This window comes from Bordetella genomosp. 7, from assembly GCF_002261415.1.
In the GTDB taxonomy this organism is placed as follows: Bacteria; Pseudomonadota; Gammaproteobacteria; order Burkholderiales; family Burkholderiaceae_B; genus Bordetella_A.
Genome location: NZ_NEVI01000019.1, coordinates 1 through 230,686 on the forward strand (window position 1 = coordinate 1; position 230,686 = coordinate 230,686).

209 protein-coding genes, 1 tRNA gene, 5 pseudogenes and 2 riboswitches (1 of these 217 cut by a window edge) are annotated in these 230,686 nt (G+C 64.7%); of the genes and pseudogenes, 109 read left to right on the top strand and 106 right to left on the bottom strand.

Features of this window, described 5'->3' with window-relative positions; all coding sequences use genetic code 11:
• Positions 1-168: 168 nt before the first annotated feature.
• Both CAL18_RS14390 and CAL18_RS14395 read right to left on the bottom strand, forming a co-directional pair.
• Positions 169-705 (bottom strand): hypothetical protein, encoded by a 537-nt coding sequence (locus tag CAL18_RS14390; protein WP_094797195.1) that lies wholly within the window; start codon positions 703-705, stop codon positions 169-171.
• Complete coding sequence (locus CAL18_RS14395; RefSeq protein WP_249276324.1) at positions 702-1,517, bottom strand: aconitase family protein; 816 nt, start codon at positions 1,515-1,517, stop codon at positions 702-704. Before CAL18_RS14395 ends, CAL18_RS14390 begins: the two co-directional genes overlap by 4 nt.
• Positions 1,518-1,579: 62 nt before the next feature.
• On the opposite strand from CAL18_RS14395, the pseudogene CAL18_RS14400 reads away from it, so the two are divergent.
• The 3 genes and pseudogenes from CAL18_RS14400 to CAL18_RS14410 all read left to right on the top strand — a co-directional run.
• Positions 1,580-1,948: pseudogene (locus tag CAL18_RS14400) on the top strand (acyl-CoA dehydrogenase family protein); the annotation flags it as partial.
• Between the two features lie 284 nt (positions 1,949-2,232).
• Complete coding sequence (locus CAL18_RS14405) at positions 2,233-2,751, top strand: sigma-70 family RNA polymerase sigma factor (protein WP_026639183.1); 519 nt, start codon at positions 2,233-2,235, stop codon at positions 2,749-2,751.
• A 2-nt stretch (positions 2,752-2,753) separates the two neighbouring features.
• The gene (locus tag CAL18_RS14410; RefSeq protein ID WP_249276325.1) at positions 2,754-3,506 is read left to right on the top strand and encodes an anti-sigma factor family protein; all 753 of its coding nucleotides are present in this window, start codon (positions 2,754-2,756) and stop codon (positions 3,504-3,506) included.
• Positions 3,507-3,529: 23 nt separating this feature from the next.
• Here CAL18_RS14410 and CAL18_RS14415 read toward each other — a convergent pair whose 3' ends face one another.
• Positions 3,530-3,784, bottom strand: coding sequence for a hypothetical protein (locus CAL18_RS14415; protein WP_094797197.1), 255 nt, complete (start codon positions 3,782-3,784; stop codon positions 3,530-3,532).
• 525 nt (positions 3,785-4,309) lie between these two features.
• On the opposite strand from CAL18_RS14415, the gene CAL18_RS14420 reads away from it, so the two are divergent.
• Together CAL18_RS14420 and CAL18_RS14425 are read left to right on the top strand one after the other, a co-directional pair.
• On the top strand, positions 4,310-5,884 hold the full coding sequence (locus tag CAL18_RS14420) for a TerC family protein (protein WP_094818139.1): 1,575 nt from the start codon (positions 4,310-4,312) through the stop codon (positions 5,882-5,884).
• Between the two features lie 29 nt (positions 5,885-5,913).
• Positions 5,914-6,486 (top strand): DUF2076 domain-containing protein, encoded by a 573-nt coding sequence (locus CAL18_RS14425; protein ID WP_094818140.1) that lies wholly within the window; start codon positions 5,914-5,916, stop codon positions 6,484-6,486.
• A 163-nt stretch (positions 6,487-6,649) separates the two neighbouring features.
• On the opposite strand, the gene arsH is transcribed toward CAL18_RS14425, so the two are convergent.
• From arsH to CAL18_RS14440, 3 genes are all read right to left on the bottom strand, one after another.
• Positions 6,650-7,384 carry an arsenical resistance protein ArsH gene (gene arsH, locus CAL18_RS14430; protein WP_026639178.1) on the bottom strand — a complete coding sequence of 245 codons (735 nt, stop codon included), beginning with the start codon at positions 7,382-7,384 and terminating at the stop codon, positions 6,650-6,652.
• Positions 7,377-7,799: an arsenate reductase (glutaredoxin) gene (gene arsC / locus CAL18_RS14435; protein ID WP_026639177.1), complete on the bottom strand. Its 423-nt coding sequence runs from the start codon at positions 7,797-7,799 to the stop codon at positions 7,377-7,379. The genes arsH and arsC overlap by 8 nt, the downstream gene beginning before the upstream one ends.
• Before the next feature lie 129 nt (positions 7,800-7,928).
• The gene (locus CAL18_RS14440) at positions 7,929-8,258 is read right to left on the bottom strand and encodes an ArsR/SmtB family transcription factor (RefSeq protein WP_081745679.1); all 330 of its coding nucleotides are present in this window, start codon (positions 8,256-8,258) and stop codon (positions 7,929-7,931) included.
• A 238-nt stretch (positions 8,259-8,496) separates the two neighbouring features.
• Here CAL18_RS14440 and groES point away from each other — a divergent pair, with 238 nt between their 5' ends.
• The 4 genes from groES to CAL18_RS14460 all read left to right on the top strand — a co-directional run bounded on the left by groES (position 8,497) and on the right by CAL18_RS14460 (position 12,727).
• The gene (gene groES, locus CAL18_RS14445) at positions 8,497-8,784 is read left to right on the top strand and encodes a co-chaperone GroES (protein WP_026639175.1); all 288 of its coding nucleotides are present in this window, start codon (positions 8,497-8,499) and stop codon (positions 8,782-8,784) included.
• A 33-nt stretch (positions 8,785-8,817) separates the two neighbouring features.
• A complete protein-coding gene (gene groL / locus CAL18_RS14450; protein WP_026639174.1) occupies positions 8,818-10,458 on the top strand; it encodes a chaperonin GroEL in 1,641 nt (546 codons plus the stop codon).
• 182 nt (positions 10,459-10,640) lie between these two features.
• On the top strand, positions 10,641-11,570 hold the full coding sequence (locus CAL18_RS14455) for a YihY/virulence factor BrkB family protein (protein WP_170940355.1): 930 nt from the start codon (positions 10,641-10,643) through the stop codon (positions 11,568-11,570).
• A gap of 92 nt (positions 11,571-11,662) precedes the next feature.
• Complete coding sequence (locus CAL18_RS14460; RefSeq protein WP_094818142.1) at positions 11,663-12,727, top strand: DUF481 domain-containing protein; 1,065 nt, start codon at positions 11,663-11,665, stop codon at positions 12,725-12,727.
• A 10-nt stretch (positions 12,728-12,737) separates the two neighbouring features.
• On the opposite strand, the gene CAL18_RS14465 is transcribed toward CAL18_RS14460, so the two are convergent.
• The 14 genes from CAL18_RS14465 to CAL18_RS14530 all read right to left on the bottom strand — a co-directional run bounded on the left by CAL18_RS14465 (position 12,738) and on the right by CAL18_RS14530 (position 28,552).
• Positions 12,738-14,939, bottom strand: a complete 2,202-nt coding sequence (locus CAL18_RS14465; protein WP_094797210.1) for a xanthine dehydrogenase family protein molybdopterin-binding subunit — start codon at positions 14,937-14,939, stop codon at positions 12,738-12,740.
• Positions 14,932-15,939, bottom strand: coding sequence for an FAD binding domain-containing protein (locus tag CAL18_RS14470; protein WP_094797211.1), 1,008 nt, complete (start codon positions 15,937-15,939; stop codon positions 14,932-14,934). Before CAL18_RS14470 ends, CAL18_RS14465 begins: the two co-directional genes overlap by 8 nt.
• Before the next feature lie 5 nt (positions 15,940-15,944).
• Positions 15,945-16,454 (bottom strand): (2Fe-2S)-binding protein, encoded by a 510-nt coding sequence (locus tag CAL18_RS14475; protein ID WP_051423711.1) that lies wholly within the window; start codon positions 16,452-16,454, stop codon positions 15,945-15,947.
• A gap of 43 nt (positions 16,455-16,497) precedes the next feature.
• Positions 16,498-17,568 (bottom strand): Ldh family oxidoreductase, encoded by a 1,071-nt coding sequence (locus tag CAL18_RS14480; protein ID WP_094797212.1) that lies wholly within the window; start codon positions 17,566-17,568, stop codon positions 16,498-16,500.
• Positions 17,565-19,103 (bottom strand): mannitol dehydrogenase family protein, encoded by a 1,539-nt coding sequence (locus CAL18_RS14485; protein ID WP_249278415.1) that lies wholly within the window; start codon positions 19,101-19,103, stop codon positions 17,565-17,567. Before CAL18_RS14485 ends, CAL18_RS14480 begins: the two co-directional genes overlap by 4 nt.
• A complete protein-coding gene (gene manD, locus CAL18_RS14490) occupies positions 19,078-20,289 on the bottom strand; it encodes a D-mannonate dehydratase ManD (protein WP_026639168.1) in 1,212 nt (403 codons plus the stop codon). The genes CAL18_RS14485 and manD overlap by 26 nt, the downstream gene beginning before the upstream one ends.
• Before the next feature lie 64 nt (positions 20,290-20,353).
• Positions 20,354-21,892, bottom strand: a complete 1,539-nt coding sequence (locus CAL18_RS14495; protein WP_094818144.1) for a UxaA family hydrolase — start codon at positions 21,890-21,892, stop codon at positions 20,354-20,356.
• Between the two features lie 28 nt (positions 21,893-21,920).
• Positions 21,921-22,787 (bottom strand): fumarylacetoacetate hydrolase family protein, encoded by an 867-nt coding sequence (locus CAL18_RS14500; RefSeq protein ID WP_094797215.1) that lies wholly within the window; start codon positions 22,785-22,787, stop codon positions 21,921-21,923.
• A 56-nt stretch (positions 22,788-22,843) separates the two neighbouring features.
• Positions 22,844-23,590, bottom strand: a complete 747-nt coding sequence (locus CAL18_RS14505) for an SDR family oxidoreductase (RefSeq protein WP_094797216.1) — start codon at positions 23,588-23,590, stop codon at positions 22,844-22,846.
• Positions 23,591-23,639: 49 nt separating this feature from the next.
• Entirely contained in the window at positions 23,640-25,043 is a 1,404-nt protein-coding gene (locus CAL18_RS14510; protein WP_026639164.1) for a TRAP transporter large permease, read from the bottom strand.
• Between the two features lie 24 nt (positions 25,044-25,067).
• Positions 25,068-25,718 carry a TRAP transporter small permease gene (locus CAL18_RS14515; RefSeq protein WP_094818145.1) on the bottom strand — a complete coding sequence of 217 codons (651 nt, stop codon included), beginning with the start codon at positions 25,716-25,718 and terminating at the stop codon, positions 25,068-25,070.
• Positions 25,719-25,780: 62 nt separating this feature from the next.
• Positions 25,781-26,752 carry a sialic acid TRAP transporter substrate-binding protein SiaP gene (locus CAL18_RS14520; protein ID WP_026639162.1) on the bottom strand — a complete coding sequence of 324 codons (972 nt, stop codon included), beginning with the start codon at positions 26,750-26,752 and terminating at the stop codon, positions 25,781-25,783.
• Between the two features lie 70 nt (positions 26,753-26,822).
• Positions 26,823-27,854 (bottom strand): L-idonate 5-dehydrogenase, encoded by a 1,032-nt coding sequence (locus tag CAL18_RS14525; protein ID WP_094818146.1) that lies wholly within the window; start codon positions 27,852-27,854, stop codon positions 26,823-26,825.
• Positions 27,851-28,552: a FadR/GntR family transcriptional regulator gene (locus CAL18_RS14530; protein WP_026639160.1), complete on the bottom strand. Its 702-nt coding sequence runs from the start codon at positions 28,550-28,552 to the stop codon at positions 27,851-27,853. Before CAL18_RS14530 ends, CAL18_RS14525 begins: the two co-directional genes overlap by 4 nt.
• A gap of 174 nt (positions 28,553-28,726) precedes the next feature.
• Here CAL18_RS14530 and CAL18_RS14535 point away from each other — a divergent pair, with 174 nt between their 5' ends.
• The 3 genes from CAL18_RS14535 to pyrF all read left to right on the top strand — a co-directional run bounded on the left by CAL18_RS14535 (position 28,727) and on the right by pyrF (position 31,364).
• Complete coding sequence (locus CAL18_RS14535; protein WP_094797333.1) at positions 28,727-29,122, top strand: diacylglycerol kinase; 396 nt, start codon at positions 28,727-28,729, stop codon at positions 29,120-29,122.
• Positions 29,123-29,210: 88 nt separating this feature from the next.
• Positions 29,211-30,539, top strand: a complete 1,329-nt coding sequence (locus tag CAL18_RS14540; protein WP_026639158.1) for an NAD(P)/FAD-dependent oxidoreductase — start codon at positions 29,211-29,213, stop codon at positions 30,537-30,539.
• Between the two features lie 6 nt (positions 30,540-30,545).
• The gene (pyrF, locus tag CAL18_RS14545; RefSeq protein WP_026639157.1) at positions 30,546-31,364 is read left to right on the top strand and encodes an orotidine-5'-phosphate decarboxylase; all 819 of its coding nucleotides are present in this window, start codon (positions 30,546-30,548) and stop codon (positions 31,362-31,364) included.
• A gap of 517 nt (positions 31,365-31,881) precedes the next feature.
• On the opposite strand, the gene CAL18_RS14555 is transcribed toward pyrF, so the two are convergent.
• From CAL18_RS14555 to ribBA, 6 genes are read right to left on the bottom strand one after another with little or no spacing between them, the layout of a single operon-like run.
• Positions 31,882-32,451 (bottom strand): CinA family protein, encoded by a 570-nt coding sequence (locus CAL18_RS14555; RefSeq protein ID WP_026639156.1) that lies wholly within the window; start codon positions 32,449-32,451, stop codon positions 31,882-31,884.
• On the bottom strand, positions 32,448-32,954 hold the full coding sequence (locus CAL18_RS14560) for a phosphatidylglycerophosphatase A family protein (RefSeq protein WP_026639155.1): 507 nt from the start codon (positions 32,952-32,954) through the stop codon (positions 32,448-32,450). The genes CAL18_RS14555 and CAL18_RS14560 overlap by 4 nt, the downstream gene beginning before the upstream one ends.
• A 39-nt stretch (positions 32,955-32,993) precedes the next feature.
• Positions 32,994-33,959: a thiamine-phosphate kinase gene (gene thiL / locus CAL18_RS14565; protein ID WP_094818147.1), complete on the bottom strand. Its 966-nt coding sequence runs from the start codon at positions 33,957-33,959 to the stop codon at positions 32,994-32,996.
• 39 nt (positions 33,960-33,998) lie between these two features.
• A complete protein-coding gene (gene nusB, locus CAL18_RS14570; protein WP_026639153.1) occupies positions 33,999-34,505 on the bottom strand; it encodes a transcription antitermination factor NusB in 507 nt (168 codons plus the stop codon).
• Entirely contained in the window at positions 34,477-35,004 is a 528-nt protein-coding gene (gene ribH, locus CAL18_RS14575) for a 6,7-dimethyl-8-ribityllumazine synthase (RefSeq protein WP_026639152.1), read from the bottom strand. Before ribH ends, nusB begins: the two co-directional genes overlap by 29 nt.
• On the bottom strand, positions 35,001-36,191 hold the full coding sequence (gene ribBA, locus CAL18_RS14580) for a bifunctional 3,4-dihydroxy-2-butanone-4-phosphate synthase/GTP cyclohydrolase II (protein ID WP_026639151.1): 1,191 nt from the start codon (positions 36,189-36,191) through the stop codon (positions 35,001-35,003). Before ribBA ends, ribH begins: the two co-directional genes overlap by 4 nt.
• Before the next feature lie 170 nt (positions 36,192-36,361).
• Here ribBA and CAL18_RS14585 point away from each other — a divergent pair, with 170 nt between their 5' ends.
• The 7 genes from CAL18_RS14585 (at position 36,362) to CAL18_RS14615 (ending at position 43,551) form a co-directional block, all read left to right on the top strand.
• A complete protein-coding gene (locus CAL18_RS14585) occupies positions 36,362-37,177 on the top strand; it encodes an HAD-IIB family hydrolase (protein WP_094797221.1) in 816 nt (271 codons plus the stop codon).
• Complete coding sequence (locus CAL18_RS14590; RefSeq protein WP_170940356.1) at positions 37,174-37,989, top strand: IclR family transcriptional regulator; 816 nt, start codon at positions 37,174-37,176, stop codon at positions 37,987-37,989. The genes CAL18_RS14585 and CAL18_RS14590 overlap by 4 nt, the downstream gene beginning before the upstream one ends.
• Positions 37,990-38,151: 162 nt before the next feature.
• The gene (phnD, locus tag CAL18_RS14595) at positions 38,152-39,156 is read left to right on the top strand and encodes a phosphate/phosphite/phosphonate ABC transporter substrate-binding protein (RefSeq protein WP_026639148.1); all 1,005 of its coding nucleotides are present in this window, start codon (positions 38,152-38,154) and stop codon (positions 39,154-39,156) included.
• A 2-nt stretch (positions 39,157-39,158) separates the two neighbouring features.
• On the top strand, positions 39,159-39,929 hold the full coding sequence (phnC, locus tag CAL18_RS14600; RefSeq protein WP_094818148.1) for a phosphonate ABC transporter ATP-binding protein: 771 nt from the start codon (positions 39,159-39,161) through the stop codon (positions 39,927-39,929).
• On the top strand, positions 39,917-40,789 hold the full coding sequence (gene phnE / locus CAL18_RS14605) for a phosphonate ABC transporter, permease protein PhnE (RefSeq protein ID WP_026639146.1): 873 nt from the start codon (positions 39,917-39,919) through the stop codon (positions 40,787-40,789). Before phnC ends, phnE (CAL18_RS14605) begins: the two co-directional genes overlap by 13 nt.
• Positions 40,786-41,610, top strand: a complete 825-nt coding sequence (phnE, locus tag CAL18_RS14610; protein ID WP_094797223.1) for a phosphonate ABC transporter, permease protein PhnE — start codon at positions 40,786-40,788, stop codon at positions 41,608-41,610. Before phnE (CAL18_RS14605) ends, phnE (CAL18_RS14610) begins: the two co-directional genes overlap by 4 nt.
• 297 nt (positions 41,611-41,907) lie before the next feature.
• Positions 41,908-43,551, top strand: coding sequence for a CYTH and CHAD domain-containing protein (locus tag CAL18_RS14615; protein WP_094818149.1), 1,644 nt, complete (start codon positions 41,908-41,910; stop codon positions 43,549-43,551).
• 65 nt (positions 43,552-43,616) lie between these two features.
• Here CAL18_RS14615 and ftsY read toward each other — a convergent pair whose 3' ends face one another.
• Positions 43,617-44,933: a signal recognition particle-docking protein FtsY gene (gene ftsY / locus CAL18_RS14620; protein WP_170940357.1), complete on the bottom strand. Its 1,317-nt coding sequence runs from the start codon at positions 44,931-44,933 to the stop codon at positions 43,617-43,619.
• Between the two features lie 82 nt (positions 44,934-45,015).
• On the opposite strand from ftsY, the gene rsmD reads away from it, so the two are divergent.
• The 4 genes from rsmD (at position 45,016) to CAL18_RS14640 (ending at position 47,717) form a co-directional block, all read left to right on the top strand.
• Complete coding sequence (gene rsmD, locus CAL18_RS14625) at positions 45,016-45,597, top strand: 16S rRNA (guanine(966)-N(2))-methyltransferase RsmD (RefSeq protein ID WP_170940358.1); 582 nt, start codon at positions 45,016-45,018, stop codon at positions 45,595-45,597.
• 59 nt (positions 45,598-45,656) lie between these two features.
• Positions 45,657-46,160 (top strand): pantetheine-phosphate adenylyltransferase, encoded by a 504-nt coding sequence (coaD, locus tag CAL18_RS14630; protein WP_026639141.1) that lies wholly within the window; start codon positions 45,657-45,659, stop codon positions 46,158-46,160.
• Between the two features lie 97 nt (positions 46,161-46,257).
• Complete coding sequence (locus CAL18_RS14635) at positions 46,258-46,509, top strand: YfhL family 4Fe-4S dicluster ferredoxin (RefSeq protein ID WP_026639140.1); 252 nt, start codon at positions 46,258-46,260, stop codon at positions 46,507-46,509.
• Positions 46,506-47,717 (top strand): benzoate/H(+) symporter BenE family transporter, encoded by a 1,212-nt coding sequence (locus CAL18_RS14640; RefSeq protein ID WP_094818150.1) that lies wholly within the window; start codon positions 46,506-46,508, stop codon positions 47,715-47,717. Before CAL18_RS14635 ends, CAL18_RS14640 begins: the two co-directional genes overlap by 4 nt.
• 326 nt (positions 47,718-48,043) lie before the next feature.
• Here the strand turns inward: CAL18_RS14640 and CAL18_RS14645 are convergent, their stop codons facing one another.
• Together CAL18_RS14645 and CAL18_RS14650 are read right to left on the bottom strand one after the other, a co-directional pair.
• Positions 48,044-48,436 carry an MOSC N-terminal beta barrel domain-containing protein gene (locus tag CAL18_RS14645; protein WP_094797229.1) on the bottom strand — a complete coding sequence of 131 codons (393 nt, stop codon included), beginning with the start codon at positions 48,434-48,436 and terminating at the stop codon, positions 48,044-48,046.
• Positions 48,433-50,952, bottom strand: coding sequence for an AsmA family protein (locus tag CAL18_RS14650; RefSeq protein ID WP_026639138.1), 2,520 nt, complete (start codon positions 50,950-50,952; stop codon positions 48,433-48,435). The genes CAL18_RS14645 and CAL18_RS14650 overlap by 4 nt, the downstream gene beginning before the upstream one ends.
• Positions 50,953-51,122: 170 nt before the next feature.
• On the opposite strand from CAL18_RS14650, the gene CAL18_RS14655 reads away from it, so the two are divergent.
• The 4 genes from CAL18_RS14655 (at position 51,123) to CAL18_RS14670 (ending at position 54,326) form a co-directional block, all read left to right on the top strand.
• Entirely contained in the window at positions 51,123-52,175 is a 1,053-nt protein-coding gene (locus CAL18_RS14655; RefSeq protein ID WP_094818151.1) for an adenosine deaminase, read from the top strand.
• A gap of 119 nt (positions 52,176-52,294) precedes the next feature.
• Positions 52,295-52,747, top strand: coding sequence for a MarR family winged helix-turn-helix transcriptional regulator (locus tag CAL18_RS14660; protein ID WP_094797231.1), 453 nt, complete (start codon positions 52,295-52,297; stop codon positions 52,745-52,747).
• A 198-nt stretch (positions 52,748-52,945) separates the two neighbouring features.
• Positions 52,946-53,680, top strand: coding sequence for a LuxR C-terminal-related transcriptional regulator (locus CAL18_RS14665; protein WP_094818152.1), 735 nt, complete (start codon positions 52,946-52,948; stop codon positions 53,678-53,680).
• Between the two features lie 238 nt (positions 53,681-53,918).
• Entirely contained in the window at positions 53,919-54,326 is a 408-nt protein-coding gene (locus CAL18_RS14670; RefSeq protein WP_038852200.1) for a hypothetical protein, read from the top strand.
• Positions 54,327-54,351: 25 nt separating this feature from the next.
• Here CAL18_RS14670 and CAL18_RS14675 read toward each other — a convergent pair whose 3' ends face one another.
• From CAL18_RS14675 to CAL18_RS14705, 7 genes are all read right to left on the bottom strand, one after another.
• The gene (locus CAL18_RS14675; RefSeq protein WP_094818153.1) at positions 54,352-55,137 is read right to left on the bottom strand and encodes a fimbrial biogenesis chaperone; all 786 of its coding nucleotides are present in this window, start codon (positions 55,135-55,137) and stop codon (positions 54,352-54,354) included.
• 6 nt (positions 55,138-55,143) lie between these two features.
• On the bottom strand, positions 55,144-56,256 hold the full coding sequence (locus CAL18_RS14680) for a fimbrial protein (protein WP_170940359.1): 1,113 nt from the start codon (positions 56,254-56,256) through the stop codon (positions 55,144-55,146).
• Entirely contained in the window at positions 56,243-58,750 is a 2,508-nt protein-coding gene (locus tag CAL18_RS14685) for a fimbria/pilus outer membrane usher protein (RefSeq protein WP_170940360.1), read from the bottom strand. Before CAL18_RS14685 ends, CAL18_RS14680 begins: the two co-directional genes overlap by 14 nt.
• A 29-nt stretch (positions 58,751-58,779) precedes the next feature.
• Positions 58,780-59,559, bottom strand: a complete 780-nt coding sequence (locus CAL18_RS14690) for a fimbrial biogenesis chaperone (protein WP_170940361.1) — start codon at positions 59,557-59,559, stop codon at positions 58,780-58,782.
• A 178-nt stretch (positions 59,560-59,737) separates the two neighbouring features.
• A complete protein-coding gene (locus CAL18_RS14695) occupies positions 59,738-60,280 on the bottom strand; it encodes a fimbrial protein (RefSeq protein ID WP_026639133.1) in 543 nt (180 codons plus the stop codon).
• A 306-nt stretch (positions 60,281-60,586) separates the two neighbouring features.
• Positions 60,587-60,976: a DUF4150 domain-containing protein gene (locus tag CAL18_RS14700; protein WP_094818157.1), complete on the bottom strand. Its 390-nt coding sequence runs from the start codon at positions 60,974-60,976 to the stop codon at positions 60,587-60,589.
• Between the two features lie 27 nt (positions 60,977-61,003).
• The gene (locus tag CAL18_RS14705) at positions 61,004-61,279 is read right to left on the bottom strand and encodes a pentapeptide repeat-containing protein (RefSeq protein ID WP_094818158.1); all 276 of its coding nucleotides are present in this window, start codon (positions 61,277-61,279) and stop codon (positions 61,004-61,006) included.
• A 269-nt stretch (positions 61,280-61,548) separates the two neighbouring features.
• Here CAL18_RS14705 and CAL18_RS19865 point away from each other — a divergent pair.
• Positions 61,549-61,623: pseudogene (locus CAL18_RS19865) on the top strand (two-component system response regulator); the annotation flags it as partial.
• Positions 61,624-61,642: 19 nt separating this feature from the next.
• Positions 61,643-61,816, top strand: a pseudogene (locus CAL18_RS19870) (protein phosphatase CheZ); the annotation flags it as partial.
• Between the two features lie 190 nt (positions 61,817-62,006).
• On the opposite strand, the pseudogene CAL18_RS19995 reads toward CAL18_RS19870, so the two are convergent.
• The 14 genes and pseudogenes from CAL18_RS19995 to CAL18_RS14780 all read right to left on the bottom strand — a co-directional run.
• Positions 62,007-62,484, bottom strand: a pseudogene (locus CAL18_RS19995) (contractile injection system protein, VgrG/Pvc8 family); the annotation flags it as partial.
• Positions 62,485-62,655: 171 nt separating this feature from the next.
• Positions 62,656-63,249 (bottom strand): TetR/AcrR family transcriptional regulator, encoded by a 594-nt coding sequence (locus CAL18_RS14720; protein WP_094818159.1) that lies wholly within the window; start codon positions 63,247-63,249, stop codon positions 62,656-62,658.
• A gap of 98 nt (positions 63,250-63,347) precedes the next feature.
• Positions 63,348-64,289: a Bug family tripartite tricarboxylate transporter substrate binding protein gene (locus CAL18_RS14725; protein ID WP_249278423.1), complete on the bottom strand. Its 942-nt coding sequence runs from the start codon at positions 64,287-64,289 to the stop codon at positions 63,348-63,350.
• Positions 64,290-64,395: 106 nt separating this feature from the next.
• On the bottom strand, positions 64,396-65,256 hold the full coding sequence (locus CAL18_RS14730; protein ID WP_094818161.1) for an SMP-30/gluconolactonase/LRE family protein: 861 nt from the start codon (positions 65,254-65,256) through the stop codon (positions 64,396-64,398).
• On the bottom strand, positions 65,249-66,883 hold the full coding sequence (locus CAL18_RS14735) for a class I adenylate-forming enzyme family protein (protein ID WP_094818162.1): 1,635 nt from the start codon (positions 66,881-66,883) through the stop codon (positions 65,249-65,251). The genes CAL18_RS14730 and CAL18_RS14735 overlap by 8 nt, the downstream gene beginning before the upstream one ends.
• 43 nt (positions 66,884-66,926) lie before the next feature.
• Positions 66,927-68,003 (bottom strand): ABC transporter substrate-binding protein, encoded by a 1,077-nt coding sequence (locus tag CAL18_RS14740; RefSeq protein WP_170940363.1) that lies wholly within the window; start codon positions 68,001-68,003, stop codon positions 66,927-66,929.
• Between the two features lie 80 nt (positions 68,004-68,083).
• Positions 68,084-68,896, bottom strand: a complete 813-nt coding sequence (locus CAL18_RS14745; protein ID WP_094818164.1) for an SDR family NAD(P)-dependent oxidoreductase — start codon at positions 68,894-68,896, stop codon at positions 68,084-68,086.
• A gap of 38 nt (positions 68,897-68,934) precedes the next feature.
• A complete protein-coding gene (locus CAL18_RS14750) occupies positions 68,935-69,783 on the bottom strand; it encodes an ABC transporter permease (RefSeq protein WP_170940364.1) in 849 nt (282 codons plus the stop codon).
• A 31-nt stretch (positions 69,784-69,814) separates the two neighbouring features.
• Entirely contained in the window at positions 69,815-70,630 is an 816-nt protein-coding gene (locus CAL18_RS14755; protein ID WP_094818166.1) for an ABC transporter ATP-binding protein, read from the bottom strand.
• A gap of 81 nt (positions 70,631-70,711) precedes the next feature.
• Positions 70,712-71,914 carry an acetyl-CoA C-acyltransferase gene (locus CAL18_RS14760; RefSeq protein ID WP_094818167.1) on the bottom strand — a complete coding sequence of 401 codons (1,203 nt, stop codon included), beginning with the start codon at positions 71,912-71,914 and terminating at the stop codon, positions 70,712-70,714.
• A 2-nt stretch (positions 71,915-71,916) separates the two neighbouring features.
• Positions 71,917-72,705, bottom strand: coding sequence for an aspartate/glutamate racemase family protein (locus CAL18_RS14765; protein ID WP_094818168.1), 789 nt, complete (start codon positions 72,703-72,705; stop codon positions 71,917-71,919).
• Between the two features lie 63 nt (positions 72,706-72,768).
• Complete coding sequence (locus CAL18_RS14770; protein WP_094818169.1) at positions 72,769-73,587, bottom strand: aspartate/glutamate racemase family protein; 819 nt, start codon at positions 73,585-73,587, stop codon at positions 72,769-72,771.
• Positions 73,588-73,608: 21 nt separating this feature from the next.
• Positions 73,609-74,124: a MaoC family dehydratase gene (locus CAL18_RS14775; RefSeq protein WP_094818170.1), complete on the bottom strand. Its 516-nt coding sequence runs from the start codon at positions 74,122-74,124 to the stop codon at positions 73,609-73,611.
• A gap of 12 nt (positions 74,125-74,136) precedes the next feature.
• Entirely contained in the window at positions 74,137-76,080 is a 1,944-nt protein-coding gene (locus CAL18_RS14780; RefSeq protein WP_094818171.1) for a flavin-containing monooxygenase, read from the bottom strand.
• Between the two features lie 267 nt (positions 76,081-76,347).
• Between CAL18_RS14780 and CAL18_RS14785 the strand changes: the two genes are divergently transcribed.
• The gene (locus CAL18_RS14785) at positions 76,348-76,605 is read left to right on the top strand and encodes a hypothetical protein (protein WP_094818172.1); all 258 of its coding nucleotides are present in this window, start codon (positions 76,348-76,350) and stop codon (positions 76,603-76,605) included.
• 33 nt (positions 76,606-76,638) lie between these two features.
• Here the strand turns inward: CAL18_RS14785 and tssI are convergent, their stop codons facing one another.
• From tssI to aac(6'), 3 genes are all read right to left on the bottom strand, one after another.
• Positions 76,639-77,373 carry a type VI secretion system tip protein TssI/VgrG gene (tssI, locus tag CAL18_RS14790; RefSeq protein WP_170940365.1) on the bottom strand — a complete coding sequence of 245 codons (735 nt, stop codon included), beginning with the start codon at positions 77,371-77,373 and terminating at the stop codon, positions 76,639-76,641.
• A gap of 261 nt (positions 77,374-77,634) precedes the next feature.
• A complete protein-coding gene (locus CAL18_RS14795) occupies positions 77,635-78,819 on the bottom strand; it encodes an MFS transporter (RefSeq protein WP_094818174.1) in 1,185 nt (394 codons plus the stop codon).
• Between the two features lie 112 nt (positions 78,820-78,931).
• Positions 78,932-79,414 (bottom strand): aminoglycoside 6'-N-acetyltransferase, encoded by a 483-nt coding sequence (gene aac(6'), locus CAL18_RS14800; RefSeq protein WP_094818175.1) that lies wholly within the window; start codon positions 79,412-79,414, stop codon positions 78,932-78,934.
• Between the two features lie 432 nt (positions 79,415-79,846).
• Between aac(6') and CAL18_RS14805 the strand changes: the two genes are divergently transcribed.
• Entirely contained in the window at positions 79,847-80,059 is a 213-nt protein-coding gene (locus tag CAL18_RS14805) for a helix-turn-helix transcriptional regulator (protein ID WP_017245590.1), read from the top strand.
• 47 nt (positions 80,060-80,106) lie between these two features.
• Positions 80,107-81,120 (top strand): replication protein RepA, encoded by a 1,014-nt coding sequence (locus CAL18_RS14810; RefSeq protein WP_212589939.1) that lies wholly within the window; start codon positions 80,107-80,109, stop codon positions 81,118-81,120.
• Positions 81,121-81,574: 454 nt separating this feature from the next.
• Here CAL18_RS14810 and CAL18_RS14815 read toward each other — a convergent pair whose 3' ends face one another.
• Positions 81,575-81,814, bottom strand: coding sequence for a helix-turn-helix domain-containing protein (locus CAL18_RS14815; RefSeq protein WP_054286750.1), 240 nt, complete (start codon positions 81,812-81,814; stop codon positions 81,575-81,577).
• A 142-nt stretch (positions 81,815-81,956) separates the two neighbouring features.
• Between CAL18_RS14815 and CAL18_RS14820 the strand changes: the two genes are divergently transcribed.
• From CAL18_RS14820 to CAL18_RS14840, 5 genes are read left to right on the top strand one after another with little or no spacing between them, the layout of a single operon-like run.
• Entirely contained in the window at positions 81,957-82,613 is a 657-nt protein-coding gene (locus CAL18_RS14820; RefSeq protein WP_094818177.1) for a hypothetical protein, read from the top strand.
• A gap of 17 nt (positions 82,614-82,630) precedes the next feature.
• Positions 82,631-83,275: a hypothetical protein gene (locus CAL18_RS14825; RefSeq protein ID WP_094818178.1), complete on the top strand. Its 645-nt coding sequence runs from the start codon at positions 82,631-82,633 to the stop codon at positions 83,273-83,275.
• Positions 83,272-83,688 (top strand): hypothetical protein, encoded by a 417-nt coding sequence (locus tag CAL18_RS14830; protein ID WP_094818179.1) that lies wholly within the window; start codon positions 83,272-83,274, stop codon positions 83,686-83,688. Before CAL18_RS14825 ends, CAL18_RS14830 begins: the two co-directional genes overlap by 4 nt.
• Positions 83,685-84,161: a putative molybdenum carrier protein gene (locus CAL18_RS14835; protein ID WP_094818180.1), complete on the top strand. Its 477-nt coding sequence runs from the start codon at positions 83,685-83,687 to the stop codon at positions 84,159-84,161. The genes CAL18_RS14830 and CAL18_RS14835 overlap by 4 nt, the downstream gene beginning before the upstream one ends.
• Entirely contained in the window at positions 84,148-84,417 is a 270-nt protein-coding gene (locus tag CAL18_RS14840; protein ID WP_066918456.1) for a hypothetical protein, read from the top strand. The genes CAL18_RS14835 and CAL18_RS14840 overlap by 14 nt, the downstream gene beginning before the upstream one ends.
• A 6-nt stretch (positions 84,418-84,423) precedes the next feature.
• Here CAL18_RS14840 and CAL18_RS14845 read toward each other — a convergent pair whose 3' ends face one another.
• Positions 84,424-85,998 (bottom strand): AAA family ATPase, encoded by a 1,575-nt coding sequence (locus CAL18_RS14845; RefSeq protein WP_094818181.1) that lies wholly within the window; start codon positions 85,996-85,998, stop codon positions 84,424-84,426.
• Between the two features lie 129 nt (positions 85,999-86,127).
• Between CAL18_RS14845 and CAL18_RS14850 the strand changes: the two genes are divergently transcribed.
• The 8 genes from CAL18_RS14850 to CAL18_RS14885 all read left to right on the top strand — a co-directional run bounded on the left by CAL18_RS14850 (position 86,128) and on the right by CAL18_RS14885 (position 98,370).
• Positions 86,128-86,865: a hypothetical protein gene (locus tag CAL18_RS14850; RefSeq protein ID WP_043218890.1), complete on the top strand. Its 738-nt coding sequence runs from the start codon at positions 86,128-86,130 to the stop codon at positions 86,863-86,865.
• Positions 86,866-87,451: 586 nt separating this feature from the next.
• Entirely contained in the window at positions 87,452-87,661 is a 210-nt protein-coding gene (locus CAL18_RS14855) for a helix-turn-helix domain-containing protein (RefSeq protein ID WP_094818182.1), read from the top strand.
• 67 nt (positions 87,662-87,728) lie between these two features.
• On the top strand, positions 87,729-90,701 hold the full coding sequence (locus CAL18_RS14860) for a type I restriction endonuclease subunit R (RefSeq protein WP_094818183.1): 2,973 nt from the start codon (positions 87,729-87,731) through the stop codon (positions 90,699-90,701).
• Positions 90,698-93,334, top strand: coding sequence for a TrlF family AAA-like ATPase (locus tag CAL18_RS14865; protein ID WP_094818184.1), 2,637 nt, complete (start codon positions 90,698-90,700; stop codon positions 93,332-93,334). Before CAL18_RS14860 ends, CAL18_RS14865 begins: the two co-directional genes overlap by 4 nt.
• Entirely contained in the window at positions 93,316-94,479 is a 1,164-nt protein-coding gene (locus tag CAL18_RS14870) for an RNA-binding domain-containing protein (RefSeq protein ID WP_094818185.1), read from the top strand. The genes CAL18_RS14865 and CAL18_RS14870 overlap by 19 nt, the downstream gene beginning before the upstream one ends.
• A complete protein-coding gene (locus CAL18_RS14875; RefSeq protein ID WP_094818186.1) occupies positions 94,476-95,639 on the top strand; it encodes a restriction endonuclease subunit S in 1,164 nt (387 codons plus the stop codon). Before CAL18_RS14870 ends, CAL18_RS14875 begins: the two co-directional genes overlap by 4 nt.
• Complete coding sequence (locus CAL18_RS14880) at positions 95,636-96,751, top strand: AAA family ATPase (protein WP_094818187.1); 1,116 nt, start codon at positions 95,636-95,638, stop codon at positions 96,749-96,751. The genes CAL18_RS14875 and CAL18_RS14880 overlap by 4 nt, the downstream gene beginning before the upstream one ends.
• The gene (locus tag CAL18_RS14885) at positions 96,748-98,370 is read left to right on the top strand and encodes a type I restriction-modification system subunit M (RefSeq protein WP_094818188.1); all 1,623 of its coding nucleotides are present in this window, start codon (positions 96,748-96,750) and stop codon (positions 98,368-98,370) included. Before CAL18_RS14880 ends, CAL18_RS14885 begins: the two co-directional genes overlap by 4 nt.
• A 27-nt stretch (positions 98,371-98,397) precedes the next feature.
• Here the strand turns inward: CAL18_RS14885 and CAL18_RS14890 are convergent, their stop codons facing one another.
• From CAL18_RS14890 to CAL18_RS14905, 4 genes are all read right to left on the bottom strand, one after another.
• Entirely contained in the window at positions 98,398-99,096 is a 699-nt protein-coding gene (locus CAL18_RS14890) for a hypothetical protein (RefSeq protein WP_094818189.1), read from the bottom strand.
• Complete coding sequence (locus tag CAL18_RS14895; protein WP_054286517.1) at positions 99,074-100,270, bottom strand: tyrosine-type recombinase/integrase; 1,197 nt, start codon at positions 100,268-100,270, stop codon at positions 99,074-99,076. The genes CAL18_RS14890 and CAL18_RS14895 overlap by 23 nt, the downstream gene beginning before the upstream one ends.
• A gap of 221 nt (positions 100,271-100,491) precedes the next feature.
• The gene (gene ychF / locus CAL18_RS14900) at positions 100,492-101,583 is read right to left on the bottom strand and encodes a redox-regulated ATPase YchF (RefSeq protein ID WP_094818190.1); all 1,092 of its coding nucleotides are present in this window, start codon (positions 101,581-101,583) and stop codon (positions 100,492-100,494) included.
• 294 nt (positions 101,584-101,877) lie between these two features.
• Positions 101,878-102,558: a GntR family transcriptional regulator gene (locus CAL18_RS14905; protein ID WP_170940366.1), complete on the bottom strand. Its 681-nt coding sequence runs from the start codon at positions 102,556-102,558 to the stop codon at positions 101,878-101,880.
• 240 nt (positions 102,559-102,798) lie between these two features.
• Between CAL18_RS14905 and CAL18_RS14910 the strand changes: the two genes are divergently transcribed.
• The 7 genes from CAL18_RS14910 (at position 102,799) to CAL18_RS14940 (ending at position 113,038) form a co-directional block, all read left to right on the top strand.
• Positions 102,799-104,043, top strand: coding sequence for a pyridoxal phosphate-dependent decarboxylase family protein (locus CAL18_RS14910; protein ID WP_094818192.1), 1,245 nt, complete (start codon positions 102,799-102,801; stop codon positions 104,041-104,043).
• An 86-nt stretch (positions 104,044-104,129) separates the two neighbouring features.
• On the top strand, positions 104,130-105,731 hold the full coding sequence (locus CAL18_RS14915) for an ABC transporter substrate-binding protein (protein ID WP_141217775.1): 1,602 nt from the start codon (positions 104,130-104,132) through the stop codon (positions 105,729-105,731).
• A 39-nt stretch (positions 105,732-105,770) separates the two neighbouring features.
• The gene (locus tag CAL18_RS14920; RefSeq protein WP_094818194.1) at positions 105,771-106,778 is read left to right on the top strand and encodes an ABC transporter permease; all 1,008 of its coding nucleotides are present in this window, start codon (positions 105,771-105,773) and stop codon (positions 106,776-106,778) included.
• Positions 106,775-107,635, top strand: a complete 861-nt coding sequence (locus CAL18_RS14925) for an ABC transporter permease (protein ID WP_094818195.1) — start codon at positions 106,775-106,777, stop codon at positions 107,633-107,635. The genes CAL18_RS14920 and CAL18_RS14925 overlap by 4 nt, the downstream gene beginning before the upstream one ends.
• Positions 107,632-109,290, top strand: coding sequence for a dipeptide ABC transporter ATP-binding protein (locus CAL18_RS14930; RefSeq protein ID WP_212589940.1), 1,659 nt, complete (start codon positions 107,632-107,634; stop codon positions 109,288-109,290). The genes CAL18_RS14925 and CAL18_RS14930 overlap by 4 nt, the downstream gene beginning before the upstream one ends.
• Positions 109,287-111,380, top strand: coding sequence for a hydantoinase/oxoprolinase family protein (locus tag CAL18_RS14935; protein WP_094818197.1), 2,094 nt, complete (start codon positions 109,287-109,289; stop codon positions 111,378-111,380). The genes CAL18_RS14930 and CAL18_RS14935 overlap by 4 nt, the downstream gene beginning before the upstream one ends.
• Complete coding sequence (locus CAL18_RS14940; RefSeq protein ID WP_094818198.1) at positions 111,377-113,038, top strand: hydantoinase B/oxoprolinase family protein; 1,662 nt, start codon at positions 111,377-111,379, stop codon at positions 113,036-113,038. Before CAL18_RS14935 ends, CAL18_RS14940 begins: the two co-directional genes overlap by 4 nt.
• A gap of 82 nt (positions 113,039-113,120) precedes the next feature.
• On the opposite strand, the gene CAL18_RS14945 is transcribed toward CAL18_RS14940, so the two are convergent.
• The 8 genes and pseudogenes from CAL18_RS14945 to CAL18_RS14980 all read right to left on the bottom strand — a co-directional run bounded on the left by CAL18_RS14945 (position 113,121) and on the right by CAL18_RS14980 (position 119,929).
• Positions 113,121-113,879 carry a CPBP family glutamic-type intramembrane protease gene (locus CAL18_RS14945; protein ID WP_094818299.1) on the bottom strand — a complete coding sequence of 253 codons (759 nt, stop codon included), beginning with the start codon at positions 113,877-113,879 and terminating at the stop codon, positions 113,121-113,123.
• A gap of 8 nt (positions 113,880-113,887) precedes the next feature.
• A complete protein-coding gene (gene pth, locus CAL18_RS14950; RefSeq protein ID WP_094797336.1) occupies positions 113,888-114,484 on the bottom strand; it encodes an aminoacyl-tRNA hydrolase in 597 nt (198 codons plus the stop codon).
• 103 nt (positions 114,485-114,587) lie between these two features.
• Entirely contained in the window at positions 114,588-115,199 is a 612-nt protein-coding gene (locus CAL18_RS14955; protein ID WP_026639529.1) for a 50S ribosomal protein L25/general stress protein Ctc, read from the bottom strand.
• 138 nt (positions 115,200-115,337) lie between these two features.
• Positions 115,338-116,288 carry a ribose-phosphate pyrophosphokinase gene (locus tag CAL18_RS14960; protein WP_006227587.1) on the bottom strand — a complete coding sequence of 317 codons (951 nt, stop codon included), beginning with the start codon at positions 116,286-116,288 and terminating at the stop codon, positions 115,338-115,340.
• A 130-nt stretch (positions 116,289-116,418) separates the two neighbouring features.
• Positions 116,419-116,495, bottom strand: a tRNA-Gln gene (locus tag CAL18_RS14965).
• Between the two features lies 1 nt (position 116,496).
• The gene (gene ispE / locus CAL18_RS14970) at positions 116,497-117,435 is read right to left on the bottom strand and encodes a 4-(cytidine 5'-diphospho)-2-C-methyl-D-erythritol kinase (RefSeq protein WP_094818199.1); all 939 of its coding nucleotides are present in this window, start codon (positions 117,433-117,435) and stop codon (positions 116,497-116,499) included.
• A gap of 9 nt (positions 117,436-117,444) precedes the next feature.
• Complete coding sequence (lolB, locus tag CAL18_RS14975; RefSeq protein WP_231494566.1) at positions 117,445-117,972, bottom strand: lipoprotein insertase outer membrane protein LolB; 528 nt, start codon at positions 117,970-117,972, stop codon at positions 117,445-117,447.
• Between the two features lie 71 nt (positions 117,973-118,043).
• Positions 118,044-119,929: pseudogene (locus CAL18_RS14980) on the bottom strand (tetratricopeptide repeat protein).
• On the opposite strand from CAL18_RS14980, the gene mutM reads away from it, so the two are divergent.
• The 4 genes from mutM (at position 119,928) to CAL18_RS15000 (ending at position 123,877) form a co-directional block, all read left to right on the top strand.
• Positions 119,928-120,755: a bifunctional DNA-formamidopyrimidine glycosylase/DNA-(apurinic or apyrimidinic site) lyase gene (gene mutM, locus CAL18_RS14985; protein ID WP_094797253.1), complete on the top strand. Its 828-nt coding sequence runs from the start codon at positions 119,928-119,930 to the stop codon at positions 120,753-120,755. The pseudogene CAL18_RS14980 and the gene mutM sit on opposite strands and share 2 nt — an antisense overlap.
• 145 nt (positions 120,756-120,900) lie before the next feature.
• Positions 120,901-121,854 carry an MBL fold metallo-hydrolase gene (locus CAL18_RS14990; RefSeq protein WP_026639534.1) on the top strand — a complete coding sequence of 318 codons (954 nt, stop codon included), beginning with the start codon at positions 120,901-120,903 and terminating at the stop codon, positions 121,852-121,854.
• Between the two features lie 94 nt (positions 121,855-121,948).
• On the top strand, positions 121,949-123,625 hold the full coding sequence (locus tag CAL18_RS14995) for an FAD-dependent oxidoreductase (RefSeq protein WP_094818200.1): 1,677 nt from the start codon (positions 121,949-121,951) through the stop codon (positions 123,623-123,625).
• Between the two features lie 15 nt (positions 123,626-123,640).
• On the top strand, positions 123,641-123,877 hold the full coding sequence (locus CAL18_RS15000) for a DUF2783 domain-containing protein (RefSeq protein WP_026639536.1): 237 nt from the start codon (positions 123,641-123,643) through the stop codon (positions 123,875-123,877).
• A 59-nt stretch (positions 123,878-123,936) separates the two neighbouring features.
• Here the strand turns inward: CAL18_RS15000 and CAL18_RS15005 are convergent, their stop codons facing one another.
• Positions 123,937-124,845: a LysR family transcriptional regulator gene (locus CAL18_RS15005; protein ID WP_094818201.1), complete on the bottom strand. Its 909-nt coding sequence runs from the start codon at positions 124,843-124,845 to the stop codon at positions 123,937-123,939.
• Between the two features lie 205 nt (positions 124,846-125,050).
• On the opposite strand from CAL18_RS15005, the gene hmgA reads away from it, so the two are divergent.
• Positions 125,051-126,349 carry a homogentisate 1,2-dioxygenase gene (gene hmgA, locus CAL18_RS15010; RefSeq protein ID WP_094818202.1) on the top strand — a complete coding sequence of 433 codons (1,299 nt, stop codon included), beginning with the start codon at positions 125,051-125,053 and terminating at the stop codon, positions 126,347-126,349.
• A gap of 8 nt (positions 126,350-126,357) precedes the next feature.
• On the top strand, positions 126,358-127,671 hold the full coding sequence (gene fahA, locus CAL18_RS15015; RefSeq protein WP_094818203.1) for a fumarylacetoacetase: 1,314 nt from the start codon (positions 126,358-126,360) through the stop codon (positions 127,669-127,671).
• Between the two features lie 235 nt (positions 127,672-127,906).
• Here the strand turns inward: fahA and CAL18_RS15020 are convergent, their stop codons facing one another.
• On the bottom strand, positions 127,907-129,322 hold the full coding sequence (locus CAL18_RS15020; RefSeq protein WP_094818204.1) for an FAD-binding oxidoreductase: 1,416 nt from the start codon (positions 129,320-129,322) through the stop codon (positions 127,907-127,909).
• Positions 129,323-129,482: 160 nt separating this feature from the next.
• Between CAL18_RS15020 and CAL18_RS15025 the strand changes: the two genes are divergently transcribed.
• Both CAL18_RS15025 and pgi read left to right on the top strand, forming a co-directional pair.
• Positions 129,483-130,883, top strand: coding sequence for a phosphomannomutase/phosphoglucomutase (locus tag CAL18_RS15025; RefSeq protein ID WP_249278417.1), 1,401 nt, complete (start codon positions 129,483-129,485; stop codon positions 130,881-130,883).
• 17 nt (positions 130,884-130,900) lie between these two features.
• On the top strand, positions 130,901-132,460 hold the full coding sequence (gene pgi, locus CAL18_RS15030; RefSeq protein ID WP_026638822.1) for a glucose-6-phosphate isomerase: 1,560 nt from the start codon (positions 130,901-130,903) through the stop codon (positions 132,458-132,460).
• Between the two features lie 42 nt (positions 132,461-132,502).
• On the opposite strand, the gene CAL18_RS15035 is transcribed toward pgi, so the two are convergent.
• The 10 genes from CAL18_RS15035 to coq7 form a co-directional block, all read right to left on the bottom strand.
• Entirely contained in the window at positions 132,503-133,633 is a 1,131-nt protein-coding gene (locus tag CAL18_RS15035; RefSeq protein WP_094797258.1) for a glycosyltransferase family 4 protein, read from the bottom strand.
• The gene (locus tag CAL18_RS15040; RefSeq protein WP_094818206.1) at positions 133,630-134,790 is read right to left on the bottom strand and encodes a glycosyltransferase family 4 protein; all 1,161 of its coding nucleotides are present in this window, start codon (positions 134,788-134,790) and stop codon (positions 133,630-133,632) included. Before CAL18_RS15040 ends, CAL18_RS15035 begins: the two co-directional genes overlap by 4 nt.
• Positions 134,787-135,902: a glycosyltransferase family 4 protein gene (locus tag CAL18_RS15045; protein WP_094818207.1), complete on the bottom strand. Its 1,116-nt coding sequence runs from the start codon at positions 135,900-135,902 to the stop codon at positions 134,787-134,789. The genes CAL18_RS15040 and CAL18_RS15045 overlap by 4 nt, the downstream gene beginning before the upstream one ends.
• On the bottom strand, positions 135,899-137,827 hold the full coding sequence (gene asnB, locus CAL18_RS15050; RefSeq protein ID WP_094818208.1) for an asparagine synthase (glutamine-hydrolyzing): 1,929 nt from the start codon (positions 137,825-137,827) through the stop codon (positions 135,899-135,901). The genes CAL18_RS15045 and asnB overlap by 4 nt, the downstream gene beginning before the upstream one ends.
• 42 nt (positions 137,828-137,869) lie before the next feature.
• Complete coding sequence (locus tag CAL18_RS15055) at positions 137,870-139,006, bottom strand: glycosyltransferase family 4 protein (RefSeq protein ID WP_094797337.1); 1,137 nt, start codon at positions 139,004-139,006, stop codon at positions 137,870-137,872.
• The gene (gene murJ / locus CAL18_RS15060) at positions 139,006-140,367 is read right to left on the bottom strand and encodes a murein biosynthesis integral membrane protein MurJ (protein ID WP_094797262.1); all 1,362 of its coding nucleotides are present in this window, start codon (positions 140,365-140,367) and stop codon (positions 139,006-139,008) included. Before murJ ends, CAL18_RS15055 begins: the two co-directional genes overlap by 1 nt.
• Before the next feature lie 6 nt (positions 140,368-140,373).
• Complete coding sequence (locus CAL18_RS15065) at positions 140,374-141,399, bottom strand: SDR family oxidoreductase (protein ID WP_026638829.1); 1,026 nt, start codon at positions 141,397-141,399, stop codon at positions 140,374-140,376.
• A 9-nt stretch (positions 141,400-141,408) separates the two neighbouring features.
• Positions 141,409-142,683: a Vi polysaccharide biosynthesis UDP-N-acetylglucosamine C-6 dehydrogenase TviB gene (gene tviB, locus CAL18_RS15070; protein WP_026638830.1), complete on the bottom strand. Its 1,275-nt coding sequence runs from the start codon at positions 142,681-142,683 to the stop codon at positions 141,409-141,411.
• Between the two features lie 101 nt (positions 142,684-142,784).
• Positions 142,785-143,879 (bottom strand): MraY family glycosyltransferase, encoded by a 1,095-nt coding sequence (locus tag CAL18_RS15075; RefSeq protein ID WP_026638831.1) that lies wholly within the window; start codon positions 143,877-143,879, stop codon positions 142,785-142,787.
• A 679-nt stretch (positions 143,880-144,558) separates the two neighbouring features.
• Positions 144,559-145,236, bottom strand: coding sequence for a 2-polyprenyl-3-methyl-6-methoxy-1,4-benzoquinone monooxygenase (gene coq7, locus CAL18_RS15080; protein WP_026638832.1), 678 nt, complete (start codon positions 145,234-145,236; stop codon positions 144,559-144,561).
• 112 nt (positions 145,237-145,348) lie between these two features.
• On the opposite strand from coq7, the gene CAL18_RS15085 reads away from it, so the two are divergent.
• The 3 genes from CAL18_RS15085 to CAL18_RS15095 are packed head-to-tail and all read left to right on the top strand — an operon-like array spanning position 145,349 to position 147,306.
• Complete coding sequence (locus tag CAL18_RS15085) at positions 145,349-145,789, top strand: OsmC family protein (RefSeq protein WP_026638833.1); 441 nt, start codon at positions 145,349-145,351, stop codon at positions 145,787-145,789.
• Between the two features lie 29 nt (positions 145,790-145,818).
• A complete protein-coding gene (locus CAL18_RS15090) occupies positions 145,819-146,790 on the top strand; it encodes a thymidylate synthase (protein ID WP_026638834.1) in 972 nt (323 codons plus the stop codon).
• A 21-nt stretch (positions 146,791-146,811) separates the two neighbouring features.
• Complete coding sequence (locus CAL18_RS15095; RefSeq protein WP_026638835.1) at positions 146,812-147,306, top strand: dihydrofolate reductase; 495 nt, start codon at positions 146,812-146,814, stop codon at positions 147,304-147,306.
• Between the two features lie 12 nt (positions 147,307-147,318).
• Here the strand turns inward: CAL18_RS15095 and CAL18_RS15100 are convergent, their stop codons facing one another.
• Positions 147,319-148,731: a PLP-dependent aminotransferase family protein gene (locus CAL18_RS15100; protein WP_026638836.1), complete on the bottom strand. Its 1,413-nt coding sequence runs from the start codon at positions 148,729-148,731 to the stop codon at positions 147,319-147,321.
• Positions 148,732-148,936: 205 nt separating this feature from the next.
• On the opposite strand from CAL18_RS15100, the gene CAL18_RS15105 reads away from it, so the two are divergent.
• The 11 genes from CAL18_RS15105 to CAL18_RS15155 all read left to right on the top strand — a co-directional run bounded on the left by CAL18_RS15105 (position 148,937) and on the right by CAL18_RS15155 (position 164,160).
• A complete protein-coding gene (locus tag CAL18_RS15105) occupies positions 148,937-150,262 on the top strand; it encodes an aspartate aminotransferase family protein (protein ID WP_170940368.1) in 1,326 nt (441 codons plus the stop codon).
• Between the two features lie 4 nt (positions 150,263-150,266).
• Positions 150,267-151,754, top strand: coding sequence for a CoA-acylating methylmalonate-semialdehyde dehydrogenase (locus CAL18_RS15110; RefSeq protein ID WP_026638838.1), 1,488 nt, complete (start codon positions 150,267-150,269; stop codon positions 151,752-151,754).
• Positions 151,755-151,977: 223 nt separating this feature from the next.
• Positions 151,978-153,489 carry a M81 family metallopeptidase gene (locus CAL18_RS15115; RefSeq protein WP_094818209.1) on the top strand — a complete coding sequence of 504 codons (1,512 nt, stop codon included), beginning with the start codon at positions 151,978-151,980 and terminating at the stop codon, positions 153,487-153,489.
• 80 nt (positions 153,490-153,569) lie between these two features.
• On the top strand, positions 153,570-155,135 hold the full coding sequence (locus tag CAL18_RS15120) for an ABC transporter substrate-binding protein (protein ID WP_026638840.1): 1,566 nt from the start codon (positions 153,570-153,572) through the stop codon (positions 155,133-155,135).
• A 9-nt stretch (positions 155,136-155,144) separates the two neighbouring features.
• The gene (locus CAL18_RS15125) at positions 155,145-156,086 is read left to right on the top strand and encodes an ABC transporter permease (protein ID WP_094818210.1); all 942 of its coding nucleotides are present in this window, start codon (positions 155,145-155,147) and stop codon (positions 156,084-156,086) included.
• Between the two features lie 2 nt (positions 156,087-156,088).
• On the top strand, positions 156,089-156,988 hold the full coding sequence (locus CAL18_RS15130; protein WP_026638842.1) for an ABC transporter permease: 900 nt from the start codon (positions 156,089-156,091) through the stop codon (positions 156,986-156,988).
• 4 nt (positions 156,989-156,992) lie between these two features.
• Positions 156,993-158,651, top strand: coding sequence for an ABC transporter ATP-binding protein (locus CAL18_RS15135; protein WP_094818211.1), 1,659 nt, complete (start codon positions 156,993-156,995; stop codon positions 158,649-158,651).
• A gap of 92 nt (positions 158,652-158,743) precedes the next feature.
• Positions 158,744-160,219 carry a M81 family metallopeptidase gene (locus CAL18_RS15140; protein ID WP_026638844.1) on the top strand — a complete coding sequence of 492 codons (1,476 nt, stop codon included), beginning with the start codon at positions 158,744-158,746 and terminating at the stop codon, positions 160,217-160,219.
• Between the two features lie 166 nt (positions 160,220-160,385).
• The gene (locus CAL18_RS15145) at positions 160,386-162,305 is read left to right on the top strand and encodes a DUF945 family protein (RefSeq protein WP_094797267.1); all 1,920 of its coding nucleotides are present in this window, start codon (positions 160,386-160,388) and stop codon (positions 162,303-162,305) included.
• Between the two features lie 145 nt (positions 162,306-162,450).
• The gene (locus CAL18_RS15150) at positions 162,451-163,446 is read left to right on the top strand and encodes an NAD(P)-dependent oxidoreductase (RefSeq protein ID WP_094818212.1); all 996 of its coding nucleotides are present in this window, start codon (positions 162,451-162,453) and stop codon (positions 163,444-163,446) included.
• 33 nt (positions 163,447-163,479) lie between these two features.
• A complete protein-coding gene (locus CAL18_RS15155) occupies positions 163,480-164,160 on the top strand; it encodes a Crp/Fnr family transcriptional regulator (protein WP_026638896.1) in 681 nt (226 codons plus the stop codon).
• Between the two features lie 217 nt (positions 164,161-164,377).
• Here CAL18_RS15155 and CAL18_RS15165 read toward each other — a convergent pair whose 3' ends face one another.
• From CAL18_RS15165 to CAL18_RS15190, 6 genes are all read right to left on the bottom strand, one after another.
• Positions 164,378-166,213, bottom strand: a complete 1,836-nt coding sequence (locus tag CAL18_RS15165) for a nitric oxide reductase activation protein NorD (protein WP_094818214.1) — start codon at positions 166,211-166,213, stop codon at positions 164,378-164,380.
• Between the two features lie 37 nt (positions 166,214-166,250).
• On the bottom strand, positions 166,251-167,678 hold the full coding sequence (locus CAL18_RS15170; RefSeq protein ID WP_094818215.1) for a cbb3-type cytochrome c oxidase subunit I: 1,428 nt from the start codon (positions 167,676-167,678) through the stop codon (positions 166,251-166,253).
• A 2-nt stretch (positions 167,679-167,680) separates the two neighbouring features.
• On the bottom strand, positions 167,681-168,121 hold the full coding sequence (locus CAL18_RS15175) for a c-type cytochrome (RefSeq protein ID WP_026638848.1): 441 nt from the start codon (positions 168,119-168,121) through the stop codon (positions 167,681-167,683).
• Between the two features lie 117 nt (positions 168,122-168,238).
• Positions 168,239-168,490, bottom strand: coding sequence for a cytochrome C oxidase subunit IV family protein (locus CAL18_RS15180; RefSeq protein WP_094797270.1), 252 nt, complete (start codon positions 168,488-168,490; stop codon positions 168,239-168,241).
• A 2-nt stretch (positions 168,491-168,492) separates the two neighbouring features.
• Entirely contained in the window at positions 168,493-169,083 is a 591-nt protein-coding gene (locus tag CAL18_RS15185) for a cytochrome c oxidase subunit 3 family protein (protein ID WP_038852094.1), read from the bottom strand.
• Positions 169,067-169,882 carry a CbbQ/NirQ/NorQ/GpvN family protein gene (locus CAL18_RS15190; protein WP_094818216.1) on the bottom strand — a complete coding sequence of 272 codons (816 nt, stop codon included), beginning with the start codon at positions 169,880-169,882 and terminating at the stop codon, positions 169,067-169,069. Before CAL18_RS15190 ends, CAL18_RS15185 begins: the two co-directional genes overlap by 17 nt.
• A 301-nt stretch (positions 169,883-170,183) precedes the next feature.
• Between CAL18_RS15190 and CAL18_RS15195 the strand changes: the two genes are divergently transcribed.
• The 21 genes from CAL18_RS15195 to ccmI all read left to right on the top strand — a co-directional run bounded on the left by CAL18_RS15195 (position 170,184) and on the right by ccmI (position 187,187).
• Positions 170,184-171,878: a cytochrome D1 domain-containing protein gene (locus tag CAL18_RS15195; RefSeq protein ID WP_026638852.1), complete on the top strand. Its 1,695-nt coding sequence runs from the start codon at positions 170,184-170,186 to the stop codon at positions 171,876-171,878.
• 109 nt (positions 171,879-171,987) lie between these two features.
• Positions 171,988-172,527 carry a NapC/NirT family cytochrome c gene (locus CAL18_RS15200; RefSeq protein ID WP_231494535.1) on the top strand — a complete coding sequence of 180 codons (540 nt, stop codon included), beginning with the start codon at positions 171,988-171,990 and terminating at the stop codon, positions 172,525-172,527.
• 37 nt (positions 172,528-172,564) lie between these two features.
• A complete protein-coding gene (locus tag CAL18_RS15205; RefSeq protein ID WP_094818217.1) occupies positions 172,565-173,440 on the top strand; it encodes an ethylbenzene dehydrogenase-related protein in 876 nt (291 codons plus the stop codon).
• Between the two features lie 23 nt (positions 173,441-173,463).
• A complete protein-coding gene (locus CAL18_RS15210) occupies positions 173,464-173,802 on the top strand; it encodes a c-type cytochrome (RefSeq protein WP_026638855.1) in 339 nt (112 codons plus the stop codon).
• Positions 173,799-174,968: a cytochrome D1 domain-containing protein gene (locus CAL18_RS15215; protein WP_026638856.1), complete on the top strand. Its 1,170-nt coding sequence runs from the start codon at positions 173,799-173,801 to the stop codon at positions 174,966-174,968. Before CAL18_RS15210 ends, CAL18_RS15215 begins: the two co-directional genes overlap by 4 nt.
• A complete protein-coding gene (locus CAL18_RS15220) occupies positions 174,952-175,428 on the top strand; it encodes an Lrp/AsnC family transcriptional regulator (RefSeq protein WP_094818218.1) in 477 nt (158 codons plus the stop codon). Before CAL18_RS15215 ends, CAL18_RS15220 begins: the two co-directional genes overlap by 17 nt.
• Positions 175,425-175,934, top strand: coding sequence for a siroheme decarboxylase subunit beta (gene ahbB, locus CAL18_RS15225; protein WP_212589941.1), 510 nt, complete (start codon positions 175,425-175,427; stop codon positions 175,932-175,934). The genes CAL18_RS15220 and ahbB (CAL18_RS15225) overlap by 4 nt, the downstream gene beginning before the upstream one ends.
• Positions 175,927-176,370, top strand: coding sequence for an Lrp/AsnC family transcriptional regulator (locus CAL18_RS15230; protein WP_026638859.1), 444 nt, complete (start codon positions 175,927-175,929; stop codon positions 176,368-176,370). Before ahbB (CAL18_RS15225) ends, CAL18_RS15230 begins: the two co-directional genes overlap by 8 nt.
• Entirely contained in the window at positions 176,345-176,845 is a 501-nt protein-coding gene (gene ahbB / locus CAL18_RS15235; protein WP_094818219.1) for a siroheme decarboxylase subunit beta, read from the top strand. The genes CAL18_RS15230 and ahbB (CAL18_RS15235) overlap by 26 nt, the downstream gene beginning before the upstream one ends.
• A gap of 109 nt (positions 176,846-176,954) precedes the next feature.
• Complete coding sequence (gene nirJ, locus CAL18_RS15240) at positions 176,955-178,148, top strand: heme d1 biosynthesis radical SAM protein NirJ (RefSeq protein WP_094818220.1); 1,194 nt, start codon at positions 176,955-176,957, stop codon at positions 178,146-178,148.
• A gap of 23 nt (positions 178,149-178,171) precedes the next feature.
• Positions 178,172-179,038, top strand: coding sequence for a uroporphyrinogen-III C-methyltransferase (gene cobA / locus CAL18_RS15245; RefSeq protein WP_038852108.1), 867 nt, complete (start codon positions 178,172-178,174; stop codon positions 179,036-179,038).
• Positions 179,029-180,513 carry a cytochrome D1 domain-containing protein gene (locus CAL18_RS15250; RefSeq protein ID WP_094818221.1) on the top strand — a complete coding sequence of 495 codons (1,485 nt, stop codon included), beginning with the start codon at positions 179,029-179,031 and terminating at the stop codon, positions 180,511-180,513. The genes cobA and CAL18_RS15250 overlap by 10 nt, the downstream gene beginning before the upstream one ends.
• Positions 180,514-180,521: 8 nt before the next feature.
• Positions 180,522-181,190: a cytochrome c biogenesis heme-transporting ATPase CcmA gene (gene ccmA, locus CAL18_RS15255; RefSeq protein WP_094818222.1), complete on the top strand. Its 669-nt coding sequence runs from the start codon at positions 180,522-180,524 to the stop codon at positions 181,188-181,190.
• Positions 181,187-181,858, top strand: coding sequence for a heme exporter protein CcmB (gene ccmB / locus CAL18_RS15260; protein WP_026638865.1), 672 nt, complete (start codon positions 181,187-181,189; stop codon positions 181,856-181,858). The genes ccmA and ccmB overlap by 4 nt, the downstream gene beginning before the upstream one ends.
• Before the next feature lie 46 nt (positions 181,859-181,904).
• A complete protein-coding gene (locus CAL18_RS15265) occupies positions 181,905-182,657 on the top strand; it encodes a heme ABC transporter permease (RefSeq protein ID WP_026638866.1) in 753 nt (250 codons plus the stop codon).
• Positions 182,657-182,836, top strand: a complete 180-nt coding sequence (ccmD, locus tag CAL18_RS15270; protein WP_197022076.1) for a heme exporter protein CcmD — start codon at positions 182,657-182,659, stop codon at positions 182,834-182,836. The genes CAL18_RS15265 and ccmD overlap by 1 nt, the downstream gene beginning before the upstream one ends.
• Entirely contained in the window at positions 182,833-183,324 is a 492-nt protein-coding gene (ccmE, locus tag CAL18_RS15275) for a cytochrome c maturation protein CcmE (protein ID WP_081745646.1), read from the top strand. Before ccmD ends, ccmE begins: the two co-directional genes overlap by 4 nt.
• Complete coding sequence (locus CAL18_RS15280) at positions 183,321-185,300, top strand: heme lyase CcmF/NrfE family subunit (protein ID WP_094818223.1); 1,980 nt, start codon at positions 183,321-183,323, stop codon at positions 185,298-185,300. Before ccmE ends, CAL18_RS15280 begins: the two co-directional genes overlap by 4 nt.
• Positions 185,297-185,836, top strand: coding sequence for a DsbE family thiol:disulfide interchange protein (locus CAL18_RS15285; protein WP_026638869.1), 540 nt, complete (start codon positions 185,297-185,299; stop codon positions 185,834-185,836). The genes CAL18_RS15280 and CAL18_RS15285 overlap by 4 nt, the downstream gene beginning before the upstream one ends.
• Positions 185,833-186,324: a cytochrome c-type biogenesis protein gene (locus CAL18_RS15290; protein WP_026638870.1), complete on the top strand. Its 492-nt coding sequence runs from the start codon at positions 185,833-185,835 to the stop codon at positions 186,322-186,324. Before CAL18_RS15285 ends, CAL18_RS15290 begins: the two co-directional genes overlap by 4 nt.
• Before the next feature lie 2 nt (positions 186,325-186,326).
• A complete protein-coding gene (gene ccmI / locus CAL18_RS15295) occupies positions 186,327-187,187 on the top strand; it encodes a c-type cytochrome biogenesis protein CcmI (protein WP_170940369.1) in 861 nt (286 codons plus the stop codon).
• 30 nt (positions 187,188-187,217) lie between these two features.
• Here the strand turns inward: ccmI and gcvP are convergent, their stop codons facing one another.
• From gcvP to gcvT, 3 genes are all read right to left on the bottom strand, one after another.
• Positions 187,218-190,091, bottom strand: coding sequence for an aminomethyl-transferring glycine dehydrogenase (gcvP, locus tag CAL18_RS15300; protein ID WP_094818225.1), 2,874 nt, complete (start codon positions 190,089-190,091; stop codon positions 187,218-187,220).
• Positions 190,092-190,157: 66 nt separating this feature from the next.
• Positions 190,158-190,535, bottom strand: a complete 378-nt coding sequence (gene gcvH, locus CAL18_RS15305) for a glycine cleavage system protein GcvH (RefSeq protein WP_026638872.1) — start codon at positions 190,533-190,535, stop codon at positions 190,158-190,160.
• Positions 190,536-190,598: 63 nt separating this feature from the next.
• Positions 190,599-191,699: a glycine cleavage system aminomethyltransferase GcvT gene (gene gcvT / locus CAL18_RS15310; RefSeq protein WP_094818226.1), complete on the bottom strand. Its 1,101-nt coding sequence runs from the start codon at positions 191,697-191,699 to the stop codon at positions 190,599-190,601.
• Positions 191,700-191,777: 78 nt separating this feature from the next.
• A riboswitch (glycine riboswitch) is annotated at positions 191,778-191,897 on the bottom strand.
• Between the two features lie 27 nt (positions 191,898-191,924).
• Positions 191,925-192,022: riboswitch (glycine riboswitch) on the bottom strand.
• 217 nt (positions 192,023-192,239) lie between these two features.
• Here gcvT and CAL18_RS20050 point away from each other — a divergent pair.
• From CAL18_RS20050 to CAL18_RS15345, 7 genes are all read left to right on the top strand, one after another.
• Positions 192,240-192,503, top strand: coding sequence for a 4Fe-4S binding protein (locus CAL18_RS20050; protein WP_432759144.1), 264 nt, complete (start codon positions 192,240-192,242; stop codon positions 192,501-192,503).
• Positions 192,500-192,778: a chaperone NapD gene (locus tag CAL18_RS15320; RefSeq protein WP_094818227.1), complete on the top strand. Its 279-nt coding sequence runs from the start codon at positions 192,500-192,502 to the stop codon at positions 192,776-192,778. The genes CAL18_RS20050 and CAL18_RS15320 overlap by 4 nt, the downstream gene beginning before the upstream one ends.
• A 131-nt stretch (positions 192,779-192,909) precedes the next feature.
• Entirely contained in the window at positions 192,910-195,453 is a 2,544-nt protein-coding gene (napA, locus tag CAL18_RS15325) for a nitrate reductase catalytic subunit NapA (protein WP_026638874.1), read from the top strand.
• Position 195,454: 1 nt separating this feature from the next.
• The gene (gene napG, locus CAL18_RS15330; protein WP_081745648.1) at positions 195,455-196,294 is read left to right on the top strand and encodes a ferredoxin-type protein NapG; all 840 of its coding nucleotides are present in this window, start codon (positions 195,455-195,457) and stop codon (positions 196,292-196,294) included.
• The gene (gene napH, locus CAL18_RS15335) at positions 196,291-197,217 is read left to right on the top strand and encodes a quinol dehydrogenase ferredoxin subunit NapH (protein ID WP_094818228.1); all 927 of its coding nucleotides are present in this window, start codon (positions 196,291-196,293) and stop codon (positions 197,215-197,217) included. Before napG ends, napH begins: the two co-directional genes overlap by 4 nt.
• Before the next feature lie 2 nt (positions 197,218-197,219).
• On the top strand, positions 197,220-197,675 hold the full coding sequence (locus CAL18_RS15340; RefSeq protein ID WP_026638876.1) for a nitrate reductase cytochrome c-type subunit: 456 nt from the start codon (positions 197,220-197,222) through the stop codon (positions 197,673-197,675).
• 13 nt (positions 197,676-197,688) lie between these two features.
• The gene (locus tag CAL18_RS15345) at positions 197,689-198,306 is read left to right on the top strand and encodes a NapC/NirT family cytochrome c (RefSeq protein ID WP_094818229.1); all 618 of its coding nucleotides are present in this window, start codon (positions 197,689-197,691) and stop codon (positions 198,304-198,306) included.
• Positions 198,307-198,320: 14 nt separating this feature from the next.
• On the opposite strand, the gene CAL18_RS15350 is transcribed toward CAL18_RS15345, so the two are convergent.
• The 5 genes from CAL18_RS15350 to CAL18_RS15370 form a co-directional block, all read right to left on the bottom strand.
• Positions 198,321-199,214, bottom strand: coding sequence for a ZIP family metal transporter (locus CAL18_RS15350; RefSeq protein WP_094818230.1), 894 nt, complete (start codon positions 199,212-199,214; stop codon positions 198,321-198,323).
• A gap of 57 nt (positions 199,215-199,271) precedes the next feature.
• On the bottom strand, positions 199,272-199,886 hold the full coding sequence (locus CAL18_RS15355) for a superoxide dismutase (RefSeq protein ID WP_026638879.1): 615 nt from the start codon (positions 199,884-199,886) through the stop codon (positions 199,272-199,274).
• Positions 199,887-200,067: 181 nt separating this feature from the next.
• The gene (locus CAL18_RS15360; protein WP_051423684.1) at positions 200,068-201,270 is read right to left on the bottom strand and encodes an NAD(P)/FAD-dependent oxidoreductase; all 1,203 of its coding nucleotides are present in this window, start codon (positions 201,268-201,270) and stop codon (positions 200,068-200,070) included.
• 31 nt (positions 201,271-201,301) lie between these two features.
• Complete coding sequence (locus CAL18_RS15365; protein WP_026638881.1) at positions 201,302-203,563, bottom strand: arginine/lysine/ornithine decarboxylase; 2,262 nt, start codon at positions 203,561-203,563, stop codon at positions 201,302-201,304.
• A gap of 182 nt (positions 203,564-203,745) precedes the next feature.
• Positions 203,746-204,195, bottom strand: coding sequence for a hypothetical protein (locus CAL18_RS15370; RefSeq protein ID WP_038852101.1), 450 nt, complete (start codon positions 204,193-204,195; stop codon positions 203,746-203,748).
• A gap of 260 nt (positions 204,196-204,455) precedes the next feature.
• Here CAL18_RS15370 and CAL18_RS15375 point away from each other — a divergent pair, with 260 nt between their 5' ends.
• The gene (locus CAL18_RS15375) at positions 204,456-204,878 is read left to right on the top strand and encodes a VOC family protein (RefSeq protein WP_026638883.1); all 423 of its coding nucleotides are present in this window, start codon (positions 204,456-204,458) and stop codon (positions 204,876-204,878) included.
• Positions 204,879-204,886: 8 nt separating this feature from the next.
• Here the strand turns inward: CAL18_RS15375 and CAL18_RS15380 are convergent, their stop codons facing one another.
• Complete coding sequence (locus tag CAL18_RS15380) at positions 204,887-205,864, bottom strand: LysR substrate-binding domain-containing protein (RefSeq protein WP_026638884.1); 978 nt, start codon at positions 205,862-205,864, stop codon at positions 204,887-204,889.
• 97 nt (positions 205,865-205,961) lie between these two features.
• Here CAL18_RS15380 and CAL18_RS15385 point away from each other — a divergent pair, with 97 nt between their 5' ends.
• From CAL18_RS15385 to CAL18_RS15395, 3 genes are all read left to right on the top strand, one after another.
• A complete protein-coding gene (locus CAL18_RS15385; protein ID WP_026638885.1) occupies positions 205,962-207,800 on the top strand; it encodes a gamma-glutamyltransferase family protein in 1,839 nt (612 codons plus the stop codon).
• Positions 207,801-207,898: 98 nt separating this feature from the next.
• Positions 207,899-208,870 carry a Bug family tripartite tricarboxylate transporter substrate binding protein gene (locus tag CAL18_RS15390; RefSeq protein ID WP_026638886.1) on the top strand — a complete coding sequence of 324 codons (972 nt, stop codon included), beginning with the start codon at positions 207,899-207,901 and terminating at the stop codon, positions 208,868-208,870.
• Positions 208,867-209,364, top strand: coding sequence for a GAF domain-containing protein (locus tag CAL18_RS15395; protein ID WP_026638887.1), 498 nt, complete (start codon positions 208,867-208,869; stop codon positions 209,362-209,364). Before CAL18_RS15390 ends, CAL18_RS15395 begins: the two co-directional genes overlap by 4 nt.
• 109 nt (positions 209,365-209,473) lie before the next feature.
• Here the strand turns inward: CAL18_RS15395 and dcd are convergent, their stop codons facing one another.
• From dcd to apbC, 4 genes are all read right to left on the bottom strand, one after another.
• Entirely contained in the window at positions 209,474-210,037 is a 564-nt protein-coding gene (gene dcd, locus CAL18_RS15400; RefSeq protein ID WP_012250980.1) for a dCTP deaminase, read from the bottom strand.
• An 81-nt stretch (positions 210,038-210,118) separates the two neighbouring features.
• Complete coding sequence (locus tag CAL18_RS15405; RefSeq protein ID WP_094818231.1) at positions 210,119-213,733, bottom strand: translocation/assembly module TamB domain-containing protein; 3,615 nt, start codon at positions 213,731-213,733, stop codon at positions 210,119-210,121.
• A complete protein-coding gene (locus CAL18_RS15410; RefSeq protein ID WP_170940370.1) occupies positions 213,730-215,652 on the bottom strand; it encodes an autotransporter assembly complex protein TamA in 1,923 nt (640 codons plus the stop codon). The genes CAL18_RS15405 and CAL18_RS15410 overlap by 4 nt, the downstream gene beginning before the upstream one ends.
• Before the next feature lie 12 nt (positions 215,653-215,664).
• Positions 215,665-216,753, bottom strand: coding sequence for an iron-sulfur cluster carrier protein ApbC (apbC, locus tag CAL18_RS15415; RefSeq protein WP_094797297.1), 1,089 nt, complete (start codon positions 216,751-216,753; stop codon positions 215,665-215,667).
• 98 nt (positions 216,754-216,851) lie between these two features.
• On the opposite strand from apbC, the gene CAL18_RS15420 reads away from it, so the two are divergent.
• A complete protein-coding gene (locus CAL18_RS15420; protein WP_026638891.1) occupies positions 216,852-217,127 on the top strand; it encodes a hypothetical protein in 276 nt (91 codons plus the stop codon).
• A 141-nt stretch (positions 217,128-217,268) separates the two neighbouring features.
• The gene (gene metG / locus CAL18_RS15425; RefSeq protein WP_094818233.1) at positions 217,269-219,344 is read left to right on the top strand and encodes a methionine--tRNA ligase; all 2,076 of its coding nucleotides are present in this window, start codon (positions 217,269-217,271) and stop codon (positions 219,342-219,344) included.
• 35 nt (positions 219,345-219,379) lie between these two features.
• Here metG and CAL18_RS15430 read toward each other — a convergent pair whose 3' ends face one another.
• From CAL18_RS15430 to CAL18_RS15440, 3 genes are read right to left on the bottom strand one after another with little or no spacing between them, the layout of a single operon-like run.
• Positions 219,380-220,912, bottom strand: a complete 1,533-nt coding sequence (locus CAL18_RS15430; protein WP_231494534.1) for a phospholipase D family protein — start codon at positions 220,910-220,912, stop codon at positions 219,380-219,382.
• A 60-nt stretch (positions 220,913-220,972) separates the two neighbouring features.
• Complete coding sequence (locus tag CAL18_RS15435) at positions 220,973-221,722, bottom strand: sulfurtransferase (protein ID WP_026638894.1); 750 nt, start codon at positions 221,720-221,722, stop codon at positions 220,973-220,975.
• Positions 221,723-221,779: 57 nt separating this feature from the next.
• Complete coding sequence (locus CAL18_RS15440; RefSeq protein WP_026638895.1) at positions 221,780-222,307, bottom strand: META domain-containing protein; 528 nt, start codon at positions 222,305-222,307, stop codon at positions 221,780-221,782.
• A 336-nt stretch (positions 222,308-222,643) separates the two neighbouring features.
• On the opposite strand from CAL18_RS15440, the gene CAL18_RS15445 reads away from it, so the two are divergent.
• Complete coding sequence (locus CAL18_RS15445; RefSeq protein WP_038852103.1) at positions 222,644-223,471, top strand: response regulator transcription factor; 828 nt, start codon at positions 222,644-222,646, stop codon at positions 223,469-223,471.
• 1,006 nt (positions 223,472-224,477) lie between these two features.
• Here the strand turns inward: CAL18_RS15445 and CAL18_RS15450 are convergent.
• The 4 genes in view from CAL18_RS15450 to CAL18_RS15465 are tightly spaced (at most 47 nt apart) and all read right to left on the bottom strand, a layout consistent with a single transcriptional unit that may run on beyond the window.
• Positions 224,478-225,980, bottom strand: coding sequence for a PEGA domain-containing protein (locus tag CAL18_RS15450; protein ID WP_094797300.1), 1,503 nt, complete (start codon positions 225,978-225,980; stop codon positions 224,478-224,480).
• Between the two features lie 47 nt (positions 225,981-226,027).
• Entirely contained in the window at positions 226,028-226,732 is a 705-nt protein-coding gene (gene tagF / locus CAL18_RS15455) for a type VI secretion system-associated protein TagF (RefSeq protein ID WP_026639049.1), read from the bottom strand.
• A 19-nt stretch (positions 226,733-226,751) separates the two neighbouring features.
• Entirely contained in the window at positions 226,752-230,363 is a 3,612-nt protein-coding gene (gene tssM, locus CAL18_RS15460; protein ID WP_094818235.1) for a type VI secretion system membrane subunit TssM, read from the bottom strand.
• Positions 230,360-230,686, bottom strand: partial view of a DotU family type VI secretion system protein gene (locus tag CAL18_RS15465; protein ID WP_026639047.1) — the 3' portion only. Its footprint extends 957 nt past the window's final position; 327 of the gene's 1,284 nt are visible here — the last part of the coding sequence; its start codon lies beyond the right edge, outside the window — the gene reads right to left on this strand; it ends in the stop codon at positions 230,360-230,362. Before CAL18_RS15465 ends, tssM begins: the two co-directional genes overlap by 4 nt.

The following is a 230,686-nucleotide window of genomic DNA, read 5'->3' on the forward strand; positions in this document are numbered from 1 at the left end:
TGCGCTACCGCCGCAATCCCGGCATTGCCCTCGCAATACTCCTGAGCCGACGCCAGTTTGACCGATTCACTGTACTTCTCCATGAAATAACCCCAAAGTTGATATCCAACTTTTGGGGGTCACTTCACGAAGGTGCCTGACACCCCCTTGTGTTACCAGACGGCAGGTTCAGCCGTGGTGGGACGCAGCGGCGGGACGGTCGGCTACGCCGAGGCGCCGCGCGGTATATGCGGCAACGCCCCCGGCTTCCAGCAATTCCAGCAATCCCGGATCCGTCGGGTGCACGGCAATGGCGGTCTGGCGGCTGCGATTGATGGCTTTCGTGCCGCGCAGGTCCATCTCCAGCTCATCCCCCGTTTCGACGTGATCGTAAAGTTCGGGGTATGCCAGCGCCGGCAGGCCGAGATTGATGCTGTCCCGCTCCCAGGCCGCGGAAAAACTCTTGCCCAGCACCGCCGAGATGCCCAGCGCCTTGAACGCGTTGATCGGCCCATCAAGATGCTTGCCCGTGCCGAACGCCGTGCCCACCACCAGCAAGTCGCCAGGGCGGACATTCTTCACGAACGTCGGATCCACATCTTCCAGCACGTGCTGCGCCAGTTCCTCGAACTTACCGGCGCGGCCCAGCGGGTCGTATCTGCCGGAAACGAAATAACTACTGCGCAGCTGGTCGCCGAACTTCCAGACTCGTCCCGATAGAATCATGATTGCTCCCGTGTAACAGCAGCCGCCTGGTTCGCCCGTACCATGTCCGGGCTGGCGATATGGCCCGCCAATGCGGACGCAGCCACCACGGCGGCATTGGCCAGATAAATCTTCGCCTTGTTGCTACCCATGCGGCCAGGCCAGTTTTCGACCGACCCGGTAATGCAGTTCTCGCCCTCTTCCAGGTGCAGCGGCGATGCATTGCCATAGAAGCACGCGCCGCAGCCCGGCGCCGTCACCGTGGCCCCAGCCGCGATGAAAGTGGCCATATGTCCGGCCTCGACGGCCTGCATCATCACCTCGGTAGAAATCGGCGTCACCACCATGCGCACGCCCTCGCTGATCCTGCGCCCCTTCAGTATCTCGGCGGCCTGCGCCAGGTCTTCCAGGCGGCCCGACAAACACGACCCGATATACGCCGCGTCGATGCGCGTGGCCTGCAATGCGCGCAGCGGCGCAATGACGGTCGGGTCGTCCGGACCGGCAACCAGCGGCTCGAAAGATGACAGGTCGTATTGGTAATACTGGTCATACACCGCGTCGGCGTCCGCCTGCACCGGCACGAACGGTTCGCGCGCCCGCCCTTCCAGATACTGCAACAGCACGTCGTCAGAAGGGAAGATCATGGTCGTGGCGCCGATATGCGGCGCGCCGTTGGCCACGGCCATGCGCACGTCCAGCGGCATGGTCGCCACGCCAGGGCCGTCGAACTCGATCACACAGCCTTCGGCCTTGCCGCGCAGGTCCTGCAGCAGGCGCAGGTAAATGTCTTTGCCCAGCACGCCCTTGGGCAGCCGGCCGGTCAAGGTCACCTTGATGCATGGCGGCACCTTGAACCACGTGTCGCCCGTGGCAGCGCTTCTGCCTTGACGAGGCGCTGCGCTTCGCCAAAGAACGCAAGACCTGGGGCGTCACCCTGTCGCAAAGACAGCTTATCCAGGGATGGCTGGCCGAAATGGCCACCGATATCGAGATCAGCACGCTGTTGCGCGACCGGGCCGCCTGGCGCTACGACCGCGGCGAACTGACGGTATCGGAGGCCGCGATGGTGAAGTATGTGACCGCGGAAAACGCCCTGAAGGCCGCCAACTATGCCACCGACATCTTCGGCGGCATGGGCTTCATGGAAGGCGTGCCCGTCGTACGACGCCTGCGAGACGCCAAGGGCCTGACCATTATTCTGGGCGGCGTGACGCTGTTCAAGTGGATCATCGCGAAAGAACTCGGATGCACGGATGAATAAGCCGCGTCGGCCGCTTGCGGCCGACGACGGGCCCGGCGGCTGAGCTTTTACATTGCCCACCGGGCATATTGATAGCGCCCTCTGTGGGGCGCCGTGCCGCGTATCCGGCCAGAATTAAAAAATCGAATGGCCATTCATTCAATACGCGATACATCGCCGCCCATACCGCGGCGCAGGCGAAGGCGCTATAACAACAACATATGTAACCACCCTCCCCGGCGGGAATAATCCGCGCCGCCATTCGTCTGACTGGCATCGTTGACTTTTAAAGGCGCTTTTTATCCATGGCGGCGGGCTTTACCGACGAAGACCTGCGCGACGTGCTGCCCCGGCTGCGCCGCTTCGCGTTGTCGTTGACGCATGACCCGGCCAACGCCGACGACCTGGTGCAGTCCTGCCTGGAACGCGCGCTGACGCGGGCCGGCAGCCGCCGCCCGGAAGGTGACCTGCGGGCCTGGCTGTTTGCGATTCTTTATCGGTGTTTCATTGACACCCAGCGCCGCAACCGGCGCTACGCGCGCATCCTGGACTTTTTCAGCGGCTCGCCCGAACCGCGCGCGCCCTCGGCCGAGCACGTCGCGCTGGCGCGCGAGGCGCTGGGCGACCTGGCTCGCCTGACCGCCGACCAGCAAAGCCTGCTGTTGCTGATATCGGTCGAGGGCCTGGGCTACCAGGAAGCGGCCGATGTGCTCGATATCCCGGTCGGGACGGTAATGTCACGGCTGTCGCGCGCCCGCAAGGCGCTGCGCAGCCTGACAGAAGGGCGCACCGCCCCCGCGCCGGGGCTGCGCTTGATGAAATGACCATGCTGATCCCCAGTGAACATGACCTGCATGCCTATGCCGATGGGCAACTGGATCCGGCACGTCGCCAGGATGTCGAAGCCTATCTGGCGTCGCACCCCGACGCCGCCGAAGAGATCGAGCAGATCCGAAGCCAGACCGAGGCATTGCGGCGCCGGCACGCCGACCTGAGCCGCTACGCTGCCCCCGAACGGCTGGATCCCGCCTGCGTGCGCAAGACCTTGCGCACCCGCCGCCGCCAACGCATGGCGCTTGCCGCCACGGTTGCGCTGACCCTGGGCATCGGCAGCCTGGGCGGCTGGCAGGCAAGGGAAACCGCCATGCGCTCCGGCTACCTGCCCATGGCCGATGCCGTGCATGCGTATCGCATGTTCGCAGCGGATGCGGCCGCGAACATGGTCGACTTCCGCTCCAGCCAACCTTCGGAACTGCAGGCCTGGCTGAACCGGCATTTCATGCAGCCCGCGCCCCTGCCGGATTTCAATGCCTATGGCTACCGGCCAGTGGGCGGACGGCTGATGTCGACGGAATCCGGCCCCGCCGCCATCGTGCTGTATCAGGCCAGCAATGGCGAGAGCATCCTGTACTACATGCGCTCGCCGGGCCGCGCACTGAACTTCACTCATGGCAAGCGCCGCGACGGCGACCTGATGGCGCAGTACTGGAAGCAAGGCCGCTACCTGTACGCGGTCGTCAGTCCCGGCAATACGCCCGCCGCAAGGGCCGTACAGCAAGCCGTCGCACCGGACGCCTGATCCGGCCGCAGGGGGCGCTGGCCTTAATGCGTATTCACCCAATCCTGGGCGTCGCGGATAAACCAGGGAAGATTCAGTTTTTCGCCTTCGCCCGACTGAATGGTCAGGCGCTGCTGCGAAGCCCCTTGCGGCGTGCCGTCCGGCGCCGGCGTGCCCCGGGCCGGGCGGGTGCGGTAGTCGATATCGGCCTGACGGGGCGGGCTGTCGGCACAGGCCGCAAGGCACGCGCAGGCGAGCGCCGCCACAAGGGATTGCAAGACTGAACGCGGCATTCTCATGGTATCGGCAGGCCAGTAAGGCGAAAAATCAGCGGAATCAAAACGATACCTTACCCGCAAAGCGGCAGCCACGGCGGCCCTTTCCCCAGACAGGCCCACGAAACGTCGTTCGCCGGGCCGGCGATTGTGCGAAGATGCGCGGCTCGCGATTCTTCGTTATCATTCAGTTTCTTGTAAGTTTCGGTGATGCGGGGCGACCACGGGCAACAACTGGACGCCGCGCATCAACATAATGGACTCAGAACCACCCAGTACCACCGCGCCGCACGTGCATGTTCACACGTGGCGCTTCCCTCGCAAGATCGCCAGCCCATTGGCCCTGTCCCGTTGTCGCGCAATGGGCAGGCCGTTCGTCCAGGCGCATACCTACCTGCAGCGACCATCTCCGCGCCACGGCGCAGGTGAATCGCATCGCATCCCGCGCGCGGCGGCCCAGGGCCCCGCCCGACCCGCTTCACTCCTGCTTCCCCTCAATCCGCCGCAACGCTTGCGTATTGCGCGCCCGCGCTATTCCCGGAATTCGTAATGATATTTGAATGGATGACCGACCCCACGGCATGGCTGGGGCTTGCGACGCTGATCATTCTTGAAATCGTCCTTGGCATCGACAACCTGGTCTTCATCGCCATCCTGGCCGACAAATTGCCGCCGCAACAGCGCAATCGGGCCAGGGTGATCGGCCTGACACTGGCCATGCTGATGCGCCTGGGCCTGCTGGCGAGCATCGCGTGGGTCGTCACACTGACCGAGCCCTTGTTCACGGTGTTCGGCACCGAGATTTCAGGGCGCGACCTGATCCTGATCCTGGGCGGCCTGTTCCTGCTCTTCAAGGGCACCATGGAACTGCACGAACGGGTCGAAGGGCAGGCGCACGGCGACACGCAAACGGTTCAGCACGCGGTGTTCTGGCAGGTCATTCTGCAGATCGTCGTGCTGGATGCCGTGTTTTCGCTGGACTCGGTCATCACGGCCGTCGGCATGGTGCAGGAACTCAGCATCATGATGATCGCGGTCGTGCTGGCCATGGCGGTCATGATGCTGGCCAGCAAGCCGCTGATGGCATTCGTGGGCCGCCACCCCACGGTGGTGATCCTGTGCCTGGGCCTGCTCTTGATGATCGGCTTCAGCCTCGTGGCCGAGGGCCTGGGCTTCCATGTGCCCAAGGGCTACCTGTACGCCGCCATCGGCTTCTCGATCATGATCGAGGCCTGCAACCAGCTGGCGCGCCGCAACCGCAGCCGCCGCAGCCACGGGCTGACCGCCCGCGAACGCACCGCCCAGGCGGTATTGCGGCTGCTGCGCGGCGGCAAGACCGGCGCACCGGGATCCGTGGACGACGTCGCGGCGCTGGTCGACGGCATCGCCAGCGGCAACGCGGTTACCGCCGAAGAAAGCGGTCTCATTGAACGCGTGCTGGCCATGGGCAGCAGCGACGTACGCTCGATCATGGTCCCGCGCATGGAAATGGTCTGGCTGGACGTGGCCGACTCGGCCGATGATGTGGTGCGCAAGTTCTCGTGCGGGCACGCGCGCCTGCCCCTGTGCGAGCGCGACGCGTCCAACGTCATCGGCGTCGTGCACTTCAAAGACGTGATGCCCGCGCTACAGCAACCCGGCCCCGTCGACTTGGTTGAATTGGCCCGCGAGCCGCACTTCGTCATCGAAACCACGCCGGTATTCAAGGTGCTGGAAGTGCTGCGCCAATCGCGCGACCATATGTTGATCGTGGTCGACGAGCTCGGCAGCTGCGAAGGCCTGGTGACGCCGATGGATGTACTGACGGCCGTGGGCGGCGAACTGCCCGAGCATGAAGGCGAGGCAAGCCAGGCCACCCGCCTTGAAGACGGCGCTTGGCTGCTGGATGCCGGAATGCCCATCGAGGAAGCGCGGCTGCTGTTGGCCAGCGCCGAACTGGCCCGGCCCTTGCCCGACGCGACATTGGCGGGTGCATTGCTGCGCGTGTGCGGACATCTGCCCGTCGTGGGCGAAGTCATCCATTGGGGCGACTGGAGTTTCGAGGTGACTTCGCGCGATGGCTTGCGCATCGGGCAAGTGCGCGCGTACCAGGAAGCCGCCGCAACGGCGGCAGCAGCAAACTGACAACCCCCCTGTTTACAGGAGATTCACTTATGCAAGACCAAGACCGCGACGCAATTGCCAGCGTATTCAGCAGAATCCAGGAACTCGAACGGCAGGGGCATCCGCGCGATCCCGACGCCGAGCAGTTGATACGCCAGGAAATGCAGAAGAACCCTGGCTCTGCCTATTACCTGGCGCAGACCGTGCTGGTGCAGCAACAGGCCCTGCAGAATGCGCAAGCGCGCATCCAGGAACTACAAAAGAACCCCTCTGCCGCGGCGCAGCCTTCGGGCTCAAGCCCCACGGCCGCCAGCCCCTCGACGGCATTCGGCAGGCGCGCCCCGGCTGCAGGTCCCGCCGCGGGCGGCCTGGGCACCGGCTTTGGCCGCAACAACGCGGCGCCCGCGGGCGGAGGCTTCATGGCCGGCGCGCTGCAGACCGCAGTAGGCGTGGCCGGCGGCATGTGCTGGGCAACCTGCTCGGCAGCTTGTTCACCGGCAACGAGGCGCAGGCCGCCGAGGCTCCCCCGGCAGACGAGGGTGCTGCCCCGCCTTACGAGGATGAAGGCGATTTTTCGGACGATGGCGGCGACTTCGAGGTTTGACACCGCCCGCCACGACTGAGCCCCATACAACTTGTTATGCCAGGATTTTTTTCATGTAAGCACCTTGCTGCAAAGAGATGGAGTGAAGGTAGATCATTCCACTCCTCGTTCTTTGTTACCGCATGCCGGCAAGATTACCGGTTACTTCAGCTCGGGCCCGGGGTCACGAAGCGTTGCCATCATTACAAAACCGGCGCGTTCCCCTGTGGGGTTCGGCTCATGGAAAGGGCAACTGCAGTTTCCTTTCGTTCACTATAGCGATCCACAAGATACGGTGCGATATCCCGCGTGAGCAAGGTGAACTTTACCAACTCCTCCACGACATCAACGATACGATCATAGTAAGGCGAAGGCCTCATGCGCCCCGTATCGTCGAACTCCTGGTACGCCTTGGCTACAGACGACTGATTGGGTATTGTCAGCATCCGCATCCAGCGGCCCAGCAAGCGCATTTGGTTCACTGCGTTGAACGATTGCGATCCTCCCGAGACCTGCATGACTGCAAGCGCCTTGCCCTGGGTCGGGCGCAGGGCGCCCACCGAAAGCGGGATCCAGTCGATCTGCGTCTTCATCACCCCTGTCATGGCGCCGTGGCGTTCCGGCGAACTCCAGACCATGCCTTCCGCCCATTGCACCAGCTCATGCAGCTCGCGAACCTTCGGGTGGCTGTCGCTGGCATCATCGACCAATGGAAGCCCGGACGGGTTGAACAAGCGCGTCTCGCCTCCCAGGGCCCGGAGCAGTCGCGCCGCCTCTTCGGCAACCAGACGGCTGTAGGACCGCTCGCGCAACGATCCATATAGCAGCAAGAAGCGGGGCGCGTGGGTCGAACGCGTGGATGCAAACAGTTCCGCGGGCCTGGGAACGTCGAAAAGAGACGGGTCAATGTTGGGCAGATCGACGAGCAAATCAGACACGACGGCCCTCCGCGTCGATCAGCGGTTCGCCATCTTCCTTGTTGAATGTGCCGCGCTGTGGGTGCGGCAAGATATCCAGAACCACCTCAGATGGTCGACAGAGACGAGTGCCGAGAGGGGTAACCACGATGGGACGATTGATCAGGACCGGGTACTTGAGCATGAAGTCGATCAGCTGCTCTTCCGTCCATTTCGAATCCACCAGTTTCAGGTCGTCGTATGGTGTGCCTTTCTGCCGGAGTATGTCTCGCGCCGGCACGCCCATGGCAGAAATCAGCGATTTCAACGTTTCGGGGTCAGGCGGAGTTTTCAAGTACTCGATGATGGCTGGCTCTTCGCCGCTGTTACGAATCAAGCCCAGGACATTGCGGGACGTCCCGCAGGCAGGGTTGTGATAGATCGTGATGGAACTCATGGGATACCTCTGTTGATGCAAGACGAGATTTCAGTGCGCAGCGGGGCCGTGGACGCAGCAGGAGTCAACATCGGAATTTCGCGGCAGCAGCGAGTGAAGCGCGTGCGGTGGGAGCACAGCAGCCGGCCCTTATCGGCAGATAGAGCAGCCGCCCGGATCGGAAGCGTCGCACGAGGCCCCTTCGCAGCAATGCTCTGTGAGATACCCGAGCAATCCATTCATCCGGGAAAAATCCGCCCGATAGACCAGATTGCGTCCCTGTTGCTCGACGCTGACCAGGCCAGCATGCGCGAGCTCCTTGAGATGAAAAGACAGGGTGTTGCGGGCAACGCCAAGTTGGTCAGCCAGGACACTGGGGGTGAGGCCCGCAAGCCCGGCCACGACGAGAGCGCGGAATGTGCGTAGGCGTTGGGGGTGGGCAAGGCCTGCAAGCGCGGCAATGGCTTGGTCTTCGTTCATTATTCGATGATACAACGTTTATAGAATAAACGACGCAGCAGTCGCGGCAGCCCTGCCCGACGCAGCGGACTGAATTCCACCTCCGATCTGCGCCGCAAAATGTAACAACAACCCCACTCCCCCTTGAACCTGCGCACATCATCCCTATAATTAGCACTCGCTGCCGGTGAGTGCTAACAGCGCGCCCGGCCTGAATCCGATCATTTTCATCTTCTTATATAGAAACAGGAGTTTCCTCATGGCCCTGCGTCCCCTGCACGATCGCGTGATCGTCAAACGCCTGGACAACGAGCGCAAGACTGCCTCGGGCATCGTTATCCCCGACAGCGCCGCCGAAAAGCCGGATCAAGGCGAAGTGATCGCCGTTGGCCCGGGCAAGAAGACCGAAGACGGCAAAGTGCTGCCGGTTGACGTGAAGGCTGGCGACAAAGTCCTGTTCGGCAAGTACGCCGGCCAGTCGGTGAAAGTCGACGGCGAAGAGCTGCTCGTCATCCGCGAGGAAGAAATCCTCGCCGTGATCCAGTAATTACCTGAACCGAATTTTCGAAGGAAGCTCACAATGGCTGCCAAACAAGTCCTGTTCGCCGACGACGCCCGTGTCCGCATCGTCCGCGGCGTCAATGTCCTCGCCAACGCGGTGAAAACCACCCTGGGCCCCAAGGGCCGCAACGTTGTGCTGGAGCGTTCGTTCGGCGCCCCCACCGTCACCAAGGACGGCGTCTCCGTTGCCAAGGAAATCGAACTGAAAGACAAGTTCGAGAACATCGGCGCCCAGCTGGTCAAGGATGTCGCCTCGAAGACCTCCGACAACGCCGGTGACGGCACCACCACCGCCACCGTGCTGGCCCAGGCCATCGTCCAGGAAGGCCTGAAGTACGTAGCCGCCGGCTTCAACCCCATCGACCTGAAGCGCGGTATCGACAAGGCCGTGGCCGCTGCCGTGGCCGAACTGGCCAAGCAATCCAAGCCGGTGACCACCAGCAAGGAAATCGCCCAGGTTGGCTCCATCTCGGCCAACAGCGACCAATCCATCGGCCAGATCATCGCTGACGCGATGGACAAGGTCGGCAAGGAAGGCGTCATCACCGTCGAAGACGGCAAGTCGCTCGAAAACGAGCTGGACGTGGTCGAAGGCATGCAATTCGATCGCGGCTACCTGTCGCCCTACTTCATCAACAACCCCGACAAGCAAGTCGCCGCGCTGGACGACCCGTACGTCCTGATCTTCGACAAGAAGATCAGCAACATCCGCGACCTGCTGCCCGTGCTGGAACAAGTCGCCAAGTCGAGCCGTCCTCTGCTGATCATCGCCGAAGACGTCGAAGGCGAAGCGCTGGCCACCCTGGTGGTGAACAACATCCGTGGCATCCTGAAGACCACCGCCGTCAAGGCGCCTGGCTTCGGCGACCGCCGCAAGGCCATGCTGGAAGACATCGCCATCCTGACCGGCGGCGTGGTCATTTCCGAAGAAACCGGCATGTCGCTTGAAAAAGCCACCCTGCAAGAGCTGGGCCAGGCCAAGCGCATCGAAGTGGGCAAGGAAAACACCACCATCATCGACGGCGCTGGCGACAGCAAGTCGATCGAAGCGCGCGTCAAGCAGATCCGCGTCCAGATCGAAGAAGCCACTTCCGACTACGACCGTGAAAAGCTGCAAGAGCGCGTGGCCAAGCTGGCCGGCGGTGTTGCCGTGATCCGCGTCGGTGCTGCCACCGAAGTCGAAATGAAGGAAAAGAAGGCCCGCGTCGAAGACGCCCTGCACGCGACCCGCGCTGCGGTGGAAGAAGGCGTGGTGGCTGGCGGCGGCGTGGCCCTGCTGCGTGCCAAGCAAGCCATTGCCGACCTGAAGGGCGACACCGCCGACCAGAATGCCGGCATCAAGCTGATTCTGCGCGCGGTTGAAGAGCCCCTGCGCACCATCGTGACCAACGCCGGCGAAGAGGCCAGCGTGGTGGTGAACAATGTGCTGAACGGCAAGGGCAACTACGGCTACAACGCCGCTACCGGCGAGTACACCGACCTGGTCGAACAAGGCGTGCTGGACCCCACCAAGGTTACCCGCACCGCCCTGCAGAACGCCGCTTCGGTGGCCAGCCTGCTGCTGACGGCTGAAGCCGCCGTGGTCGAACTGGCTGAAGACAAGCCCGCTGCGCCGGCCATGCCCGGCGGCATGGGCGGCATGGGCGGCATGGACTTCTAAGTCCGGCTTGCCGATGCGTTATCCCCGGGCCTGCCCGGGGATATGCCAGGATCACGCCCCCAAGGGTTCGCCCTTGGGGGCGTTTTTGTTGGGCGCGACCGTCCGCGCGGCACGGGGCTTGCGGATTGTGGCCTGCCGGTTTGCGACCCTACAATGCCGGCATCCGGACTGCCAGATGAGCCATGACTATCCCGCCCCGCCTGCTGCAAATGTTGCGCCCTTCGGAAATCTACGGGCTGCTGATTGATTCGGCGAAGCAATGGTCGAGGCACCGCGCATCCAGCAAGGGCGCGGCCCTGTCGCTGTACATGGTGTTTTCGCTTGCGCCCATGCTGATCCTGGTCATCGCGGTGGCGGGTATTTTCTTTGGCGAAGAAGCGGTGCGCTCGGAATTGTTTTCACAGGTGCGCGAGCTCACCGGCCCGCGCGGGGCCGAAGTCATCCAGACCGTGCTGGCCAGCGCGCACGAATCGGGCGGCGGCTGGCTGGCCGCTCTGTTGTCGATAGGGGTGCTGGTGTTCAGCGCGACAACGGCTTTCGCGGAGCTGCAGGCCAGCCTGGACGAACTCTGGGACGCGACCGACCAGCGCAAGGCGGGGCTGCAGGGCGTGCTGCGCAGCCGCATGGTGGCCTTCGGCCTGGTGCTGGTGCTGGCGCTGTTCTTGTTGATATCGCTGCTGACCAACGCCGCGCTGGGCGCGGCCAAGGGCTACTACGGCGACCTGTGGAGCAATTCTACGTTTGCGGTGGTGGCCGGATGGATGGCGAACTTGTTTTCGTTCGCCGTGGTTACTGCCCTGTTTGCGGTGGTGTACAAGCTGCTGCCCAGTGTGACGATTCCCTGGCGCGATGTCATTCCCGGCGCGATCGTGACGGCGGCGCTGTTCCTGGTGGGCAAATGGGGCATCGGCCTGTACCTGGGGCGCGGCGGCACGGTGTCGGCGTACGGCGCGGCGGGCTCGCTGATCGCCCTGCTGCTGTGGATTTATTATTCCGCCCAGATCTTCTTCTTTGGCGCCGTGTTCACGCGGCAAGTGGCCGAGCGCTTCGGCAGCCGCAGTGCGCACGAAGCCTTCGCTGCGGATACGGATCATGGCGGCCAGCCGTCGTAAGGCGTAATAACGTGCCGCTTCCTGATGGAAACGGTCACATGGCTGGACGGGCTCGGGTTTAGCATGGCGGTTACGTCCACTTCTGCTTTCCCATGTACCGGCCGCCCGCGCACAAGTTCACTTTTACCTTTTCATTGCCGCGCCTGATGGCCGCGCCGTTGGCGCTGTGGGCCTGCATGGCGCAAGCCGACACCGTCTGGCTGAACAATGGCGACCGCCTGACAGGCACGATACAGTCGCTGGACGGTGGCTATCTGTTGATACGCACCGACTATGGCGGCGATGTGCGCATCGATATCAGCCACGTCAAGACGCTGCAAAGCGACACGCCGCTGGTGGTGCGCGACGGATCGATGCAACACGACTACCGGGCCAGGCTGGCGGGCGCAGAGGCAGGCACTGTAATGCTGATAGGCTTGCGGCGCGATAGCGAAGGCACGGAAGCCGTGCGGGCGGACGTGCCCCTGGCCCGGCTCGACAGCGTGGTGCGTCCGCGCCCCTTTTTGCGCGAGACCTCGATAACGGGACGGCTGGACATGGCGGCCGACCGGCGCACGGCATCGACCGATACGCAAGACTATTCAGCCACGCTGGATACGACGATCCGCCACGCCCTGTGGCGGCACCAGTTGACAGCCGCCTATCAGCGCAGCAAGGAAAACGGCAGCATCAACGTCGACAACTACGGGCTGAATTACACGCTGGACCGGTTCATTACCGAAAAGGCGTTCTGGCAGACCCGCCTGATGCATCGGCGGGACTGGATCGAAGACCTGGACCGCCAGACAGCGTACGGCACGGGGCCGGGCTATCAGTTCTGGGATAACGAGCTGGGCGCGTTTTCCCTGTCGGCCCTGCTGGGGCGGGTGCACTATGGCTATAGCGATGGCCGCAGCGATGCCGCCTATGCGGCCAGCGTGCGATGGGATTATGTGCGGTATTTCAGCGGCAAGGAATTCGAGCTGTTTACCCGGGGCGAGCTGCTGCGCCCGCTGGAGGGCGACGCGCAGGTGGCCATCAATGGCGAGGCCGGCGTGCGCTACAACGTGAACAGCTGGCTGTCGCTGTACCTGAAGTACGCGCGCAACCAGGTCAGCAGCAGCTTCGAAAGCCTGAACGAATCGGTGTACAGCACCGGCCTGGGCGTGCGCTGGTAGCCGCGCGAAGCTAGGCCTGCAGCAGGTCTTCGATGCGCACCGGCAGGTCGCGCACCCGCACGCCGGTTGCATGGTGCACGGCGCTGGTGATGGCCGCCGCGATGCCGGCCAGGCCGATTTCACCGATGCCGCGCGCACCGGCCTCGTTCAAGACCGTATCGGGATAGTCCAGGAAGGCGACGTCCAGCTGTGGCGCATCGGCATGGGTGGCCACCAGGTAATCGGCCAGGTTGCTGTTCACCGGCGCGCCCGAGCGGCTGTCGTAGTGCGTGTGTTCCAGCATGGCCATGCCCACGCCCATGATGATGGCGCCTTCGATCTGGTTGCGGCCGGTGCGCGGGTTGATGATGCGTCCGCCGTCGATCACCGTGACGACGCGCGACACCCGCAGCCGCGCGGTGGGCGCGTGCCAGGTGACCTCGACGAAATGCGCGCCGTACGAACTGACCGAATACTTCTGCCTGACTTCCTTGCCGCTGACGCCGTGGCCGTTGCCGGACACGCTCGCGACTCCGGCGCCTTGCAGCACCTGTTCAAACGGCACGCCTGCATCGGCGGCGTCGCCCGCCGTGCAAAGACGGCCATCGCGAATCGCGAGCGCATCGGCCTTGCGCCCGGCATATGGGCCGTCTTCGGCGACCGCCAGCTTGCAGGCCGCCTGCACCGCCTTGCGCGTGGCGGCCAGGGCCGCGGGCACCACAGAGGCGGTGGCGGCCGACCCGCCCGACACGGGGCCGGCGGGCAGGCGCGTATCGCCCAGGCTTATCTGGATGCGATCGACCGGAATGCCCGTTTCGGCGCTGACCAGCTGCGCCAATACGGTATACGTGCCGGTGCCGATATCCTGGGTGGCGCACGCCAGCCTGGCCGTGCCATCGGCATTGAGGCTGACGCTGGCGTCCGTGGCCATGCGCAGGCCCGGCCACGAGCAGGCGGCCATTCCCCAGCCCAGCACCAGGTCGCCCTGGCGCATGGACCCCACCTGGGGCCGGCGGCGCGACCAGCCGAAACGTTCTGCGCCCTGCTGCAGGCATTCGCGCAGGTGGCGGGAAGAGAACGGCAGGCCGGTGGCTTCGTCGCGCTCGGGTTCGTTAAGCAGGCGCAGCGCCACCGGATCCATCTGCAGCGCCACGGCCAGTTCGTCCATGGCCGACTCCAATGCATACATGCCGGGCACGGCTCCCGGGCCGCGCATGGACGTGGGCGCTCCGACATTGCGCCGCGCAAGGCCCCAGCGGACCGACAGATTGGGCGTGCTGTACATGCGGGGCGTCGCCTCGCCGCAGTTCTCGCGGTAGTCGTCCAGGACGGACGCCTGGCTCAGGTAGTGGTGCTGCACCGACACCAGCCTGCCTTCGCGCGTGGCGCCAAGCCGCATGTGCTGCCGGGTATAGGGGCGATGACCCGCGCTTTGAAAGGTCATGGCGCGGCTGATGACCACCTTGACGGGCTGGCCGAGCAGGCGCGCCGCCACCGCCGCCAGTAGCGAATGCGGCCACGGCCAGAGCTTGCCGCCAAAGCCCGAACCCAGGTATTGCGAAATAACGCGCACGTTCTCTTTGCCGACACCCAGCATCTGCGCCATGACGCTGCGATGGTTGACCACGCCCTGCGTGGTTTCATAAAGCGTATAGTCGCCGTCGTCGTACACCGCGACGCAGGCATGCAGTTCAAGCGAATTGTGAGTCTCCACGGGCGTGGTGTAGACGGCATCGACTTGCACCGGCGCCTGGGCATAGGCGCGCGCCGCATCGCCGCGATTGCTGTCCAGGTTCGGCATGTCTTCGTCGGCGGGCGGCGACACATCGGGCGTTTCGGCGGCGTAGCGAACCACCACCGCGCGGGCGGCGGCCTGCGCCTGTTCCGGCGTGTCCGCGACCACCAGCGCCACATACTGCCCGTGGTATCGGATGATGTCGTCATCCAGCGGCGGGCGCGACTCGTCGATAGAGCCATCGGCCGGCCGATAGAGCGGCGGCCGGTTGCCATGATGCAAGACCACGCGCACGCCGGGCATGTCGCCGGCGGCCTGCGTATCGATGGCAATGACGCGGCCGCGCGCGATTGTGGCGCACACGGGCACGCCATGCAATGTGCCGGGCGGCAGGTAGTCGGCGGTGTATCGCGCCGCGCCGGTCACTTTGGCGGGGCCGTCGATGCGTGTGCGCGGCTGGCCGATGGCGGCCGCATGCGCAAACCCGGATTCAGCCATGGGATGCCTCCTTGGACGGCGGCAGCGCCGTGCATAGCGTGTGCACCAGGCAACGGCGCGCCAGTTCGACCTTGAAGCCGTTCTCGCTTTGCGGCACGGCGTCGTGCAGCGCCGCCTGCGCCGCCTGCCTGTAGCGTTCGAGCGTGGGCCGCTCTCCTGCCAGCAGCTGCTCGGCCGGTGCGCAATGCCAGGGCCGGGTTCCCACCCCGCCCAGCGCGATAGCCGCCGACTCGATGCGGCCGTCGCTTTCTTTGAGCACGACGGCGGCCGATGCCAGGGCGAACTCGTACGACGCACGGTCACGCAGCTTGACGTAGCACGACCGCGCTCCCGCGACAGGCGGCGGCAGGATGACGTGCGTGATCAATTCGCCGGGTTGCAGAACGGTTTCGCGATGGGGCGTATCGCCGGGCAAAAGGTAGAAGTCACGCACCGGGATATCGCGCGTGGCGTCCAGGCTCTGCACCTGCACGGTGGCGTCCAGCGCTGTCAGCGCAACGTTCATGTCCGACGGATTGCTGGCAATGCAGTGCACGCTGGTGCCCAGCACCGCCAGATTGCGGTTGTGCCCGTCGATGGCGTCGCAGCCGCTGCCGGGGTCGCGCTTGTTGCAACGCGCGGCACGGTCACGAAAATAGACGCAACGCGTGCGCTGCAGCAGGTTGCCGCTGGTGGTGGCCATATTGCGCAACTGGGCCGATGCGCCCGCCAGCAGCGCCTGCGACAACACGGCGTAATGCGCCGCGATGCGGGGGTGACGAGCCAGATCGGCGTTGCGCACCAGGGCCCCGATGCGCGTCCGCCCGTCGGCGAGCTGTTCCACCTGGTCCAGCGGCAGGCCGTTGATGTCGATGACCTGAGCGGGTGTCTCGACATCCAGCTTCATCAGGTCCACCAGCGTGGTGCCCCCTGCTATAAAACGCGCCTGGCCGGGCGCGCTGGCGGCCAGGCGCAAGGCCGCCTGGATATCGTCGGCACGGGTGTACTGGAAGCGTTCCATGATGGCTACCGGTTGCCGCGCACGTGCTGGATCGCCGCAACGATGTTGCTGTATGCGCCGCAACGGCATATGTTGCCGCTCATCAATTCGCGCACATCGTCATCGTGGTCGCCGCAGGGTTCGTCCAGCAGGGCCGCGGCCGACATGATCTGCCCGGCCGTGCAATAGCCGCACTGGTACCCGTCATGCTCGACAAACGCCGTCTGCAAGGGATGGGGCGACGCCTCGGTGCCCAGCCCCTCGATGGTGGTGATGTCGCGACCGCCGGCGCACACGGCCAGCACCAGGCACGCGTTGACGCGCCGGCCGTCCATATGCACCGTACAGGCGCCGCATTGCCCGTGGTCGCAGCCCTTCTTGGTGCCGGTCAGGTGCAGGGTTTCGCGCAGGGTATCCAGCAGGGACGCGCGCGGGTCCAGAGTCAGTGTGCATGCCTGCCCATTGACGCGCAGCGTGGTAGTGACGGCTTCAGGGTGCGCGACTGAGGCGGACGCGTCGGCGGACGGATGCGGCATGGCGGGCTCCTGAACTGATAAGGCAAACGCAGGCCCGCCGCAATTAGTGTGCCCGGATGTCAGGCGGGTCTACGCCGAGACGGCGGCTCCAGTGCAGGAATTCCCGCCACAGGCCGGGCTCGATGGGAATGCCAGTGCGCAGCCGGGCGGCCTCTGCAGCGTACTCGGGGTCGCCGGGCATGCGCGGCTGCCCCGGTTGTGCGGCCAGCTCGGCGGCCATGCGTGCGACGGTTGCCGCCAACAGGGGCCCGCCGGCAAAGCGCGCCGGATCGATGACGATAAAGAATGCGCCCAGGCGGCGGGGCCGCTCCAGCTGCTGGTACATCGGGCCGATGTGCGGTCCGTAGGGATTGCCGTTCAGGGGGCCGCAGAGCAATTCGATCATCAACGCGAGCCCATAGCCCTTGTAGCCTTGTTCCGCGCCGCCGAGCGGCAGCAGGGCGTGCGCCGCGTGCGGGTCGGTGGCCTCGCGACCGTCGGCGTCGAGCGCCACGCCGGCAGGCAGGGCATGCCCTTCGCGCCGGGCATTCATGACGCGATTCCAGGGGATGGAAGTGGTGGCCATATCCAGGCACACGGGCGGCCCGTCCTGGCGCGGCACGGCAATGGACAGGGGATTGGTTCCCAGGAAGGGCGCATGGCCGCCGTATGGCGCGGCAATCGAATCAGAATGGGTGAGCGCAATGCCTATCAGGCCGCCCTTTGCAGCGGCACGGCTATACAGGCCCACGGCGCCGCAATGCGATGAATCGTCGACGCCCACGGCCGCCACCCCCGTCTCGCGCGCCAGCTCCATGGCAAGCTGGTTGGCGCGGTGCGCCACCACGATGCCCAGGCCGCGTGCGCCATGGACCTGCGCCGTGGCCGCAGCACTGCGCTCGATACGGATGTCCGGGCACGGGTCGATCGAGCCGTGGGCCAGGCGGTTCAGATAATGGGGCAGGCGCGCGATGCCGTGCGAATCCACGCCCCACAGGCTCGTCTGCACCAGGCTGTCGGCCAGCGCCGCCGCATCGGCCTGGGGCACGCGCATGGCGGCCAGGCACCGGCGCCCCCAGTCGCGCAGCTCGGACGCGGGGCAATGACGCAGATTGCGGGTAGAGTCAGGGTTCATATGGCCTCGCGCACGGCCGCGCGGACCCCGCACTGCCGCAAGGTGTAGGCATGGCGCGCCACCGCGTCGGTCAGCCCGCGGTGGCCGGCCAGGTCGCCGAATACGGGTCGATAGGCGATCAGCGCCTGCGCGCGGCGCAGGTCCGCGTCAGCGCCCTGCCCTGCGCGTGCAAGCAGCGCCTGCAGCTCGCCCGCCAGAGGATCATGGATGGTGTATGTGACGCCGGCTTCATCATGGCCGCGCAGGTAATGCAGCCATGCCGTCACGGCCAGGGCCAGCCGCCGGTAGTCCGACCCCGCCAGGATGCGCTCGCGCAGCGTGGCCAACAGGCGCTGCGGCAGCTTCTGCGATCCGTCCATCGCGATCTGCTGCAGGCGGTGCGGCAGCGCCGGGTTGGCAAAGCGCGCCAGCAGGCGCAGACGCATGGCGCCAAGGTCGGCTCCCGGCACGTCGGGCAAGGTCGGAATGATCTCGTCGCGGATGAGCGCGTCGATATACCCGCGCAATGCGGCATCCTGCATCGCCTGGCTGACCGTATCAAGCCCCGCCGATGCCCCCAGGCAGGCCAGCGCGGAATGCGGCCCGTTGACCATGCGCAGCTTCATCTGTTCGAAGGGCCGGGCATCGCTCGCGAAGCGCGCGCCGCCGGGTTGATCCCAGGCCGGCCGCCCCGCCGCGAAACGATCTTCGATGACCCATTCCAGAAACGGCTCGGCCACTACCGGCCAGGCATCATGCACGCCCAGGCGCGTGGCGATATGACGGCGGTCGGCATCGGTCGTGCGGGGCACAATACGGTCGACCATCGAATTGGGAAAAGTGCAGTGGGTCTCGATCCAGCGGCAAAGCTGCGCGCCGCAGGCGGAGGCGGAGGCGAATTCGAGCACCAGCGCGCGCAACGTATCGCCATTGGATGGCAGGTTGTCGCACGACAGCAGCGTCACGGGGCCGGCGCCGCTGTCGCGGCGGCGCGCCAGCCCGCTCACCAGCAGGCCGACTGCGGTGCGCGGCGCGCCGGCGTGCGCCAGGTCGTGCGCGATATCCGGATCGTCAAGCCGCAGCCGGCCGCTGGCCGGATCATGGCAGTAGCCTTTTTCGGTAATGGTCAGGCTGACGATGCGGGTGTCCGGGTGAGCGATCTGCGCCACCGCGGCGCCGGGATCCTCGGGGGCGACCAGCACGCGCATCACCGACCCCACCACGCTGAGCGATTCGCGCGGCGCACCGGCGGCGTCGGCGTCCCGCAGGGCCACGGTGTACAGGCCGCATTGCGGCTGCAGGGCATCGCGCGTGCCGGGGCTGCGCAACGAGATGCCTACGATTCCCCACCGAGCGTCGCCCGTCGCAGCCAGCGCAAGGTCGTTGATCATAGCCTGGTGCGCGCGGTGAAAGGCGCCGATGCCCAGGTGCACGATACCGGGCCGCAGCCGCGCCCGGTCAAAGGCCGGGCGCGCAATATCATGCGGCAAGCCGGCCAGGGCGGCGTCGGTCAGGCGGCAAGCCATGGCATTACCAATGCCACAACGTGCCGTCATGCGCCTGCCGGTTCACGGGCAAATAGGCGCGTTGGTAGGGATAGCGCGACGCAAGTTGCTCGTCGATATCCACCCCATGGCCGGGCGCGTCGCCGGGGTGCAGCATGCCGTCGGCAAAGGTATAGGCGTGGGGAAACACGGCGTCGGTCTCGTCCGTGTGGCGCATGTATTCCTGTATGCCGAAGTTCGGCACCCATATATCGAAGTGCAGCGCGGCGCCCATGCATACCGGCGAAAGATCGGTGGCGCCGTGGCAGCCGGTGCGCACCTGGTACAGGGCCGCCAGATCGGCGATGCGCCGCAGGTGCGTGATGCCGCCCGCATGGACCACCGTGGTGCGGATGTAGTCGATCAGCTGGTTCTGGATCAGGTCCTTGCAGTCGTATACGGAATTGAAAATCTCGCCCACCGCCAGCGGCGTGACCGTGTGCTGGCGGATCAGGCGAAACGCCTCCTGGTTCTCGGCCGGCGTGGCGTCCTCCATCCAGAACAGGCGAAAAGGCTCCAGCGACTTGCCCAGGCGCGCCGCTTCGATGGGGGTAAGCCGATGATGCACATCGTGCAGCAGGTGCGTGTCCCAGCCCACCGCATCGCGCACCCGCTCGAAGAGCCGGGGCGCGTGATCCAGGTACTTTTCGGTGCTCCAGTCGTGTTCGGAAGGCAGGTCGGCGTCGGCGGGCTCGTAGAACATGCGGCCGCGGCCCACGCCATACACGGCGTTCAGGCCCGGCACGCCGCTTTGCGCGCGGATCGCCCGGTAGCCCATGTCGCGGTAACGCAGCACTTCGTCCACCGTTTCATCGATGTCGCGGCCATTGGCATGTCCGTACACCATGACGCCGGTGCGGCTTTTGCCGCCCAGCAGCTGGTACAGCGGCATGCCGGCCGCCTTGGCCTTGATGTCCCACAGCGCCGTATCGACCGCCGCGATGGCGGTCATGGTGACGGGGCCGCGCCGCCAGTAGGCGCCGCGATACAGGAACTGCCAGATGTCTTCTATCTGGTGCGGATCGCGGCCGACCAGGCAGGGCGCGACATGGTCGGCAAGATAGCTGGCCACGGCCAGTTCGCGGCCGTTGAGCGTGGCGTCGCCGATGCCCGTGAGGCCTTCGTCGGTTTCGATTTTCAGGGTAACGAAATTGCGGCCGGGGCTGCAGACGATGACGCGTGCACTGCGGATTTTCATGTAGAACCCATATGGAAGAAAAAACACGTGGCGATGCGGCGCGCTGCCGGCGGCTGGCCCCGCGCTACATCACTGCCCCCAGTTGCCATGGCACAAATTCGCTCTGCCCATAGCCGTGGATCTCGCTTTTGCTGCGCCGGCCCGAGGCGGTGTCGAGCATCAGGCGGAAGATGCGCTCTCCCATGGTTTGCACGCTGCTGAGGCCGTCGACCACTTCGCCGCAGTTGATGTCGATGTCGTCGGCCTGGCGCTGCCACAGCTCGGTGTTGGTCGACAGCTTCAGCGAAGGCGCGGGCGCACAGCCATAGGCGGAACCGCGGCCCGTGGTGAAGCAGATGAGATTGGCGCCGCCCGCCACCTGCCCCGTGGCCGATACGGGGTCATACCCCGGGGTGTCCATGAAGACCAGGCCGCGCGCGGTCACGCTTTCGGCGTATTCGTATACATCCACCAGATTGGTAGTGCCGCTCTTGGCTATGGCGCCCAGCGACTTTTCGAGTATGGTGGTCAGGCCGCCGGCCTTGTTGCCGGCCGATGGGTTGTTGTCCATCTGCGCGTTATTGCGCGCGCAGTAGTCTTCCCACCAGCGCAGGCGCGCCAGCAGCTTCTGCGCCACTGCGTCGGACACGGCACGCCGCGTCAGCAAGTGTTCGCCTCCGTAGATCTCGGGCGTTTCGGAAAGTATGGCCGAGCCGCCGTGCCGCACCAGCAGGTCTACCGCTGCGCCCAGCGCGGGGTTGGCGCTGATGCCCGAATAGCCATCCGAACCGCCGCACTGCAGGCCCACCAGCAAGTGGCCGGCCGGCACCGGCTGGCGCCGCGCCCGGTTGGCCTCGGGCAGCATCTGCTGCACGAGCTCGATGCCGCGCCCCACCGCGCCGCGGGTGCCGCCCGTGCCCTGGATGTTGAAGGTATGCAGGCGCGTGCTTTCCTGCAGGCCTTCCTGTTCCATCAGGCCGGCAATCTGGTTGGTTTCGCAGCCCAGGCCCACCACCAGCAGCGCGGCGAAGTTCGGGTGGCGCGCATAACCGCCCAGGGTGCGACGCAACACCTTCAGCGGATCGCCCTCGCTGTCGGTGGCGCAACCGGCTCCGTGAGTCAGCGCCACCACCCCGTCCACATTGGGAAACCCCGCCAGGGCCTGCGGCCGGATATCGCGCCGGAAGTAGTCGGCGATGGCGCGCGCCACCGTGGCCGAGCAATTCACCGAAGTCAGCACACCGATGTAGTTGCGCGTGGCGACGCGGCCGTCTGCCCGGACGATGCCGTCGAAAGTCGCAGGCTCGGCCACGTAATCGGTGGGCCGCGTGTCCTGCCCCACGGCATAGTCGCGTTCGAATTCCGAGAACGCAAGGTTGTGGCTGTGCACGTGCTGCCCGGGCGCGATGTCCTGGCGCGCGATGCCGATGATCTGGTTGTAGCGCCGCACGGGGGCGCCAGCGGCGATGGCGCGCGCCGCCACCTTGTGCCCTGGCGGAATCAGCCCCGCCGCGGCAATGCCTTCGGCAGGCAATGGCGTGCCTCCCACCAGCTGGCGCCGGGCGATGACCACGTTGTCGGCGGGATGGATGCGGATGACCGGGTGGTCGATAGGGGCGCCCATGATGTCGTTCCAGTCGGCAGGTTCTGGCCTAGCCGTCGATGAGTTCGGGATTCCAGGCATGCACGCGCTGTTCCTGTTCGCCCAGGCCCGCAATGCCCAGCCGCATGGTGTCGCCGGGCTTTAGGTAGACGGCCTGCGGCTTCTGGCCCATGCCTACACCCGGCGGCGTGCCGGTGCTGATCAGGTCGCCGGGGTGCAGAGTCATGAAGCGGCTGACATAACTGACCAGCTCGGCCACGCCAAATACCATGGTGCGCGTATTGCCGTTCTGCTTGCGCTGCCCGTTCACGTCGAGCCAGAGGTCCAGCGACTGCGGGTCGGCGATTTCGTCGGCGGTGACGAGCCAGGGGCCGACCGGGCCGAAGGTGTCGCAGCCCTTGCCCTTGTCCCAGGTGCCCCCGCGCTCGAGCTGGTATTCGCGCTCGGACAGGTCGTTGACCACGCAGTATCCCGCCACATGATCCAGCGCCTGTTGCACCGGCACATAGCGGGCGCGGCGGCCGATGACCACGCCCAGTTCCACTTCCCAGTCGCTCTTGACCGAATCGCGCGGCAGCACCACCGGGTCGTTGCAGCCGATCACGGCGCTGGTGGGTTTCATGAAAATGACGGGCTCCTGTGGCACCGGCAAGCCGGATTCCGCGGCGTGATCGGCGTAGTTCAGGCCGATGCAGATGAATTTGCCCATGCCCGACCAGGGAGGCGCCAGGCGCCCGGGCTGCGTCACGACAGGCAGGGAGTCGGCGTCCAGGCCGCGCAGGCGCTGCTGCAACGGGCCCGCCAGGCTTTCGGCCGTAATGTCGTCCAGCACGCCCGACAAGTCGCGGATGCGGCCCTGGGCGTCTAGCAGTGCGGGTTTTTCGGCGCCCTTGGCGCCATGGCGCAGCAGCTTCATGGAATGCAGTGTCCTTGTAATGAGTAAGAAAAAGGCGGAATGTGCAGCGTAACTGTTCAGCCGGACCAGCCGCCATCGATAACCTGTGCCGTGCCGGTGGTAAACGCCGACTCGTCGCTGGCCAGGTACACGGCCAGCGCCGCGACCTCCTCGGCGCGGCCGATGCGTCCCATGGGCTGGCGCGCGACAAATGCGGCCAGCACCGTCGCTTCGGCCTGGCCGCTGACGCGCGCCTGCTCGGCGATACGCTGGCGCAGCGAGGGCGAATCCACCGTGCCGGGGCAGATCGCGTTGCAGCGGATGCCATGGCCCACAAAATCGGCCGCCACCGACTTGGTCAGGCCGATGACGGCCGCCTTGCTGGTGCCGTACACGAAGCGGTTGGAAACACCCTTTATGCTGGACGCCACCGAGGCCATGTTGATAATGGAGCCCTGTCGCCGCTCGATCATGCCGGGCAGGAAGGCGCGGATCAGCCGGTACATGGCGCGCACGTTCAGTTCAAAGGAAAAATCCCACGCGGCTTCGTCGCATTCGAGAATCGTGCCGGCATGCACAAAGCCCGCGCCGTTGAACAGCACATCCACCGGCCCGGCCTCTGCCGCGGCCCGGGCCACCGCCGCCGGGTCGGTCACGTCGAGCCTCATGGCCGTGCAGCCCGGCACATCCTTCAGTGCGTCCGGGTTCAGGTCGGCCGCCAGCACGCGCGCGCCTTCACGTGCGTACGCCAACGCAGTGGCCCGGCCGATGCCCTGCCCCGCCGCGGTAACGAACGCCGTCTTTCCTTCCAATCTGCCCGACATGCCGGGATCTCCTGTTGTGGCCGCCCGCAGGCGGCCGGGTTTGCCGGGATCAGCGTCCGCCAAGCAGCTCCGGCAGCCACATACTGACGCTGGGCACATAGGTAATGATGACCAGCGCCACGAACAGCGGCACCAGCCAGGGCAGGATGGCCATGGTCGTGCGCTCCACCGACAGCTTTGACACCCGCGCCAGCACGAACAGCACCATGCCCAATGGCGGATGCAGCAGCCCTATCATCAAGTTCAGCGTCATCACCAGCCCGAAGTGGATGGGATCGATGCCCAGTTTCAACACCAGCGGCAGCAGGATGGGCACCAGGATGGTGATGGCCGCAATGGTGTCGATGAAGCAGCCCACGATCAGGATCAGCACGTTGGCCAGCAGCAGGAACACCCACTTGTTGTCGGTAACGGCCAGGATGGCGTCGGTGAGCGCCTGCGCCGCCTGCGTGGTGGTGAGCAGCCACGCGAAAACAGAGGCCGCGGTAACGATGAACAGCACCGATGCGGTGGTCTCGATGGTATCGAACGTAGCCTTGGCCAACGAGCGCAGCGTCATCGACCGGTAGCGCACCAGGCCCAGGAAAAGCGCCCAGATTACCGCCGCCACGGCGGCTTCGGTGGGCGTGAACCAGCCCATCGTCATGCCGCCGATCAGGATGACCGGCGCCATCAAGGCCATGACGGCCGAAAAGTCGAAATACCAGTCAGCCGCCAGCAAGGCCGCAAATGCCACCAGCGTAGCCACGTTGGCGGACACGCCGAACAGGGTCATCACCCAGATGGTGAGCGGGAAAGCGAGCACGACGGCCACTTCCAGCGATGCACCCGCCAGCCGCTTCCAGTTAAAGGGCACGTCGCCGCCCCAATTGTTCTTGCGGGCAAAATAGGCCACCGTGAACATCATCATCAGCGTCAGCACGACCCCCGGCACCACGCCCGCCAGGAACAGCGACCCGATCGACACGTTGGCCATCATGCCGTAGATCACGAAGGGCAACGACGGCGGCAGGATGGGCCCCAGCGTCGCCGACGCCGCCGTGACGCCCACGGCGAACTCGGTCTGGTAGCCGTGGTCTTTCATGGCCTTGATCTCGATCGTGCCCAGCCCTGCGGCATCCGCGATGGCGGTGCCCGACATGCCGGCGAACACCACCGACCCGACAATATTCACCTGGCCCAGCCCGCCGCGCATCCAGCCCACCAGCGCCACGGCAAAGTTGTAGATGCGTCCGGTGATGCCGGCGATGTTCATCAAGTTGCCGGCCAATATGAAGAACGGCACGGCCAGCAGCGGAAACGACTCCACGCCGGCGATCATGCGCTGCGCGATCACCACGTCGGGCACTCCGCCAGACCACAACAGAAAAAACAGCGAGGCGCCGGCCATGGCCACGGCCACCGGCACGCCGACGATCATCAACAGCAGGAAGGTTCCGATCAGAATTCCCATACGGGCTCCTTGTGCGCGGGTGGCTCAGTCCAGGCTTTGGTATGCGGCGGGGTTTTCCAGCGACGAGTAGCCCTGGCGCCAGTTCTGCACACTGACTTGCACCGAACGCACGAACATCATCACGAAGCCCGCCAGCGCCAGCCAGTACACGTAGGCCTTGTTCCACATGATGGTGGTCATGGGCTCGGCGCCCACCAGTTCTATATAGCGGTACACCAGCCACACGGCATAGCCGAAGAAGGTCGTGCGCAGCACGTCGATAAGGGTCGCCAGTATTCGCCCCAAGGGCTTGGGCAGGTAGCGGTACAGGAAATCGACCTGTATGTGGCGACAGATGCGCACACACATGGCCGACCCGAAGAACACCACGCCGATCAGCGCATACACCGCCAGTTCTTCGGTCCACGCGAACGAATTGTTCATGACGTAGCGCGTGAAGAACTGCAGGAACACCAGCACGGCCATTATCCAGAACAGGGCCAGGCAGAACCAGTCTTCGAAGCGATAGGCGGACAGGTCGATATTCTGGTGCTGGTCGGCTTCTTCGAAGCTGTGGACGATGGATTCGACCGACGAAGCGTGCTGCCCGGCTGCCGCCTGGTGCACGGCCCCTGCCGGCGCATCGTCTCGGTACGGGTTCAGGACTGGTGCGTCTGCACCGCTTTGCGCTTGCATGCGATTCCCCTGTCGATGGCAACCAGGCGGGCCGCCGCATGACGGCCCGCTGCCGCGGTTTACTAGAGGGCCTGGATCGCGTCCCAATCGGCCTTCTGATAGCCGTACTGCTCGAATGGCACCTTCTTCAGCACGATGTCGCGATAGGCATTGGTATCGACCTCGACAACGTTCAGGCCTTTCTGGCGGAATATCTCCACCAGCTCTTTTTCACGCGCGATGACTTCCTGCGAAGCCTTGGCTGCGGCCTCTTGCGCAACTTCGGAAAATATCTTTCGGTCTTCTTCCGACAGGCTCTTCCACAACTTGCCTGAGATGACCGTGTTCAGGTGGTCGACGATGTGCCCGGTAAGCACGATGTTCTTCTGCACTTCGAAGAACTTCTTGGCTTCGATGGTCGTCAGCGGGTTTTCCTGCGCTTCGACGGTGCCGTTCTGCAGCGCCAGGTACACCTCGGCAAAGGCGATCGGCGATGTGTTGGCGCCGCAGGCGCGCGGCATGGCGAGATAGGCCGGCACGTCGGGCACGCGCATCTTCAGGCCCTTCATTTCGTCGCACTTGGTGAACGGCCGGTTGGATGTGGAATGACGGGTGCCATAGTACGTGGTGGCCACGATATGGTTGCCGCTCTTTTGCTGGTAGCCGTCGGTCAGCGTTTTGTAGATATCGCTCTTGGTATAGGCCAACAGGTGTTCGGGGTCGCGGAAGGTGTAGGGGTAGTAAGTGACGCCTATGCGCGGAAAGCTCTTGGCGGCAAAGCTGGAACCGGAAATGATCATGTCCACGGTGCCCAGCGTCAGCCCCTGGTTGATGTCGTTTTCCTTGCCCAGCTGCGAGGCGGGGTACACGTCGATATGGTATCGGCCGTTGGTGCGTTTCTCGATTTCCTGGGCGGCCCACACCGAACTGGTATGGAAGGGCTCCGAGGTTTCGTATACATGCGCCCACTTCAGCGTGGTCTGTGCCAGCGCGCTGCCCGACACGGACAGAATGGCCGAGGCCAGCAGCGTCTTGACGGCATTGCCTTGCTTCATCGTTGTCTCCTCTCTTCTGAGGTTGATCGGGCGGCGGCCTGGTTGTTATGAATACCGCTGCCTTTGGTGGTCAGGGGTCACATACAAGCTGCACCTTGGTACTGCGCGTGCGGTCGGCGGCCAATTCAAAGGCTTCGGCCGCACGCTCGAGCGGCAATTGCGCGCTCATCAATGGCCGCACATCGACCCGCCGGGTACGCAGGAACGAAACGGCCCAATCGAATTCGACGCCGGCGCGGAAAGCGCCCACGTAGTCCAGTTCCCGCGACATGATGCTGTTGGCGGGAAACGCAATGCCCGAGGCGGGCAGCGTGCCTACCTGCACGATGCGCCCGCCGCGCCGCACGGCGGCCAGGCAGGTGTCCAGCGCCGCAGGGCTGCCGGCCGCCTCGATGGCCACATCGGCCAGATCGGCCAAGTCGGCCGGCGACGCCCGGTCGGATCGCAACGTGTCGTCGGCGCCGACCTGTCGCGCCATCGACAGCGGCCGGTCGGCGATGTCGGCGACTACAACACTGGCGGCGCCGGCCAGCCGCGCAGCCAGGGCCGTCATGCAGCCGATGGTGCCGCCGCCCGTGACGAGTACCGTCTTGCCCAGCAGGCGGCCGGCGCGATGCACGCCGTGCAGTCCGATGGACAAGGGCTCGGCACATGCCAGTTCACCCAGCGAGATATCCTCGTGCACCGGAGTAAGCTGCCGCTCGCCCATGACGAAGCGCTCGCGGAACATGCCCTGCACGTGCGGGTACACGCTGGCGCTGCCCAGAAAACGCATGTGCCGGCACAGGTTGTCGCGGCCGGCGCGGCAATAATCGCACTGCCCGCAAGGGTGCGAGGGATTGATGGCGACTTTCATGCCGGGCTGCACGCGGGTGACCGCGCTGCCCACGCGCACTACCGTGCCGGACGCCTCGTGCCCGGGGATCAGCGGCTCGCGAATCACAAAGTCGCCTACACGGCCATGCAGGAAATAATGCAGGTCGGACCCGCAGATGCCGGCCGCGCCCAGGCGCAGTTCGACGTCGTGCGCGCCCAGCGGCGTTTCGCCGTCGGTATCCAGCCGCAGGTCGCGCGCCCCGTGGATTCTGCAGACAAGGCTCATGTCCGGACCTTGGGAGCGGACGCCCAGCTGGCGGTCAGCCGGTCGTGCGAACACGACAGGTGGCGGCGCATGGCTTCGCGGGCTCGGGCCGCGTCGCCAGCCGCGATGGCGTCGACAACACGGCCGTGTTCGGCGATGGCCGCTTGCCAGCTGGACGGGTTTTCAAAGTAATCGCCCAGCTTGACCGACAACGGGTTGTGGCGTTCGTCAAACAACTCGCCGACCACCCGCAGCAGCACAGAATTATTGGCGATCTCGGCCACGCGCAAATGGAACAGCCGGTCGCCCTGGATGGGTACCTGTCCGGCCTCGGCCTCTTCCTGCATGGCCTGAACCGCCTCGCGCAGCCCTTCCACCTGCACCGGCTGGGCAAGCTCGGCAGCCTGCGCGGCCAGTTCGCCCTCGACCAGTTGCCGGGCCAATATGGTCTCGAGCGGGCTCTCGGCCACCACGCTGGCGGATCCGTCGCGGCTGCGCACATAAATGCCCGACCCCATGCGCACTTCGACCAGGCCTTCCACTTCCAGCGCAATAAGCGCTTCGCGCACGGACGGGCGCGACACGCCCAGCTTCAGGGCAAGGTCGCGTTCGGGCGGCAGGCGCGCCCCCACGGGGAATTCGCCCGCCTGGATCAGCACCCGCAACTGGTCGGCAATCTGGCGGTACAGTCGGCGCGGTTCTATGGGATGAAAAGGCATGGAAGCGGCAAAAAGGTAAAGTGGCCTTACCAGTTGTCCGCATGTTGCGCGCCACAGCCGGGTGGGCACAATTAGGGTTTGCGCTAGGCGCCCCGGCGGCCGGCCGCTACGACCCTACCCCGCATGCAACGCGAATCTGTTAAAAACGACGCGCCATACGCACATACCCGGTACATGTCTCATACTCCGCACCCTTCTCCCTACAAAAGCACAGGCGGCCTGCGGCGCATCCTCAACGCGCTGCGCTATTCGCTGCAGGGCCTGCAAGCCGCTATCAAATACGAAGCGGCTTTCCGGCAGGAACTGGTGCTGGCCATTCTGCTGATACCGGCGGCTTTTTTCCTGGGACGCAGCACCGACGAGGTGTTCATTCTGATCGCCTCGGTGATCCTGGTGCTGGTGGTGGAACTGCTGAATTCGGCGGTAGAGGCGCTGGCCGATGCGCTGTCGGTCGAAACGCACCCTTTGCTGGGCCGCGCCAAAGACCTGGGCAGTGCGGCCGTGATGCTGATGTTGCTGTTCACCATCGCCGTGTGGGTGGCCGTGGGCGTCAGCCGGTTCTTGCTCTAGGCAGGCCCGGCGGCATGCCGCTTGCTTCGGCCCGGAACCGGCAACGGGCGGCTCCCCCGCCCACCGACTTCCCTCTATACTTTTCTGCATGGCTAACGATCCGATCCACCCTGCGCCAGACCCCGCTCATCGCGTCGTGATCGTCGGCGGCGGCGCAGGCGGCCTGGAGCTGGCCGCCAAGCTGGGGCGCAAGCACGGCCCGCGCTACGTCACGCTGGTGGACAGCCGCCCTATCCATATCTGGAAGCCTTCGCTGCACGAAGCCGCCGCGGGCACGCTGGACATTTACCAGGAAGGCCTGTCTTACCTGATGCTGGCCAATTTGTGCGGGTTCTCGTTCGCGATGGGCGAGTTGCAGGGTGTGGACCGGGAACGCCGCGTCATCCAGATCAGTGCAGTGGCCGATGCGCACGGCGAGGTGGTGCTGCCGGCACGCGAACTGCATTACGACACGCTGGTGCTTGCGGTGGGCAGCGTGTCGAACTTCTTCAATACGCCGGGCGCCGAGCAGTACGCGGTGACGCTGGACAACACCGAAAATGCCGAAGCGTTCCGCCTGACCATGCTCAAGGCGATGGCGCGCGTGGACCAATCCAAAGTGCGCGACCCTTCTGCCCGCCTGGATGTGGTGATCGTCGGCGGCGGGGCCACAGGGGTGGAGCTGGCCGTGGAACTGCATGAAGCGGGCGGCGTGGTCGCCGCATATGGCCTGCCGAACTTCCGCGCCGAACGCGATCTGGCCATCACGCTGGTAGAAGGCGCACCGCGCATATTGGCGGCTCTGCCCGAGAGAATTTCCGAAGCGGCGCTGGCGCGCCTGACCGAGTTGGGCATACGCGTGGAAACCAATTGCCGCGTGGCAGAAGTCACGGCCCGCAGCGTCAAGACGGCCGACGGCCGGGAATTTCCGGCGAGCCTGTGCATGTGGGCCGCCGGCATCAAGGGCCTGCCCTTGATGGAAGCCTTGGGCATGCCTTGCAACCGCAGCGGCCAGTTGGTGGTAAACAGCCGCCTGGAATCCCCCGACCCGAATATTCTGGCCCTGGGCGACTGCTGCGCCGTGCCGCGCGGCGATTCGGGCACGGTGCCCGCGCGCGCGCAGGCCGCGCACCAGGAAGCCACCTACCTGGCGCGCAAGATCACGGCGCGCATCCGCGGCAAGGCCGAACCCCGCGAGCCCTACGAATACCGCGACCGCGGGTCGCTGGTGTCGCTGGGGCAGGATGCGGGCGTGGGCAGCCTGATGGGCAAGCTGGCGGGCCGGGGCCTGTTTGTCAGCGGTACACTGGCGCGCCTGATGTACATGAGCCTGCACCTGATGCACCACCACGCGGTGCTGGGCCTGCGGCGCACCGCCACGCTGGCGCTGGCGCGCCTGCTGATGCGGCGCACACATCCACGCGTGAAACTGCACTGAATATCCATGACCTTCATACAACGACTTGAACAAGCCTGGGCGCAGGGCAATACGCTGCTGCAGGTCGGGCTGGACCCCGATCCCAAGCGCTTTCCGCGCGAGCTGCAAGGCAAGCCGGACGCCATCTTCCAGTTCTGCCGCGGCATCGTCGACGCCACGGCGCCCTACGCGTGCAGCTTCAAGCCGCAGATCGCGTACTTCGCCGCGCATCGGGCCGAAGAGCAGCTGGAGGCCCTGTGCGCGCATATTCGCGCGACGCATCCCCATCTGCCGATTGTGCTGGACGCCAAGCGCGGCGATATCGGCACCACCGCCGAACACTACGCGCGCGAAGCGTACGAACGGTACGGGGCGCATGCCATGACGGTAAACCCATACATGGGGCTGGATTCGGTCGAGCCCTACCTGGGCTGGAAAGACCGCGGCGTGATCGTGCTGTGCCGCACGTCCAATCCGGGCGGTTCGGACCTGCAGTTCCTGAAGCTGGACAGCGGCGAACCGCTGTACCTGCACGTTGCCGGCATGGTGGCCGACAAATGGAACGCCGACGGGCAATGCGGGCTGGTGGTGGGCGCCACCTACCCCAACGAGCTTGCGGCCGTGCGCCAGCGCATAGGCGAGGCGATGCCGTTGCTGGTGCCCGGCATCGGAGCCCAGGGCGGAGACATCACCGCCACAGTGAATGCCGGGCGCAATACAGCGGGCACCGGCATGATGGTCAACGCTTCGCGGGCCATCCTGTACGCCAGCGGCGGCGACGACTGGCGCGAAGCGGCCGCACAGGCAGCCAGGGATCTGCGCGACGCCATCAACGCCGTGCGATAAACAGCGGCCACCGTCGGGCGTGCGCAAAAGCCGATAAATAGCAGCCACCGTCGGGGTGCGCGAAACCTGATAAACAGCAGCCACCGTCGGGGGCGCGAAAGGTGTCAGGCACCCTTCGGGAGCCAGACACCGCTCCCGTTGCAAACTATGCGGTGTCTGACTCCCGAAGGGTGTCAGACACCTTCCGCCACGCGACACCTTCCGCCACCGCGACACCGCCGCGCCGGGCTTATGGCCGGCTGCGATGGACGGGTTCGCCGATCAATTCCAGCAGCCCGCGTAGCGCGTACACCACCGAACTTTGCCGCACCTGCGCCCGGTCGCCGGCGAACACCTGGGTGTCTGCGCGCGACGTGATCCCGTCGCCGTTGCGTATCGTGCGCGAAAGGTGTCAGGCACCCTTCGGGAGCCAGACACCGCTCCCGTTGCAAACTATGCGGTGTCTGACTCCCGAAGGGTGTCAGACACCTTCCGCCACCGCGACACCTTCCGCCACCGCGACACCGCCGCGCCGGGCTTATGGCCGGCTGCGATGGACGGGTTCGCCGATCAATTCCAGCAGCCCGCGTAGCGCGTACACCACGGAACTTTGCCGCACCTGCGCCCGGTCGCCGGCGAACACCTGGGTGTCTGCGCGCGACGTGATCCCGTCGCCGTTGCGTATCGCGAAACCGAAGCACACCATGCCTACCGGTTTGCCGGGCGTGGCGCCGCCCGGGCCGGCGATGCCCGTGGTGGACGCGGCGATATGCACGGCGGGACTGGCCAGCATGACGCCGCTGGCCATTTCCAGCGCCGTCTCTTCACTGACGGCGCCGAACCTGTCCAGGGTATCGGCCGATACATTGAGCTCGGCAATTTTTGCGTCGTTGCTGTACGTGACGAGCCCCCGGTCGAACCAGTCGCTGGAGCCCGCCACGGCCGTGATGGCGCCGGCCAGCAAACCGCCGGTGCAGGATTCGGCCGTGCCCAGCACGAGGCCGCGTCGCTGCAATGCGGCGCCCAGTCGTTCGGCCAAACCCAGCGCCTGGGCCTGGGACAGGGAAGCGGGCGCGAGGCCCGGCACAGGCTTGTGCGGCAACGTCATGTGAAGACCCCCAGGCGTACGAGTATGGCCATGACCAGCAAGGCATAGCCCGCGGCAACGATGTCGTCCCACATGACCCCGAAGCCGCCCTTGATCTTGGCGTCGAAATACTTGATGGGCGGCGGCTTGGCGATATCGAACAGCCGGAACAGGCCAAACGCGGTCAGCTGCGCGAGAAAGGTGCCGGGCACCAGCCACAGCACCAGCCAGAACGCCACCATCTCGTCCCATACGATACCGACATGGTCGTCTACCTGCAATTCACGCGCGACGCGATGGCACGCCCAGCAGCCGTACGCGAACGCCAGGGCCAGGAAGATGGCCAGCGCCAGGTCGGACGCGGCCGGCGCCGCCGCCGCCCAGATCAGCCAGGCCAGCAGCGTGCCCCAGGTGCCCGAAGCCGGACGCAACAGGCCGCTGCCCAGGCCGAAGGCGATCAGCCGGCCGGGGTCGCCCGCCACCCAGCGCGGGGCAGGATAGGCCACCCGCACGCGATTGCGCATGGATGCCGGAGACGAATCGGGGCTGGCGGGCATAGAGATTCAGGAAACAGGAAAATGATCGAAGCCGCGCGGCAGTTCGCGCAGCGGCAGGCCATCCGCGTCCAGCACCACGATGCCGGGCTGGGATTCGATGAATCCGATGGCGGTGACAGGCACCCCGGCGCGGGCCGCCGCATCCAGCACGCGGCCGCGGTCGGCCGGCGCGGCGGTAAAACACAATTCGTAGGCATCGCCGCCGCCCAGCACGGCCTGCAACACCGTTTCGGCCGGCAGGCCCTGCACGGGGACGGCCACCGGCATCGCCGCGTAGTCCAGCCGGGCGCCGGCCCCGCTGGCGCGCAGGATATGCCCCAGGTCTTGCAGCAGGCCGTCGGAAATATCGATGGCGGCGTGCGCCAGCCCAGCCAGCGCCTGCCCCAGCGCCACCCTGGGCTGCGGGCGTTCCAGCGCCGTGCGCGTTGCCGCCAGCCGGGCGTCGTCGGCCGGCAGCTGTCCGTCGAGCAGGCGGTAAGCCACGTCGGCCGCGCCCAGCGCGCCCGATACCCAGATCTGGTCGCCCGCACGCGCGGCATCGCGGCGCAGGGCGCGGCCCGGCTCGACTGCGCCAAATACCGTGACGCTGATGGCCAGCTCGTGCGCGCTGCGCGTGGTGTCGCCGCCGATCAGCGGGCAGCCATGCGCGCCGGCCAGTTCATGAAAACCCTGCGCAAATGCCGCGAGCCAGGATTCGTCGGCCTGTGGAAGCGCCAGACCCAGCACGCAGCCGATGGGCATGGCGCCCATGGCGGCCAGGTCGGACAGGTTGACGGCCAACGCTTTGTGGCCCAAGGCGTGGGGATCGACATCGGGAAAGAAATGCCGCCCCTGAATCAGCATGTCGGTGCTGGTGGCAATGTGCATGCCGGCCGGCGCCGGGAACATGGCGCAATCGTCGCCCACCCCCAGCATGCCCGCGGGCGCCGGCCGAGCAAAGAAACGCGCGATCAGATCGAACTCAGAGGCCAAGCGGGTCTCCAGCACGGCGCGCGGCAGCGCGCGCCGCGCCTATCGGCGCTGCGAGGCGGCTGCCTGCACCTCGGTGGCGCGCACGTCGGCAGCCAGTTTATCGAGCACGCCGTTGACGAACTTGAAGCCATCGGTGCCGCCGAACGATTTGGCCAGTTCGACCGCTTCATTGATGGCCACCTTGTACGGCACTTCGACGTGGTGCACGAGTTCGTAGCTGCCGATAAGCAAGATGCCGTGCTCTACCGGCGACAGTTCGTTCAACGGCCGGTCGATGTAGGGCGCAAAGCGCTCGCGCAGGTTGGGCGCCTCGCGCAACACGCCATGCAGCAGCGTCTTGAACCATTGGGCATCGGCTTCGGAGAAGTCGTCGGCGTCGCGCAGGTGCGCGTCGATTTCGCCGGCGTCCTGCGTACCTTCGCCGCCGCGCAACAGCCACGCGTACACGCCCTGCAGCGCAAATTCGCGGGCACGCCGGCGGGCGCTGCGAGCGTTGGCGCGCGCCTGCGCCGCGCTATCAGCGGCTGTCGGTTTCTTCGTCGTCAAAATCTTCGTCCTCGTCTTCGTCGTCTTCGTCGTCTTCTTCGGGCTGCAGCGCCGCCACCAGGTTGGCCATTTCAACGGCCGCCTCGGCGCAATCGCTGCCCTTGCCCGCCGCCCGGGCCTGGGCTTGTTCGTCGGTGTCGACCGTCAGCACGCCATTGGCCACGGGAATGCCCGTTTCGAGCGAAATGCGGGAAATCGCGCGCGCCATTTCGTTGCTGACCACTTCGAAGTGATAGGTTTCGCCGCGGATGACCGCGCCCAGCGCGATCAGCGCGTCAAACTCGAAGCTTTCGGCCATGTGCGACAGCGCCACGCCAAGTTCGAGCGCGCCCGGCACGCTGGCCACCATGACGTCGCGTTCGTCCACGCCGAGTTCGGCCAGCTTCTTCAGGCACGCATCGAGTTCGGCCATGCCGATTTCTTCGTTGAACCGGGCGCGCACGATACCGATGTGCAGCCCTTCGCCGTTCAGGTCGGGGGTAAGGATGTAAGGATTCATGAGTCGGCCTTGGGGGAAGTGGCAGAGGTGGAAGGGTCGCAATCGTAACCCGTAATGGTGAGCGAAAAGCCCGCCATGCTGGGCATTTTGCGCGGCCGGGCCAACAGGCGCATCTGGCCGACATTGAGATCGCGCAGGATCTGCGCGCCGATGCCGTACGTGCGCAGCCCGTAACGCTCGCCGTCGCGCACCGGCGGCTGGGCGGCCGCGTCGCCCCAGGCGGCGATCTGTTCGAAAAGATGTTCGGCGGACGCCTGGCAGTTCATGAGCACCATCACGCCCGCCGGCGATTGCGCAATGGCCTGCAAGGCGCGACCCACGCCCCAGCTGTGCACCGTGGCGCCGGCATCGAGCGCGTCCAGGATGGACGAGGGCTCGTGCACGCGGACCAGGGTTTCCCGCTGCGGATCGATGGCCCCATGCACCAGGGCCAGATGCACTGCCCCGTTGGCCGTGTCTTTATAGGCCACCGCCCGGAACTGGCCCCAGGCGGTCTGCATGAGGTGTTCGCCCACGCGCTGCACGACGGACTCGTGTTCGCTTCGATACTGGATAAGGTCGGCAATGGTGCCGATCTTGAGATTGTGCGCGCGCGCGAACTCGACCAGGTCGGGCAGGCGCGCCATCGTGCCGTCGGGGTTGAGAATTTCGCAAATGACCGCGGCAGGCGTCAGGCCCGCCATGGCGGTGAGGTCGCAACCGGCTTCGGTGTGGCCGGCGCGCACCAGCACGCCCCCGGGCACCGCGCGCACCGGGAATATGTGGCCGGGCTGGACCAGGTCGCTGGGCTTGGCGTCGCGCGCCACGGCCACCTGGATGGTGCGGGCCCGGTCGGCGGCCGAAATGCCCGTTTCGACGCCTACGGCGGCCTCGATGGACTGCGTGAAGTTGGTGCCGTAGCGGGTGCCGTTGCGGCTGGCCATGAGCGGCAGGTCGAGTTGCCGGCAGCGTTCTTCGGTAAGCGTCAGGCACACCAGGCCCCGGCCATGGGTAACCATGAAGTTGATGGCCTCTGGCGTGACGAACTCGGCAGCCATGACGAGATCGCCTTCGTTTTCGCGATCTTCTTCGTCAACCAGAATGACGATGCGGCCGGCGCGCAGTTCGGCGATGATCTCGGCAACCGAGGAAATGCCAAAGGACTCCGGGGCAGCGTCGGACGCAATGGAAGCAAGCGGGGCAGGCATGAAAATGACCACAGCGGCAGGAAAACGCTAAGTTTACCGCCCTTGGCCACGCCGCGGCCGGACCCGGGCGGCCACGTCGCCGCCTGCCGCGCCGGCCTGAACGGTAAACTGCCACCCACAGCGATCACGCGAAAACATCCCGACACACGGACTTCACGACAAGGACCCCCATGCAAGCGCTTGCAGCCATGCCTGCCACTGTTGCCGCAGCGGTGCGTATTGTGCTCACCGATATCGACGACACCCTGACCACCGACGGACGCCTGCCCGCCGACGCCTACGCGGCGCTCGAGCGGCTGGAAGCCGCCGGCGTCGTGGTCGTGCCCATTACCGGCCGCCCCGCGGGCTGGTGCGACCACATCGCACGCATGTGGCCGGTGCGCGCGGTGGTGGGCGAGAACGGCGCCTTCTACTATGCGTACGACCGCGCCGCCCGGCGCATGAAAACCCATTATTGGGCCGATGCCCAGGCGCGCGCGTCCAGCCGCGAGCGCCTGGACGCCATACGCGACCGGGTACTGCGCGAAGTGCCGGGGGCGGCGGTCGCCAGCGACCAGGACTACCGCGTGGCCGACCTTGCCATCGACTTCTGCGAAGATGTGCCCGCCCTGCCCGAGGCGGCCATCAGCCGCATCGTCGACATCTTCCATGAAGCCGGCGCGCAGGCCAAAGTCAGCTCCATCCACGTGAACGGCTGGTTCGGCGACTACGACAAGCTCACCATGACGCGCACGCTGTTCGAGCGCGAACTGGGCCTGGATATCGACCAGGCGCTGCCCGAATGCCTGTTCATCGGCGACTCGCCCAACGACGAGCCCATGTTCAGGTTCTTTCCCGTATCGGTAGGCGTGGCCAACATCCAGGCCTTGCTGCACCGCCTGGACCACCATCCCGCCTATGTGGCCTCGCGCCACGGCGGCGGCGGTTTCGTGGAAATGGCCGACCGCCTGTTGCAGGCCAGGGCAGCCGCCGGATCCGCATCGTGAAGACGTCCCCCACGCCCCCTGCGCGGGCCACGGACGGCCGGCGCAGCATCCAGTCCGTCGAGGTCGGATTCCCGCTGCTGGCCGCCCTGGTCGACGCGGGCAAGCCCCTGACGCTGCGCGATCTGGCCAGCGCCGCCGGCATGACGTCGGCCAAGGCCCACCCTTATCTGGTGAGCTTCACGCGGGTCGGGCTGGTGCAGCAGGATTCGGCAACGGGGCAGTACGAACTCGGGCCGTTCGCCCTGCAGATGGGGCTGGTGAGCCTGCAGCGCCTGGACCCGGTGCGGGTTGCCATGCCCGAAGTCGCCGCGCTGCAGGCCACGATCGGGCACACGCTGGGTATCGCGGTGCTGGGCTCGCACGGGCCCACTATGATCCACATGACCGAAGCCAGCTATCCCGTGCACGTCAACATGCGCAAGGGCACGGTGATGTCGATGCTGCATACCGCCACCGGGCTGGTATTCGCGGCCTGGCTGCCGCCCAAGGTGGCCGAGCACTACATCTCGCGCGAAGCGGGCGACACGGCGGTTATTGCCGGCCGGCAACCGCCGCGCAAGGTAACCTACGCCGAGGTCGAGGCGCAACTGGCGGACATCCGCGTGCATGGCATGGCGCGCGCCCTGGGCAACCCCCTGCCCGGCGTGGATGCGCTTTCGGTGCCGGTGTTCGACAGTACCGGCACCGTGGTGCTGGCACTGACGGCGCTCGGGCCGACCGGCCTGTTCGATTCGCAATGGAACGGCGCCATCGCCAAACCGCTGCTCGAATGCGCGCGGGAAATTTCGCGCAAGCTCGGTTATCGCAAATAAACGCAGGCCCCATCCGGCAAAACGAAAACAAATCGAAAAAAACGAAACCGACACGAAAACAACACGAAAACAAATACAAGTAATCCCCCGCTGGGCGGTTTCGTTTTTTTGTGTTTGAATATTTAAGTTTGGTGATATTCGAACACTGAAGGAGACACCGTCATGCAAGCCTTGCGCCTGATACAAGCCGCCGCGGCCATTTCCCTGGCCTTCGGCATGCAAGCCGCCCAAGCGGCCGACAGCTGCCCCAATCGGGGCGACCTCGATCAAATGTATTGCGACGCCAACAAGGACCTCGTCGCCGATACGCCCACCGACCCCGCCAAGCTGAAAACGCCGTCCACGCTGGTGTTCACCTACACGCCCGTCGAAGACCCGGCCGTGTACGCCAACATCTTCAAGCCGTTTACGGAATACCTGGCCGAATGCACCGACAAGCGCGTGGTGTTCTACCAGGTGCAAAGCAACGCGGCCGAAATCGAAGCCATGCGCTCGGGCCGGCTGCACGTGGGCGGCTTCTCTACCGGCCCCACGGCCTTTGCCGTGAACATCGCCGGCGCGGTGCCGTTTGCCGTCAAGGGCTATGCCGATAGCTTCCAGGGCTACAACCTGATCGTCATCGTCAAGAAAGACAGCCCCTACCAGAAGCTCGCCGACCTGAAGGGCAAGAAGCTCGCCCACACCTCGCCTTCGTCGAACTCGGGCCACATGGCTCCCGTGGCGCTGTTCCCCAAAGAAGGCCTGGTGCCGGAACAAGACTACAAGATCATTTTCTCGGGCAAGCATGACCAGTCGGTCATGGGCGTGAACTCGGGCGACTACGACGCGGCCGCCGTGGCCTCCGACGTCTTCTATCGCATGGCCGAGCGCGGCCAGGTCAAGGAAGAAGATTTCCGCATCATCTACACCAGCGAGAAATTCCCCACCTCGTCGTTCGCCTACGCGCACGACCTGGAGCCGAAGTTCCGCGACCAGATGCTGAAGTGCTTCTATGACTACCGCTTCCCGGACGCCATGAAAGAAGCCTTCGACGGCGCCGACCGCTTCTACCCCGTCACTTACGAGAAAGACTGGGCCATCGTGCGGCAGGTCGCCGAATCGGGCGGCGAAAGCTTCAACCGTGCCGCGTACGATCGCGAAACCGCCAAGAGCAAGGGCAAGCAGTAAGCATGACCACATCTTTACGTATTACCGGCCTGGTCAAGGAATACCGGGCCGGCCGGCCGGTGCTCAAGCACATCGACCTGCATGTCGAGGGGCAGGGCCTGACGGCCATCATCGGCCCCTCGGGCACCGGCAAAAGTACGCTGTTGCGCTGTATTAACCGCCTGATCGACCCCACCCGGGGAAAAATCGAGCTGCAGACGGGTAATGATTCCATTGATCTGGCCGCCATCCGCGGCACGGCGCTGCGCCAGGCGCGGCGCCGTATCGGCATGGTGTTCCAGGAATACAACCTGGTCGAACGCCTGACCGTCATGGAAAACCTGCTTACGGGCCGTCTGGGCTACAGCAGCGCCATCAAGGCCTGGATGCGGCGTTTCGAGGCCGACGACATCGAACGCGCATACCAGCTGCTCGACGTGGTGGGGCTCAATGGTTTCAGCGACCAGCGCGCCGACGCACTGTCGGGCGGGCAGCGCCAGCGCGTGGGCATCGCCCGCGCGTTGATGCAGCGCCCCCAGCTGCTGCTGGCCGACGAGCCGACCTCTTCGCTGGACCCCAAGACCTCGGTCGAGATCATGGAACTGCTGGCCGAGCAAGGCAGCGCCAATGGCATTCCGGTGCTGGTCAATATCCACGACGTGGATCTGGCCCGCCGCTACGCCACCCGCATCGTGGGCATGTCGGGCGGCCACATCGTCTACGACGGCGATGGCCAGGGCCTGGACACGGCCACACTGAAAACCATCTACGGAGGCGAATCGTGGCTGCAGTAAGGCGCCGCCCGTTCGCGCTTTCATGGCAGGCAAAGCTGGGCACGGTGCTGGTCATCGTGTATTCGCTGTATGCGGCCGGCCAGCTCGATTTCAGCCTGGACCGCTTCAAGGCGGGGCTGGGCCACGCCGCCACACTGCTGGGGCGCATGTTCCCCCCGCACATCCAGCAACCCGACACGCTTTGGCAAGGCCTGGCCGAAAGCCTGGAAATCGCCGTGCTTGCCTCGGTGATCGGCATTCTGGTGGCCTTGCCCGTGGGCCTGCTGGGCGCCCGCAACCTGATGCCCAACTGGGCGTCGTGGCCCGCCCGCGCGCTGGTGGCCCTGTGCCGCTCGCTGCACCCCGTGATCGTCGCGATTCTGTTCGTCAAGGCGGTGGGCTTTGGCGCCCTGGCCGGCATCCTGGCGCTGGCCGTGGCATCGGTGGGGTTCATCGGCAAGCTGTTTACCGAAGCCATCGAAGAAATCTCGCTCAAGCAGGTCGAAGCCGTGCGCGCCACGGGCGCCTCGTTCGCCAACGTGATTCTGTTCGGCGTGTTGCCACAGGTGTTCGCGCGCTTCATCGGCTTTGCCACCTATCAGTTCGACTCCAACCTGCGCAACTCCACCATGGTGGGCATCGTGGGCGCGGGCGGCATCGGCGGCACGCTGTTCTCGGCCTTCCAGCGCTTCGACTACGATTTCGTCGCCGCGATCCTGATCACGCTCATCGCCATCATCATGGTGGGTGAATTGCTGGCGCGCTTCGTGCGGGCAGTATTCCTCGACAACCTGGGCTTCGATACCCTGCTGCAGCGCCGCTTCGACGCGGCGCGCGGCCTGGGCGGCAAACCCCGGGAACGCCTGGAGACCGACGAATGAACGCGTCCACGACTACCCTGCCGGGCGCCGCCTATCCGCGCGTCTGGCACCGCTACACCATGGGGCAGCGGCTGCTGCGCTTCGCGCTGTACCTGGTGGTGGTCGCCGCCATCGTGCAGGCCACCCGCAGTGTCGAGATCATCCCCGAGTTCCTCTACGACGCGCCGGAACAAATGGCCGACCTGCTCGGCCGCATGTGGCCGGTTGACTGGGCGTTCTATCCCGAAGGCGTGCACGCCGCGCTGCTCGAAACGCTGCACATCGCTACGCTGGGCACGATCCTGTCGGTCGTGCTGGCCGTGCCGGTGGGCCTGCTGGCGGCAAACAACCTTACCCCAAGCAAGCTGGTGAACCAGTTCGCCCGCCTGATACTGGTGTCCAGCCGGTCGGTGAACTCGCTCGTGTGGGCGCTGCTGTTCATCGCGATCTTCGGGCCGGGCGCGCTGGCCGGCACGCTGGCGATCGCCTTCCGTTCCATCGGCTTTGTGGGCAAGCTGGTGGGCGAGGCCATCGAAGAAGCACAACGCGGCCCGGTCGAAGCGCTGACCGCCACGGGCGCCAGCAAAAGCGCCGTGCTGTGGTACGGCTACTGGCCGCAGATCCGCCCGGCGTTCTGGTCCATCGTGCTGCTGCGCTGGGACATCAACGTGCGCGAATCCGCGGTGCTGGGCCTGGTGGGTGCCGGCGGCATCGGCATGGCGCTGGATACCGCGCTCAACCTGTTCCAGTGGGACCGCGTGGCGCTGGTACTGGCGGCCATCTTCGCCGTCGTGATCGTCGCAGAAATCGCCATCACGCAGGCGCGCAAGCGCATCCTCTAGGCGGTGGGTGTCTGACACCCTTCGGGAGTCAGACACCTATGATAAAAACCGGCGCATCCGACGGTGCCTGACTCCCAAAGGGTGTCAGACACCATCCCAACGATGAAACGCGCCACACAAGACGGTGTCTGACTCCCGAAGGGTGTCAGACACCATCCGCCATCCCACGGCCGCCACGCGGAGCATCCAGGCCCGCCGCGCTTGCCTCAGCCGCCCCTTACCGATTTATGACAGGTCATCAACGGCCGCGGACGAGTTGGTTACTATCCCTCGTTTCAGCAGCCGCCCGCATCGACCATGTCAGAACAAGAACTGAAACTGCACGTCCCTGCCGCCTCGCGCCAGGCGGTACAGCGCGAAATGCGCGACGGCAAGGCCACGCTGGTGCGGCTGCACGCCATGTATTTCGACACGCCTGGCCGCGAACTGGCGCGCGCCCGCATCGCCCTGCGGCTGCGCCGCGAAGGCCGCGACTGGGTACAGACGGTAAAAATGCCTGGCGCCGACGCAATCACCCGCGTCGAAATCAACCATCCGCGCAGCGGCCCGGTGCTCGACCTGTCGGTTTATGCCGGCACCGAGCTCGAAGGCCCGCTGGCGGCCATCAAGGGCGAGCTGGGCCTGCGCTACGAAACCGATGTGCAGCGGCTGCTGCGCCAGGTGCGCAGCCGGCATGGCAGCGTCGAGCTGGCCTATGACACCGGCGTGCTGCGCGCCGGCGGCCTCGATCTGCCGATATCGGAACTGGAATTCGAGCTACTGTCCGGCCGGCCCGCGGCCATATTCGCCGTGGCGCGGCGCTGGCAGCAACGCCATGGCCTGGTGCTGGATGCACGCAGCAAATCCGAACGCGGCGATGCGCTGGCCGCCCTGGCCCGCGAACTTGCCGCCCTGGACGCCGATGACCCCACCAGCCAGGTCAGCCGCGGCAGCGCCATCGCGCGCTTCTGGGGCCCGCGTCCGGCCGACACGGTAACCCTGGAACCCGGCATGACGCCGGCGCAGGCCATGGGCAGCATTGCCGCCGAATGCCTGGACCAGATCACCCGCAATGCGGCGATGCTCGCCGAAGTGGATACCCTGGGTGTGTACGCCGCCGGACAGCCGGAGCACGTGCACCAGCTGCGCGTGGGCATGCGCCGCATGCGGTCGGCGTGGCGCCTGTTCGACGGCTGGATCGCGCCGCCGCCGGCCGCCGTGCAGGACGGCTTTCGCGCCCACTTCACCGAATTCGGGCTCAGCCGCGACCAGGATGTACTGAACGAAACCGTGACGCCGGCCCTGCTGCAGGCGGGCATGCCGGTCATCACGTTCGACATGCCGCCGCCCGATATGGACGTGCAACCCGTTGCGGCTGGCCGCAGCTTCCAGGGATGGCTGTTGGACGCACTGGAATGGAGCCTGGCCGTGCAACCCCGGGAGCCCGCCAGCGCGCCCACGACCCCCGACTTGGCCAGCCCAGCCGCCGACGTGGCCACGCCGCCCGACGACAGCGCCGGGCAAGGCACCGACACGCTCACGATTATTCCGCTGACAGCCGGACCCGACCTGCCGGCCCTGGAAAAACTGCTGGGCAAGCGCCTGCACCGCTGGCACGCCGCGGTGGTCAAACAAGGCCGGCACTTCGCCACACTGGACATTGCCAGGCGCCACGCGCTGCGCAAACGCTGCAAGCGCCTGCGCTATGGGTTGTCTTTTGCCGCGGCCCTGCTGCCGCGCGGCCGGCTGCGGCAGTATCGCAAGTTGCTGATGCAGGTGCAGGACCTGCTGGGCGAAATCAACGACCTGGCCATGGCCAGGGAGTACTACCAGGGGTGCGTGGAAACTCACCCGCAGGCCTGGTTCGCGCTGGGATGGATCAGCGCCCGCATCGACGAACTTGCGGTCGAAGCCCAGCAGGCATTCGATCGGCTGGCCGATACGAAGCCTTTCTGGAAATAAACGCGGCTCGGCGTTAAACGACGCATGGCGCGGGCGGCGATGCCGGCGCCGCGGGCCCGCCCGGGTCAGTCGGCAAGCAGCGCCGCAGCGAATTCGTCGGCCACGAAGGGCTGCAGGTCTTCCATGCCTTCGCCGACGCCTATCCAGTACACCGGTACGGGCCGCACGCCCTGCGTACCCGCAGCCACGGCCGCCAGCGTGCCGCCCTTGGCGGTGCCGTCCAGCTTGGTGACAACCAGGCCGGTCAGGTTGATGGCGGCGTCAAAGGCGCGGATCTGCGCCAGCACATTCTGGCCGGTGTTGCCGTCGACCACGAGCAGCACTTCGTGCGGCGCCGCGCTGTCGGCCTTGCCGATGACGCGCCGGATCTTCTTCAGCTCTTCCATCAGGTGCAGCTGTGTAGGCAGGCGGCCGGCGGTATCGACCATTACCACTCCTACACCGCGTGCGCGGCCCGCATTGACGGCGTCGAAGGCCACGGCGGCCGGGTCGCCGCCTTCCTGGGCGATGACGTTGACGTTGTTGCGGCTGCCCCATTCGATAAGTTGCTCGCGCGCCGCCGCCCGGAAGGTATCGCCGGCGGCCAGCAGCACGCTGGCGCCCTGCCGCTGAAAAGCATGGGCAAGCTTGCCTATCGAGGTGGTTTTGCCCGCGCCGTTGACGCCGGCGATCATGATCACCAGCGGGCTGGCGCGGCGCAGGTCAAAGGCCCGCTCGAGCGGACGCAGGTGATCCGCCAGCAACTCGCGCAGCGCGGTTTTCACCTTAGCGGGATCTTCGATTCGTTCTTTGCGTACGCGCGCGCGCAGGGCGGTCAGCAGCTTCTCGGTGGCTTCGAGGCCGGCGTCGGCCATGATCAACGCCGACTCAAGCTCTTCGAAGAGGTTCTCGTCGACCTTGACGCCCACGAACAGGCCGCCCAGGCTTTGCCCCGTTCGCGACAGGCCCTGTTTCAGCCGCCCCAGCCAGGAGGTTTTCTTGGCGGGCTCGGGAGCCGCAGTGGATGGGGGCGCCGCCACAGGTTCAGGTGCAGCCACGGGTTCGAAGGCAGCAGCGGGCGCCACCGGAACGACAGGTTCGGGTGCAGCAGCGGGCTCGGGCGCGTCTGCCGCCGGGGCAACGGGTACAGGGTCATCCCGCCCGGCTTGCGGTGCAGGCGCGGCGGGTTCGGCTGGCGCCACCGGCTGACGCGGCGGCTCCGGCGCCACCGGGGCGGCCGGCTCGGGCAGGGGCGCCGCGGGCATCACCGGCTCGGGCGGGGCCGGCGGCGGCGCGGCAGTGCCCGTATCGGGCTGGCTGGCGGCGGACTCGTCCGCCTGCGGTGCCTCAGGCGGCTGCGCAGGCGTGGGCGGGGGAGTTTTTTTCTTGAAGAAGCGGAACATGGCCGAAGTATATTCCGTTCGCCGCCGGGCCATCCGCACGCCCCGCGGGCCGGCTACTATTTGCGCCAGGAGGTCAGTTTTCTTGAATAAATCGAAACCAGGCGGCAAGCCCATCCGCATCGTGGCCGGCCAGTACCGGCGCACGCCCATCGCCGTTCCCGACGTGCCGGGCCTGCGCCCCACCCCCGACCGCGTGCGCGAAACCCTGTTCAACTGGGTGAACCACCTGTGGGGCGGCGAGTTTGCCGGCAAGCGCGTGCTGGACCTGTTTGCCGGCAGCGGCGCGCTGGGCTTCGAGGCGGCCTCGCGCGGCGCCGCGCAGGTATTGCTGGTAGAGCACGACCGCACCGCAGTGGCGTCGCTGCGCGCGCTGCGCGACAAGCTGGGCGCCGACGCGGTACGAGTGCATGCGGGCGAAGCCATGCAGGTGCTGCGGCGCATGGACGCGTCGCGCTTTGACCTGATACTGCTGGACCCGCCCTTTGGCCAGGATTGGCTGCCCCGGCTCTGGCCGCTGCTGCCCGGCATCATGGCCGACGACGCCCTGGTGTATGCGGAGGCCGAAGCGCCGCTGCAGCCGCCGGAAAATTTCGAGGCAGTACGCCAGGATCAGGCTGGCGCCGTCCACTATGGGTTATTCCAATTTGCTGCATTGCGGAAATAAGTCAATAATTCCGGAATCCAGAGGAAGGTGTACGCCAGTTATAAGGATACGGAGCAACCATGATCACCGCCGTCTACCCAGGTACGTTCGACCCGCTCACACGCGGCCATGAAGATCTGGTGCGCCGCGCCGCGTCGTTATTCGACAAGGTGGTGGTAGGCATCGCGCACAGCCGCAACAAGAAACCGTTCTTCAGCGTGGAACAGCGCGTCGAGATCGCCCGCGAAGTGCTGGGCCACTACCCCAATGTCGAAGTGCACAGCTTTGCCGGCCTGCTGAAAGACTTTGTGCGCGAACAGAACGGCCGCGTCATTGTGCGGGGCCTGCGCGCAGTATCGGACTTCGAATACGAATTCCAGATGGCGGGCATGAATCGCCACCTGTTGCCCGATGTCGAAACCATGTTCATGACGCCGTCCGACCAGTATCAGTTCATTTCGGGCACCATCGTGCGCGAAATCGCCCAACTGGGCGGCGACGTCAGCAAGTTCGTGTTTCCGTCGGTCGAACGCTGGCTGCAGGCCAAGGCCAAGGAACACCGCGAGCAGGGCCAGGCCGGCTGAAGCTGCTGCAGGCGCGGCCGGCAAGGCGCGGCCGGCGAGGCGCGGACGCGGCCCCGCGGGGCTACAATGGCTGCGTGCCCCCCGCCCTATTTTTGCCATGGCTCTGACCATTACCGAAGAGTGCATCAATTGCGACGTCTGTGAGCCGCAGTGCCCCAACGAGGCGATCTCGATGGGGCCGGAGTTCTACGTCATCGATCCGGACCGCTGCACAGAATGCGTGGGGCATCACGACGAGCCCCAGTGCAAGGTGGTGTGCCCGGTCGAATGCATCGAGCTGCATCCCCAATGGCACGAAGGGCAGGAAGCCCTGATGGCCAAGTATCGGCGCCTGACGGGCTCCTCATGACTCCCCCCGACGCCAGCGTCGCCGCGCCCCTGCGCCAGCCGCTGCAGAGCGACCTGTCGCTCTCGGCCACCGTGGCGGGGCTGGTGGCGGTGCTGGTGAGCTTCGGCGGCACGGCTGTCCTGATGGTGCAGGCCGGGCACACCGCCGGGCTCGACGCCGCGCGCATCGGCTCATGGCTGGGCTCTATCTGCCTGGCGCTGGGCCTGGGCGGGCTCTTCATCAGCCTGCGCACCCGCATCCCCGTCGTGCTGGCCTGGTCCACCCCGGGCGCTGCCCTGCTGATCACGGCGCTGGCGGGCGTGCCTTTCGACCAGGCCGTGGGCGCCTTCGTGCTCGCCTCGGCCTTGATGCTCGCCTGCGGCGTATTCGGCTGGATCGATCCCATCATGCGACGCGTGCCGGCCGAAATTGCCAACGCCATGCTGGCGGGTGTGCTGTTGAATTTCGGGTTGGGCATCTTTACGCGCATCGGCGAACAGCCGGTGCTGGTGCTGTCCATGTGCGTGGCCTATCTGCTGGGCAGGCGCTACGCGCCTCGCTATGCGGTGCTGGCGGTCATGGCAGTGGGCCTGGCGGTGGCCGGCGCCGCCGGGCAGTTGCAGTTGCGGGGCATAGACTGGCAATTGACCGAGTTCGTCTGGACGACGCCGGCGTTTTCGTGGTCGGCCTTTGTCAGTGTGGGGATCCCCATTTTTGTGGTGGCGCTGGCATCGCAGAACCTGCCCGGGCTGGCCATTCTGCAGGCCGCCGGCTACCGCCCGGCCGCCTCGCGGCTGGTGGGAGCCACCGGCCTGCTGGGCCTGCTGGCGGCGCCGTTCGGCTCGCACAGCGTGACGCTGGGCGCCATTACGGCGGCCATCTGCGCCGGCCCCGAGGCGCATTCCGATCCGCAACGGCGCTATGTGTCCGGCGTGGTCTATGGGCTGGCGTATGTGCTGCTGAGCGTAATCGCGGGAGCGGTGGCGGTGTTCTTCCAGGCTATGCCGCCCGCCCTCATCATGGCGCTGGCGGGACTGGCCTTGCTGGGCGCGATACTGGGCGGGCTGGCCGGCGCGATGGCAAACCCGCAGCGTCGCGAAGCGCCGCTGATCACCCTGCTGGCCACCGCATCAGGTTTCAGCGCGTGGGGAATCGGATCGGCGTTCTGGGGGCTGGCGGCAGGGCTGCTGGCCCACGCGGTGCTGGAGCGCGGCCGGCAGGCGGCGTGACGGGTCAGGCAACTGATGAGCTTGTGCGCGATGCCGGGACGGTGTCTGACACCCTACGGGAGTCAGACACCTGGTGCGCTCGTGCGCAATGCCACGAACAGTGTCTGACTCCCGTAGGGTGTCAGACACTTGGCCCGGCCATGCGCAATGCCACGAACGGTGTCTGACTCCCGTAGGGTGTCAGACACTTGGCCGGCCATGCGCAGTACCACGAACGGTGTCTGACTCCCGTAGGGTGTCAGACACCTGGCCAGGTCATGCGTGATGCCACGAACGGCGTTTCATAGGTGTCAGACACCCTGTTTGGCGCCGCTAGAGGCGATGGCTTACGCCGCCTGGGGCCAGCGCACGGCATCCATGTCGGGATGCACTTTCAGGAGCCGGCAGGGAATCTGCAGGAAGTTCGACATCCAGGCCGCGGCCAGCTCGCCTTCGTCCACGACGTCGACCGTCTGGTCGCCCAGCTGAATCTGGTAACGCACGCTGTCGTCGTCTTCGATGACATCCAGCGGAATATCCATGCGCAGCATGCCCGGCGCCTTCATGACCAGGTAGCCCAGGCGCAGCTCGACACTGATTTCGGCCAGCCGTGGGCACAGGCTGCCGTTAAGCCACGTGCCGGCATCGTTGGCGACCAGCCAACGGCGATGGTAGGCCTGGGCCTGGGGCTGTGTGGTCTGGCCGCATTCGGCAATGGGCTGGTAAGCGGGTGCGTTCATTTACCAAGTATCCCCTTCAGTGCTTTGTCGAGTTGGGGCGCAAGCTTCGAGCCGCCCGCCTTTTGCTCGACGGCTTCCTTGAGCTTTCTTTCGAGGCTGCGCTTCAGTACATCGGTGACCGCGCCACGCCACTGCACCGTGTAAACGGGCTTTTCAAACGGGCCGCTGATCAGAACCGGAATCGTGACGCCTTTGAGTTCTTCGAGGTCTTTGCCGTCCTGGCCGGTGCTGGTGTTGACCACCCGGACCTTGGCGACGAAGTTCAGGATGCTCTGCACAAAGTCGATGCTGGCGGGTTCGCCCTGCGTGATGCGCAACAGCGGCGAAGCCATCTCGAGCCGCTTGGCGTTGGCCACGCCCTTGACAAAGACCAAGTCGGCCTCGAGCGACGTGAAATCGGTATGGCGCGCCTGGTCGGCCGCCAGCTTGGGGTCGTCGCCCGCTTCGCCGGTGAAGGCCGCCTTGAGTTCGCGCAGCGTCTGCGCAATGTTGATGCCGCGCACGGCGCCGTCGCGCAGCCGCACCTGCATGCTGCCGTTCAGGCCGGTGGTCAGCGCGTAGGAATTCGCGCCCGCGGTTTTTATGTCCAGCGCGACGCTGCCCGTGCCGGTCAGGGCGCGCTGCTCTACCAGATCGGCGAGCAGGGGTCCGATGGTAATGCCGGCCAGCGTCATCTTGGCCACCACCTGGTTGCCTTCGGCGGCATTGACCGACAGCATGCCGCCGAGCTTGCCGCCGTACAGCGCCGCAGCCAGCGTGGAAATATCGAGCTTGCCTTTCTCGAGCTTGATCTGGGCCGAGAGTTCGCTGGCCTTCAGGCCGCGCACCACCAGTTCGCCGATCTTGATGGTGCCCTGGGCCGTGGGGCCCACCAGCGCCGACAGATCGATCTCGCTTTCGGTAGACACCGGCGCTGCGGGCGCAGGCTTGGCAGGCGGTTTGGCAGGGTCGTCCTGCTTGCCATCGCCGGCGGGCGCCTGGGCGGCGCGCGTGGCCACCGGCGGGGCGAGCTTGTCCAGGTCGAGCTTATCGACCGCCAGGGCGAAGGTGATGTCGGGCACGGCCGTCAACTGCTTGACGTCGGCGGTGAGGTCGAACTTGCCCCCCTCGAGCACCGCATTGATCTTCGCGCCGGCCTGGTCGTTCTGCAGGTTGGCGCTCATGCTGCCGATGACCGGTATCTGCAGGCTGCCCTTGGGCAGGCCGGGATCGGTAATGCTGACGTCGCCGCGCATCGCCGACAGGCTGATGGCACGCTGCCACAGGTTGAACGTGGCAGGCGATGCGAATACGGCCTTGACCACGCGTTCGCCTTCGGTAAGCGTGCTGTCGAGCTTGATTTCCTTGATGTCGAGTTCGCTGGCGTTGCCGCTGATGCCATTGAGGCCGAAGCTGGCATCCAGGCCTTGCAGGCGCACGCGGCCGGTAAGCGCCTGGCCGGTGGCGGAAGACGGCGACACATTCAGTGCGGGCGCATCCGCCGCCAGTTCGAATGGTCCGCCCGGCAGCGCGCCCTTGGCACGCACCGCCAGTCTTTCAAGCTGCAGCTGCAGCTTGTGCGGATCGAGCGCCAATTTGGGAACGGCGATACTGGCCTCGACGTTATTCATGGGGGTGCCCGCGTCAGGAACGTCGCCCTGGAATACGATTTCGAGCCCCGCCACATCCAGCGAAGAAGTGCGGCCATTGAATGCCAGGTTGCCCCGCGCGCCCAGGCTCTTGGCGTCTGCGCCAAGTATGTTGCCATTCATGCGCACGTCCAGTCGCTGCGCGGCGAAACGCTTGCCCAGCGGATCGAGCGTGAGCAGGCCCTGCCCGGTGAGGCTGGCGTCCACGCGCGGATTGCCGCCTTCGATGCGTGCCGACAGGCTCACGTCGAACGGTTGGTTGTAGGTAACGCGGCCCGTGTTGGCGTTAAGGTCGGTGACGGCCACTGCCATGCCCGAGATGGCGTCTTGCAACTGCAGTTCGCCCGCCTGCAGGTCGAGCCCGGCGATGTCGATCTGCATGGATGCCGGCGCCGACGCCCCGCCGGTCGCAATGGCCTGGGCGGCGCCGGCCATGGCGCCTACCGCGGCACTGGCCGGGCCGGCCGCAGCCGTCGTATTGGCCACGGCCCCGCCTACCAGGTCTTCGAAATTGAGGTGCCCGGACTTGTCGCGCACAACGCGCGCCTTGAACCCATTGATGGCCACGTGGTCGACCACCAGGTTGCTGGACAGCAAAGGCCACACGGCCACCGCCAGGCGCATGCTTTCAATGGAGGCGAATTCATCGGTGCTGTTGACTTCGGACAGCGACACGTCCTGTACGGCCAGGCCGATACGCGGAAAGAGCGAGAGTTCGATTTCCCCGTTGATCGCCAGCGTGCGGTTATAGCGTTCCTGTACCAGCTCTTCGAGCTTGTACTTGTACGCGTTGGGGTCGAACGTGAGCAAAAAGATGGCCAGGCCGACGACTGCCACGACGACCAGCACTACCAGGCCAATCAATATGCGCTTGAACCACGTTTTCATTGCCGCCCCGCGGGTACCTCGACTGAAGAAAAATGAACATAACCGAGCGCCATCCGGTAAGGTATGGGAACGATTCGTGCCGCCTGGCCGCCGCTTGCGAGGCGACGCGTGGCAATATGGTAACAAACCGGCGCCCCCGGCCCGCCCTGATACCGACAATTGCAGCCCTCATGGACACCCTAGCCGATTTCCCCCGCCAAAAGCTGCCTGCATTGCTGCAGGCCATGCCGAAGGCCGAACTGCACGTGCACATCGAGGGCACGCTGGAGCCCGAACTGATTTTTGCGCTGGCGCGCCGCAATGGCGTCACGCTTCGGTACGCCGATGTCCAGGCCCTGCGGGCAGCGTACGCCTTTACCGACCTGCAGAGCTTCCTGGACATTTATTACGCGGGCGCCAGCGTCCTGCTCCAGGAGCAGGATTTCTTCGACATGGCCATGGCGTACTTCCGGCGCGCCGCCGCCGATCGCATCGTGCACGCCGAACTGTTCTTCGACCCCCAGACCCACACCGCCCGGGGCGTGCCCATGCAGACCATCATGGGCGGGCTGGTGCGCGCTTGCACGGCCGCGCGCTCGGAACTGGGCATCAGCAGCGCGCTCATCCTGTGTTTTCTGCGGCACCTGAGCGAAGCCGACGCCTTCGACGCCCTGGAACAGGCCCTGCCCTACCGGCAGCACTTCATCGGCGTGGGGCTCGACAGCAGCGAACGCGGCCATCCGCCCGACAAGTTCGCGCGGGTATTCGCGCAATGCCGCGAACATGGCCTGCATATCGTCGCCCATGCCGGCGAAGAAGGGCCGGCCCAGTACATCCGCGATGCGCTGGACCTGCTGGGCGCGCAGCGCATCGACCATGGCGTGCGGTGCGTAGAAGACCCCGAACTGGTCCGGCGGCTGGCGCGCGAGCGCATTCCGCTTACGGTATGCCCGCTGTCCAATGTGAAGCTGAAAGTGTTCGACACGCTGGCAGAGCACAACCTGCCCGCGCTGCTGGACGCGGGGCTGTGCGTGACGCTGAACTCGGACGACCCGGCCTACTTCGGGGGCTATCTGAACCAGAATTTCCTGGAAACCTTCGCCGCGCTGCCGCAGCTTACCGCCGACCACGCCGCGCAGCTGGCCCGCAACAGCTTCGACGCCAGCTTTGTGGCCGAAGCCACAAAGGGACGCTGGCGCGATGAACTGGCGCGCGTGATCGCCCAAGTCGCGAAAGAACCATAGACAGGGGCGGCAATGCCGTGGCCGGCGCGCCGCGCCGGCGGGATTCGTCTGGCACAATGCCCCCAAAGCGGCGGCGCCGCGGCGCCGCCTTGAATAAACGCTAGCCGGAGACACACGTCTTGCCTAAGGAAAACCAAGGCCTGCAGATCATCCAGCACCTGGGGCAAACTTATCGGGCCATGCAGGCATCCTTCAGCAGCCGCGTCGGGCATGCCCTGCCGCGCTGGCGCATCCTGCTGACCCTGCATGAGTACGGGCAATGCTCGCAGAAAATGCTGGCCGAACGCTGCCGCCTCGATCCCGCTTCGCTGACGCGGCTGTTGCAGGCCATGCAGCAGCTGGGCTGGGTGACGCGCAGCGCCGACCCCCACGACAACCGGGTCACCAACGCCAGCCTGACGGCAACCGGCCAGGCCGTGGTCAACGAGGCCCTGCCGCGCCGCGAAGCGTTCTTCGAAGAATCGCTGCGCGGGCTCACCAACGACGAAATCCACACCCTGACCCACGCCCTGGACATTCTGGAACGCAATTTCGTGCAGGCCGCCCAGCCGCGGCCCGAACCGGGCAACTGACCCGTCCGAAGGCGCCGCAGTCGCCCGGCGCCCGGCCAAGCCGCCGCCATTCGTCAAAAAACGTAACAATTATTAAATCGCGTTTCGCTCGCGTTCAAATTGTCATATATGGCATAACATCCAGCACCTTCTGACAGATGACTGAACGCGCGCGACTCCTCCAGGCGGGTGCGGTACGGCCTTGTATTTGATAGATCAATGAAGTACGCAATAGCAGCACCCGCGCAATTCTTGATTGTCGACGAGCACCCCACCTTCCGCGTCGGCATGCGGGAAATCATCCGGAGCGTCGTGCCAGATGCACAAATAAAAGAAGCCGACGGCGTCCCGGAGGCCTTGCGCGCCGTAGACGGCCCATGGCAGCCCGATACGCTGATCCTGGACTTGCGGCCCGGGCCCGACGCTCCCCGTCAGCTGGCCGCCTTGCGCGGCGCCTGCCCGGGCAGTTCCATCATCGTGGTGTCCATGCACGCCGACAGGCGTATCATCGACTCGCTGCTGGCGTCGGGCGCCGACGGCTTCATCTGCAAGTCCGTGCCGCCCGACGAGCTCGGTGCCGCCATCCGGGCCGTGCGGGCCGGGGACGTGGTGGTGCGCTATAGCCGCGGGCCGGCAGCCAGCCCGACTCAGTGGACCCAACGTATCGAAGGTCTGACGCAGCGGCAGCGCGACGTACTGGCCATGCTTGTCGATGGCCTTACCAATAAAGAAATCGCGCGCCGCCTTGAAATTTCCCCTTTTACCGTGCGTATCCACGTGTCGGCGCTGCTGCGCGCCTTGAACGTGTCGACCCGAAGTGCGGCGGCGGCGCTGGCTTCGAAGGCAGGCGTCAATCAAATGAGCGTCCTGCACGCGGGCTCGACACAAACTGGCAACGCAGCAGCCGTACGCACTTCGGCCCCAGGTCCGGACAGCGAACAACCGGCGCACTAGTACGCACTAGCCCATCTGCGCTACTGCTTTTCTTGCATTGCACCTCTATGCTTGCGTCCCGACCGCGGCGGCGACGCACTGCAAGCCGCTCGGACCGCGCTTTTGATTGCCCGGCGCCCGAGCATCCGGCCGCCTGCGATCTGGTTGCGCAGCGTCTTTCTCCGGCCTGGGCGTCCAGGCATTCCCGGTTTTTATCAACGCGGCCGCTGTGTCGGCCACGCGCTTCCATGGAGTCAACATGTTGGGTCTGAAACGAATTCTGCTGCTTTCCACCTTCTTGCTTTTGTCAGCCTGCGCCGGCACGGGCGGTATCGGCGGCCAGGACCGCATGAGCCCCGAATACCTGCGCCAGCATCTGGCCAAGGGCAAGACCACTAAAGCCGATGTGCAGCAAATGTTCGGCACGCCACGGTACAAGACCGACGACTCTGATGGATCGAGCTATTGGTCGTATTCCGAACGGCAGATCAATGGCAACCTGTTCACCCAGGCGATGGAGTATCTGCCCAGTCTGGGCTACGCAGCCGACACTGCCATCGACGTCGGGCAAGGCCCCAAAACCAGGCGCAGCCTGGACATCTGGTTCGATACCCGCGGCAGGCTGAGCAGCTACAACGTCGGTGGAAGTACCGGCGTAGATCGGTAATCAGGGCATTGGCCGCCGCTGCCCGTTAGCGGCCGGCGGCCCCGACAGACGCGCGGCTGCCGCATAATTCCACGCCCGCGTCGTCGATAACGCAATACCACAGCGGCTCACCGGCGTCGGCGATGCGCCCGCCAGGTATGAGCAAATCGATGCTGGCGCCAGGCGCCAGCATTCCGGGCTCACCCAGATTGCGGGCCGCGGGATGGTTGCGCGCGCTGCCCATGACTACATCCAGCAGTGTCTGGTGCAGCGGTGTCGGATTGGTGATGCGCAAACGTGGTTCCGGCCCTTGCCGGCGCACTTCGAACCGCAGCGACTCGTGCGCGCGCGCATCGGCCTTGACGCCATCGGGCCGGAAAAACACCTTCACCCGCGTGCGAAACGAAATCTGCAGCAGGCCGGCCCCGGTCGCATCCGCCTTGGGCGGTATCTCGAGTATGTTCAGCCAGTACACCGACTCGCGCCCGGCGGGCGGGCTGCCGTGGCCGGTATACAGGATGCGCAGGCGCTGTTGCGCGCCGGCTTCCAGCCGCAGTATGGGCGGCAGCACCAGGAACGGCGTAACGATGGTCTGTGGGTCCGCGTCGCGGTCGCCCGCATCGAACCACATCTGCAGCAACACGGGCTGATCGCCCTCGTTGGCCACGCGCGGCGTCACCTCGGGCTGGTCCGCCGACACGATAAGCCGCGTATGGCTTAGCGACACGGCGGCGTGCGCGGCCGCCATGGGCAGCGCAGCCGCCAGACACAGTGCCGCAACGGCCCGCGCCCGCAGGCGCCGGAAGTTTCGTGGCAGGGAAGTCTGTGACATGGCGGCCTACTTATAGTCCAGCGTAAAGGTCACGGCCGACCGCACCGTGCCGCTGGTCACGGTAGGGCTTACCTGGTACAGGGAAGCTTGCAGCGGCACGACGTAGCTGCCCATCCGCCGGGGATCATAATCGGCCAGGGGATACACCGTGCCGAATGCCACCGGCGAGCCGTCGCCGCGCGCCAGCTGTATGCCCACGCCGGCTGCCGTGGACGAGGCCGCCAGCGCCACCACGCCGCGCGACGCGTCCAGCACCTGGGTGGTGGGCGCAAAGCTGTAGCCGATGCTGCGATACCCCGCGGGGCAATGGTTGAACGACAGGTTGAAGGGCGTAGTGGCCGCGATACTGCCTATGCCCTTGAACACATTGCGCGGCACCGTGGGCAAAGTCACAGACACGCTCGGCGTGGTGCATGTGCCGCCCGACACCAGCGTGACCGTATTGGGCCGCACCTGTGCGATGCGGTAGGTACCCGCGCCTACCGATATCGTGGCGCCGTCGGTCTGCATGTGCCGCAAATACATGGGGTCGAAGATCGTCACCGCCGCCGGCAGCGGCTCATTCAGCCGTCGCACAAAGCGTATCTGCACGTCCGCGCCCACGGTAAAAGGCTGTCCGTCGTTGTAGGTGATGGGAAACGATGCGGCAGGCGTCTGCTGCGCGGCTGTATTGATGGTGAGCGGCTGCCAGTCGGACACCTGGCCATTGACGATAAATCGCCAGCGCGCAATGTAGGCCACGCGCAGATTATTGGTCTGGTAAACGCCATACGTCTGGCCGTCCACATCCATGACGCCGTCGCGCACATAGGGCGGATAACCCTGCACCGTGAACTGCACCGATCCGGCCTCGCGCAGCGCCTGCAAGGGCGTACATCGCCACGCCGCCGGATTGGCGGCAGTCAGCCATGGGCCCATCACTTCTCCGGCCTGGTTGTCACGGGGCACGAAAATCGTCGCAGGATCGACGTACTGGTAATAGATATGACCCGTTGCACTGGCATCGCGCACGCAGTTGGCCCATAGCCCGTCCGCGCGCGCGCCACAGGCCAGCAGCGCCATCAGCCCGGCCAGCGCGCCCTGCCACAGCGCGCGGCATCGCTGCTTATCTGCCGCCATGTCCGTCCTCCGGTTCGGGCATGCACGAGGCGCTGAACTCCTGAAAGCCCGCCGCGTGGCGCACGCCGCCGTCGCCCAAGTTGTAGGCGACCGTGCAGGATTCTTCCTGCGCCTCGCCCCATTTGATCCGCACGCGGCCCGCCTGTGCCGGCAGGCGCACCAGCGCCTGGCCGGCCTGCGCCACATAGCCAAGGTGCCCGCCCTGCTCGTCCATCACCGCCGCGCCGAACGGCAATACGCCGCCCGCGTGGTCCACGATGGTCATCAACACGGAATGCCCGGCCACGGTTTCAAACCGCACCAACGCAATGGCGCCGGCGGTGGGAGCCAGGTTCCGGCTGGTTTCCTTGACCGCGATGTCGGTGCTGATGCCCTTGGGGTCGATCTCGACCGTATTCTGCCGATAAGGGCTCAGGTACGGCACGATGGCGCGTCCCCGGCTGTCCAGCCGCACGCCGCTGTAATTGGTGATGCGCGCCCCTTGCGCGCCCGGCGCCTCGACCAGCGCGGCGGTTTCGCCCAGCATGGGTCCCATCACCACCCCGCCCGCGTACGCGACCACGCCGCCCGACACGCTGGCGCTGAATTGCCGGTAATCCTTGCCCGCAGAGGCGCTTGCGCCCAGGTTTGCGAACGGCGCAGACCATGATGCCGACGCCCCGCCCGTGGTGACGCGCGGGCCGGGCCGGCCCTGCACGGTGCTGGCGAACACGTTGTAGCCGTACTGGTGATCGTCGCCCGCCGTGCCGGAAAGCGCCGTCTGCCCGCCTTGCGAATAGCGGTCGCGGCTGTACGTGGCGCTAAGGTTGGGCGCGCGCGCCGTCGATCCCAGCGGCACCGACAGGGTAAGCATGATCTGGTTATTCCATTGCCCGGTTTCCAGCAGTCGGGTGCGCCCGGCGCTTACGCCGTAATTCACCTGGCCGATACGGTTGTTGTACTGCAGCTGGAATTCTGTGTCGGCCCCTGTGCCGCCCCAGTAGTCCTGGCGCGACGCATTGGCGCTTATGGCGCCCCAGGAACCGGGCAGCGCCTGCGACAGGCTCAGCTGAAACCGGTTGCGCCGGCTCTTGAGCGACGTGAACTGCCATGGCGTATCGTCACCCGCAAACTCGCGCAGCAGAAACGCATCATTGGCATCGTAGAAACCCGCGCTGGAATACCGGTAAGCCGCCAGCGCAAGACTGGTCTGCGTCGCGGGCAGGATCTTCGAATACCCCAGGCGGATGCTGTGGCCATCGTGCCGCCCCGCATCGCCCAGGTCGCTGCGGGCATACGTAATGTCCGAAGATATGGCGCCGAACTGCGTATTGAGCGCAATACCGCCTGCGGCAGCCTGATAGCCCTGCGCGGCCAACACGCCTCCGTATCCGGTCACCACGTTCGAGAACCCGTGCCGCAGCGTGCCCATGAACATGGCGGGCGTATCGTCCGCCACATTGTTGCGGTACTGCCCCGCCATCACACTGTAGCGCGTCACGCCCGGGCGCAGCAACTCCGGCATGGCGGCATACGCCACCGTGAAAGTGCTCGTGCTGCCATCCGCTTCGGTCACGGCCACCCGCAGATCGCCGCCCGCGCCCGTGGGGTACAGGTCGTCGATCACGAACGGGCCGGGCGGCACGGTGGTTTCGTAGATCAGGTTGCCTTGCTGGGTAATGCTTACCCGGGCATTGCTGCGGGCAATGCCCTGCACCACCGGCGCAAAACCCCGCTGCGAATCGGGATACATGCGGTCTTCGGACGCCAGCTGCACCCCGCGAAAGCCCAGGCTGTCGAACACCTGCCCATCGGTCATGGCGTCGCCCACAGTAAAGCGGCTGCGCCAGGACGCAATGCCGCGCTCGGCATATGCGGCAAGGCCCTGATACGACGTGCCGCGCCCGCCCCCTGCATTGAGCGCGCTGCGATACCGCAAGCGCCATTTGCCCAGGTTGAGCCCGCCGCGCAGCCCTAGATAATGGCTGGTGTCGTCCGCCGCGCCCGCCAGCGAGCTTTCGGAGCGATAGCCCAGATAGTCGTACTGCAGCATGCCCGCGGTGATGCCGTCTTCCCAGAGCGCAGGGTCGACATAGCCTCGCGCCTGCCGCCGCAGCAGCGATTGTGGGGCGGTGATAGTCAGCCGCAGTTCCCCGCTATCTAACGCGGCCCGGGCGCCAGGCACGATCACATGCAACGGCTGGCACGCAGGCACATCCGGCGAACTTGCGCGCAGGCCGGCGGAATAGGCATCCGCATCGAAACCCAGGGTGTCGAGCAATGCGGCATCAAAGCAAGGCTGTGCGCCGCCCGCCTCGCCCGCCGGCACCCGGAAAGTCATGATGTGGCGGCCCTTCCAGGTATCGTTCACGATGACATCCACGGAATGCTCGCCGGCCGGCATCAGCGTCTCTTGCGAAAACATGCGGATGTCCACAGGCGACCGCAGGAATGCTTCGTCGAACTCGACATCAGCCTGCCCTTGCGCGCCCCACGATGCCAGTACCGCCGCCATCCCCGCCGCCCAAGCGCCCAGGCACCCGCCTAGCGACCGTTGCTTGCCGGTTGACATGCCGCGACGCTGTTGCGTTGCCCGACCACGTCCCCGCCGTGGTCGTTGATGACGGTGTAGGCCACCATTGGGTGTGCAGGTAAAGGGCCGGCCACGGGGACCACAAACCGCCCGGTACTCGCGGGGGCCAGCATGTTGTCGGGCCGGGCCGGCAACTCGCCCGCGACGCGGCCGCCGGACCCCAGCAGCGCCAGGCGGCGAAAACTGACGTGGTAAGGCGTAGGGTTGCTGACCACCAGGCTGCGCGACGCGGGCTCGTAGCGAAAGCACAGTTGTTCATGTGCCCGGTCAGCGTGGCCGGGCAGCCCCGCCGGCCGGTAGAACACCTTGATGCGCGTGCGGAACGAGAACATCAGCACATTGTCGCTGCCCGCCTGCCGGGCGGCCGGCTTGGGCGGCACCTCCACCACGTTCAGCCAGTAAAGGCTTTCGTGGCCAGCCTGAACAATATCGGCGGCGCGGATGATGCGCAGGGCCTGCCCCTTCTGCGCATCGATACGCGCCACGGGCGGCGTCAGCACAAAGGGTGACTTAGCATGCTGCGGGTCGGCGGCCGCGTCTCCGTCGTCGATCCAGGCCTGCACCAGCACGGGCTGCTGCCCGGTATTGCGCAGCTGCACGGTGGCTTCGCCGGCCGCGCCGTCCACGATGACGCGCGTGCCGTTGACCACAACCGACGCCATCGCGGCGCCCGCCGCGCACCACAATACCAGCGCGGCGGCAACCCAGGCAGGGCAAGAGCGGATTTTCATCGTTTGCTCTCCTTGCGGGTCTTGCAGCAGACCCGCCATCAAGCAGCCGGGCGCCGTGCTTATGTAGTTGGCATAAGGCGCCGCGCACTGCGCATGATGCAGCACGGAACGACAGAATCGCTGCGCCCATCATACGCCGCGAGCGGCGGCGCGGCACGGGCGCCGCATACGCCGCGCGTTACAGGTACTGGATGGTGTAGTCGACGCGGGACACCACCGTGCCAGGTGTCACCGCCGCGGCATCGGCGTAGTAGCGCGCGTAATACCCCAGCGTGGCGCCGCCCGACGAAATGTCCACCGCCAGGTCGCCCTGGCTTGCGGCGGCGCCCAGCCGTATCGGCGACTGCGCCGCATTGAGCACTTCGATCTGCACACCGGTGGCCGTGCCCGACGTGTTGTTCAGGCGTCCCGTGGCGACGTCGACGGCCGGGCCCATTTCAAAATGCGTGTGCGCCGTGTTCAACGTGGCGCCCGCGCAGCCGGCCAGCGTAATGGTGAAAGGCGTGGTGCCGGCGGTGGCGCCCGCTGCAGGCAGGGCGCTGGCGCCGATGGCAGGCAGCATCACTGTGCCGTTGTTCGTGCCGGCATTGACCGATATTGCACACGTGGTGTCGGTGATGACGCCCTGGAACTCGATGGTGCCGTCGGCGGCATGCGCGGCCGGGGCGATTGCGATGGCGGCGGCGACTACCGCCGGGATGATGCGGAACTGATGTTTCATGATGGCTCTCCAGTGGACTACGCAACAAACCCCTTGAAGACTGCGAATACTGACGACCCGCTTAACGAGGGGGTAGATTTACTGGGGAGCAGACTTGGCTGGAAGTGGCCGCTGGCCGCGCCCCCGTACCCTACAGGCAGCAGAATACGGAGAAGGCGCGAACACGATCTTGCGCTAAATCAAACGTTTGTTTGAATTGCGCTAGCGCGGATGCATAAATTCAGATATCGAATTAATTCGTCGAAAGATCAACTATTTAAGTCATTTTTGCGAGCCAATTGCGCAAGCCAATTGCGCGGAGGCGGCTCAGGCGGCCAGGATCAGGATCTTCGGCTGGCTCGGCACGACGCGCATGCCCAGGGTGTTGAAGCCATTCTGGGTATTGATCGACGTCAGCCGCGTGGTCGGCGCGCATCGATTCAGGCAGGTAAACGCGCCCGTACGGGGAGACGACGGCCCCATCACCAGGTGAGACACCACCCCGGTGGCGATGCCCGGATTGTCGCCATTGGTGATGGGCGTAATCGTGAACAGGTTATGCACCGGCGCAAAGCAATGCAGAATGTTGAAGCACACGGGAATTGCAGTCGGGCTGAGGGCGAGATCGGGATACGGAATCGGCAGCAGCGCGGGCGGCGTCAGGCAGACGTCCGGAAAGCCCAGATCCAGACCCATCATTTGTGTATTGCTGAACATCGCTGTCGCTCCGTATTGATCACGTGGTCAAATTTGTCCGCCAGCCCGCGCGGTAAAGGCCTCGGCCTCGTAAAGCGCCGGGTCCGACATCAGGATGCCGCCCTGCCGGGGCAACTGATTTGGATCAGTCTGCGCCCGATGAAACTTCGTGCGGCTGAAATCGGCGCGCCTGAAGGTGGCGCCGCTAATATCTGCATACGCGTAGTCCGCGTACTCCAGGTCGCAGCCGTCGAACCGGGCATCCGGCAGCCGGGTGCGGTGAAAGACCGCGGCATCATCCGGCCAGTCAATGGACTTTTCCATCTCCGGCTGCCGGGCGATGAACTCGGCGTAAACGGGTGGGCCTGCGTCTTCCCGGCCGTGCCGGCCAGCTCCTGGTCGTCTGCCACGCCGGGGGGAATGCGCCCGAAACCACCTGGCCGGTGTTTATGTCTACGACATCCCCCATCCGCCCCGGGTCGTCGAGCAGGGCATACAGTTCCTTCGGCGGGCCTGCAACCGATGCAGGGCCATCATCGGGCATGGGCGTGCCCTGGGCCTCGCACTTCGCCTTCAGGCGGTCTCGATCCTGTTACGTGGTCAAGCCCTTCACGGCGGCGGTCCTGCAGGAGAAGCTGAACAAGATTTTCACCAAGCTGGCGGCATGAGATGGACAAGGCCCATGAAGAACTGCTTGCCCGTATTGGCAGTCTGACGCGTACGCTGCGCGACAGCATCCGGGAGTTGAGGTTGGACAGAGCGGTTGCTGAAGCCGCCCAGGCGATTCCCGATGCGCGCGACCGCCTGCGCTATGTGGCCCACATGACCGAGCAAGCCGCGTCACGGTGCTCAACGGGCATTCGACGAATGCGGTTTCGCTGCAACCGGCCAGCCGGAAATCGGCTTGGTCCAGCGCGCAACGAAAATAGGCACACTTGCTGACATCGGCACGCTGCCAGTCGCTGTGCGGCATGCGGCAGGCGCCGAAGCAGCTGTCGCGCCAATCGGCACCCACCATACTGGCCCCGGTCAGGTCACAGTCATGCAGCACGGCGACCGCCAGATCCAGGCCATCGAACACCAGGCCACGCAAGTCCAGGCCGGCCAGCACCTCGCGTATGACTTCAGGCACGCTGAGCTGCTGGAATATTTTGTTGTCCGACGTCTGGGTCAGGTACCACAGCCACGGATGCCCGGTAGCGGTACACGCGCGACGTCGGCCCCTCGCGCCCCGCAAGCTTGCAACGGGTGATGTGGCCATGCAGACGGCGTATGCCGCTGGCGGCCTGGAAGTCCAGCGCCAGGGGCTTGCCCGGCAGCTGTTTTAGGTCGAGCGAGGGCGTGGGCGATACCAGGTCTACGTCGAGCTCGAACAGCTGCGACACCGCCTCATGGCCCGACAAGCTGCGAAAGGCCAGCATCCCGTCGGGCAGCGGCGTAGGCGCGGCGACGGTACGGCGTTGCAGGCCAATGACGTTATCCATGGCGGCGCGTTCGTGATCCTCGTTTGGCATGGCGCGACGGCGCATGCGACCAGGCACGAATGCAAGGCACGCAGGATGACGGAACTACTTCAGCGAAAAACGTAACTATTTCCCGCCGGGGACGTTACAGATTTTTCGAACACATACAAAGGGGCGACCGAAAGTCGGCGGGGCCATGCAGCGAGCAGCGAGCGGCCGAATCAACGGCCGCCGCCCTCATGAACCGTCGCGGGCGCGGAGCATGTTCAGGGCCAACTCGGCGATCTCCTCGGCGATCTGCTCTGGATCGAGGCGCCGGCCCGGCCGATACCAACGATGCACCCAGCGCACCATGCCGCTCAGGCTCAATGACGCGATGCTGGGATCGTTGACTTTGAAGCTGCCGTCTTCGATGCCCGCTCGGATCAGCGCGGTGAGCGCATCGTTGAAAGATTTTTCCAGTTTTCGAATCTTCGCAAGCTGCGTCTCGGACAACTGCTTCTCTTCCTGCAGGAAGACGCCGCTGGGCGCCTGGTGCGTGATGTTTTCCAGCACGAAGGCAATCACGAACTTGCGCAGGCGGGCAGCAGGCGGGCCGGAACGGTTCAGCTCCGCCTGGAGTGTTTCGACCAGCCGCAGGCTCGATTGCTCGTATACCGCTTCGAGTATGGCGAGCTTGTTCGGGAAGTAGCTGTAGATGAACGGCTTGGTAACGTTCAATTCGGAAGCCAGAAGCTCGATACTGGTGGCTTCGTAACCTCGTTCATAGAACGACTTAGACGCCTGCTCAATGATTCTGGTCCGCTTGAATTCACGCAATTCTTCCCGCATCCGTCACTCCTCGCACCGCTTCGACGCGAAACCCGAAATTCTAACGTAGCGCGTCGGACGCGCCGCCCGCAGCACACCCTGCCGCCTGCCCATTCAGGCTAGAGGCTGATTCCCATGGCGTCAACCACGGTGCGCCACTTGACGATTTCACCGTCGAGGAACTGCTGAAGTTGCGCCTGGTCCCATTGCGCCGGCAGCGTGCCAAGTTCGGTGATCCTGTCGCGCACGTCAGGCGCGCTGAGAATGCCGTTGAGTTCGGTACGCAGACGTTGCTCGATGGCGGGATCCGTACCGCTGCGCAGGAATATCGCCAGCCAGGAGAATACTTCCACCGCGTCGACGCCCTCTTCTTCCATGGTGGGCACGTCTGGAAAGCGCGCAAGGCGCTCTTTGGAGCCCGTGGCCAGCGGACGCAGCTTCCCCGCCTTGATATGAGGCTCGCAAACGATGGCTGTATCGAACGCCATATCGACCTGGTTGCCCAGCAATGCGGCCAATGCCTGGGCACTGCCACGATACGGGACATGAACCATTTTCACGCCGGCCTTGTAGCACAGCAGTTCCATGGCCAGATGCATGGAAGTCCCGTTTCCCGCCGAGGCGAACGACAGGTTGTCGGCCTTCGTCCTGGCCGCGGCCAGCAGTTCTTTCAAGTTCTTGTATGGACTGTTCTCGGCCACGCACAGCAGCAAGGGGTTGACGCCTATCATTGCCAGAGGCGTGAAGGCAGTGGCGGGGTCAAACGACAGGTTCTTGTACAACGCACCGATAATGGCGTTCGTGCTGATCGACCCTCCCAGCAGGGTATAGCCATCGGCCGGCGCACGCGCAACGACTTCGGCCCCTATGCTTCCGCCGGCCCCGGTACGGTTCTCGACGATAACCGGCACACCCAGGCGTTGAGCCAGGCGCTCGGACACCAAACGACCCATGATGTCGGTGGCGCCGCCGGCTGCCAAAGGCACCACATAGGTCAGCGGTTTGGTCGGCCATTTCGAGGGCTGGGCCTGAGCCGGTGCCAGAGCGTAAAACGGCGCCATCACGGCGGCACTGGTTCCCTGAATAAATCTGCGGCGTGTAATCATCATTGTCTCCTTGTTGTATGTCTTGCTTGTTTCAGATGCTGGTGCAACATGCCCGTTTCTTTCACCGGCCCGGCACGGTCGACCTGAACACCCGCAGTTGCGCGCTCTTGAGCGACCCGACCAGTACGCTGCATCGATCGGATCCCTGGAATGCAATGCTGGTGGGTTTGTACAATTGCGCGCCCTGTGGATCTTCAGCCAGGCAATGAAGTCGCCGGTCTGGCGAAATGGCCAGAATGGCGTTTCGGGTGAGCTCCGTCACCCAGAGGTTGCCGGCGTCGTCGAACGCCACTCCATCGACATACGCGCCGGCGTACACAGGATCAGGGCCATAAGTCTCCCAATCTCCCAAGGTGCCTCCCCTGAGCAGCCGGGCTCGCCGGATCCGGCCCTTCGTGGTCTCTGCCACATAAACCCATGCGCCGTCATGATCGAAGCGAAATTCGTTGGGAAAATAAAGCCCTGCGCTTACCACTTCGAGCCGCCCGCCCCGGCTGCGCAGCAGTTGCCCGTCGGGGCGTGGCTGATTGATCGCCTCGCCGAGGTCGTCGGACGTGGTGGACACGCTCAGCCATAACGCGCCGTCGGGACCGACCAGCGGAAAGTTGGCGGCGCCCAGCCTGCTGCCGTCCGCCAAAGTGGCGTGCAGCGTCGACTCGTTCCCGTCCGCAGACAGGGCGAACACGGTCCTATGCCCGATATCAGCGATCACGAGGGTCGACTCGTTGAGAAGCGCCAAGCCGTTCGGTAAACCGTGCCGCCCCCCCATCAGCGCCTGAGTCCCGTCTGGCGAGATATGGCAAGCCAGCGCGCGACGATCCGACACGACAATCGAGCCATCGGGCAACGCCAGCACCGATTCCGGGCGCGCCAGGTCCCGGCCCACCGGCTTGCCGGGTGACAAGACGGGCACTTCAGACATGGCTGCCCATCGCCGCCCGGGTAGCGGATTCTCGCGCTGCCAACAGCTGCTGGCGCAGCACGCCCTTCTGGATTTTTCCGGTGGCGGTCTGCGGCAGACTGTTCACGAAGAAGATCTCTTCCGGCACCTTGAAGTGCGCAAGCCGGGCCCGGCACCAGGCTTTCAGTTCGTCGGCCAGCGACTGGCTAACGCCGCCCGCCTCGGGCTGCCCTCCGCGCACCACCACCACGGCGCCGACCCGCTCGCCCATCAGGTCATCAGGCATTCCGATGATGGCGCACGATTCCACCCGCGCATGCAGGGCGAGCACATGCTCTATCTCCACCGAATAGATGTTCTCGCCCCCCCGTATGATCATGTCTTTCTTGCGGTCAACGAGATAAATCAGTCCCTGCGCGTCCCGGTACCCGACGTCGCCGGTGTGCAGCCAGCCGTCGCGCAGGGTTTCCTGGGTTTCCTGCGTGCGACCGAAATAACCGATCATCACACTCGGGCTGCGAGCCAGGACCTCGCCGCGCTCGCCCGGCGCCACATCGCGCCCCTCGTCATCGACGATGCGCACCTCGCAGCCTGGCAGGGGCCAGCCGGTGCTGCCTGCCTTGTCCAGCGCCAGCGCACCCGGCAGCACGCTGATGGTGCCGCACGATTCGGTTTGACCCATCCCGTGATAAAGCTGCGCGTTCGGAAACAGCCCCTGCACTTCGGCCAGTCGTTCCGCAGGCATGGGCGACGCACCGAAGCGCACGTTGATGACGCTGGACAGATCGCGCCCCACCCGCGCCTCTGAACGCAACATCATCAGCAACATAGCCGGGACGCAGCCGAACCCCTGCACCCGGTGCCTCTCGATCAAATCGAATATGCGCTCAGTGCTGTAGGTGTCGACGACAAGGGTGCCCCCATGAGCCAGCGTGGGGTACGACCACGAATGCGACGCCACATGAAAGAGTGGCGTGATGGCCAGATTGACGAGGTCCTCGCGCGCATATCCCCAGGCGTGGGCTGCCTGCAGCGCGCCAGCGATCAGAGTGCGATGCGTATGGATCACGCCCTTGGGCTTGCCGGTGGTGCCCGAGGTATAGAAGATGACGGCGGCGGCATCCGGGTCCGGCGTTTCTGGGGCCGTGTGATCCTGCGCGTCGCCGGTGGGAGCAAGGTCCAGCGTGGCGAGCGGCACCTGCCGGTCGAACAGGCCCGCCAGCTGCCCCAGGAATTCGGCAGGCAGGCCGGCGTGCATGAACAGCGCCGCAGAGCAATCGTTGACCAGATAGGCCAACTCATGAGGCGTCAGCTTGGGGTTTACCGGCACGGCCACGCAACCCGCGCGCAATACGGCGAAATAAGCGATGACATACAGATCGCTGTTCTCGGCGCATATCACTACCCGGTCGCCGGCCCTCAGTCCGTAATGGCGCTGCAGAATGCCGGCGGCTGAGTCCACCGAGGCAGCCAGCTGCTCGTAGCTCAGCTTGCGATTCTCGAAGACCAGGGCGGTGCGATGGGCCAGGGACTGCCGGCGATGCAGTATGTATTCCGGGTAGCTGTGATTGCGATGCACGTGCAGTGCATCGGCCAACCAGGTGGGCAACGCCGGCCTATCGGCGGGGACGTGCGGAAAGCTAGGCATGAGACTCTCGGAAAAAGGCGGTCGACTGATCTCGGTCTTGCGGCTAGGGCTTCCAGTTCCGTGCCCGGACCCGGATTTCCTCCTGGTCAAAATCGTTGATCTCTTTCATCAGCGCGGGGTCCCACAGACGCTCCAGCGACTCGCCCTTGGTCAGCTGTCCGCCCAATTGGTTCAGCCGTATATAGCCTTTGACTTGCTGCAGCGTGGAATTGCCCCACATGCCGTCCACTTCGTACACGTTGTCCAGGCGATTCTTCAAAGAAGGCAGAGCCAGGCGCATGGCCTCTTCCTCGCTGACGCCGCGCATGCGGGTCTCCGGGAAATGCTTCCAGTGGATCCGTACTGCGGCTTCAGGATTGGCCTTGGCAAAAACCGTCGACTTCGCGATGGCGCGGCCGTAGCGTACGAACGTATCCCGGTTTTCGTCCAGAAACTTCTTGCGCGCGATGATGACCCCGCTGAAACCGACCTCGTCGCGGCCGGTCGCGCTGCTGCTCAGCCGCCGCAACGCCTGCCCGTTCGCCTCGATCTGCCCGTACAGGCCATCGAACAACACCAGCGCATCGATTCGCTTCGTCGTAAGCGCATGGGCTGCCTCGACGCCTTCTCCGACGGCGACGAAACGCAGCGACGCCGCGTCGCCCCCCGCAATCTGCACCAGCGCCTTGGTCGTCTGCACCTGCGAATTGCCCAGGGTCTGCACGCCGATGGTCTTTCCAGACAAGTCCTTCAGGTCGGCAATGGGGCTGTCCGGCAACACCACCGGCATGCTCTGGAACCCGTTGATGAAGGTGTAGAAGCCCACGATGCCCGCGTCAGGCATTTTGTCGAGCAAGGCCAATGGAGCCGAGCTGGCCGGCACGGCGATATCGACCTTGCCGGTGCCCAGCGCCTGCGTCGCGACCGTCGCGCCGCCCATGTGCAGCATCTGGACGTCGATTCCCTCTTCCTTGAAGAAAATCTCCATCGGTACCGATGTGTTGTAGGCGGCATAAGGCGGGGTAGACACGGTCGCGTTCGCGACGGAAAGTTTCCGCGGTTCTTCCTGGCTGGCCGCATGCGAGGGGGCCAGCGCGAGCATTCCCGCGCCAGCCATTGCCGCCGCGATGCCGAGTTGCATCAAAGTGCGTCGAGTCGTCATTGTTGTCTCCGGTTATCGTTATTCAGTTCTTCATACCTGCCACGCCGCCTTGAACGGGGTCAGTCTCGCGTTTCCCCGCCATCGGCGACCAACACCGCACCGTTCACGAATCCGCAAGCCGGCGAGGCCACGAATGCCACCAGGCGGGCAATTTCTTCGATTTCGCCCCAGCGATTGCCGGGCAGCGAGATCCGCTTGCCCCATTCGTCGCGAAGTTGCTGCGGCGTGAGATGGTCTTGCCCGGTGCGCGCGGCAATGTCTTTGCACCAGCGCGCAAATCGCTCCGGCGCGTTAATGCGGCCCGGGGCCACGCTGTTGACGCGGATGTTTCTCGGCCCGAATTCCATGGCCAGGGCCTTGGTAAAGCGATTCTCCGCGGCTTTGGCTGGCCCGCTGCAGGTGGAATAGAACGGCGCATCCAGCACGGACGATCCGGATGTGCCCGTGACGTTCACGATGGTGCCGCCGCCGCTGTCGAGCAGAATGGGCAGGATGCGCTGGGTGACACGGAACATGGCCAGGAAGTTCATCTGCATGGCGTGCACCAGTTCCGCGTCCGTCACGTCGAAAAAGGGCTTGTAGATTCCGGTTCCAGCGTTGTTCACCAGAATGTCCAGTCCCCCGAATGCCTCGCGCGTGGCCGCCGCCAGGCGTTCGATGTCGTCCAGGCTGGTCACATCCGCGACTTCGGTGTGGATACGCCCGTCGCCCGCGCCGCGCAGCTCCTGGGCCGCGGCATCCAACCTGTCCTGGTGGCGCCCGCACAATATGACGTGCGCCCCTTCGGCCAACAGGTTGCGGGCCACGGCCAGTCCGATGCCTGCGCTGGATCCCGTCACCAGCGCGCGTTTACCTTCAAGTTGCAGATCCACGTTTCAATCTCCTGCGTTAATGCGGAAGGACCGGCGCATCAGTGGCCAGCGCCGTCCACCGTCGTCCCCATGCGCGCGGCCACCCACCGTTCGCATACGGTGGTCAGGGCGTTCAGCGTCAAGCCCATCAACATCAGCAATACCAGGCACGCATATACGCCCGGCACGTCAAACTGAGCCTTCGCCTGGAGCATCGCAAAGCCCACGCCCGAATTGGTGCCGACGAATTCCGCCACCACCACGCCGATCAGCGCGAATATCGCCCCGATGCGAACCCCGGCGAATATGTACGGCACGGCGTGCGGCAGCCGCAGCTTCCAGAACTGCTGCCACCGGCTCGCCCCCAGAGACTGCAGAAGCTCATAGTGGTCAACATTTCGGTTGCGCAGGCCCTGCAGCGTATTGACCATCATCGGGAAGAAGCACACGATGGCAACAATCGCAATCTTGGAGAGTTCGCCGAAGCCCAGCCACAGCACTACCAAGGGCGCGATAGCCACCTTGGGCATGCTCTGGAACGCCACGATGTAAGGGGTCAGCACCCGTTCGAGAAAGCGGCTGCTCGACAGCACGCCCGCCGTCACCACCGCCACCACGAAGGCAAGACCGAATCCCGCCACCAGCGCGCCCATTGACGCAGCCAGGTTGCGCAAGTAGATGCCATCCGCGATGCCCTCTGCCAGTACTGCCATCACGCGGCTCGGCGCCGCCACGATCATTGCGGAAATCCACTGGTTGCGCGCGGCCAGTTCCAAAGCGCCGATCAGCACAATGGCAATGGCAGCCGAGGCCAGCCACCCTTGCCTGCGCTGTGCAGACCAGGCTGCCGCGCGATGCGTCTTCATGGCGGGCGCCACGCCTGCCAGTTTCTCGATGTGTTCAGGCATACCGCCTCCGATTGTCTTGCTGTCCATAGAATCAGCTCGCGGCTCTGGCTGCGCCATGCAGCAGTTCGCGTATGTCGCTCACCAGGTGATGGAAAGCCGGGTCACGCTTCGTTTCCAGACTGCGGGGCCTGTCCAGCTGTACCGAAATCTCGCGCAGCATCCTGCCAGGGCCGGCGGACATGACGAAGATCCGATCCGAGAGCAGCACGGCTTCCTCGATATCGTGCGTCACGAACAACACCGTCTTGCCGAAGTTCAAGTGAATGCGTTGCAGTTCCAGGTTCAGTTCTTCCCGGGTCATGGCGTCGAGCGCACCGAACGGCTCGTCCATGAACATCAGCGCCGGGTCGTGCAGCAGCGCCCGGGCGATGGACACGCGCTGCTGCATGCCGCCGGACAACTCCGCGGGCCGCTTGTGGGTGGCCGAGGCCAGCCCGACCTTTTCCAGAAGTTCGGCAGCGCGGCGGCTTGCCGCGGCTCGCGGCAAGCCCAGCACCTCGGCAGGCAGCAATACGTTCTGGATCGCGGTACGCCAGGGCAACAGCGCGGCCGCCTGGAAGACAAACCCATAGCAGCCCGGCTGCAACGGTGCGCCATCCGCCAATGTGATTGAACCCGAGGTGGGCCTGACCAGGCCCGCCGCCATCTTCAGCAGCGTCGTCTTGCCGCACCCGCTCGGCCCCAGCAGACTGACGAACTCACCCTTGTTAAGGCTCGCCGTCACAGGGCGCAGCGCCACTGCGTCCACATCTTGTGCGGTCCGATATGTTTTGCTGACTTCGCTGAAGCGCAGCAGCACCTCAGGCGCTGCCACGCCGTTGGCTCGGGCTGTCAGATTGCCATCCATGTCTCTCTCCTAATGTGCCGGCTATCGCCCCGTGTATCCGGGTTCCGTCCAGCGTCGCTGCCTGCCGGCTCTGTTCGTGTGCTACGTGACCCGCTCCATCGCCATTGCCAATCCTTGTCCGACGCCGACGCACATGGTCACCAGCGCCCGCTTCCCAGCCCGACGCTGCAGCTCCCTGGATGCGTGCAGCACCAGCCGGGCCCCTGACATACCCAATGGGTGGCCCAGCGCGATGGCACCGCCGCAGGGGTTCAGGTGCTCGGCGTCGTCGGGCAGCCCCCAGGCGCGCGAACACGCCAGCACCTGCGCCGCGAAGGCCTCGTTCAGCTCGATCACATCGAAATCGCGCACCGCATGGCCGATACGCTCGGTCAGGGCGCGCACCGCCGGAATGGGCCCCACGCCCATGATGCGGGGCGCCACCCCTGCACTCGCGGCGCCCATGATGCGGACCAGCGGCCGCAACTGCAGCGCAGCCAGGCCGGCTTCATCCGTCAGCACCACGGCGGCTGCCCCGTCGTTCACGCCCGCCGAATTCCCCGCCGTCACGCTGCCCTTGGCAAACAACGGGCGCAACGCCGCCAGGCCCTGAGCCGTGGTGTCGGGACGAGGGTGCTCATCGTGTTGGACATGCACAGTCCGGGCGTCGGCCGTCGGCACATCCAGTCCGATTACATCGGCCAGCAGATGACTGCGGCCCGCCGCGGCGCGCTGCTGGCTGCGCAAGCTATAGGCGTCCTGGTCTTCTCGACTGATGCCATGCTCGTCCGCCACATTCTGCGCGGTCTGCGGCATGGAATCCGTGCCGTACATGGCCTGCATCATGGGGTTCACGAACCGCCAGCCTATCGTCGTGTCGTGAATCTCGCCGTGACGGCTATACGCCGCCCGCGCCTTTGGAATGACGAACGGCGCCCGGCTCATCGATTCAACGCCACCGGCAATCACGACATGGGCCTCGCCGCTGGCTATCATGCGCGCACCGGCGGCGACGGCATCAAGCCCGGAGGCGCAGAGGCGATTGATCGTCACGGCGGGAACCGACGCATCCAGCCCCGCCAGCAGCGCGGCCATGCGGGCGACGTTGCGGTTGTCTTCCCCCGCCTGATTCACGCAGCCGAGCACGACTTCGCCGACGGTTTCCGACAGCCGGGGGTGGCGCCGCAGCAGCTCGCGTATCGGCGCCGCGGCAAGATCGTCGGTTCGCACGCCGGCCAGGGCGCCGCCATAGCGTCCGATGGGCGTACGGACGCCGTCGCACAGGTAGACCGGGCGTCCCGTCATGCTCACATCAGCTCCGGGATGTCGTACGCTTTTCCGACGCGCCTGACCAGTTCCTCGTCCGGCGCGGCGTACAGACATGCGCGGCTGACGGACACGCCGGTGAGCTGATGCATGCGCACGCGCATTTCGGCCGCCTTGGCGAGCAGCGTATAGGTATCCAGGATCGGCACGCCATCGACCTCGAAAATCCCGCGCTTGGCCATGAGCGCTCCCGGTGGCCCAGCCGCAAAAACGACTTCCGCGCCCATCTCGGCCGCCTTGCGGGTCGCGGCCACCATTTCCTTTTCCACTCGGTCGGCCACGGATGCACTGGTGAATGCTTCCTCCTGTGCCCGGACGTCGTCGAATCCAATGGGCACCAGCCCCGCCAACCTGTCACGCAGACCATAGCCAAGCACAATCTCACGGTATCGCGGCACCATCTTGCGATTGGGCGTGATCACGGCAAAACGCTCGCCCATGGTGCACGCGGTAAAGCAACTGTTCTCCATGAATGAAAGCACCGGTATGGACAGCATCTCGCGCAGGTCGACCAGGGCGGGATCCAGCGAATTCGCAATGGCGAATGCGTCGTAGCCGCCGTGCTTGCGTATGTGCAGGCCGTTGCGTATGACCTCTTTCTGGTCATATTGGAAGAACAGGCGGTATTGGTCCCCCAACACGCCCTCGGGTGTGCCCCGCACATCCACCGTGGTGCCCGAATCGACTGCCCGATCCACCAATTCCTGCACGGTCGCCAGAAAGGCGCTCATCTTTTTCTCTGACGACAACAACTGGAACCAGATCTTCATCTTGTCTCCTGATAGTTAGTGGTATCGCCGTGCGCGGCCACGCCACGCCCGGAGTTAGAGGCTTCAACGGCTGCCCGGACCCGGTACCGACGGATAGATATAGTTGCCATAGGCCTTGCGCAGCTCTTCGATCTGCTCCAGCGGAGGGGGCGCGTAGAGACGTCGCTTGCTGATGAACCGACCCGTCAGCGACTGGATCTTGACGGCCATCTCGCCCATCTTGACCAGGCTGGTGATGCCATCCAGGATGGGGATTCCGCATTGACTCTGGCTGACCTGCCAGTGCGCCAGCAATCCCGACACCACGCCGCCCGCCGCGATCAGGACTTCGGCGCCGGCCTTGTCCGCGGACTCTGCGGCCGCTTCAAAGTCGGACAGGATGCGCGCCTTGGACTGCGGATTCTCGAACCCCCCTTCAAGATCGTGCAGACGAGTGATGTTCATCTTGTGCGCACCCACGAAGCGTTTCTCGAGCCCGTACGTGGTCACGTTTTCGACGATGCGCGGTGTGAACTTGTCGTTGATGGTGATGAAAGAGAACGACGCGCCCATAATGCAAGCCAGATGCATGGAACTCTCGCACAATCCCAGCACGGGAATGTCCGCCACTTCACGCGCCGCCCGCAGTCCGGGATCGCCGATGTTGCCGATCAGGAATGCGTCGAAGCCGCGATCGATGGCCTGGTGAACGTTGTCCAGGAGTTCAGCGGTTTCCAGATATTCCAGGTATCGGAACTGATCGCCGATGCCGCCCACCTTGGTCATGCCATGCACTTCGACCTCGGTTCCCGCCTCTTTGGCACGATCGATCACACTGTGCAGCACGCGCTGATATCCCGGCCAGTTGGGCAGGTTGGTCATGCTCTGATACCAGATCTTCATGATGTCTCCTCGTTGGGTTGCTTATTTTTGATCGGCCGGCATGCGGCCACGCTTGTAAATCATGGCCTGCCTGTGGCATTCGGCAATGAGTTCACCGCTCTGTTTGTAGCCGCGGTGGCAGAGCGAGACGATACCTACCTCGGGGCGCGACCGGGACTCCCTTACCGCAAGTACCTCGGTCGTCACCCGGACGGTGTCGCCATCGAACAGAGGAGCCGGAAACCGCACGTCGCTCATGCCCAGGTTGCCAACGGTCGTTCCGACTGTGGTGTCGTTGACGCTGATGCCCACCACCAGCCCCAGTGTGAAGAACGAATTGATCAGCGGACGTCCCCAATCGGTCTCGGACGCACAGAACTCGGCGTCGATGTGCAAGGGTTGCGGATTCAAAGTCAGGCAGGAAAAAAAGGTGTTGTCCGCCTGTGTGACGGTGCGGCGCAGCCCATGCTCGATAAGCATGCCAGGCTGAAAATCTTCCAGGAACAGGCCTCCTCGCTGAACAGTCTGGCGAACGGCTGCTGCGTGTCGGGTCGACATATCGATGGCCCCTCAGTTACTGGGTGCCGCACTGGCCGCGTTGTCGCGCCGGGGCTCCACGTTGTAATCCGCGTGGTTGGGCTTGTGTGTCAGGGTCCAGTAATCGAGCAGCCGCCAGGGGCTGTTCGTGGTCACGCGGCCCTGGCTGTTCCGATACCAGTTGTCCACGTCCTGCCTCGACCAGACCATTCCTTGGTGCATGGCGTCCACGGTTTCGTTGTAGGCATCGTGAACGTCCTGGCGGCATTCGATGGCGCCCCATCCTTGTTCGCGCATACTCACCAGGCACTGGACCGCATAGCGGGTCTGGCACTCGGCATTGAAAATGGCACTGCCGCCATAGCCCAGGTTGGTGTTCGGGCCATACAGCAGGAACAGATTGGGGAAACGCGGAACGGTAATTCCCAGGTAGGCGCGGGGATTGTCGCCGTCCCATGCGTCGCGCAATCTGATGCCCTGGCGCCCCGTGATGTCGATGGTGGACAGCATGCGCGAGGCCTGGAACCCCGTGGCCAGAACGATGACGTCAAGCGGATGGTGCTGGCCGTCGGCGCTCACGATTCCGTCGGCACGCACTTCCGAAATGGGCGACACGACAAGGTCCACGTGATCGCGCCGCAAGGTCTTGTACCAGTTGTTGTCCAGCAGCACGCGCTTTGCGTATGGGGGATAGTCCGGCAGGGCTTTCTCGATCAGGTCAGGCCTGCCCGCCAGCTCGTGTTTCAGGTGGCGCACCATGTTCCGCCGATAACTTTCGCTGATTGCATTGATCGACCCACCGTCGCCTTGCCAGGACGGATCGATCTTCAGCGAGGGATAGACGGCGTCGCCGTAACTCCAGATCAGTTGGGCACGCAGCCAGTGCGCATAATAGGGCAGCCGCTCGAACAGCCAATGATCCGCCTCGCCGAAGCTGCGGTGGTACACCGAGTTCGGCAGCACCCAATGCGGTTCGCGTTGGAACACCGTCAGGTGTTCCACTTGATCAACGATCGCCGGCCCTACCTGCATGGCGCTCGCGCCGGTGCCGATCAGGCCCACCCGCTTGCCGGCAAGGTCCAGCTGAGGATCCCACTGGGCAGTATGGAGCACTTTCCCATGGAAAGTATCCAGGCCAGGGATGCGGGGAATCGATGGGATATTCAGCTGCCCCACCGCGCTGATCACCCCGTCGTAGGCCTGCACCCGGCTATTTCCCTCGGCATCACGGATCGTCACCTGCCATCTCTGAGCGGCTTCGTCATAGACAGCCGCGCGCACGTCGGTCTGCAGATGAATGTTCTGCCGCACGCCGTACTTGTCTACGCAATGCTCGAAATAGGCTGCGATTTGATCGCGCTTGGCGAAATGGTGGTTCCAGGGGAAGCGGGGCTCGAAGGAGTACGCGTAGAACATGCTAGGCGTGTCCACGCCGCAGCCGGGATACTGGTTCTCGTGCCAGGTTCCACCGACCGACGCGTTCCGGTCGAACACATCACACTCCAAGTCCGCGCGCTTGAGCTCGATTGCCGCGCATATGCCCGACATGCCGGCTCCGATAACTGCCACGCGCATGGCCGGGCCGTTTCGCGCACCCGGTTGCTTGCCGTAGGGGCGTTCCTTCGTGAAGCCCGCCTGGTCCAGCATCATGGGCGCGTATTGCTCAACCTCGGACGCCGGCACGTCAGTCACCAGGCGGACTAGGTCCTGCATCATCTGCATACCTGGCTGCGCCGACGCCCGCGCGTCGGTCTCTGCGCATAGGCACTCGTATGCCTTGGCCCTGACCTCCCGCTGCAGCGCAGGGGGCAGGCCAGCCTTCACCGGTCCGGCAGCCTTTGCCGCGAGCAGGCGCTGCAACAGATCCCTGTCATCCGTGGCCTGTATCAGCGCGGCGGCAAGCGGAAGCAAGTCAGCCCTCTCGACCCAGTCTTTGCGGACCCCTGCGTCCTCGGTGGCCAGCCTCCGTCCATCCATCTGCCCTCTCCTTAATCCTGACCATGCCTACCTGGCGTTTACCAAATAGTATATTTAGATTACTCGCGAGTAAACAAAAATAAATGCCGGGTTTTCACTAGGGCGCAATGGCAAAAGTCGCCCATTGGAAGGCGGCTTCTCGAAGATTCGGGGCAATGCGGGCAAGACGGACTTGCATCTGGGACGGCGCGGGTTCGGCGCCGCCTCTTCGGCACGCGGGCGTCCGGGCCTGCTGCCCAACGCGGCGATCGGCGCCGACGGCGGCGGATGCCGCTGCACGCACGCCTGCAGCAGGCCGGCTACCGCATCAAGGCTGACATTGACGTGTCGACGGACGGGCGCGTGCGCAAAACAGCCCTGCTTAGCGATCCCGTTGCCAAACAATTCGAAGACAGCAAGGGGATGGCGGGCGATTTCATCGTGCCGGGGCCGATCTACGAATTGGTCGAATGCCTGAGCGCATCCGGCAACGGCAATGGTCAGGCACATTCTTGCGTGAAGGCCCGAGCCCATCAGGGCATCTGACATCCCGCGGGAGTCAGATACCCCTTTGGCCGCTCAGTTCAGGCTGGCGCCAGAGAGCTTCACGATTTGCTGGTACTTGTCTTTCTCGTTGACGAACTCGGGGAACGCCTCGGCGGTCATGGGCTCGGCTTCGGATCCCATAGCCGGCAGGCGCTGGCGCACATCGGGCTGCTGCAGCGGGGCGCGCGAAATCACTTCCAGGCTGGTCGCCGGCTTGGTGAAATCGTAGTCGGTCGTGGCGTAACCATCGGGCGCAATTTCCGACGACACTTCCCACACAGACACGTACTCTTCATTGGGCCGGGACAACCGGTCGGGCCCGTAGTACGGAATGTCGCCATACCCCGCCACGGGCTGGTGCATGGATGCGTCGTCCGTCATCACCAGGGTGTGTTGCCCGTTGCTGTGCTTGAAGTAGTAGTAAATGCCCTCATGCTCCATCAACCTGCTGATGAAGGCAAAGTCGGTTTCCTGGTACTGCACGCAGTATTCCCAGTTCCGATAGACACCCGTCAATGCGGTTTCAAACGGAAAGCCGTATTCCGCCAGCACGTCCCGGATCACATCCGGCGCACTCATGTTCTGGAAGATCTTGTTGTCCGAGGTCTGCGTCAGGTACCACAGCCACGGGCGCACCGTGGCTTTATAGATGTAATAGCGCGACGTGGCGTTTTCCCGGCCGATCAGTTCGCAGCGTGTGATCTGCCCGTTCAGATAGCGCGGCCCGGCCTGCGTGTCGATTTCCAGCGTCAGGGGCTTGCCCAGCAAGCCATGCCTCAGAGCAACAAGGCGAGCGTCCAAAAAGATGGCGGCCCAGCGGAGGTCATTGTTGGAACAAGCGCGACGCCAGAGCAACGGCCGCCTTGCGATTGCGAATTGATCCTACCGTGATCCCCCACGGCGGCACAACGCGGGATTGCCGCAGACTGTGCAACAGTATGCAACCTGTCATCCACGGCAGGAAGATGCAATTTCAATATGGCGACCGAGCCAGCCGGTAACGCAACACTATTGCGTGGCGTGACGCAATCACCCTGCAGACACGGCGCCTGGCGTCTTTTTGCTGCTGTACGCCAGCCACGCCAGCCCCAGGCAGATCAGCACCAGCGGCGCCAGCGAGCCCAGGTTCAGGATAGTCCAGCCCTGGGTGGTCACCAGCATGCCCGAGGTCAGCGAACTGACCGCCATGACCGCGAACACGCAGAAATTGATGGCGGCCTGGGCGCGATCTTTCTCTTCGGGCGCGTAGGTGCTCAGCGCCAGCGTGGTGCTGCCCGTGAACAGGAAATTCCAGCCCACCCCCAGCAAAAAGAGCGACAGCGTGAAGTGATGCAGGTCGGTGCCCGACAGGGCCACGCCTATGCACACGAAATTCAGCAGCGCGCCCCAGCCCATGATGGGCAGCACGCCGAACCGCTTGATCAGATGCCCCGTAAAGAAGCCCGGCGCGAACATGCCGATAACATGCCATTCCAGCACAAAAGCCGCGTCGGCAAACGGCAGGCCGTGATGCTGCATGGCCAGCGGCGTGCCGGCCATCAGCAGGTTCATGATGCCGTAGCTGAGCGCGCCCGCGCCGGCCGCCACGATAAACGCGGGCTGCCGCGCGATCAGCGCCATAGGGCGGCCGCCCGCCGCGCCCGGCTTGCGCACCGGCGCAGGCGGAAACCGCATGAACGACAGGATCGCCATGGCCACGAGGGCAACCGCCACCAGCGCCAGGTAAGCGGCCACAAAAGGCGTAGCCAGCAAACCCCGGGTATACGACGCCAGGTTGGGGCCCAGCACTGCGCCCAGCAGCCCCCCTGCCATGACCAGCGAAACCGCCTTCTCGCGCGCCTGGGGCGCGGCCAGGTCGGCCGAGGCAAAGCGGTACAGCTGCCCGTTGGCCGAGTAATACCCGGCAATCGCCGTGGCCGTGCACAGCAGCCAGAAGCTCTGGATATACGTGGCAAACGCGCACAGCAGCGCCGACCCCAGCGCCACGGCCAGCCCCAGCATGAAACTGGCCTTGCGCCCATAGCGCGTCTGCGTCCACGCCACCGGCCCCGTGCACAACGCCCCGCCCACCACATAGCCCATCACCGGCAACGTCGCCAGCCACCCATATGGCGCCAGCTCGAATCCCACCAGGCCGTTGATGGCAATGAAGGTGACGTTATTCGTGAGAAAAAGGCCCTGCAGAACAGACAACAGCCAGAGGTCGCGATTCATTACGGGATACGTGGATGAGGGCCGAAGGAAGGTTTATTTATATATGCATATTACCAGTCGAAATATGAGGGAGGTTCCTGCATAGAATGAGGAATATTCAGAAGCCGTCCCGCTACCTCAGCCACTTATTAAAAAACACCACCCGCTCGGTCTCGACGAACCCCAGCGCCCGGTGCAGGGCATGGCTATGCACATTGTCGATCAGCGCATCCGACGCCAGTTCCGTGCAACCGGCCTGCGCGGCCCACCGCTGCACGGCCCCTGCCAGCAACCTTGCCGCGCCCTGCCTGCGGTACTGCGGGTCCACATAAATACCCTCCAGGAAAGCCACAGGCGAGGACGCCGTGCCGTTGACATAGTCATAGCGCAACGCAACCTCGGCCACCCCCACGGCGTCGGGCCGCGCGTCCGCGTACACCAGGAACACCGCCCACCGCTCGGATGCAGCGACGATATCCGCCATTTCCGCCAAGTGTTCAGCGCGCGCGCATTCCGGCCATAGCGCCTGCCGCAGCTGTAGCCAGGCGGCGTCGTCTGCCTGAACGCAGCGGCGTACTGTCAGGTGGGATGGGGAGGGTTTTTGGGGGGGATTCATGTTGTGGCCACGGTCTGGAATCGGGGGTGGCCTTGCGTGCGGCTGAAAGGGCATACCGCATTTGGCAGGTCGTCTCTGTGCTGATCCGAAGAAAACCTTTGTGTAGGGACGTGCGGCCAGACGTTTCTGTTACGGTGTCTGACACCCTTCGGGAGTCAGACACCTGGAGCATGTTCAGACGTTAAACCAGAAATCTGGCCGTAAAGCGTTTATGGATGCGGAATTGCTCCTATTGTCACTCATCTTGTAGTCACCCCCATATACACTTTGGCCGCTGCTACCCGGAGCGAGGCCCGCGCATCGCTTGCCTGACCCGCATCGCTGCTGTCGGATTTTTTCCTGCAAAAATTCCCTTCTGGGAATCCGTGACCGCTGCCGGGTCGTCGCCTGAAACTTCCTGCATCGACTTTCAATGTGCAGGAGGTGGGGACGATGAAAATTCTACGCCGCAAGGCCGTCTGCGAAAAGCTTGGCGGCATCAATGACGTAACGCTCTGGCGGATCACACGCGATGATCCGACATTCCCAGTATGCATCCAGATCAACAAGCGGGTTGTCGGATGGCTGGAACACGAAATTGATACCTGGCTCGGACAGAAGGCCGCAGCCGCCCGTACCGCCAGCAACAACGCTGTCCATCCCTGATCGCCGCGATCTCGCAGGTCAAAGGTCAGGATTCGACGATGCGCAGCATGGGCAGTTTGCTGGACACTGGCTTGGCAGAAGCCACGCCCAAGCGCGATCCGCTGCCGTGGATCAAGCAGAAAGCTGCCGAAGTGACGAAACAGGCGGAGCAGCACGACGCCGCCCATGCATTGACTCCACGGGTACGCCACTTGATCGACGAAGCTGTGGAGCTGGAGATCGAGCAGGCCCGCAACGCAGGCGCTACAGGCTACATCGCACACTTTCTGGCGCAGGCCACACTTCCTCATACAGACCCCAAGACCAACCATTTCAAACGCGGCACGGGCAAGCTGAGCCTTTCCATCGTAGCCAACCCCGACTATGGCGTACCGTATGGCGGGCTGCCGCGCCTGCTGCTGGCGTGGATGTGTACTGAAGCCGTTCGCACAGGTAGTCCCGATCTATCGCTTGGGCGTTCCCAGGCGGCATTCTTGCAAAGTCTTGATCTGCACAATGATGGCCGGTACATCGCGCGAGTGCGTGACCAGAGCTTGCGGCTGGTGCATTCGATGATTACCGTCGGTGGTGCAGATGGCGATGCGCTGCACGTCAGAAACATCCTCATCGCGGAGGAGGCGTTCGTCTTCTGGAGCTCTCGCGATACGGTGCGACGAGGGGCATGGGAAAGCTCGATCACCTTGAGCACAGACTTTTTTAAACGTCTGATCGGCGCCCCCGTGCCACTCAAGATGGAGGCACTACGTGCGCTCATAAAGTCGCCTCTGGCGATGGACATCTACACATGGCTGGTCTACCGCATGTTCACTTTGAACGTTGGGGCAAGCAAAGGAGGCAAACGGCTTGTTCACGTGCCATGGACTGGCCTAATGATGCAGTTCGGCTCTGGCTATGCGAATACTCCCAAGGGGCTGGCCAACTTCAAGACCAATTTCCGCCTCCGGCTAAACGAAGCGCTGCTGTTCTATCCCGAGGCTCGGAACCACATCGAGGAAACGAAAGATTGCCTGATCCTCACCCCTGCACGCCTGCATATCGCAGCGACCAAGAGGAGGGGATAAGCCTGTGGGCTTTTCGGGCTGTCCACGTGACATCACTAGCAAGACGGAAACCCTTGCCAGAGCTGGCTTTGGTGCCACTTCTGTAAATTGTCCACGTGACATCGCTAGTCATCGGTATGTGACATCACTAGCCGTTTTACGTGACATCGCTAGTCAAGATCAACGTGTGAGGTCGCCTGTAAGCCCCGCTGGGACGGCGATTCAGCCAGGAGGAGAGGTCGCCTCTAGTAGTTCTGCTTTTAGGTTTTTCCTAGTATTTATAAATACCTAGTAGCTACCGCCCTGCGGCTGTGGAAAATCCTTCGCTCCCTCCGGTCGCTGCGCGGCTACTCGTTACTCAAAAAACAGGGCTACTTGGCGTCGGTTTTCTCAACATGCTATCGACAGGCCTGCCGGGGCAACTCGCCCCCTGTCAGATGACATCGTAACGTTACGATAACGTAGCGCTACGATGTTACGGTGCTGCCTCCTGTCCAGCTGCAGGCGCCTCCAGCAGTACCGAAGGCTCCACTTCCAGCGCTTCGGCCAGCTTGAAGATGTTGAGCAGCGCGATGTTGCGCTGGCCGCGCTCAACCCCACCCAAATAGCTACGGGCTAAGCCGCTCTCCAACGCCAGGCGCTCTTGTGACCACCCTTTGGTCTTCCGTATTTCAATCAGCTTCAGGCCAAAGCGCACTCGCGGATCAAGGGCCATATCTCTCTCTTTTCAAAAAGAAAGAATCTATGAGTGCCCGCCATATAAGGCCACGCTCTATATGAGCACGCTCTATAAGTGACAACTAGGCCCTTAATCACTAAAATGACCTCTATGAGTAACAATGGGGAGGCGGTGACGTATGGCAAGCGTCTGGAAGACTGCAGGGATGGGGGCGGCTGCGGGGCTTGCTGTTCCGGTGGCTGGGCTTTCAGGACTGGCTGCCGCTGGTTTTGCGCTGATTCTTGTACTGGCGATGTTCGGCATAGGGCCTGCGCGCCTGTCACAGACGTCGCTGTGGGGGCTGCTGACCAGTGAGCTGATGCTCTATCTGCTGATTTCGCTGGCGATCTTCACGCTGTCCTTCCGCTTTCTGGCGCGGTTGCAGGCTCGTTGTCAGGCTCTTGTCGCCAGAATCAACGCCCAGCAGGGCCTGTCATTCGATGCTGGACAACTCTTGGGCTACCCCGCACCGGCCTTTCTGGTGTTTGACCGGCAGCATCGCAAACTGGCTGTCTGTTCAATAGTGGATGAAGTCTGGCGTATCCACGACTTCTCCTGGCTGCTCGGCTGGCAGATGACCTGGCGCGAGGTCGAGAGCATGGAGATGAACGGCGGTAGCCGACAGGTCAACGCCAGCGGCATGAGCGTGCCGACCTTCGAGCGCACGGTACGCGCCAAAGACTTCGCCATCGAGCTGCAAACCGCCGATCCGCAACGACCAGTGCTCAGTTTTCCCATGAGCCGTCGGGCGGCGGAAACCTGGTGCGCCCGACTCAATGCCATTTTCAACGGATAAACTCGCGAGGAACTGCGATGAAACACTACCGGAGCTTGCTGCTTCTGCCTTTCGTATTGACGGGTTGTGCCACAACCGACATGCAGGGGGCGCTGGACTCCCTGAACGGACTGGGACAATCCATTGGAAGCAGTCTGTCGCAAGCGGCTACGCCCGCAAGCGCAGCAAGCCACAACAGTTTGCTGAGCACCCCGCTGCATAACGCCCTGCGCCGGAATCTGTCTACCGACGGTCGCGCCCCGGAGTGGCCCAAGGTGGTGATCAGCAATCTGCAAATTCCGGCTGATCAGATGACCCTGACCCGTAGCCTCACGCTCAAAGCCAGTGATTGCATTCGCTTTGACGCAGTGCTCTGGCACGACGCCAAGCGCTCCGAGCGCTTCAGCAATCTGTCGCTTTGCGCGCCGGAGCTGCCGAAACAGTCAAACAACTTCGTGCTGACCTGGAAGAGCTTTTCCATTTCCGGCAAAACCAGCGGTCAGGTTCGTAGCGATGGACCGACCCCGCCTTACAGCAAGTTGCCCGGCGACCCCGCGATGGAGCGTTGGTTGATGAATCAGTTCGGCCTTTACTATGTCGGTTCGCTGCTGACCCTGGTCGGCTACGACTCCAACTTCACGGTCGATGACCGCCGCTTCTGGATCAGGAACATCAAGGGATGAAAGCGTTGCTGCTGGCGGCCATGCCGGTGGTGCTGATGGATGGCACTACCCCAGACCTCAACCGCTGGTTGCAGATCGAGCCGGCCATCATCGCCGCCGTGGAATGCCGTCAAGCCTTGCCGGTGCGCGTGCTGGACGGCATTGCGCCCAATGCTCCCGGTAGTTGGTCGCTGACGCCGGAACGCAGCTTCACGGCATTCGGCTTGCCGGTGAAGCGGATCGAGCTGTTCATCGACCCGGATGGTGAGCTGGGTGCAAGCTATACCGCAGTGATTGAAAAGCGCAGCCTGGAACAGGTGCGCAAGCAACTGAAGCTTGCCAGCCAGCGTGGGCGCATCGGCCAGCTATCGGCAGATCAGCCCAGCGCCGAAGTTCAAGTGAGCTGCACGGTCGCAGCAACGGGGCAAGGGTGAATATTCAGCGCATTCTCTCCGGCGGCCAGACCGGCGTAGACCGGGCTGCGCTGGATTTCGCCATTGCCCGGCAGATTCCGCACGGCGGCTGGTGCCCAGCAGCCCGACGCGCCGCTGATGGCGTACTGGATGCTCGCTACCAGTTGATGGAGACCGAATCCAGCGGTTATCGCCAGCGCACCAAACGCAATGTGCTGGACGCTGATGCCACGCTGATCCTTTACCGAGACAAGCTCGAAGGTGGCAGCCTGCTCACTCGCGATCTGGCGACGGGACACGGCAAGCCGCTACTGCTGTGCGATTTGCATGTCCCTACAGAAAAGCTGTTGGCGGCATGGCAAGACTGGTTGCTTAGCCATCCCGTCGCTATTCTCAACATTGCTGGCCCGAGTGAAGCACGCAACCCCGGTATCTACCTGCAGGCGAGCGCACTACTGGAGCTTTTCTGGAGCACGGAACATGAGCCGATCTGATGCCCGCTGCGCGACACCTTATATCTACTCGGGTGAGTTGCAGATCCGCCCCGAAGTGGATGCCGCGCTGGCTGCGCTGAAAGACAAACCTTACACCGCCATCCCCAGCTGGAAAAACGATGGAACCTGGGAGCTGTGGACGGTGGAAGGCGACGGCGAAACCCAGCCCTGCATCATCAGCGGCCCATCGACCACTTACCCCAGCGAGGCCGATGCACTGGCCGCCGGTGCGGCCTGGCTATCCGGACAACGCTGAGCAACCTCAATTCCATCCCTCGCTGACAAAGCCAACGCCACGGCGGCTGATCTCGACCAGCGGTCTGATGTCTTGCACCTGGACGATTCCTCGGTCATCACGAGCTGCCGAACCCAAGGCCCGCTGCAGAACCAGACGCACACTGCGCGGCGGCAAGGCTTGCAGACGGGACAGGACATCATCATCCAGCCTCTCGGCAAAGGCGTTGCCCCAGCTCGACTCGTCGCGGAGTCGGTTGTAAATCGACTGCGCGATGCTTCTGACCTGCTCCGGCCTGGGCGGTTGAATGTGCAACACCGTCAGCCGTGAGCGCAGCGGCCCCGGAATCGCCTCCAGCTCATTCGCGGTCGCCATCCAATTCACATGACTGGCGTCGATGGCAAAGTCGCGGATCGACAGGTCGATGAAATCCCGCGCACTGCGCGGTTCCAGCAAGGTATAGAGTGCTGCCAGCGGATCGTATTGCGGTCTGCCGTTGCTGGCCTTATCCAGTTCATCGAGCACCACCACCGGGTTGGCTAGTGGTTGGTAGGCCAACAGCTCAAAGAGCTGGCCTGGCTCGGAATTGCTCCAAAATGATTCGGAACCGGCGAGCGGCGAACTTGATTGCGTACTCGCCATGTCGAAGACCCGGAACGGTAGCACGAGCTGATCGGCAAGCCAGCGTGCCGCCTCGGTTTTGCCGATGCCCGCCGGGCCGACCAGCAACACGGCAGGCCAGGACACCCGGCCATCGCCCAGACTGGACAAGGCGAAGTGATCACGCATCAGCTCGGCCAGTTCATGGAAGTTTGGAAAAGCCAGCGCGAACTCATCCAGAAGGGTTTTCCAGTCCGAGGGCAGCAGGCCCAGTTGGCGGCTACCATGGCCCGCTCGCTTTATCCGCTCCGCCATCGCCTGCGCGCGCTTGAACTTGTCGTCGCCTTTCGGTCGGTGGCGATCCACGAACGCCTCCAGCCCAGCTTCATCGAGAAAGACGATGCTCGGCAAGGGCACTGATTTAGCGGTTTCTGTCGGCTGCTTCTGAACCTGCTCCGGTTTGGTTTCGCTCGGGACGGGCTCATCTTCAACCGCCATGGCGGCGCGTACATCTTCGGTCGTCACCTTACCCAGATCGTGCACCACCTGTTGCACCCCCTGTTCGACGATGAGCTGGCGGCTGCGGCGCACTTCTTCGGCAAACAATCCTTGGATGCCGTCATGTTGCGGGCAGCGTTGCGGACGGATGCCGTCCCCGACAACCTGTACACCGCAGACGGGGCATTTTTGCAGCGAAAGGTGCTTGGTCTGGGCAATCAGATCGAACACTGCTGCTGCGCGTTCGCTGTGGCGTCGCAGCGGCTGGTAATGAATGGCCAGGCGATCCCGGTTGCAACTCACCGACAGTGAGCCCTTGCGTGCGAGCACTGTGGGCAGCAGCAGGCATTCCACCTGGGCAAACAGATGTGCCACCAAAGCCAGATGCCCCGGCGCGGGTTCGACGATCTGCCGGGCAAGCCAGGGATGCCGTGCCTTGAGCGCAGCAATGGCTGCTTCGTATTCCCGCAGGCGCAATGGGCGGGCTTGCTTTGGCTTACGCATGATGGCCTCCCAAATAGCCTAACTATAAATTACTATAATAGCGGTTTGCGCGAATCGCCAAACTCCGCACGCTCGTCTTGTCGGCCAATAAGTCTTATAGTGATTTACAGTGAATTCACAGGGCCCGACATGCCAACCCTTGCCAACGAACAATTGCCAGCCCTTGCCGCCGCCTTGATACGACTGCGCGGGGAAACGCTGGGGCGGATCGCCGAAGCCACCGGTATCCGCGCCGCCAACCTCTCGGTCTGGCTGCGTGGCAAGGAACAGGTGATCTCCGCCAAACGTTTGGTCGGCCTGTTACATCACCTCGGTATGGAAGGCGGTCGCCTGCGTACTGATGTGTTGCACCCGTGGCAGGATCGCGGGGCGCTGGATGACAGCAGGCTCGTGCTAAGCCTGCTGCAGGCCAACACGCAGCCGGTGTGGTTGTTTCAGGATGAGCAGCCGGGGCTGATCAAGACGCGCTTTCTGTTGGCTGGCGATGTGCTGATCCGCATGGAGATCGAGCCGGGCGTCGATCAGGCCCTTGATCTGGTGACAGTCGTCAGGGTGGATCGTGTCATCACCACACCTACGGCATTGGCCGGGGTGCCAAGTGAATCACTTGAGTCAGCACGTAGCGCACTTTTGGCACTGGCGGAGCAGGCTGCTGCGGACGTGGGGGACGAAGAGCTGCTGGAAGGGCTGATGTTCCGTCTGAGCGAAACTGTTGATAGCAATATTGCTTCCCCGCAAGGTTGGCAACGATTGGAGCAGGCGCTGCGCTTTGCATTCAACGCAGGAGCACAACCTGCTGACATCGCCCGCGTAGTTGACGCCCATTTCCGCAGCGGCGGCAATGCGGACATGCCGCCAACTGAGTAGACAAAAAATGCGCTGTTTCCAGCCATCGGGTTTCCAAATCCTGCGGCGCTGATCGCAATGACTTTTAGCTGGTCACATGCCCCGTTACTCCCTATTTAGGCTTGCGTACATACTGATTGTGCATTGCGTTCTTTCCAACGCTCTGCTGTTCGGGCACATGGTCAGGCACCAGAAGTCCTATTTCCGATTGCGTACATACCAACATCGGCGGGCGTGCATTCCAAATCCCTTGACTGTTATTGCTTATCTTGTGCCCAGGCGAGGGAGTAACGTGGCATGGCGCTTTGTGACCAGCAAAAATTATCTGTGCGATCAGGTCGGGCTGCCGGCTTACTGTGTGAACAGTGTGGCGGCATGCTGGCAACAACGTGGCAGCCTTGTGCGAACAATGTGTTGAAAGGGTGGCAAGGATGGTGGCGACAGTGTGTAGCCATGGTGGTGACAGTGTGGCACTGCGCCCCGTGTTACCACATTCAACTCACAACGACAGTAGCCAAGAACAATTTTGATGCTTCCGCAGCATTCAAATGATAGACTCCAAACGACTTAAGACGACTTTCAATCGCAACCTCCGAGCGCCATCGACATGAGCACAGAACCGTGGGTTACCGCCGAGCACGTCGCCAAGCACTTGGGCGTGGCCAAGGACACCGTGTACCGCTGGCGCGAGCGCAAAGGTCTGCCCGCGCACCGCGTGGGGCGGCTGTGGAAATTCCAGCTCTCCGAAGTGGATGAATGGGTGCGTGCAGGCGGCGCAGATGAAGATGTCGGTGAGCCGGGGAGTCGGCATACATGAGCTCCATGGCATTCCCCCGCCAGAACAACGGCGGTAGCAAACCGTTTGGGTCTTTGAGGCAAGGTTCATGACGACCACAGAACAACAAATCGAACTCGATCTGATCGCCAAGCTCGGCGACCTCAAGTACACCTATCGCCCCGACATTCGCGACCGCGCCGCGCTCGAAGCCAACTTCCGAGCCAAGTTCGAAGCGCTGAACCGCGTGCATCTGACTGACAGCGAGTTTCAGCGCTTGCTCGACGGCATCATCACGCCCGATGTCTACGGCGCTGCCCAGCAGCTTCGCAACATCAACAGCTTCGAGCGCGACGATGGCACGCCGCTGAACTACACCTTGGTGAACATCCGGGACTGGTGCAAGAACGACTTTGAGGTCGTCAACCAGTTGCGCATGAACACTGACAACAGCCATCACCGGTACGACGTGATACTGCTCATCAACGGCGTACCGGTGGTGCAAATCGAGCTGAAGACCTTGGCGGTCAGCCCGCGCCGGGCCATGCAGCAGATCGTTGATTACAAGACTGACCCCGGCAATGGCTATAGCAAGACACTGCTGTGCTTCCTGCAGCTCTTCATCGTCAGCAACCGCACTGACACTTGGTATTTCGCCAACAACAACGCACGGCACTTCAGCTTCAACGCAGATGAGCGCTTCTTGCCGGTTTACCAGTTTGCCAGCGAAGACAACAAGAAAATCACGCTGCTCGATAGTTTTGCCGAGAAGTTCCTAGCCAAGTGCACTCTAGGGCAAATGATCAGCCGCTACATGGTGCTGGTGGCCAGCGAGCAGAAGCTGCTGATGATGCGGCCATACCAAATCTATGCCGTCAAAGCCATCGTGGAGTGCATCCACCAGAATTGCGGTAACGGCTACATCTGGCACACCACCGGCTCAGGCAAGACGCTGACTTCGTTCAAGGCGTCCACCCTGCTCAAAGACAATCCGGACATCGACAAGTGTCTGTTTGTGGTGGATCGCAAAGACCTGGATCGCCAGACTCGCGAGGAATTCAACCGCTTTCAGGAAGGCTGCGTCGAAGAGAACACCAACACCGAGACCCTGGTGCGCCGCCTGCTGTCCGACGACTATGCCGACAAGGTCATCGTCACCACCATTCAGAAGCTGGGCCTGGCTCTGGATGGGGCTAACAAGCGCAACTACAAGGAGCGGCTGGAGCCATTACGCAACCAGCGCATGGTGTTTATCTTTGATGAATGCCACCGCTCACAATTTGGCGACAACCACAAAGCCATCAAGGAGTTCTTCCCCAACGCCCAGCTTTTTGGCTTTACCGGCACACCCATCTTCGAGAAGAACGCCAGCTACCAGCAGATCGAAGGTCAGCAGGCCAGTTACCGCACGACCGACGACCTCTTCCAGCGTTGCCTGCATCAATACACCATCACCCACGCCATCGAGGATCGCAACGTCCTGCGCTTTCACGTGGATTACTTCAAGCCCGAAGGCAAGAATCCTCCCAAACCTGGTGAAGGCGTGGCCAAGCCCAAGGTCATTGAAACCATTCTCGCCAAGCACGATGCAGCGACCAATGGCCGCAAGTTCAATGCCGTGTTGGCAACGGCCAGCATCAACGATGCCATCGAATACTTCGAACTGTTCGCGGAGATCCAAAAACAAAAGACCGAGCAAGACCCTGAGTTCCGTCCGCTGAACGTTGCCTGCGTATTCTCTCCACCTGCCGAGGGCAATAAGGACGTACAGCAGATTCAGGAAGACCTGCCGCAAGAAAAGGAAGACAACCAGCAAGACCCCGAAGGCAAGAAGGCGGCGCTCACGCGCATCGTGGCCGATTACAACGCCCGCTTCGGTACCAACCACCGCATTGGCGAGTTCGACCTGTACTACCAGGATGTGCAAAAGCGCATCAAGGATCAGCAGTATCCCAACAGCGATCTTCCCGCCGCACAAAAGATCGACATCACCATCGTGGTGGACATGCTGCTTACCGGTTTCGACTCCAAGTACCTCAATACCCTGTACGTGGACAAGAACCTCAAACACCACGGCTTGATCCAAGCGTTTTCGCGCACCAATCGCGTGCTGAACGACAGCAAGCCCTATGGCAACATCCTCGACTTCCGTCAGCAGCAAAAGGCGGTCGAAGAGGCAATTGCGCTCTTTTCCGGCGAGAAGATCGACAACCCGCGTGAAATCTGGCTGGTAGACCCCGCGCCCAAGGTCATCGAAAACCTGCAAACCGCCACCCAGAAGCTGGCTGACTTCATGCAGTCGCAAGGCGTGGGCAATACGCCGGAAGAAGTGGCCAACCTGAAAGGCGATGCCGCAGGGGCGCAGTTCGTCAACCTGTTCAAGGAAGTTCAGCGGCTCAAGACCCAGCTTGATCAATACACCGATCTTTCCGACGAGCAGAAGGCGCAGATCACCCAGATTGTGCCACCCGATCAGATGCAGGGCTTCAAGGGTGCGTACCTGGAAACGGCCAAGCGCCTGAAGGAACAACAGGATCGCGACCAGACCCCGCCGGAAGTGCAGCAGCTTGATTTCGAATTCGTGCTCTTCGCCTCAAGCGTGATCGACTACGACTACATCATGAGCCTCATCGCCAAGCTGACCCAGCAGAAGCCCGGCAAGCTCACCATGAACCGTGAGCAGCTCATTGGCCTGATTCAGTCCGACGCCAAGTTCATCGACGAGCGCGAGGACATTGCCGAGTACATCCGTGGCCTGCCAGTCAATGAAGCCCTGGACGAAAATCAAATCCGCAGCGGATTCGACCGCTTCAAGGCAGAGAAAAAAACACGGGAACTCACCGATCTCGCCAACCGCCATGCACTGGACGCATCGGCGCTGCAAGCCTTTGTCGATGACATTTTGCGCCGCCGTATTTTCGATGGCGAACGCCTCTCCGAGTTGATGGCCCCGCTGGAACTTGGCTGGAAAGCCCGCACGCAGAAAGAGTTGGCCCTGATGGAAGAGCTGACGCCACTGCTGCACAAGCTCGCCCAGGGGCGAGAGATTGCTGGTTTGGCTGCCTATGAGGAGGGGCGATGATGGGAACCGTCTTTGCACAAGGGGCGCAGTGGGTTCGTGCGGACTTCCATCTGCACACCCGCGCAGATCGTGAGTTCAAGTACACAGGCGATGACAACTTCTACAACAGCAATTATGTGAACGCGCTGGAGAAAGCAGGTATCCAGCTGGGCGTCATCACCAATCACAACAAGTTCGATTTCGAGGAGTTCAAAGCGCTGCGTAAGACAGCTCAGAAAAAGGGGATTGCGCTGCTGCCAGGCGTCGAGCTGTCGGTCAATGATGGGGCCAATGGCATCCACACGCTCGTCGTGTTCTCAGATGAATGGATCGACGAGCACAACCACATCAACCCCTTCCTAACCAGCGCATTTGAAGGCAAGGCGCCCGCACAGTACGAGCAGGAGAATGGCCGAACCTCATGGTCACTTCTGGAGACGATCAAGAAGCTGGAAAGCTATCACCGGGATTTCTTCCTCGTCTTCGCCCATGTCGAAGCACCAAGTGGCTTGTGGTCGGAGCTGGATGGTGGCCGACTCACTGAGTTGGGGCAAAACGATTTCTTCCGGCGCAGAACGCTCGGCTTCCAAAAGGTTCGCACGCACGACGGCGCAGGCAAAGACAAACCTTGCCGCACCAAGATTCAAAGCTGGTTGCAGAGCTGGTACCCCGCCGAACTTGAAGGCAGTGACCCCAAGTGCATTGATGAAATCGGCCGGGGCAAGACCAGTTACCTGAAGTTGGGCGAGTTGTCCTTTGAGGCCGTCAAGTTTGCCTTGAGCGATCCCGCTGCGCGGGTCGCCACGGAGCCGCCCAAGCATCAGGCTTCTTACATTCGCAGCATTCACTTTGACGGGGGCACCCTTGACGGGAAAACGCTGCATTTCTCGCCTGAACTGAACACGTTGATCGGCATCCGGGGCAGCGGCAAGTCTTCCATTCTGGAAGCAGTGCGCTACGCCCTCGATATTCCTCGCGGGGAGAAGGCGCAGGACACCAAGTACAAGGATGAACTGATCCGCCACACTCTGGGCAGCGGCGGCAAGGTGACGCTGACGGCCTGTGACGTATACGGACAGGAATTCACCATCTCCCGCATTTTCCGCGAAGCGCCGAACGTCTATCTGGACGGCAAATTGCAGCCCGGTGTATCGATCCGGGAAACCGTGCTGCGCCGTCCGATCTACTTCGGGCAGAAAGACCTTTCCAGCACCGGCGAAGGTTTCGAGACCGATCTAGTGGAAAAGCTGGTGGGCGAAAAGCTCCGCACACTGCGAGACGAAATCGAAACCCAACGCCAGCATGTGCGTGATGCTGCGCAGCGCTGGCTCAAGCTCAGCAATACTGCCGAACTCAGGCGTGATTACGAGTCCCAGCTCACCGATGCCAACTTCCGGCTGAAGAAGTTCGAAGAGTACGGGGTTGCCGACAAGCTGCAAAAGCGCCTTGGCTTCCAGCAGGATGCCAGTGCACTGGCACGCATGAAGGAGCGGGCAGACAGCTTTGTGCTCGCCCTCGGGCAATTGATCGCCGAGCACGAAGACGATCTGCGTAATGCCACGAGCTACGTCTCCAAGCAGAATCCCGATTTCTTCACGGCTTATTACGCCGAATTTGCCAATCTCGTTGCCAAAGTCGATCAGCTCAAGCAAATCGAGCAGGAGGCCCGCGCTGTTACCTCCCGGCTTCAATTCAAACAAGGCGAGTTCGCTGCCGCGCGCCAGAGTCTTCAGGAAGAGTTTGCCCAGGTCGAACGTCAGCTGGCTCAGGAACTCAAGCAGACCGGCATGACGGCCATCCAGCCGGATGACTTCCTGACCCAACAGCAGCGCAAAACCAAGGCGGAGCAAATGCTGGAGGCGCTCGCCAAGCAGGAAAGCCAGCAGAGCAGCATCCGCGACGCACTGTTTGCCGAGATCGACAAGCTCAACGGCCTGTGGCTGCGCGAGTTCAACGCCATCAAGGCCGAACTGGATCGGGTGAACGCTGGCCATACCGCCCTGCAGATCGAAGCCGACTTCAAAGGCGACAAGGAAGCCGCCATCAGTTTCATGCAGCAGCTCTTCAAGGGCAGCAACATCCGCGAAACCACCCTGCGCGCCGTGATGGAGGATTACGCCGATTTCGGCGGGCTGCTGCGTGATTTGCCAAACGCCTTGAAAAAAGCGGGCAGTACGCCGGAGGTTTTCGAAAAGACTTTCATGCAAAACCTGATGGAGTTCGTGGTCTATCAGGTGCCTAACCGTTTCGTCATTCGCTATCGCGGCAAGGAACTCAAGCATCACTCGCTCGGGCAGCGTGCTTCCGCGCTGTTGCTATATGTGCTCAGCCAGCGCCAGAACGACGTGATCATCATTGACCAGCCGGAAGACGATCTGGACAACCAGACCATCTACGACGACGTGATCAAGCTACTGCGCGAGATGAAGCCTCACGCCCAATTCATCTTCGCCACCCACAACGCCAACTTTCCGGTGCTGGGTGATGCGGAGCAAGTGCATGCCTGCCGCTATCAGGATGAGCAAGTCGCCGTACAAAGCGGCAGCATCGACGCTCGTCCGGTGCAGGACGCCATCATCAACATCATGGAAGGAGGCCAGGAAGCCTTCAACCGACGCAAAGAGGTTTACAACCTATGGAAACCACAGAACTGATCGACTGCTTGAGCCGTGGCGAAGACAGTCGCCATCAGTTCAAAGAGAACTTCACCAATGCCGACGCGCTGGCGGCGGAGATCGTGGCCTTCGCCAACACCGCTGGCGGGCAGATTTTCATTGGCGTGCAAAACGACGGCACGGTGCTGGGCTTGTCTCACGCGGACATTGACCGCCTGAACCAGCTCATCTCCAACAGTGCTTCACAAAACGTGCGGCCTGCGGTGAACCCGCTCACCGAAAATGTGCCGCACCCCAACGGCACCGTGATGGTGGTCACCGTTGTGGAAGGCGTCAGCAAACCCTACATGGACAAGAACGGAGCCATCTGGGTGAAGAACGGCTCGGACAAGCGCCGAGCCACCTCGCGCGAGGAAATCCAGCGCCTGTTCCAGCAGGCGGGGCTGGTGCATGCGGATGAGACGCCTGTGGCGGGCTTGAGCGCGGGCGATGTGGACCTGCCCTATTTCGCAACCTTCTTCGAACAGCAATTTGGCGAGCCGCTCGCCCAGCACAAGCAACCGCTGCCGCAGCTCTTGACCAACATGAACCTGATGAACCAGGGGCAGCTCAATGTGGCGGGCAGCCTGCTGTTTGCCAAAGCGCCGCAGTACGCACTGCCTGCCTTCATCGTCAAGGCGGTGGCTTTTGTCGGCAATGAGATCGAAGACCAGCGCTATGTCGACAGCCGCGACATCACCGGTAAGCTGGCCGATGTATTCCAGCAGACGCTCGGCTTCATCGTCGCTAACACCCGCGCCACTCAGGGTGAACAGGGCTTCAACTCCCAAGGCCAATCGGAGATTCCGCGCATCGTCTGGGAGGAACTGGTCGCCAACGCGCTCATCCACCGCGACTACTTCATCAGCGCGCCGGTGCGCGTGTTGGTGTTTGCCGATCGGGTCGAGATCATTAGCCCCGGCCACCTGCCCAACAACCTGACCATCGAAAACATCAAGGCGGGCAACTCCAATATGCGCAATCCGATTCTGGCGTCCTTTGCCGCCAAGTTGCTGCCCTATCGCGGACTGGGCAGCGGCCTGCTGCGCGCCTTGCGGGCCTGGCCGCAGATTGAACTCATTGACGACCGGGCTGGGAACCCGTTCAAGGCCATCGTTAAACGGCCACAGGAGCAAGCGGCATGAGTGAGAATAAAAAACAGCAGTTGGTGCCACGGCTGCGGTTTCCGGAGTTTCGGGAAGCTGGGGGGTGGGAGGAAAAGACACTCGGTGCCGTTTGCGACATGCAAGCTGGAAAATTCATTTCTGCTTCAGAGATCTCAGAGAAGAAAATTGACGGCTTGTATCCATGCTTTGGCGGCAACGGGCTACGTGGCTATTGTAAAACGTATAACCAGTCTGGCCGATATTCGCTCATCGGTCGTCAGGGAGCACTTTGCGGCAATGTGAATCTTGTTGATGGGGATTTCTACGCAACCGAGCATGCTGTGGTAACGACGCCTAAAGCGGGCATTAGCACTGGCTGGCTCTTCTACAACCTTTGCCTTCTTAATTTGAATCGCTTTGCTACGGGCCAAGCGCAGCCTGGTCTGTCCGTTGAAGTGCTTGAGAAGGTTGATTGTGTAGTACCTAAAAACAAAGACGAACAACAAAAAATCGCTGACTGCCTGTCTTCGCTGGATGATCTGATCGCGGCGGAAACCCAAAAGCTCGACACCCTCAAGACCCACAAAAAGGGCCTGATGCAGCAGCTTTTTCCCCGAGAAGGCGAAACCGTGCCACGGCTGCGGTTTCCGGAGTTTCGGGAAGGTCCAGCATGGGGCAAGGAGAAATTGGAAAAACTTATTACTACGGTTAGCCCACCGTCAAAACTGCAGTCATCCAACTATGGGACGCAAGGTAAGTTTCCCATCATCGACCAATCTCAAGAGTTTATTTGTGGCTGGACTGATGATGAACGCGCTGTAATTACTGAATCGCTGCCACTCATCATATTTGGCGACCACACCTGCGCCCTCAAGTTTGTTGACAAACCGTTTGCGCAAGGCGCCGATGGCATCAAAATTCTCAAGGTAAGGCCCGCCATCTCTGCTGAATATTTGTTTCATTCCCTCAGCCACCGTCCGTTGGCGATGGAGGACTACAAGCGTCATTTTTCGATGCTGAAGGAGCGTGCAGTTGTTTTTCCTGATATCGAATCAGGCGAGCAACAAAAAATCGCTGACTGCCTGTTTTCGCTGGACGATCTGATCACCGCCCAAACCCAGAAAATCGATGCCCTCAAGACCCACAAAAAGGGCCTGATGCAGCAGTTATTTCCGACGCTGGATGAGGTGGACGCATGAAGCCCGCCCAATCCTTCGCCGACTTGCCCGCGCTGGCCGCTCATCTGCGCAGCGAGCTGGAAAACAAAAAAAACATCCTGCTCTATGCCTACAACGGCACCGGCAAGACGCGGCTGTCCATGGCCTTCAAGGACATGGGCAAGCAGGCCGAGGCCCGTGATACCCTGTATTTCAACGCCTTCACCGAAGACCTGTTTCACTGGAACAACGATCTGGTAGGCGATGCGGACCGGCGTTTGCTGCTCAATAAGGATTCGCGATTCTTTCAGGGGTTGTTCGATCTGGAAATGGACAACCGCATCCGCCCATTGCTGCGGCGTTACGCGGATTTCGACTTCCGGATCGACACCGAGGGCCCAGAGTGGGCGGTGCGCTTTTCGCGCCTGGTGGATGGTCAGCCCGTTGACAACATCAAGGTGTCACGTGGCGAGGAAAACATCTTCATCTGGTGTTTTTTTCTGGCTGTGGTCGAACTGGCGATGGACGCCGATATCGAGGCGTACCAATGGGTGAAGTACCTGTATATCGACGACCCGATCTCGTCGCTAGATGAACACAACGCCATTGCCGTCGCCAATCACTTGGCGCAGTTGCTCAAGCGGCAGGACAATCGGCTCAAGACAGTGCTCTCCACGCACCACACCTTGTTTTTCAATGTGCTCTGTAACGAGCTGGGCAAGGCGCGCCGCTATGTGATCAACAAGCACCCGGCTAACGGCGGCTATCTGCTGCGGCCCGAAGAGGGCGATACGCCCTTCTTCCACCACGTTGCGGCCTTGGCGGAACTCTATCAGGCTGCACAGGAAGATCGCTTGTTCACGCACCATTTCAACATGCTGCGCACGATTCTAGAGAAGACGGCGAGTTTTCACGGCCACAAAAACTTTTCTGCCTGCATCAGGCAAGACGATGATGACCCGGACGGCATTTTGCACGCGCGTCTGATCAACATCCTCAGTCACGGCAACTACTCGCTGTATGAGCCGCAGCAGATGCTCGATGAGAACAAGGCTTACTTCAAGAAGATTCTGAACGACTTCCTGAATCGCTACCCCTTCAATCCCGATTTGTTCCCTCTGCACCCTGAGGCTGCAACAGCAGGTACACCATGACCGAATCCGAAAAGCAAAAATTGGGCAAGACCCTCTGGGCCATCGCCGACCAACTGCGTGGCGCGATGAATGCGGACGACTTCCGCGATTACATGCTGGCTTTTCTCTTCCTGCGCTATCTGTCGGACAACTACGAGGCCGCCGCGCAGAAGGAGCTGGGATCGGACTATCCAGACCTTCCTTCCGATGTGTTGAGGCAGACCGGCGTGAATACGCCGCTTCAAGCGTGGTACGAGGAAAATCTGGACGACGTACCCGAATTCGAGAAGCAGATGCGCCGCAAGGTGCATTACGTTATCGAACCCCAATACCTGTGGGGCAACATCGCCGAGATGGCGCGCACGCAGGATGCCGAGCTGCTGCATACCTTGCAGAAGGGCTTCAAGTACATCGAGGAAGAATCCTTCGCCAGCACCTTCCGGGGCCTGTTCTCAGAGATCAATCTGGCGTCGGATAAGCTGGGCAAGACCTACAGCGAGCGCAATGCCCGCCTGTGCAAGATCATCGCCGAGATCGCCAAGGGGCTGGGGCAGTTCTCTACCGATAGCGACACGCTGGGTGATGCCTACGAGTACCTGATCGGCCAGTTTGCGGCAGGCTCGGGCAAAAAGGCCGGCGAGTTCTACACGCCGCAGCGCATTTCAGACATCCTGTCGGCCATCGTCACGCTGGACAGCCAGGAGCCAGCCACCGGCAAGTGCTCGCATCTGGATAGCGTTTTCGACTTTGCCTGCGGCTCGGGCTCCTTGCTGCTCAATGTGCGCCGCCTGATGGGGCCGCACGGCATTGGCAAGATTTACGGCCAGGAAAAGAACATCACCACCTACAACCTGGCGCGCATGAACATGCTGCTGCACGGGGTGAAGGACTCGGAGTTCGAGATTTTCCATGGCGATACCCTGCTCAACGAGTGGGATATGTTGCGCGAAACCAACCCAGCAAAGATGCCGAAGTTCGACGCGGTGGTGGCCAACCCGCCGTTCAGCTATCGCTGGGAGCCGAGCGAGGCGCTGGGCGAAGACGTGCGCTTCAAGAATTACGGCCTGGCACCGAAGTCCGCCGCTGACTTTGCCTTCCTGCTGCATGGCTTCCACTTCCTCAAGCAAGACGGTGTGATGGCGATCATCCTGCCCCACGGTGTGCTGTTCCGTGGCGGTGCCGAGGCGCGCATTCGTACCAAACTGCTCAAGGATGGGCACATCGACACTGTTATCGGCCTTCCGGCGAACCTGTTCTTCTCTACTGGCATACCGGTGTGCATCCTGGTGCTGAAAAAGTGCAAGAAGCCGGACGACGTGCTGTTCATCAACGCTGCCGAGCATTATGAGAAGGGCAAACGCCAGAACCAGCTCTTGCCGGAGCACATTGACCAAATCATCGACACCTACCGCTACCGCAAGGAAGCCCCGCGTTACTCGCGCCGGGTGAGCATGGAAGAAATCGAGAAGAACGATTTCAACCTGAACATCTCGCGCTATGTGAGCACTGCGCAAGCCGAGGAAGAGATCGACCTGGCAGTGGTGCATGCGGATCTGGTTGCCGCCGAGAAGAAGATTGCAGACGCCAAGGCGCGCCACAATCAGTATCTGGCTGAGTTGGGGTTGCCACTGTTGCCTTGAGCCAAATACTGATACTGGAAGATTGGTTCAGTCTGCCGCTTGCCTGGAAGCCCTTTTCCCTTCCAGCAACAGTCTGCGGCAATAGCTCCATTCAACGAGCTGCCCGTTGTTGAAGAGAATGAGCATGGTGCAGAGCATGGCAAGTGTCATGCTCTGCGACAAATCTGGCATAAAGCGCTGTGTTTGCTTGCTTGCGTCGCGCTGCTCTGCATCATCTTTGGTGATTTTCTGAAAATCATTATTGATTTTGCAGGCAACTCCCAACTTGCCCAGTTGATTCAGCAAGCTCGCGCCCTGCAGTCGTAGTAAAAACCGTTCAGATGTGCCAGCGGGCGTCTGACGCATAGCGCCTATCAGGCCATTAATATCAGCAGCCAGCTGCCGCATCAGTTTCTTTTGCTGTTGCAAAGGCATGCTGTGTTGAAAGGCATCATCGAGCAGCAGTTCATCTATTTCCGAAAGCAGTGCAATGCTATTGGCAACCCGGCGATAACTATCGGCCAGTTTTTCGAGCTTGCGTATCCTAGGGCTATGTGTCTCCACCGAACAGTTGTTGGTGCCGAAGAGGGTGAGTTCAGCTAATTCCTCAAAGAAGCTCGACTGAGTTTCTTGTGGCAGCGCCTTGAAATCGCGATGTTGCTGAATTTTTGCAATCAGGCGCTCCCTGAATAGTGAGCGTCCTGCCTCCGTGTCGGGCAGGTACTCACTGTGTTCTACTGACTTCACCTGTGCTCTCCTGCTTCCAGATTTCGAGCTTGTCCGCCCACGCCTGCATCATGCTCCGCCGTTCTTCAAGGTAGGTGGCATGGTTGTAGGTGCGACGCACCGAGTTGGGTTCCGCGTGGGCAAGCTGCGCTTCAATGGCATCCGGGCGATAGCCCATTTCGTTCAGCCGGGTGCTGCCCGTGGTTCTGGTGCCATGCGGGCTGTAGGTGCCGCTCCAGCCCAGCACCTTGAGCGCCTGCCGGATCGAATGCACCGACATCGGCCTGTTGCGGTCATCCCTGCCGGGAAATAGGTGCGTCCGATCACCGCTGATGGCGTGCAGGCGGCGCAACATCTCTACGGCCTGCGTTGGCAACGGCACTACATGTTCACGGCGGGCTTTCATGCGCCGGGCTGGGATCGTCCAAAGCGCGGCATCGAGATCGAATTCAGCCCATTCCGCTTCTGCCGCTTCGCTGGGACGCGCCAGTGTCCACCACATCAACTGGATGCAGAAATTGACCTGATAGCCGCAACGGTGGTTGTCGAAGTCGTTGAGCAGCTTGCCGATCTGCGCGGTGGTCAGTGCCGTCTTGTGTTGCGTCTTGTTGGCGGGCAAAGCCTTGCGGACGGGCCAGACGGGATCGTTGTCTGCCCGCAAGGTGGCAACTGCCAGCTCGAAGACACCGGACATGGTGCGCTTGGCCTCGGCGGCGACGGTCGGCGCACCGCGCTTCACGGTCTTGGTGAGGATGTCGAGAACGTGCGCCGGGGTGATGTCGCGCACCGGGAGCTTGCCGATGCTGGGGAAGACCACCCGCTCCAGCATGTCCAGGCGGCGTTTCTTGGTGATGTCCTCCCAGTCCCGCAGAGCCAGCCACTCTTTGGCGACGGTCTCGAAGGTATTGGCGGAATCCTCTTCGCGCTTGAGGCGCTCAAGCTGCCGGTGCTGGACGGGGTTGATGCCCTGCTTGACCAGCTTCCGCGCTTCCTCGCACTTGTCCCGCGCTTCGGCAAGGCTGACGGCAGGGTAGTCGCCCAGCGCGAACCACGACCCCTTGCCGCCCAGCTTGAAGCGGTAGCGCCAAGCCTTCACCCCATTGGGCTTCACTTCGAGGTAAAGGCCGCGAAGGTCATTCAGGCGGTAGAGCTGCTCCTTCGGTTTGGCAGCACGGCAGTGGGCATCTGTAAGCACGGTGTCACGAGATCGGCAATAAGGAACGACAGAAGGATCATATACACCTTCCGCCGCCTCGTCCAATCTTCATATACACCAGCGTAGTCACTTTACGCGAGCAAGGCCGGGCAATCTCATGCAATCCATGGAAACGAAAAACCCCGGAATTTCCGGGGTTCTAGCGCCACTTTCGGGGTTCTAAGCAATCTTGTGAAATGCTGAGAAATGGCGTTATAGGGTCAGACGTTGAACAAGAAGTTCATCACGTCCCCATCCTGCACGACGTATTCCTTGCCTTCGGCCCGCATCTTGCCGGCTTCTTTCGCGCCCTGCTCGCCCTTGCAGGCGATGTAGTCGTCGAACGCGATGGTTTGCGCACGGATGAAGCCGCGCTCGAAGTCGGTGTGGATGACGCCCGCGGCCTGCGGCGCGGTGGCGCCGATGGGCACTGTCCAGGCGCGCACTTCTTTCACGCCGGCGGTGAAGTAGGTTTGCAGGCCCAGCAGCTTGAAGGCCGCGCGGATCAGGCGGTTAAGGCCCGGCTCGTCCATGCCCATGTCGGCCAGGAAGACCTGGCGGTCTTCGTCGGCGAGGTCGACGATTTCGGATTCGATGGCGGCGCAAATGGCAACCACCGGCGCGTTGCGCGACGCGGCGAACTCGGCCAGGCGGTCGAGCAGCGGGTTGTCGGTAAAGCCGTCGTCGCTGACGTTGCCCACGTACATGGCCGGCTTGGCGGTGATGAAGCACAGCTGCTTGATCAGCGCGGATTCTTCATCAGACAGGTCTACCGAGCGCACCGGCTTGGCCTGGTTGAGCGCGGCGATGCACTTTTCCAGCACGGCCACCAGGCGCTGCGCTTCTTTGTCGCCCGACCGCGCGGTCTTGGAATGGCGGTGCAGCGCCTTTTCGGCGGTTTGCAGGTCGGCCAGGGCCAGTTCGGTTTCGATGACTTCGATGTCGGCAATGGGGTCGACCTTGCCCGACACGTGCACGACGTTGGGGTCTTCGAAGCAGCGCACCACGTTGACGATGGCGTCGGTTTCGCGGATGTGCGACAGGAATTGGTTGCCCAGGCCTTCGCCCTGGCTGGCGCCCGCCACCAGGCCGGCGATGTCCACGAATTCCACGGTGGCAGGCAGCACGCGCTCGGGCTTGACGATCTCGGCCAGCTGCTGCAGGCGCGGATCAGGCACTTCGACCACGCCCACGTTGGGCTCGATGGTGCAGAAGGGGTAGTTTTCCGCCGCGATGCCCGCGCGGGTCAGGGCGTTGAAAAGCGTCGATTTACCCACGTTGGGCAGGCCGACGATGCCGCATTGCAGAGCCATGTAAGTCCTTGATTTTTCGACACAAACGCAGCCCGACACGACGTGGTCGATGTGCCCGACAGGTCGGGCCGACCGAAGGCGATATCGCCGTCACGCATCTCGTTCCAGGGAAGGGGATCAACCCTCGGCTTTGTGCCTGTTCTGTCCAAAATTAGGCCGATTGTAGCCTTGTCGGATAGCCTCGGTACCCCCCACCCCATCGCGGCTTCCCGGCCAGGCCGGCCATAGCCATGGCGTTCTATTTCCCACGAATGCTACCAATCGGGGGAGTTACCACACCGCCTCCACCGTTCGTTATGACTTCAGCATCTCCGAAGCACCCAGGATTTCTGCCAGGTGCGTCAGCGATTCGGAAACATCAACTTCGATCAAGGCCCGGGCCTTGGCCGAATCACGGTCGCGAAAGGCAAGACAGATCTCGCGGCGCCATGAAGGGCGGACTCGCTGGACATAGGAAATGAAATGCGGGTGCAACAAGCGCATATAAGGACCGGTTTGCAACCATAGCATCTCGATGTGCCGCAGCAGCACCGGCATCTGTGAGCACGCATACAGCGTGAACTGGAACTCAGCCACCTTCTCATTGTCACGTACGACATCGCCGGCCTGTCGCGCGACCTCGACCGCCTTGGCCAATTTTTCCAACTTTGCGATCTCGGCGGAACTGGCTACCTGTGCGCCCCGTTCGACCGCCAGTACCTCGAGCGCCAGACGCATGTCGCGCAGCTCAAGCACGCGTTGCCGGGACAGCACCGGCACTCGCACCGAACGGCCGTTCTCGTGTGCAAGCACCCCCTCGACCACCAGTCGATAGAGCGCTTCGCGAACCGGCGTGAGGCTGACGCCGTATTGCTCGGCAAGCTGTCGCAACACCAGTTTCTCGCCGGGCGAAAAGTGCCCGCGCGCCAACGAAGTTCGGATGCCTTCGTAAACGTCGCTACGCGCCGCTGTGTCTTTGGAACTGCTGGCCTGCACTGTTGTTTCCCTCCTACGCACTGATAAGCCTGCTGCTCAGGCTCGTACGGTCACGACGATAAGGGCTGCCGCGTCGAATCACTGGCTTGGCAGGCGCACCGTTTTCGCATGCGCGATTGTGACACGTTCAGCCCGCCGATACGCGTAAACCCTAGTTGTTCAGACTCATTTGTGATCACAAAATACTATCTACGTAATTACAGTTTAACCAGAAATTAATCACTAGAGGATGTCGCCGCGATGAGTGTGTTTCCCAAAGTAGGCCTGCCCTGGCCCCAGCTTGAAGCTGAACTGGCCGACATGAAGGAAAACGACTACGACTGGACATCCGGCCGCGTCGCTGCTTATACCTACTACCGCGATGCCGAGCTCTTGCAAGTGGCACAGAGCGCGTACATGGCGTACTTTCAGGAAAACCTGCTGGGCACCAGGGTGTTTCCGAGCCTGGCCAAGATCGAAAGCGATATCGTCCAGATGGCGCGCGAGATCTTCAATGCACCACACGGAGACTGCTCCTTCACCAGTGGCGGCACCGAGAGTATTTTCCTTGCCTGCTTCGCCGCCCGCGAACGCGCATTTGCCCGAGGCTTTCCGCGCTCGGAAAAGCCGCAGATCGTTTGCTGCGAAACCCTGCATCCGGCGTTCAATAAGGCGGCATTGTTCCTGGGCATGGAAGTGGTGCGCACGCCTATGCAAGATGATTTCCGGGCCAGCCCGGCGCTGATCGAAAGCGCCATCACCGAACGCACCGTCATGCTGGCCGTCAGCGCCCCCAGCTACGCGCAGGGGGTTTTCGATCCCGTCGAGGCAGTCGCTGCGATCGCACAGGCGCGTAACCTGTGGTGCCACGTAGATGCCTGCATAGGCGGCTTTCTTGCGCCGTTCCTGGCGGAAGCCGGCTATCCTGAACCCAAGTTCGACCTGTCGGTGCCAGGTGTCACCAGCCTGTCTGCCGACATTCACAAGTACGGCATGGCAGCCAAGGGCGCCTCGCTGCTGGTGTTCGGCGACAGCAAAGACCGCGATTACACGACCTTTGAGTTTTCTGCCTGGCCCAAGAGCACCTATATCACCAAGTCGTTCGGCGGCTCTCGGCCGGCGGGTTCGCTGGCGGCGGCATGGGCGGTCATGAAGCACCTGGGACGCAACGGCTATGTCGAAAATGTGCGCCGCATCATGCAGACGCGGGAACAACTTACCGAAGGCATCTGCCAGATAGAAGGGCTGGAAGTGCTTGCGCCGGCCGAGCTGTGCATGCTTACTTATCGCTGCGTGGGCCCGGGCCTGGACACCGACGCCCTGGCCGAACAGATGGGCAAACGAGGATGGTACGTAGGCCGCAATGCGCGACCCAAGTCCATACACTTGGCGCTTAATACGGTGCACGTGAAGATTGTGGACGACTACCTGGCAGACCTGCGCGACGCAGTGCGAGAAGTGCGCGACGGGCGCCTGGTGGGCACGGAAGACAATCATACGTACTGACGCGCCTCTTTATATCAATATCCCGCCGCGTGTCGGCAGAACCAGTAGTGCCGTATATCGGAATAAACGAAAAGGGGTGGCCCAACATGCTTAATCGTCGAGAATTCAATCTGCGGGCGACCGCGATCCTGGCGGGCGCTACCGTGCCGGGGTTTGTGCGGGCACAAGGCGGCGGTTCGCGAGCAGCGGCACTGCGGCTGGTATGGCCGTACGACACCAGTTCCCTGGATGCTACCGGCATCGGGGTGCAGCGCTCTACCTGGGCAGTCAGCGTACACATCTACGACCGACTGGTCAGCTACGCCGTCAATGACTTGGGCAACGGCACTGGCGAATACGATCCGGCGCGCATCGAGCCAGAACTTGCCGAGCGCTGGACGGTATCCGACGACGGCAAGACCATCACCTTTCACCTGCGCCCGGGCGCGACGTTCCATGACGGATCGCCGGTCACCGCTGAAGATGTCCGTTGGTCAATTGCCCGGGCGCTCGCGATGCCGGCGGCGACGGCCTCGATGCGCGTGGGAGGCCTGACTAGCGCCGACCAACTCAGCGTGCTGGACACCCACACACTGCAGGTAAAGCTGCCGGCCCCAAGCCGCTATGCCGTGGCCGTTTTCACGATCCCGTTCGCGGCCATTATCAACAAGAAGCTGGCCACAGCTCACTCCACCGAGCAAGATCCGTGGGCATCGAACTGGCTGAAGACGAACCCGGCGGGCGGCGGCGCCTTCCGAGTGGGCAGTTTCCGGCCTGACCAGGTCATGCTGGTGCGCAACGACAAGTGGGTCAGCGGCCCCCTGCCCGCATCGCCCCAGGTGATCTTCCAGACGGTGCCCGAAGCCACGCTGCGCACCGCGCTGGTGGAAAGAAACTCGGCCGACGTCGCGGTCGAGATTCCGCCAGCCGACTACCAGGCCGTGATCGATCGTAAAATTGCCAAGGCACTGGCCATACCCATGCGCAACCACATGGATTTCGTTGCGCTGAACTCCGGCGCCGCGCCGTTCAACGATGTGCGGGTACGGCAGGCGATCGCCTATGCACTGCCCTACGAGGGCCTGTTCAAGGGCGTCTATCGCGGTCGTGGCGTGGCGCTTTACGGTGGGCCGGCGGAGGTGCAAGGTGGCGTGTTCCCCCACCCCACGCCCTATGCCACGGATATCGAAAAGGCCAAGGCCTTGCTGAAAGCCGCCGGACATGAGCAAGGTTTCAGCACCTCGATCGCTTATTCGGCGGGCAAGGCCGCGTACTTCGACCTGGCATCGCTGGCCATCAAGAACAGCCTTGAAAAGATCGGCATCAAGGTATCCATAGACCGTCTGCCGGGTGCACAGTTCGACGAACGCGTGGCACGACGCGACTACGGCATGCTGCTCGAAAACCGGGTCGCATGGCTCTCGCTTCCCGATTACTGGATGCGTGCGTTCTACTCGGGAACCACCACGTCCAACTTGGGCAACTACCACAGCGAAGCGCTGCAGAAAATGCTTCAGCAATTGCAAGGTGATGCCACGCCGGAGCAATACGACGCGCAGACCAAGGAAATGATCAAGCTGGTAACGGACGAAGTGCCGCTTATCCCCATACGGCAAGGCGCAGTTGAGATCGTGGTAGGTAAAAATGTTACAGGCTATACCTACTGGTTCCACGGGCTGCCCGATGCGCGTTCCATCCAGCATCGATGATCTTGGGTGTCTGGAATGCATAGAAAAATCTGGAGTTTCATGGCGCGCCGCCTTGTGACGCTTGCCTCGCTGTTGCTGGGGGTCGCCATTTTTACGTTTCTTTTGGTGCGCGTACTGCCTGGCGACCCTGCGGTGTACTACGCCACGGGGCCCATGCAAACCGAAGAAGAGGTCGAGGCCGTTCGGAAATCGCTGGGGCTGGACCAGCCCATACTCGTCCAGCTTGGCAATTACCTGAGCGACCTCGCCCACGGTAACCTGGGCCGGTCCCTCACCACGGGGCAGACGGTGGCCGATGACTTGCTGAGGCGGTTTCCCGCCACATTGGAACTTACCGCGGCGGCCGTGGTGCTGGCCCTGCTCGTGGCAATTCCGCTCGGCATTATTGCCGCAGTCCGAGCAGGTTCCTGGATAGACCAGACTGTCAGGTTCATCGGCACGTTGGGCGTCTCCATGCCGACATTCGTTACCGGCGTAATGTTGATCCTGCTGTTCTTCTTCAAGCTGGGCTGGGCGCCCGACCCTATCGACAGAATCGACGCGTTCATCTTGCCGCCCAATCATGTCACGGGCTTTCTGGTAGTCGATGCGCTGCTGGACAGCAACTGGGAGGCGCTGAAGTCGGCGCTGGGCCGGCTCGTGCTGCCCACGCTGACCATGACGGCGTTTGTACTGGCTCCCGTCATGCGCACTACCCGCGCTTCGATGCTGGCGGTGCTGAACAGCGATTACATCCGCACCGCCAAGGCGGCGGGCATGGGCTGGCGCCGAGTCTACATCACCTATGCATTGCGCAATGCCCTGCTTCCCGTGCTTACAGTGGTGGGCCTCGTACTGTCTTATCTGATAGGCGCCAACGTAGTGGTTGAGAAAGTGTTCGCCTGGCCCGGCGTGGGCTCGTATGCGCTCAATGCCCTCCTGGCCAGTGACTACGCGCCAGTGCAAGGTTATGTGTTGCTGATGGCACTGAGTTTCGTGCTGATAAACAGCCTGGTGGATATGCTGTATGCCGTTGTCGATCCGCGCGTTCGGGAGGAACGCACATGACACTCCCGAAAAAGTCTTCTGTGGCCCAGCACATTGCTTATGTGCTCAAGACCAACAAGTTGTCGGCCGCCGCCCTGGCGTTTCTGGTTGCCCTGGGCGCCGTCGCCGTACTGGCACCGTGGATTACCCCGTACGACCCCTACGCGACGCACCTTGATGCGATGCTGCAGCCACCCAGTGCGGCGCACTGGTTCGGTACCGACCAAGTGGGGCGCGACGTGTTCAGCCGCGTTCTGATCGCGGCGCGGCTGGATCTCATGATCGCGTTTACAGCCGTTCTGCTCTCGTTTTTCGTGGGGTCGGTAGTGGGCGGCGCGGCCGCCTACTTCGGCGGACGGTGGGACACCGTCATCGGCAGGGCCACGGACGTGCTTATGACTTTTCCCTTGTTTGTCATTGCGATGGCTTTCGTGGCGGCTTTCGGCAATTCGCTGCAAAGCATCGTACTGGCCAGTGCGTTGGTCAACCTGCCTTACTTCCTGCGCCTGGCGCGCGCCGAGGTCAAGCAACTGCGCCTTCAAAGCTATGTGGAAGCAGCCCGGGCCGGGGGCAACAGCGAATTGCGCATCATGCTCACCTTCATGGTGCCGAATACGTTTCCTACCCTCAGCGTGCAAGTATCCACCGCTCTCGGCTGGGCAATTCTCAATGCCGCCAGCCTTTCTTTCATAGGCCTGGGCATACAGCAGCCGACGGCCGAGTGGGGCATCATGGTTGCCGAGGGGGCCGCCAACCTGCTCGCCGGAAAATGGTGGATGGTGCTGTTTCCCGGCGTCGCCCTGACCTTGACGGTTCTGAGCTTCAACCTGCTGGGCGATGGCGTGCGCGACATGCTCGACGTAAGGACGCGCAAATGATGGAGAACAAGAACATACTGCTGGACATCGGCGACCTGCACGTTGAATTCGCGGTACCGGGCGGCACGGTAAAGGCCGTTGACGGGGTCACTCTGCAGGTTCGCGCTGGCGAAACACTGGGCCTGGTGGGCGAAAGCGGCTCGGGCAAGTCGGTTACTGCATACGCGCTAGTTGACCTGCTCGCAGGCAACGGACGCAGGCGGGCCAATCGGCTGAGCTTCGATGGGCATGACTTGCTTGCGTCAAAAAAGGCCACGCGCCTAGTGCGCGGTAAAGCCATCAGTTTTATCTTCCAGAACCCCAGGGCCGCCCTGAACCCGATCCGGACTATCGGCCGCCAAATCATTGATGCGCTGGAAGCCGGCAAACGTCCACCGGCCAGCAAGAAAGAAGCTCGGCAGCGCGCAATCGAACTGCTTCAGTCGGTGCAGATTGCCCGCGCCGACGCGCGCATGGATGCCTATCCGCATGAGCTTTCTGGCGGCATGTGCCAGCGGGTTCTCATTGCCATGGCGCTGGCGGCCGAACCTGAGCTGTTGATCGCAGATGAACCCACCACCGGCCTGGATGCGACGACGCAAAAGGCCATCATGGACATGATTCGCGATCTCGCGACGCAGCGCGGCCTGGCCACCATTCTGATTACCCACGACCTGGGCTTGGCCGCCCGGTACTGCGAGCGCCTGGCCGTCATGCGCCAGGGCAAACTGGTTGAGTTCGGACTCGCACGGGACGTGCTGCGGGCGCCTCAACACGAGTATACGCAGAGGCTGGTTGCCGCGACACCGCGCCGCGGCGGATGCCTGACCGATCTCTTGCCCCGGCACGAACTGCCTGAGACCACCGATGCCCCGCCACCTGATGCTGCGGCTCCCGTCGTGCTCGAGACTGTCGGCCTGTGCAAGGAGTACCGAGGCAAGCATGGCAGCCATATGGCTGTCCGCGATCTGACGCTGCGCATACGGCGGGGCTGGTCGCTGGGCATCGTGGGCGAGTCCGGCAGCGGAAAGACCACGACATCCCGGATGCTCGCGCGCTTGATTGAAACCAGCGCTGGCCAGATCCGCTACGAAGGCCACGACATTGGTTCGGTGGATATCAAGCGTTTCGCGGTGTCGCCGCTGCGTAGAAAGATTCAGGTGGTATTTCAGGATCCTATGGGCAGTCTCAATCCGCGCTTCACCGTTTATGACGCGATCGCCAATCCACTGCGCCGCGCTGATCCGGACTTGCGTGCGGCCGACGAACAACAGCGCGTGTCTGAAGCCGCCCAGCGGGCCGGGCTGCCGCTAGACCTGCTGCTGCGGTTTCCGCACCAGCTGTCGGGCGGTCAGCAAGCACGCGTAGGTATCGCTCGTGCACTGGTCGTCCGGCCCGATATCCTGATTTTCGACGAGCCCACCTCTGCCCTCGACGTCTCCGTACAGGCCATGCTGCTGAATCGGCTCGACAGCTTACGCCGCAGCGAAGGACTGTCCTTCGTATTCGTGAGCCATGACCTGAATGTCGTGCGCATGATGTGCGAAGAGGTGGTGGTCATGAAAGACGGCGAGGTGGTCGAACAAGGAACCGCTGACGAAGTCTTGCGCGATCCGAAGCACCCGTATACCCGCACCCTGGTGGACGCGATCCCCAACTTTGAGGACCAAGCATGAAGGCAGCAAGCGCAAGTGATGTCGTCGCCCCGTGGCGCATCGGTGTCGATGTCGGGGGCACTTTTACCGATCTGGTGCTGGTGGATGCCCGTGGCCATGTTTTTGTCAACAAAACGCCTTCCGTTCCCGCCAACCCCGCCGTTGGGGTGCTGAATGCCATCGAAGAAGCCGCGGGCCAGCTTGAAATGAGCGTGATGCAACTGCTTGGCGCCTGCACTCAGCTCATCCATGGCACGACGGTGGTCACCAATCTCCTGCTCGAGCGCAAAGGCGCGAAGATCGGCATGCTTTGCACCGCCGGCTTCCGCGACACGCTGGAGATCCGCCGCGGCGCGCGCGCCAACATGTGGGATCACCGTACGCCATGGGGCGAAGTTCTTGTCCCGCGCTACTTGCGCCTGCCTGTCACGGAACGTATGGCCGCCAATGGCGAAGTACTCCAGGCGCTCGACGAGCAGTCGGTGCGCGATGCGGCGGCGGAGTTTGCCCGCGAGGGCGTCGATGCGGTCGCCATCTGCTTCCTGAACGCGTATGTCAACGATGCTCACGAAGCGCGCTGCGCAGAGCTGCTGGGCGAACTGCTGCCCGACGCCTACGTGACTCGCTCGTCCGAAGTGGCGCCGGTTATTGGCGAGTATGAACGGGCTTCCACCACCGCTGCCAATGCTTATGCTGCCCCGCGTGTCCTGCCGTACCTGCAGGCTCTGGCCGACCAGTTGAAGGAGCGCGGACTGCGTTCAAATCTGCTGTTGGTTCAGAGTAATGGCGGCGCGATCTCGTTGGAACAGCTCAAGAGCCGCCCCGCCAGCCTGGCGCTTTCCGGCCCGGCGGCAGGCCTGGCATCGCTCGAGCTGTTCGGCCGCCTGTCGAACACGCGCAATGTGATTTCCATCGAGATCGGCGGCACCAGTTGCGATGTCACCGTCGTCACGGATGACCGAGTGGCCACCGTGAACTCCATGTCGATCAACGACATTGTGATCGCGCTACCCAGCGTCGATATACATACTATCAGCACCGGCGGAGGGACCATCAGCAAAGCGGATGGCGCCGGCCTTATCAAGTTCGGGCCTGAAGGAGCAGGCGCGCGACCCGGCCCCGCATGCTACGGACGCGGCGGCACCCTGCCGACGGTGACGGACGCTCACCTGTTGCTGGGGCATTTGATGCCCGGCCCGTTCGCCGGCGGCCATATAACCCTGGATGACAGGCTGGCCGCCGAGGCCATGCGCCTGGCTCTGGCGGAGCCGCTGGGCGAGTCGATCGACGATGCGGCGGCGGCCGTGCTGCAGATTGCCGACCAGAACATTGCCCACGCCATCGAAGAGGTCAGCCTGCACCGCGGGCTGGACCCCACCCGGTACACACTGGTGGGCGCGGGCGGCGCCGGGGCTCTGCACGCGGTAGAGGTAGCGCGCCTGATGGGCATACCGCGGGTATTCGTCCCGCGCCTGGCCGGGGTGTTCTGCGCGTTGGGCATGTGCAACGCACGCATCCGCCACGACTTGGTTCGCTCACTGGGTCAGCGGGTCGATACGGCCTACCTTGCAACGATCGCAGAAGAAGCACGGCGGCTGGCCGAACAAGGAACAACCATGCTGGCCGAAGACGGTTTCCACGGCACGCAGACCTTGATCGAAACCCAGCTCGACCTGCGCTACGCGGGGCAGCAATGGACTATCGGGCTGCCTTTTGCTGGCGACGACCTGGACGCCTTGCATCGCGCCTTTGACGACATGCACCTGCGCCTATACGGATCTTCGCAGCCCGACGCCGCACTCGAGGCTGTGGGCGTACGGGTAGCGGCCTACGGGCTGCTGCCGCCGCTGCAAACCGATGCCGAGCCCGTCGTGCCGCGGCCCGTCGCGGCCCCCCTGGCCCGTCGGCGCGTGCACATAGGTAGCAGCGGCTGGCTTGATGACGTGCCGGTTTACTCGGGAGCCACGCTCGAGCCCGGGCATCGTTTCTCGGGCCCTGCAGTCGTGGAAGAGCAAACGACGACATTGCTCGTCGGCGAAGGCGATACCGTAGAGATTGACGCCTTCGGAAACTATGTCATCAACGTGCGCGTCACGGAAACGGGGAAATGATGAAGGCGCTTGAACTGACTCTGCTGCAAAAACAACTGGACCACATCACGCTGCAAATGGGATGGGTAATGCAGCGCACGGCACGCAGCCCGATATTCAGCGATTCCCACGATTTTTCGTGCTTCATCTCTGACCTGAACGGCTCTTTGATCTCAGTGGCCGATGGCATCCCCATCCACACCGGTAGCGGCGGGTTCGCCGTTGCCGCCGTGCTTCGAGACTGGCCGGAACAAATTGCGCCCGGCGATATATTCATTCTGTCCGACCCCTACGAGGCGGGAGGCAACCACCTGCCGGACTGGACCATACTCAACCCGGTGTTCCACGACGGCGAACTTTTCGCTTTTACCTGCAACCGGGCCCACCAGTCCGACATAGGGGGCGGCGCCGCCGGCACATACAACTCGGACGCAACCGACATCTTCCACGAGGGTATCCGCCTGCCCACCCTGAAGCTGGTGGAAGCGGGACGCGTGCGGCAAGACGTATGGCGGCTGCTGAAGCTTAACTCGCGCTGTCCGGAACTCATCGACGGCGACCTGCAGGCCATGATCGGCTCTACGCGTATTGGCGCCGAACGCCTTCAGGCGCTGGCACGCGCGGCGGGCGTGGCCGCACTGAAAGAGTCCTTCGAGGCGATACTCTCGCATGCCGAATTGTTGATGCGCGCCTCGATATCTAAGGTGCCCAACGGGATCTACCATGGCGTAGACGTATCCAATACCGACTGCTTTTCTGAAACCGAAGTACCCGTACGCGTAAGGGTAACGGTGGAAGATGGCTCGGTCACCGTAGACTTTACCGGCTCCGCGCCTCAGATAAAGGGGTTCAAGAACAGTTCGCTGGCCAATACGTATTCGGCCGTGTATGTAGCATTGCTGGCGTTCTTTGACAGCTCGCTGCCCAAAAATGCCGGGGCGTTCCGCCCTATCCGGATCGTTGCGCCCGAGGGCACAGTGGTCAATGCGCGAGCTCCGGCTCCCATGACATACAACACGGTCTATCCTGCCACCGAAATTGTCTACTCCATCTGGAAGGCCCTGGGACAAGCCATGCCCGAACGCGCCTGCGCAGGCTGGGGCAAGGCCAGCCACTGCGTATCATCGGGACCCCGGACCGACGGGACGACATATGTCATGTACCACATGCATGCATACCCGGGCGCGGGCGCGGTGTACGGCCGCGACGGGTTCAACTGCCTGGGCACCGTCATTACGCTGGGCGGCATGACCCTCCCCAATGTTGAAGCCTATGAGCAGAAGTATCCGGTGCAGGTCGTTCGCCAAGAATTCAGAGTTGACGGCGGCGGTGCCGGGCAATACCGGGGGGGCACCGGCATAGACTATGAAGTCTTGATGCACATGCCCGGCGAAGTATGCTTTCGTGGAGAGGGGTTGCGCACAGCCAGCGGCTTTGGCATTGCGGGCGGCCAGCCTGGCGAGCCATCTACGCTGGAGGTCAGAACTCTTGACGGCGAGCGCGTTGAGACTCCTCAGTACGGCGTACGCCAGCTGCCGCCGTGCCGGATCATTATCGCTTCGTCTGGCGGCGGCGGCTGGGGCGACCCCAAGGCGCGCGACCGCCAGCGAGTAGAGCGAGACTTGCGCGACGGCGTCATCAGCACGGCCGCAGCAACAGCAATATATGGGCTGGCGTAGGCTAGCTGACCCGGCAACCGACGTAAATCCGTTGCAGCCCCCCGCCCGCGGGCATGCGCAGAGAAGCCTGGCTGCCCGCGCCTTAACCCACCCCCAGCACCAGCAAAATAAGCAACATGGGCCCCGCATTGAAGACCCCGTGCAGGGCTACCGCCGCGCCAAAGCCGCGCCGCACGCGTATCCAGCCCAGCACCAGCCCGGTGGCCCACTGGGGCAGCACCAGCAGGGGCAACATCCAGTAGGCCGTATCGGCCAGGATGAAGTTGTTCAAGTGCACGCTGGCGAACGCCAGCGACGACAGGTGATACACCCAGCCGAAACGCATACGGTATTGCCGGCGCCAATCCATGCGCCAGCGTTTGCGGCTGATGCGTCCGCGCGCCAGGGGGCGGCTGGCCGCCAGCAGCACGACTGCGGCCCAGGCAAGGGTCCAGCCGTGCACGCCCCACAGCAGCGGCGGCAGTATGGCCGGGCACACCCACAGGGCTTGCAGCGGCCGGCGCAAACCATAACGAAACAGCGTTTCTTCGATCAGCGGCGCCCACAATATGGCGGTTAGCCACGGAATGGCGGACGGGTCGAGCCGGTGCGATGCGCCGGCCGCGCCGGCGGCCGTCACGGCGATGGGCCCCAGCGCGAAGAAGTTCAGCCCCCACAATACGGCTGCCCATGCCAGCAGCCGCGATATGGGCACGCCCGGGCGCCAGTCGCTGGCAAGACTGCTGCCGGCGTTCCGGCCCGGCAGGCGCGCAAGATCGGGGCGACGCAAGAAGCGCCAGAAGTCGGCGAACTCGTCGCGAAAACGCAGTTTGCCGCCAGGCATGGCTGTAGCCGAGCGCATGATGCGGCTCAAGCGCCGTTGCCGCTGTGCAGTTGGCGGGTGGCCAGCGCGAAATCGCCGTCCAGCATGGCCGGCACGATGGCCCGGCAACGGTGGATGACGTCGTCGATGCCAGCCTGTTCGTCGCGCCGCGGCGGGTGCAGCACGAAATCGGCCACCTGCTGCGCCAGGCCCAGCGTGCGCGGATGGCCGATGCCGATGCGTACGCGCCAGAAATTGGGGCTGCCCAGGGCGGCCTGGATGTCTTTGAGACCATTGTGGCCGGCATGGCCGCCGCCTTGCTTGAGCTTGACCTGCCCGGGCAGCAGATCGAGCTCGTCGTGCAGCACCAGCACCTGTTCGGGCGCCAGTTTGTAGAAGCGCGCCAGCGCGCCCACGGCTTGCCCGGATCGGTTCATATAGGTAATGGGCTTGGCCAGCAGCACGCTTTCGCCCGCATGGCGGGCCTTGGCCACCATGGCGAAGAACCCTTTTTCAAGCGTGTAGCTTGCCCGCAGGTCGTCGGCCACATGGTCGGCGAGCCAGAAGCCGGCATTGTGTCGGGTGGTTTCGTAGTCGGGCCCGGGGTTGCCCAGGCCCACGATCAGGCGTATGGCAGTAGACATCATCGCTTACTACACAAAAAACCCCGCGCATGCAAGCGCACACGCAGGGTTCTGGCCGGGCGCCCGGGGTTGCCGGGCGCGCGGTACGAGCGGTTGCCGAAGATCAGGCAGCCGGGGTTTCCTCGGCGGCGTCGCCGTCTGCGGCGGCACCGCCGCCCTTGACGAGCGCGGTGGCCAGCACGGGGTTGACTTCAGCGCCTTGCGGCACGTACGTGACGCCCTTGGGCAGCTTGATGTCGGCCAGGTGCACCGAAGCGCCGCCCAGCAGGTTGCCCAGGTCGACTTCGATGAACTGGGGCAGCGCGGCCGGCAGGCAGGTGATTTCGAGCTCGGTGAGCACGTGGCTGATGATCGCGCTGCTGAGCTTGACGGCCGGCGAGTTTTCGCCGTTGATGAAGTGCAGCGGCACCTTGGTGGTCAGCGCCTGGTTGGCGTCCACGCGCTGGAAGTCCACGTGCATGACTTGCGGCTTGTAGGCGTGCCATTGAACCGCACGCAGCAGCACGGGGTGGTCCTTGCCGTCGAGTTCCATTTGCAGGATCGAGGCGTGGAATTCTTCCTTGCGCAGGGCGTGGTAGATCTCGTTGTGGTCGAGTTCGATGTTCGACGGGGCAGCCGTACCACCATAGACAATGGCGGGAACGCGGCCCGCGCGGCGCAGGCGGCGGCTCGCACTCGAACCCTGGACGCTACGCGCAGTGGCTTTGAATTTCATGGATGACTCCAAACAATCTGGCAACGGTGAAGTTGCCGGTTACGTTGCACGGCGCGCAACATGCACGCCGCGTTGTTTGCCCATCTGCCGCGACCAGCAGGCAGGCAAATTCGGGTATATGGGCTGGCGTCGGCCGGCTCAGTCGACGAACAGCGAGCTGACCGATTCGGCGTTGGAAATGCGCAGAATGGTCTCGCCCAACAGCGCCGCGCACGACAGCTGGCGGATTTTACCGCTGGCCTGGCCTTGCTCGGACAATGGAATGGTATCGGTGACGACGAGCTCGTCGAGCTCGGACGCTTCGATGCGGTCGATGGCGCCGCCCGACAGCACGGGGTGCGTGCAGTAGGCATACACCGCGCCGGCGCCGCGATCTTTCAGGGCCTGGGCCGCCTTGCACAGCGTGCCCGCCGTGTCGACCATGTCGTCCATGATGATGCAGGTGCGGCCATCGACTTCGCCGATGATGTTCATGACTTCGGACACATTGGCCCGCGGACGGCGCTTGTCGATGATGGCCAGGTCGGCTTCAAGCTGCTTGGCCAGCGCGCGGGCGCGCACCACGCCGCCGATGTCGGGCGACACCACCACCAGGTTCGAGAAATTGCGGCGCCAGATGTCGCCCAGCAGGATCGGGCCGGCGTAGATGTTGTCGACGGGAATATCGAAGAAGCCCTGGATCTGGTCGGCGTGCAGGTCCATGGTGAGCACGCGATCGACCCCGGCCACCTGCAGCATGTTGGCCACCACCTTGGCCGAGATGGCCACGCGCGCCGAACGCGGCCGGCGGTCTTGGCGGGCATAGCCGAAATACGGGATGGCGGCGGTGATGCGGCCGGCGGACGCGCGGCGCAGGGCATCGACCATCACCATGATTTCCATCAGGTTGTCATTGGTGGGCGCACAGGTGGGCTGCAGCACGAAGACGTCTTTGCCACGCACGTTCTCGTTGATTTCGACCATGACTTCTCCGTCGGAGAAGCGGCCAACCGTCATTTTGCCGAGGGACATGTCGAGATGATTGACTACGTCTACGGCCAGGCGCGTGTTGGCCGTACCCGTAAAGATCATGAAGCTGTCGTTTGCCATGATGGAAGCTGCGATGGTCGATTAGGACGCTGACGTGTGCTGCATGCCGGAAAACCGGCAATAAAAAAAAGCTGCTGAACCTAGGCCAGTGTCTGACGGGCGCGTTCAACAGCTTTTTTATTTTGTTGGGTGGCTGGGGAGGAAGGATTCGAACCTTCGCATGCCGGAATCAAAATCCGGTGCCTTAACCAGCTTGGCGACTCCCCAACTATCTTGCGATCCAGTTCCGCAACGGATGTTCGATCAGGCCGGGACATGCCCGCAATAACCGAAACCCGGGTTGCGTGTTGCCGATTGATTTACCGGCGACGCGCATTGTAGCGGTAATTTCCTGCTGCGCCAAAACGGCTTGTTGCTCTGTACGGTACTGCGCGAACAAACACGCGCCAGACCCTGACATGCGGACATGGACACCATGCCCCGACAGCCACTGCGCAGCCCCATGTACTTCAGGGTAGCGCCGAAAGACCACCGGCTCCAAGTCGTTCTTGCCATAAAACCTTGCAAGCCCCCCCGCTTCGGCAGCATTGCCACCTGCGCTGAAATCTTGCTCAGCAAGAAAGTCCGCTATTGTGACTGAAGGCGTGTCGCGTGTCAAATCGGGGGCCGAAAAAATACTGGCCGTCGGTACGCTGGCATCGGGCTGGGCTACCAGATAGGCAGCGGGCGGCAGCGCAACGGCCGTGAGCACTTCGCCCACGCCTTCGGCGAAGGCCGATTGGCCGAAAACGAACACCGGCACGTCGGCGCCCAGCGGCAGCGCCAGCGCCATGAGCTCGCGCCGGGTCAGCCCCGTGCCCCACAGGCGGTTCAGGGCGATCAGGGTGGACGCGGCGTCGCTGGACCCGCCGCCCAGGCCGCCCCCTTGCGGAATGACTTTTTCAAGCGCGATCTGTGCGCCCAGGCGGGTGCCGGTGGCCTGCTGCAGGGCGCGCGCGGCGCGCAGGGTAAGGTCTTGTTCGGGCGGCACGCCCGGCAGGTCGGCGGCGCGGCTGATGCGGCCGTCGGCGCGCGTGTCGAAGTGCAGCGTGTCGTACAGGCCGATAAAACGGAAAACCGTCTGCAGCAGGTGGTAGCCATCGGGCCGGCGCCCGACTACGTGCAGAAACAGGTTGAGCTTGGCCGGGGCCGGAACGTCGTACAGCATGACGGAAGGTCAGGGCTGGCTGATGGCCAGCCGCACGACGATGCGGCGCCCCGGTTCGGCGCGCTGCAAGACCAGCAGGCCCGGGCCTTGGGCGTCGTAGCGCGACAGGCGGGCGTGCCAGCCGTCTTGCTCGAAAGACGCCGGACGCCCCTGGGCGTCGCGCTCGAGCGCCGCCACTTGCGCATTGTCGGCTACCTGACCGCGCAGCCAGTGGCGCAGGCCCGATACCGGCACCGGCCCGCCCAGCGCTTCTTCGGCCAGCGCGTCGGGCGTATCGGCGCGCAGCACCGTGCCGTCGGCCTTGGTCAGCGTGGCATGGCCAGGCAACCCTTCAACGCGCGCTTCGGTAGAACCCAGCGGATTGGTGAGATCGAGCTGGTAACGCTGGCCGTCGTCGCGCCAGGTAAAGCCGCCCTGCACTGCCTGCTGCTGGCCGGTGGCTTCGGTGACGGTGATGGCGAAACGCCCGCCGCGCGTGAAAGCGTCGGCGCGCGTGGCCGCGGGGCCGTCCGGCACGCTGGCGCAGGCCGCCAGCATCGCGCACAGCCCGGCCGCAAGCCAGCCTCGCAGCCAGCCCCCCGCATGCTTGGCATGATGCGCGACTGCCATCACAGCGGCACCCCCAGCCGCTTGGCGGTATCGAGCAAGGTCTGGTTGTTGGGGTCTTTTCTGTAGCCTTCGTGCAGCAGTTCGCGCGCCTGTTCGCGCTTGCCTTGCGCGGACAGCACTTCGGCCAGGTGCGCGGCAATATCGGGCTCGGGGCGCTGCGCATAGGCGCGTCTCAGGTAGTCGACCGCGGCCTGGTGGTCGCCCATGCGGAATTTGACCCAGCCCATGCTGTCCAGGATAAAGGGGTCGTCCGGCAGCAGCTCGAGCGCCTGCGTGATGAGATCGAGCGCTTCGGGCAGGCGCTGATTGCGGTCGGCCAACGTATAGCCCAACGCGTTGTAGGCATGGGCATGTTCGGGGTCGATGGCGATAACCTGGCGCAGCTGCGTTTCAAGGTCGTCGTAGCGGCCCACGCGTTCATACAGCATGGCGAGTTCGTACTTGATCTCGACCGTATCGGGCTGCGCCTGGTTGGCGGCCTCGAGCGTGGCCACCGCCTGGTCCAGCCGATCGCCATCGCGCAGGATCTGTGCGCGCGTGAGCAGGCCCTGCAGTTGATCGTCCTCGTCTTGCGGCTGGGCGGCGTCGATCATTGCCAGCGCCTCGTCAGTGCGGCCTTGCTTGGCGCGCAAGCCGGCCTGGCGCATCTGCGCGGAATAGCGCAGCGCCGGATCGTCGATCTGGCCCAACTGGGCGACGGCTTCGTCGAAATTGCCCTGGTCTTCGGCAATGCGCGACAACAGCACGCGCGCGTCGGCCTCGGCGGCCGCCGCATCGCTGGCGCCCGGGGCGATGGACTCCTGGCGCTGGTTCTGCACGTCCAGGTACTGCTGCAACAGATGCCGGGCCTGGTCTTTGCGCCCGGCCTTGTAAGCCAGTTGCGCCTGCATGAACAACAGGTCGAAGTCTTCGGGCGAGCGGCGCGCCATGGCTTGCAGTTCGGCCAGCGCACCATCGTAGTTGCCCTGGTCGGCCATCAGCGCGGCCAATGACAACTGCAGTTTGCGTGAATCGGGATACTTGAGCAGGAACGCACGGGCCTCGATTTCGGCGCGCGTCGGGTCGACGCGCGCGCCGTATTCGAGCACGCGCTGCGCGGCGGCCTCGGAACGCGGATCGGCCGCCAGGGCGGCGCGCGCTTCGTCGGCGGCCCGGCGGTCGTCGCCGGCGGCCTGCGCCACGTCGGCCAGCGCCAGGTGGGCTTCGGGCAGCTTGCGCACGGCGGGGCTGAGCGCCTCGTCCAGAATGCGCAGGGCCAGTCTGCGGTCGTTCAGGCGGCCCAGCACGCCCAGGGCCTGGGCAATGGCGGCCGGCTTGTCTGACGCTGCATCGATGCGCGCACGCAGCGCAGCGGCCAGGCCGGTCGTCTCGCCATTGGCCGCGGCCAGCGCCAGTTCGGTGGACGAAGCCTCGACATCGGCCGGCGCCAGCCGGGACCATTCGCGCGCGGCATCGAGTGCGCCGGCCAGGTTGCCGCCCGCCAGCTGGAATTCGAGAGCGCGGCGCGCCAGCCGCGCATCGCCGGTTTCGCGCGCCAGGTTCACCAGTGTGGACGCCGCCGTGCTGTACATGCCGCGCTGCGCGGCGATTTCGGAAGCCAGTATGCGGTAGAAGACGTCGGCGGTAAGGGTAACCAGCGGCGCCTGCCCGGGCCGCAGCCGTATGACCTGGGTTTCGGGCGTGCGCGAGGGGGGCACCAGACGCGGCCCGGTGGCGTCGCCCGGAACGCGGTCGGCCGCCAGAGCCGGCAAAGACTGCAAACCCGCCAGCGCGAGCGCCAGCATGGCTAGTACGGGATGAACTTGTTTAAGCAACGACTTCACGCGGCCTGTCCGGTTGGTGGCACAATCATCTATACACTTGCGATCATCTTACACTGGCTCATGCCGGAACTCCCCGAAGTAGAAACCACCCGCCGCGGCATCGATGCCGTCATCACGGGCAAGACGCTGCGCCGCCTGCTGGTGCGCGAGCCGCGCATGCGATGGCCCATTCCGGACGAACTGCCCGACCTGCTGGCGGGGCGCACCGTGCTTGAATGCGCGCGCCGCGGCAAGTACTTGCTGCTGCGCTTCGAACACGGCACGCAAATCGTGCACCTGGGCATGTCTGGATCGCTGCGCAGCGTGCCGCAGGACGAGGCGCCGCGCAAACACGACCACGTGGACTGGATCTTCGACCACGCCGTGTTGCGCCTGCACGATCCGCGCCGCTTCGGTGCGGTGCTGTGGCATTGCGGCCAAGCGGGGCCGGTTACGTCGCACCCCTTGCTGGCGCGCCTGGGCATCGAACCCTTCGACCCACGTTTTGATGGCGCGTGGCTGCACAGCCATTTCCGCGGCCGCGACATCGCCGTCAAGCAGGCCCTGCTCGCGGGCGACGCCGTGGTGGGGGTAGGCAATATTTACGCATCCGAAAGCCTGTTCCGTGCGGGCATCGACCCGCGCACCCCCGCGCGGCGCGTGTCGCTGGCGCGCTGCACGCGCCTGGCGGATATGGTCCGCGCCACCTTGGCCGACGCGCTTGCCTCGGGCGGCAGCACGCTGCGCGATTATGTGGGCGCGACCGGCCAGCCGGGCAGCTATTTCGATATACACGCGGCCGTATACGAGCGGGCGGGCATGCCCTGCCGTGTGTGCGCAACGCCGATCCGGCGCGTGGTGCAGGGCCAGCGCGCCACGTACTTCTGTCCGTCCTGCCAACGCCGCTAGGCCTGCACGCACCTGGCGACGCGGGCCTGCGCACGGCATATTCGTTTATAGCAAACGAATTGCATAAAAACGAATCAAGGTCTATAGTGGCCGCCATGGACGCCGGCAGGCACGCCCCTGCCCTATGCACTCGCCAGGAGACGCCATGAGCAAACAATTCGCATCGCAAGGCGACCTTGCCGACAAGGTCGTGACCTTTGAAAAACTGTCGGACAACGCCTATGCCTACACTGCCGAGGGCGATCCCAATACGGGCGTCATCATAGGTGACGAGGCCGTCATGGTGGTCGACACCCAGGCTACGCCTGTCATGGCGCAGGACGTGATCCGCCGCATCCGTGAAGTTACCGACAAGCCGATCAAATACATCCTGCTGTCGCACTACCATGCTGTGCGCGTATTCGGCGCTTCAGCCTATAACGCCCAGGAAATCCTGGCCAGCCGCGACACGTACGACTTGATCGCCGAGCGCGGCGAGCAGGACAAGGCAAGCGAAATCGGCCGCTTTCCGCGCCTGTTCCGCAACGTCGAATCCATTCCGCCGGGCCTGGTATGGCCCACGATGACGTTCCAGGGCGCCATGACGGTGAACCTGGGCAACCTGGAAGTGCATCTGCTGCAAGTGGGCCGCGGCCATACCAAGGGCGACACCATCGCCTGGCTGCCCGACCAGAAAATCCTGTTTGCGGGCGATCTGGTCGAGTACCAGTCCACGCCATATTGCGGCGACGCTTATTTCCGCGACTGGCCCGCGACGCTGGACGCGCTGGCCACGTTCAACGCAGAGAAAATGGTTCCCGGCCGCGGCCCCGCCCTGAAGAACGCCACCGAAGTGCGCCAGGGGCTGGCCGGCACGCGCGCCTTCCTGACGGACCTGTACGCCGCAGTGCTGCGCGGCGTGGCCGATGGCAAAGACCTGAAAACGATCTACCGCGAGGTGTACGACTTCATGCGGCCGCGCTACAGCGACTGGGTGATCTTCGACCATTGCATGCCGTTTGACGTATCGCGCGCCTACGACGAGGCCACCGGGCACGATCATCCGCGCATCTGGACGGACAAGCGCGACCGCGAGATGTGGCAGCAGCTCGAAGGCTGAAGCCCTTCGCCCAGCCATGCCGGCTGCGCCAGCGTCCCGCCAGAGGACGCCACGGCGCATAGGGCGGGCCCTGCCCGCCGCCAGGAGACAACGCGTGACACACACTGATTACCAGGCGCTGGAGTTCGCCTATCAAAAACATGCCGACCAGTCCCGCCAGCCGCCCGCCGCACATCGCGTGATCGTGGTGGGCGCCGGGCCGGTGGGGCTGACCGCCGCGCTAGACCTGGCCCAGCGCGGCATTGCCGTCGTGCTGCTGGACGACGACTGCCGCCTGTCTACAGGCTCGCGGGCCATATGCTTTGCCAAGCGCACCCTGGAAATCTGGGACCGCCTGGGCGTGGGTGAACGCATCGCGTCCAAAGGGGTGTCGTGGCATGTGGGGCGGGTGTTTTTCCGCGATCAGGAAGTCTGGCGATTCGACCTGCTGCCCGAGCCCGGCCATCGCCGCCCGGCTTTCGTGAACCTGCAGCAGTATTACGCGGAAGGCTATCTGTATGAAGCGGCGCGCGACCATCCCCTGATCGACCTGCGCTGGAAGAACAAGGTCGTCGACATCGCACAGCGGCCCGATGGGGTGGACTTGCAGGTAGAAACGCCCGACGGCCCCTATACCCTGCAGGCGCAATGGCTGATCGCCTGCGACGGAGCCCGCTCGCCGGTGCGCAAAATGCTGGGCCAGGAGGCCCACGGGCGCGTATTCAAAGACCGCTTCCTGATCGCAGACGTACGCATGACGGCGGATTTTCCGGCCGAACGCTGGTTCTGGTTCAATCCGCCCTTCCATCCCAACCAGTCGGTTCTGCTGCACATGCAGCCCGACAACATCTGGCGCATCGACTTCCAGCTCGGCTGGAACGCCGACCCCGCAGAAGCGGTCAAGCCCGCCAATGTGCTGCCGCGCATACGCGCGCTGCTGGGCGCCGACGCCCAGTTCGAACTGGAATGGGTCAGCGTGTATACCTTTGCCTGCGAACGCATGGATACGTTCCGCCACGGACGCGTGCTGTTTGCAGGCGATGCCGCGCATCGCGTGTCCCCGTTCGGGGCGCGCGGAGCCAACAGCGGCGTGCAGGATGCAGAGAACCTGGCATGGAAGCTGCAGGCCGTGCTCGACGGCCTGGCGCCAGAAACGCTTATCGACACGTACACCGCCGAGCGCGAACTGGCCGCCGATGAGAACCTGTTGAACTCCACGCGATCCACAGATTTCATTACGCCCAAGAGCGCGGCCAGCCGCAGTTTTCGCAATGCCGTGCTGAATCTCGCGCGCGAACATCCTTTTGCGCGAGGCCTGGTCAACAGCGGACGCCTGTCGCTGCCCACCGCCTATGCCGATACGCCGCTGAACACGCCCGATGACGACACCTACGCAAGCCGCATGACGCCGGGCGCCGTGGCATTGGATGCGCCCGTGCAGGCTGCCGACGGCAGCGATGCCTGGTGGCTGTCTTACCTGGACGGACGCTTTGTACTGGCGTTATTCTGTGGCGGCCTGCAACCGGAAGCCGCCGTCGTGGACGCCTTGCAGGCGCTGTCTGCCGGAGCTGCGCCGGTGCGCATCGTATTGGTGGGAGACGGCGCGCCGCTGGATGCGCCGCCGCAGTTCAGCGTGGCGCACGACACGCAGGGCCATCTGGTGCAACGCTACGACGCGCGGCCGGGCACCTGCTACCTGCTGCGGCCCGACCAGCACCTGGCCGCCCGCTGGCGCGCCTTCGATGCGGCCGCCGTGGCGCAAGCCCTGGCCCGTGCGCTGGGCAACGCCTGAAAGGACCCCGGACTCATGCCCTTGATCATCGACCCCAACCTGGCTTCGCCCGATGCGTTCTACGAGGCGCTGATCGACACGCACCGCGACCTGGACGATACGCAAAGCGCCGAGCTCAACGCGGCCCTGATCCTGCTGCTTGCCAACCATATCGGCGATATGGAAGTGATAAGCGAAGCCCTGGAAAGGGCGCGCCGTTCGGTATTGACGGACGCGGCCGCACCCGCCGAGCCATCAAGGCGTAACCCATAGGCCGCCCACACGCAGCATGAGCCGGCTAAGGCTGGCAGCTCACGCCGCCACGGCGGCGGTCAGGCTGTCTCGGCGAACGTATCCAGCACCAGGGCGCGCAGCCACTGGCTGCCGCTGTCGCGATGAAATCGCCGGTGCCAGTACAGGTTGGTCTGCAGCGCAGGCACGCGCACCGGCGGCGTCAGCATGCCCAGCCGGAAATAAGGCGCCACGCCGGCGGCAAGCTTGTGAGGCACCGTCACCAGCAGGTCGGTTGTGCTGACGACGTAGGGCACCGCCGAGAAATGCGGCACGCTGAAATTCGCCGCCAGGGCCACGCCGGCCTTTTCCAGCGCCTGGTTCACCTGGCCGTACGGCGCGGCGCGCGACACCACCAGGTGGCTAGCCGTGCGAAACGCCTTCAGGCTCATGCCTTCGTGCGCGCTGGGGTGGCCCCGGCGAAACAGCGTGGCGTACCCCTGGCGGAACAACATTCGCTGCATGATGCCGCTGCCCAACCCTTCAAACGCGCCGATGGCCAGGTCGACGCGGCCCGCATCCATTTCGCGACGCAGGTCCGCGCCTTGCAAGCGCAGTGAGTCGATGCGCACGGCAGGCGCATGGCGGGCGCAGAGTTCGATCAGCCTGGGCATGAAATGAATTTCGCCAACGTCCGACATGGCGATGCGGAAACGTCGCTGGCTGTGCGCAGGGCGGAACTCGTGCGTGGCTTCAAGGGTGTGCGACAACAGCGCCAGCGCTTCGCTGACCGGCCCGCCCAGCCGCTCGGCATGCGGCGTGGGCTGCATGCCATGCGGCGTACGCACGAACAGATCGTCGCCCAGGGCGGTGCGCAGCCGCCGCAGCGCGTTGCTGACCGCGGGCTGCGACAGATCCAGGCGCCGGGCCACCGCCGAAATATTGCGCTCTTCCAGCAAGTACTGGAATAGCACGAGCAGGTTCAGGTCAAGATTGCGAAGCTCGGCCATAGGTGAATGAATAACGGGATGTGGCGGGGATATTCACGGAATTTATAGTCGATATTTCTGTATTCCCATAGCCAACCCCCGTTCTTTTGCTGACAATACTGAAGCCGCCCGCCCGGAGCTACCCGTCCGGAGCTGCCCGCCCGGAGCTACCCGCCCGGAGCTACCCGCGCACTCAGGCGCGCGTAACGAACCGAGAGAGAAACCCATGTCCCTGCAATATCAATCGGGGTTTGGCAATGACTGGGCCACCGAAGCGCTGCCAGGCGCGCTGCCGACGGGCCGGAATTCGCCGCAGCGCTGCCCTTATGGCCTGTACGCCGAACAGCTTTCCGGCACGGCATTCACCGCGCCGCGCAACGAGAACCGCCGCTCCTGGCTGTACCGCATCCGGCCCGCCGCACAGCACCTGCCCTTTGAGCCATTTACGGGCGCGCCCGGCTGGCTCAGCGACTTTGGCAGCGGCCCGGTCACGCCCAACCAGCTGCGCTGGGGGCCACTGCCCATGCCCGACGCGCCCACGGATTTCGTCGAGGGCGTGCGCACCTGGGCCGGCAACGGCGGCCCGGCCGAACAGGCAGGCGTCGGCATACACTTGTACGCGGCCAACCGGTCGATGCAGGGTCGCTTTTTTTATAACGCCGACGGCGAATTGATGATCGTGCCCGAACAGGGCCGCCTGCGCCTGGCCACGGAGCTGGGCATTGTCGAGGTCGACCCGCAACAGATCGCGGTCATACCCCGCGGCGTGCGCCTGCGGGTCGAATTGCCGGACGGCCAGGCGCGCGGCTACATGCTCGAGAATTTCGGCGCCGCCCTGCGGCTGCCGGAGCTCGGCCCCATCGGCTCGAATTGCCTGGCCAACCCCCGCGATTTTCAGACGCCGGTGGCGTGGTACGAAGATGTGGAAGGGGATTTCGAACTCATTGCCAAGTTCACCGGCGGCCTGTGGCGCGCGCGCATCGGCCATTCGCCGCTGGACGTCGTGGCCTGGCATGGCACCCACGCGCCGTATCGGTACGACCTGCGGCACTTCAACGTCATAGGCTCGATCAGCTTCGATCATCCCGACCCGTCGATCTTTACCGTGCTGACCGCGCCTTCCGACACGCCGGGCACCGCCAATGTGGATTTCGCCATCTTCCCGCCGCGTGTGCTGGCGATGGAGGATACGTTCCGTCCGCCCTGGTTCCACCGCAATGTGGCCAGCGAGTTCATGGGCCTGGTGCACGGGGCGTACGATGCCAAAGCCGAAGGCTTCGTGCCCGGCGGGGCGAGCCTGCACAATTGCATGAGCGGCCACGGGCCCGATGCCGATACGTTTGCGAAGGCCACCGCTGCCGACACGACCCAGCCGCACTATATCCGCGATACGATGGCCTTCATGTTCGAAACGCGCCGCGTCATCCGCCCCACCGCCCAGGCGCTGGGCAGCGCGCAACTGCAGAACGACTATTACCAATGCTGGCAGGGGCTGAAGAAACACTTCAACCCCGCCGAACGCTGACCGATCCCATGACGACCTTGAACGAAACCCACGACACCGCGCTCACCAGCTGGGTAGACAGCGCCAATGACGCTGACTCCGGTTTTCCGGTGCAGAATCTGCCCTACGCCGTGTTTCGCCGGCGCGGCTCGCAAGAAGCCTGGCGGCCGGGAGTGGCCATTGGCGACCGCGTGCTCGACCTGGCGGCGCTGGCCCGGCAGAACCCGTACGACGGGTTGGCCGCGCAAGCGCTTGCGGCCTGCACGGGCAGCAACCTGAACGCGCTGATGGCCCTGGGCCAGCCGCACTGGAGCGCGCTGCGCCTGGCCTTGTCGCGAGCCCTGCGCGCGGGGTCCCCGTTGCAGGGCCAGCTGGAACCCCTGCTGGTCGCCCAGGCCGATGCCGAATACACCACGCCTGCCCATATTGGCGACTACACCGATTTCTATATCTCGCTGCACCATGCCACGGCAGTGGGCCGGCAGTTCCGCCCCGACAACCCACTGCTGCCCAACTACAAATGGGTCCCCATCGGCTACCACGGCCGCGCTTCCAGCATCGGCGTCGAGCAACGTTTTCCGCGCCCGGTCGGACAGACCCGGCCATCGGCAGACGGCCAGGCGCCCCAGTTCGGCCCCTGTCAGCGACTGGACTACGAACTCGAGCTCGGCGTCTACGTGGGCAAGGGCAATGCGCAGGGCGAACGCATCCCCCTGGACCAGGCCGACGAGCACGTCTTCGGGCTGTGCCTGCTGAACGACTGGTCGGCTCGCGACATCCAGGGCTGGGAATACCAGCCCCTGGGGCCGTTCCTGGCCAAGAACTTCGCATCGACGATCTCGCCCTGGATCGTCACCATGGAAGCGCTGGAGCCTTTCCGCATTGCATGGAATCGCCAGGAAGGCGAGCCGCAGCCACTGCCCTACCTGTCTTCAGAGCGCAACCGCACGCACGGCGCCTACGATGTGGAGCTGGAAGTGTTTCTGGCCACCGAAGCCTCGCGCCAGGCCGGGCATGCGCCCGCCCGCCTGTCGGCCAGCAATTTCCGCGACGCCTACTGGAATATTGCGCAGCTGATCGCCCACCACACCGTCAACGGCTGCAACCTGCAGCCGGGCGATCTGCTGGGCACCGGCACGCTATCGGGCCCGGCGCCCGACCAGGCCGGTTCGCTGCTGGAGCTGACCCAGGGCGGCAAGACGCCCATCGAACTGCCCTGGGGCGAAACCCGCACCTTCCTGCAAGACGGTGACCAGGTGATCTTGCGCGCGCACTGCCAAAAAGCCGGCTACCCCCGCATCGGCTTCGGCGCAGCATCCGGCACCGTGCTGCCGGCACGCTGAGGCGCGCTTGGCCTGGTGTCTGACACCCTACGGGAGTCAGACACCTAAGATTTAACGGCAACGCTGCGGATGGTTGGTGCCTGACTCCCGTAGGGTGTCAGACACCCAAGACTTAACCGCAACGCTGCAGGCTGTTGGTGTCTGACTCCCGTAGGGTGTCAGACACCTAAGACTTAACGCCAACGCTGCGGGCTGTTGGTGTCTGACTCCCGTAGGGTGTCAGACACCGCCCGCGTCACGCCTGCAGGACCTTGCCGGGGTTCATCAGTCCATGCGGATCCAGGGCCTGCTTGATGCGCTTCATCAGGCTGAGTTCCAGCGCGCTTTTATAGTGCGGCAGCTCGTCGCGCTTGAGCTGCCCGATGCCGTGCTCGGCGCTGATCGACCCGCCGTGTTCCTGCACGCTGCGATGCACGATATCGTAGATGCCCTGCTGCAACGCCAGCAGGTCTGCTTCGGTCTGGCCCGGGCCGCGCGCCACGTTGTAATGCAGGTTGCCGTCGCCCAGATGGCCGAACACGACATTGCGCACGCCGGGAAAGCGCTGCTGCAGTAGTGCGTTGGTAGTGTGCACGAACGCCGCGATGGACGATATGGGTATGGACACGTCGTGCTTGACGCCCTTGCCCAGTTCGGCCTCGGCCAGTGGAATGCTCTCGCGCAGGTGCCACATGGCGCGACTTTGCGCCACATTGGCGGCAATGGCTGCGTCAGTCACCAGGCCGGCCTCGATGGCTGCTCCCAGTACGGCCTCGAAGCGTTCGCGCGCATGCGCCTCGCTTTCGCTGTCGGACAGTTCGAGCAGCGCAAACCAGGGCGACCCGGCCGACGCGCCTTCCAGCGGCAGGCGCTGCTGTGGAAACAGCCGCACCACCGATTGCAGGCAATCGCCGGCCATCAGCTCGAAACCGGTCAGGGAAGCCCCGAAGCCGGTGCGCGCACGCGACAGGAGTTCCACTGCGGCATCGATGGAATCGAGCGCCAGCAGCGCCGTGCACGACGCCACCGGCAAGGGATACAGCCTCAGGGTGGCGGCGGTGATGATGCCCAGCGTACCTTCGCTGCCGATGTACAGATCGCGCAAGTCGTAACCGGTGTTGTCTTTGCGCAGGCCCCGCAGGCCGTTCCAGATTTCGCCTTCGGCCGTGACGACCTCCAGGCCCAATGCCAGCTCGCGGGCATTTCCGTAGCGCAGCACCTGCGTTCCGCCGGCGTTCGTGGCCAGGTTGCCGCCTATGGTGCAGCTGCCTTCGGCGGCCAGGCTCAGGGGAAACAGCCGCCCGGCATCGCGCGCCGCCTGTTGCACCGCCTGAAGAACGCAGCCGGCTTCGACCGTGATTGTGTCGTTTTCGGTGTCAATGGCGCGCACGCGGTTCAGGCGGGCCGTGGACAACAACACCGCCCGGCCGGAATCGTCGGGCGTGGCGCCGCCGCACAGCCCGGTATTGCCGCCCTGCGGCACCAGCGGCGTGCCGTTCTGCAAGCACAGGCGCACCACGCCGGCCACCTCGCCCACAGAGCCGGGCCGCACCACCGCCAGGGCGCTGCCACGGTAACGACGGCGCCAGTCCTGCAGGTACGGATCGGCATCGGAACCGGTCAGCACGTGGGCCGGGCCCAGCAAATTCTGCAATTCAGTCAGTAGATTCATGGCCGCAAGCGGTAAAGGATGCGTCAGGCACGCCGGTTGCAAGGAAATGGCTTTCTATTGTATGGCGGGCTGCGCCTCGCGCGAACGGCGAATCGGGGATAATCCATCTTGCGCGGCCGTCCGGTCGGCGCTGCCGCGCTCAGTCATCCAAGGAGTTCACTTGAACGCACCCGTCCGTTATCCCGATGCAGTTTTCAAGGCCTACGACATCCGGGGCACCGTTCCGCAGCCGCTGAACGATGGTTTTGCCCGTACCCTGGGCCGCGCGCTTGCAGACCAGGCCCGCCGACAAGGGGTCACCGCCCTGGTGGTGGGCCGGGACGGACGGCTGAGCAGCGCAGGACTGGCGCACGCTTTGCAAGAAGGGATACGTGACGGCGGCATCGACACCATCGATATCGGCCAGGTTCCCACGCCGCTGGTCTACTACGCGGCGCATACCCAGGGCACGGGCTCGGGGGTCGCCATTACGGGCAGCCATAACCCCCCGCAATACAACGGCTTCAAGATGATGATGGCGGGCAAGGCGCTGTACGGAGAGGGCGTGCTGGCCCTGCGCGACGCCATGAATGCCGCCACACAAGACGAAGCCGATCCGGCCGGCCCGCGCGGCAGCCGCCGCGAACTCGATCTGGTGGGCGAATATATACAGCGCATCGCGGGCGACGTGAAGCTGGCGCGGCCGCTCAAGATCGCGATCGATTGCGGCAATGGCGTGGCGGGCGCGGTCGCGCCGCAGCTGTTCCGCGCATTGGGCTGCCAGGTAGACGAGCTGTACTGCGAGGTTGACGGCACTTTCCCCAATCACCACCCCGACCCGGCCGACCCGCACAACCTGCAGGACCTTATCGACCATGTCGCGCGCACCGATTGCGAACTGGGGCTGGCCTTTGATGGCGACGGCGACCGCCTGGGCGTCGTCACGAAGTCAGGCCAGATCATCTGGCCCGACCGCCAGTTGATCCTGGTCGCGCGCGACGTGCTGCAACGCTGCCCCGGCAGCACCATCATCTATGACGTGAAATGCAGCCGCCACGTCGGCCTGGCCATCCAGGAGGCCGGCGGCCAGCCCCTGATGTGGCAGACGGGCCATTCGCTGGTCAAGGCCAAACTCGCCGAAACCGGCGCGCCCCTGGCCGGCGAAATGAGCGGCCACATCTTTTTCAAAGAACGCTGGTACGGCTTTGACGACGGCCTGTACACTGGCGCGCGCCTGCTGGAAATCGTGGCGCGCAGCGCCAACGCGTCCGAGCCGCTCGAGGCCCTGCCGCAGGCCTTGTCCACGCCGGAACTCAAGCTTGAAATGGCCGAAGGCGAGCCCTTCAAACTGGTGCAGGCGCTGCGCGAACAGGCCCGCTTCGACGGCGCGCTGGACATCGTCACAATTGACGGCGTGCGCGCCGAATATGCCGACGGATTCGGGCTGGCGCGCGCCTCCAACACCACGCCGGTGGTGGTCCTGCGCTTCGAGGCCGATACGCCCGAAGCGCTAGCGCGCATCAAAGACGAGTTCCGCCGCGAGTTGCTGCGGCTCGCCCCCGGCATGACTTTGCCCTTCTGATAGCCACATCTGCCACCATGCCTACTACATTGCCGACCAGCCCCGCGTGGCTGGCTTTTGCCCAGGCGGCGCAGACCGCGTCGCGCAACGGCGAGCGCCTGCATATCATCGAGGCGGCCGGCCTGCGCGTCGACCTTACGGCCCAGGCGCAGTCAGAAGCGCTGGACCGCGCCGCGCAGGACCTGCTGGCCCAACAGAACTTCGACGCCGCGCGCGCGCAGCTGTACGACGGCGGCGAGGCCAACTGGACTGAACGCCGGCAGGCCTGGCACACCGCGCTGCGCGCGGCCAACCCGCCGCCATCCGTGGCCCAGGACGTGCTGTCCGAGCGTGAACGCGTGCGACGGTTCGTGCGCGAGCTGGACCAGACCGGCGCCTACACCGACATCCTGCACCTGGGCATCGGCGGCAGCGACTGGGGCCCCCGCATGGTGACGCGCGCGCTGCGGCATTGCGGCCTGCGGCGCAACATCCAGTTCGCATCCAACGTCGATTCCCATGCGGTGGCGGATGCCATGGGCCAGCTCGACCCGCACCGCACGCTGGTCATCGTGGCGTCCAAGTCGTTCACCACCACCGAACCGCTGGCCAACGCCGAAGTGGCCATGAACTGGCTGCGCGACGCGGGCGTGGCGGACCCGGTCAGGCACGTTGTCGCCGTCACCGCCAACGTCGACGCGGCGCTCGACTTCGGCATCTCGCCGGACCGCGTATTCCGTTTCTGGGACTGGGTGGGCGGGCGTTATTCGCTGTGGTCTGCCATCGGCCTGCCGATTGCGCTTGCGCTGGGATGCGACACGCTGGACCAGTTACTGGCGGGCGCCGCCGCCATGGACGAACACTTCCTGCAGGCGCCGCCTCGCGATAATGCGCCGCTGCAGATGGCGCTGGCAGGCATCGCCAATCGCAGCGTGCTGGGCTATGCCACGCTGGCCATCACGCCGTACGATTCGCGCCTGCTGCACCTGGTTCCCTGGGCGCAGCAGCTCGACATGGAATCGCTGGGCAAGGTGGCCACGCGCGACGGTACCCCGGTAGGCGTGCCCACCGGACCCGTCGTCTGGGGCATGCCGGGCACCGATTGCCAGCACACCTTCTTCCAGTGGCTGCACCAGGACACCACCGGAGCGCCGGTGGACTTCATCATCTGCGCCCAGCCCGACCACGGCTACGCGCGTTATCACAACATGCTGATCGCCAACTGCCTCGCGCAGCGCTCGGCACTGCTGCGCGGCAAGTCGTACGAAGAAGCGTTGCAGGAAACGCGCGCCGTCGAGTCCGATGCGCGCCGCGCCGACATGCTGGCCCGCCACCGCGTGCATCCGGGCGGGCGTCCTTCGACCCTGATCGTACTGCCGCGGCTGGACGCCCATTCGCTAGGCGCCCTGCTGGCGCTGTACGAGCACAAGGTGTTCGCGCAAGGCGCGCTGTGGGGCATCAACCCATTCGATCAATGGGGTGTGGAATTCGGCAAGATCCTCGCCAAGCGCATCATCCACGAGCTCGACTCGCCTTCCGATGGCGCCGACCAGGATCCTTCAACGCGGTACTGGATCGAATCACTGGCGCGCCGCTGAACTCGTCGGCGCCGGCCCGGCACGGCGCCCGCCCTGCCGCGGCTACGCGAGCAGCGTACGATAAATATCCAGGTGCCGCCGGCACACATCTTCAATATCGAACTCGTTTTCGGCCAGCCGGCGCCCGGCCCGGCCCAGCCGCTGACGCAGATCGGCGTCGCTTGCCAGCCGGCCAATCGCGTCGGCCAGGGCCTGCGCATCGCGCGGCGGCACCAGCAGGCCGGTTTCATCGGGCTCGATGGCGTCGCGGCAGCCCGGCACATCAGTGGTAACCACCGCCCTGCCGCATGCGGCCGCCTCGATCAGCGAGCGCGGCAGGCCCTCGCGATACGACGGCAGCACCGCGATATGCGCGGCCGCATACAGATCGGCAATATCGCTGCGTTCGCCCAGCGCCTCGATGCAGCCTTCCCGATGCCAGGCATCGACGTCGGCCTGCGTCACCGACGCCGGGTTGCCCGGGTCGATGCCGCCCGCCAGCCGCATGCGCACGCCGGCGCCAGACTGCTGCAATATCCGGGCGGCCGCCACGAATTCCAGCACCCCTTTGTCGCGCAGCAGGCGCGCGACCATCAGCGCGATAATCGGCGGCGCCGGCTCAGGCATCGCCGGATAAGCGGACAGGTCGACGCCCGACCCGCGGATCATTACGACTTGCTCGTCGCGCACCACACCCAGGCCGCGCAGCGTGTCGCGGTCATTGCTGTTCTGAAACACCACCCGACTGTTGCGATGGCCCAGGGCCCGACAGTACAGCCAGGCCACCACGCGCCGCACCAGCGCCGCCTTGGTTCCCTGGGCCACGAACACAAAACCCAGCCCCGAAATGGCCGACACCATGGCGGGCACGCCGGCCATGCGCGCGGCGATGCCGCCGTACAGCACCGGCTTGATCGTCACCAGGTGCACCAGGGCCGGCCGCAGCCGGCGAAACAGGCGCCACAGCGACCATATCGTGCGCAACTCCTGCAGCGGCTGCTTGCCGCTGCGAGTCATGGGAATGACATGGTGCGTCAGGCCATGCGCGGCAATGCGCGGCACGCTGTCTCCCGCCATGGTGGCTACATGCACGTCGTAGCCGGCCCGCTGGGCCGCCAGCGCAAGCGGCAGCCGGTGCGACAGGAAAAAAGCCGGGTTGTTCACCACGAACAGCAAGCGAGCGGGCTGGCTCATGCGTCAGCTCCGGCGATGCGCCGCCATACGGCTTCGTAGGCGGCCACCATCTTGGCAAGATCGAATTCGGCCAGCACGCGCGCGCGCCCGGGCGCGCCCACTGCCGCACGGCCGCGCGCGGCGACGTCGTCCAGCGCGGCGGCGATGCCCTGCGCAAGGGCTTCGGGCTGCTCGGGCGCCACCACGGGGCCCGTGTCGCCCAGGATATGCGCGGCGTCGCCGACATTGGTCACCACGCAAGGCGTGCCGCAGGCCATGGCCTCGGCCACCACATTGGGAAACCCTTCGGCGCAACTGGACAAAACGTGCAGGTCCAGCGCGTTCATGACCGCGGGCACATCGTCGCTGGGCCCGGCCAGCAGCACACGGCCGCGCAATCCATGGCGCTCGATCAGCCCGGCCGGCTCGGTGTTGCCCGGCGACATGCCGCGGCCCACCAGCACGCAATGCATGCCGCGGTCGCGCCCGTCGCGCACCAGGGCAGCGAGCGCGCCCAGCAGATTGGCGTGGTCTTTAAGCGGATCCCACCTGGCCACGCAGCCCACCAGCGGCGTGCCATCGGGCACCTGCCACAGACGGCGCATACGCTGGCCGGCCTCGGCGTCGGGCTGGAAGCGCGACAAGTCGTAGCCATTGGAAATCACCACCAGCCGATCCGGGCGGTAACCGTATTGCTGGTGGCGCACCGCGGAATCCCGCGCTGCGCAGACCACGGCGCGCGGCAGCCATCCCGACAGACGCGCGCACAACTTAAGCACCAGGCGCGCCGATCGGCTGCTGCGATCAAGGTACGCGCCCGAGTTGCGTATGCCCCACGCCACCGCCCGCACCCCCGCCATCCGCGCGGCCAGCCCGCCGATCAGGTCGGCGTGGTACATCCACGTCTGCACCGCATCGGGGCGTTCGTGCGCCAGTAACCGCCGCAGCGCCAGAAAGCCGCCCAGGGTCAGGCGCCCGCGCGGCATGTCCAGGGTGTGCACGGTTACGCCCGCGTGGCGCAGCCGCGTGCCATACACGCCATCGTCGGTGAGCGACACCACGGTATGGCGCACGCGCTGGTCGGGATAAGTGGCCAGCCGGAACAGCACCGATTCGGCGCCGCCCTGGCCCAGCCCGGTAATGACATGCGTAACACGCAGAATGGCTGGCCGCGTCATGGCCGGCCTCGTACGGCCGCAAACAGGCCATCCCATTCGGCCAGCACGGCCGGCAGCGCATAGCGGGCCCGCACCGACTGCGCCGCGCGCGCGCCCAGGCCGTGGCGCAGATTCGCATCGCGCATCACCTGGCGCAGCGCATCGGCCAGGCGGGCGCGATCGCCCGCGGGCACCAGCAGCGCATCCTGGCCGTCGCGCGTCATCTCGCGCGGCCCGCTCGGGCAGTCGAATGCCACGCAGGGCAGGCCTAGCGCCATGGCTTCGAGCAGCACATTGGGGAACCCTTCCACCGCCGAACTCAACACAAAAGCATGCCCCTTGGAAAGCTCGTCCCAGGGTTCGGCGGTCCGGCCGGGCAGGCACACCCGCCCTGCCAGGTCGGCCGAGGCGATGCGAGCCTGCAGACTGTCGCGCTGCGGCCCTTCGCCCCAGATCCACAGATCCCATTCCGGAAACTCGCCGGCCAGCTCGCCATACACATCCACCAACAGGTCGAACTGCTTGGCAGGCGCCAGCCGACCCATGGCGAGCAGGCGCTTGCGCGGCGCAGGCGCGCGCGTGTCGACCAGCGGCGCATCGAGCAGCTCGGGCGGCAGCGGATTGGGAATGACCTTGAGCTGCTTGATGCCCGGCACCTGGCACGCAAACGGCTCGACCGTGTCTTCGGCCTGCACGGTCACCATGTCGGCGCTGGGATAGAACAGCCGGCGCAGCGCCCGCCATACTTTGCCCGTGCTGCGCTCGACCACCGGGTTGGTGCGCTCGCACACGATCAGCGGCACGCCCAGCCCCCGCGTGGCCAGTATGGCGGCCACGTTCACATTCGTCAGGAACGACACCACCACGTCGGGCGCTTTTTCGCGGATCAGGCTGCGCAGCGCCCGCAGCCGTACCCAGGCGCCCATGGGGCCGCTGGAACGCGTGCCCGCGCGGTCGGCCAGCCAGATCAGGTCCACTGCGTCAGACAGTGGATAAAAGCAGGTGCCTTTGGACGAGTAAGTAGGCACCAGGGTGACGGTATCACCGCGATCGGTCCAGGCATTGACCAGAGTGGCCGCAACGCGCTCGGCGCCGCCCGCGTGCATGGAACTGACCAGCAGCAGTATTTTCATCGATCGGTATCCTGTTCGCCGGCCTCGCCGGCGTGATAGCGGTCCAGCCAGGCCTGCATCATCAGCACTCCCCACAGGCGGCTGTCCCAGTTGCGGTGTCCGGAAACGTGTTCCCGCCACCGGCGCAGGATCGGCTCGGGTTCGAACCAGCCTTCCTGCCGCAGGCGGGCCGGGTCCAGCAAGGCCTCGGCCCAGTCGCGCAGCGGCCCGCGCAGCCAGCTGGCCAGCGGAACGGCAAAGCCCCGCTTGGGGCGATCTACCAGGGCCTGGGGCACGTGCCGGTAAAGCACCTGGCGCAGCAGCCACTTGCCGGTGTTGCCGCGCACTTTGTATTCGAAGGGCAGGCGCCACGCGAACTCGTACACCCGATGATCCAGCATGGGCACACGCGTTTCCAGGCTTACCGCCATGGCGGCGCGATCGACCTTGACCAGGATGTCATCGGGCAGGTAGGTCACCGAGTCCAGCTTCATCATCACGTCGAAGGCGGAACCTTGCATCGGCTGTTCAAACAACGACTCGGGCTCGACCCCGCCGATGACCACGCGGCCGGGGTCTTTCCAATAGGACACGAACTGGCGGTAGAACTCGCCCCGCGTATCGGCCTGCATCAATTCGCCCAGCTTGGCGACCTTGCCGCGCCAGGCGCCGCGGCCGGGCAGTGTCGCAGACGCCCCCAGCAGCGCGCCCATCGCATGGCGCAAGGGCCCCGGCACGCGCTCGCACTTGCGCGACCAGTCCCGCACGCGAAAATAACGCGAATAGCCGCCGAACAGCTCATCGCCGCCATCGCCCGACAGCGCCACCGTGACATGCTGGCGCGCCATGCGCGTCACCAGCGAAGTCGGAATCTGCGACGAATCGGCAAACGGCTCGTCGTACATGTCGGCCAGCGTGGGCACCACCGCCAGCGCGTCGTCGGCTGTCACGTACAGTTCGGTATGGTCAGTGCCCAGGTGCCGCGCCACTGCCTTGGCGTGCTCGGCCTCGTTGTACTTTTTCTCGTGAAAACCGATGGCGAAGGTGCGCACCGGCTGGCGGCTTTGCGCCTGCATCAGCGCCACGATGGTAGACGAGTCGATGCCGCCTGACAGAAACGCCCCCAGACTCACGTCGGACAGCATCTGCCCGCGCACGGCCTGCGACAGCATGGCTTCGAGAGCGTCCGTGGCCTGCGCATCGGTCGCATAGGCGGCCGGCGCCTGCAGGCCCTGGTCGGCCGCCTGCAAGGCAGACCAATACACGCGCGGTTCGGCAAGGCGGCGGCCCTGCAGCTCGGCTTCGCCCAGCTGTAGCCAGGTGCCCGGCGGCAACTTGTAGATACCTTCGTAAATGGACTGCGGCGCCGGGATGTAATTGTGGCGCATCAGCGAAGCCATCGCGGCGCGGTTCAGGTCGCGCCCGAAGCCGGGAATGGGCATCAGCCCCTTCAATTCCGATGCGAACACGAAGTTGGCGCCGGTATAACCGTAGTACAGCGGCTTTTCGCCCATGCGGTCGCGCGCCAGCGTCAGCGTGCGCCGCTCGCGGTCCCACAAGGCGATGGCATACATGCCCACCGCGGCCTGCAGCGTCGCCTCGACACCCAGTGCGGCGAACCCCGCCAGCACGGTCTCGGTGTCGGAATGGCCGCGCCAGTCGGGCGCCTGCCCGGCCTGCGCGAGCTGTGCCCGCAATTCCAGATGGTTGTAGATCTCGCCATTGAGCACCAGCACGTAGCGGCCACAGGCCGAAACCATGGGCTGGTGGCCGGCCTCGGTCAGGTCCAGGATGGCCAGCCGTACATGGGCCAGGGCCAGCCCGACGCCATGGTCCGCCCACAGGCCGTGGCTATCCGGACCACGATGGCGTATGCGGCGGCAGCTATCGGCCAGCACCTGCTCTTTGTCTTGCAGTGGCCCCCAGATTCCGGCTATTCCACACATATTGATATCTCGCGCTTATATGAGTTGTACCGGGCAAGGCTGTCAGCGCCCCGGCTTGCGCACATCGTCGAAAAGCTCATGCCACAGGCCCAGTACGTGCCGCGCCGAAAACCGTTCGCGGGCCTCGATGGCGCGCGCGGCCAGCGCCTGCCGGGCAGCGTCATCGCCCATCAGCCCCGACAGGGCCGCCGCCAGGGCCGGCACATCGCCGTTGGGCCGCACCAGCAGGCCATCCACACCATCGCGCACCACTTCGCGCGGCCCGGTATCGCAATCGAAACATACCGCCGCAAGCCCGCTGGCCAAAGACTCCAGCAAGGTGTTCGACAACCCCTCGAACCGGGAACTGAGCACATACAGATCGGCGCTGCGGTACCAGTCGCCCACATTGCCGACGCGGCCAGGCATCGACACACGCGCCTGCAGCCCCGCGGCATCGACCATTGCCTGCAGGCTCTGGCGCTCGCCGCCTTCACCCAGGATGACCAGATCCCAATCCGGATGCCTGCCCGCAATGCGTGCATACGCCTGGATGAGCAGGTCGAATCCCTTGTCCCGGTGCAAGCGCCCCACTGCAAGCAGGCGGCGCCGGCCCGGCGAGGGCGGCGGCAGCAGCACGGGCTCGGCATGCTGCAGGGGCCATTGCACCGGATTGGGAATCACCGCAAGCCGCGAGCCCGGCACATGGCGTGCCAACCAGTCGGCGGTGCCCTGGGTCAGGGCCACCACCCGCGCCGCGCGCGGATACGTCCAGCGCCGCAGGCGCTGCCACAGGCCCGACAGCGTCTGCGACGGCGGGTGTGTATGTTCGGTGGCGATCACCTTGCAGGGCAGCCCCCGGGCAGCCATCACCGCCAGCACCGATGCGGTGGTCATCATGGCCAGCACAATATCGGGCTGGAACTGCCGCATGACGCCACGCAACACACGTACACGCCGCAGGTTGCCCAGCAGGCCGCGCAACCCGCCACCAGCGCCTTCGGTATGCAGCACCTCGCGCCGCACGGCCGGATGCAGCGTATAGGCGTCGTTGGTGGCATCGGCCTGCGTGGCGACCATTACGTGCCAGCCTGCCTGCGCCCAATGCGCGCTGAGGTCGGCGGCCACGCGCTCGGCCCCGCCGCCATGCAGCGAATGAATGAAGATCAGCACGCGCGCGGCGTCGTGGGGCGTGTGCATCATGCGCTCTCTTTGCGTGGAGACGGCTCGTGCGGCCGCCATGCCGCCACCATATAGCAGGCGAACGACAGGGCGTACATCAGGCTGGTGGCCAGCATGATGCCCGCGGTGCCCATGCGGGGCGCCAGCATGGCATTCATGATGACCTTGAGCAGGAAATTCGCCACGGCGATCAGCGCCATGACCCGGTAGCGGTTCTGGCTGGCCAGCAACTGCACCAGGATCAGCACGCCAAAATAGAACGGCAACTGCAGCAACCCCCAGCGCAGCACCTGGGCCACTGCCTGGGTGTTTTCGGCAGTGAAAGCGCCTCGCTCGAACAGTAGCGCCACGCCCCAGGGCGCCAGCAGCCATGCCACCGCCACGACTGCGGCGCCGGCGCCCACCATCAGCACCGACCACTTCAGCGCCATCACGCGAGCGCGTTGCGCATCGCCGCGACTTTGCACGTCGGCCAGCACCGGCAGCGCGGCGCGCCCCACCGACACCGCGCCGATGCCCAGCAGCAATGACAGCAGACGGGCGGCATATCCCAGCGTGGCGTTGGCGTTATCGCCCAGATTGGCCGCCGTGTATTGATCGAGCGGCCCGACGAAGCTCATGGCCACCTGCCCCACCAGCATCACGCCTGCCGCGCCCATCAGTTCGGGCCAGTGCGGCGAGCGCAGTGTCAGCACCGGCGCCCCCCAGAAACCGTTGTCGGCGCGGGCAGCCAGCCAGGCCAGCCACACCGCCTGGATGGCATAGCCCACCAGCGTGCCCCACAACAGAGGGCCCACGTCGTCGGCGGACACGGCGGCCAGCATCACCCACGCCAGCGTCACTACCGCGGGCATGCTGTCGAGCAGCGTGTTGACGTGCCGCTCGTGCGCGCGCAGACGGGCGCCGCTTATTCCGGCCATCAGCAACAGCACGGTCACCGGCACGAAAGCGTAGAGCAGCTGCGTGCTCATGGCGGCAACCGGCCCGGACAGGCCGCTGCCCAGCCAGCGCAACACCCAGGGCCAGGCCAGCGCGGTCAGCGCAGCCAGCGCCAGCCCTCCTGCCAGCACCGCTCCCTGCAATTCGCGTATGAAGTGTTCGCGATCGGCCCGCTCGCTGCGCTTGAGCCGCACCAGCACCGGAATCAGCACCACGCCCAGCACCCCCACGATGGTGGCGGGCAGCCAGTTCGCGATGGTCATGGTGAACTGGTACGCGTCCACGGCATCGCTGATGCCATAGCGGTACGCAACTGCCATTTCCTTCAGGGCGCCGGCGGCCTTGCCCAGCACCAGAAAGACCGCCACCCGGAAAGCGCCGCGGAAAATGCGTTGATGATCCGGGTGGATGGCGTTGAAGCGGCGGATGAGCGCTTTCAAAAATTGCTAACGCAGAGACTGCGTATACCAAGGCATGGCGGTTTCCAGCCCGCGCAGGATATCGTAGGCCGGCTGGTAGCCCAGCAGCCGTCCCGCCTTGCCGATATCGGCCTGCGAGTGACGCACGTCGCCCGCGCGGAAATCTGCATACACGGGCTGCTTGTCGTACTTCACACCCTGGCCGGCCAACGCCTTGGCCAGGTAGCGGAACAGCTCGTTCAGCGTGGTGCGGCCGCTGTACGCCACGTTGTACACCTGGTTCAGGCCATCCTGCGGCGCCAGCGCGGCCAGCAGGTTGGCCTGCACCGCGTTCTCGACAAAGCAGAAATCCCGGCTGGTCTCGCCGTCGCCGTTGATCACCACGTCATCGCCGCGGATCATGGCGGCCGTCCATTTGGGGATCACGGCCGCATAGGCGCCGTCCGGATCCTGGCGCTTGCCGAACACGTTGAAATACCGCAGGCCCACGCTGGCCGTGCCATACGAACGCGTGAAAACGTCGGCATACAGCTCGTTGACGTATTTGGTCACGGCGTACGGCGACAGCGGATTGCCGATGGTGTCCTCGACCTTGGGCAGGCCGGGATGGTCGCCATAGGTGGAGCTGGAGGCGGCGTAGACAAAGGTCTTGACCTTGGCGTCGCGCGCGGCCACCAGCATGTTCAGAAAACCGCTGATGTTGACTTCGTTGGTGGTGATCGGATCGTTCAGTGAGCGCGGCACCGAGCCCAGCGCCGCCTGGTGCAGCACATAGTCGACCCCATCGGCGGCCCGCCGGCAGGCGTCCAGGTCGCGGATGTCGCCTTCCAGAAAGGTAAAGCGGGCCCATTGCGCCGGCTCTACCGCGCTGCGCACCTCGTCCAGGTTGCGTCGGTGGCCGGTCGCGAAATTGTCCAGCCCCACTACCGTCTGGTCCAGCCCGAGCAGCGTTTCCAGCAGGTTCGAGCCGATGAAGCCGGCGCACCCGGTAACGAGCCACTTGCGCGGCGACTGGCGCAGGTCCTGGCGGATGCTTGCGTAGCGATCGCTCATGCGGGCTCCTTACAGGCGCAGGTCGGATTCTTCGGGCGACAGCACGTACTTCAGGTCGTACAGCACATGTTTGGCCTTGCCCAGCTTGCGGATGGCCGCGGCGCCCATCTTGACGAACTGGTTGTGCGACACCGCCAGGATGATGGCATCGTACTGGCCGTCTTCGGGCCGGGCCACCGGCGTGATGCCGTATTCGTGTACGGCTTCCTGGGGATCGACCCAGGGGTCGTAGACATCGACGTCGACGTTGTAGTCGCCCAATTCTTTCACGATATCCACGACACGCGTATTACGCAGGTCGGGGCAGTTTTCCTTGAAGGTCAGGCCCATGACCAGCACGCGCGCGCCCTGCACGTGGATGCGCTGCTTGGTCATGCACTTGACCAGCTGCGACACCACATAACTGCCCATGGCGTCGTTCAGCCGGCGCCCGGCCAGGATGATCTCGGGGTGGTAGCCGATGGCCTGCGCCTTGTGCGTCAGGTAATACGGATCGACGCCGATGCAATGCCCGCCCACCAGGCCCGGACGGAACGGCAGGAAATTCCACTTGGTGCCCGCCGCCTTCAGCACGGCCTCGGTATCGATGCCCATCTTGTTGAAGATCAGGGCCAGTTCGTTGATCAGCGCGATGTTCACGTCGCGCTGCGTGTTTTCGATTACCTTGGCCGCCTCGGCCACGCGAATGCTCGATGCCTTGTGCGTGCCGGCCGAGATGATCTCGTTGTACAGCGCATCGACCAGGTCCGCGACTTCGGGCGTCGAGCCCGACGTGACCTTCTTGATGGTGCTGACGCGGTGTTCCTTGTCGCCCGGATTGATGCGCTCGGGGCTGTAGCCGGCGTAGAAGTCCTCGTTGAATTTCAGGCCCGACACGCGTTCGAGCACCGGCACGCAGTCTTCTTCGGTGGCGCCGGGGTACACGGTGGATTCGTAGATGACGATATCGCCGCGCTTGAGCACCGAGCCGATGGTTTCGCTGGCCTTGACCAGCGGGGTAAGGTCGGGCTGCTTGTATTGATCGATGGGCGTGGGCACCGTCACGATGAACACGTTGGCCTTGCCCAGTTCGGCGCGGTCGGCCGTGTAGGCAAGATGCCTGGCCTCTGCCAACTCGGCGTCGTCGACCTCGAGCGTGTGGTCGTGGCCCGCCTTCAGTTGGTCGATGCGCTTGGTGTTGATGTCGAAGCCGATGACCGGACGCTTCTTGCCGAACTCTACGGCCAGCGGCAGCCCGACATAGCCCAGGCCCACCACGGCAAGTTTCACTTCATCGATATGCAAGATAGCTCTCCCTTTGCCGCGATCGGTGCACGGCGTTCAAGATAGGAATGGGGAATTGTAAACACGGCTCGCAGGCCCGCTGCAGGGTGTCCAGGCACGGCTCAGTGCGCGCGCGGCAACAGCAGCCAGCCCGGCCGGCGCCAGGAAACCAGACGCACATACAGCCAGATGTAGGCGGCAGCGAACACGCCCAGGCTCAGGCAGAGGATCCAGGCGTTGTCCCACCATATGGTGGCCGGCACCAGGCCGATCAGCGCCAGCACCCACATATAGGGCGAGGCCAGCGCATTGCACAATGCCGGCACCGCATGGCGACGCCGGCGGCTGAACGTGACCCGCACCAGGCGCCGGAACACCAGCTGGTGCAAGTGCAGGGCGTCCGGCTGGTCTACCGGCACGCCACGCTTGAAGCGGCGTCGCCAGATGGAGAACCCCGTTTCGAATACAGGATAGAACAGCACCGCCAGCGCGTAGAACGGCGACACCGACGGGTTGCGCACCACCAGCAGCACGGCCAGTTCGGCCAGCATGAAGCCCAGGAAATACGCCCCGCCATCGCCGAGGAACACGCGTCCGAAAGGGAAATTCCAGACCAGGAACCCCACCGTGGCCGACGCCAGGGCGGCGGCGATCATCGAAATGGGCAGGTCGCCCACCTGCAGCGCCACGAGCGCGATGGACACCGCCATCAGCGTCGCCACCATGCCCGCCAGGCCATTCATGCCGTCGACGATGTTGAGCGCGTGGGTACAGCCGCCGACCGCGAACATGGTGAACAGCAGCGACACCGGCCAGAACGCCAGCACCCAGTCGACGGGCGCGATGCCCACGCGGCTGACGCCGCCCAGCAGCCACCACGCAATGGCGGCCGACAGAAAAGCGGCCAGCAGGCGCTTGCTGGCGCCGATGTCCTTGGTAATGTCTTCGAGCAGCCCCGCCACGAAAACCGGCATCACGGCGACAAACAATGCCGGCCACAGCCAAGTGAGCGTCATGTTGCTGGGGCCCAGCACCAGCAATCCGGCAAGCGAGCCCGCCAATACGGCCAAGCCGCCTACACGCGGTGTGGCGCGCGTATGGGATGCCTGTGGCTTGCTGAGGTCGCTGTCGCCAGTGAAGGCGCCATGCCAACGCTCGGATGCCACGATGAGCCCCCCCACCGTGAACGCCGCCACGCAGATGTACAGCCAGGTCACGGAAACACCTTAGTCGGGTCGAATTTCATGTAGCTCGACATTATCGGGAGCGCGTGTAACCGCCCTATATGAGAGACCTAAACAAGTGCAAGTCCGCCACACAGAACGTAACGGCGGACGCATGCGCCCCCCGCAGAGAAATTCATTGTAATTGTTTCCCCGGTATTACTACATGGGATTTTAAGGGTAAACACTTAATATCCGACGCGGGTCGCCTACCCTGCCGCCACAATGGACCATAAATAGGGACACACCAATCCCAGGCAAAAAAAAGCCCGAGATCTTGCGATCTCGGGCTAAATCCACCAAAGGAGGAGGGTGGAGGAGACAACCTTGGCATGCTGGGGTGAACACTGCATCAGGTTCGACCGCTACGCATCGGGGTTTGGCACCGCGCCGCTGCGTTTTCAACATCCATGACTGAATCGTAGCGCATAATTTTGTGCGATGCAAGATTCTTTTATCGTTGATCCCGCAATGTTGTGCCGTCGCCGCAAAACGGGGCCCAACGGTGGCTCAGCAGGCAAATATGCTGCGATTCGGGCGATGAAAAAGGGTAAACCCTTGCGGGGTTACCCTAGATTTTTCAAAGACTTAGCGCAAGTGGCCGGCGACGCATGGAGTGCCGCGCGGGGTTGCTGCTGCATTGCAGCAGTCAACTCTGGCCGGCGCGGGCTCGTCAGACCCAGTAGGCGGTAGAGGTCATGACGCGCGACATCGCCCGCATGGCGGCCCGCACGGGCGCCGGCAACGGCACGCCCCCGGCCTGCTCGGCGCTGTTGCGGTGCTGGACTTCGTCGGCCTTCATCTGGGTGACGATCTGGCGCGACCGCTCGTCCGTTTCGGGCAGGCTGCGCAGGTGCCCGTCCAGATGCGCTTCCACCTGCCGTTCGGTTTCGGCCATGAAACCCAGGTTGCGGGCGGTGCCCGCGACACTGGCCAGGGCCCCCAGGGTAAACGACCCCGCATACCACAGCGGGTTGAGCAGGCTGGGGCGGCTGCCGAGCTCATCGAGGCGGCGAGCGCACCACGCCAGATGATCGACCTCTTCGGAAGCCGCTTGCTGCAGCAGCTTGCTGACCGACGCTTCGCGGCAGGCGGCCGCCTGGCCCCGATACAGCGCCTGGGCGCACACTTCGCCCACATGGTTGACCCGCATCAGGCCGGCGGCGTGCCGCTTTTGCGCGTCGGTAAGCGGAGGCTGGGGTTCGGGTGCGGTGGCCGGATAGGGCCGTGCCGACGAGGCGGTTCCGGACAACACGCGCAGCGCACGGTCGACCTCGGCGATAAGGGGGTCCAGCGGGCCGCGCCGGCGCGAAAAAGGCGTGAAACCGGAAGACGGATTGGCTGCGGGCATGAATAGACTCCTGGGGTTACGACCACCCTGCTGCAGGGCGGGGCTCTCCATCAGGGATTGTAGCTAACGGGTATTATCCGTACTTGTTTGCCTTCAAGTTCAAGGACTACGCATGGAATGCACCATCAACTGGGGCGGCCCCGACGGCATGCTGTTCGTGGCCAGCACCGGCAGCGGCCACATAGCCACCATGGACGGCGCGGTCGAGGGCGGCGGCCACAACCTGGCTCCCCGGCCCATGGAACTGCTGCTGGCGGGCACCGGCGGGTGCACCGCCTATGACGTCGTGCTCATCCTCAAGCGTGGCCGCCACGCCGTCACGGGCTGCACGGTCAAGCTGTCTGCCGAACGCGCCGAGACCGACCCCAAAGTATTCACCCGCATCCATTTCGCTTTCACGGTCACCGGCCGCAACCTGCCACGCGCGGCCGTAGAACGCGCAGTGCAGCTGTCGCACGAAAAATATTGCTCGGCCTCTGCCATGCTCGAGAAAACCGCCGAGCTCGGCTTTTCGGTCGATATCGTCGATACCCAGGAACCGCAGGCTGCCTGAGCCGGTCCGCCTTCGGCGGACGCATTGCCATGAAACAATATCTCTCGCTCGTCCAGTCCATTCTCGACCACGGCTCGTGGCAGGAAAATCGCACTGGCATCCGCACCCTGTCGTTGCCGGGCGCCGCGCTGCGCTTTGATCTTCAACAGGGCTTTCCCGCCGTCACCACCAAGAAGCTGGCGTTCAAATCCGCGGTAGGAGAACTGGTGGGCTTTCTGCGCGGCGCGCGCAGCGCGGCAGACTTTCGCGACCTGGGCTGCAAGGTATGGGACCAGAACGCCAACGAAAACGCCGCCTGGCTTGCCAACCCGTACCGCGAAGGGCCCGACGACCTCGGTCCGGTGTACGGTGTGCAGTGGCGGCGCTGGCCGGCCTACAAGCTGCTGCCGCTGGCCCGCGGCGCGCAAATCCAGGACGCGCTCGACCGGGGCTATGCCAAGGTTGCCGACATCAATGAAAACGGCGCGCCGCACGTGCTGCTGTACAAGGCGGTGGACCAATTGCGGCAATGCCTGGACGCCATCCACCGCACGCCGCAAGACCGGCGCATTCTGTTTCACGGATGGAATTGGGCCCAGATCGAAGAAATGGCCCTGCCGCCCTGCCACCTGCTGTACCAGTTCCTGCCCAACGCATCCACGCGCGAGATCTCTCTGTGCCTGTATATCCGGTCCAACGACGTGGGGCTGGGCACGCCGTTCAACCTGACCGAAGGCGCGGCCCTGCTGCACCTGGTGGGCAGGCTCACGGGGTACACGCCGCGCTGGTTCTCTTACTTTATCGGCGATGCGCATATTTATGAGAACCACCTGCCGATGCTGCGCGAACAACTCACGCGCGAGCCGCTCGAGGCGCCCAGGCTGGTGCTGTCCGACCGCATTCCCGATCACGCCGTCACGGGCCGCTACGAGCCCGAATGGCTGGAGCGGGTCGAGCCCGGCGACTTCGCGCTCGAAGGCTACCGGCACCACCCTCCCCTGACGGCTCCCATGGCCGTCTGAGCCGCAAGCGTCTTTGTTGATATGTCCGTCTCTCCGCGCCTGACCCTGGTCGTAGCCTATTCCGACAACCGCGTTATCGGACGCGATAACGCCTTGCCCTGGAAGCTGCCGGGCGACCTGGCGCACTTCAAGCGCACCACGCTGGGCAGCCCCATCATCATGGGCCGCAAGACCTGGGAATCGCTGGGGCGGCCGCTGCCGGGCCGCGCCAATATTGTCATCAGCCGCAATCCCGCCTACAGCGCGCCCGGCGCGCAGGTGGTGCCCGACCTGGACGCAGCCGTCCGGGCCTGCGGAAACGTCGACGACGCGTACGTCATAGGCGGCGCGCAAATCTACGCCCAGGCCCTGGCGCGGGCAGCGCGCATCGTGGCTACCGAAGTCCATGCGCAGGTAGAGGGCGACGCGTTCTTTCCGTACCTGCCCTCGTTTGCATGGAAAGAGATCTCACGCGAAGCGCAGCCCGCCGAAAACGGCTACGCGTACGACTTCGTGGTGTACGAAAGCCAGCGCTGACGGCGGCGGCGCCTACCCGGACGCCCCCGCGCCCTGCAGAAAGCGCCACAGCTCCGGACCCTGCGAGTACGCCACGTTAAAGCGTATCCAGGGCACATCTTCTGCGGCCGGGTCGAAATACGAACCGGGCGCCAGCCATACGCCATGCTGCAACGCCCGTTCGGCCAGCACATTGGCTCCCCTGGACGCATCGGGCAGCCGTGCCCACAGAAACAGGCCCGCCTGCGGCCTTGCCCACACTGTCATGTCGAGGGCGTCCATCTGCTGGCACACCGTGGCGTGCGCCTGTGCCAGGCGCTCGCGGGTGCGCGTGATGTGGGCGCGGTAGCGGCCCTCGCGGATAACCTGGTGCACGACGCGCTCCATGATCTCGGGCGACGTCAGCCCCGCGGCCATCTTGGTGCGCGCAATATCCCGCATGACATCCCGGTGCGCGACCACGTAGCCCACCCTTACCGACGGGCTGATCACTTTGGAATACCCCCCCAGGTAAACCACCCGCTGCGCGCCGTCGAGCGCGGCCAGCATGGGCGCGATACCGGGCATCAGTTCGCGCGAGATGTCATCTTCAATGATCCAGAAATCGTGCTGCTGCGCAGCCTGCAGCACCCGGAAGGCATTCGACATGCTCATCGTCGCGCCGGACGGGTTCTGCAGCACAGTGTTGACAAACAGCGCACGGGGCCGGTGCGCAGCGGCCAGGCTCTGCAAGGCCTCGCAGTCCAGCCCGTCGGAGGTGCGCGGCACGCTGACGATGCGCAACCCCGCCAGCCGCAATAGCGGCAACAGATTCGCGTAACAGGGTTGCTCCACCGCCACCGTATCGCCAGGACGCAACAGCGTGCGGATCACCAGGTCCAGCCCATGCGTGACGCCCTGGGTCAGGGCCACCTGGTCCACCGCGACTTGCAGCCCGTGCGCGGCCAGGCCGGAGGCCACACTTTCACGCAGCGGCACATAGCCGTAGGGCTGCCCGTAGCCGGCGATACGTAAGGCCGGCACGCGGCTCAGATGCCGCAAGGCCTGGTGCAGCCCTTCTTCGTTCAGCCATTCTCCAGGCAACCACCCGCAACCAGACTTGATGGGTATGGAATGATCGGCGTAGATGTCAGACAGCAGCCAGCCCGCGCCCAGCTTCGGCGGCTGCCAGGGTGCAGGGTCGGTAGGCGCCGCCCGCGCCTGGGCCGCCACACGGTAGCCGGCGCCGGGTCGGGCGCTCAGCCACCCCTGCGCCACCAGCCGGCCATACGCGCTGGCCACGGTAAACGTACTGACCTCGTATTTGCGGGCGAATTCGCGCACCGACGGCACGGGCATGCCGGATCTGAGCCATTGCCCCTGGATGGCCTGCGTATAGGCCTGGACAATCTGGTCAACCAGGGGCGGAGCCTGCTTGCGCGATCGGTTGGGCTGGAAGTCGAACATGGGCACGGCTCGCGGATACTGGGCAAAGGGACCAGGCAATGAAACCAGCACAGTTTATTGATTATGTACTGTACAGTTAGCCCATTTTACGCAGATCGTATATTTTCTTACTCGCGCGAGCCGGTGAGAATGGCCTGGAACCTGCCCGCGGCGCGCCCATCTCATACCCGAGGCGCGCGCGCAGGCCATTACTGGAGCCCGCACCATGAACGCCCCCAACGGTCTGCCCGATCTTTCTCATCTGTGGATGCCGTTTACCGCCAACCGGCATTTCAAGTCCCAGCCCCGCCTGCTGGCCAGCGCCAAAGGCATGTACTACACGTCTGTCGACGGTCGCCAGATCCTCGACGGCACTTCCGGGCTATGGTGCGTCAATGCGGGCCACTGCCGCGACGAAATCGCCCAGGCCATCGCCAAACAGGCTGCCTCGCTCGACTACGCCCCCGGCTTCCAGCTGGGCCACCCACAGGCATTCGAGGCCGCTTCGGCGGTCGCCGGAATCATGCCGGCCGGCCTGGACCGGATATTCTTCACGAACTCCGGATCGGAATCCGTGGATACCGCGCTGAAAATCGCGCTGGCCTACCACCGCGCGCGTGGCGACGCGCAACGCACCCGGCTGATCGGGCGCGAGCGCGGCTACCACGGCGTGGGCTTTGGCGGCATTTCGGTAGGCGGCATATCGCCCAACCGCAAGACTTTCTCGGGGGCGCTGCTGCCCGCCGTCGACCACCTGCCGCACACGCACAGCCTGGAACACAACGCGTTCTCGAAAGGCCAGCCGGCCTGGGGCGCCCACCTGGCCGACGAACTCGAGCGCATCGTGGCGCTGCACGACCCGTCGACCATCGCCGCCGTCATCGTCGAACCCATGGCGGGCTCGACCGGCGTGCTCGTGCCGCCGCAGGGCTATCTGCAGCGCCTGCGCGACATTACGGCCAAGTACGGCATCCTGCTGATCTTCGATGAAGTCATCACGGGTTATGGCCGCCTGGGCGCCGCCACCGCCAGCGAATGCTTCGGCGTGACGCCCGACCTCATCACCATGGCCAAGGGCATCAGCAACGCCGCGGTGCCCGCCGGCGCGGTGGCCGTCAAGCGCGACGTGCACGACGCCATCGTCAACGGCGCGCCGGGCGGCATCGAGTTCTTCCACGGGTACACCTATTCGGCGCACCCGCTGGCCACGGCCGCCATCCTGGCCACGCTCGACATCTACCGCCGCGAAGACCTTTTCGCGCGGGCCCGCAAGCTGGCGCCGGCCTTCGAGGCCGCCGCCCATTCTTTGCAGGGCGCGCCCAATGTGATCGATGTGCGCAACATCGGGTTGGTGGCCGGCATCGAGCTGGCGCCCCGCAAGGACGCCCCCGGCGCGCGCGCGGCCGAAGCCTTCCACAAGTGCTTCGACAGCGGGCTGATGGTTCGCTATACGGGCGATACGCTGGCCGTGTCGCCGCCCCTGATTATCGAAGAAGCGCAGATCGATCAGATATTCCAGTCGATCGGCAACGTGTTGAAGGAAATCGCCTGATCTCATGAAGAAGCTCTCTCACTATATTGGCGGCCACGCCTACGAAGGTCGCAGCGGCCGCTACACCGAAGGCTTCAATCCGGCCACGGGCGAAGTCGCCAGCTCGATCCCGCTGGCCTCGCCCGAAGACGTCGACGCCGCCGTGGCGGCCGCGCGAGCGGCTTTCCCGGCCTGGTCCGAAACGCCCGCGCTCAAGCGCGCGCGCATCCTGTTCAAGTTCAAGGCGCTGCTCGATCAGCACCAGGACGAACTTGCCGCCCTGATCACGGCCGAGCACGGCAAAGTCCTGTCGGACGCGAAGGGCGAAGTCGTGCGCGGGATAGAAGTCGTGGAATTCGCCTGCGCCGCGCCGCAATTGCTCAAGGGCCAGTACACCGACCAGATCGGCGGCGGCATCGACAACTGGAGCATGCGCCAGCCGCTGGGCGTGGTGGCCGGCATTACGCCGTTCAACTTCCCCATGATGGTGCCCTGCTGGATGTTTCCGGTAGCGCTGGCCTGCGGCAACACCTTCGTGCTCAAGCCTTCCGAACGCGACCCCTCGGTATCGCTGCGCCTGGCCGAACTGCTGAAAGAAGCGGGCCTGCCCGACGGGGTGTTCAATGTGGTGCAGGGCGACAAGCAGACAGTGGATGCGCTGATCGCGCATCCCGATGTCGAGGCGCTGTCTTTCGTGGGCTCGACACCCATCGCCGAATACATCTACGCCGAAGGCTCTCGCCGGGGCAAGCGCGTGCAGGCGCTGGGCGGCGCCAAGAATCACATGGTCGTCATGCCGGATGCGCAGCTCGACCAGGCGACGGACGCCCTCATTGGCGCGGCCTATGGTTCCGCGGGCGAGCGGTGCATGGCCATTTCCGTGGCCGTGGCGGTAGGCGATGTCGCCGACCAACTCATCGAGCGTCTGGAGCCGCGCGTGCGGGCGCTGGTGATCAAGAACGGCATGGAGCCCGACGCCGAGATGGGGCCGCTGGTCACCGCCCAGCACCGCGCCAAGGTGCTGGGTTACATCGAAGACGGCGTCGCCGCGGGCGCCAGGCTGGTCGTGGATGGCCGCGAACCGCGCTTTGACGGCAAGGGTTACTTTCTGGGCGGCACGCTCTTTGACCACGTGACGCCGCAGATGAACATCTACCGTGAAGAAATCTTCGGGCCGGTTCTGTGCGTGGTACGCGTACCCGACTTCGCCTCGGCGGTCGAACTGATCAACGCGCACGAATTCGGCAATGGCGTGGCGTGCTTCACGTCGGACGGCGGCGTTGCGCGGGCATTTGCCCGGCAGATCAAGGTGGGCATGGTCGGCATCAACGTGCCCATTCCGGTGCCCATGGCATGGCACTCGTTCGGCGGCTGGAAGCGTTCGCTGTTCGGCGACCACCATGCCTACGGCGAAGAAGGCGTGCGTTTCTATACGCGCTACAAGAGCGTCATGCAACGCTGGCCCGACAGCATCGCCAAGGGCGCCGAATTCACCATGCCCGTCGCGAAGTAAACGCGGCCGCAGCGCTGGCGCGACGCGCCAGGCCAGGCGCACGGCCAGCCCGCAATAGGGCCGGGCGTGCGCTGGCGCGCGCTCGCGCCCCCGATCCATGCGGCCTGCATATCGCTGCCGCGCTACGGTCATCCCTTATTGCCCAACCCGAAAATCTTCAGCAGAATCGCTTTATCCGGATTTCTTCCACGCGTTCGCAAGCCCCATCAAGGATCATTCGACGATGCGCATCGGGATAGGCGGGTTCCAGCACGAAACCAATACATTCGCGCCATCGCGCGCCACTTGGGAAGAATTCGCCGACAAAGGCGGAGGCTGGCCCAAGCTGGTGTCCGGGCCGGCCATGTTCGACGCCGTGGCGGGCGCCAACATCCCGGTCGCGGGCTTTATCGACGCCATGCGCGAACACACGCTGCTGCCCACTACCTGGGCGGCCGCCAGCCCTTCCGGCCCTGTCACGCGCGACGCCTACGAGCGCATCGGCTCCCTGATCCTCGACGGCCTGCGCCAGGCCATGCCGCTCGACGCCGTCTATCTCGACCTGCACGGCGCAATGGTTGCCGAACACCTCGACGACGGCGAAGGCGAGCTGCTGCGCAGGGTGCGCGCCCTGGTGGGCCCCGCCGTTCCCATCGTGGCCAGCCTCGACCTGCACGCCAACGTCACGCGAGCCATGATCGCGCATGCCGATAGCCTGGTCTGCTATCGCACCTACCCGCACATCGACATGGCCGAAACCGGCCAACGCGCGGCGCAGCTGCTCGACCGCCGCCTGCATGGCATGCCGCGCCCCTACGTCGCGCTGCGCAGCATTCCCTACCTGATCTCGCTTTGCTGGCAGTCCACCGATATCGAACCGGCTCGCAGCCTGTACAAGCTGCTCGACGATATCGAAACCCGCGAAACCGTCATCAGCCTGTCTTTCGCCACCGGATTCCCGGCGGCCGATTTTCCCGAATGCGCACCAACCGTGTGGGCCTACAGCGACACCCAGGCCGACGCCGACGCAGCGGCAGATGCCATGGCCCGTGCCGTGCTCAACGCCGAGGCCGACTTCGGCGGCAAGATCCACGATCCCGACGAAGCCGTGCAGGCGGCCATGGCCATGGCACGCCAGGCGCCCAAGCCTGTCATCATCGCCGACGTCCAGGACAACCCCGGCGCCGGGGGCAGTTCCGACACCACGGGCATCCTGCGCGCATTGCTGCGGAACGGCGCGGCCAATGCCGCCATCGGCCTCATCGTCGATCCGCAGGCCGCGCGGGCTGCGCATCGCGCAGGCGTCGGCAACACCGTCCGGATCGCCCTGGGTGGGCACTCCGGCATTCCCGACGACACCCCGCTCGACGCCGAGTTCGTCGTCGAAAAAACATCCGACGGCCGCTTCGACACGCACGGCGCCTTTTATCGCGGTTTCCACATGGATCTCGGCCCCAGCGCGTGCCTGCGCCTGGACGGCGTGCGCATCGTCGTGGCCTCGAACAAAGTGCAGATGGCCGACCAGGAAATGTTCCGCTTTGCCGGCATCGAGCCCACGCGCCAGGCCATCCTGGTGGTAAAGAGCTCGGCGCACTTCCGCGCCGACTTCACGGACATCGCCCACGCCATCCTGGTATGCGCGGCGCCGGGCTCCATGCTGATGGACGCCGCGCAGCAACCATGGACACGGCTGCGGCACGGCATCAGAATGGCACCTTGCGGTCCCGCTTTTTCCGCCCGCACGGCCATTGCCTGACCCTGGCGCGCCGCCCCGGCGGCGCGCCAGTTCAATCGGCGGAATCCTCCGCCGACCCAACGACTTGAAGGGGAATCTCCATGCTGAAGCTAGTTCGTGCGGCCGCCCTGGCCGGTGCCACGCTCATGGCGGCAGGCGGCGTCCACGCCGAAACCGTCATCCGCGCGGTCATGCATTCGCCGTTGCGCCTTACCGACCCCCATGCCACCACGGCGTACATCACGACCTGGCACGGGTACATGATCTACGACACCCTGCTGGCTACCGATGCCAATAACAAAGTCCAGCCGCAGATGCTCGAAAAATGGGAAGTCTCCGACGACGGCAAGACCTACACCATGACACTGCGCGACGGCCTCAAGTGGCATGACGGCCAGCCGGTCAAGGCCGAAGATTGCGTCGCCTCGATCAAACGCTGGGCCGCCGGCGACGGCATGGGCCGCACGCTGCTGAAGTTCGTCTCCAGCATCGACGTGGTCGACGACAAGACTTTCCGCATCGTCATGACCGAACCCACCGACCTGGCATTGCGCGCGCTGTCCAAGCCCACGGGCACGGCCGCCTTCATGATGCCCAAGCGCATTGCCGAAATTCCCGTCGGCACCCCCATTACCGACATGACCGGTTCCGGCCCGTTCAAGATCGCCGAGTTCAAGCCGGGCGTCACGACGGTGTACGTCAAGAACCCCGATTACGTCCCCCGCAAGGAACCCGCCAGCGCACTGGCCGGCGGCAAAGTGGTCAATATCGACAAGGTCGTCTGGAACGTCATGCCCGATGCGCTGACCACCGCCAATGCCCTGATGGGCGGCGAGATCGACTACGTCGAACAGTTTCCGTACGACCTGCTGCCCATGCTCGACGGCAATTCGGACTTCAAGGTCGAATCGCTCAGCCCCGTCGGCTACTTCACGATGTACCGCTTCAACTTCAAGTACCCGCCCTTCAACAACAAGAAGATCCGCCAGGCCGCAATGTATGCCGTGGGCCAGGAAGACGTGATGAAGGCGCTGGTGGGCAATCCCAAGTACTACCAGACCTGCGCGTCGCTGTGGGGTTGCGGCACGCCGTACGAAAGCGATATCGGCAAGGACATGGTCGTGCCGTCGAATATCGAGAAAGCCCAGGCCCTGCTCAAAGAGGCCGGCTACGACAACACGCCCATCCTGGTCATGCACGCCACCGACGTAGGCACGCTCAGCCCGCAGCCGGTGGTCATGGCCCAGGCGCTGCGCAAGGCGGGTTTCAACGTGAACCTGGCCGCCATGGACTGGCAAACCGTCGCCACCCGCCGCGCCTCGAAGGCGGCGCCCGACGCCGGCGGCTGGAACGTTCACAACACCAACTGGTATGCCACCGACATCATGGACCCGGTCCGCTCCGCGCCCGCCTCGGCCAATGGCGACAGCGCCTGGTTCGGCTGGCCCGACTTCCCCGAGATCGAAGCCCTGCGCACCAAGTTCGCCCTGACCTCCGACCCGGCCGAACAAAAGAAGATCGCCGACGAAGTGCAGCGCATCGGCATCGAAGAAGGCCTTTACGTTCCGCTGGGCCAGATGTCGGTTCCCACCGCGTATTCGGTCAAGCTCAGCGGCTTGGTACACGCGCCGATCATGGCGTTCTGGAACGTCAAGAAGGCGCCTTAGGAATCGGACATGCTGGCTTTTATCATCCGCCGCCTGCTGGCCACCATACCCGTCCTGGTATTGGTGGCCGTCGTGGTGTTCGCCATCCTGCGCCTGAGCCCCGGAGACCCGGCGGTCATCATGGCGGGCGACGCCGCCACGCCCGAACGCATCGCCCAGATACGCCAGGTAATGGGCCTGGACCAACCCTTGTTCAAGCAATTCTTCCTCTGGGCAGGCCGGTTGGTGCAGGGCGACATCGGCACATCGCTGATGTCGGGCGTGCCGGTGCGGCAACTTATCAGCCAGCGGCTCGAACCTTCGCTCAGTCTGGCGGTGCTGACCCTGGTGTTCACGCTCGTCGTGGCCATCCCGCTGGGCATCCTGGCCGCCTGGCGCCAGGGCCGGCTGCTCGACCGCATGGTCATGGGCTTTTCGGTATTGGGTTTCTCGGTGCCGGTTTTCGTCACCGGCTACCTTCTGATCTGGGCCTTCGCCATCGAGCTCGACTGGTTCAAGGTGCAAGGCTATGTGCCGCTGTCTCAGGGGTTCTGGCCGTTCCTGCACCGGCTGATCCTGCCCGCGCTGGCGCTGTCCACCATCTACGTGGCGCTGATCGCCCGCATCACGCGCACCAGCGTCATCGAAGTCATGGGTGAAGACTTCATCCGCACCGCGCGGGCCAAGGGGCTGGGCGAAACCGGCGTGCTGCTCGGGCATGCCCTGCGCAATGCGGCCGTGCCCATTGCCACGGTCGTCGGCGTGGGCATCGCCCTGCTCATCAGCGGGGTGGTCGTCACCGAGTCGGTATTCAACATTCCCGGCCTGGGCCGGCTCGTGGTCGAAGCCGTGCTCGCGCGCGACTACCCGGTCATCCAGGGCCTTACGCTGTTCTTTGCCTTCGTGTACGTCTTCATCAATTTACTTGTCGATTGCGCCTACACGGTGTTCGACCCGCGCATCAGGTACTGACCATGGTCACGCAATCCGACACCATCACCCAGGCTCCCGACCCACACGTAAGCGATCCGCGCACCTCGGCCTGGCGCCGCGTGCGCCATTCCCTGAAAAGCTGGCCGGTGCTGCTGGCGCTGATCGTGCTGCTGCTGATCGTGGCCGCAGCGCTGCTGGCACCATGGCTGGGCACGGTCAACCCCACCGCCATCGATCCGGCCAACCGCCTGAAGCCTCCTTTCGGCGGTTATCTTCTGGGCACCGACGCCTTCGGGCGCGACATCTGGTCGCGCGTCGTGTATGGCTCGCGAATCTCGCTCATCGCGGGGCTCGGCGCGGCGGTCATCAGCGTCATCGCCGGGCTGGTCATCGGCCTCATCGCCGGCTGGTTCCGTTCGCTCGACGGCCTGATCATGCGGGTCATGGACGCCATCATGGCGATCCCGGGCATCCTGCTGGCCATCGCGCTGGTGTCGGTTACCGGCGCCAGCCTCACTACCGTGCTGGTGGCCATCACCATTCCCGAGATTCCGCGCGTGGTCCGCCTGGTGCGCGGCCAGATCCTCAGTGTGCGCGGCGAACCCTACGTCGAAGCCGCGCTGGCCCTGGGCACGCCGCTGCCCCTGCTGCTGTGGCGCCACATGGTGCCCAGCACGGTGGCGCCGCTTACGGTACAGGGCACCTATGTATTTGCATCGGCCATGCTCACCGAAGCCATCCTCAGCTTCCTGGGTGCGGGCATCCCGCCCGAAATCCCCTCCTGGGGCAACATCATGTCCGAAGGGCGCATGTACTTCCGCATGCTGCCCGGCCTGATCCTGTTCCCCGGCCTGTTCCTGTCGCTGACGGTGCTCAGCGTCAACATCCTGGGCGACGCGCTGCGCGATGCGCTCGATCCCAAGATGGCAAAAAGGATCTGACGCCATGGCTTACGTTCCTCACCCACCCCCGGGCGACACTTCCACCGCCGTACTGGCCATCCGCAATCTCTCGGTCGAGGTCATCGGCGCCGGCAACCGGGTCGTACGCAATCTCAGCCTGGACGTGCACGCCGGGGAAACCGTCTGCGTGGTCGGTGAATCCGGCTCCGGAAAGTCGGTCAGCTCACTGGCCGTCATGGGCCTGCTGCCCCCGGGCGTGTTGCAGCCCAGCGGCACGGTGCGCGTCGAAGGCGAAGACGTCCTGTCGGCGTCGCCGCGCCGCCTGCGCGAAATGCGCGCCACCCGCATGGCCATGGTGTTCCAGGAACCCATGACCGCACTGAACCCCGTGCACACGGTGGGGCGGCAGGTCGACGAAGTCCTGCGCCTGCACCGTCGCATGACGCGCGCGCAACGGCGGGCCAAGGTGCTCGAAATGTTCCGCTCGGTACACCTGCCGGATGTCGAGCGCATCTACGACTCATACCCCCACCAGCTGTCCGGCGGCCAGCGCCAGCGCATCGTCATCGCCATGGCGCTCATCCTGGAGCCGCGCCTGCTCATCGCCGACGAACCCACCACCGCGCTTGATGTCACCACGCAAAAACAGATCCTCGCGCTGATAAAAGAACTGCAGCACAAGCACCGCACAGCCGTGCTGTTCATCACCCACGATTTCGGGGTCGTCGCCGAAATCGCCGACCGCATCGTCGTCATGAACCGCGGCGACCTCATCGAAAGCGGCACCCGCGACGAAATCCTCGCGCGCCCCCAGCAAAGCTACACGCGACGCCTGGTTTCCTCGGTACCCAGCCTGATACCCGTGCGTCGCGACACCCCTGCGGGCACGCCCGTATTGCAAGTCCGCGGCCTGGGGCGCACCTACACCGACAAGCGCTCTTTCTGGGGCGGCGGGTCTCGCTCGGTGCAGGCGGCCAGCGACGTCAACCTGGTGCTGCGCAAAGGAGAAATCCTGGGCATCGTCGGCGAATCGGGCTCCGGAAAATCCACCGTCGCGCGCTGCATACTGCGCCTGATCGAGCCCACCACAGGCACCATGCTCATTGGCAACGACGATATCTCGGGCCTTTCCGGCGCGGCCCTGCGGCCGGTACGCCGCCGCATCCAGATCGTTTTCCAGGACCCGTACCGTTCGCTCAATCCCCGGCGCAAAGTGGGCGAGTCCATCATCGAAGGCCTGCTCAACTTCGGCGTCTCGCGCGAACAGGCGCTGGCGCGGGCCACCGAAACGCTAAGGGTCGTGGGCATGGGCGCCGACGCCCTCGAACGCTACCCGCACCAGTTCTCGGGCGGTCAGCGGCAGCGCCTGTGCATCGCGCGCGCCCTCGTCATGGAACCCGAAGTCCTGGTCGCCGACGAAGCCGTATCGGCCCTCGACGTATCCGTGCAGGCGCAGGTGCTCGAGCTGCTCGAGCAAATCCGGCAGCGTACCGGCGTCGGGGTGCTGTTCATCACCCACGACCTGCGCGTGGCCGCGCAGATCTGCGACACCATCATGGTCATGCAACGCGGCATCGTGGTGGAAACCGGCGCCGCCGACATCGTCCTCACCCAGCCCTCGCACGACTACACGCGCGCCCTGATAGACGCGGCCCCGGGCCGCGGCTGGGACTTCCGCAATTTCCGGCCCCTTGCGGCATAGCCATGCCAAGGGGCGACACCCCGTCACGCAGGGGCCAGTATGCGCAGGCGCCTGGCCCCACCCTTCATACATCCGAACTGGAGCACACCACCATGCGCTGGCTACTGGCAATGATCAAGCACGAAACCAACACGTTCTCGCCCGTACCCACGCCGCTGGAACGCTTCTTTCGCGGCAGCCCCGAAATCCTCGCCGGCGAAAGAGCCCTCCGTGCGTACGAAAACACCGACAGCGGCCTGGGGGGCTATATCGAAGTCGCCCGCCGTGAGGGCGCCGAAATCGTCATACCCGTCGCCGCCGAATCGTGGCCCAGCGCGCCCACCGACGCGGGCACATACGAACGGCTCTCCGAACTGATCCTGGACGAAGTGCGACGCGGCGGCTACGACGCCATACTGCTCGACCTGCACGGCGCCATGGTCGCCGAAGGTATCGAAGATGCCGAAGGCCACCTGCTGCGCCGCCTGCGCGAAATAGACCCCCATACCCCCGTGGGCGTCACACTGGACATGCATGCCAACATATACGACGACATCGTCAGGCATGCCACCGTCATCACCGGCTTTCATACTTATCCGCACGTAGACATCCGGGCAAGCGGCGTGCGCGCCGCCGACGTCATCGCGCGCACGATCAAGGGCGAAATCCGCCCGGTCATGGCGTGGGCCAACAAACCCATGCTGCCCCACATCATGCGCCAGGGAACACACGCCGATCCCAACAAATCCCTGCAGGACCGCTGCCGCGCACTCGAATCCCAGGGCATATTGGCCGCGTCCGTGTTCGTAGGGTTTCCACACGCCGATATCCGCGAAGCCGGCCTCAGCGCCGTTATCTGCACCGACGCAGACTCCGCCGCAGCCGAGCGCTACCGCGACGAACTGCTGCAAGCCGCCTGGCAAGCGCGCGAACAATGGGTGTTTCACTGCGAACCGCTCGAGCCGGCCATTGCGCGGGCCAAGCGCATCGAACAAGGGCCCGTGATCTTGCTCGACCACTTCGACAACACCGGTTCGGGCGGCACCATGGACACCACCGCCGTCCTGGCCGAAATCCTGCGCCAGGAACTCGACAACGTGGCCTTCTATGCCATATGCGATCCGCAGGCGGCACGCCAGGCGGCGGCGGCAGGGGTGGGCGCCGACATCACGCTGGAAATCGGCGGCAAGGTTCCCATGCCTGCACTCAAGGAACAAAGCCCCCCGCTGTCGGTCTCCGGGCGGGTCAAGCTCGTATTCGACGGGGTGTACCTGAACCGCGGCCCGATGTACCGTGGCGTACGCAACGACACGGGGCTCACCGTTGTTTTCGATACCGGCCGGGTGCAGATCGTCATCGTTTCCCGCCACCAGGAACCCTTCGACATCAATTGCCTGCTGTCCGCCGGCATCGATCCCATGCAAAAGCGCTACGTCGCACTGAAAAGCCGCGTGCACTGGCGCGCCGGCTTCGCCGACATGGCCACCGAGATCATCGAATGCACCGGCGTGGGTGTCACGACATCCGACTACAGCCAGGTCGAGTTCAAGAATGTGCGCCGGCCCATCTATCCCCTGGATCCCCTCTGACGGCCGTACTGATACGTCTTGTAACCCTGGTGCGTCCCCCACCCCGGGCCTCGTCGGTATACTCGCGCCGGGCTAACGCCCCGGGCTATCGCGCCCCGGGGCTCGCGCCCGCCCGGCCGGCCACCTGGCGTCCGGGCAGCACTCATAACGACAGTTGGACGGTACGATGAAAAAGGCAGTGGGGATCTCGACAGGGATATTGACGGTGTTGGCGGCGGCATGGCTCGGGGCCACCTGGTACACCGGTAAACGCATAGAGGCCGAGACGCCTGCCCACCTTGCCGAAGTCAACCAGGCGCTCGCCGACGCCCTGGGCGGCGTGGGGTTCGGCCTGGAAATCCGGCAGATCGAATATCAGCGCCATTTCTTCTCCAGCCATGCACGCTACGCCGTATCGCTGACCAAGACGGCCGATGCGCCCGAAGACCTGCCCGAGGGCGCGGCCGAGTTCGTGTCGCATATCCAGCACGGCCCCTTTCCGACGGGCGCGCTGGCGCGCGGCCACTGGCTGCCCAAGCTGGCATTCGTACATGCCGAGCTGGCCGCCAACGACGACGTGAAACCCCTCTTTGAGCTGACCAAGGGCGCCACGCCGTTCTGGAGCGACACCGTGGTGTCGTACAACGGCGACTCCTCCGGTACCGCAGAGATCGCCCCGCTTGAACTCACCAAAGACGGCGCCACGATATCGTTCAGTGGCGCGCGTGCCCAAGGCGAATATACCCAGGCCACCCGCAGCTCTGTCGCCCAGATCGATATCGAGCGTATCGCCATGGACGCCAGCCAGGGCGACCGGCCGGCCAAGGCCAGCGCCGCCGGCATCACAATGAGCATGGACAGCCGCCAGGGGCAATTCGGCTTTGGCATCGGAAAGTCCGCCGCGCAAGTGCAGCGTGTGGACATTGAAGATCTGGCCACCGATACCAAGGTTGCATTGCAGGGCCTGGGCTACACCGCCCACCTGGGCGAAAACGGCGCCAACCTCAATCTTGAAATGCGCTACGAGCTCGGTCAGATCGACGTCAACGGCCACAATTTCGGCCAGGGGCAGGCGGTGATCAAGCTCGACCGCCTGGACGGCAAGGCCATGGCCGAGCTGTCCGAGCTCTACAACGAAATCTTCACCGACATCAAGAACGCCGATACGCCGTCCGAAGCCCTGACTACCGAGCGTCGCCAGGCACTGTTGATCGCAGGCCGGCAAGTATTGGCGGGCAATCCGTCGTTGCAGATCGCTCCGGTTACCTGGAAAACGCCCAAGGGCGAAAGCAGCCTGGCACTGACGCTGGACCTGACCAAGCCGGCCGCCCTGGATGCCGAGCAACCCCAGGCCGACGATCCGCATACGCTGCTGCGGCAAGGCATCAAGGCGCTCAACGTCAAGGTCGTAGTGTCCAAGCCCATGGCGCAGGACATCATCGCGCAGGTACTGCAGGCCCAGGGGCTCGAACCCCAACAGGCCGCCTCCGAAGCCAACGAGCACATTCGCTCGGCGTCGGGCATGGCAGAAATGCTGGGCCTGGGCACCAACGACGGCGACAATCTGCTCAGCACCTTCGAGTACGCCGAAGGCGTCGCTACCCTCAACGGCAACCCCGTGCCCTTTGACGAACTGCTTGGCGACCTGGTGGGCGACATGGGCGAAGCCGCCGAAGCCGCCGACAGCCAGCTGCTGGACACGCTCGACCCCGACCTCATGGGGCAAATCCTCGAACAGGCCGGCTACGCCTACGAAACCACGGTAGCGCCAAGCGGCAATCCCGTTATCGACGTCGAGCCCGGCAGCTCGGGCGCAGCCAGCCTGCGCATCGAGTTCAATGAATGCGATATTGACACCAGCTGCTCCGACCTGCTGATGCGGGCCACCTTTGCGCCAGAACGGCCCGTGTCGCTGCGCACGCTCAACCACTGGAACGTCAACAGCCGCTGGACCCGCGCCTTCCTCAACAGCGACAACCAGGCTGTGCTGGAAATGGACGTCAATGCCTACGGCGGCATCGGCGACCAAGGCGCCGATTATCTGGTCGGGGTATTCCTGAGGTCGGTTCCCGAGTTCGCGGACCTGATCGCCAACCCTCCCCGGTAATCGATCACCAACGCATTTTTTGCTTTTTCGCAAAACGCCCGCACATTCTGCGGGCGTTTTGCTATCAGGGCAGCCGTAAACTGGGGGGGCGCGTCGTGCCTAGCCGGCCCGACGTATAGGCCACACGCGCAGCGCCAACCCCGCCATGAATTTCCTTCCCCTCTTCCATTCGCTGCAAGGCCGCACCGTCCTGGTCGTGGGCGGCGGCGACGTGGCATTGCGCAAGGCCCGCCTCCTGCATGCCGCCGGCGCCCGCCTGCGCATTGTGGCGCCCAGCCTGCATGCTCAAATTGCCCCGCTGGCCACCGACGTGCACCAACGATCCTACGTCGAATCCGATCTCGACGGCGTAGTGCTGGCCATCGCCGCCACCAACCATGCCGCATTGAACGCCGCCGTGTCGGCGCACGCCCAGGCGCGCGGCATACCCGTAAACGTGGTCGACTCACCGGCCTTGTGCAGCGTCACCTTCCCGTCCATCGTCGACCGCTCGCCGCTCATGGTGGCCGTGGGCAGCGGCGGTCATGCGCCCGTGCTGGCCCGGCTGGCGCGGGCACGCATCGAAACCTGCCTGCCTGCTCACTATGGCCAACTGGCCGGCCTGGCGCGCGAATTCCGCAACAAAGTCCGGGCGCGGCTGCCCGGCGTACGTCAACGTCGCATCTTCTGGGAAGAAACCTTCCAGGGCGCGGTGGCCGAAGCCATCTTCGCCGGGCAGCCCGCCCAGGCCAGGCAACTGCTCGAAAACCGCCTGGCAGGCGCGCCTGCCGACGCACCCGGCGAAATCTACCTGATCGAATCCGGCCCGGGCGATCCCGATCTGCTCACCTTCCGAGCCCTGCGCCTCATGCAGCAAGCCGACGCCGTAGTGCCCACGCCGTCGGTACCGACGACCATCGCCGACCTCTGCCGCCGCGATGCCGACATGCTCGACGCCTACCCATTGTGCGCCGGCGCAGCCCCCGGCTGCGCCGGGCAGCTCGCCGACCTCGCCCGCCAGGGCAAGCGGGTCGCGCTGCTGATAGCGGGCAACGTTCCCCTGTCTGCCCGCGCCGCCCTGCTGCACGCGCTCGCGGCACAGGGCGTTCGCTACCAATGGGTGCCCGGCGTCGGCGCACCAACCCTTGCACCCAATACCTGAAGCAAGCAACGTCTCGAACGCTACCCCATACCCATGCAGCTTCATCGCGTCCACCACCAGATCCTGCGCAGCCACCATTTGTTCGAGCCCCTGGGCGAATCGCAGCTCGACACGCTGTTGCAAACCGCCAGGCTGCTCAATGTCGACAAAGGCGAACAGCTGTTTCATCAGGGCGAGCCCGCGCATGCCTTTTATTTCGTCATTGCGGGCACCGTCAAAATCTACCGCGTCACTCCCGATGGCCAGGAAAAAGTCTTCGATGTCATAGGCGGGCGGCAAACCTTCGCAGAAGCGATGATGCTGATGGACACGCCCGACTACGTTGCCTCGGCCCAGGCCATCGCGCCATCCCAGCTCTACCGCTTTTCCAATGCCACCTACATGGAACTGCTGCGCAGCAACAGCCAGCTGACGTTCGCGCTGCTGGGAAAGCTGTGCATTCGCCTGCACCAGCGCATCAACGAAATCGAAACGCTATCGCTCAAGAACGCCACGCATCGCGTGGTGCGCTACCTGATCACCCAGTTGGCAAGGCGGCCCGACTCCGACAGCTTCGAATTGCCCATGGCCAAGCGCCTGGTTGCGGGCCATTTGTCCATTCAGCCCGAGACGTTCTCGCGCATCATGCGGCGCCTGATCGACGAAGGAATCATCACGCAACAGGGAAACCATATTCGCGTGGTCAACCGTCAGCGGCTTGAGCTCTTCGAATAAGCGTTATTGCACCACCATGCCAGAATGCCTGTACTGCCAGCACGTCGCGCCGGACACCGAGCAACACTGCCCGCAATGCGCAATGCCGTTGCCCGCGCAGGCCCGCCGTGTCCGCCAACAAAAGCTTCGGCGGTTCCAGTGGTTTTGCGTCGGCCTGTGCCTGTTCTGTGCGGTGATGATCTACTGGCTGCCGCGCACCTTGCCTTGACGCGCCATTTCAGGCCAGCGTCAACTGCCGATACAAATGCGGCAGCCGATACGGAAGCTGCTGCGGCTGCCGGATCAGGGTATAGCCATGTGCGCCGAACATGTACGGCAAGTAGCCGCCTGCCTCGCGATCAATGGTGATGCAAAACGGCAAAAGCCCCTGCCGGCGCGCCTCTATTACGGCCTGCCGCGTATCCTCGACTCCATAACGGCCCTCGTAGCGATCCAGGTCGTTCGGCTTGCCATCGGTAACCAGCAACAGCAGCTTGCGCCTGCCGGCAGCGCCTGACAGCATGCGCGTCGCTTGCCGCAATGCAGCCCCCATGCGCGTGTAGTAACCGGGGCGCAATGCCTGGATACGGCCTCGCGTGGCATCGTCGTAGCGTTGCCGGAAGGTTTTCAGTTCCAGCATGCGCACCTGCTCGCGGCGCAGCGACGAAAACCCATACAGCGCAAACCGGTCGCCAAGCGCTGCCAAGGTTTCGCCGAACAGCAGCATACTGTCCGAGATGACATCAATGACGCGGTGCTCATCGTCCAGGTGAGCATCCGTAGACATCGACAGATCGGCCAGCAACAGGCAAGCCAGGTCGCGGCGGGCGGGGCGACGCTCCAGGAACCATCCGCGTTCTTCACACTGGCCATGCTGGCGTTCTGCCTGGAAGTCGATCCAGGCCTGCATGTCCAGCTCGCTGCCCACCGGCTGCTGGCGCGACCATTGGCGTTCGCTGCGCAGGTGTTCCAGCTGGCGGCGCAGGCGGCGCGCCAACGGCCCCAGGCGAGCCGGCAAGCCCGCGGGCGTGGACTCGCGTGGCGTCATCATCTGCATCCGCACGAAGTTTTCTTGCATGCGCTGGCGCCGGTAGTCCCATTCGGGCAGCACGATAGGCCCGCCCAACGGCCTGTCGTCGGCATCCGCCGGGGGCAGGTCCAGGTCCAGCTTCAGGCCGCCACTACGGCGCGTACGCCGACGTGACATCGCGAGTTCGTCCAGGTCTTCGGCGACGCGGGCCGCGTCCATATCTTCACTGTCATCGCCGCGTCGATCGAGATCCACGTGCTCGGACCAACTGAACAGGTTCTCGAGCCGGATCAGCAGCAGCCCATCTTTGCCGGAATGGTCGTCGACCCGGCTGGCCCGCTTGCGTGCGGTGTTGGACGATCGCGCCGTTGCGCTGTGCCCGCCTTGCTCATCGACGCCGCAGTCGATGGATTCGGCCCGCCCGGCGCCTTGTGGCGGATACAGCCACATCGGCACCGGCCATGGCGCCCGTTCGCTGCGAGGAAATTCGACCACGCTACCAGGCTGTTGCAAGGCGCTGCGCACCGCCCGTTCGAGTTCGGCTTCGTCGCGCCGCAAGCCGGCAGGGTCGGGCCGCAGGCGCAGGTGCGCATCGACCAGACGCCGGTATCGCGGCTGCAAGGCCGGATACCGGCGCAGCAAGGCCTGGGTCCAGCCCTGGTTGTCGCGCCCCCAGTGCTGCATGCGCCCTGACTGCGCCGCCAGCAACACCAGCCAGCGGTACAGGTCGGCGTTGAGTGCGACGTCAGGGAAAGCCGCCAATTGACGCGGCAAGCGGAGCGTATCGGCGTCGCGCCATGCCACGGCATCATGGTGGCCGGCGCCGGCCAGACGCTGCATCACATTGCGCCGAAGCGCCAGGTTGCGGCGATCGGCCGATTCCAGCGCAACGCCGCCCGCCCCGCCCATGGCGCGAAACAGCACCGCAAGATGGCGGTGCATATCGCCCAGCGTTACCCGCGCTGCGGCAAACTCGCGGTTAGCCTGCCGGGTGATGAATCTGTGCCAGATGCCGCCAACCCATTCTTCCAGTTCGAAGCTCATACCGGTTTTGTCTCACGAATGGGCGGCGGCACGGTTTTCATGCCTGGGCGGCTACTGCAGTTCGCTGCAGGGCCGTATCGCCCCGCTGGCGGAAGCTGAACAAATAGCAGACCAGCCCGATCAGGAACACCACCCCGGCTGCCAGCCTCAGCCAGAAAAAGACGGCCAGCTGCTCCATGGTGTTCATGAAAGACATCGCGGCAGCATCGGCCGGCAGGCGCTGCAACCAAACCTGCACCACGCCGGCGGCCGTCAGCAGCAGAGTGATTGCCAGCATCGACAGCGTCATCAGCCAGAAGCCCCAGAGCTCCTTGCGCTGCGCCGATGCAGAGGGCGCCTCGCCCAAGCCACGCAACCGCGGCATGGCATACGAGATGATCGTCAGCACGATCATGACGTACGCGCCATAGAACGCCAGGTGGCCGTGGGCAGCCGTCAATTGCGTACCGTGCGTGTAGTAGTTGACGGGAGCCAGAGTATGGATGAACCCCCACACCCCTGCGCCCAGGAAGGCGGTAACGGTGGTGCCGATAGCCCAGTACGATGCAGCGCGGTTAGGGTGCTGCCGGCGGCGGCGGTTCATCATGTTCCAGGCAAACAGCACCATGGCGAAGAACGGCAGCGGTTCCAGAGCGGAGAATATGGAACCCAGCCACAGCCACACCCCCGGCGCGCCGATCCAGAAGTAGTGGTGGCCGGTGCCGATAATGCCCGTGATCAGCGCCATGCCGATAATGACGTACAGCCACTTTTCGACCACTTCACGATCGACGCCGGTGATCTTGATCAGCACGAAGGCCAGCATCGACCCCATGATCAGTTCCCACACCCCTTCGACCCACAGGTGAACCACCCACCACCAGTAGAACTTGTCGCGCGAGAGGTTCTCGGGGTTGTAGAACGAGAACAGGAACAGCACCGCCAGGCCGATGAGGCCCGTCATCATGACCATGCTGATCGCGGTCTTGCGGCCCTTGAGCATGGTCATGCCGATGTTGTACAGGAAGCCCAGCGCCACCACGACAATGCCAGCCTTGGTGATGGTGGGCTGTTCGAGGAATTCCCGCCCCATGGTGGGCAGTACATCGTTGCCCGTCATGGCCGCCAGCCCGGCGTACGGTACCAGCAGATACCCCAGGATGGTCAGCACGCCGGCCCCCGCAAACACCCAGAACAGCACCAGCGCCAGCTTCGGACTGTGCAGTTCGCGCTCGGATTCTTCCGGTATCAGGTAATAGGCCGCCCCCATGAAGCCGAACAGCAGCCAGACAATCAGCAGGTTGGTGTGCACCATGCGTGCAACGTTGAAAGGAATGAGCGGAAACAGGAAATCGCCCACCACGTACTGCAGGCCCATGACCAGGCCGAAGAGTATCTGCCCCACGAACAGGATCAGGGCAAACACGAAATACGGCTTCGCCACGGCTTGCGAGGCAAACTTCAAATGCGGATTGATGGCGTTCATGATCAGCCCTCGCGATTGGGAGGCCAGTTGTAGTTATTGATCTTCGAGGTCCATTCCAGGAACTCGGCCAGGTCGTCGACCTGCTGGTCCGACAGGTTGAACTGCGGCATGGCGCGGCGGCCCGGCACGCCCAGCGGCTGGGCGCTCATCCAGGCTCGCAGAAAGGAATGGAAGTCTTGTTCGCCGCCGCGGCGTTCGTAGACATTGCCGAGCTCGGGTGCGAAATACGCGCCTTCACCGAGTATCGTGTGGCAGCCGATGCAGTTGTTCTGTTCCCAGACCAGTTTGCCGCGCACCACGGCTTCGGTCATCTGGTCCTCGTTGGTGCGTTCCGGGAAATGTTTTTCGGTATGGAAGGTAAGGGCCAGGAATATCAGGATGAAGAAAATGCTTCCCCCGAAATAGATGTTCCTGGCCATGCCCTTGGTAAAGGTTTCCGGCATGATGGCCCCTGTTGCTATAGGTGGCACCATTCTAGAAATGGGGGCTTCAAGCCTCGCTTGACTGCAATCAAGAAACAAAAGTAGTCGCCGTCGTCGCGCCAGCCCGGCACGAACGGATCAGAACCTATAGGCCAGCAGCACTCCGGTTGCCATGGCGAACGGCCACGCCAACAGCGCCACGCGCCACCCGGGCGACGCATGGCGCAGTTCCATGAAGCCATCGATGATCAGCCACGCCTTCGCCACCGCCAGCGCGACTACGGCCACGGCAATGCCGGACCGGATCTCCGCGCCGGCCAGGTTCACGGTAGCCAGGGTAAGCGCCGCAAGCCCCAGCCAATAGCACAGCAGCCGTACAGATTCGCTCATATTCACCCCAGCAGATACACCACGGGAAACAGCAGCACCCAGATCAGATCGACCATGTGCCAGTACAGCACTCCCGATTCCAGGCCCGAGCTTCGGCCAGGCCCATAGGCGCCTGCGCGGCATCGATATGCCAGCGCGCCCAGGATCAGCATGCCCAGCAACACGTGCAGGAAGTGAAACCCTGTGAGGAGCCAGTAAAGCGTGAAGAACGTGTCATGCTCCAGACCCAGCCCCAGGTCGGCCAGGTGAGCGTATTCGCGTAGCTTCAGAACTACGTAGCCGCATGCGGACGCCAGCGCCAGGCACAGTAGCCATGCGCCGCCCCGCTTGCCCTGCCTGACTTGGGCCACGGCCCAGGCAGCGCACCAGCCGGATGTCAGCAGGCTGATGGTCAGGCCCAGGCCAGTGGACGCATCCAGCGCCTGTCGCCCTGCGCGAAACAGCGGAGCCTGCAATGCCTGGGCCCAGACGAATGCCAGGATGAGAATGCCGAATACCGCAAGCTCGGCCAAGATGAAGAACCACATGGCCAGGTCACCGGGCAGGCGAGCGGCGCGCCCCTGCCCGGCTTGCGTATCACCCGAAATGGACATCGACGACGTCCATCAGCGCGGCCACCGTCTGCGGGTCGTCAGACAGCGGTTCGGCCAGGCAGCTCCGGCACGCTTCGCGGGGCGCCATGCCGCTGCGCATCATGCGGGCGGCGAAAATCAGCAGGCGCGTGGACGCAACCTCTTCAAGGTCATGGTGTTCCAGCCGGCGCAGCGCCTGGCCTAGCTCCACTATCCGGGCAGCCAGCGCCTCGTCCACGTCCGCTTCTGCAGCCACGATGTGCCTTTCCTGGTCGGGCGGCGGGTAATCGAACCGCAACGCCACGAACCGCTGGCGGGTACTGGGTTTCATGCCCTTGAGCAAGTTCTGGTAGCCAGGGTTGTACGAAACCACCAGCATGAATGTGGGCGGCGCCTGCAACGTTTCGCCGGTGCGTTCGATGTACAGCTGGCGCCGGTCGTCGGCCAGGGGATGCAGCACGACGGCCGTGTCCTGGCGGGCTTCGACGATTTCATCCAGGTAGCAGATCCCGCCTTCCCGAACGGCGCGCGTCAAGGGCCCGTCCTGCCACCACGTTCCGGCCGCGCCGATCAGGTGCCGGCCCACCAGGTCGGTTGCACTGAGATCGTCGTGGCACGCCACCGTATACAGCGGCAGCCCCAGGCGTTGCGCCATGTACTGCACGAAACGCGTCTTGCCGCAGCCCGTAGGGCCCTTGATCAGTACCGGCATTCCGTGGCGCCATGACTGTTCGAACAACGCGACCTCGTTGTCCTGCGGCTGGTAGAACGGCGTATCGACGGGAGAAGTGGCGCGCGCCGCATCGGCGATTGTGGTCATGGATAGTCCTGTTCATCGGGAATGAGGATGACCTTACCCGCCGGGCCACGGCGTCCTCAACTCGCGTGGCGAAGTGTCTTGATCGCAGTCAACGCTGCTCAAACTCAATTGACTGCAGTCAAGCATGCAGCCAGAGCGCTTAAGTACGATCCGCCCCGAGAGCCCTCGCCTTGTATCGACTTATCCAACGTGCAGCGCCCCGTCCGGGCCGCTGCCCGCGCCTCCCTAAGGAGAAGTACCCATGATCCGCCTCTCTCAAGCCCCCACGCCCGCTCTCGGGCATGCCGCTTACTTGCGGCGCATGTCCGCGAAAGGCCCTGTGGCCAAAAGAACGCTGCTGGCCGGCCTGATAGCCGGCGCGTCCCTGCTGGGTGCGTCGGCCGCCCTGGCCGAAGCGCCCGCCATGACCGCCGAAGAAAAGGAAGTCGCCAAGCAGATCTACTTCGAGCGCTGTGCGGGCTGTCATGGCGTGCTGCGCAAGGGCGCCACCGGCAAGAACCTTGAACCCCACTGGAGCAAAACCGAAGCCGACGGCACCAAATCCGAGGGCGGCACCCTGCAGCTGGGCACCAAGCGGCTCGAGAACATCATCGCCTTCGGCACAGAAGGCGGCATGGTCAACTACGACGACATCCTGTCCGAGCAGGAAATCAACCTGATGGCCCGCTATATCCAGCAAACGCCGGATGTGCCGCCCGAGTTCTCGCTTCAAGACATGAAAGACAGCTGGAAACTCATCGTTCCGGTGTCAGAGCGCCCCAAGAAACAGCTCAACAATGTCAACCTGAAGAACGTCTTTGCCATTACCCTGCGCGACGCCGGCAAGCTCGCACTGGTAGACGGCGACAACCACAAGATCTGGAAGATTCTCGATACCGGCTACGCGGTGCACATCTCCCGCCTGTCGGCATCGGGCCGCTACGTGTACACGGTAGGCCGCGACGGCCTCACCACCATCATCGACATGTGGTTCGAAGAACCCACCACCGTGGCTACCGTCCGGCTGGGTTCCGACGCACGATCCGTCGATGTCTCCAAGTTCAAGGGCTACGAAGACAAGTACCTGATCGGCGGCACCTATTGGCCGCCCCAGTACTCCATCATGGACGGCGAAACGCTCGAGCCCATCAAGATCGTCTCCACCCGCGGCCAGACTGTCGACGGCGACTACCACCCCGAGCCGCGCGTCGCATCCATCGTGGCTTCTCTGCAGAAGCCGGAATGGGTCGTCAACGTGAAAGAAACCGGCCAGATCATGCTGGTCGACTATACCGACCTGAAAAACCTCAAAACCACCACCATCGAATCGGCAAAATTCCTGCACGATGGCGGCTGGGATGCATCGGGTCGATACTTCATGGTGGCGGCCAACGCGTCTAACAAGGTGGCGGTCGCCGACACCAAGACGGGCAAGCTGGCGGCACTGGTCGATACCGCCAAGATTCCCCACCCGGGCCGGGGTGCGAACTTCATGCACAAGCAATACGGCCCGGTGTGGGCAACCGGGCACCTGGGCGACGATGTCGTGTCACTGATCTCTACCGCGTCAGAAAAACCCGAGCATGCCAAGTTCAAGCAGCACAACTGGAAAGTTGTGCAAGAGCTCAAGATGCCGGGCGCCGGCAACCTCTTCGTAAAGACCCATCCCAAGTCCAGGCACTTCTGGGCCGATGCGCCGATGAACCCCGAACGTGAGATCGCCGAATCGGTATATGTATTTAATCTCGACGATCTCTCGCAACCGCCTGCCCGGCTCAACGTCGCCAAGGATTCGGGGCTGCCGGAAAGCAAGGCCATCCGCCGCGCCGTGCAACCTGAGTACAACGAGGCCGGCGACGAGGTCTGGATCTCGCTGTGGGGCGGCAAGGCCGATCAGTCAGCCATCGTGATCTACGACGACAAGACCCTGAAGCTCAAGCGCGTGATTACCGATCCGGCCGTGATCACGCCCACGGGCAAGTTCAACGTCTACAACACCATGCACGACGTCTATTGATCAACCCTGCTCACTTGCCGGTGGTTCCCCGTGACGGGGAACCACCTCTGCCACCATGACACACCTACGCGGCAAGAAAGGCATACGGGCCCTGCTCGGGCGGCCCAGCATGAAATATTCCGTCGGCACCCTGCTGTTTGCCGGCCTGCTTCTCGGCGTCTTGTTCTGGGGCGGCTTCAATACCGCCCTGGAAGCCACAAACACCGAAGCATTCTGCATCTCGTGCCACGAGATGCGCGACAACGTGTATCCCGAATACAAGGAAACCATCCACTACAGCAATCGCACGGGCGTGCGCGCCACCTGCCCCGACTGCCATGTACCCAAAGACTGGACCTACAAAATGATCCGCAAGGTGCAGGCATCCAAAGAATTGTGGGGAAAGCTCATCGGGACGATCGACACGCGCGAGAAGTTCGAGGCCAAGCGGCTCGAGCTGGCGCGAAACGAATGGCGTCGCATGAAGGCGTCCGACTCCAGAGAATGCCGCAACTGCCATAGCCTTGAAAGCATGAATGGCGAGCAGCAGAAACAGCGTGCCCGCAAGCAGCACGCCATGGCCATTGAGGACAACATGACCTGCATCGACTGCCACAAGGGCATCGCACACCACAAGCCCCAGGGCATGACCGACGCCGACGAAGAATAGCGGCCCCACCTTCCTGCGTTATCGAGAGGAACCCGTAATGAGAATGACGATTCTGTCCGCAACAATGAGCGCAGCCCTTGCCCTGGCGGCAGCCGCGGCCCAGGCTGCCCCGCCCGCCGACTGGAGCGCTGTCCAGGCCACGGAAATCACGCTGTTCTACCCCGGAACAGCCGCCGTCGAATGGATCACCAAGGGCACCGAGCATGGCGGCGCCCGGGCCCTGAAAAAAGGCGAAACCTGCATGGACTGCCATTCGGAAGAAATCGCCAATATGGGGCAACTGATTGCCAGCGGCAAAAAGCTTGAACCCAACCCCCGCCCCGGCGTCGCGCCTGCCATCAAGGTCAGCATGCAGGCCGCCCATGACGGCGATTCGCTCTACCTGCGCTTCAGCTGGAAACATCCTGCAGAGGCGGGTGGCGAAAAAATGGATCCAAAAAACCCCGTCAAGCTGGCATACATGCTCGAAGCCACAGACCAGGTCGAACTCGCGCAGGCCGGCGGGTGCTGGGGAGCCTGCCACGCCGACGCGCGCACCATGCCCGGTGCAGCCGACGATAAGACCAAATATGTCAAGGCGGGCTCGTTGGCCGACGGGGTGTTCTACGACCTTAACCAATGGCGCAGCGGCGAAAACAAGGGTTACGACGGCCACGTCGCCGACAAACGCGTCATGGAAGGCGGACAGGCCCTGGTGGCGGCGCAAGGCCAGCGCGAAGGTGACACCTGGACTGTGCAGTTCATCCGCAAAATGGCCGGCGAGGCAGGCGACGTCAGGCTCGAGCCCGGCAAGACATACAACTTCGGCGTTGCCATCCATACAGATCACACGGCCGGCCGCTATCACCACGTGTCGCTGGGCTACCGTCTTGGCATCGACACCGCCGCAGACATCACCGCGACGCGCCATTAGCTAACCTGCGCCATCCGGTTCCCATGCCCCTGATCAAACCCTTGGCGACGGCGATAGGCGGTGTTCTGGCCGCCGTCGCCCTGTCGTGCAGCGCCCAGGCAGGCCCCGGCGAGCAGCGCCAGCTACAGCTCGAACACCTGCTGCGCCAAGACTGTGGCTCTTGCCACGGCCTGCGCCTGACGGGCGGCCTGGGCCCGGCCCTGACACCACAGGCCTTGGCCGGCAAACCCCGGGAACTGCTGGTTGCCACCATTACCCACGGCCGGCCCGGCACCCCCATGCCCAACTGGGACGCGGTGCTTTCGGCGCAAGATATTGCGTGGCTTGCCGACCGACTACTGCAAGGACACCCGCTTCCATGATGCGCACCCTGTTGATATGCGTCCTGATTCTTACGGGTTGCGCGCAGCCGCCGTTGCGCGGCACAGGCGATCTCGGCGTCGTCATCGAGCGCGCGTCAGGCAGCCTGCAAATCGTCGAGAGCACGAGCCGCAGCAGCCTGGGCCGGGTCGAAGGCCTGGGCGATCTGTCGCACGCGTCTGTCGTTTTCTCGCGCGACCAGCGCTACGCCTATGTTTTCGGCCGAGACGGCGGACTCACAAAGGTCGACCTGCTGGGCCGACGCATCGACCGCCGTATCGTGCAGGGGGGCAACAGCATCGGCGGCGCCATCAGCCAGGACGGCACCCTGATTGCAGTCGGCAACTACGAGCCTGGCGGAATCAAGGTATTCGATGCGCGTACGCTGGCGACGGTCGCCGATATTCCGGCGTCGGTCGTGCCGGGCACCGACCGCCGCTCGCGCGTGGTGGGGGTGGCTGACGCTCCGGGCCAGCAGTTTCTGTACAGTCTGTTCGACACCGGCGAAATCTGGGTCGCCGATCTCAGCCAGCCGAACACGCCTGCGGTCACCCGCTATACCGGCATCGGCAACCAGCCCTATGACGCGCTCTTGACGCCGGATGGCCGCTATTACGTGGCGGGCCTGTTCGGCGAGAACGGCATGGCGCAACTTGATCTCTGGCACCCTGAGCGCGGCGTACGACGCATTCTGCAGCATTATGGGCGCGGCGAACAAAAGTTGCCGGTATACAAGATGCCGCACCTGGAGGGCTGGACGGTGGCTGGCAATCAGGCATTCGTGCCCGCCGTGGGCAGGCATCAGGTGCTTGTGGTGGATACCGGAAACTGGCAACAGACCGGCGCCATCCAGGTCGCCGGACAGCCCGTGTTCGTCATGGCCAGGCCTGACGGCCGGCAGGTATGGGTGAACTTTGCCTACCCTGACAACCACAAGGTGCAAGTGATCGACACGGAAAGCCAGCGCGTCATGGCCACCCTGGAACCCGGCCCCGCAGTCCTGCATATGGAATTCACCTCTCGCGGCGACCAGTTATGGATATCCGTGCGTGATGGTGAAGAAGTCCAGATATGGGATCCCTACCGTCTGGAGCGCGTGGGGCGCCTGCCCGCCGCAAGCCCCAGCGGCATATTCTTCAGCAGCAGAGCCCATGCCACCGGCCTGTGACAAGCCACTCGACGGCCTTGCGCTGGCCGCGGCCAATATGTATCAGCGCGACATGCCGCTGTGCGCCCGCCCCTATCTGGCCATGGCCCAACAACTGGGTTGCACAGAACGGGCGCTGCTCGACTGCCTGCAAGAACTCAAGCAGAACGGGGTACTGAGCCGCATAGGGCCGGTATTCAACCACCAGCAGGCCGGTACGAGCACCCTGGCCGCGTTGTCGGTGCCGCCGTGGGACGTGGACACCATAGCCGCCCACATCAGCCGCTACCCCGAGGTCAATCACAACTATCTTCGATCGCACCGCCGGAATCTGTGGTTTGTCATAACGGCGCCAGATCGTGCGCACATCGACCGCATTCTTGCAGACATTGCGGCGTCCACCGGGCTAGAGCCGCTCGACCTTCCCATGGTGCGGGCATTCCGCGTGGACCTGGGGTTCTCGCTACAGGCACAGACGTGACATCCGCCCCGCCCCTGACGGCCGCCCAGGCAAGGCAATTGCGCCGCCTGCTCGAAGAAGGCCTGCCCCTGGTGCCGCAGCCATACCGGGACCTTGCCCGCCAGATAGACGCCGCAGAAGACGCCGTGCTTGCCCAGATGCGTCACTGGAACGCTGCAGGCCTGTTCCGTCGGATAGGCATGGTATTGCATCATCGCGCGCTGGGTTATCGCGCCAATGCCATGCTGGTGCTGGATGTACCTGACGAACTGGTCGAGCGCGCGGGGCAGCAGCTGGGCAGCGCAGCCGGCGTCAACCTGTGCTACCAACGGCCGCGCCGCCTGCCCGACTGGCCATACAACCTGTTCTGCATGGTTCATGGACAACGCCGCAGCGACGTCCGCAAGCAGGTCAACCAGATACTGCAGGACGCCGGCCTGGATCACCTGCCGCACCGCCTGTTGTTCAGCACCCGGCAGTTCAAGCAACGCGGCGGGCGCTACACCTTGGAATCCCCGCATGGATGAGTTCGATCGACGTTTGCTGAACGTGCTGCAGCGCGGGCTGCCCCTGGTGCCGCAGCCATGGGAAGCCCTGGCCCGGGAACTCGGCGCGCCGGCCTCCGTGCTGCGCGCCCGTGTCCGGCAGTGGCTCGACAACGGCACCCTGACCCGTTTCGGCCCCATGTTCGATATCGAGCCGCTGGGCGGCGCCTTTACGCTTGCCGCGCTCTGCGTGCCGTCGTCGCGCATTGATGAAGTTGCAGGGGTGCTGGCCCACATGCCCGAAGTCGCCCACAACTACCTGCGCGATCATGTCTGGAACATGTGGTTTGTGCTCGCATGCGAGTCGCAGCCTGACGTGGCGCGCGCCATCGACAGAATCGAACAGCGCACCGGGCTGGCTGTCCTGAACCTGCCCAAAGAAAAAACCTACCATGTCGGCCTGCATTTCCCCGTCTGACGCCCTTCTTGCGCGCCGCCTGATTGCGCTTACCGAGGCAGGGCTTCCGCTTGCGGATGCCCCCTGGGCGTGGCTCGCGGAACAGCTCGGCCTGGATCTCTGCGCGGTGCTCGGTCTGTTACATCGGCTGCATGCCGCCGGCGTCATACGCCGCATTGCAGCCGTGCCAAATCACTATGCGCTGGGCTACCGGCACAACGGCATGACCGTCTGGGATATCGACGACGAAAAAGTCGACATCCTTGGAGCTGCCGTCGGCGCGCTGCCGTTTGTCAGCCACTGTTATCGGCGCCCCCGACGACGTGCATGGCGATACAACCTGTACGCCATGGTCCATGGCCGCAGCAGCGAGCAGATCCAGCAGTATCGCGAACAGATCCGCAACATTCTGGGGCGCGCCAACCTGGCCGACGACATGCTGGTCAGCAGCCGCATACTCAAGAAAACCGGGCTGCGGCTGCCGCGCCAGCCCTGAAAGCCGGACCCTTCTGATCTTATTGTCTACCGTCAAGGCACATACCGCACGCCTCGGCGATGCTGCACGCATGCCCGGCCCAGACGCCCTGGCCTAGCCCGAGAACCCGATGTTGAGAATCAGCCATTACCTGCGCGCCCTTGCCCGGCCCGATGCCGTGCCCCAGCCGGGTTCTACTGCACCGCGCAGCGCGCGGCCCCCGGTCGTCATCTGGAATCTGCTGCGCCGCTGCAACCTCACCTGCAAGCACTGCTATGCCACATCGGCCGACAGCCCGTTTCGCGACGAGCTCGACACCAACGAGGCCTTGCGCGTCATCGACGACCTGCACGCGGCCGGCGTGCGGGTACTCATTCTGTCGGGTGGCGAGCCGCTGCTGCGCCCAGATCTTTTCCAGCTGGCGAACCATGCGCGGCAGCTCGGTTTCTTTGTTGCACTGTCCACCAACGGCACGCTCATCGGCAAGCACAACATCGGCCGAATTGCCGCCGCGCAGTTCGATTACCTGGGCATCAGCATCGACGGCCTGCAGGACGTGCACGATGCCTGGCGCCAGATGCCGGGCAGCTACGCGTGCGCCATGCAAGCTATCGCATTGTGCCGGCAGCATGGCATCCGTGTGGGCCTGCGCACCACGCTTACCCAGCAGAACTCGGCACAGCTGCCCGCCATACTCGACCTGATGCGGCAACACGACGTACAGAAGTTCTACCTGTCGCACCTCAACTACAGCGGGCGCGGCAAGCGCAGCAGCAAGTTCGACGCCACCCAGCAGGACACGCGCAAGATCATGCACATGCTTTTCGAGCGCGCCTGGTCCGACGTGGTGGCCGGCGCAGATACCGACTTTGTCACCGGCAACAACGACGCCGACGGCGTGCTGCTGCTGCAGTGGGTGCAAAGCCGCATGCCGCAACATGCCCGCCGCCTGCTGGCCATGCTGAGCGACTGGGGGGGCAACGCCTCGGGTACCGGCATAGCCAATATCGATAACCGAGGCGATGTCCACCCCGATACCTACTGGTGGCAGCACAGCGTGGGCAACGTGCGGCGGCTGTCGTTCCGCGAGATCTGGTTCGAGCGTCCCGCACCGCTGCTATTGCAGCTGCGGCAACGCCCACGCCCCGTAGGCGGACGTTGCGCACGCTGCCGTTGGCTGTCCATCTGCAACGGAAACACCCGTACCCGCGCCTGGGCGGCCGGCGATCTCTGGGGCGCCGACCCTGGGTGCTATCTCGGCGATGCCGAAATCGGCATGCCCGACGACGCAAGTGCCTCTTTGCCGACACCGTGCTCCGCCTGATGACCCTGCCTGTTCCCACTCCCATGACTGTTCCCGATAGCGTCCTGCCCCATCCCATTCCCGTACCGGTCGCCCTGCAACGCACGTTCCGGCCCGGCGAAGTCGCACTGGTGGGCGCCGGCCCCGGAGACCCTGGCTTACTGACAGTGGCCGGCTGGAGCCTGCTATGGCAGGCCGATGCGCTGGTCTATGACCGCCTGGTGAGCCAGGCCCTGCTGGACTTGCTGCCCACATCCTGTCGGCGATACTACGTAGGCAAGGCCAGCGGGCGCCATAGTCTGCCCCAGGGTGAAATCAACCAGCTGCTCGTTCGCCTGGCACGCCATGGCATGCGAGTGGTGCGCCTGAAGGGCGGCGACCCGTTCATATTCGGCCGTGGCGGCGAAGAACTCGACTTCCTGCTCAAGCACGGCGTCGATTGCCAACTGGTACCCGGCATCACCGCGGCGTCCGGCTGCACGGCCTACGCGGGCATACCGCTCACCTACCGCGGCCTGGCGCACTCGTGCCACTTCATCACCGGGCATGTACAACACAACGGAAAGCTCGACCTGCCCTGGCAGACCCTGGTAGATCCGGGCTGCACGCTGGTTTTCTACATGGGCCTGGGCAGCCTAGAAGAAATTTCCCGCGAACTCATCGCCGCTGGCCGGGCGGCCGATACCCCGGCCATGATGGTGTTCAACGGCACCCGACATGACCAGCGCACCCTGCGCGGGTCGCTGCGTACGCTGGGCGACATGGCTCGCCACCACCGGCTTGCCACGCCCACCCTTACCGTCATCGGCCAGGTGGTGGGTATGCTGGCCGACCGTTACGTAGAACATCCCAGCCGGATACGCGCCAACTTGCAGCCCACGCCGTCCAGCACGGAACCCTTATGCGGCTAGCCAGGTTCTTCGCCGTGCTGGGGCTGTTCCTGGCGTGCGTCCCCGCCATGGCCGACGATATTTCGCAGCTGTACCTGCTGCATTGTCAAAGCTGCCACGGCCCCGACCGTCTGGGCGGCACCGGCCCCGCCCTGCTGCCGGAAAGCCTCGCCCGCATCAAGCCCGCGGACGTCATCGACGCCATCCGAAATGGCCGGCCCGCCAGCCAGATGACGGGCTTCGGGTCGGTACTGGACGCCAGCCAGATCGAGGCGCTGGCCAACTACCTGCATCGGCCGACTGCGCGCCCCCCGGCCTGGACGGATGCCGACATACGCGCCAGTCACCGGCTGCTGGCCCACCCCGAACAGTTGCCCGCCACGCCGCAACACGGAGCCGATCCGCTGAATCTGTTCGTCGTCGTGGAAGCGGGCAATCATCACGTGGTCATCCTGGACGGCGACCGCTTCGAGCCGCTGGCGCGCTTCCCATCGCATTTCGCCCTGCATGGCGGCCCCAAGTTCTCTCCGGACGGCCGCTACGTCTACTTTGCGTCGCGAGACGGCTGGGTCAGTGTGTACGATCTGCACAACCTCACGATGATTGCAGAAACGCGCGCAGGCCTGAACACTCGCAACCTGGCGGTCAGCAGCGACGGGCGCTGGGTGCTGGTGGGCAACTACCTGCCCGGCGGGCTTGTATTGCTTGATGCCCGCGACCTGTCTTTCGTGAAGCGCATCGACACCCCGCTCGCCAATGGCGCGCCCTCGCGTGTCAGTGCCGTCTATACCGCACCGCCGCGGCAGAGCTTCATAGTGGCTCTGAAAGATGTCCAGGAAGTCTGGGAACTTTCCTATGGCGCGAACGCCGACTTCACTCCGCGTCGTCTTCCCGCCCAGGACTTCCTCGACGATTTTTCGTTTACACCCGACTACCGCCACTTGCTGGCCACATCGCGCAAAGCGCAGGGCGGCCAGGTCATCGACCTGGATACGGGTCGGGCCATCCGCGACATCGCGCTTCCGGGCATGCCGCACCTGGGCTCGGGCATCTACTGGCAGCGCGGTGACGACTGGGTTTTCGCCACGCCCAACATCAGCAAGGGGCTGATTTCCGTGCTCGACATGCGAACCTGGCAACTCATCAAGGAGATCCCCACCGAAGGGCCCGGCTTCTTCATGCGCAGTCATCGCAACTCGCGCTACGCCTGGACAGACGTGTTCTTCGGGCCCAACAACGACGCGGTGCATCTTATCGACAAACAAACGCTGGCCGTCGCCCATACCCTGCGGCCGATGCCAGGCAAGAATGCGGCGCACGTCGAATTCACGCGTGACGGCCGCCATCTGTTGCTGAGCGTCTGGGATCCCGACGGCGCGCTGATCGTCTACGACAGCCACACCCTGGACGAAATCAAGCGCATTCGCATGAACAAGCCTTCCGGCAAGTACAACGTAGGCAACAAAATCGCGTATGCCGAAGGCACGTCGCATTGAGCAGCGACATGTCCGGGCAATCCGATGTGCCTATCGAGCCGCGGACCCCGCCCGCGACGATTCTCACCGCGCAGCACCTGGGCTGTGTGCGCGGCGAACGCCGCCTGTTCGGCGGCGTGCGCCTGCAACTGAGCTGCGGCGACATGCTGCAGGTATGTGGGCCGAATGGCAGCGGCAAGACCAGCCTGCTGCGCATCCTGGCCGGGCTGTCTCGCCCCGACGCCGGACGCGTCCAGTGGCAAGCGCCGCATCCGCACTCAACGCGGGCCCCGCAGCCGCTCTGGATCGGGCACGCGCCGGGGGTCAACGGCTTGCTCACGGCCTGCGAGAACCTGGCTTGGCTGGCGGCGCTGCATGCATCGGCCACTCGCAGCGCGAGCATGCAGGCGCTCGCAAACGTCGGCTTATGCGGATTCGAAGACGTGCCGTGCCATGCCCTGTCTGCCGGCCAGCAACGCCGCGTCGCACTGGCTCGCCTGTACCTGCCGGGCGCTTCCCCTGCATGGATACTGGACGAGCCCTTCACCGCGCTCGATAACGACGGCATCGCGCAACTCGAGCGCCATCTGGCCGACCATTGCCGCCTTGGCGGTGTGGTGGTGCTGACCAGCCACCATCATCTTTCGCTCCGTCCTGCCACGTTCCGCGCGCTTGATCTCGGACAGTACGCCGCATGACCAAGGTACTTATCCTCTTATTCACTCGTGAGCTGAATTTGCTATGCCGCCAACCCGCGGAAATCGCCAACCCTCTTGTCTTCTACTGCCTGGTCATCGCCCTGGTTCCGTTGGCGGTGGGGCCGCAGAGCCAGCTACTTCTGCAAATGGCGCCGGGCATGCTATGGGTGGCGGCGCTATTGGCGGTGCTCTTGTCTTTGGACGGCCTGTTCCGCAGCGATTTCGACGACGGCTCGCTGGAGCAATGGCTGTTGTCACCGCACCCGTTGCCGCTGCTCGCGGCGGTCAAGGTCCTGGCGCACTGGCTATGCACCGGCCTTGCCCTGGTCGTGCTGGCACCGGTCCTGGCGGTGATGCTCGGCATTCCGGCGGCCAGCCTGCCCGTACTGATGCTGTCCCTGTTGCTGGGCACGCCGGTACTGTGCCTGCTGGGCGCGGTGGGCGCCGCGCTGACAATGGCGCTGCGGCGCGGAGGCTTGCTGCTGGCCTTGCTGATACTGCCGCTGTACATCCCCGTGCTGATTCTTGGCAGCGGCGCGGTACAGGCGGCAGTGCTGGGGCTGCCCGCATCGGGCTATCTGCTCTGGCTGGGCAGCCTCGCGGCGCTGGCCATCACGCTGGCGCCGTTTGCCATCGCGGCCGCGCTGACGATCAGCGTACGCGGATGACGGCAATGCGCCGGCGCGAAGCGACTTTGCACCACGGACGGCGCCCATGACTCGCCGCAATATACATCGGTGGATCTCGCCCAGGTGGTTCTACACCATGAGCGGGCGCTTGCAGCCCTGGCTCGCCCTGGCCAGTGCCGTACTGATCGCAGCCGGACTGGGCTGGGGGCTGGCCTTTGCGCCCCCGGACTACCAACAGGGCCATAGCTTCCGCATTATCTATGTGCACGTGCCGGCTGCGCTGCTGGCACAGTCCATCTACATCATGCTGGCAGCCGCGGGCGCGGCAAGCCTCGTATGGAAAGTAAAGCTGGCCGATGTAGCCCTGCAGCAGGCCGCGCCTGTAGGCGCCTGGATGACCCTGGCCGCGCTGGCCACCGGATCGCTGTGGGGCAAGCCGACGTGGGGCGCTTACTGGGTATGGGACGCGCGCCTGACATCGATGTTGATCCTGCTGTTCCTGTACCTGGGAATCATCGCACTCGGGCAGTCCGTTCACAACCGCCAGAGCGCGGCACGGGCTTGCGCGTTACTGGCCGTGGTAGGCGTGGTCAACCTGCCCATCATCAAGTATTCGGTAGTGTGGTGGAACACGCTGCACCAGCCGGCCACATTCGCGCTTACCGAAAAACCCGCGATGCCGCCACAGATGTGGCTGCCCCTGGCGCTCGCCGTCCTGGGCTTTTATTGCTTTGCCGCCGCGGTGCTGCTGTTTCGCATGCGGCTGGAAGTTATCCGGCGCGACGCCAGCGCGCGTTGGGCCAGCGGCGAAATACGTCGCCTGATAAAGAGACGGTGATGATCGCCTTTTCCAGCATCGAAGATTTTCTGGCCATGGGCGGCCACGGCGCCTACGTGTGGGCCTCTTACGGAATCGCCGTGGCATCGCTGGGTTGGAATGCCGTGCACCCTCTGCTTCAACGCCGCCGCTTCCTGCGCCTTCAAAAACGCCGCGCACTTGGCGAGGCCACACCATGACGTCACCACGCACCAGGCGACTGGCCATGCTGGTCGTACTTGTCTGCGGTGCTGCGGCGGCCATTGCACTGGCCCTGGCGGCCTTGCAGCAGAACATCAATCTGTTTTATTCGCCCAGCCAGATAGCGGCGCAGGAAGCTCCGCAACGCGCCCGCATCCGCGTGGGCGGGCTGGTACAGGCCGGCTCGGTGCAGCGATCGCCAGACAGCCTGGCCGTGCAGTTCGGCATTACGGATGGCGCGCATCAGGTGCCCGTGCGCTTCCAGGGGATTCTTCCGGACTTGTTCCGCGAAAACCAGGGCATCGTGGCGCTGGGCTCGCTCGACGAGTCCGGCACGCTGCATGCCGACGAGGTGCTCGCCAAGCACGACGAGAACTACATGCCGCCCGAGGCCGCGCACGCGTTGGCGACGTCCGCCGCGGCGGGCGCCCGCCCGCCGTTGCCTGCCACACCCGACGACACGCCGAAAGCGGAGCCGCGCCGATGATCCCCGAGCTTGGCGTGCTGTCGCTCGGCCTGGCCCTTGGCCTGGCAGCGGTGCAGGCTAGCCTGCCCTTGGCTGGGGCGCGCCTGAACGCGCCACGCTGGATGGCGCTGGCAGGGCCGGCAGCCTGGGGGCAATTTGTGTTCCTGACCGCCGCTTTCGCCATACTGGCCCATGCCTTCCTGAGCGACGACTTCTCGGTAGCCTACGTGGCCCGCAATTCCAACAGTGCGCTGCCCTGGTACTACAAGCTGAGCGCGGTCTGGGGCGCGCACGAGGGTTCGCTTCTGCTTTGGGCATGGATGCTGGCAGCATGGACCTGCGCGGTATGCATGGGTTCCCGCAAATTGCCGCGCACGCTGCGCGCGCGCGTAATCGCGGTAATGGGCATGATCAGCGTGGGCTTCGTGCTGTTCCTCATTGCCACGTCCAACCCGTTCGAGCGCTTGCTGCCGGAAGCCCCCGCCGACGGCAACGACCTGAACCCCTTGCTGCAAGACCTCGGCCTTATCTTCCATCCGCCCATGCTGTACATGGGATATGTCGGGTTCTCCGTGGCTTTCGCTTTCGCCATCGGTGCGCTGCTCGACGGCCACATCGACGCCGCGTGGGCGCGCTGGTGCCGGCCCTGGACGCTGGTGGCCTGGGCATTCCTGGGATCGGGCATCGCGCTGGGCTCGTGGTGGGCCTACTATGAACTTGGCTGGGGTAGCTGGTGGTTCTGGGATCCGGTGGAAAACGCATCATTCATGCCCTGGCTGGTGGGCACGGCGCTGATCCATTCGTTGGCCGCCACCGAAAAGCGTGGCGTATTCAAAAGCTGGACAGTGCTTCTGGCCATTGCGGCGTTCTCTTTGAGCCTGCTGGGCACGTTCCTGGTGCGCTCCGGTGTGCTGACTTCGGTGCATGCATTCGCTACCGACCCGACCCGCGGCGTGTTCATTCTTTGTTTCCTGCTGCTGGTGGTGGGCGGATCGCTGGCGCTGTATGCATTGCGTGCGCCCGCAATATCCGGCCGCGTGCCGTTTTCCGCGCTGTCGCGCGAAACGCTGCTGCTGGTGAACAACCTTCTGCTGTCCGTGGCTGCGGCCATGATCCTGCTGGGCACCCTGTACCCGCTGCTGCTGGACGCGCTTTCCGGCGCCAAACTGTCGGTGGGGCCGCCTTATTTCAATACCTTGTTCGTGCCCTTGATGGCGGTGCTGATGGTCGCAACCTCTTTGGGCGTGGTGGCGCGATGGAAGCACACGCAGGGCAAGTGGATGATCAGGATGCTGTGGCCGTCGCTGATGGTGTGCCTGATACTCGCAGCAGGAGCAGCCGCCCTTGCTCCCTCGTCGCCCTGGGCGGTGGGCGGGGTGTGCCTGTTGGCCGCCTTCATTATGGTTGGCGGCTTGCGCGACATCGCCGACAAATGCCGCCACCTGAGGCCCGCCCTATGGCTGTCGCGAGGCCTGCCTGCGCTGGGGCGCTCTTATTGGGGCATGCAGTTGGCCCATGCAGGGCTGGCCGTATGTGCGCTGGGCGTCGTGCTCAACAGCGTGGGCAACATCGAACGCGACCTGCGCATGGGGCCCGGCGACGCCATCGAGCTGGGCGGCTACCGTTTTGCATTCGAAGGCACGGCGCAGCACATCGGCCCCAACTACACGGCCGAGCGCGGCCAGGTAAGCGTATGGCGGGGCGACCGACCCGTAGCCGTGCTGCATCCGGAAAAGCGCGTGTATCACGTGCAACAGGCGCCCATGACCGAGGCCGGCATCCAGGCAGGCTTGACTCGCGACCTGTTCGTCGCCCTGGGCGAGCCGCTGGGCGGCGGGGCCTGGGCGGTGCGCGTGCATATCAAGCCATTCGTGCGCTGGATCTGGATAGGCGCGCTCATGATGGCGCTGGGCGCCCTCGTGGCCGCCGCCGACCGCCGTTACCGCCGCCCGCCCCGACACCCGGCGGCCGCCCATACTTTGGCGCAAGTTCCATGAAAAACCTGCTGCGCATACTGCCGCTGATCCTGTTCCTGGCAGTTGCCGTGCTGCTGTACCGCGGCTTGTATCTCGACCCCACGCGCCTTCCGTCGGCGCTGGTGGGCAAGCCGTTTCCCGAATTCGCACTGCCTGCGCTGGACGAACCCGCGCGGCGGCTGACCCGGGCCGACATCCTGGGCCGCCCGGCGCTGGTGAACGTGTGGGCTACGTGGTGCCCGTCATGCCGCCAGGAACACCCGGTGCTGAACCGGCTGGCGCAGGCCGGGGTTGTCATCCATGGCGTGAACTACAAAGACGACCGATCGACGGCGCAGCGCTGGCTGCGCACCCTGCACGACCCGTATCGGCTGAACATAGAAGACGCCGCCGGCACATTGGGGTTGGACCTGGGCGTATACGGCGCCCCGGAAACGTTTGTTATCGACGCCCAGGGCGTAGTGCGCGACAAGTACGTCGGCGTCATCGACGATGCCGTGTGGCGCGAGCGACTTGAGCCGCTATACACGGCCCTGCTCGAAGAGGCGCGCCCATGAAGGCCTGGCTTGCCGCGATGATCATGGGCCTGGCGCTGTCGAGCATGGCACTGTCGGGCACGGCACTGGCCGCGATCGAGGCGCACGAGTTCGCCAGCGACGCCGAGCTTGCGCGGTACCGGCACCTGGCCGACATTCTGCGCTGCCCGAAGTGCCAGAACCAGAATATCGCCGAATCGAACTCGCCGATCGCGGCCGATCTGCGCGCCGAAGTTCGCCGCATGCTGGCCGCCGGCCACACCGACCAACAGATCGTCCAGTTCATGGTCGAACGCTATGGCGATTTTGTGCTGTACCAGCCGCCGTTCGACGTGCGGACAATCTTGCTGTGGCTGGGGCCTGCCGGCCTGTTGATGGGGGGTGCGGTGATGCTGGGCAGCCGGGTAGCGCGAGCGCGACGCGCCCGAAGCGCCGCCTTGCCGCTGACAGAAACCGAATGCCAACGGCTGGCCCAGCTATTGCGTTCCACCGACACCCGCCGGAAATGATCATGGTCGAATTCTGGCTGCCCGCCGCCTTGCTGTTGGTCGTGGCCATGGCATTCCTGGCCGTGCCGCTGTTGCGCTCCCCGGATGCGTGTCCGGACCACGACCGCACGGCCCACAACGTGACGTTGTACCGGGAACGCCTGCGCGAACTGCAAGCGCAGCATCAAGCCGGCAGGCTGGACACCGAACAGTTCGAGGCGGCGCGCGCCGACACTGCGCGCCTGCTCCTGAACGACACAGACACTCGCCCCGTGCCCGCGATGCGCCGCAAACCGGGCTTGGCTGTCGCATGGGCTGCGGCATTGCTCGTGCCCCTGTGCGGCGCGGCGGCGTATGTACAGTGGGGGTCGCTCGACCAGGTGGTGCAGGCCCGCGCATGGCAGGGCCGGCCAGCCGGTCATGCAGAAAGCCTGGACACCATCACGGCGCGCCTGCACGCCAGGCTGCAGGCCCGTCCGGATTCCGCCGACACCTGGTATTTGCTGGGACTTACCTATGTGGCGCACGGCCGCCATGCCGACGCGGCACAGGCCTTTGAACGCACTGCGTCCCTGGCGCAGCGGCCGCCCGAAGTGCTGGGGCAATGGGCGCAGGCGCTGTACTTCGCGGCGGATGAGCAATGGTCGGATACGCAGCAGGCGCTTATCGATGAAGCGCTGGCGCGCGACCCCGCCGAAGCCACCAGCCTGACGCTCGCGGGCATGCACGCCTTCGAACAGGCCCGCTATGCGGACGCGGCTGCTTACTGGGAACGCCTGGCTGCCGCACTACCGCCTGACGATTCCGGCCATGCCACCATCAGCGATGGCATAGCACGCGCCCGTGCGCTGGCTGCGGCAGCAAACGGGCAAGCCGCGCCGTAAGCCTGCGGCGACGGCCATGCCCGGCCCGCATCAGGCATAGGCCTCGACGGGCAGGCAGGCGCAAACCAGGTTGCGGTCGCCGTACGCGTTATCCACGCGCGCAACCGGCGGCCAATACTTGGCCTCGCGCAGCGACGCCACCGGATACGCCGCCTGCTGACGCGGGTAATCGTGCAACCACTCTTCAGCCAGCAGCATCTGGGCCGTATGAGGGGCGTTCTTGAGCACGTTGTCGTCGCGATCACGTTCGCCGCGCTCTATCTGCGCGATTTCTTCGCGGATCGAGATCATTGCGTCGATAAAGCGGTCGAGCTCGGCCAGGCCCTCGGACTCGGTGGGTTCTACCATCAGCGTGCCCGCAACCGGGAAGCTCATGGTGGGAGCGTGAAAGCCATAGTCCATCAGCCGCTTGGCGATGTCTTCGGCGCTGATGCCGCTGGTTTCCTTCAAGGGGCGCACGTCCAGAATGCATTCGTGCGCAACGCGGCCGTTGCGGCCCGAGTACAGTACCGGGTAGTGGCCGCTAAGGCGCGCGGCAACATAGTTGGCGTTCAGGATGGCCACCTCGGTGGCGCGGCGCAGACCGTCGGCGCCCATCAGCGCGATATAGGCATACGAAATGGGCAGGATGCCGGCCGAGCCAAAGGGCGCCGCCGACACCGGACCCACCAGGCTTTCGGCATCGGGCTTGCCTTGCGCGTTCAGCACGCCGGGCAGGAAGGGAGCAAGATGCGAACGCACCGCCACCGGGCCCACGCCGGGCCCGCCCCCGCCGTGCGGAATGCAGAACGTCTTGTGCAGATTCAGGTGCGACACATCGGAGCCGAACTGCCCCGGCTGCGCCACGCCCACCATGGCGTTCATGTTCGCGCCGTCCAGGTACACCTGCCCGCCTGCCTCGTGCACCAGCTCGCAGATCTGGGTAATGGATTCTTCGAACACGCCGTGCGTGGACGGATACGTGATCATCAGGGCGGCAAGCCTGTCGCCGACCTGCTCCAGCTTGGCCCGCAGATCGGTGATATCGACGTTGCCGTTGGCATCGGAGGCGACCACCACCACGTCCATGCCCGCCAGCTGGGCGGAAGCCGGGTTGGTGCCGTGCGCCGACGCCGGAATCAGGCAGACGTTGCGCTGCGACTGGCCATTGGCGCGATGGTAGCCGCGGATAGCCAGCAAGCCCGCATATTCGCCCTGCGCGCCGGAATTGGGCTGCAGGCTGATGCTGTCGTAGCCGGTGATTTCGCACAGCGCGCCGGACAGGCGCTCGATCAGTTCGCGGTAGCCGGCGGTTTGTTCGGCCGGCGCAAACGGGTGGACCAGGGCGAACTCGGGCCAGGTGATGGGTATCATCTCCGCGGTGGCGTTGAGTTTCATGGTGCACGACCCCAGGGGGATCATGGTGCGGTCAAGTGCCAGGTCTTTGTCGGACAGCTTGCGCAGATAGCGCAGCATGTCGGTTTCGGACTGCACGCTGGAAAACACCGGGTGCGCCAGGATGGCGCCTTGGCGGCGCAGCGACGCCGGAATACCGCCCGGCGCCGCGGAATCCTGTGCTGCGGCATCGACCGGCAGCTCATCTTTTTGCAGCCCGGCCGCGAACACGTTGACCAGCGCCTGCAGATCCGCGGCGGTTACCGTTTCGTCCAGTGACACGGCCAACCGCGCCCCATCGACCCGGCGCAGATTGATGCGCTCGCACTCGGCCGCCTGCAGGATGGCGGGCGTGGCGGGCCCGGTTTCCAGCAGCAGGGTGTCAAAGAATGTGTCGTTTACCACCTTGATGCCCAGTTGGCCCAAGGCGGCGCGCAATGCGGCCGTATAACGGTGCACGCGCGTTGCGATGCGGCGGATGCCCTCGGGCCCGTGCCACACCGCATAAAGCCCGGCCATGACAGCCAGCAGCACCTGCGCAGTGCAGATATTGGAGGTGGCCTTTTCGCGGCGGATATGCTGTTCGCGCGTCTGCAGCGCCAGGCGCAGCGCCGGATTGCCCTGCGCGTCTTTGGACACGCCCACGAGCCGGCCCGGCATGTTGCGCTTGTAGGCGTCTTTGCAGGCCATGAAGCCGGCGTGCGGACCGCCATAGCCAAACGGTACGCCAAAGCGCTGCGACGATCCGACCGCAATGTCGGCGCCCCATGCACCCGGCGGCTCGAGCAGCGCCAGCGCCAGCAGGTCGGTTGCGCACGCCACGACGGCACCCTGCGCATGCGCGGCCTCGGCCAGCGCACGGTAGTCGGCCAGCCCGCCCAGGCTGTGCGGGTACTGCAACAGCACACCGAAACACTCGGGCAGCCCCTGGGCCTCGTCGCCGACGACGATCTCGATGCCCAACCCTTCTGCACGGGTGCGCACCACTTCGATCGTCTGGGGATGGCAGTGCCGGGACACGAAAAACACCGGGCTGGCTGACCTGGACCCGCGCCGGGCCAGCGTCATGGCTTCGGCGGCAGCCGTGCCCTCGTCGAGCAACGACGCGTTGGAAATATCCAGGCCGGTCAGGTCGGCGACCATGGTCTGGTAATTGAGCAACGCCTCGAGGCGGCCTTGGGAGATCTCGGGCTGGTAGGGCGTATAGGCCGTGTACCAGGCGGGATTCTCAAGGACATTGCGCAGCACCACGTTGGGTGTGTGCGTGCCGTAGTACCCCTGTCCGATGTAATTCCGATAGATGCGGTTGCGGCCCGCGATGGCCTTGAGCTCGGCCAGCACGTCGGGTTCGCTGCGCGACGCCGGCAGGGCCAGCGGCGCCTGGCTGCGGATGGCCGGCGGCACGACTTCCTGGAGCAACGCGTCGAGGCTGTCGCAGCCGACTGCGGCAAGCATCTTCTGCTGCTCAGCGTCGGACGGGCCAATATGGCGGGCAATAAAATCGGTATGGGGGTCTAGGGCGCGCGACATGAAGGAAATCTCGGGTACGGGAAAATAACCGCGCAGGCGATCACGCCCGCGCGGCCTGGGGCGAAGTCAGCCGTTGGCGATCGCTTCGTAGCCAGCGGCGTCGAGCAGCTTGTCGACATCGGCGGCGTCGTCCGGCTTGATCTTGAAGATCCAGGTGTCGAATGCCGACTCGTTGATCAGGTTGGGCGTGCTTTCGAGTTCTTCGTTGAAAGCCACGATTTCGCCCGCAACGGGGGCATAGATGTCGGATGCGGCCTTGACCGATTCGACCACGCCGGCGGTGTCGCCGGCCTTCAGCTTGGCGCCGACGGCGACATCACCGACGAAAACCAGGTCGCCCAGTTGTTCCTGGGCGTTATCGGTGATGCCGACGACGAAGACGTCGCCCTCGGCTTTGACCCATTCGTGGGACTCGGTGTATTTGCGGTCGGTGGGCAGGCTCATGAAAGCTCCTTGGATAGGAATTGCGCGCATGCGCCGGCACCCCTGCCGGCGCATGATGGCAGTTTACGGGTGTTCGACCGCCTTGCCATGGCGCACGAACGGCAATTTGCATACCAGGGCGGGAACCCGCTTGCCGCGAATATCGACTTCGACCGTCTGGCCGGCCTGCACGCCCAGCGGGACGCGCGCCAGGGCGATCGACACGCCCAGGGTGGGCGACATCGTGCCGCTGGTGATCTCGCCCTGGCCGAGCGGCGTGTAGACCGGCATGTGGGCGCGCATCACGCCGCGGTCTTGCAGTTTCAGGCCGACAAAGCCGCAGGGCGCGGCGAACTGTTCGAGCGCTTCGCGCCCCACGAATCGCCGGGCCGGGTCTTTCAAGGACACGGTCCAGGTCAGGCCGGCCTGGTCAGGCTGGGTGAGCTCGTCCATGTCCTGTCCGTACAGGTTCATGCCGGCTTCCAGGCGCAAGGTATCGCGCGCGCCCAGGCCGCACGGGCGCACGCCCTGCGCGGCCAGGTCGTTCCACAAAGCGGTGACCTGGGTGGCCGGAAGCACGATTTCAAACCCGTCTTCGCCGGTATATCCGGTGCGCGCGACCAGCGTGTCATCGTCGACCGGCGCGGCCACGAAGGGGGCAAGGCTTTCGGTGGCGGCCAGCCATGCGGGCCGGGCGGCCCACACCTTTGCCCGGGCGTTGGGCCCCTGCACCGCAACCATGGCCAGGTCGCGGCGGGCGGCAATGGTGACGTCGAACTTGCCGGCGGCGGCCACCCGCTGCATCCAGGCGATATCTTTGTCGGCCGTGCCGGCATTGACCACCGCCCGCCACTGTTCGACGGAGAAAAAGTAGACGATCAAGTCGTCGATGATGCCGCCCTGCGGGTTCAGCATGCAGGTATACAGGGCTTTGCCAGGCACGGTGAGGCGGTCGACATCATTGGCCACCAGGCGTCGCAGGTACGCCGCGGAATCCGGCCCCGATATATCGACGTTCAGCATGTGCGATACATCGAACATGCCTGCGTCGCGGCGCACGGCGTGATGCTCTTCGAGTTGCGACCCGTAGGCCAGCGGCATGTCCCAGCCACCGAAATCCACCATGCGGGCGCCGGCGGCGACATGGGTTTCGGCAAGCGGAGTGCGTTTCAGGGAGGCGGACATGGACAGACTCCGGTGCGGCGGCATCGCCAGGGTTACGGAATATGCCGGCCTGCCCGAGGGGCCCGGATCCGGCTGGATTTCCGCCCCTCTGTCCTTTTGCCTGAGAGTTGCCCCGCGCGTGATCCGCGGGTTTGCACCTTCGGCGCCTGGGCCACGCACGATCTTGCCGGCGCGCCAGGTCTCTCCAGAGTGCTGTTTCAGCCTGATGGCCGACAGGCCATGGGCTGATGCAGCGCGGTATGGGTTACCTGAGCGATTCCGGGCGAATTGCGCCTTCGGCGGCGGCAGTGGAGACCACGGCCGCTCTCTCCCGCGACTTGCATGACAGCGGCCTGAAGCATACATCGAAAGCCCGCCCCGGAAAAGCGGCTTTGCGGGGCCCGGCGCGAGCGGCGGCGGCGACGCCCGCGCGTGCCCATTGCGCCGCATCAATTCCCACTTATCCCGCTTGACTGCGGTCAAGGGGGCGGCGCCTGCCGTTTACCCATAATCCCTTACAGGTTTCAGGGGATTTCGGATATGGGATTCACGCGGCGCCAAATGCTGACCGGCACATCGACACGGGCAAGTGCCCGTCGCCCGCCGCCCGACAGCCCCTGGCGAGCCCATGCGGGGCCGGCCTGCCTGGCGTGGCGTGGCATCGAATGCCGGCTATGCGCCGAACGCTGCGATGCCGGCGCCATTGCCTTTGCCGCCCAGACACGCGGGCCCGCCCGCCCCGGCGTGGACGCATCGCGCTGCACGGGTTGCGGCGAATGCCTGCCGGCTTGCCCTGTCAACGCACTGGTGCCGGAGCCCGCATGAGAATCGTCAGTCTGGTGCTTCGCATCACCCCGGCCGGCCTGGCCGACGCGCGTGCGGCGCTGTCCGCCATCCCGGGCCTGCAGCTGCAGGCATGGGATGCCCCCACCGGCAAGCTCATCGTCACCATCGAAGATGGCCCGGCGCACAGCACGGCGGACTCGATTCTGGCCGCCCATAAGGTTCCGCAAGTTCTGTCGGCCACGCTGGTATACGAATACGGCGGCGACGAGCACGGGCCGCCCGGCTGCGGGCCACCCGCCTGCGGGCCGCCTTAATGCGGCTTCCCGATGCGGGCCCCGCGCCTGGGTCGCCCCTCCGCGGGTCGCCCTAGGCGAGCCGCCCTCCGCGGGTCGCCCTCCGCGGGTCTCGCCCACTCCCACCGTCATTCGGCACAGAGAGCTCCACCATGTCATTGAACCGACGCGAATTCATCAAGACCCAGGCAGTAGCCGCAGCGGCCGCCACCGCCGGGCTGAGCCTGCCCAACGCGGCGCTTGCCCAGGCCGGCGCGGCACCCTTGCACGTACGTTGGGACAAGGCGCCGTGCCGCTTCTGCGGCACGGGCTGTTCCGTGCTGGTCGGCGTGCAGGACGGCCGGGTCGTGGCCACCCAGGGCGATCCCGAAGCGCCCGTCAACCGCGGGCTCAACTGCATCAAGGGCTATTTCCTTTCGAAGATCATGTATGGCGCCGATCGCCTGACGCAGCCCCTGCTGCGCAAGAAAGACGGCGCATACGACAAGAACGGCGAATTCGTGCCCGTGAGCTGGGACGAAGCCTTCGACATCATGGCGCAGAAATGGAAGCAGGCGCTGGCCAGCGGCGGCCCCGACGCCATCGCCATGTTCGGCTCGGGCCAATGGACCATCTGGGAAGGCTATGCGGCCGCCAAGCTGTACAAGGCCGGCTTTCGCAGCAACAACCTGGACCCCAACGCCCGGCATTGCATGGCCAGCGCGGTCGTCGGGTTCATGCGCACGTTCGGCATCGACGAACCCATGGGCTGCTACGACGACATCGAACATGCCGACGCCTTCGTGCTGTGGGGCTCGAACATGGCCGAGATGCATCCCATCCTGTGGAGCCGCATCACCGACCGCCGCCTGACCCACCCGGGCAGCGAAGTCCACGTGCTGTCGACCTTCGAACACCGCAGTTTCGAGCTGGCCGACAACGGCATGATATTCGTGCCGCAAACCGACCTGGCGATCCTGAACTTTCTGTGCAATTACCTGATCCAGCACGGCAAGGTGGACCACGATTTCGTGGCGCAGCATGTCAATTTCAAGGCCGGCGTAACCGACATCGGTTACGGTCTGCGCCCCAACGACCCACGCGAGCAAGGCGCCACCGCCAATGGCTATGCCGGCTCGGACGGCAAGCCCAAGGGCGACCCTGGCGGCGCAACGCCCAGCACGTTCGAGGCGTTTGCCGAGTTCGTCGCTACCTACACCCTGGACTACACCGCCCGGCTGTCGGGCGTGCCGGCCGAAAAACTGCTGCGGCTGGCCGAGTTGTACGCCGACCCGGGCAAAAAGATCGTGTCGTTCTGGACCATGGGCTTTAACCAGCATACGCGGGGCACATGGGTCAACAACATGATCTACAACGTGCACTTGCTCACAGGCAAGATTTCTCAGCCTGGCTGCGGCCCGTTTTCCCTGACAGGCCAGCCTTCGGCCTGCGGCACGGCGCGCGAGGTGGGAACCTTCGCGCATCGCCTGCCGGCCGACATGGTGGTGGGCAATCCCGCGCACCGCAAGATTGCCGAGCAATTGTGGCAGCTGCCCGAGGGCACCATTGCGGCCAAGGTCGGCCTGCACGCCGTGGCGCAAAGCCGGGCGCTCAAAGATGGCAAGCTCAAGTGCTACTGGACGTCCACCACCAACAACATGCAGGCCGGCCCCAACATCAACGACGAAATCTACCCGGGCTGGCGCAATCCGGAGGCCTTCGTGGTGGTGTCCGACCCATACCCCACGGTGTCGGCATTGTCGGCCGACCTGATCCTGCCTACCGCGATGTGGGTGGAAAAAGAAGGCGCATATGGCAATGCCGAGCGGCGCACGCAGTTCTGGCGACAGCAGGTACGCGCGCCCGGCGAATCGCGGTCCGACCTGTGGCAGTACCTTGAATTTTCCAGGCGGTTCCAGGTCGAGGAAGTCTGGCCGCCCGAACTGCTGGACAAAAAACCCGAATATCGGGGCAAGACGCTGTACGACGTGCTGTACGCCAATGGCGTGTGCGACCGCTATCCGCTGAGCGACGTGGGCTCGGTCAACCAGCATGCCATCGACGGCTACATGAACGACGAATCCGAGCACTTCGGCTTTTACGTGCAGAAAGGCTTGTTCGAAGAATATGCACAGTTCGGACGCGGCCATGCGCACGACCTGGCCGACTTCGACCTGTACCACCGCGCGCGCGGCCTGCGATGGCCTGTGGTCGACGGCAAGGAAACCCTGTGGCGCTTCCGCGAAGGCTACGACCCCTACGTCAAGCAGGGGGAAGGCATCCGCTTCTACGGCAACAAGGACGGTCGCGCGAATATCTTCGCCCTGCCCTACCAGCCGCCGGCCGAAGTTCCGGACGCCGACTACGACCTGTGGCTGTGCACCGGCCGCGTGCTGGAGCACTGGCACACGGGCTCGATGACGCGGCGGGTGCCCGAGCTGCATCGTGCCGTGCCCCAGGCCGTGCTCTTCATGCATCCCGATGACGCCAAGCAGCGGGGGCTGCAGCGCGGCATGCAGTGCAAGATCGCATCACGGCGCGGCGAGGTATACGCCAGCGTCGAGACGCGCGGCCGCAACAAGCCGCCGCGCGGCCTGGTGTACATGCCGTTCTTCGACGAGGGCCGTCTGGTCAACAAACTGACCCTGGACGCGACTTGCCCCTTGTCGAAGGAAACCGACTTCAAGAAATGCGCCGTCAAGGTGCTGAAGGCGTGACGTGAACGGACCTGTTTCCAACCCCGGCGGGCCGGCCGGCCCTACGGGCGATGCCCAGGCGCCGGGCGCGGCGCAGGCTGCAAAGACGGCCGCGTCCGGTCGCCGCCAGTTCCTGCAGCAATCGGCTGCCGCCGCAGGAGGAGCCTGCGCGGCCGCGCTGGGGCTGGGCCTGTACGCAAAACAGGCAAGCTCGCTGCCGGCCGCGGCCCTGCGTCCGCCCGGCGCGCTGGCCGAACCGGAATTCCTGGCCGCCTGCATCCGCTGCGGGCTCTGCGTAAGAGCCTGCCCCTACGATACGCTGCGCCTGGCGACGCTGGGAAGGCCGATTCCTGTCGGAACGCCGTACTTCGACGCACGCGGCGTGCCCTGCGAAATGTGCGAAGACATTCCCTGCGTACCGGCATGCCCGACGGGCGCGCTGGACCACGCCCTGACGCGCATCGAAGACGCGCGCATGGGGCTGGCGGTGCTTATCGACCAGGAAAATTGCCTGAACTTCCAGGGCCTGCGGTGCGACGTGTGTTATCGCGTATGCCCGCTGATCGATACGGCCATCACGCTCGAACGGCAGCACAACCCGCGGTCGGACCGCCACGCCATGTTGCTGCCCACCGTTCATTCTGCGCACTGCACCGGCTGCGGCAAGTGCGAGCAAAGCTGCGTACTGCCGGGCGCCGCCGCCATCAAGGTGCTGCCGCATGCATTGGCGCAGGCGTCCGCTGCGGGCCATTACCGCAAAGGCTGGGAAGAAGCCGAGAAGGCCGGGGGGTCGGTCATCGGCGAGCAGATCCGCCTGCCGGTGCGAGGCCTGGACGACGCGGCAGGAGCGCACAAGCCATGAACGCGACGACACCGAAATCCAGGCGGCCGAGCGTGGCGGGCCGCGACCCGACCGCCGCCGCCATTGCCGGCAAGGGCTGGTGGCGCGCCCACCGCTGGCTGCTGTGGCGGCGCGCCGTGCAGTTCGGCGTGCTTGCGCTTTTCCTGATCGGCCCGGTGACCACGTGGATGACTCGTCAGGGATGGCTGTCGCGTCCCTGGTGGCCCGTGAAAGGCAACCTGTCGTCCAGCCTGACGCTGGACCAGTTGCCGCTCACCGATCCGTATCAGCTGCTGCAAAGCCTGGCGGCCGGCCATACGCCACTGGGCAGCGCGTTCATCGGCACCGCTATCGTGCTGGCGTTCTATCTGCTGTGCGGCGGGCGGGTGTATTGCTCATGGGTGTGCCCCCTGAACCCCGTGACCGACGCGGCCTCGTGGCTGCGCCGCAAGCTGCGGTTGCGCGCCGGAGGCCACGCGCCCCCGAAGCCGTTGCGCATGTGGCTGCTGGCCGCCACGCTGGCGGCATCGGCGGTTACCGGCACGCTTGCCTGGGAATGGGTCAACCCCGTTTCCGTGCTGCATCGCGCCCTGGTGTTCGGAGCCGGCGCCGGGTGGGCGCTGGTGCTGGGCATCTTTGTGTACGACCTGCTGGTTGCGCCGCGCGGATGGTGCGGCCATGTATGCCCGGTAGGCGCGTTCTATGGGTTGCTGGGCCGGCGCGCCCTGCTGCGCGTCAATGCCGCCGGACGCGAGCGGTGCGACAACTGCATGGACTGCTACGCCGTCTGCCCCGAACCCCAGGTAATCAGGCCTGCGCTCAAGGCGGCGGGCCAGGACCATCCCGTCATCCTGGACCGCGACTGCACCACATGCGGGCGCTGCGTCGACGTCTGCCCCCAACAGGTATTCCACATGAGCCACCGGTTCCGCCACAGGAGTTGAACATGAAACGCGTCTTGTACCAGACCGCCCTAGGCCTGCTCGTGGGCCTGCTGACCATCACGCCGCCGGCAGCGGCCGACGTACCGGCCCCCGTCAAGAGCTTGCGCGACGCGCCGGTGGCCGGCGACGAACAGACTGCCGGGCACTATCGCCAGGAACTTGATGCCGGCACCACGCTGCCGCGCGACTTCGTGCAACAACCGCCATTGGTTCCCCATGCCACCAGCAACTACACGGTGACACTCAATTTCAACAAATGCCTGGATTGCCACGGCTGGGCGCGCGCCCAGGCCACCCAGTCGCCGAAAATTTCGGTGACTCACTTCCGCGACGCACTGGGTCGCGAGCTGTCATCGGTGAGCCCGTCGCGCTACTTCTGCCAGCAGTGCCATGTGCCTCAAAGCGACGCCAAGCCGCTGGTGGACAACACTTTCCAGCGCGTCCCGGGCCTGAACTGAGCGAGCATAAGCCATGAACCCAACCAGATGGATCCGGGCCCTGTCGCGCCGCGCGTGGGCCTTGTTGGCCAGCGGCCTGAGCATTGCATTTATTTTGGGCATTGTGTTTTGGGGCGGCTTCAATACGGTGATGGAATGGACCAACACCGAAGCGTTCTGCATTTCGTGCCACGAGATGAACCAGAACGTGTACCAGGAATACCGCAACACGGTGCACTATTCCAATCGCACCGGGGTGCGAGCCGTGTGTTCGGACTGTCACGTTCCCAAAGAATGGGGGCCCAAGATGCTGCGCAAGCTGTACGCGTCCAACGAACTGCTGCACCACTTCCTGGGCACCATCGACACACCGGAAAAGTTCGAAGCCAAGCGCGCCACGCTGGCGCAGAACGAATGGCGGCGCATGAAGGCGAACCACTCGCGCGAATGCCGCAATTGCCACGATTTCAGCTTTTTCGACTACACCGGCCAGGCCGCCAGATCCGCCCGGCAGCATCAACAGGGGCTGGACAGCGGGCAGACCTGCATCGACTGCCACAAGGGCATTGCGCACAGCCTGCCCGCCGTCGACCAGCGCATCGGCCAAGCACGGCCGCAGGCCGTGCCGGACGGCGTGCTGCACGCAGACTGACCGGCCGCGGCCAGCTAGGCCAGGGCAGTATCCAGCAGCATCATCAGCACGAAGCCCAGCATCAACCCGCAAGTGGCATATACCTCATGCCCCTTGCGGTGTGATTCGGGAATGATCTCGTGGCTGATCACGAACAACATGGCGCCGGCGGCGAAACCCAAGCCCCACGGCAACAACGACGCAGACCAGCCCACCACCACGGCGCCCACCAGGGCGCCCAGCGGCTCGACCAACCCCGACAGCATTCCCAGGGCGACGGCAAAACTGCGCCGGTACCCCGCCGCCAGCAGCGCGAGCGAAACGACCAGCCCTTCCGGAACGTCCTGTATGGCGATACCGGTGGCCAGGGCGGTGCCGCGCACCGGATCACCGCCTACATAACTCACCCCGATGGCCAGGCCCTCGGGCACGTTGTGCAGGGCAATGGCGATCACGAACAGCCAGGTGCGGCGCAGGCGGCGCGTTTCCAGGCCTTCTTTGCCTTTGATGAAATGTTCGTGCGGCAACAGCCGGTCCATCAGCAGCAGGGCCGCCGCGCCGATCAGCAGGGCCGCCCCCACGATGCCGCCCGCGCCCCACGCGCCGTACCCCAGGGCGGAGGCCGCGGCAATGCCGGGCACCACCAGCGAAAACGCGCACGCAGCCAGCATGACGCCCGCGCCGAAGCCGAACATGGTGTCCTGCACCTTTTCGGACAGCGTCTGCGAGAACATCACCGGCACCGTGCCCAGGGCCGTGGCTGCGGCCGCCAGCAGGCCGCCCGCCAGGGCATCGGCCACATGTGGCGCACGCGGGGTCAGGTAGGCCCAGAGCGAATGCAAGCCCAGGCAGGCGACCAGCACCGCCAGGGTCCAGACGCTGATACTGGTAAGCGGCGGTCGTACGCGATGGCGGCTGAAGGTGTTCATCTGAATGGGTACCGCAAGAAGGTTGAACCCATGTCCGGCAGGCAAGCCGGCCCGCGCCTAGGATTTGGCGGCGTCGTAGCGGCGCGCGACTTCATCCCAGTGGACAACGTTGAAGAATGCGGCGATGTAATCCGGCCGGCGATTCTGGTACTTCAGGTAGTAGGCGTGTTCCCAGACGTCCAGCCCCAGGATCGGCGTATTCCCATGCATCAGGGGGCTGTCCTGGTTGGCCGTGCTTTCCACCATCAGCTTACCCTGGGGCGTGACGCTCAGCCACGCCCAGCCGCTGCCGAACCGCGTCAGGGCCGCCTTGGTAAAGGCATCGCGAAACGCGTCCATCCCGCCAAGCTCGGCATCCAGCGCGGCCGACAGGGCGCCGCCGGGCTGCCCGCCGCCCTGCGGGGACATCACCGTCCAGAAAAGACTGTGGTTGGCGTGGCCGCCGCCGTTGTTGCGCACGGGGCCACGCACCGATTCGGGCAACGTATCCAGCCGGCGCATCAGGTCGTCGATGGGCTGGTCCGTCGGCAGCCCGGCGCCTTCCAGGGCGGCGTTCAGGTTGTTGATGTAAGTCTGGTGATGCTTCGTGTAATGGATTTCCATCGTCTGCGAGTCGATGTGCGGCTCCAGTGCATCGTAGGCATAGGGTAGCTCGGGCAAGGTGTAGGGCATGCGAACCTCCGATAGGTGTCAATGCTTGCAGCGGGTGCTCGAGCCGTCAGGCGCAGCAACCCGTGTGCCTGTCGACGCGACCCTTGCCGCCGGCATCTCCGATAAATTTAATCTAAATGATAGTTATTTCTATTCAGAAATACAATCGGCGGCCTGGCGTTCGCGCGCCGCGCGCGGGCCCTCAGAGCGCGCGGCCGCAGGCCACGGCGGAAGCCCATGCCCACTGGAAGTTGTAGCCTCCCAGCCAGCCTGTTACGTCGACTGCTTCGCCAATAAAGTACAAACCGGCAACCGAACGGGCCTGCATGGATTTCTGGTCGAGTCCGCGCGTGTCCACGCCGCCGCGCATGACTTCGGCCTTTTTGTAACCCGCGGTACCGCTGGGCACCAGCCGCCACTGATGAATGCCCTGCCCCAGTGCGCGCAGCGTCTTGTCTGGCGTATCGGCCAGGCGCATGGTGGCCAACCCCGGATAGCCGTTCTGTTCGGCCAAATGCAGCCACTGATCCGCCAGGCGGCGCGGCCACAGGCCGCTGAGCACGGTATGCAACTGCTGGCGGTTGCCCGGTTTGTCGGCAATCAGCGCTTCGGCCAGGTTGCGGCCCGCCGCCAGGTCGATGACGATGGCTTCGCCGGGCTGCCAATAACTGGATATCTGCAGGATCGCCGGCCCCGACAGGCCGCGATGGGTAAACAACAAGTCTTCGAGGAACTCGCCGCGCGCGCGGCCGCTGCCGGTGGCGAGCGAGACCTCGATTGCCACGCCCGAAAGCTCGGCAAACGGCCGCCACTGGACCGCATCGAAAGTCAGCGGAACCAGGGCGGGCCTGGGCTCGATCACTTTCAGGCCGAACTGCCGCGCGAGCTTCAAGGCGAAATCGGTGGCGCCCAATTGCGGGATGGCCATGCCGCCCGTGGCAACGACCAGTTTGGCGGCATGGATCTCGCCCTGACTGGTGCGCAGCACGTAGCCCGCATCGCTGCGCGCCACTTCGGCCACGCGGCACGGCATGCGCCATTGCACTCCGGCGGCCTGGCACTCGGCGCGCAGCATGTCGATGATGGATTCGCTGCTGTCGTCGCAGAAGAGCTGCCCGCGATGCTTTTCGTGCCAGGAAATGCGATGGCGGCGCAGCAGGTCCAGGAAGTCCTGGGGCGTATACCCCGCCAGGGCCGAGCGGCAGAAATGCGGGTTTTCGGACAGGAAGTTGGCCGGCCCGGCGCCGATATTGGTGAAGTTGCAACGTCCGCCGCCGGAGATGCGGATTTTCTCGGCCAGGCGCTCGGCATGGTCGAGCAGCACGACCCGCAGGCCGCGCTGCCCCGCCACGCTGGCGCACATCATGCCGGCGGCGCCCGCGCCGATGACGGCTACGTCGAACATCATCGGCATGCGCCGGCAGGCCAGTACACCGTCAGTCTTCGATCAGGCAGTCGACGTAGTAGCGCTTGGAGCCGTCCGGGCCGGTTTCTTCGGCCAGCCCGTGGATGTACGTCTCGAAGCCCGGATAGCGCTCGTTGAATTCGCGGGCGAACTGCAGATACTGCACGATGGTGCGGTTGAAGCGTTCGCCCGGGATCAGCAACGGAATGCCCGGCGGATACGGGGTAAGCAGTACGCCCGTGACGCGGCCCTCGAGCTGGTCGATCTCGACGCGCTCGACCTCGCGGTGCGCCATGCGGGCGAAGGCGTCCGACGGCTTGAGCGCGGGCACCATGTCGCTGAGGTACATCTCGGTGGTCAGGCGCGCCACGTCCTTGTCGCGATAGGCTTCGTGGATTTGCTGGCACAGGTCGCGCAGGCCCATGCGTTCATAGCGGCGGTGGTCGCGGCAGAAGTCGGGCAGGATGCGCCACAGCGGCTGGTTGCGGTCGTAGTCGTCCTTGAACTGCTGCAGCGCCGTCAGCAGCGTGTTCCACCGGCCCTTGGTGATGCCGATGGTAAACAGGATAAAGAACGAGTACAGGCCGGTTTTTTCCACCACGACGCCATGCTCGGTCAGGTACTTGGACACCAGGGCGGCCGGGATGCCGGTTTCACCGAAGCTGCCCGACATATCCAGCCCCGGCGTAATGATGGTGGCCTTGATGGGATCGAGCATGTTGAAGCCCGGCGCCAGGTCGCCGAAGCCGTGCCAGTGGTCGTTGGCTTCCAGCACCCAGTCGCCGCGGTTGCCGATGCCCTCGGACACCAGCCGGTTCGGGCCCCATACCTTGAACCACCAGTCGTTCTTGCCGAACTCGGATTCCACCTTGCGCATGGCGCGCCGGAAGTCCAGGGCCTCGCGGATGCTTTCCTCGACCAGGGCCGTGCCGCCCGGAGGCTCCATCATGGCCGCGGCCACATCGCACGAGGCGATGATGGCGTACTGGGGCGAGGTCGAGGTGTGCATCAGGTACGCCTCGTTGAAGATATTGCGGTCGAGCTTGCGGGTCTCGGACTCTTGCACAATGATCTGCGACGCCTGCGAAATGCCGGCCAGCAGCTTGTGCGTCGAATGCGTGGCGAACACCATCGGTTCCTGGGGGCGCGGACGGCCCGGCCCGATGGCATGCATGTCTTTATAGAAGTCGTGAAATGCCGCATGCGGCAGCCAGGCTTCGTCGAAATGCAGCGTATCGACGTAGCTGCCCAGCTGCTTCTTGATCATCTCGACGTTGTAAATCACGCCATCGTACGTGCTTTGCGTCAGCGTCAGGATGCGCGGCTTCTTGTTCGCAGCCTGCCGCGCGAAGGGGTTGGCCTCGATCTTTTTCTGGATGTTTTCGGGATGGAATTCCTCGAGCGGAATCGGCCCGATGATGCCCAGGTGGTTGCGCGTGGGACGCAGGAACACCGGGATCGCGCCCGTCATGGTAATGGCGTGCAGGATGGACTTGTGGCAGTTGCGGTCTACCACCACGACGTCGCCCGCGGCGACGTTGGCGTGCCACACCACCTTGTTCGACGTGGACGTGCCGTTGGTCACGAAGAAACAGTGGTCGGCATGGAAAATGCGCGCGGCGTTGAGTTCGGACTCGGCCACCGGGCCGGTGTGGTCCAGCAGCTGCCCCAGCTCGTCCACGGCGTTGCACACGTCGGCGCGCAGCATGTTTTCGCCGAAGAACTGGTGGAACATCTGCCCCACCGGACTTTTCAGGAAGGCCACCCCGCCGGAGTGCCCCGGGCAATGCCAGGAATAGGAACCGTCTTGCGCGTAGTGAACCAGCTCGCGAAAGAACGGTGGCGCCAGGCCGTCGACGTAGCTGCGCGCCTCGCGGATGATGTGACGCGCCACGAACTCGGGCGTGTCTTCGAACATGTGAATGAAGCCGTGCAGCTCGCGCAGGATGTCGTTGGGAATGTGCTCGGACGTGCGCGTCTCGCCGTACAGATAGATGGGGATATCGGCGTTGCGAAAGCGCAGTTCGCCAATAAAAGAACGCAGGTTCTTGATGGCGCTGGCCACGTCCTCCGGGGAGTCCTCGTCGAACTCTTCATCGTCGATCGACAGGATGAACGCGCTGGCGCGGCTTTGCTGCTGGGCGAACGAGCTGAGATCGCCGTAGCTGGTGACACCGATCACCTCGACACCTTCGGCCTCGATGGCGGCTGCCAGCGCGCGAATCCCCAGGCCCGAGGCGTTCTCGGAACGATAGTCTTCGTCGATGATGAAAATGGGGAAGCGGAATTTCATGCGGGCGCTCCAGGGCGAGGCAAAACGGAGGCGAGTGTACTGCGGGTTTCTGGCCGCAGGTGAACAAATTGCCGCCCGGCGACGGGCGGCAATTAAAAGCCGAATTGTAGGCCGCTTTGCGAGCAGGCGCAGGCGGGTGCAGGGACGGGCTGGCGGGATGCGCGACCGGCCGGCCGCCGCGCCTATCGTATGGTGTCCGACCGCCGGTCGGTGACGGCGCGCACATAGTGCTGGAAGAACTCGGGAAGGCGTTCTGCCGGCCCATTGCGCACGCAGCGTTCCACTTTTGCGATGGCGCACAGGCACACTTCGAATTCGGGTTCGCCCGTGACCAGCACGACGGGATCATCGTCGTCGCACACTTCGTACAAGCCCCCGTAATGGCGCCGGGCGACTTCGTACAGATAAGCCGCCGCGCCGACCGTTTGCATGGGGGTAAGGGCCAGGCGCCCGCTGTGCGCCTCTTGCAGCACGGCATCCAGGGCCGCGACGCTTGGCATGGAGTAATCCAGGGCCGCCGGGCTGGGGACGGCCTTGCGGAAGTCTTCGGCCGCATTCTGGACGCGCTCGATGAATTCGTCTTGCACTTCCAGGGCGACTTCTTGCTGCGTAGATTTGCGTACACCGAACATGGCTGGCTCCTGTACCGGCAGACCGCGTGTTAGGGTGATTTCATTATATTGGCCGCACCTTGGCGACGACCGCGGGCAAGTGGCGATATGCGATGCTGGTTACGAACCCGTACGCCATGTCACGGGTGCGGCAGCCGGGTGTTGCGGCCACGCTCGTCTAGAGGCAGACGCCTTGCGCGCCCGCTGGCGGCCGCGCATACTGACACTTTGCGAAACGCTATTTTGTTGCACGCGCGCAACGCGGCAGGCAGCCCGTAACCATGCACGTCCTGATCAACATCGATGTCGACGACCTGGATCGCGCGGTGCAGTTCTACCGCGATGCATTCGGGCTGGAAACCACCCGCCGCTTCGGCGGCGACGGCGTCGAGATGCTGGGTGCGGGCGCGCCCATTTACCTGTTGCGCAAGGCGCAGGGCACGCGACCCGCCGGCACGGTGACCGGCGGGCGCGACTACGCGCGCCACTGGACGCCCATACACCTGGATTTCGTGGTCGACGACCTGGATGCCGCCACGGACAAGGCCGTGGCGGCCGGCGCCATACTGGAAAGCCCGCCGCAGTCGCACGCGTGGGGCCGCATCGCCCACCTGAGCGATCCGTTCGGCCATGGCGTGTGCATCCTGCAGTTCCTGGGGCAGGGTTACGACGCGGTATCCACACCGGGAAACAGCCCGCCGTGAGCGCCGGATTACGCCTGCGCAACGATGGCTGAAGACGCGCACACTTCGCGCACGATGCAGGAAAACCGCTCCTCCGCTTCCAACGGAACGTCGCGTACCTGACGTATCAGGCTGATCGGCGGCAAGTCCCAGTTCCATTCCCACGCAACGCGGGCCACGCCGCCGGCCTGTTCCATGTCATGGGCGATGTCTTCGGGCACGATGGACAACAGGTTCTGGTTATTGCGCAGCATGCCGGCGATGACATCTACCGAGTAAGTCTGTACGCGCGCCACGGGCGGGCGCACCTGCTGGCGCGTGAACAGTTCCGTAACCATATTGCCGATAGGCGTGGCCGACGACGGCAGGATCCAGTCGACTTGCGCCAACATCCGCCAGTCGGGCCGCGTACGCGCGATGCGCCGGGCCAGGGCGGGGTGCGCGACCAGCGCCGGCCGTTGCGCATAGAGCACCTGGTGCCACATGTTGTCCAGGCCCACGGCCGCCGCGGCGCGGCCGATGACGCAATCGATCTCGTGGCCCCGCATTTCCTGCAGCAGGCGGTCGGTGGTGGCGCGATGCAAGACCACGTCGATGCCTTCGGCACACAATCGTTCAAGCACGGGGGTCAGTATTCGCCCTGAAACGAACGGGATCACGCCGACCCGCAGCTGGGCGGCGCGGCCGGAACGCACGGTTTCCATTTCCTGCCCCCAGTGGTCCAGGTCGAGCATCATGCGCTCGGCCCGTGCCAGTGCCAGCTGCCCGAGCGGCGTGGGCAGCAGCCCCTGGCGCGAACGTACGAACAACGGGCCCTCGAAGATGTCTTCGATCTCGGCAAGCGATTTCGTGGCTGCGGGCTGGCTGATGCCCATGGCGTCGGCGGCCCGTGTCAGCGAGCGCAGGCGCCCGAGCCGGGTGAGCAAGGTCAGGTGGCGCAGCTTCAGGCGCGACAGCAGGCGCTGGGAGTGGCTTGAAAGTCCGCTGGATGGGCTGGCGACTGACATAACCAAATGCTTATCTATCTATGTGAAAACAGCATAGTACTGTTATTCGTGCTGACTATACTGGGCCGGTCTCGATGACGATCTTCCAGGTATTGGCATGTCCGCTCCCCGCTTTACCACCCGCCCGGAAATCCGCGGCACGTTTGGCGTGGTCTCGTCCACGCATTGGCTGGCTTCGCAGGTGGCCATGGGCGTACTGGAACGCGGCGGCAATGCCTTCGATGCCGCCGTCGCCGGCGGCTTCATGCTGCAGATTGTCGAACCGCACCTGAACGGCCCGGGCGGCGAAGTACCCATCCTGCTCTGGAACGAAAAAGATCCCCGCATACAGTCGCTGTGCGGGCAGGGAACGGCGCCGCAGCTGGCCACGCCCGCATACTTTCGCCGGCTGGGCCTGGACATGGTGCCGGGCGTGGGGCTGTTGCCGGCCACCGTGCCCGGCGCCTTCGGCGCCTGGATGACGATGCTGCGCGACCACGGCACCTGGGAACTGGCCGACGTGCTGCGTCCGGCGATCGACTATGCCCGCCACGGGTTCCCGCTGGTGCCTCGCATCGTGCAGGCGATCTATGCAGTGCAGGACCTGTTCCGCCAAGAATGGAAAAGCTCGGCCGAGGTCTGGCTGCCCGCCGGCAAGGTGCCCCACCCCGACCGCCTGATGCGCACGCCGGCCATTGCCGACACCTATGCGCGCATCGCCGCCGAAGCCAACAATCGGGGCAGCGACCGCCGTGCGCGCATCAATGCCGCGCTGGATATCTGGTATCGCGGCTTCGTTGCGAAAGCCATCGACAAGGCCTACCGCCAGCCTGTGCGCGATTGCACCGGCGAGTGCAATGCAGGCCTGCTGCGGCGCGAAGACATGGCCGACTGGCGCGCCACTTATGAAGAGCCCGCCACACTGGACTTCGGGCGTTTTACCGTGGCCAAATGCGGGCCGTGGTCGCAAGGGCCGGTTTTCCTGCAACAGCTGGCGATGGCTCGCCACCTGCAGCTGGCCGGGCTCGCCGCGGATTCGCCGGTTTTCGTGCACAGGATCGCCGAGGCCGCAAAACTTGCTTTTGCAGACAGGCTGGCATGGTACGGCGACCCGCTATACAACGATGTGCCCCTGGCGGCGCTGCTGTCGGATGATTATGCGTTGTCGCGCGCGGCGCTGATTACAGAGCAGGCCTCGCGCGAGCTGCGGCCCGGCTCGCCCGCAGGCCGCGCGCCCGCGATGCCGGACCTGGACGCAGCGCGCCGCGCGCTGGCGCAGGCCGACACGCGCTTCGGCGTGGGCGAGCCCACGTTCGCCCAATTGCCGCCGGTGGGCGAATGGCTGGAGCGCGAACTGTTTGTCGGCGATACGTGCCACATCGATGTCATCGACAAAGACGGCAACATGGTGGCCGCCACGCCATCGGGGGGCTGGCTGTCGTCCAGCCCGGCGGTGCCCGGCCTGGGTTTTTCACTGACGACACGCCTGCAGATGACCTGGCTGGACGATGGCGTGGCGGGCCAGCTGCGGCCCGGCGCGCGCCCCTGCACCACGCTGTCTCCAGGCATGGCATTGCGCGACGGGCAACCTTATATGGCGTTCGGCACACCGGGCGGCGACCAGCAGGACCAATGGACCGTGGCTTTTTTCCTGCGCCATGCGTTGTGCGGCATGAACTTGCAGGAGGCCATCGACAGCCCGTCGTGGCATATCGACCACTTTCCTGGTTCGTTCTGGCCGCGCACCACCACGCTGAACCGCATCACGGTCGAATCGCGCATGCCGCAAGCCACCCTGGACGCGCTGCGCACGGCAGGCCACGACCTGGCGGTAGGCGCGCCGTGGTCGGAAGGGCGCATCAGCGTCTGCACGCGCGAACCGGCCGGCGGCGGCGCGAACCTGCTGCGCGCGGGCGCCAACCCGCGCGGCATGCAAAGTTACGCGGTCGGCCGATAGGCCCCGTACCCGGCACAAAACCTGATTACCAACGATCGCCCATCTCGCGATTTCATTTTGCACGGCGGCGCTTGCCGCAAAAACAAGGGGAACCAACCATGACCTATTCATTACGCAACGCATTGCGCGGACTTGTGCTGGCGGCGGGCATATTGCCTGCCGCCGCGATGGCCGCGTGGCCGGAAAAACCCGTCACGCTTATCGTGCCGTGGGCGGCCGGCGGCTCGACCGACATCCTGGCGCGCATGCTGTCCGAACACATGACCAAGAGCTACGGCCAGCCTGTCATCGTCGAGAACCGATCGGGCGCATCGGGCAATATCGGTTCGGCGATGGTGGCGCGCGCCGCGCCGGACGGCTACACGCTGCTGATCGGCTCGATGAGCACGCACACCATGAACGAAGCGCTTTACGACAACATGCCTTTTGACGGCGTCAAGAGCTTCACGCCCATCGCCCAGCTGGCGCTGGTGACCAACACGATGGTGGTGAACCCGTCGGTGCCCGCCAACACCGTGCAGGAATTCATCGAATACGCGCGCGCCAACCCGCAAGACATCGCCTATGCATCGGCCGGCCCGGGTTCGACCAACCATCTCAGCGCGGCCATGTTTGAAAAGGCGACGGGCATCGAGATGATGCATGTGCCCTACCGGGGCGGCGCGCCCGCCGTGCTGGATACCGTGGCGGACCGCACGCAGCTGCTGTTCAGCGCCGGCACGCAGACGCTGCCGCATGTGCAGGCCGGCAAGCTGAAACTGCTGGCGGTTACCGAGACCCAACGCTCGCCCCTGCTCAAGGATGTGCCCATCGTGGCCGAAACCGTGCCCGGCTATTCAATGGAAGTCTGGTACGGCGCTTTCGGTCCGGCCGGCATGGACCCGGCGCTGGTGGCCGACCTGAACAAAGAGATCAACCGCATCCTGGCGCTGCCCGAAGTGCAGAAAAAAATGGGCGACATGGGTGTGCTGGTTACGCAGTCTACGCCCGAAGATTTCGCCAGGACGGTGGAAAGCGACGCACAGAAGTACACCAAGATCGTGCGCGACCTGGGGATCAAGGCGCAATGACGGATCTGCATGAACGCATTGCGGCCGCCGTCGCCCGCAGCGGCGCGCTGATCGACGCACTGGGCGGCCGGGACCCTGCAGCCATTTTTGGCGAGCTGGACCGCTGGGCTCACGGCGTGCTGCGCCAGGCGCTGTGTACGGTCAATCGCTACGACGCCGAGAACATGGCGGTCGTACGGTTGTACAGCTCAGACCCGGTGTCTTATCCGCCGGGCGGCTCGAAGCAGAAACGCGGCATGCCGTGGGCAGAGCATGTGCTGCTGCGGCGCCGCGTGTATGTGGGCGAAGGCGCCGACGCGATCCGGGCGTCGTTCGATGACCATGCGGCGATACTGGGGCTGGGATTGCAGTCGGTGATCAACGTGCCGGTAGTGGCCGATGACGTGTGCCTGGGCACCGTGAACTTTCTGATGCGCGAACCCCGCATCGAGGATGCGCACGTCAGCTTCGCCCGACTGGCGGCGCATGTGGCCGCGCCCGCTTTCGCGCGCTGAACGATGCTGCGACCGCGGGGCGGGCCGATGGGCCTGCCCCGCCCGCCGGATCGCCGGACCGCCGGGCCGCCGGATCGCCGGGCCGCCGGATCGCCGGGCCGCCGGATGATCAGGTGCGCGGCAGCGTGACGCCGCGCTGGCCCTGATACTTGCCGCCGCGATCACGATACGAGGTTTCGCAGACTTCGTCGCTTTCCAGGAACAGCATCTGCGCGCAGCCTTCGCCGGCGTAGATCTTGGCGGGCAAGGGCGTGGTGTTGGAAAACTCGAGCGTGACGTGGCCTTCCCATTCGGGTTCAAGCGGCGTGACGTTGACGATGATGCCGCAACGCGCGTAGGTGCTCTTGCCCAGGCAGATGGTGAGTACGCTGCGGGGGATGCGGAAATACTCGACCGTGCGCGCCAGTGCGAACGAGTTGGGCGGGATGATGCAGACATCGCCCTTGAAGTCCACGAATGACTTTTCGTCGAACTGCTTGGGGTCGACGATGGTGGAATTGATGTTGGTGAAGATCTTGAATTCGTCGGCGCAGCGCACGTCGTAGCCGTAGCTGCTGGTGCCATAGCTGACGATACGGCCGCCATTGGCGGTACGGACCTGGCCGGCCTCGAACGGTTCGATCATGCCGGCCTCGGCCGCGCGGCGGATCCAGCGGTCGCTTTTGATGCTCATGAAATTTGCCCCGGTTGGTTGCCGGCTATTTTATCTGCTTGCGCAAGCCGGCGGCCCCTGCGGCGGTCAAGGGCGGGCGGCTCAATCGTCAAAGAAGGTGCGATAGACCAGCGCAATGCCGCTCACGGTACCACCTTTCAAGTCCAGCGACAGGCCGCGCGCCAGGCGATAGCTCAGCCGCCCCACGGTTTCGGAGCCGGACATGGCCTGCTCGACGCTGAGCGTGATGCCATTGGCGAAGCGCTTGCTGGCGACCACGAATTGGGTGGCCAGCGCGCTGTTGCTGTCCATGTTGATCTGGCTGGCCACGGTGCGGTCGGGCAGCAGGCTGCCCGAACTGCCGACGGTACCCGAGCGGATGCTGAGCTCGTCCAGCCCCAGCTGCCGGTAGAAAGGCTGCCCGCCCCCCAGCAGCGCCGTGCCCACCGACAGCAGCAGCGCGGCGTCGCTGCCGCCTTCGTCCGGGCCGCGGCCCAGGATCAGCCACGACAGTTTCTCGACATCGCTGACTTCGGGGTAGGACACCAGGTCGATACGGGGACGCTGCGCCGTGCCACTGACCCGCACGCCTGCCTCGACCTGCTCGCCCGTGCGCAGCGCCTCGATGTCGAGCAAGGGGTTATCCAGCCTGCCCTGGAAGGTAAGCGTGCCGCGCCGCAGGCGCAGCTTCTGCCCGTAGGCTTCGATGCCGCCGCCGCGCGTGCGCAGCGCGCCCAGCCCGGTCAGGCGGCCGTCGGCCATGCGGATCTCGATGGCGCCCACCAGCCCCGCATCCAGCCCCATGCCGGTGATGTAGAAGCGCGGACCCATGTCGAACTTCAGGTTCATGGACATCTGCAGCGGCGAGGATCGCGCCTGCTCGTCCTGCCCCGCGCGGATCACTCGCACGTCGTCATCCAGGCTGGGCACGCCTTGCAGGATTTCCAGGCTGAACCAGCCCGCGTCGGCGACGAGGTCACCAGTGATGGACAGACGGGGCAGCTGCGCGTCGATATCGACGTTGCCCGATACCATCGCGTAACGGTCCGAGCGTTGCAGCGCCGGAAAACGGTGCAGCTTGACGCGCACCGCGCCCCGGTTCTGCAGCAGGTCCCAGTGCCCGGTGGCTTCCACGTAGCCGTCCTTGGCATCGGGATTGGTGGTGATCCATTCGCGGGTGCGCCATTCGTCGGGCATGACGCGCAGCGACGCCGGGAACCGCAGCGTATCCAGTACCAGGCGGGTGCCTTCCAGATGCGCGGCCAGCGTACCGTCGATCAGGCGTACGCCGTCGTCGATGCGAACCACACGCAACGACTGCCCGTGCAGCGTGCCGGAGCTGGTCCATTTGCCGTTGAGCGTGCCTTGCACGGCAAGGTCGGCTCGCAGCTTGCCGCGCACTTCCATGGTGTCGCCCAGGAACAGATCGATCCACGTCAGATCGGAAATGTCGGCCTTGAGGTTGGCGCGCATGGGGCGGCGCTCGTCCAGGGCAAAGCCCCCCGAAGGGCTGGCAAGCAACATGGCGGTCGCCGTCGCCGACAGCGTGCCCATTTGCCGGGTGCGCACGTCCAGCGTGGCGTCGAGCTGGCTGACGCCGGGCCCCGTACGCCTGGCCGCCACGTCCAGCACAAGATCGGTCAGCCCCAGCGCAATGGGGGGATCGCCGGGAATGCGCAAGTCGCCGTCGCGGCGCGCCAGCCTTGCGCTGCCGGCCAGAGCGCCATCGAAGCGCAGGTTCCAGGACGCGTCCAGCGCGATGCGCCGTTGCGCATCGGGCACGCGCGGGTTGACCCTGCCGCCGCTGGCCGTGCGCGCGGCCTGGGGGTCGAGGGCGCGCAGAATCTGCCGCACCATCGGGGTCGTGAGCACGAGATTGTCGGCCCGGCCCGCGGTTTCCCAGTGTGCGCCGCCGCCGCGCGAACCTTGGTGGGCGATGACCACGCGCTGCTTGTCCGGCAGGCGCAGCGTAAGCTGGGTGGCGCCCAGCTGCCACTGCCAGTCAGGCTCGACGGCCGATGGCACGAGCTCGAGCTCGACGGGCTGCAGCTCCAGCGAAAAATCCATCGAACTGGCGGCCAGCCGCTCGATGCGGCCGCGCCAGCCCGGCGCGCCCCCGGCCGCACCCCGCGCCGGCCCCCAGCCGCCCGCAAAGCCCAGCTCGGCGCGGATCGGGGCCCGCCCCAAGGTATCGGCACGGGTATCGGCCGGCGTATAGCGCGCGTTGAATTGCCCGCGATGCTGTTCGAGCCGCCCATCGAGCTTGCCCTGTAATGTGACGCCCCCCGGCACGCCCGGCCAGAAAGCATCCAGCCTGGGCAAGTTCGCGTCCAGCGCGAGCGCCCCCTGCCCCTGGGTGAGCTGGCCCTGCGCGCGCAGCCGGTTGGGCCCCAGGGTCAGGTCCAGGTTCAGGTCGCGCAACTGGTAGCCTGCCAGCGGATCGGCCCGGACCTCCCCGGGCGCGCCAGGCTTGGCGGCAGGCGGCGCCGGCAACGCATCGACCCGGCCCGCCAGGGTGCCGGCAAGCGGGTGCTGATTCCAGCGGCTGCCCGGAGCGACGGAAGCTTGCACCTGCGCATGCCGCAGTTCGTAGGCGCCCGCCACCTGGGCATCGACCGCCACGCTTGCGCTGAGCCGCGCGGCAGGCAGCGCATCGCCCGCCAATGTCGCCAGATCCAGGCGCTGCGCATCGAGTGTGGCTTTCACCTGGTCCAGGCCCGGCTGGCCGGCCAGGGGCTGCCGGTCGAACGTGGCCGCCAGCCCCGATTTATCTGCCAGCCGCAAATCGAGTTTGGCGGTGATCAAAGGAAAAGCCTGTGCGGGAGCGAGGCCCGCATGCCCTTCCAGCGACAGCGCGCCATCTGCGGTGGAGCCATCGAGCTGCACGTCGAGCCGGTCCAGCGTGCCCTGGGCAGCAACGCGCAAGGACGCGGCGCACGCGGACGCGGGCTCGCCGGGATGCGCTTCGCCTTCCGCGCCGGGCTCGTCCGCGCCGCGCGTGTGGTCGGCTGGCGGCTTGGCGGCCGCCAGCTTGCGGCTTGCGCACAGGGGCGAGCCGGCGCCCACGCCTTGCGCCGCGATGCCCAGCTGCGCCCGCATGGGCCAGGGCGCCGCCAGCTGCAGCAGGTGCGCCTGGCCGCTCAGGTCGGCCTGCTCCGACCCATGGGCCACGTGCAGACTGTGCAGGCGCAGTTGCGCGCCTTGCGCATCGACTTGCAGCGCGGCCGCCAGGTCGGCGATGGCCACGGGTACCGGCTCGCCGTTCGTACGCAAGTCCAGCGAGCCCAGCGCCAGGCGGTCGAGCCGGATATCGACCGGCAGCGCCGGCAGGGCGAAGGGGTCGGCAGCGGGTTCCGGGTCGGGCTCGACGCCGGGCTGCAAGGCGATGTAGGCATGCGCGGCGGACAGTTCGCGCACGTGCAGCAAGCGCTCGCCCAGCGCGCGCCAGCGCACGTCGAGCCGCAGGTCGGCAATGTCGATGGCGACGCCGGGCAGCGCAAGCTGCAGGCGCCCCACGTCCAGGCCGCCCAGCACGCTGCCTGTGATCCGTTCGGCACGCCCGTCGAACTGCTGCGCGACCGTCGTGAGCAACATGCGCGTGCCGGCCTGCGTGCCCGTCAGCCACGCGCCGAAGGCGCACAACAACACCACCAGCGTAATGGGCACGGGCAGCCACCACACCAGCAGGTGGCGAAACACGGCACGCAAACGCTTCAAAACGCGATCCCCAATGAAAAATGCAGGCGCAAGTCGCGCTCGCGCTGCCCGTATGCCAGGTCCAGGAACAAGGGGCCGGCCGGCGTACGCACCCGCGCGCCCACGCCATAGCCCAGGTGCCATTCCATGCTGCCGAAGGTCTCGGCCGCGTCGCCCGCGTCGACGAATACACCCATGCCCCAGCGCTCGTTGAAATAATGGTCGTACTCGATGCTGGCCACCGCCAGGCTGGCCGCGCCAACGACCGCGTCATCACGGTCGACGCCGATACTTTGATAACGGTAGCCGCGAATGGAGCGCGCCCCGCCGGTGCGAAAACCGAAGTCATCGGGCACCCGGGTATCCGAATCGGACCATACGCGCCCCACTTCGCCGCGCACGGTAAGCACGTCGCGTTCGCCCACCGGCCACCACTTCTGCCCCCGCAGGCGCACCCGGAAGAAGGGGTCGCCGCTGTCGAGCACCACGCCTATGCCGCCGCCCACGGCGATCAGGTTGCCTTCGCGCGGGTCATACTTGTTGTCGACATCGCGCCGCAGCCATTCGGATGTCAGGGTGCCGCTGGGCAGATCGTATTCGTCGCCTCCGTCGATCTTGACGTGGTCGTGCGCCAGGAGCACACCCCAGCGGTTTTCGTACTGGACGCGGCTGTCGCCCGCGCCCTGCCGCACTCGCAGCCGGGTCGCGCCCAACGCCACGCGGCGTACATCCAGGCCCTGGATATCGGAATGATCCGCCAGCAGCCCGATCGAGTCGCGCTGGCCTTTTTCATCGGGCGGCAGATGAAAATCCAGGTAGGCACGCTGGCGCAGGCGGTCGACGCCTATGCCGCTTTCAAGCGTGACCGGCACGCCGAACACGACGTTCTGCCGGTAAGTGGTTTCGGCGCGCACACCCGCGTCGCTATCCACGCCCAGCGACACCGCCACGCGCCGGGCCGGCGCCTCGACTACACGCACGTCCACCGGCAAGGTGATTTCGCCGTCGGAATCGTAGGCCGGCGCCGGCCCGGCCTCGGGCCCGCCCGCCACCTGCGGATCGCCCATCGGCGTGTCGGCCGCCAACCCGCTGGAGCCCGGCGCGCGGGCGCGTTCGGTTTGCGTGGCGGCCGGACGGTCGGATGGGCGTTGCGCCTGCGGCGACGCGTCGGCGGGCGTCGGGTCCAGGGTAACGAAAGCGCCTCGGAAGAACGACGTGGTCTGCAGGTCCTGCTGCCAGGCGTCGAGCTCGTCCTGGTTGAACGGATCGCCCTGGTCGTAGCGCACATAGCGCCGCACCAGCGATTCGGGCACGCGCCGCAGGCCTTGGGTGTTCAGCGGCCCCATGCGCACCAGCGGCCCGCTGTCGATGGTGACCGACAGATGCACTTCGGCCGTATCGGCATGTACCACTGCGTCGGACGCCGCCATATGCGCCAGCATGAAATCGCGCGCCGCCACGGCGTCCAGCAGCGTCGATTTGGCGCGGTTCCAGTCGGCGTTGATGAAAGGCTGGCCGACGCCCAGCAGCCAGTCTTTGCGCAGCTGCGCCACGCGCTCGGCATATTCGGCACGCGTGATGCGGCCCGTGAATTTGAGCTCGACGGATGCCACGTGCGCGCGCTTGCCCGGCTGGATGGAAATATCCCAGGTTTCGCCAGCGACATCGGTGCCCGTTTCGAGCGTGACAGTAGGCGAAAAGTACCCTTGGGTGGCAAGCGCGGCCAAGGTTGCGTCGCGGGCGCGCCGCCGCAGGCGGGTGATTTCGCCGCCATCCTGGTCTTCGGCCAGGCGCGTGATGGCGTCTACCGCCGACGTGATCGATTGCAGGGCGGCCGGCGCCACGCCGCCGGGGTCGATGACCACTTCGGGCACCTGGGCATGCGCCACGGGCGCTGCGCCCATCAACAAGAACAGAAGCAAAGCGGCCGCTGACCGCATGGCCCGCATGGCTCAGGCGGAAGGCTGCACGACAACGGGCGGCAAGCGGCCTGCCATGTCGCGCGGCAACCCCGCCACCGCGGCGGCAACCTTGCGGGCGATGTCGCGGTAGCGGCTGGCGGCCTCGCCTTGCGGATCGGCCACCACGCTGGGCCGGCCGGAATCGACATGGGCCCGGATGTCCGCGGCCAGGGGCAGGCTGCCCAGCCAGGCGGCCTGGTACTGCTCGGCCATGCGCCGACCGCCGCCTTCGCCGAAAATCGCCTCGGCGTGGCCGCAATTGCTGCAGACGTGCACTGCCATGTTTTCGACGATGCCCAGGATAGGCACGTCTACTTTCTGGAACATGCGCAAGCCCTTGCGGGCATCCTGCAGCGCCAGGTCTTGCGGCGTCGTGACAATCACGGCGCCCACCACGGGCACTTTCTGCGCCAGGGTCAGCGCCAGGTCGCCCGTGCCGGGCGGCATGTCGATGATCAGGTAGTCGAGGTCGCGCCAGTTGGTCTGGTTCAGCATCTGCTCGAACGCCCGCGTCACCATCGGGCCCCGCCAGATGGCCGGCGCATCGGCATCGATGAGGAAACCGATGGAGTTTGCCTGCAGCCCATGGCCTTCGAGCGGCTCCATGGTTTTATTGTCGTGGCTGGCCGGCCGGCCGGTAATGCCCAGCATGGTGGGAACGCTGGGGCCATAGATGTCGGCATCCAGAATGCCGGCGCGCGCGCCCTCGGCCGCGAGCGCAAGCGCCAGATTGACGGCGGTGGTGCTCTTGCCCACGCCACCCTTGCCCGAGGCCACCGCAATGATGTTGCGCACCGTGGGCAGCGGCCTGAGCCCGCGTTGCACCGCATGGGCGCCAACCGACCATTTCACCGCCACCTTTGCGTCGGGCGCCCCGGCGGCGGCCAGTGCGCGGCAGGCGGCCCGCTCGATTTCGGCCGCCACGTGGTCGGCCGGATATCCCAGCGTGACGGTCAACGACAACGCATCGCCGCGCCATGCGATGTCACGATCTTTTACAAAATCAGCCAACGCTCGGCGGGAAATGGGATCTTGCACCGCCCGCAATGCCGCACGGACTTCCGCTGTCGGTATACTCATTACTCTGATTCCCTGGGCAGGACGGCTTTGCGCCGCCCGCTACCCTCAAGGATAGCGGATACGCGGGAACCTTTTGTCCTGTTTTGCGTCCGACCACAATGACCGACACTATCTCCCGATTCTTCCGTGCCGTTGCGTTTGCCGTGCTGGCCCTGTTCGGCATGGCCATGGCCCTGGTGTTCATGGTTTCCACGGCCATCGCCATCGGCATTCTGTACGTGGTGGCCAAGGTCCGCGGCAAGCCATTCGGCGTGCGCGCCTACTGGAGCCAACGCCAGACGGCGCGTCCCGGCAGCTTCCGCCCGGGCGCCCAGGGCCCGTTTCCCGCCGCGCCCCGCGACGTCATCGACGTCGAAGTCCGCGAAGTCCGCTAGACGGCGCGCGAACCGCTCTTTTTCAGCGCCCCCGCCCCGGCTCCGGCCGGCGCGGGGGCGCGTGCTTTGGCGCTGCGCTGGCGCCACCCCGCCGGGCCGCTAAAATAGCCGGCTACCCATTTGCGAACCACTCTTTCCGACATGCCCCGCACCCTGTTCGTCACGACCGCGCTGCCCTACGCCAACGGTTCCTTCCATATTGGCCACATCATGGAATACATCCAGGCCGACATCTGGGTGCGCTCGATGCGCATGGCGGGGCATACGGTGCATTTCGTGGGGGCCGACGACGCGCACGGCGCCCCCATCATGCTCAAGGCCGAAAAAGAAGGCATTACGCCCGAGGCCCTGGTGGCGCGCTATGCCGAAGAGCGGCCGCGCTACCTGGATGGCTTTCACATCCGCTTCGACCACTGGCATTCCACGCACTCGGCCGAAAACGTGGCGCTGTCGCAAGACATCTACCGCGCCCTCAAGGCGCAGGGCCTGATCGAAACCCGCGCCATTGAACAGTTCTACGACCCCGTCAAGGGCATGTTCCTGGCCGACCGCTATATCAAGGGCGAATGCCCCAAGTGCCACGCCAAGGACCAGTACGGCGATTCGTGTGAAGTGTGCGGGGCGGTGTACGCGCCCACCGAGCTGGTGAACCCCTATTCCGCGCTTACCGGCGCCGCGCCGGTACTGAAATCGTCCGAGCACTTCTTCTTCAAGCTGTCGGACCCGCGCTGCGTCGAGTTCCTGCAACAATGGACGGCGGGCAGCAACTCCGCCGGCAACAAGCACCTGCAGCCCGAAGTGCTGGCCAAGACGCGCGAATGGCTGGGCGGCGACGACGGGCAGGCCAAGCTCGGCGACTGGGACATTTCGCGCGACGCGCCCTACTTCGGCATCGAGATTCCCGATGCCCCCGGCAAGTACTTTTACGTGTGGCTCGACGCGCCCGTGGGGTACCTGGCATCGCTCAAGTCCTATTGCGATAAGCAGGGGCTCGATTTCGACGCGCTGCTCGACCCGCAAGGCAGCACCGAGCAGGTGCACTTCATCGGCAAAGACATCATCTACTTCCACGCGCTGTTCTGGCCCGCCATGCTGAAGTTCGCCGGGCGCAAGACGCCGGACGCGCTGAACGTGCACGGCTTCATCACAGTCAGCGGCGAAAAGATGTCCAAGAGCCGCGGCACGGGCATCTCGCCGCTACGCTACCTGGACCTGGGCATGAACGCCGAATGGCTGCGCTACTACATCGCCGCCAAACTCAACGCCCGCGTCGAAGATATCGACTTCAACCCGGACGACTTCGTGGCGCGCGTCAACAGCGACCTGGTGGGCAAGTACGTCAATATCGCCAGCCGTGCCGCCACGTTCATTACACGCCATTTCGATGGCGAGCTCGCCTACGACGGCGATACGGCGGCACTGTCGGCAGAGTTCGCCGCGCAGGCCGAATCGATCCGCGCAGCCTTCGAGGCGCGCGAATACAACCGCGCCATCCGCGAAATCATGGCCTACGCCGACGGCATCAACCAGGCGTTCGATGCGGCCCAGCCGTGGGTGCTGGCCAAGGGCATCGGCAATGCCGACGCCGCCCAGAAGGCGCGCCTGCAAGACATCTGCTCGCGCTCGCTGGCGGGGTTCAAGGCCCTGTCGGTGATGCTGGCGCCCGTGCTGCCCGCGCTGGCCGACCGGGTGGCGCGCGAACTGTTCGGCGCGACACAGGCGTTTGTGTGGTCCGACGCCGCGGAGCTGCCGCAGCGCGTGGCGCCCTTCAAGCACCTGATGCAACGCGTGGATCCGGCCCAGCTCGACCAGTTGTTCGAACCGCCCGCCGAGGCCGCGCCGCCCGCGCCGGTTCCCGGCGGCGAAGCCATCGCCGACACGATCACCATCGACGACTTCGCCAAGATCGACCTGCGCATTGCCCGCATCGTCGACTGCCAGCATGTAGAAGGGTCCACGAAGCTGCTGCAGCTGACGCTCGACGTCGGCGAAGGGCGGCACCGCAACGTATTCTCTGGCATCAAGTCGGCCTATCGCCCCGAAGACCTGGTGGGCAAGCTGACTGTCATGGTGGCCAACCTGGCGCCGCGCAAGATGAAGTTCGGCGTATCCGAAGGCATGGTGCTGGCCGCCAGCCACGCCGACGAAGGCGTCGACGCCGGCATCTATGTGCTGGAACCCTGGCCCGGCGCACAGCCGGGCATGCGGGTTCGCTAGCGGCCGGCGGGGGCGACGCCCGCCCCCGCCCCCCGCTACAGCAAGGGCTCGATGGGCAGCAACGACAGGAACCAGATCAGCCAGCGCTGCCACCAGACCGTGCCGGGCTCGGTGTCATGGCGATGCTGCACGCCATCTTTTTCTTCGATCCAGTACAGGCTGCCATCAGGCTCCAGCTCTACCCGGTAGGCGTGCCGCGCCACATCCTGATCGAACAGATCGGCCATCTGCGCAGCCAGGACGGGGCTATCCACGACAAAGCCGAGCTCGGTATTCAAGTTGATCGAACGCGGGTCGAAATTGAACGACCCGACGAACACGCTTTGGCGGTCTACCGAGAACGTCTTGGCGTGCAGACTGGACCCCGAACTGCCGAGAGGCCCCGCGGCGGGCGCCGTGCCGTCGGGCTGTCCGCGCATTTCGTACAGCTGCACGCCACCTCGCAACAGGGCCTTGCGCTGCCGGACATAGCCTGAATGCACCACGGCCACATCCGTGGCCTCGTACGCGTTGGTAAGCACCTGCACCCGCACGCCGCGGCGCACCATCTGTGTCAGGGCGGCCGTGCCCGCCTCCGTGGGCACGAAGTAAGGCGATACCAGCTCCAGCTCGGTGGCCGGCTCGCCGACGACCTGTTTCAACTGATCGACCAGGGTCACCGTGCCGGGCGACGGGTCCGACACCTTGGACGGGTCGTCGCTCACCATGCGGGTGGGCGCCCATTCGAAGGCGAGCTTTCCTTCCAGCATCTGGCCGATGAAGGGCAGGTCGCGCATTGCCTGCATGTAGGCGGACGCCGCGGGATTCTGCTCGACCTGTTCCGCCGATTCGTGCAGCGCCTGGAGCGGGCTCGTGTCGGCGGGCCCCAGCAGCGCCGCAATCGGGTAGGCCGACTCGCTTGCCCAATAGCGGTCGAAATCGTTCGACACGTCGCCCACCACCTGCCCCACGGCAAGCAGGTCCAGATCGGCAAACAGCACGTCGTCGGCCGCGCCGAAGTATTCATCGCCGATGTTGCGTCCGCCGATGATGGTGGCCTGGCTGTCGGCCGTGAACGACTTGTTGTGCATGCGGCGATTGAGCCGCGAGAAGTCGGTCAGGTACCCCAGCATCTTGGGTCGACGAATCACAAACGGATTGAACAGCCGCACTTCGATATTCGGATGGCTGTCCAGCGCGGCCAGCACGTCGTCGAGGCCCGCGACGCCGTTATCGTCGAGCAGCAGCCTGACCCGTACGCCCCGTTCGGCGGCGTCATACAGCGCTTCGAGCAGCAGCGTGCCAGTCATGTCGCCCCGCCAGATGTAGTACTGGACATCCAGTGTCTTTTCGGCGGCGCGCAGCAACAGGGCCCGGGCGGCGAACGCGGCCCGGGCGTCGGCCAGGGCATAAATGCCGGACAAGCCGGGGTGTGCATCGGCCAGGGGTGCGATGGCGCGCCCCAGCGCCGTCTGGCGCGCCTGCTCGGCAGGCAAGGCGCTGGATTCGGTGCGGCCCTGCTGAGGCGGTAGCGAGCATCCCACCAACATCGCCAGCCCCAGCGCGGCCATGCACTGCTTCAGCCACATGGTGGTTTCCGGCGCGTTGCGCGGGCGCGGGGCCACGGCACAATCGGTGGCATGGGGCGCCTAGGCAGCGGCCGGCACGTCGGCAACCGGAGCCAACGCCGCATCCAGGGCCACGCGCTCATCGAACACGAAGCAATGGCCCTTGAACCCTTTGCCGCCGGTTTCTTCGAAGTACTTCAGGATGCCCCCTTCCAGTTGGTAGACGTGCTCGATACCCGTTTCGGCCATATACAGCGCCGCCTTCTCGCAGCGGATGCCGCCCGTACAGAAACTGACGACGGTCTTGCCCCGCAACGCGTCGCGATGCGCCTGCACCGCCGCAGGAAACTGCGTAAAACGCTCGATGCGCCAGTCGATGGCGCCCTCGAAGGTGCCGGCATCGACTTCGAAGGCATTGCGGGTATCCAGCATGACCACGGGCCGGCCCTGGTCGTCGGCGCCGCTTTCCAGCCAGCGCGCCAGGGTGGCCGGGGCCACCGCCGGCGCCCGGCCCGCTTCCGGCCGGATGGCGGGGTGGTCCATGCGAATGATCTCGCGCTTGATCTTCACGCGCAGCCGACGAAACGGCGCCTGGGCGGACTGGCTGAATTTCACGTCAAGCTCGGCAAAACGTTCGTCTGACCGCAGCCAGAGCAAGAAGGCGTCGATGTCAGAACGGCCGCCGGCCAGGAACAGGTTGATGCCTTCTGGCGCTAGCAGCACTGTCCCCTTCAGGGCAAGGCTCGTTGCGCGTTCCAGCATCTCGGCGCGCAGCCCGGGCAAATCGTCCAGCGACACGAATTTATAGGCGGCGATATTTGTAACGGACATGAAGCGTTTTTGAAGTAAGTCGCAATTTTTAAAACAAGTAATTACAATTGCTGGCGTCTACCTGGGGGTGGGTGGGTCCTGGCGGCGGGTGAATTCGAGCACTTCGCCATCGCGCACGTTGAAACTGAGGTGCCGCGGCGCGCCCCCGCTGTCCAGGGTGAACGTCTGGATACCGGCCAGCGCATTCAGGTAGTCACGCTCGAGTTGCGCGAGCTCGGGTGTAGGGCAGGCCATGCGTGTGGCGGCAGGCGCGGATATCGTCAACTTGCCGTCCTGCAACCGGTAATTGCCGGCGTAGCGATTGCAGCCCGCATACCCCTGGACGCGGTACTGATCGTCATGAGCGAGAAAGGTCAACTCGACAGGTCTGGCGCCATCGCCGTGCGGAAGCGGTCGCACCGCGCCATCGGCGGCTGTCCAGCGGGTCAGTTCCCAGCGGGTTTGCGCGAGCGAATCGGCACTGGTGGCCGCATGCGCCGCGGCCGATCCCCTGGCGACCGCCTGGCCGGTCGACGATGCGCAGCCGCTCAGCACGCCAACCAGGGCGACAAGCTGCAGGCTTCGGAAAATCGAGGAGGTCGGCATGGTGGCTCCGTACATGAATAACCGCTACTGTACCGCGCCGGTCGCGGGCCAAGGCGCTGCAAGAGCAACCGTAGACAGTCATGACGATGCAAAATTCAAGGCGCGATGTTCACACTCGCGGGCAAGTGCGGTTAAATAGTGACCTTCGTTCTATCGCGGCTCCGGGCAAAGAACCGCCTTTCCTGCTTACCGATTTCCCCTTGCACCCCATGAACACAGCGCTGGCCGTGCCTTGCAGCGGACAACTGCGCTTTCCTCTCCCGCGCCTATTCAAAGAGTCGGGTCCCGCTCCGGCATCGGGAAGGCCGTGTTCGTCCCTTCGGCGGGACGGAAATCATGAATAAACTGCTGGATGTCCTGTTTCTTACCGATGACGACGCCGCTTATGCATCGTCTATCGCCGATCTTGCACAGCTGGGTTTCAACGTTCGCCGGTACGCAGAACTGGCCGACCTGTACGCGCACGTATCGCAGCAGGCCGTCTCGCTGATCGTGCTGACCGGCGCACTGCCCAAGATACACCTGGCCACGGCGCAGTTGCGCGCCATGCGGCATACCTTGGGCATCATCGTGCTGGCGCCCTTTGCCGCCGATAGCGAGGCGCGGGTGCGCACGCTCTTGTGCGGCGCCGACGCCTGCCTGGACGTAACCACCGGCGGCCTGGAGCTGGCGGCGGTGTTCCAGTCGCTGTTGCGACGCGTGCCCGAAGCCGCCCCGCCGCCGTACGACCCCGTCGCCAGCCGCACCGGAAACGCCGAACACCCGACCGCATCGGCCGATTCCGAGCCAGCCTTCCCGCCGGGTTGGCGGCTGGCCAGCAAGGGCTGGACCCTGATCGCGCCCACCGGCCAGCAACTTGCCCTGACTACGGCCGAACGAGGCTTCCTGCTGCGCCTGATACAGGCGCCGGACAAAAAAGTCAGCCGCGACACGCTGATTGCCGACGGCCTGCAATCTGGCGAAGCCGCCGACGGCGAACGCCGCGGCAGGTTCGTCGACGTCATGATCAGCCGCATGCGGCGCAAGGCCGCTGCCGTCCATATGCGCCTGCCCATCAAAGCCGTGCACGGTTGGGGCTACATGTTCACCGCCGAAGTCTCCATCGATACCGGCACTCCAGAAGAAGCCACCCCCACGACCGGCCGCGTCGCCCTGGCTGGCTGAAAACAGCCGCGAGGCAGGTGTCTGACACCTTTCCGGTGTCAGACACCGCACTGCCGCCGAGCCGCGCGGAAGGTGTCTGACTCCCTCCGGGTGTCAGACACCGAGCTGTACCGTCCACCCTGTGTGCATGTAATGGCCGCCGCCTCTTCTCTTTCGCAAGGTGTCTGACACCTTTCCGGTGTCAGACACCGGGCACTGCCGCCGAGCCGCGCGGAAGGTGTCTGCTCCCTCCGGGTGTCAGACACCGAGCTGCACCGTCCACCCTGTGTGCATGTAATGGCCGCCGCCTCTTCTCTTTCGCAAGGTGTCTGACACCTTTCGGTGTCAGACACCGGGCACTGCCGCCGAGCCGCGCGGAAGGTGTCTGACTCCCTCCGGGTGTCAGACACCGAGCTGCACCGTCCACCCTGTGCGCATGTAATGGCCGCCGCCTCTTCTCTTTCGCAAGGTGTCTGACACCTTTCCGGTGTCAGACACCGGGCACTGCCGCCGAGCCGCGCGGAAGGTGTCTGACTCCCTCCGGGTGTCAGACACCGAGCTGCACCGTCCAGCCGGAGTGCATGTAATGGCCGCCGCCTCTTCTCTTTCGCAAGGTGTCTGACACCTTTCGGTGTCAGACACCAGGCACTACCGCCGAGCCGCGCGGAAGGTGTCTGACTCCCTCCGGGTGTCAGACACCGAGCTGCACCGTCCAGCCAGAGTGCATGTAATGGCCGCCACCTCTTCTCTTTCGCAAGGTGTCTGACACCTTTCCGGTGTCAGACACCGGGCACTACCGCCGAGCCGCGCGGAAGGTGTCTGACTCCCTCCGGGTGTCAGACACCGAGCTGTACCGCTCAGCCGGAGTGCATGTAATGGCCGCCGCCTCTTCTCTTTCGCAAGGTGTCTGACACCTTTCCGGTGTCAGACACCGCATCGCCGCCGAGCCGCGCGGAAGGTGTCTGACTCCCTCTGGGTGTCAGACACCGAGCTGTACCGCAGCACGCCGGCGCGGTGCCTGCGCGCCTTATTCGAATACGTGCGAAATCGACGCTGCGCCGCCGGGCTTGACCTCGATGGTGGTGTTGTATTCCGGCGCGGCGGGGTTGCGGATGGTGATGCGATGGCGTCCGGGCGGCAGGGTGAGCTGCGTCAGCGGCGGGCTGATCCCTCGCGAGCGGCCATCTACCATCACTTCGCCCCACGGCCGCACATGGACGCGGACGGGCACAGCCGCCTGCACCGGCTCGACCGGCTCCGCGTCGTCGGCCGTCGGCTCACCGGCCGCGGTATCGCCCGGCTCTTCGCCTTCCGTCTGCGCCGGGTCTACCGTGCCGTCTGCACCCGGGGCGTCCGGGGCCGTGGTGGCGCCGGTCGCATCCGAAGCCCCGCCGGCCGGATCCGAAACTCCGCCGGGCGCGGCGGCAGCCTCGTCGGCGCTTGGCGGCTGCGTCGTGCCGGCCACGCCCGGCGCATCGCCGTCGCCCGGCAATGCGGGATCCGGGTTCGCCGGGCCGGGGCCGGCCGGGGTCGCCGACCCATCGGGGGATGGCGGGGCCAGTACGCCATCCGCGCCCCGGACGAGACCGTCCGAGGAAGCCGATCCGGACGGCGCCCCTTCGGCGTCCACCGACCCCTCAGGCGCCGGCGAGCCCCCCGCACCCTGGCCCTGCGGCGCTGACGACCGCGGCGCGTTAAGGTCCGCCAACGCCGGCGGCGCGGGCACTGGCGCGGGTTCAGGCGCGGGTTCAACAGGCGAAGCGGCGCGGCCGGCGGATTGCGAACCCGGCGCGCCCGGACGCAGCCACAGATACACGGCAAGCGCCACGGCGGCCAACACGCCCAGCATCACCAGCAGGGGTACGCGCGGGCCGGCGACGGCGCGCGGCGGCGCCGCCACGGGGGGCAGGTCGGGCTCGGGCTCCACCGGTGCGGCCTGCGGCTCGGGCGGCACAGGCTGCGCAAGAGCGAACCCGAATGCCTGGGCGCAGGCCTGCATGTCGGCCGGACGCGCGCCATGCGTCATCGAGAGCCCGCGGTCGATTGCCTGCAGGAAACCGGCGTCGTAGGCGCCCACATCCCGGCCCTGCAACGGCACATAAGCGTCTTTCACGCAGCGGGCCAGCGCGTCCGGAGGCGGCGCCCCCACCACCAGGGCATGGGCCACGGCGCTCAGCGCATAAACATCCGTCCAGGGGCCGCATGGCCGCTCCGGGTCATCCGTATATTGCTCGAAGGCGGCATAGCCCCTGATGCGCACAGCGCCTTCGGCGTCGGCCGCTGGCGCCAGCGGGGGCGCCAGCAAGTGCGCGCGTCCCGAACTGTCCAGGCCGATGGTGCTCATGGCCACCGCGCCATGCACGTGGCCTTGCGCGTGCCAATCCGCCAGCGGGCCTGCCACATCGGCCAGCACGCGAAGGATCCTGGCCTGCGGCACCCCGCCGCTGGCGGCTGCCGCGATCGCGCTCAGCGGCCGATGGCCGGCGCCGGCAGTATCCCTGCGGGGCAAAGTTGCGGAAGTTGCGCTCATACTAAGAACTCCGGGGCACGTATTGGGTTGCCTGCAAGCCGACGGCCCTAGCGCCAGGCCGGCATCGAGGCGAACAGCCGGGTAAACAAGGCGGCGTTCAGCGCGCCGCCATGCACGTAGGTCTGCAGCGCGGCGCCATCGGTCTGGTTGGTCCACCAGTAGCTGGTGTGCGAACTTGGGTTGAAGCAGAAAGGCAGGTCGGCCCAGGCAGCCAGGCTGCGCGCGGCCACGGGCGCCGCGCCGCTTTCCAGCCCGGCATTGAGTATGTCCATGATGTCGCTGCCGCTGGACCGTTCCACGGGCGGCAAGGCGCCGGGCGTGCGGATTTCCTTAAGCTCGCGGTCGAACTGTTCTGCGGCGCAGCCGTGGCGGACGGCCGACAGCATGCATGCGCCAATCTGCCGGTAGTAATCGGTGGCGCCTTCCAGCATGCCGCTGTGATAGTCATCGGGCGATACGGTCATGACGACGCATAGCGGATACACGCGCCCGACCCGGTCGCGGCTGGGCCCGATGCAGCCCAGTTGCGCTCCGTTGCCGCTGGGGCCGGACGGAATCGCAAAGTTCCAGATCGGCGCATGGGCAAAGCTGCGCACAGCGCCTTCGTCGGGCGCCTGCTTCAGGGCTGCCAGCCCGTATTGCAGCCACCTGTCCCACCAGGCGATCAGTTCGCGCGGCAGGCGTCGGTGCACAAAATCCCCCGCGGCCGGAATCTTGCCGTACCACCCCAGTTTCTCCGTTGCATGGTCCATGTCGGATCCCTTCTGGTCTTTAGCGCCCGGGGCAGGAAAATCCCTGCATTTCGGCAAGATGGAAAGGACTTTTCACGCTGCTGGCCGTGATTTCAAGCACGACCTTGCGGCCGTTGAAGTCGAATGTCGCGATGGTGATCTCGGGCGAGGCTCCGCGGCGCAACTGCGCCTTGTCCAGCAGCCGATTCAGCGCCCACGGACCCGACGCCGACACGCCCGCCGAGCCGGTCTGCGGCGTGAGCTCGATACGCGCCTGGTTGGTGCCGCGCGGGCCCGGCCACTGCACATTGGTGGCTACTTGCGGGCCGTGGGCATAACGCACCGTCTGTCCGTCGACGTCCATCAGGAATTGCGTGATCTCGGCATCCATTTCCAGGGGCCGGATGGCCACCCGGTACGACGGCAGTGGGCTGCCTGCCGTGAAATACACATCGCGGATGACGCCGGCGCGCTGGAACGAATCCAGGTAGGCTGCCTTGTCCCCTTGCTGGCCGTCGATGCCCGGCTTGAAGCGCCAGCGCGACCCCGACACATCGATCTGCGTGGCCAGATGCTTCTGGAAGAAGTCATCCATCATGCCATTGGGCCCGAACAGGCGCGCCATATCATTGGGCGCGACATCGCGCGTGGAACTGCTGGAAAACGGATAGCGCCCCGCGATGGACTGGCGGCAGAACAGCCCGATCGTCGCCGTAACGGTGTCGCCCAGCCGCTCGCGCGTGGCTTCGGATATTTCGCCGGACGCCTTCACAGACAGGGTATTGAGCAGATCGCGCAGGGGCTCGGGCAGCCTGCCGGCCTCGGCGCGCAGCTTGGTCACAACGTCCGAGCCGGGGGCCGGGCTGGCGCTGCGCAACGCGGCGTCGGCAGCGGTCAGGTAGGTGTACAGCTCATTGATCAGCCCGGTGGTGGCGGCGATGGCGGGCGGCACGCCCTGGCCTTCGCTTCGCGCCAGGCGCCGGTACGGCTCGAAATGCAGATCGACAATGCGTTCCAGCTTATCGTCCGTCGCGTCGGCGCGCACGGCCGCGCTGGGCCCGGTGGGGCCGAACATCTGCTCCAGGGCCTCGCGCGTGCTGCTGACCCGGTTGCGAGCCTGGTCCATCAACGACTGGCCATCGCCGGTGTCGCGCAGCAGCGACGTCTCGCGCGCCACGCCCTGCACCAGCTTGACCAGCGGCGACTCCGGCGCCGACAGCGTGCGCGCCATCTGGATGTTTTCAAGCAGCGAGGTAGTGGGCGCCAACTGCAGGTCGTTCAAGTATGCGTCCCACTGCTGCACATAGTCATTCATGTACAGCCGCTTGATATCCACGATCAGCTGCTGCTGGGCGCGCTGGTCCAGAATCCCGGGAGCCTCGATATTCAGCACCCAGGCGTCGTCCTGGCGCAGCAGGTCGGCCACGCGCGACACGCGCTGGTTGAACACCTTCCAGTAGCCGTCGTAGCTGTACAGCGACGGGATGCCCTGGGTCAGCGGCTTGCCGCTCTTGCGCACGAACACGGCGCTGGCCTGCGGCCCGCCCAGGGTGATCGCGGTGTGCTCGCGCCCCGGCTCGTCATTGGCCAGCATGCGGCGCAACCTGCTGTAGGCGCGTTGCGCCAGCGTGTAGCGCGCCAGGTTGTCGCGCGCCTTTTGCACCAGGTCATCGTCGCGCGGGAACGGCGACGACAGCACGCGCCCCTGCACCAGATTGCGCAGGTGCAGCGACATCAGGTCATACTGGCGCCGGGTATAGCCCTCGGGCAAGGTTTTCTGCATGTCCGACAGCAGCCACGCGTGCATGAACTCGGCGTCATAGTGGTCCGCCTCGTACAGCATCAGGTAGGCGCGCAGCGCTTCGTACGAAAACTCCAGATCGTTGGGCGCGGCATTGCGCAACGCCGTCTCGATGCGCCGCGCAATCTGCGGCAACAGCACCTGCTCCAGCGTATCGCGATAAACCCCTTGCGCGGCCGCCTGCAGCTTCTGCCCCTGGTACAAGCCGAACTGGTAGCTCAGGGGCGGCGAATCCAGCTCGAAGTTGGCATGCCGGGGCAGGTACCACAGGCTGTCCAGGAAAGGCATCAGCCCCAGCACATCGCCCGCGCGCGTGATCTTGATGTCGCGCCCCAGCTTTTCCACCGTGGGCACGCGCCGATCGACTTCGGCCACGTAGCCCTTGTTGTTGCGATAGCTGACCGCCCAGCCCACGAGCAATGCCACCAGCAACGCCGCAATCAGGCCGTATCCCGCCCAGTGCAGGCGGCGGTAGCGCCGCTCCCAGCGCAGGTTGCGACCGGCCAGGCCCGCCTCGCGGAAGATGACGTCCTGCAGCAGGCCCTTCAGGAAGTAGCTGCGCCCTTCCCCTTCGCCGGGAGCCGTGGCCGCAGGCGCGAGACCGCCGTCAATGCGCAGGTAGCGCTTGAGGTGGCCGGTGACCTGGTCGAAGGTTTCGCCGCCCTGGGTGCCGCTGGTGAAGTACACGCCGCGCGGCACCAGGCGCGCCTCGTACTTGGACGTGGCAAACACATCGCTCAGGAAATGGCCCAGCACGGCCTGCAGGCCGGCGAACTGCTGCGGCAGCATATAGGCGCGTGCGCGCCGGGCGCCGTCGGTTTCGGCAGCCAGCACTTCCGGCAGCGCCGCGTCCAGCCGCTGCTGCAACAGCCGGTACTCGGCATGAAAGGCCTCGTACAGATCGAAGCCGGGCTCCTGCGTGCGCGTATACGGCAGCGTAAAGCCCCACACCTGCGACAAGTCTTCGCGGCTGAACGAGGCGAAGTATTCTTCGAAACCCGACAGCAGGTCCGCCTTGGTCACCAGCACATACACCGGAAACTGGATGCCCAGCTGCTCGCGCAATTCCTGCAGCCGGCGGCGCAGCACCGCGGCATGCTGCACGCGCTCGGCATCCGACGACGCCAGCAAGTCTTCGACACTGACCGTCAGCATCGCGCCATTGATCGGCTGGCGTCCCCGGTATTTGCCCAACAGCCGCAGAAAGCCTTTCCACTCTTCCTCGTCGCCCGTCGGGTCGCTTTCGTGGGTGGTATAGCGCCCCGCCGTGTCGAGCAGCACCGCGTCGTCGGTAAACCACCAGTCGCAGTTGCGCGTGCCGCCCACGCCGCGCAGCGCCACCTTGCCGAAGCGGTCGGCCAGCGGAAAATTCAGGCCCGAGTTCACCAGCGCGGTCGTCTTGCCCGCGCCCGGCGCGCCGATAATTACGTACCAGGGCAGCTGATACAGATACTGCTTGGAGAACCGGTCGAGCGACAGCCTGCGCTTGTCGCCTTCGAAGCGCGTCTTGCGCAGCAACTCCACGGCCTCGTTGAAACGCTCTTCAAGCTGGCGGATCTCGGGGTTGCCCGGCTCGGGCGCCACCTTCTTCTTGGCAGAGGGTTTGCGCAACTGGCCCAGCAGCTGCGCGTTGAGCCGGCCTTCGCGCCACTTGCGCCACAGCACGCGCAACAGCCACAGGCCGAACATCACGGCAATGACGATGATGCGAGTGGTCTCGCTTTCCAGCGGGCGCGTCGACCCTATGGCGAGCAGGGGCCCGGCGATCCACACCAGCAGGGCCAGCGCCACCAGCCCGAAGAAGTTCCACAGCCCCCGGCTGAACAGGAATCCAAAGACGTTATGAATCATTGCGGCGCACCTTCGACTGTCTCCGAACGAGGCACCGGCGGCACCATCAGCGTGATTTCGACACGGCGATTGCGGGCGCGCCCGGCCGCCGTATCATTGGGCGCCACCGGGTCGGCATCGCCGCGGCCTTCGGCGCGCACGCGCTGCGGGTTGTCCAGGCGCGATTCCAGCAGTTCTTTCACTGCGTCGGCGCGCGCCTGCGACAAATGCCAGTTCGACGGATAGCGCGCCCCGCGCATGGGGATATTGTCGGTGTAGCCGCGCACCAGGATATTGCCCTCGGTTTCGCGCAGGGCGTCGGCCACGCGCGACAACACGGGCAG

Coding starts and splice junctions, on each gene's coding strand:
- CAL18_RS14480 (WP_094797212.1), bottom strand. CDS start 17,568: ATGAACCCTGACTCTACCCGCAATCTGCGTCATTGCCCCGCGTCCGAG.
- gcvT (WP_094818226.1), bottom strand. CDS start 191,699: ATGTCCGCCTCCCTGAAACGCACTCCGCTTGCCGAAACCCATGTCGCC.
- CAL18_RS14695 (WP_026639133.1), bottom strand. CDS start 60,280: ATGAAACATCAGTTCCGCATCATCCCGGCGGTAGTCGCCGCCGCCATC.
- CAL18_RS14925 (WP_094818195.1), top strand. CDS start 106,775: ATGACACTCCCGAAAAAGTCTTCTGTGGCCCAGCACATTGCTTATGTG.
- ychF (WP_094818190.1), bottom strand. CDS start 101,583: ATGGCTCTGCAATGCGGCATCGTCGGCCTGCCCAACGTGGGTAAATCG.
- groL (WP_026639174.1), top strand. CDS start 8,818: ATGGCTGCCAAACAAGTCCTGTTCGCCGACGACGCCCGTGTCCGCATC.
- CAL18_RS14845 (WP_094818181.1), bottom strand. CDS start 85,998: ATGCGTAAGCCAAAGCAAGCCCGCCCATTGCGCCTGCGGGAATACGAA.
- CAL18_RS14665 (WP_094818152.1), top strand. CDS start 52,946: ATGAAGTACGCAATAGCAGCACCCGCGCAATTCTTGATTGTCGACGAG.
- CAL18_RS15250 (WP_094818221.1), top strand. CDS start 179,029: ATGCGGCTAGCCAGGTTCTTCGCCGTGCTGGGGCTGTTCCTGGCGTGC.
- CAL18_RS14875 (WP_094818186.1), top strand. CDS start 94,476: ATGAGTGAGAATAAAAAACAGCAGTTGGTGCCACGGCTGCGGTTTCCG.
- CAL18_RS14690 (WP_170940361.1), bottom strand. CDS start 59,559: ATGAAAATCCGCTCTTGCCCTGCCTGGGTTGCCGCCGCGCTGGTATTG.
- CAL18_RS14555 (WP_026639156.1), bottom strand. CDS start 32,451: ATGACGTTGCCGCACAAGCCTGTGCCGGGCCTCGCGCCCGCTTCCCTG.
- CAL18_RS15450 (WP_094797300.1), bottom strand. CDS start 225,980: ATGAGCGCAACTTCCGCAACTTTGCCCCGCAGGGATACTGCCGGCGCC.
- tagF (WP_026639049.1), bottom strand. CDS start 226,732: ATGGACCATGCAACGGAGAAACTGGGGTGGTACGGCAAGATTCCGGCC.
- ccmI (WP_170940369.1), top strand. CDS start 186,327: ATGGTCGAATTCTGGCTGCCCGCCGCCTTGCTGTTGGTCGTGGCCATG.
- ribH (WP_026639152.1), bottom strand. CDS start 35,004: ATGAATCCTTACATCCTTACCCCCGACCTGAACGGCGAAGGGCTGCAC.
- CAL18_RS14485 (WP_249278415.1), bottom strand. CDS start 19,103: ATGACGGCACGTTGTGGCATTGGTAATGCCATGGCTTGCCGCCTGACC.
- asnB (WP_094818208.1), bottom strand. CDS start 137,827: ATGTGTGGAATAGCCGGAATCTGGGGGCCACTGCAAGACAAAGAGCAG.
- CAL18_RS15090 (WP_026638834.1), top strand. CDS start 145,819: ATGAAACAATATCTCTCGCTCGTCCAGTCCATTCTCGACCACGGCTCG.
- CAL18_RS14740 (WP_170940363.1), bottom strand. CDS start 68,003: ATGCAACTCGGCATCGCGGCGGCAATGGCTGGCGCGGGAATGCTCGCG.
- CAL18_RS14615 (WP_094818149.1), top strand. CDS start 41,908: ATGTCAGAACAAGAACTGAAACTGCACGTCCCTGCCGCCTCGCGCCAG.
- tssM (WP_094818235.1), bottom strand. CDS start 230,363: ATGATTCATAACGTCTTTGGATTCCTGTTCAGCCGGGGGCTGTGGAAC.
- CAL18_RS14520 (WP_026639162.1), bottom strand. CDS start 26,752: ATGAAGCAAGGCAATGCCGTCAAGACGCTGCTGGCCTCGGCCATTCTG.
- CAL18_RS15185 (WP_038852094.1), bottom strand. CDS start 169,083: ATGTCCATTTCGGGTGATACGCAAGCCGGGCAGGGGCGCGCCGCTCGC.
- CAL18_RS15155 (WP_026638896.1), top strand. CDS start 163,480: ATGCAGCTTCATCGCGTCCACCACCAGATCCTGCGCAGCCACCATTTG.
- ispE (WP_094818199.1), bottom strand. CDS start 117,435: ATGCTGTACGACGTTCCGGCCCCGGCCAAGCTCAACCTGTTTCTGCAC.
- CAL18_RS15375 (WP_026638883.1), top strand. CDS start 204,456: ATGCACGTCCTGATCAACATCGATGTCGACGACCTGGATCGCGCGGTG.
- CAL18_RS14720 (WP_094818159.1), bottom strand. CDS start 63,249: ATGCGGGAAGAATTGCGTGAATTCAAGCGGACCAGAATCATTGAGCAG.
- cobA (WP_038852108.1), top strand. CDS start 178,172: ATGACTGTTCCCGATAGCGTCCTGCCCCATCCCATTCCCGTACCGGTC.
- CAL18_RS14805 (WP_017245590.1), top strand. CDS start 79,847: ATGAAAATTCTACGCCGCAAGGCCGTCTGCGAAAAGCTTGGCGGCATC.
- CAL18_RS14460 (WP_094818142.1), top strand. CDS start 11,663: ATGTACCGGCCGCCCGCGCACAAGTTCACTTTTACCTTTTCATTGCCG.
- CAL18_RS14585 (WP_094797221.1), top strand. CDS start 36,362: ATGCAAGCGCTTGCAGCCATGCCTGCCACTGTTGCCGCAGCGGTGCGT.
- CAL18_RS15380 (WP_026638884.1), bottom strand. CDS start 205,864: ATGTCAGTCGCCAGCCCATCCAGCGGACTTTCAAGCCACTCCCAGCGC.
- CAL18_RS15340 (WP_026638876.1), top strand. CDS start 197,220: ATGAAACGCGTCTTGTACCAGACCGCCCTAGGCCTGCTCGTGGGCCTG.
- CAL18_RS14840 (WP_066918456.1), top strand. CDS start 84,148: ATGAGCCGATCTGATGCCCGCTGCGCGACACCTTATATCTACTCGGGT.
- CAL18_RS15430 (WP_231494534.1), bottom strand. CDS start 220,912: ATGTGGCTGAAGCAGTGCATGGCCGCGCTGGGGCTGGCGATGTTGGTG.
- CAL18_RS14465 (WP_094797210.1), bottom strand. CDS start 14,939: ATGGCTGAATCCGGGTTTGCGCATGCGGCCGCCATCGGCCAGCCGCGC.
- CAL18_RS14825 (WP_094818178.1), top strand. CDS start 82,631: ATGAAACACTACCGGAGCTTGCTGCTTCTGCCTTTCGTATTGACGGGT.
- CAL18_RS15390 (WP_026638886.1), top strand. CDS start 207,899: ATGACCTATTCATTACGCAACGCATTGCGCGGACTTGTGCTGGCGGCG.
- CAL18_RS14960 (WP_006227587.1), bottom strand. CDS start 116,288: ATGGCAAACGACAGCTTCATGATCTTTACGGGTACGGCCAACACGCGC.
- CAL18_RS14865 (WP_094818184.1), top strand. CDS start 90,698: ATGATGGGAACCGTCTTTGCACAAGGGGCGCAGTGGGTTCGTGCGGAC.
- napH (WP_094818228.1), top strand. CDS start 196,291: ATGAACGCGACGACACCGAAATCCAGGCGGCCGAGCGTGGCGGGCCGC.
- CAL18_RS15135 (WP_094818211.1), top strand. CDS start 156,993: ATGGCTTACGTTCCTCACCCACCCCCGGGCGACACTTCCACCGCCGTA.
- CAL18_RS15085 (WP_026638833.1), top strand. CDS start 145,349: ATGGAATGCACCATCAACTGGGGCGGCCCCGACGGCATGCTGTTCGTG.
- CAL18_RS15365 (WP_026638881.1), bottom strand. CDS start 203,563: ATGAAATTCCGCTTCCCCATTTTCATCATCGACGAAGACTATCGTTCC.
- CAL18_RS14510 (WP_026639164.1), bottom strand. CDS start 25,043: ATGGGAATTCTGATCGGAACCTTCCTGCTGTTGATGATCGTCGGCGTG.
- CAL18_RS15145 (WP_094797267.1), top strand. CDS start 160,386: ATGAAAAAGGCAGTGGGGATCTCGACAGGGATATTGACGGTGTTGGCG.
- phnE (WP_094797223.1), top strand. CDS start 40,786: ATGAACGCGTCCACGACTACCCTGCCGGGCGCCGCCTATCCGCGCGTC.
- hmgA (WP_094818202.1), top strand. CDS start 125,051: ATGTCCCTGCAATATCAATCGGGGTTTGGCAATGACTGGGCCACCGAA.
- CAL18_RS15320 (WP_094818227.1), top strand. CDS start 192,500: ATGAGAATCGTCAGTCTGGTGCTTCGCATCACCCCGGCCGGCCTGGCC.
- metG (WP_094818233.1), top strand. CDS start 217,269: ATGCCCCGCACCCTGTTCGTCACGACCGCGCTGCCCTACGCCAACGGT.
- ftsY (WP_170940357.1), bottom strand. CDS start 44,933: ATGTTCCGCTTCTTCAAGAAAAAAACTCCCCCGCCCACGCCTGCGCAG.
- apbC (WP_094797297.1), bottom strand. CDS start 216,753: ATGAGTATACCGACAGCGGAAGTCCGTGCGGCATTGCGGGCGGTGCAA.
- CAL18_RS15035 (WP_094797258.1), bottom strand. CDS start 133,633: ATGAGCCAGCCCGCTCGCTTGCTGTTCGTGGTGAACAACCCGGCTTTT.
- CAL18_RS15005 (WP_094818201.1), bottom strand. CDS start 124,845: ATGGCCGAGCTTCGCAATCTTGACCTGAACCTGCTCGTGCTATTCCAG.
- CAL18_RS14945 (WP_094818299.1), bottom strand. CDS start 113,879: ATGCGCTCGGCTACAGCCATGCCTGGCGGCAAACTGCGTTTTCGCGAC.
- CAL18_RS15105 (WP_170940368.1), top strand. CDS start 148,937: ATGAACGCCCCCAACGGTCTGCCCGATCTTTCTCATCTGTGGATGCCG.
- phnD (WP_026639148.1), top strand. CDS start 38,152: ATGCAAGCCTTGCGCCTGATACAAGCCGCCGCGGCCATTTCCCTGGCC.
- CAL18_RS15180 (WP_094797270.1), bottom strand. CDS start 168,490: ATGAGCGAATCTGTACGGCTGCTGTGCTATTGGCTGGGGCTTGCGGCG.
- CAL18_RS14655 (WP_094818151.1), top strand. CDS start 51,123: ATGGACACCCTAGCCGATTTCCCCCGCCAAAAGCTGCCTGCATTGCTG.
- CAL18_RS15115 (WP_094818209.1), top strand. CDS start 151,978: ATGCGCATCGGGATAGGCGGGTTCCAGCACGAAACCAATACATTCGCG.
- CAL18_RS14410 (WP_249276325.1), top strand. CDS start 2,754: ATGCTGATCCCCAGTGAACATGACCTGCATGCCTATGCCGATGGGCAA.
- CAL18_RS14880 (WP_094818187.1), top strand. CDS start 95,636: ATGAAGCCCGCCCAATCCTTCGCCGACTTGCCCGCGCTGGCCGCTCAT.
- CAL18_RS14935 (WP_094818197.1), top strand. CDS start 109,287: ATGAAGGCAGCAAGCGCAAGTGATGTCGTCGCCCCGTGGCGCATCGGT.
- CAL18_RS15220 (WP_094818218.1), top strand. CDS start 174,952: ATGCCACCGGCCTGTGACAAGCCACTCGACGGCCTTGCGCTGGCCGCG.
- CAL18_RS15290 (WP_026638870.1), top strand. CDS start 185,833: ATGAAGGCCTGGCTTGCCGCGATGATCATGGGCCTGGCGCTGTCGAGC.
- CAL18_RS15435 (WP_026638894.1), bottom strand. CDS start 221,722: ATGTCCGTTACAAATATCGCCGCCTATAAATTCGTGTCGCTGGACGAT.
- CAL18_RS14650 (WP_026639138.1), bottom strand. CDS start 50,952: ATGAAAACGTGGTTCAAGCGCATATTGATTGGCCTGGTAGTGCTGGTC.
- CAL18_RS15095 (WP_026638835.1), top strand. CDS start 146,812: ATGTCCGTCTCTCCGCGCCTGACCCTGGTCGTAGCCTATTCCGACAAC.
- CAL18_RS14470 (WP_094797211.1), bottom strand. CDS start 15,939: ATGGAACGCTTCCAGTACACCCGTGCCGACGATATCCAGGCGGCCTTG.
- CAL18_RS14475 (WP_051423711.1), bottom strand. CDS start 16,454: ATGCCGCATCCGTCCGCCGACGCGTCCGCCTCAGTCGCGCACCCTGAA.
- CAL18_RS14390 (WP_094797195.1), bottom strand. CDS start 705: ATGATTCTATCGGGACGAGTCTGGAAGTTCGGCGACCAGCTGCGCAGT.
- CAL18_RS15350 (WP_094818230.1), bottom strand. CDS start 199,214: ATGAACACCTTCAGCCGCCATCGCGTACGACCGCCGCTTACCAGTATC.
- ccmD (WP_197022076.1), top strand. CDS start 182,657: ATGATCGCCTTTTCCAGCATCGAAGATTTTCTGGCCATGGGCGGCCAC.
- CAL18_RS15205 (WP_094818217.1), top strand. CDS start 172,565: ATGAGAATGACGATTCTGTCCGCAACAATGAGCGCAGCCCTTGCCCTG.
- CAL18_RS14735 (WP_094818162.1), bottom strand. CDS start 66,883: ATGCCTAGCTTTCCGCACGTCCCCGCCGATAGGCCGGCGTTGCCCACC.
- CAL18_RS15130 (WP_026638842.1), top strand. CDS start 156,089: ATGGTCACGCAATCCGACACCATCACCCAGGCTCCCGACCCACACGTA.
- CAL18_RS15370 (WP_038852101.1), bottom strand. CDS start 204,195: ATGTTCGGTGTACGCAAATCTACGCAGCAAGAAGTCGCCCTGGAAGTG.
- CAL18_RS14830 (WP_094818179.1), top strand. CDS start 83,272: ATGAAAGCGTTGCTGCTGGCGGCCATGCCGGTGGTGCTGATGGATGGC.
- CAL18_RS14455 (WP_170940355.1), top strand. CDS start 10,641: ATGACTATCCCGCCCCGCCTGCTGCAAATGTTGCGCCCTTCGGAAATC.
- CAL18_RS15230 (WP_026638859.1), top strand. CDS start 175,927: ATGGATGAGTTCGATCGACGTTTGCTGAACGTGCTGCAGCGCGGGCTG.
- CAL18_RS14535 (WP_094797333.1), top strand. CDS start 28,727: ATGTCTCATACTCCGCACCCTTCTCCCTACAAAAGCACAGGCGGCCTG.
- CAL18_RS14775 (WP_094818170.1), bottom strand. CDS start 74,124: ATGTCGACCCGACACGCAGCAGCCGTTCGCCAGACTGTTCAGCGAGGA.
- CAL18_RS14795 (WP_094818174.1), bottom strand. CDS start 78,819: ATGAATCGCGACCTCTGGCTGTTGTCTGTTCTGCAGGGCCTTTTTCTC.
- CAL18_RS15040 (WP_094818206.1), bottom strand. CDS start 134,790: ATGACGCGGCCAGCCATTCTGCGTGTTACGCATGTCATTACCGGGCTG.
- CAL18_RS15170 (WP_094818215.1), bottom strand. CDS start 167,678: ATGAACGCCATCAATCCGCATTTGAAGTTTGCCTCGCAAGCCGTGGCG.
- gcvP (WP_094818225.1), bottom strand. CDS start 190,091: ATGTCGCGCGCCCTAGACCCCCATACCGATTTTATTGCCCGCCATATT.
- CAL18_RS14635 (WP_026639140.1), top strand. CDS start 46,258: ATGGCTCTGACCATTACCGAAGAGTGCATCAATTGCGACGTCTGTGAG.
- CAL18_RS15020 (WP_094818204.1), bottom strand. CDS start 129,322: ATGAATCTACTGACTGAATTGCAGAATTTGCTGGGCCCGGCCCACGTG.
- CAL18_RS14870 (WP_094818185.1), top strand. CDS start 93,316: ATGGAAACCACAGAACTGATCGACTGCTTGAGCCGTGGCGAAGACAGT.
- CAL18_RS14725 (WP_249278423.1), bottom strand. CDS start 64,289: ATGGCGCCGTTTTACGCTCTGGCACCGGCTCAGGCCCAGCCCTCGAAA.
- CAL18_RS14815 (WP_054286750.1), bottom strand. CDS start 81,814: ATGGCCCTTGATCCGCGAGTGCGCTTTGGCCTGAAGCTGATTGAAATA.
- ccmE (WP_081745646.1), top strand. CDS start 182,833: ATGACGTCACCACGCACCAGGCGACTGGCCATGCTGGTCGTACTTGTC.
- CAL18_RS14420 (WP_094818139.1), top strand. CDS start 4,310: ATGATATTTGAATGGATGACCGACCCCACGGCATGGCTGGGGCTTGCG.
- fahA (WP_094818203.1), top strand. CDS start 126,358: ATGACGACCTTGAACGAAACCCACGACACCGCGCTCACCAGCTGGGTA.
- CAL18_RS14910 (WP_094818192.1), top strand. CDS start 102,799: ATGAGTGTGTTTCCCAAAGTAGGCCTGCCCTGGCCCCAGCTTGAAGCT.
- CAL18_RS15280 (WP_094818223.1), top strand. CDS start 183,321: ATGATCCCCGAGCTTGGCGTGCTGTCGCTCGGCCTGGCCCTTGGCCTG.
- CAL18_RS14770 (WP_094818169.1), bottom strand. CDS start 73,587: ATGAAGATCTGGTATCAGAGCATGACCAACCTGCCCAACTGGCCGGGA.
- CAL18_RS15420 (WP_026638891.1), top strand. CDS start 216,852: ATGACCGACACTATCTCCCGATTCTTCCGTGCCGTTGCGTTTGCCGTG.
- coaD (WP_026639141.1), top strand. CDS start 45,657: ATGATCACCGCCGTCTACCCAGGTACGTTCGACCCGCTCACACGCGGC.
- CAL18_RS14415 (WP_094797197.1), bottom strand. CDS start 3,784: ATGAGAATGCCGCGTTCAGTCTTGCAATCCCTTGTGGCGGCGCTCGCC.
- CAL18_RS14750 (WP_170940364.1), bottom strand. CDS start 69,783: ATGCCTGAACACATCGAGAAACTGGCAGGCGTGGCGCCCGCCATGAAG.
- CAL18_RS14680 (WP_170940359.1), bottom strand. CDS start 56,256: ATGGCGGCAGATAAGCAGCGATGCCGCGCGCTGTGGCAGGGCGCGCTG.
- pth (WP_094797336.1), bottom strand. CDS start 114,484: ATGTCTACTGCCATACGCCTGATCGTGGGCCTGGGCAACCCCGGGCCC.
- CAL18_RS15215 (WP_026638856.1), top strand. CDS start 173,799: ATGATGCGCACCCTGTTGATATGCGTCCTGATTCTTACGGGTTGCGCG.
- CAL18_RS15410 (WP_170940370.1), bottom strand. CDS start 215,652: ATGCGGTCAGCGGCCGCTTTGCTTCTGTTCTTGTTGATGGGCGCAGCG.
- CAL18_RS14705 (WP_094818158.1), bottom strand. CDS start 61,279: ATGGAAAAGTCCATTGACTGGCCGGATGATGCCGCGGTCTTTCACCGC.
- CAL18_RS20050 (WP_432759144.1), top strand. CDS start 192,240: ATGCTGACCGGCACATCGACACGGGCAAGTGCCCGTCGCCCGCCGCCC.
- CAL18_RS14760 (WP_094818167.1), bottom strand. CDS start 71,914: ATGACGGGACGCCCGGTCTACCTGTGCGACGGCGTCCGTACGCCCATC.
- CAL18_RS14990 (WP_026639534.1), top strand. CDS start 120,901: ATGAGCAAACAATTCGCATCGCAAGGCGACCTTGCCGACAAGGTCGTG.
- CAL18_RS15200 (WP_231494535.1), top strand. CDS start 171,988: ATGAAATATTCCGTCGGCACCCTGCTGTTTGCCGGCCTGCTTCTCGGC.
- CAL18_RS14560 (WP_026639155.1), bottom strand. CDS start 32,954: ATGCGCAATCGCGTGCGGGTGGCCTATCCTGCCCCGCGCTGGGTGGCG.
- CAL18_RS14540 (WP_026639158.1), top strand. CDS start 29,211: ATGGCTAACGATCCGATCCACCCTGCGCCAGACCCCGCTCATCGCGTC.
- CAL18_RS14730 (WP_094818161.1), bottom strand. CDS start 65,256: ATGTCTGAAGTGCCCGTCTTGTCACCCGGCAAGCCGGTGGGCCGGGAC.
- CAL18_RS15100 (WP_026638836.1), bottom strand. CDS start 148,731: ATGTTCGACTTCCAGCCCAACCGATCGCGCAAGCAGGCTCCGCCCCTG.
- CAL18_RS14930 (WP_212589940.1), top strand. CDS start 107,632: ATGATGGAGAACAAGAACATACTGCTGGACATCGGCGACCTGCACGTT.
- CAL18_RS14700 (WP_094818157.1), bottom strand. CDS start 60,976: ATGTTCAGCAATACACAAATGATGGGTCTGGATCTGGGCTTTCCGGAC.
- mutM (WP_094797253.1), top strand. CDS start 119,928: ATGCCGGAACTCCCCGAAGTAGAAACCACCCGCCGCGGCATCGATGCC.
- CAL18_RS15175 (WP_026638848.1), bottom strand. CDS start 168,121: ATGCCGGAAACCTTTACCAAGGGCATGGCCAGGAACATCTATTTCGGG.
- CAL18_RS15150 (WP_094818212.1), top strand. CDS start 162,451: ATGAATTTCCTTCCCCTCTTCCATTCGCTGCAAGGCCGCACCGTCCTG.
- CAL18_RS14850 (WP_043218890.1), top strand. CDS start 86,128: ATGCCAACCCTTGCCAACGAACAATTGCCAGCCCTTGCCGCCGCCTTG.
- ccmA (WP_094818222.1), top strand. CDS start 180,522: ATGTCCGGGCAATCCGATGTGCCTATCGAGCCGCGGACCCCGCCCGCG.
- CAL18_RS15360 (WP_051423684.1), bottom strand. CDS start 201,270: ATGTTCGACGTAGCCGTCATCGGCGCGGGCGCCGCCGGCATGATGTGC.
- CAL18_RS14440 (WP_081745679.1), bottom strand. CDS start 8,258: ATGAACGAAGACCAAGCCATTGCCGCGCTTGCAGGCCTTGCCCACCCC.
- CAL18_RS15065 (WP_026638829.1), bottom strand. CDS start 141,399: ATGAGCGATCGCTACGCAAGCATCCGCCAGGACCTGCGCCAGTCGCCG.
- CAL18_RS15055 (WP_094797337.1), bottom strand. CDS start 139,006: ATGCACACGCCCCACGACGCCGCGCGCGTGCTGATCTTCATTCATTCG.
- CAL18_RS14915 (WP_141217775.1), top strand. CDS start 104,130: ATGCTTAATCGTCGAGAATTCAATCTGCGGGCGACCGCGATCCTGGCG.
- coq7 (WP_026638832.1), bottom strand. CDS start 145,236: ATGCCCGCAGCCAATCCGTCTTCCGGTTTCACGCCTTTTTCGCGCCGG.
- CAL18_RS15045 (WP_094818207.1), bottom strand. CDS start 135,902: ATGAAAATACTGCTGCTGGTCAGTTCCATGCACGCGGGCGGCGCCGAG.
- CAL18_RS15165 (WP_094818214.1), bottom strand. CDS start 166,213: ATGAGCTTCGAACTGGAAGAATGGGTTGGCGGCATCTGGCACAGATTC.
- lolB (WP_231494566.1), bottom strand. CDS start 117,972: ATGCTGGCGGCCTGCGCCAGCGTGCCGGACGGCCCCGCGGCCACGCGC.
- CAL18_RS14780 (WP_094818171.1), bottom strand. CDS start 76,080: ATGGATGGACGGAGGCTGGCCACCGAGGACGCAGGGGTCCGCAAAGAC.
- CAL18_RS15190 (WP_094818216.1), bottom strand. CDS start 169,882: ATGACCACAATCGCCGATGCGGCGCGCGCCACTTCTCCCGTCGATACG.
- CAL18_RS15125 (WP_094818210.1), top strand. CDS start 155,145: ATGCTGGCTTTTATCATCCGCCGCCTGCTGGCCACCATACCCGTCCTG.
- ccmB (WP_026638865.1), top strand. CDS start 181,187: ATGACCAAGGTACTTATCCTCTTATTCACTCGTGAGCTGAATTTGCTA.
- CAL18_RS15355 (WP_026638879.1), bottom strand. CDS start 199,886: ATGCCCTACACCTTGCCCGAGCTACCCTATGCCTACGATGCACTGGAG.
- CAL18_RS15385 (WP_026638885.1), top strand. CDS start 205,962: ATGTCCGCTCCCCGCTTTACCACCCGCCCGGAAATCCGCGGCACGTTT.
- CAL18_RS15285 (WP_026638869.1), top strand. CDS start 185,297: ATGAAAAACCTGCTGCGCATACTGCCGCTGATCCTGTTCCTGGCAGTT.
- CAL18_RS14855 (WP_094818182.1), top strand. CDS start 87,452: ATGAGCACAGAACCGTGGGTTACCGCCGAGCACGTCGCCAAGCACTTG.
- manD (WP_026639168.1), bottom strand. CDS start 20,289: ATGAAAATCCGCAGTGCACGCGTCATCGTCTGCAGCCCCGGCCGCAAT.
- CAL18_RS15395 (WP_026638887.1), top strand. CDS start 208,867: ATGACGGATCTGCATGAACGCATTGCGGCCGCCGTCGCCCGCAGCGGC.
- ahbB (WP_094818219.1), top strand. CDS start 176,345: ATGTCGGCCTGCATTTCCCCGTCTGACGCCCTTCTTGCGCGCCGCCTG.
- CAL18_RS15110 (WP_026638838.1), top strand. CDS start 150,267: ATGAAGAAGCTCTCTCACTATATTGGCGGCCACGCCTACGAAGGTCGC.
- CAL18_RS15265 (WP_026638866.1), top strand. CDS start 181,905: ATGACTCGCCGCAATATACATCGGTGGATCTCGCCCAGGTGGTTCTAC.
- CAL18_RS15345 (WP_094818229.1), top strand. CDS start 197,689: ATGAACCCAACCAGATGGATCCGGGCCCTGTCGCGCCGCGCGTGGGCC.
- CAL18_RS14810 (WP_212589939.1), top strand. CDS start 80,107: ATGGGCAGTTTGCTGGACACTGGCTTGGCAGAAGCCACGCCCAAGCGC.
- CAL18_RS14640 (WP_094818150.1), top strand. CDS start 46,506: ATGACTCCCCCCGACGCCAGCGTCGCCGCGCCCCTGCGCCAGCCGCTG.
- CAL18_RS14530 (WP_026639160.1), bottom strand. CDS start 28,552: ATGCCTTTTCATCCCATAGAACCGCGCCGACTGTACCGCCAGATTGCC.
- CAL18_RS14525 (WP_094818146.1), bottom strand. CDS start 27,854: ATGAGCCTTGTCTGCAGAATCCACGGGGCGCGCGACCTGCGGCTGGAT.
- nirJ (WP_094818220.1), top strand. CDS start 176,955: ATGTTGAGAATCAGCCATTACCTGCGCGCCCTTGCCCGGCCCGATGCC.
- CAL18_RS14425 (WP_094818140.1), top strand. CDS start 5,914: ATGCAAGACCAAGACCGCGACGCAATTGCCAGCGTATTCAGCAGAATC.
- gcvH (WP_026638872.1), bottom strand. CDS start 190,535: ATGAGCCTGCCCACCGACCGCAAATACACCGAGTCCCACGAATGGGTC.
- CAL18_RS14820 (WP_094818177.1), top strand. CDS start 81,957: ATGGCAAGCGTCTGGAAGACTGCAGGGATGGGGGCGGCTGCGGGGCTT.
- arsC (WP_026639177.1), bottom strand. CDS start 7,799: ATGAGTTCCATCACGATCTATCACAACCCTGCCTGCGGGACGTCCCGC.
- CAL18_RS14515 (WP_094818145.1), bottom strand. CDS start 25,718: ATGCAAGCGCAAAGCGGTGCAGACGCACCAGTCCTGAACCCGTACCGA.
- CAL18_RS15210 (WP_026638855.1), top strand. CDS start 173,464: ATGCCCCTGATCAAACCCTTGGCGACGGCGATAGGCGGTGTTCTGGCC.
- pyrF (WP_026639157.1), top strand. CDS start 30,546: ATGACCTTCATACAACGACTTGAACAAGCCTGGGCGCAGGGCAATACG.
- ribBA (WP_026639151.1), bottom strand. CDS start 36,191: ATGCCTGCCCCGCTTGCTTCCATTGCGTCCGACGCTGCCCCGGAGTCC.
- napA (WP_026638874.1), top strand. CDS start 192,910: ATGTCATTGAACCGACGCGAATTCATCAAGACCCAGGCAGTAGCCGCA.
- groES (WP_026639175.1), top strand. CDS start 8,497: ATGGCCCTGCGTCCCCTGCACGATCGCGTGATCGTCAAACGCCTGGAC.
- CAL18_RS14920 (WP_094818194.1), top strand. CDS start 105,771: ATGGCGCGCCGCCTTGTGACGCTTGCCTCGCTGTTGCTGGGGGTCGCC.
- dcd (WP_012250980.1), bottom strand. CDS start 210,037: ATGAGCATCAAAAGCGACCGCTGGATCCGCCGCGCGGCCGAGGCCGGC.
- CAL18_RS14645 (WP_094797229.1), bottom strand. CDS start 48,436: ATGAACGCACCCGCTTACCAGCCCATTGCCGAATGCGGCCAGACCACA.
- CAL18_RS14755 (WP_094818166.1), bottom strand. CDS start 70,630: ATGGATGGCAATCTGACAGCCCGAGCCAACGGCGTGGCAGCGCCTGAG.
- CAL18_RS15000 (WP_026639536.1), top strand. CDS start 123,641: ATGCCCTTGATCATCGACCCCAACCTGGCTTCGCCCGATGCGTTCTAC.
- CAL18_RS14885 (WP_094818188.1), top strand. CDS start 96,748: ATGACCGAATCCGAAAAGCAAAAATTGGGCAAGACCCTCTGGGCCATC.
- CAL18_RS14505 (WP_094797216.1), bottom strand. CDS start 23,590: ATGTCGGGCAGATTGGAAGGAAAGACGGCGTTCGTTACCGCGGCGGGG.
- phnC (WP_094818148.1), top strand. CDS start 39,159: ATGACCACATCTTTACGTATTACCGGCCTGGTCAAGGAATACCGGGCC.
- CAL18_RS14860 (WP_094818183.1), top strand. CDS start 87,729: ATGACGACCACAGAACAACAAATCGAACTCGATCTGATCGCCAAGCTC.
- CAL18_RS14955 (WP_026639529.1), bottom strand. CDS start 115,199: ATGAAATTCAAAGCCACTGCGCGTAGCGTCCAGGGTTCGAGTGCGAGC.
- CAL18_RS15440 (WP_026638895.1), bottom strand. CDS start 222,307: ATGCCGACCTCCTCGATTTTCCGAAGCCTGCAGCTTGTCGCCCTGGTT.
- CAL18_RS14685 (WP_170940360.1), bottom strand. CDS start 58,750: ATGGCGGCGGTACTGGCATCGTGGGGCGCGCAAGGGCAGGCTGATGTC.
- CAL18_RS14785 (WP_094818172.1), top strand. CDS start 76,348: ATGCCGCTGCACGCACGCCTGCAGCAGGCCGGCTACCGCATCAAGGCT.
- CAL18_RS14495 (WP_094818144.1), bottom strand. CDS start 21,892: ATGGGCGCCCCTATCGACCACCCGGTCATCCGCATCCATCCCGCCGAC.
- CAL18_RS15195 (WP_026638852.1), top strand. CDS start 170,184: ATGTCCGCGAAAGGCCCTGTGGCCAAAAGAACGCTGCTGGCCGGCCTG.
- CAL18_RS15120 (WP_026638840.1), top strand. CDS start 153,570: ATGCTGAAGCTAGTTCGTGCGGCCGCCCTGGCCGGTGCCACGCTCATG.
- CAL18_RS15140 (WP_026638844.1), top strand. CDS start 158,744: ATGCGCTGGCTACTGGCAATGATCAAGCACGAAACCAACACGTTCTCG.
- pgi (WP_026638822.1), top strand. CDS start 130,901: ATGCCTACTACATTGCCGACCAGCCCCGCGTGGCTGGCTTTTGCCCAG.
- CAL18_RS15445 (WP_038852103.1), top strand. CDS start 222,644: ATGAATAAACTGCTGGATGTCCTGTTTCTTACCGATGACGACGCCGCT.
- CAL18_RS14675 (WP_094818153.1), bottom strand. CDS start 55,137: ATGTCACAGACTTCCCTGCCACGAAACTTCCGGCGCCTGCGGGCGCGG.
- CAL18_RS14670 (WP_038852200.1), top strand. CDS start 53,919: ATGTTGGGTCTGAAACGAATTCTGCTGCTTTCCACCTTCTTGCTTTTG.
- CAL18_RS14765 (WP_094818168.1), bottom strand. CDS start 72,705: ATGAAGATCTGGTTCCAGTTGTTGTCGTCAGAGAAAAAGATGAGCGCC.
- CAL18_RS14500 (WP_094797215.1), bottom strand. CDS start 22,787: ATGAAGCTGCTGCGCCATGGCGCCAAGGGCGCCGAAAAACCCGCACTG.
- CAL18_RS14405 (WP_026639183.1), top strand. CDS start 2,233: ATGGCGGCGGGCTTTACCGACGAAGACCTGCGCGACGTGCTGCCCCGG.
- CAL18_RS14940 (WP_094818198.1), top strand. CDS start 111,377: ATGATGAAGGCGCTTGAACTGACTCTGCTGCAAAAACAACTGGACCAC.